We start from the raw sequence: 230,686 nt of genomic DNA, 5'->3' as shown, positions 1-230,686 counted from the left end.
TGCCGCTTGCTGCATGCGGGGTGTTCAAGGGCGACGGCGGGCCGAAGACGCCGACGATCGGCGATCGCGTGTCGATCCTGTCGAACGATAGCAGCATCAAGGTCGATTCCGCGACCGCCGCAATCGCGGTCGTCCTGCCCGAACCGGCGGTCAATGCGGCCTGGGCCCAGTCGGGCGGCAATGCGTCGAAATCGATGGGCCATCCGGCGCTCGGTGCGACGCGCGCGAAGCTGTGGGAAGCGAGCATCGCCGGCAGCACCAAGAAGCAGCGCCTCGCCTCGTCGCCGGTGATCGCCGACAACCGGCTGTTCACGGTCGATACCGATGCGGTCGTCTCGGCCTTTGCCGCCGACACCGGTGCGAAGCTGTGGAGCGCGGCGATCGGCAGCACCGGCAAGGATTTCAGGGATTCGCTGTTCGGCGGCGGCGCCGCGGTCGATGGCAATGTGGTCTATGCGACGAGCGGCGTCGGCGACGTCGCCGCGCTGAACGCTGCCGACGGCTCGGTGATCTGGAAGGTGAAGCCCGCCGGCCCGCTGCGCGGCGCGCCGACGGTCGCGTTCGGCGGCGTCTATGTGATCAGCCAGGATAACCAGATTTACGCGCTCAATGCCGCCAATGGCGCGGTGCAATGGCAGGCGACGGCATCGACCGAGGCCGGCAGCGTGTTCGGCGCGGCATCGCCGGCCGCCGGACAGGGCACGATCGTTGCCGGCTTCTCGTCGGGCGAGGTGCAGGCCTATCGCTACGAGAATGGCCGCGACCTGTGGGAAGACGCGCTCGCGCGCACGTCGATGGCGCTGTCGGTGTCGACGCTCACCGATGTCGACGCCGACCCGGTGGTCGACCGCGGCCATGTCTTCGCGCTCGGCCAGGGCGGCCGCATGGCAAGCTATGAACTCGTCACCGGCCAGCGCAGCTGGGAAATCTCGATCGCGGGCATTTCGACCCCCTATGTGGTCGGCGAATGGGTCTATGCGATGACCGACGACGGCAAGCTGCTCTGCGTCGCGCGCGCGAACGGCAAGGTGCGCTGGCTCCAGCAGCTGGCGCGGTTCCGCGTCGAAACCGAAAAGAAGAAGAAGGACCCGATCCGCTGGACGGGGCCGATCCTGGCCGGCGGCCGGCTGATCGCGGTCAACAGCGAAGGCACGCTGGCGGAATTTTCGCCGACCGACGGGTCGCTGCTGGCATCGACCGAATTCAAGTCGCCGCTGTCCCAGTCGCCGGTGGTCGCGAACAATATCTTGTACGTGCTCGCGGACGACGGGACGATCACGGCCTGGCGCTGACGGAAACATCGCGCGGTCATTTGTCCCGTGTCCCCGAGCGAAGACGAGGCAGCGACCGTTCTCGCTCCGCTCGAACGAGCCCTCGCCTTCGCTCGGGAACACGGCCGTATTTATCGCTTTATGCTTTGAAATGAGGACTCTGTAATGTCGCGACACGCGACGATCGCCATTGTCGGTCGACCCAATGTGGGCAAATCGACGCTGTTCAACCGGCTGGTCGGCAAGCGCCTTGCGCTCGTTGACGACCAGCCGGGCGTGACGCGCGACCGCCGCGAAGGCGACGGCGAACTGCTCGGCCTGAAATTCACGATCGTCGATACCGCGGGTTTCGAGGATTATGACGCGGCGACCTTGCCCGGCCGGATGCGCGTCCAGACCGAAAAGGCGGTGCGCGAGGCCGACGCCGCGCTGTTCATGATCGACGGCCGCGCCGGGGTAACCCCGCTCGACCAGGAAATCGCGCGCTGGCTGCGCAGCGAGGACACGCCGATCATCCTCCTCGTCAACAAGGCCGAAGGGAAACAGGGCGAAAACGGCCTGATGGAGAGCTATTCGCTCGGCTTCGACAATCCGGTGGCGCTCAGCGCCGAACATGGCGAAGGTGTCGTCGACCTGTTCGATGCGCTTCGCCCGATCGTCGAGGGTTTCGACGCCGCCGAGGCCGAAGCCCGGCTGCCTCCCGTCCTTCTTGGGGAAGATGGGGGCGAAGAGGATGAAGACGCGCCGCTCGGCCCGATGAAGCTCGCGATCGTCGGGCGCCCCAATGCGGGCAAGTCGACGCTGATCAACCGCATGATCGGCGAAGACCGGCTGATCACGGGACCCGAAGCCGGGATCACGCGCGATTCGATCCGCGTCGACTGGCAATGGGAAAAGGACGGCGAGGTCCACGAGATCCAGCTGTTCGACACCGCCGGCATGCGCAAGCGCGCCAAGGTGATCGACAAGCTGGAGAAATTGTCGGTTGCCGATGCGCTTCACGCGGTCGATTTCGCCGAGGTCGTCGTGCTGCTGCTCGATGCGACCAAGGGGCTGGAGGCGCAGGATCTGCGCATCGCCGACAGGGTGCTTCAGGAAGGACGCGCGCTGATCGTCGCGCTCAACAAATGGGACGTCGCCGAGGATCCGTCGGCGCTGTTCAACGGCGTGCGGGCGGCGCTCGACGACGGGCTGAGCCAGGTCAAGGGCGTGCCCGTGCTCAGCATTTCGGGCGCGACGGGCAAGGGTATCGACACGCTGGTCCGCGTCGCGTTCGAACAGCGCGAGATCTGGACCAATCGCGTGTCGACCGCGCGGCTCAACCGCTGGTTCGAGGGTGCCGTCACGGCGAACCCGCCGCCGGCGCCCGGCGGCAAGCGCATCAAGCTGCGCTATATCACGCAGGCGCGCACGCGGCCGCCGACCTTTGTCGTGTTCGGGTCGCGGACCGATGCGCTGCCGGGAAGCTATGAACGCTATCTGGTCAACGGGATGCGCAAGGAGCTGGGGTTCCAGGGCGTTCCGGTGCGGCTCAATTTCCGCAATTCGCGCAATCCGTATGACGAGTGACGGATCGGCGCTGGTCGTCGATGCGCGCGGGATGCGCTGTCCCTGGCCTGCGCTGCGCCTCGCCCGCGCGATGCGCGATGCGCGCGAAGTGCTGCTGATCGCCGACGATCCGCAGGCCGGCCGTGAGGTAGCGGCGCTTGCCGACGAACATGGCTGGCGGGTCGAGGATGCGACGCCGGCCACCGCGGGGCGCTGGCGCGTACGCCGCGACTGACCCGAAACGGGGCGGCTTTGGCCGCACGCTAGCCGTCAGCGTAACGTCTTTTTTACCCAAGTTGGGCATGGAACGGCCGGGACCACGGCCGAATATGAACACCAAGGGACGAAAGCATTGGACGAAATTCTGGTCGATTGGGATGAGTTTCGCGCGACGCGCACCGAATTGGGTGCCGCATTCGTACGGATTCTCGGCTATTTTCGCGAAGACGGGACCAAGTCGGTCGCCGCGATCGAAGAGGCGATGCGTGCGCGCGACGCGCGCGGTCTCGTGATGCCCGCCCACACGCTGAAGAGCGAAGCGCGCCAGTTCGGCGGAGAGAAACTCGGCGCGCTGGCCGAGGATATCGAGATGTTCGCGCGCCACTGCGTCGAAAGCCAGACCAGTCCCGAGGAGTATCTGCCGCGCGTGGTCACGCTGCGTCCGCTGTTCGAGGAAACGCTGGCCGCGCTCGAGCGCGAAGCCAATCCGCTCGTCCAGCGACGCCCTTCGGGTTTCGGTCGCGCGGCGAGTTACTGAGCGGCTGCGGCCTTCTTCATCGGCTGAACCCGCCAGCGCGACAGGCTGCGCCACAGCCATTCGAGCGGCCCATAATGATAGCGTTCGAGCCAGGGTTTCGACCATAGCAACATCGCGGCCCACATGCCGAAGCAGAAAAGGTAGAGCGGCAGGCGGCCGACGCTGCCAAACAGGCCGAGCCCATAGCCATAGAAAATCGTCGTCATCACGATCGAGGTCGCGAGATAGTTGGTGAAGGCCATGCGCCCCGCTGCAGCGAGGCGCGAGCGCACGGCGTCGCTCGCCCTGGTCTTGATGAGCAGCATGATCAGCGCCGCCCAACCGACGGTCATCAGCGTATCGAACGGGATCGACAGCACGATCGTCGAGCCGAAGATCGCCACGGCGTCATAGCCCGCCTCCATCTGATAGACGGCAAGCCCCGCCAGCGGCGGCGCCGCGACAAGGAAACAGATGATGGCCCATTTGCGATAGCGCGCGGCGTCCCATTCGCCGGTCAGCATGCGCGATTTGAACAGCGCCATGCCGACCAGCATCAGCCCCATCGTTTCCCACAGGAACAGGCTGAGGAAAAAGAGCGGGTCGCCGGCCATGTCTCCGGTCCGGTGCGCGACGATGCCGGAATAGCTACCGAGGTAAAGCGCCATTTCCTTTGCATAGGCCGGCGTCGAGGGGCCCATGTCGGCGTTCATCTGGGCCAGCGCCTCCTTCATGCTTGCCGCGACCTCGGGCGGCAGCGTGCCGGCCTGTGCCATCGCGAGCGACGTCCACAGGCTGCCGGGCAGACCGATGCCGATCAGGAAGAAGGGGATCGACCAGAGCAGGAGCGCCTTGACCGACAGGTTGCGGAACAGGAAGAGCAGCAGCCCGCACATCGCATAAAGGAAGAGGATGTCGCCGAACCAGATCAGGTAGAAATGGACGAGGCCGAAGATCGCGAGCCAGAACATACGCGAATAATGCGCGCCCGCGGCGCTGCGCCCCGCCGCAGCGGCGCTGTCGATGACGAGCAACGTGCTCGCCCCGAACAGCATCGAAAACATGCCGCGCATCTTGGAATCGACAAATATGAAGTTGAAGAACCAGGTCGCGATGTCGGCGGCGCCCGGCGGCCCGCCCGCAGCGGGATTCGCATAAGCGGGGAAGGGCAGGGCGAAGGCAACGATGTTCATCGCCAATATGCCCATCACCGCGACGCCGCGAATGGCATCGAGGCTTTCATAACGCGTCGCCGTCGCCGGACTGTCCATGCCGCATTCCCCTTCGGCCGAGCGCGCAGGGGTATCGTGCGCGGCGAGGAGCGTCGAGCGGATTCTTGCGCGCGTCGGGAGCGGTGTTAACGCACTATTGACATCTGTGTCAGTAATGTTATTTCGACAGCATCATCTGATTCGAGCGAGAGCCGCCATGATCCCCACCATCTTCTCCCACCCCGACCGCCAGCCGCAGAAGTTCCGCCCCTTCAAGGCGCTTCAGCACTTCCGCAAGCTGATCGCGGACAAGGAGGATACCGAGCAGGTGTTCCACATCTTCGAGAATCTGCCGCGCAAAGGCTTCATGGCCGACGCCCGCGCCTTCGTCGAAAGCGAAAAGGGCCGGCGGCTGATGGCGAGCGAGCCCTATCTGCCCGACCTGCTCGACGATCATGCGTGGATCGACCAGCTGCCCGAAGGCAGCGTCGGCCACGCCTATGTCACCTTCATGCGCCGCGAAGGCCTGTCGGCGGCGGGCCTCGTCGCCGAAGCCGACAAGATGGGCCGCCCCAAGTTCGACGACCAGGTGCAATGGTATTCGAACCGCCTGCGCGACACGCACGACCTGTTCCACATCCTGACCGGCTATGGCCGCGACGCGCTGGGCGAACAGTGCGTGCTCGGCTTTACCTATGGCCAGACGGGCAATTACGGCAATTTCTTCATCGCCTATGCCGGCGGTTATGAAGTGAAGCGCGGCGTGAAGGCCGACGCCCCGGTGTTCGGCGCGATCCGTCAGGGCCAGCGTAACGGCAAGGCGGCCAAGGCGATCATCGAGCAGGATATCCGCGCGCTGCTCGCCGAACCGCTCGAAGCCGCGCGTGCGCGGCTGGGGATCGGCAAGCCGACGCTCTATGAAGAAGCGCACCGCGCGTATCGGAGCCGCGGGATCGATCCGTATAACTTCCTCGCGGCAAAAGCGGCGATGGCGTGATCCAGATCCTCCCCATCGCGAAGCGTTGGGGAGGGGGACCGCCGCGAAGCGGTGGTGGAGGGGTTCTAGCTCTCGGTACAGAGCCTGACGATGCTGTCTGCGACAGCGGCTGGGTCGGCGAGTACGTCCTTCGCGGCGATCCGAAGCACCCGTATTCCTTGCGATTCGAGCCACTGATATCTCGCCTCATCGCGTTCGGCTCTGTCCCCCATATCATGGGCGAGGCCATCGATCTCGATCGCCAGCTTCAATTCGAACACATAGAAATCGAGCACATATCGGCCGATCGGATGCTGGCGCCGGAATTTGACATAGCCCGGCTGTTTTCTCAGGATTTGCCACAACAGCACTTCGGGTAGCGACATCTTGCGGCGGAGCCGTCGGGCATTTTTATAGGCGTTGTTGCTTGGCGGCACGCTTGACCCCTCCACCACGCCCTTCGGGCGCGGTCCCCCTCCCCATCGCTTCGCGAAGGGGAGGATCTATCTTAGCTTCGCGATCAGCGCCTGTGCCGCTGCGGGGTTGCGGACTTTCGCGCCGGATATGAAGAAGATATAGACGTCGCGATCGCCCTCTGCCCAGTCCTTGGCGCGCTTGGCCCAAGCGTCGAGCGCCTTTGCGTCATATCCCGTTGCGATGTCTTCCTGGCTGCGCTGCAATCGCGCATAGGTGAAGTCGGCGGTCTGTTCGTCGATGCACGGAAATTCGTCGCTGTCGGCGAAGACGACCGCCATGTTGCGCTCGCGCAGCATGTCGATGAACGCCGGGTCGCGGAAGCTTTCGTGCCGTACCTCGATCGCATGGCGCAACGGCAGGCCGTCCTGCGCATCGGGCAGCAGGTCGAGGAAGCCTGCGAAATCGTCAGGCACGAATTTCTTCGTAGCCATGAACTGCCAGTAGATCGGTCCGAGCCGGTCGCCGAGCCGCGTGATGCCCTGCGTCAGGAATTTCTCGATCGATGCCGCGCCTTCGGCCAGCACCTTGCGGTTCGTCGTGAAGCGTGACGCCTTGACGCTGAACTGGAAGCCGTCCGGAACCGACGCGGCCCAATTGGCGAAGGTTTCGGGCTTCTGGCTGCCATAATAGGTGCCGTTGATCTCGATCCCGCTCAGATACTGGCCGGCATATTCGAGCTCGCGCTTTTGCGCGAGGCCAGCGGGGTAGAAGGGGCCGCGCCACGGTTCGTAGGTCCAGCCGCCGACTCCGACATAGATGCTCATATGCGCGTCACCTCCGTGCCAAAACACTTCGCCATTGCGAGCGTAGCGAAGCAATCCAGGGCGTGACAAGCCGCTCTGGATTGCTTCGCTACGCTCGCAATGACGGATGGTTAGGCAAGCGCCGCGTCGGCGCCCATCAGGTTCGGGAAGAAGCCCTCATGCGCCTCGCGAAGTTCCGCCAGCGTCACCTGATGGTCGCTGCCCTCGAGTTCGAAGACGATGCGGTCCTTGATCGTGCGGCCCACCGGATCGACCGGCACGTCGGCGCGGCCCGCGGCGTCGAGGAAGTCGGCGAGGCAGGTGTCGCAGACGGTGACGAGATAGAGGCCCTGATCTTCGCCGAAGAAGCTCTCGGCAATACCGAACGGCTGTTCTTCGCTGACGAGCACGCCGATGTTCGACTTCAATGCCATTTCGGCGAGCGTCACCGCCATGCCGCCGTCGGACACATCGTGGCAGGCGGTGATCCAGCCGGCGTTGATCGCGCCGCGGATGAAGTCGCCGGTGCGCTTTTCGCAGCGGAGGTTCACTTCGGGGGGCGGGCCTTCCTCGCGTCCGTGGATTTCGCGCAGCCACACCGACTGGCCCAAATGCCCGGCGCGTTCGCCGACCGCGAGCACGATGTCGCCGGTGCGCTTGAAGCCGATGCCGACCGCCTTGTTCAGGTCCTCGATCACGCCGACGCCGCCGATGGCGGGAGTCGGCAGGATTGCGCTGCCGCCGCCGGTCGCCTTGCTCTCGTTATAGAGGCTGACGTTGCCCGAGACGATCGGATAGTCGAGCGCGATACACGCCTGCGCCATGCCGTCGAGACAGCCGGTGATCTGCCCCATGATCTCCGGGCGCTGCGGGTTGGCGAAATTGAGGCAGTTGGTGATCGCGAGCGGCGTCGCGCCGACCGCGCTGATGTTGCGCCAGGTTTCGGCGACCGCCTGCTTGCCGCCCTCGACAGGGTCGGCGTAGCAATAGCGCGGGGTGCAGTCGGTCGACATCGCGAGCGCGCGGTTGGTGCCGTGGATGCGGACGAGCGCGGCGTCGCCGCCGGTCTGCACCGTGTCGGCGCCGACCTGGCTGTCATATTGTTCCCAGATCCAGCGGCGCGATGCGATGTCGGGGGTGCCCATCAGCGTCTTGAGGTCGGCGGCGACGTCGGTCGTTTCGGGGACGTTGGCCAGCGGCGCCTGCTTCGGGGTCGCGACGTGCGGGCGGTCATAAAGCGGCGCGTCGTCGGCGAGCGGGGCGAGCGGGATGTCGCAGACGATCTCGCCATGATGCTCCAGCACCATGCGGCCGGTGTCGGTGACGGTGCCGATGACCGCAAAGTCGAGTTCCCATTTGTGGAAGATCGCGGCGGCGAAATCCTCGCGGCCGGGCTTCAGCACCATCAGCATGCGTTCCTGCGATTCGGACAGCATCATTTCATAGGCGGTCATGCCGGTTTCGCGCTGCGGCACATCGTCCATCTTGAGGTGGAGCCCGACGCCGCCCTTCGACGCCATTTCGACCGACGAGGAAGTGAGGCCCGCGGCACCCATATCCTGAATCGCGACGATCGCGTCCGACGCCATCAGTTCGAGGCACGCCTCGATCAGCAATTTTTCGGTGAAGGGGTCGCCGACCTGCACCGTCGGGCGCTTTTCCTCGGCATCCTCGCCGAAGTCCGCGCTCGCCATCGTCGCGCCATGGATGCCGTCGCGGCCGGTTTTCGAGCCGACATAGACGATCGGATTGCCGACGCCCGATGCGGCCGAATAGAAGATCTTGTCCTGTTCGGCGACGCCGACGGTCATCGCGTTGACGAGGATGTTGCCGTCATAGGCCTTGTGGAAATTGACCTCGCCGCCGACCGTGGGGACGCCGACGCAATTGCCATAGCCGCCGATGCCGTGGACGACGCCCGAGATGAGGTGCTTCATCTTCGGATGGTCGGGGCGGCCGAAGCGCAGCGCGTTGAGGTTCGCCACCGGGCGCGCACCCATGGTGAAGACGTCGCGCAGGATGCCGCCGACGCCGGTCGCCGCGCCCTGATAGGGTTCGATGTACGAGGGGTGGTTGTGGCTCTCCATCTTGAAGATGGCGGCGAGCTTCTTGCCGCCTTCGCCTTCACCGATGTCGATGACGCCGGCATTTTCGCCGGGGCCGCAGATCACCCACGGCGCTTCGGTCGGCAGTTTCTTGAGGTGGAGACGCGAGCTTTTATAGCTGCAATGCTCGGACCACATGACCGAGAAGATGCCGAGTTCGACCAGGTTCGGTTCGCGCCCGAGCGCGGCGAGGACGCGCTCATATTCTTCCGGAGACAGGCCGTGTTCGGCGACGATCTCGGGAGTGATGACGGAGGCGGGCGCGGGTGCTGTCTGAGTCATGGCGCGCCTTTAGCCGTGCGCGCGTAAAACGAACAGACCCCATGATGCGAAAACATCATGGGGTCTGCGGTCGGAGCTGGATTTTAGCGCGAGGCGAGGGTGGTCGGCTCGACATTGAGCGGTTCGACGTCGCGGAGCGTGAAGCTGACCTGCTGCGAGCCGACGGTGCCGCGGACGCGGTGGCTGCCGACGCGGAGCGTGAACGGCTTGCCGGTGCGTTCCTCGACGCCGTTGATCACGCGAGTGTCGCCCACCTTGGTGACGGTATAGCTGTAGGTCGAGCCTTCATGTTCGAAACGCTTGACCGGTTCGTCCTTGGCGAGCGCGGCGGTCGGCGCCAGCGCGAGCAAGCCAAGGGCGGGGAGAATATAGTTTTTCATGGTGCAAGTCCTTGTCGGTTGAACAAAACTTGCCTTCGAGCCCCTCTCTTCTTGTGCGGTGCAACATGGCTGGCGACGCGCGCGCCAGCAATTGCAAAAAACCGAAGCGTGATTGCGCGAAGCGAACGGGTCAGCCGCCGCGCGGCACCCAGGCGAGCACAAGCCGCGCCGCCGCGCCTGCTGCAAAGCCGGTGGCGAGCGTGCCCCAGGCGATGTCGAGCAAGGTGACCTTGATCGACCAGATCTTCATCGTCGCATGATTGGTGAGGTCATAGGTCATATAGCAAAAGAAGCCGAACAGGGCGCCCCACAGCGCCGCGACCTGCCACTTGCCCGCCGTGAGCGCGGGCGCCACCGCGAATATCTGGATGCCGAGAATATAGAGGGCGTAGAAGATGAGCGCGGGGGCCGGGCGCCATCCGTCCATCAACAGCGCGCCGATTTCCGGGCGGTAGATTTTCACGACCATCATCCGGAGCCAGAACGCATCGAGGATGCCGAAAATGATCGCGGTGGCGGCGTAGCTTGCGGCGAATTGCAGCGTCATGGGATTGCTCCGGCTATTCGAGGACGCCTGTTCGCGCCCGCCCATGCCGCGGTTCCCGCGAGCAGCGCATAGGCGAAAAGCATCGTTGCGGGGACCGCGAGCGAATAGGCGGGCTCTTTCGGGCCGAACCAGTCGATCGCCTGTACGAGGACGAGCAGCCCGGCGAGGAGCCAGAGCCGGCGGTTGCCGCCCGGCGCCTCGGTAAGGCGGGCATAATAGAGGAGGGCGCCGCCGATCAGCAGCCCTTCCAGCGGCATCGCGATCATCGGGTGATTCCAGAGGCCGAACCCCAGCTTCGGCGGCGTACCATAGAGCGTCAGGTCGGGAATATGGACGGGAAGGTCGATGAACCAGTGCGACACCACGACAAGCGCGGCGCCGATCGCCGCCGCTTTGCGTTTCGTTGCCAACCAGACGATGATGCCGAACAGTATCGCCCAGACCAGCGTGCCGAGCAGGCTGTGCGTATAGGGCATATGATGAAGGTCCATCGGGTTCATCGCGGTGATGCCGGGGACGATGCGCATCGCCTCGATCCCCGGGACGAGCAGCACGGCGAAGCCGATGTCGACGAGCTGGGCGGCGACGAACAGCGTCCCGAGCCCCGCCGCCTTGGGGCGGGCCGCGACGACCAGCGCCGGGGCGAAATGGCCGATGAACATGGCGCGACGCTATAGGGCAAAATCACCACGTCAAGCTTGACCACGAGGGGGCGAAGGGGCCAAAGCAGGGCACATGACGGATACCCCCGAACCCGCTGCCGCTCCCGACATCGCCTCGCTGTCGTTCGAAGCCGCGATGGGCGAGCTTGAAACGATCGTGCGGCGGCTCGAAAGCGGCGACGTCAGTCTCGAGGAATCGGTGATGCTTTACGAGCGCGGCCATGCGCTACGCGGCCATTGCGAAGCGCGGCTCGCCGCGGCGCAGGCGCGGATCGAACAGGTCAGTCTGGGGGCAGACGGTCGTCCCGCGGGAACCACTCCCTTCGGCGAAGGCTGATCGGCGATGGCGCTTGCCGACGACCAGCTTTCGCGGGAGACGCAATTGCTGCTTTCGACCCAGGCCGAGGTCGTGGCGGGGATCGACCGGCTGTTCGACCAGTTGCTGGCGGTGCCCGCCGATCCGCGCGGGCCGCTCTATGAAGCGATGCGCCACGCCGCGATCGCCGGCGGGAAACGGCTGCGTCCGATGCTCGTCCGTGCCGCGGGCGACCTGTTCCACGTCGATCGCGCGCTGACCCTGCGCGTCGGCGCGGCGGTCGAGGCGATGCACGTCTATTCGCTGATCCACGACGATTTGCCGTGCATGGACGATGACGATATGCGCCGCGGCAAGCCGACGGTGCACAAGGCGTTCGACGAGGCGACCGCGGTGCTCGCGGGCGATTCGCTCCATGCCCTCGCCTTCGAATGGCTGTGCGACCCGGCGACCAGCGCCGACCCCTTCGTGCGCGGCGAGCTGTGCTGCGAACTTGCGCGCGCCGCGGGGCCGGCGGGCATGGCGGGCGGGCAGATGATGGATCTCGCCGCCGAAACATCGGATTTCGACCTGCCGACGGTGACCCGGCTCCAGCAACTCAAGACCGGCGCGCTGATCGCCTTTTCGGTCGAGGCGGGTGCGATACTGGCGCGCATCCCGCCCGAGGGGCGGCGCCCCTTGCGCGGCTATGCGCGCGACATAGGGCTGGCCTTCCAGATCGCCGACGACATCATGGATGTCGAAGGCGACGAGGCGCTGGCGGGCAAGGCACTGCACAAGGACGCCGCCGCGGGCAAGGCGACGTTCGTGACGCTGATGGGGCTGGAGCGCGCGCGCGAACAGGCGACGCTGCTCGTCGAACAGGCGATCCAGCATCTTGCCGGCTTTGGCGAAGAGGCGGCGCTTTTGCGCGCGATCGCGCGCTATGTCGTGGAAAGGGACCGTTGATGCGGGTGGGGGTTTATCCGGGCACGTTCGATCCGATCACGCTCGGCCATATGGACATCATCCGTCGCGGCGCGAAGCTGGTCGACCGGCTGGTCATCGGGGTGACGACGAACATCACCAAATCGCCGATGTTCGACGACGACGAACGGATCGCGATGGTGAAGGCCGAAGTCGCGTCGATCGAGGGCGATATCCGCGTCGTCGGGTTCAACTCGCTGTTGATGGACTTTGCGGAGCGCGAGGGCGCGACCGTCATCGTTCGCGGGCTGCGCGCGGTCGCCGACTTCGAATATGAATATCAGATGGCGGGGATGAACCAGCAATTGAACGACCGCATCGAGACGGTGTTCCTGATGGCCGACGTCGGGTTGCAGCCGATCGCGTCGCGGCTGGTCAAGGAAATCGCGATCTTTGGCGGCGACATCCGGAAATTCGTGACGCCCGCGGTGCGCGAGGCGGTGGTCGGCCGCATCGCCGAGCGGGGGCTGCTTCAGGGCGAGCGTTGACACCGATCATTGAGCGTTCAGCTTTTTCCCGCTAGGGCGCGCCAGTCGGGGCGCAAATCCTGTTTAGTTATCAGAGGCCGATCCAGCATGAAATCTTCCTTCCGCCCCTTGGTTTTGACGGCGATGGCGTTCGGTCTCGCGACGGTCGCCGTCGCGCAGGAGGTGCCGTCCGCACCCTCGCCGAACCCCGAAAGCAGCCAGCCGGTGCCGCCGGCGGACACGCCGGCACCGGTGGAAACGCCCGCTCCAGCGGCGGAGGCGACCGACGCGACGCCCGCGGCAGAGACGCCCGCGGTGCCGGCGATGCCGGCCGACCAATATATGGGCGTCCCCGAATATATGCTCAACCTTGACCTCTCGACAGGCGGGCGGGTGGTGATCCAGCTCTATCCCAATGTCGCGCCGAACCATGTCGAGCGCGTCAAGCAACTGGCGCGCGCGGGATTTTACGACGGGATCAAGTTCCATCGCGTCATCGACGGCTTCATGGCGCAGACGGGCGATCCGACCGCGACGGGGCAGGGCGGGTCGCAGCTTCCCGACCTCAAGGCCGAATTCAACCCCACCCCGCACCTGCGCGGCACCCTGTCGATGGCGCGCGCGCAGAGCGAGGACAGCGCGAACAGCCAGTTCTTCATCATGCTCCAGCCGCGCTTCTCGCTCGACCGACGCTACACTGCCTTCGGCCGCGTCGTGTCGGGGATGCAATATATCGACGCGATCCATAAGGGCGAGCCGCCCGAAGTGATGTCGCGCATGGTCCAGGTGTCGGTCGCCGCCGACAACAAGCCGGTGCCGCCCGCATCGATGCTGACCGAGACCGTGCCCGCGCCGACCGTGGTGCCCACCGTGACGGCCGACGAGCTCAACGCGCCCATCGGCCAGTAACCCCCGGGAGGCGCGCGAACCCTCATGCGCGTCGACGCCTTCGATTTCGATCTTCCCAATGAGCGCATCGCGCTGCGTCCCGCGCGGCCGCGCGATGCGGCGCGGATGCTGGTGGTCGATGGCGGTGAAATCGTCGATGCCGGCGTGCGCGACCTGCCGCAATGGCTTCGCCCTGGCGACTGCCTCGTCTTCAACGATACGCGCGTCATCCCGGCGCAGCTCGAGGGACGGCGCGGCGCCCGTGACGAGGACGGCGCGCAGAGCGCGCCGGGGGCAAAAATCGGCGCCACGCTCCACAAGCGTATCGACCTGCGCCGCTGGCAGGCGTTCGTGCGCAACGCCAAGCGGCTGCGCGTCGGCGAGACGGTCGATTTCGGCGCAGGCGTCGAGGCGGTCGCCGAGGAGCGGCTGGCCGACGGCAGTTTCATTCTCGCCTTCGCCGGCGACGAGCCCGTCGAACTGCTGCTCGAACGCGCGGGCACGATGCCGCTGCCCCCCTATATCGCGGGCAAGCGCGCGACCGATGCCGATGACCGCAGCGACTATCAGACGATGTTCGCGCGCGAGGACGGCGCGGTCGCGGCGCCGACCGCGGCGCTGCACTTTACGCCCGGGCTGCTGGATGCGCTGACGGCGGCGGGAGTCGCGACCGAGACGCTGACGCTCCACGTCGGCGCGGGCACCTTCCTGCCGGTGAAGGCCGACGACACCAAAGACCATGTCATGCACGCCGAATGGGGACGGATCGAACCCGACACGGCCGCGCGGCTCAACGCCGTGCGCGCGGCTGGCGGCCGGGTGATCGCGGTCGGGACAACGAGCCTGCGCCTGCTCGAAAGCGCGGCGAACGACGACGGCACGATCGCGCCTTTCGCGGGCGATACCGCCATCTTCATCACGCCGGGTTATCGCTTCAAGGCGATCGACGGCCTGATGACCAACTTCCACCTGCCGCGATCGACCTTGTTCATGCTGGTCAGCGCGCTGATGGGATTGGAGACGATGCAGGCGGCCTATGCCCACGCGATCAAGGGCGGCTATCGCTTCTACAGCTATGGCGATGCGAGCCTGTTGCTACCGGGCCCATAGACGGCCTCCATCCCTTTTCGCTGTCGCAAGTCGGCAGCTTGCGCTGCGCCGAGGCATGTTTGCGGGTTGCCGGCGGCCATCGCGACCAAATGATAAGTTAATTGCATAGTTCAACGCCGCGATGGCGAAAATTCCCTCCTGATCGCGCTCCTCGGCAATCGGCGCGGTCCTGCGTGCGATGTGTGGGAGCGAGTCGGACCGCGAATGGCGCGCACCGCTCATCCGGGCGCGCCCTCTTTCAATAAACATATGTTATAAAATATGTTTTTTCTCGACGCCGTGCGTGCTCAGGAGGGCCAATAACTGGCTTTCCGACTGTTCGATTTCGATACAGTTCGGTCAAAAGCGCGGTTCCGCGAGATCGAGGGGTGGTGGCGCGGCGTTCGTCTCCCGCGAGGCGACCTGGAGATGCCCCGGTGAAACCGTAGGGCACTAAGCTTTTATAATCGCGCTATTTTGCCCGATATTCTCACCGCTTCCGCTAAGAATGTAAACTTTAAACTTGTTTCATACGGTCGAGGTTCGGGCTGGCTGTTCCGGAAATCCGGAGCATCTTTAATGTTTTAACCAATCATAAACGGTTGCGCTGCCGCGCAGCTAGTTTAATTAGTTGTTAACCGCAGGGGACGAGTCGCAGGCTGAAGAGCCTTCTCGGCGGTTGGGGGAGCGAGCAGGGCGCCGTCGCCGGCGCCTTTCGCTTCTGATGACATGACCAGTCTGAATGAGGGGAATTACCATGAAGAAGCTTTTTGCCGTGGCCGCACTGTCGGCCATGCTTTCGACGCCTGCTTTCGCTGCGGACTCGGATTCGGAATCGTTCGACATCAATGCGAATGTTGCTGAAACCTGCACGATGGAAGGCATCAGCGATATCGAACTCGGTACGCTGTCGATCAACACCAACGCCGGCAGCAATGCGCTGTTCCTGAATGGCGCGTCGGCCGACAACGCCGGCGAATTCTGGCTGAGCTGCAACGAAAGCAACCGCATGTCGATCGTTCCGACGCTCGGCAAGCTGAAGAACCAGACCCGTACCCTGCAGCCGGGCGATGACGCCGGCTTCAAGGACACGATCAACTATTCGGTCGCTGCCCTGAACTATCGCAACGGCTTCCTGCAGCCGTCGTTCAACAGCATCCTCGGCCCGCTGCTCCAGAACCAGAGCCGCGGCGCGATCCATCGCAAGATCGACATGGGTGCTGCGGTGACGTTCCTCGGCAACCTCGATGCCCGTCCGCTGGCCGGCACCTACAAGGACACCGTGACGGTTACCGTCACGACGATCTGATCCTGATCGCAGGGGAAGGGCTCCGCCCTTCCCCTGTTTCTTTGCGGATCGCGATGTTCGGGATCCGACCGCCTGGAGAATTACCCCATGAACAAGCTTCTGATCGCTTCGCTCGGCGCCATGCTCGTCGCGACGCCCGCTTTCGCTGCCGATTCGGACAGCGAATCGTTCGACATCAACGGCAACGTCGCCGAAACCTGCACGATGGAAGGCATCAGCGACATCGACCTCGGTACGCTGTCGATCGACACGACCGCAGGCTCGGGCGCGCTGCTCATCAATGACACGTCGGCCGACGAAACCAGCCCGTTCTGGGTCAGCTGCAACGAGAGCAACCGCATGCTGATCGACGCCGACCTCGGCGTGCTGAAGAACCAGACGCGCACCGTGCAGGCGGGCGACGATGCCGGCTTCAAGGACACGATCAACTATTCGGTCCGTGCGCTGAACTATTTTAACGGCGGCGCTGGCCCGGAGCATAATTCGGCCAACGGTTCGACCGGCCAAAACACGATCCGCGGCGCGATCCATCGCCAGGTCGAACTGCGCGCGCGCGTTCGTGCCAACGAAAACACCGATGCCCGTCCGCTGGCGGGCGAATATCAGGACACCGTCACGGTCACCGTGACGACGATCTGACGGGATTCGTTAAGCAGATGCGGAAGGGGGAGCTTAAGGCTCCCCCTTTCAGTCTGTAGCGATTGTTTCTGCAAGCGACCCGGGGGGGATTGGCCTTGTTCCGCAAATCTTTGATGCTGGCGCTCGCCGCCGCAACCTTGGCCGTGAGCGTCAGCCCCGCCGAGGCCGCCCGGGTGACGCCGATGACGGTCGAAATGACCCCGGCGGGTCGCGGTTCGACCGCGCGCATCGAGGTCACGAACTCCGAAGACCGCACGCTGCCGGTCGAGCTGCGGATGTTCCGCGGCGACGTGAACGAGGCGGGCGAATTGACGCTCACCCCGGCCGACGAGAAATTCGTCGTCTTTCCGCCGCAGGTTGTGATCGGGCCGAACGCGCAGCAGGTTTTCCGTATCCAGTATCTGCCGAGCGAACCACTCGCCAAATCCGAAATCTATTATGCCGCGGTCAGCCAGATCCCGGTCGAACTCGATTCGACGGTTTCGCGGATCCAGGTCGTGATGCGCTTCAACGTGCTCGTCAACGTCGTGCCCGAAGGCACCAAGCCCGAGCCCGTCGTCACCTCGGCCAAGGCGCTCGTCCGCGAAACGGTGGTCCCGCCCGACGAGCGGCTGCCGGTCGAGGAACAGAAGCCGAAGACCGTCACCGAACGCGGGATCGAGGTGCGCATCGAAAATCGCGGCACGCGTTACTTCGCAGCCGGGCGCACCGGGTGGACGATCAACGCGACGCGCGAGGACGGCACGCCCTTTTCCGAATCGCGCACGCCGAGCCGGATGAGCGATGCGGTCGGCTTTGGCCTGGTGCCGCCCGGTGGGGCGCGCATCTTCTTCGTTCCGGTCGACGAACCGCTGCGCGAGGAGGGCGTCAGCGTCACGCTCGAGGACTAGTCGGGGGCGACGCGGGGCAGGTTCAGGGGGGCTTCAATTGATACGCTATTGTTCACGCATCACATTGGCGTTGGTGGCGCTTCAGTCGCCCTATGCCTATGCTGCGATGCAGGATCAGGGGCCGCCTCCGCCTCCCGCAGCCGCGGCGCAGCGCTGGACGCAGCTGCAGCTGCCGCTCGTTCGCAACGGGCAGCTGAGCGGCGATATCTTCGCCGAAGTGACCTCCGACGGCCGGATACGCTTCGAGCGCGCGTCGCTGCTCGAACGACTCGCGCCTTATCTCACGCCCTCCGGAGCCGAAACGCTGAGCGCATCGTTCACCGGATCGGCCTTTCTGACCCCCGAAGAGCTGGAAGCCGCGGGGATCATCCTCCGATATAACCCGTCGCTGCTCGAAGTCGCGGTCGAACGGATCGACGCCAATCTCGCTGCGGTGCAGACGCTGGGCCCGGTGATTACCGAGAGCCGTGTGCCGGTGACGCAGCAGCCCGAGGATTTCAGCGCCTATCTGAACGTCGTCGGCGATTTTCGCCTCGAAGATTTCGAGACGTTCGAGGATCCGGGCGTCCTGGTATTCGGCGCCGCGCGCTTCAAGGGCGTCGTGGTCGAATTCGACGGCGGATATGACAAGGCGATCACGGGCGGGCAGGGCGGTTTCTATCGCCGCTCGGCGCGCGCGGTCTATGACGAGATCGACAAGCTGCGCCGCTGGAGCGCGGGCGACCTGCAATTGTCGGGTATTCCCGTGATGTCGGGCGCGCTGCTCGGCGGCGTCGCCGTCGAAAAGGGCCGGCGGGTGTTTTCGGGCATCGGTCCCGTCGCGCAATTGGGCAGCCAGCAGATATTGCTCGATCGCGACGCGACGGTCGAAGTGATCATCGACGGCCAGCAGGTCCAGACCTTGCAACTGGCGGCGGGCCCCTATGACCTGTCGCAACTGACCTCCCAATATGGCGGCCGCAACGCGCAGTTGTTCGTCACCGATGTGACTGGCCGGCGGCAGCTCGCCTCGTTCGATCCCTTTTTCGATCCGGTCGACCTGGGATCGGGCGAAGAGGAATATAGCGCGGGCATCGGCTTTGTCGCGAAGGCGTTCGAAGCCTCACCCAAATATGGCGGTTTGCCAGCCTTTTCGGGCTATTATCGCCGCGGCATGAGCAACCGCCTGTTGCTCGGCGGCGCGCTGCAATTGTCGGAGGACATCCAGGTCGCGGGTGCCGAAGTCGTCGTGTCACCGCGGAATATTCCGGGCCGCATCGAATTTTCCGGTGCCATCAGCACGGGCGATGATTTCGGCTATTCGCTGCGCGGCGCGTACAGCCTTCAGGTCGGCAGGGGGACGCAGGGGCGGCAATTGTCGGTCAGCGCCGATTATCGCAGCGACCGCTTTCAGACTCTGACCGACGCGATCGCCGGCGACCGGTTCGAAACGCTGAACGTGACCGCAAATTATTCACAAAGCCTCAGCGAACGGACCACGCTGGTCACGGGTGCGAACTGGTTTCACCGGCCGGGGTTCAACAGCACCCATAGCGTCTATGCCGACGTCATCCATCGCACGCAAAGGTTCCGCATCACGGCGGGCGTCGAATATGGCAAGGGGCTGAACGAGAACCGCTTCGGCGTCCGGCTGGGCATCACGGTGCCGCTGGGCGGCCGCACGCGCGCCGAGGCCAATTACAACAGCCGCCGCGAAACCGCGCGCGCCTTTGTGACGCGCAGCTATGAGGATCGGGTCGGATCCTTCGGTTACGACCTCGGCGTCCGCCGGTCGCGGAACGACGCCTCGATCGATGCGATCGCCAATTATGTCGGCAATCGTTTCTATGCGCGCGGCTCGGTGACGACGGGTGGTTCCGGCTTTGGCGACATCGACGAGCGCCAGCAGGCGCGCCTCCAGCTCGGCTCGTCGATCGCCATCGCCGGCGGCGACGTGGCGATCGGGCGCCCGATCAACGACAGTTTCGTCATCGCCAAACCGCACGAAACCGCGGAACCGGGCCAGGTCGTGCTCGGCCGGTCGATCCAGGACAAGCGGTTCGACGCGCTCAGCGGAACGCTCGGCCCCGCGCTGGGTTCGCGCCTGCAATCCTATACGAGGCAGAATGTGACCTATGATCTGATCAACGGCCCTGCCGGCTACGACATCGGCAGCGGTATCGACACCGTCGAGCCCCCGTATCGCAGCGGCTATAATATCACCGTGGGCAGCGACGCCAATGTGACCGCCTATGGCGTGCTCAGCATCGACGGGACGCCGGCGTCGCTGGTCGCGGGGTCGATTTCGTCGACCGACGATGAGGATTTTGCGAGCCAGCCTTTCTTTACCAATTCGGTGGGCCGATTTGCTATCATGGGCTTGCGGCCGGGCAAGACCTATCAGGTGCGGTTGACCGAGCCCGCGGGCAGCTATGTGATCGAGGTACCAGCCGACTCGCAGCCGCTGTACCAGCTTGGCGACATCGCGATCACGTCGGCGGCGGCGAAATGACAGGAGTGGGATGGATGCGCGCATATATGGGAACGCCGGTCGCGCTGGCGCTGGCGAGTTTTGCCACCGCCGCGCACGCGGAGTGCGTGCCGAGCTTCGTCGCGGGTGGCAATTCGGTGGCGCTCACGCCCGCGGGCAGCTTCGAGGATGGCCAGTTGAACGAGCGCTTCCTCGTCCGATTGCGCAACGACGGCGACACGATATGCGAGCTGCGGCTTGCAGTGGGCCGCGATATCGCCGCGTCGGATCCGAGTTTCCCGAAGTTCGAACTGTTCGGGCCGAATGGCGCCGTCGCGATCGGCGATGCGGACGGGGCACGATCGAGCGCCCGGTCGGCGGTCGACATCGTCATCCCGACGGGGGGTGAGACGTCGATCCCTTATGATGTTCGCATGAAGCTGGGCTGGGGCTTTGAATCGGGAAGCTATGGCCAAGCGCTCGAATTCTTCCTGCTTCCGCGAAGCGGGCAGGCCGAGCTCGGCGTCCAGCGTACCCAGCTCAGCCTCAACATCCCGGCGGTGGCGCGTATCCGTTTCGCCGGCGCGGGCAACGCGCGCGGATCGGCGAGCGTCGAGATGGGGACCTTGTCGCCGAACGCGCCGTCGACGTCGCCGCCCTTTGCCATCCGCGTGCTCAGCACCGCTGGATATCAGATGGATCTACAGTCGGAGAATCTGGGCGCGCTGCGCCGGATCGACGGGCCCGAGGTCATTCCTTATCGCATGACGGTGTCGGGGCGCGCGATGAATCTGCGGAGCGGCGGCGATCGCATCCAGGTGGCGCGCCACACCGGCTCGACGGGCAATGTCCATCCGGTCTCGGTCGTCGTCGACCCGGACCCGACATTCCATGCGGGCAATTATCGCGACCGGATCACAGTCACCGTCACGCCGATGTAAGGGTTGCCGCCGCGGCGGCGCGTCAGATCGTGGTGATCGTCAGGTTGATCGCCAGCGGCGTCGAAAGGCCGCTATACTGGACGCTGATCGGCCGCAGACCATATTTGGCGCCGGTGCGGTTGGCGACCTGGCTCCAGCCATCCTCGCGAAGATAGGTCAATTCGCCGGCATAGTTGAACGCGACCGCCTCATTCTGTTCGAGCGGGCGGTGCGACGCGACGACCTGAAAGCCCTCCTGCGTGTTGCAGCTTTCGAAGACCGTGCCGCTGGCGAAGCCGTTGCCCTGCGACGTCAGCACCGTCGAGGCGTTGATCTCGCAATATTCGGGAACGGTGACGCGCACGTCGAACGACGCCTTGCCCGCTTCGGCGGCCATGGCGCCGCTGCTGGTGAAGGCGACCGAAACACATGCGATCGCGCTGTAAAGCCGAACCTTCTTCATCGTCTTTCACCCTCTTCTGCTGAGAGTGCCCTACGCGATGCGAGTTAAGGAATGTTTGATGGCTTGCCGGAAAATGGCTTCAATTTCCGCCAGTTTTTTCGCTCTAGATCTCGATGGTGAACCTGATCTTGTCGGGATCGACGCCCGCCGCCTTGGCGATTTGCGCCTTGGCCTTGGCGACCAGCTCGTTCAGATTTTCTGCCTCGTCGAACCCTAGAAGTTCGGAAATTTCGACCCCGAGCGCCTCCGACAGGGCCTCGATCCGGCCGGCCTTGGGGCGCGCCTTGTCGAGCTCCCACGCCGAGATCGACGGTTCGCTGACTCCCAGCCGGACCGCGAGCTGTCCCTGGGTCAATTCCTTCGCCGTGCGCAGCCGTTGCAGGCGGACGCCGAAGCTTTCCGTGGTGGCGGCGGGCAGGTCTTCAGGGGGATGGGCATCCGGCCCCACCACGCTCCGCAGCTGCGCGGCGCTGAGCGTCGCGGACGAGATCGGCATTTCGAACTGGCACCCGGCAAGGCGGCCGCTCGTCCAGATGACCTTGGTCGCCGTCTTGCCGCTGTGCGGCAGGTTGACCTCGATCACCTCGCCGATTTCCAGCGCCGCGGCGCTTTCGACAAGCATGCCGGTCGCCGAAATATTGTGGACCAGCGCCTCGATCTCGGCGCCCGTCGCCTTCGATCCGTGCAGCGGCAGCCGCAGCTGCCGCCGCGACGCGCGGCCCTTGCCCGCCGTTCGCGGAACTTCGTTCAGATATACAGTCATTGCCATGCGCGCACCCATCGCGAGGCCCATATTAACATTTGGCTTCTTGGGAAGGTTAATGAGGCAGGATGAGTGAAAGTCACGAGGGTGGCGATGCGCCCGCGCGGAGTGATCCCGCTCCCGATGTTTCGTATTGGAGCAAGTCCTTGGATATTTACACTATCGCAATCTGTTGCCGCGCATAGCGGCCGGACAAGTGGCGGGATCAGATAAAGAGTTTGTTGGATGGATGTGCCATCGCGGATGGAATCCGGCGACCGGGGACAGGAAGATATCGACGAAGCCCATCGCGGCTTTTTCGGGATGCTCGGCTCCCGCATCGGCAAACAGCGCGGCGATGCCGCGGCGAACCTGCACACCCACGACGCGCTGCTGCTGCTCCGGAACTACGAGGAAAGCGGTCAGGGTTGGTTCTGGTCGACCGACGCGAAGGGACGCCTGACATATATTACCGATTCGGTGGCGCGGTTGATGGGCCGGACGACCGGCGAACTGCTCGGCACCGCCTTCACCGAGCTGTTCCTGCCCGTCGACAGCCAGGGCGAGCGTCAGCGCACCTTGCCCTTCCTGCTGACCAAGCAGTCGAAATTTCACGAGCTGCCGCTGCGCAGCGCGTTCGAGGGTGACGACCGCTGGTGGGCGATTTCAGGTCGGCCGCAGTTCGACGGTTCGGGCAAATTCACCGGTTACCGGGGGAATGGCACCGATATCACCGAGCAACGCCGCTCGGCCGAGGACGCGTCGCGGCTGGCGCTCTATGATTCGCTCACCGGGCTCGCCAACCGCTTCAACATTTCGAAAAAGCTCGACGCGACGCTCGCCGCGTTCGCGCAGCAGCAACGCTCGTGCGCGATCATGCTGCTCGACCTCGACCGGTTCAAGCAGGTCAACGACACGCTCGGCCATCCGGCGGGCGATGCCTTGCTGAAACAGGTTGCCGAACGGCTGCTCAAGATCGTCGGCGACCGCGAAATGGTCAGCCGCCTCGGCGGCGACGAATTTCAGATCATCCTGCCCGATATCGAGGATCGCGGCAAATTGGGCGACATGGCGACCGACATTATCGCCAGCCTGTCGCAGCCCTATTCGGTCGAGGGCAGCCGCTGCATCATCGGGGCGTCGGTCGGCGTCGCCATCGCCCCCTTCGACGGCGAGAGCAGCGACGACCTTGTCCGCAACGCCGATCTGGCGCTCTATGCGGCAAAGGGCAACGGTCGCGGCCGCTTCAGCTTTTATTCGAGCGATTTGCACCAGGCGGCCGAACACCGCCGGATGCTTGAAGAGGATCTGCGCGACGCGTTGTCGCGCGGTGAAATCACGCTTTGCTATCAACCGGTCGTCAATTCCAAATCGAACATGGTGACGGGCGTGGAGGCGCTGATCCGCTGGACCCACCGCGAGCGCGGTGTGATTTCGCCGGCAGTGTTCATCCCGATCGCCGAAGAAGCCAATCTGATCTGGAAGCTCGGCCAATGGGTGCTTCGCAAGGCGTGCGAGGACGCCGCGGGCTGGCCGGGCGACATGCGTGTCGCGGTCAACGTCTCGCCGATCCAGTTCGCCAACCCTGACCTGCCGAAGGTCGTCGCGCAGGCGCTCGACGTGACGGGCCTCGCCCCCGACCGGCTGGAACTGGAAATCACCGAAAGCGTGTTCCTGGGCGACACGGCCGAAACGAACCAGATGTTCAAGGCGCTGAAGGACCTCGGGGTTCGCCTGGCGCTCGACGATTTCGGCACCGGCTATTCGTCGCTCGGCTATCTGCAATCGGCGCCGTTCGACAAGATCAAGATCGACCAGAGCTTCGTTCGCGACGCGACGATACCGGGGTCGCGCAACGCCGCGATCATCGCCGCGATCGTCGCGCTCGCCGAGGCGCTCGAGATGGAAACGACCGCCGAGGGCATCGAATCGCTCGACCAGCTCGAGCTGATCCGCAAGCTCAACGTCAGCCACGTCCAGGGCTATATCTACAGCAAGCCGGTGCCGCAGGCCGACCTGATCGAACATGCCGAGAGGGGATCGTGGACGATCAAGCCCACGGGGCCGGCGCGCCAGCGCAACGACCGTTTTTCGATGTTCCGCAAGGTCGGCGCGATCCACGACAATCATCGCTATAACGTCGTCATCCGCAACCTGTCGACGACGGGCGCCTTTATCGAGGGGATCCTGGACGTGCCCGTGGGCACGCGCTTTGTGATCGATTTCGGGGAAGGGCAGCTCGTCACCGCGACGGTCCGCCGCTCGGCGAAGCACCAGCAGGGCGTCGAATTCGAACAGACGATGGTCAGCGACGGCAATGGCGGGCTGTGCACGCGCCACCGCGTCTCCCCCTATCTGATCGCGGCGGCGGCGCAGCAGACGAGCGCGCTCGCGCTGCCGACCTTCACGACGACGAACGACTGGAAAGAGGCGTGACGCCGGAACCCGCCTCGCGCTGACCCGTTCTGTCTCCGAACCGCCAACCGACGGAGACCGACATGACCGAAACCAAAATCTTCGCGCGCCTGAAGGCCGACCACGACCGCCACCGCGAGCTTCTCGACCGGATCGACGCGACGCACGGCGACAGCGACGACCGCCGCACGCTGTTCGAAAGCTTTCGCGTCGAGGTGACCGCGCATGCGGCGTCCGAGGAAATGTCGCTCTATGCGACGATGCTCGCCGACCCCGACCTGCGCGATGAAGCGCAGCACAGCGTCGCCGAGCATAAGGAAATCGAGGATTTCCTGACCGAATTATACGAGATGGACTTTTCCTCGACCGGCTGGCTGACGCGCTTCCGCACGATGAAGGACCGCTATCTCCACCATATCGACGAGGAGGAGGAAGAGATGTTCCCCGCCGCCGAAAAGGAACTTTCGGATGCGCGCAAGAAGGAACTGATCAAGATCTTCGAAAAGGAAAAGCCGAAGGAAAAGGCCAAGGCGGCCGAAGAAGAGCCGTCGAGCGAAGAGGCACGCGACTAGCCGCGGCGCTCGACTTTTGGCGCGGCGCTCGCCATAGGCGCGCGCCATGACCGACAGATTCGCTTTCCGGGTCGCCGCGACCGATGGCGCCGCGCGCACCGGCGTCATCGCCATGCGGCGCGGCGAGATTCGCACGCCGGCCTTCATGCCCGTCGGCACCGCTGCGACGGTGAAGGCGATGCGCCCCGCAGAGGTTCGCGCGACCGGCGCCGACATCATCCTTGGCAACACCTATCACCTGATGCTGCGCCCCACCGCCGAACGCATGGCGCGGCTGGGCGGGCTTCACAAATTCATGGGCTGGGACCGGCCGATCCTGACCGACAGTGGCGGCTATCAGGTGATGAGCCTGTCCGCGCTGACCAAACAGAGCGAGGAGGGGGTCGCGTTCAAGAGCCACCTCGACGGCTCGCGCCACATGCTCACCCCCGAACGCTCGATGGAGATCCAGCGCCTGCTCGGCAGCGATATCGTGATGGCGTTCGACGAATGCCCTCCGAACGGCGTCGATGCCAAGCGCGCCGAGGCGAGCATGGAACGCTCGATGCGCTGGGCCGCGCGCAGCCGCGCCGGCTTCGATGCGGGCGAGGAACATGCGGCGCGCTCGGCCTTGTTCGGCATCCAGCAGGGGTCGCTCGACGAGAAATTGCGTGCGTGCTCGGCGGCGGCGCTGACCGATATCGGCTTCGACGGCTATGCGATCGGCGGGCTCGCGGTCGGCGAGGGGCAGGAGGCGATGTTCGGCGTGCTCGACTATGCGCCCGCGCAGCTTCCCGCCGATCGCCCCCGCTACCTGATGGGCGTGGGCAAACCCGACGACCTGGTCGGCGCCGTCGCGCGCGGGGTCGATATGTTCGATTGCGTGCTGCCGACGCGATCGGGACGCAACGGGCAGGCGTTCACCTGGGCTGGCCCGATCAATATCCGCAATGCCAAATTCGCCGAGGATCAGGCGCCGCTCGATTCAGGCTGTGGGTGCCCCGTGTGCGCGACATGGTCGCGCGCCTACCTGCATCACCTCGTCCGCTCGGGCGAGATGCTCGGCGCGATGCTGATGACGCAGCATAATCTGCATTTCTATCAGGATCTGATGCAACGAATGCGCGACGCGATCGCCGCGGGCAGCTTCTCGTCGTTCCAGAGCGATTTCGACGCGCGCTACAAGCGCTGACTCAGTCGAGTTTGCTCAGCAGGTCCAGCAAGGATTGGGGAATCGTCTCGTCCACCGTCGATTCATAGGCGCGGCGCAGGGCGCCGTTGACGTCCTGTCCCTTGGCCGGGGGTTTTTTATCCGCGTGCTTACCGGAGGCCTCGCTGCGTGGCGAACCGGCTTTAGACGACATTATCGAGGCATCCGCTGAACATAGGGCCTTTTGCTAACCGCGCATACACCAAAGAGCAATGGCGCGTTTGTTCCTTCGCCATGAAACTATTTTAAGGCTAAATCGTTCCCAAAGGTTGAAATATATCGGATGGTGGCGGGGAGGCATGGGGGCTTGTCCCTTTTCCGGACGCGTCCACCCCGGTTTTTTAGGGCTATCAGGAGGTAAAATATGTCATTGGGTCAGTCGGTTGCGCCGCACCTTCCCTATCTGCGGCGTTATGGCCGGTCCGTTTCCGGAAGCCAGCAGAACGGCGATGCGCTGGTCGCCCGGCTGCTCGAAACGCTGGTGGCCGACCCCGGGGCGATCGATACCGGCGCCGACCTGCGCATCCAGCTGTACCGGATGGTACACGACAATTTCGGATTGATGGCCGAACAGGCGGCGGCGAACGACAGCGACACGCTGACCGATATCGCGATTGCCGACGCGCGGCTCCGCCGCATTCCCTCGCTGGCGCGGCAGGCGTTGCTGCTCACTGCGGTCGAAGGTTTCAGTGCCGAGGACACGGGGCGCATCATTGGCCGCGATGCCGAGGCGGTGCGCTCGCTGATCGCCGACGCGACCGACGAGATCGACCGCCAGACGCGCGCGCGCATCCTGATCATCGAGGACGAGCCGATCATCGCGATGGACATCGAAATGATTGTCCGCGACCTCGGCCATGACGTCGTCGCCGTCGCGACGACGCACCGCGAGGCGGTCGACGAGGCGCAGAAGCACCAGCCCGGCCTCGTGCTCGCCGACATCCAGCTCGCGGACAACAGCTCGGGGATCGAGGCGGTGCAGGAAATCCTCACCGACCTTAAAGTGCCGGTCATCTTCATCACCGCCTTTCCCGAACGGCTGCTCACCGGCGACCGCCCCGAGCCGGCCTTCCTGCTCACCAAGCCGTATCAGCCCGCGACGCTGCGCGCGGCGATCTCGCAAGTGCTGTTCTTCGACGAAAGCACGATTCCGGCCTAATCTATCCGTTCGTCATTGACGGGGTGGGGGTTGCCACCTTCATGGGCGCGGGTGATAGGCGGGGTCATGACGATCATGGACGTTTCCAGCCGCCAGTCGGCGCTCGACCGGCTTACAGCCCATGCGCCGTTCCTAGCGCGGCTCGCCGAGCTTAATCCCGACGATGTGACGTGCTATTTGAGCGAGGGCACCGACGCCGCCCTCGCGGCCGTTGCGCCGCCGCCGGTCGACGACGATATCATGCGCACACTGCGCCGGTGGCGCGGCCGGACGGCGCTGCTGCTCGCGCTCGGCGACCTGTCGGGCGAGCATGATGTCAGGACGACGACGCGGCTCTTGTCGGACTTCGCCGATGCGGCGTGCGATGCCGCGCTCGCCGCCGCCTTTGCCGAGCGCGTGCCCGGTGAGGCGCCGCGCGGCCTTGTGGTGATCGCGCTCGGGAAGCTCGGGAGCCACGAACTCAACTATTCGTCGGACATCGACCCGATCCTGATCTTCGATCCCGAAACGCTGCCGCGGCGCTCGCGCGACGACCCGGACGAGGCGGCGGTGCGGATCGCGCGGCGGATGGTCGAAATCCTGTCGGCGCGCACCGCCGACGGGCATGTGCTGCGCGTCGACCTCAGGCTTCGTCCGCATCCGGAGGTGACGCCGATCGTGCTCCCCGAAAGCGCCGCGATCTCCTATTATGAATCCGAAGCGCTCGCATGGGAGCAGGCGGCGTTCATCCGCAGCCGCGCGTCGGCGGGCGACCGCGCGCTCGGCGAGAATTTCCTTGCGGCGATCCAGCCCTTCATATGGCGCCGCAGCCTCGATTTTCGCCAGCTCAAGGAAATCGGCGCGATGAGCGACCGGATCCGTGACCATTTCGCGCAGGGGCAGGCGTTCGGACCGGGTTTCGATTTGAAGCGCGGGCGCGGCGGCATCCGCGAGATCGAATTTTTCGCGCAGGTCCACCAGCTCATCTACGGCGGCCGCGATCCGTCGCTGCGCGTGCCGGCGACCGTCGATGCGCTCGCCGCGCTAGCCGCGGCCGGACGGGTCGAACCCCAAGTCGCGGCGCGCCTGTCGGGCCATTATGCCACGCTCCGCCGCATCGAGCATCGGCTCCAGATGATCGAGGACCAGCAGACGCACAGCCTGCCGACGCAGGCCGCCGCACTCGACTGCGTCGCGCGGCTCGACGGCGAGGCTGACGGCGCGGCGCTGCTCGCGGCGCTCGATCCCGTCGTCGCCGACGTCGGCAGCTGTTACGACCGGCTCGTCGCCGAACGCGCGACGACGACGGGTCTTCCCCGCGACGAGGGCGGCCTTGCGGCGGAACTCGCGGCGGCGGGGTTCGACCCGCCCGATGCGGCGCTGCGCACGATCGCAGAATGGCGCGGTGGCAAACAGCGCGCGCTGCGTAGTCCCGCGGCGCAGGGTGCGCTCGAAACGGTGCTCCCCGAATTGGTCAAAGCGCTCGGCGCAGCGCCCGACCCCGACGCCACGCTGCTGCGCTTCGACAAGCTCGTCGGCGGTCTGCCCAGCGCGATCAATTTTTTCCACCTGCTCGCGGCGCAGCCCGAACTTGCGAAGATCGCGACGCGCACCCTGTCGCTCGCGCCGACGTTGGCCGAGGCGCTGGGTGCGCGCGTCGAACTGATCGAGGGACTGATCGACAAGCGCGCGTTCGAGGCGCCGGCGACGAAGGCCGAGCTGCTCGCCGAATGGGCGCCGGGGCTGGCCGGCCTCGACTATGAGCGGCTGCTCGACCGTGCGCGCGACCGCGTCGGCGAGCGGCGTTTCGCTTATGGGGTGCAACTGATCGCGGGGGCGAACGACCCGCTTACGATCGCGGGCGGCTATTCCGAACTCGCCGAAGCCGCGCTGCAGGTGCTCGCCGATGCGACGGTCGCCGAATTCGTCGCCGCGCATGGCCGCATCGACGGCAGCGAGCTTGTCGTGCTCGCGCTCGGCCGGCTCGGCGGCAGGGCGCTGACGCATGCGTCGGACCTCGACCTCATCTATCTGTTCACCGGCGATCATCTGGCCGAATCGGACGGGCCGCGTCCCCTGGGGGCTACAACCTATTACAACCGCCTCGCGCAGCGCGTGACCGCGGCGATGTCGGTGCCGACCGCGGCGGGCAAGCTTTACGACGTCGATACGCGTCTCCGGCCGCAGGGGGCACAGGGCCCGCTCGTCGTGACGGTCGACAGTTTCGAGCGCTACCAGCGCGAAGAGGCGTGGACGTGGGAGCATATGGCGCTGCTTCGCGCGCGGCCGGTCTATGGTTCCAACGAAGCGCGCGCGGAGGTCGAGCGCATCATCGCCGAGCTGCTGGCGATCCCCCGCGATCCGGCGAAACTGGCCGCCGATGCCGCCGAAATGCGCGACAAGATCGCCGCGCACAAGCCCGCGAAAGGCGCGCTCGATATCAAGAGCGGGCCGGGCGGGCTCGTCGATCTCGAATTCGCGATGCAGGTGACGCAGCTCGCGAGCGGGCGGTGCCACGATCCGAATATCGCGGCGGCGCTGGCGTGCCTGAAGGCGGCGGGCCTGGCGCCGGCCGAAGTCTGCGACGCGCACCGCCTGCTCGCGCGCATGCTCGTCATGCTGCGCCTCACCGCCCCCGACGGGGAACCCGCGACCGTCGCGGCACGGGGGCTCGTCGCGGCAGCGTGTGGCGAGCCGGGCTGGCCGCAGCTGCTTGCCGCGCACGACATGGCGCGGCAGGAGATCGCGAACTGGTGGGCGTTGATTCGCCCGGCGCAACAGGAGAGCAAGACATGACCCTCGCAATCGGAGATGCCATTCCCGCCGTGAAACTTCTCGACGCTGACGGCGCGGCGATCGATCTTGCGGCGATGAAGGGGGCGCCGCTTGTCGTGTATTTCTATCCCAAGGCCGATACGCCCGGCTGCACGACCGAGGCGCAGGATTTCACTCGCCTCGCGCCCGAATTCGCGCATCTGGGCGCGCAGGTTCTGGCGGTATCGCGCGACGCGCCGGCAAAGCTCTGCAAGTTCCGCGACAAATATGGCCTGACCGTCCGGCTCGCCTCCGACGAGGATGGCGCGGTGTGCGAGGCGTTCGGTACTTGGACCCAAAAGCAGAATTACGGCCGCACCTATATGGGTATCGAACGTTCGACCTTCCTGTTTGGGCCTGACGGCAAGCTCGCGAAAGAGTGGCGCAAGGTGCGCGTGAAAGGGCATGCCGACGCCGTGCTGGAGGCCGCCAAGGCGCTCTGATGCCGAGCCTGGGCGAAGCCGCGCGCGTGGTCTTGCTGACGCCGGACCCGCACGACAAACGCCGCGCGGCGCGCCGCTTGGCGCGGGCGTGGCGGCGCGGCGAGATCGAACATCGCTGCGATACGCCGATGCCCGAGCGGCCGGAGTGGCCCGCCGAACCCGAACTGCTCGCACCGAACCAGATGCCCAAGCGCGGCAAGGGCGGGTCGGAACGCGGCCGCATCGCGCTGCTCCATGCGCTCGCGCACATCGAATTCGTCGCGATCGACCTCGCGGTCGATCTGGTCGGCCGCTTTGGCGGCGAATTCCCGCGCGCGTTCGTCGACGACTGGATCGGGGTTGCCGCCGACGAGGCGATGCATTTCGCGTTGCTCGACCGCCGCCTTCGCCAGCTTGGCAGTCACTATGGCGCGCTTCCGGCGCACGCGGGGCTGTGGGAAGCCGCGCAGGTTACCGCCGACGATGCGCTTGCGCGCCTCGCGATCGTGCCGATGGTACTCGAAGCGCGCGGCCTCGACGTCACGCCCGCGACGGTCGAGCGCTTCCGCAGCGTGGGCGATGCGGTTTCCGCAAAGATTTTATCGCGTATTTACAACGATGAAATCCGGCATGTGAGCGCCGGCACACTCTGGTTCCGGCAAAAGTGCGATGAAATGGGATTCAACGCCGTCGAAACGTGGCACGCCCTAGTAAAATCGCGCTTTCGCGGCGGTTTGAAACCGCCGTTCAACGACTCGGCGCGCCGACGTGCCGGTTTAACGCAAGAATTCTACGCCGTTATTGCTTCGTAAGGATTGGAACAGCACACAGGCTTCCGCGGGGGATGAGCAATCATCCAAACCAAGAAACACCGGCGCCAAGGCCTTTTTCCGGGCTTTGGCGACATGGCAAACGCGGGGTCGTTGTTTTGATTAACACTCTTCTGGCGCAGAAGTTGCACCAAGTCGCAATATTTTGCGCCGCAGCATGTTTTGTAGCGGCCACCCCGGCCGTCCACGCCGCCGAAACCAGCGCCGACGCTGGCATTGTCGCTCCCGACGAACCCGATGACGACAGCTTCGACGCTGGCGTGCCGTCGGCCAGCGAGGACAGCGAAGCCCGCGCGATCTTTCAGGCGTGGAAACGCCTCGACACCGGCCTGACCGCCTCGATCGGTGTCGCGATCCCGTCGCGCCGCCCGATCGAGCAGATGTCGCTCTCGTCGTCCTACGGCATGCGCGTCCATCCGGTCACCGGCAAGGTCGCGCGCCACAACGGCATCGATATTCCGGCGCCGCGCGGCACCCCGATCTATGCGACCGCCGACGGCATCGTCGGTCGCGCGCAGCGCCTTGGCGGTTATGGCAATTATGTCGAAGTCGAACATGGCAATGCGATCCAGACGCGCTACGGCCATATGTCGTCTTACATCGTGCGCCCCGGGCAGCAGGTGAAGAAGGGCGACATCCTCGGCTATGTCGGTTCGACCGGCCGTTCGACCGGCAACCACCTCCATTATGAAGTCCGTATCGAAGGCGCGCCGGTCAATCCGATGCCGTTCGTTCGCTCGGACCAGATGGCGATCGCCGCGATCACGGGCAAGAATGTCGCCATGGGCGGTCCCGAATAAGAGCTTTTACAGGGTCGGAGAGGAGGGGCGCCAGGCGGGGTAACCGTCGCGGCGCCCTTTTCATTTGCGCACGACCCCTTATCTAGCGGTCATGGCCACACAGCTTTCCGATATCACCCTCTCGTCCGCCGCCGCGGCCCGCGTCCGCTGGATCGCCGACCGCAAGGGCGAAAGCGAGGCCGCGCTACGCCTTGCGGTCGATGGCGGCGGCTGCTCGGGCTTCACCTATCGCTTCGGTCTTGCCGAAAGCATCGACGCCGATGACATCGTCACCGAAACCGATGGCGTGAAACTCGTCGTCGATCCGGTCAGCATCGACCTGGTGCGCGGCTGCATCGTCGATTTCGTCGATTCGCTCGGCGGTTCGTCGTTCAAGGTCGAAAATCCCAACGCGGCCTCGGGCTGCGGCTGCGGCTCTAGCTTCTCGATCTGACGCCTTTCTAAGCTGCCAGCTTGCTGGCATAGGTGCGGCCATGAAAATCGCGACCTTCAATATCAACGGGATCAAGGCCCGCTTGCCGCGTCTTGTCGAATGGCTCGAGGAAACGCAGCCCGATATCGCCTGCCTGCAGGAATTGAAATCGAGCGACGAGACGATGCCGACCAAGGAGATCGAGGCGGCGGGCTATGGCTTCCTCTATCACGGGCAAAAGGGGTTCAACGGCGTCGCGATCCTGGCGAAGGGGACGCAGCCCGTCGAAACGCAGCGCGGGCTCGCGGGCGAGGATGAGGACGAGCAGTCGCGCTATCTGGAGGCCGACGTTCACGGCCTGCGCGTCGCGTCGATCTACCTCCCCAACGGCAATCCGCAGCCGGGACCGAAATTCGATTACAAGCTGCGCTGGATGGCGCGGCTGCGCGAGCGCGCGAAATTCCTCCTCGCGAGCGAAATCCCGACGATCCTGACCGGCGATTACAACGTCATCCCGCACGACGACGATGTGTGGGACCCGCGCGCGATGTCGACCGACGCGCTGATGCAGCCCGATTCGCGCGACGCATGGTTCCGCCTGCTCGGCGACGGCTGGACCGACGCGATCCGCAGCCGCCATCCGGCGGGCGGCATCTGGACCTTCTGGGACTATCAGGCGGGCGGCTGGCAGCGCGACCATGGTTTCCGCATCGACCATCTGCTGCTCAGCCCCGCGCTCGCCGACCGGCTGGTCGATGCGGGCGTCGACAAGGATCATCGCGGGCGCGAGAAGGCGAGCGACCACGCGCCGACGTGGGCGGTGCTGGCGTAAAGCGCATCGCAATGGCGTTGGGCGTTGGGCCTTGGGGTTAGGCGTCAGGATACAGCGTCGTCATCACGCGTTTCGGGTCGAGCGCATAATGATGCGCGACCGCACTCGCGATCACGCTTTCGAGGTTGCGCGTGGGCTTGAGGTCGCGCCCCTCATAGCGCGCCGCGGCGCCAAGCCCCGGCCAGTCGGCCGACACCTTGCCGCCCATCGCCAGACCGCCGCCGAGCAGCATCGCGGTTGATGCGGTGCCATGGTCGGTGCCGCCGGTGCCATTGACCTCGACCGTGCGGCCAAATTCGGTGGCGACGATGACCAGCGTGTCGTTCCACGCCGGGCCGAGCCCCGTCTGCAGCGCGCCGATCAACTGGTCGAGCCCGCGCAATTGCGCCGCGAGGCGGTTCCGCTGGCCGCTGTGCGTGTCCCAGCCGCCGGTTTCGACCATCATCACGCGCGCGCCATCGGCGGGCAGCATCAGCGACGACGCGAGCTTGCCGAGTTCGGCGCCGTTGCGGCCGTTGTTGCCGCCAATGTCGCTCGCCAGTTCCTGCGTCTTGACCGCGCTGTCCCACAGCGGGTGGAGGAGGGGATCGTCGGCATACATCGCGGTCAACCGCGCGATCAGGTCGGCGTCGGCTTGCGGCAGGCGGCTCGGCGCATAGGTGCCCACCTGCACCGATCCGCGCAGTGCGAGCGGCACCGCGGGGGCGATTGCGATCGCGTCGCGCTCGGGCGCGGGGAGCAGCGTCAGCAGCCGCCCGACCCAGCCGTCGTCGCGGCCATAGGGGCGCGATCCGCCGCCTTCGAGCATATTCTGTCCGTCGAAATGCGACCGGTCGCGATAGGCCGTGGCGACGGCATGCGCGAAATGGGCCTGCTTGCCGGTATAGAGGCCCGCCGTCTGGGCGAGGGCCGGGTGGAGCGTGAACATCGCGTCGAGCTTCGCGCCGCCCGCGGTTTCGTCCGCCATCGCGCGGCGCGCGGCGGCGAAGGCGGGATCGCCCGTCGGCGCGACGGTGGCGAGCCCGTCGGCGGCGCCGCGCTGGATGACGAAGACGAGGCGTTTGGGCGTGCCCGCCGCAGCATAGGCGAAACCGGGCAGCGCGCCCGCGGCGGCAACCGTGATCCCCGACAGGATGATCGAGCGGCGTGAAAGGATCATCGTCTATCTCCGCAAGAAGGCGGGGCTGGCGAACAGCATCGCGAGCCCCTGGCCGGGGCTGTCGGCGCGCGCGATGGCCTGGCTCGTTTCAGGGGTGAGCGCGTCGGCAAGGACGAGTGGGGCGAGCTGGCGCGCGTCGGCGCGGTCGCCGATCCGGCCCGCGATGCGGCTGGCGAGTTCGACGCGCTGCATGAGCGCCGCCGATCCCGCCCAGGTGGCGACCATATCGTCATAGCCCTTGGGCGAACCGGGGCGCCACACCGGCTGGCCGAGCTGGGCGAACATCGCGGCGATATTCTGTCGCTCACCGAGCCCGGGCGTTTTCAGCGCGCGCAGCATCGACACCGTCCAGTCCCATGGCGATTTGAACATCGTCGGCGCCGCCGTCCATGGTTCGGGCGAGGCGATAAGCGTGCGATAGAGTGAAGGCAGGTCGCCGCCGGTGCGTTCGAAATCCTGAGCCAGCCGGTCGACGAGCGGCGCGGGCGGTTCGTCGGACGTGAAATGCCGCGCGAGCTTGGTCGCGACGTGGCGCGCGGTCGCGGGGTGGACGGCAAGGTCGCGCAGCACGGCCTCGGCCTGGCGCCCGCCCGGCTGGTCGTAACGCTTGCCGAGGATGGTCAGCGCCCCGGGTTGGTGGAGCCGATCGACGAAGACGGTCTCGCCCGGCCGTGTGTCGGCGGGCATCAGCCTTTGTCCCGCACCGCGTCCGATCCCGGCGACGGTCAGGCCGGTGAGCGCCTTGGCGAAATTCGTCACATCGGCCTGCGTATAGCCGGCGCGCACGCCGAGCGTGTGCAACTCCATGATCTCGCGCGCCAGATTTTCGTTGAGCCCCGGCGCCTGCCGCTTGCCACGATTGCGTACGCGGGCCGCAAACGGACTGTCGGGGCCGAAGCTTTGCGCCTGATCGAGAAAGAGCAGCATCGCGGGGTGGTGGACCGCAGCGCTCAAGAGGTCAGAAAATTTGCCCATGACATGCGGGCGGATCGCGTCATTCTCGTAATTGCCGGCGAAGCCGACGACGGTCTGCTTGTCCGCCGAGATCGCGAAATGATTGGACCAGAAATGAACGAGGCGTTCGGCGAAGGGCGTCGGCGTCGCGACGGCGGCAGCGAGGCGCGCGCTCGCAGCCTCGCCATAGTGGCGGCGAAAACCGGCGCGCGACATGCGGCGCATCGCCTCGACCGCATTGCCGTCGTCGTCGCGCATTTCCGCATTCTTCGCTTCGCGGCGCATCGCCTGCCGCTCGTCGCGATATTCGGCATAGGCGGTCGCGATCGCCTCGCGCCCCGCGAGGTCGGCGATGGCCGCGGGGGCGGGGTCGTAATCGCCGATCTGGCGGATCAGCCAGTCTTTCGGATCGCCCATCGCCGGATCGTCGAAGCGGCGGCCAAGCCCGAAGCGATTTGCGGCAAGATACTGGACTGCCATGACAAAGCCTTTCCGTGCTCCCAATGCACGATGGCTGTCATTTGTCGCAAAGCTGTCCCAGCGATCAGAGCATTTTGTCGTAAATCTGATACACCCGGTTGACCTTGGCCTCGATTGCTTCGGCGACCGCGTTCATGCCCTGATTGTCGTCGAGCACCCAGCCGATATCGCCGCGTTTGGTGCCATAATCGCGCACCGCGTCGCGGCGGATATATTCGATCATCATGAAGGCGAGCGTGCTCGCCATACGGCTGTTCTGCAGCTTCTTCGCGACGCCCATCAACGGCACGCGCAGGATATGGCTCTGCGGCCTCCGCAGCCACCACAGCAGCCGCGCCCAATTGAAGGGAAGCAGCGAGCCGTCCATGTCGATCAGCAGCTGATTGATGTTGGGCAGCACGATCATGAACGCGACCGGCTCGCCGTCGACTTCGGCGACGCGGATCAGATCCTCGAAGACGATATCCTTCAGCTTCTTGCCGACATAGGCGATTTCGCTGTCGGTCAGCGGGACAAAGCCCCAATTGTCCGACCATGCATCGTTGAGCAGCCCCATGATCAGTGTCGCCTCGGCATCGAAGCGGCGCTTGTTGACCTTGCGGATGCGGATACGGCCGTTCTTCTCGCCCGCCGCGACGATGCGGTTGACGATCGGGGGAAATCCGTCGTCGATCGCGACGTCGTAATTCAGCAACTGCTTGACCGGCCGATAGCCTGCGCCCTCGACCCAGCCGCGATAGAGCGGGCTATTGTGCCCCATCATCACCGTCGGCCGGTTGTCGAAACCCTCGATCAGCAGGCCGGGTTCGTCCCAGATCGAAATCGACAGCGGGCCGAGCGAGCGGTGCATGCCCTGCGTGCGGAGCCAATCCTCGGCCGCGGCGAGCAATGCCTGTGCGCTCGCCTCATCCTCAGCCTCGAGCAGCCCCCAATTGCCCGTGCCCGGCCCCATGCCCTGTTCGGCGGGCTGGGCGAGCGCGAGTTCGTCGATATGCGCCGAGATGCGCCCGATCGTGCGCCCGTCCCGCCGCGCGAGGAAAAACTGCGCCTTGCCATGTTCGAACCACGGATTCTTGCCGGGGGTGAGCAGGCCGTAGACCTCGCCCTTCAGCGGCGGAACCCATGCCGGATCGCCGCGGTTGAGCCGGAAAGCGAGCTCGACAAACTCGCGCAGGTCGTCCTTGTCCTTGACCGGATGAATGGTGATCGGGCCTTGGTTGTGCGCACTCATACTGGTTTCCTGAAAAGCCAACCCTATATTTGTGGCGACGCATTAGGGCATAGAAATGGCGCTGGCGACCCGCATTCGGCCATTTTGCTGCCACGAAATCATGGTGAAGATCCGCCTATGTTAGCGATGAACACTCTTGTCGACCGGCTGTCGACGCCCGCGGCGGCGCCGGTTCCCCCGTCGGCGGATGCCGATAAGTTGCCGAAGTCCGCGATCGCGGACGATATGGCGATGATCCGCGCGGCTTCGGAGCTGACGCGCGATCTCGTGCAGCCGAGCGCGCGCATTTATTGGACCGATTTCCTCGCCTCGACTTTCGTCGGCTATGCCGGCATCGCGGCGGCGATCCTTGCGCCCTCGACCGCGTGGATGCTGGTCGCCGCGGTAATTGCGGTCGTCGCGCTCTACCGCGCGGGGAGCTTCATTCACGAGCTGACGCATATCCGGAAGAACGCGCTGCCGGGTTTCCGCCTCGCCTGGAACATCCTCGTCGGCGTGCCGCTGCTGATCCCGTCGTTCATGTATGAGGGCATTCACAGCCTGCACCACAACCGCACCAAATATGGCACGGTCGAGGACCCGGAATATCTGCCGCTCGCGCTGATGAAGCCGTGGACGGTGCCGTTGTTCGTTGTCGCAGCGGCATTTGCGCCGCTCGCGCTCGTCTTCCGCTATGCGGTGCTGACCCCGCTGTCGTTCCTGATCCCGCCGCTGCGCCGGATCGTCGTCGAACGCTATTCGGGGATGATCATCAACCCGCTGTTCCGCCGCAAGCCGCCGGAGGGCGAGTTCCGCCGCCAGTGGGCGTGGCAGGAAGGCGGCGCCTGGGCGTGGTCGAGCCTGCTGATCGCAGCCGGCGTGTTCGGCTGGGTGCCGCTGCGCGCGCTGGTCATCTTCGGCGCGATCGCCGCCGCGACGCTGGTGCTCAACCAGATCCGCACCCTCGTCGCGCACCTCTGGGAAAATGACGGTGCGGTGCTGACCGTCACGGGCCAGTTCCTCGACAGCGTCAACGTCCCGCCGCCGGGCCTGCTGCCCGAATTGTGGGCGCCGGTGGGGCTGCGCTATCATGCGCTGCATCACCTGCTGCCGGGCGTTCCCTATCATGCGCTCGCCGAAGCGCACCGCCGCCTGAAGGACGCGCTGCCGTCGGACTCGCAATATCATGGTGCGAATTACGACGGGCTTCCGGGCCTCGTGGTACGGCTGGTGGCGGGTTCGGCGCGCGGCGCCGCTGGAGCGTAAAAGCTATCGCCCGCTCTCTATGCGCGCTGCAGTCTGGCTATTATCACGAGGGCGTATAGTATCATTGCGGCTTGAGCAATTTTGAGCGCCTGTTGTTCGTAACCGCCAAATAGTTCCAAGCCGGCGTGGTATATGACTGTCGTAACCAGCAGCAAGACGAGTAGCAACAGGCAGATGATTTTCTGAAGCCTGGTAGCCGCAGCATATTCAGGTTGAGCATGTCCCCGTCTGCGCCGAGCATAGGTAATCGCCAAGATCGCCAAGGTCACGACCGCCGCCCACAGCGTCGGGGTGGAGATGATTTCAGCCATATCTGCTGCCATAGTTCGTCGGGTCGCTGCGCCTGCCGTCGATGATTTTCCGCCCCTATTCCTCGGTCCGTATCAAGATCATCTCGCCGATCAGCGCAAACAATATGAACGGCCCCCACGCCGCAAGAAAGGGCGAATAGGCGCCGAGATCGCCCATCGCGAGCGCGAAATTGTCGGCGACGAAATAAGCGAAACCAAGCCCCATGCCGATGATCGCGCGCACGAACAGCTTGCCCGATCGCGCGAGGCCGAACGCCGCGACGGCGCCCAGCAGCGGCATCAATATCGCAGACAGCGGCCCCGAAATCTTGTGCCAGAGCACGCCCTTGAGCGCGCCGACGGGACGCCCCGCGGCCTCGAGGTCGGCGATCGCCGAGCGGAGCTGGAGGAAGGGCAACTCGTCGCCGTCGACCTGCGCGAGCGTGAACTGGTCGGGGCGCACATTTTTCGCCGCGATGATCGTGCCCAGGGGTTCGAGCGTGCCCGACCGGCGCATGAAGCGCCGCGCGTTCGTCAGTTCCCAGCCGCCGCCCGCAACCGCGCGCGCGCTGTCGGCCGAGAGCATCGACGACAGCACGCCGCCGGTGCGCTCGTAAATCGTGACATAGCCGAGGACGATCGTCGGGCCGCTGGTATCGACCGTCGTCGCGTTGATCAGGTCGTCGCCGTCGCGAACCCAGATATTGGTGCGTATGCCGCTGTCCTTGGGGACCTTTTTATATTCGACCTTCTGCCACGCGCTGAGCGCCGCGGTCGAGCGCGTCACGATGCGTTCGTTGAAAGCGAAGCTGATCCCCGCGACGAGCAATGCGGCGAGGAACAGCGGCGCGAGCACCTGATGCGCCGACATGCCCGCCGCCTTCATCGCGATGACCTCGCTGTTCTGGTTGAGCGTCACCATCGTCAATATCGTGCCGAGCAGCACGGAAAAGGGCAGGAAGGTCTCGATGATCTGCGGCAGCCGCATCCCGACATAGCGCCACACGTCCGCATCGCTGTTGCCCGCGACGCCGAGGATCTTGCCGCTTTCGCCGAGCAGGTCGAGCGTCTGGAGAATCAGCACCAGCGCGAAAAGGATCGAGAAGGAGCGGACGAGGAAGAGGCGGCCGACATAGAGCGCCATCGTGCGCGACGGGAAAAAATGAAGCTGGTGCATCAGGCTTGCCGTATCTTGTCGCGCTGGAACATGCTGAGCAGGCCGCGGATCTTCTGCGCCGCCTTGGCGGCGACGCGTTCGAGCGCGCCGATCGGCTGCCCGCCGGGAACGTGCGCGATCGTATAATACATCCAGACCGCCAGCGCCGCGAAGAGCAGATAGGGAACCCAGAGCGCGATCAGCGGATCGATCGTCCCGCGCGCGCCCAGATCCTCGGCATATTGGTTGATCTTGTGCTGGGTGACGAGCAGCACGATCGACAGGAAGACCCCGAGCGACGATGTCGATCGTTTCGGCGGTATCGCGAGCGCGACGGCGATCAGCGGGATGAGGAACATCGACATCACCTCGACGATGCGGAAGTGGAAATTCGCCCGCGATTCGAGGCGCGTCTGTTCGGGCTGGCTGCTGTCCTTGCCCGCAACGAACAGCTCGGGAATCGTCATTTCACGGTCGGCGCCGCCGCGCAGGCGGAACGCCTCGATCTTGGGCAGCGGGATCGGCAGGTCGTGATTGTCGAAGGTCAGGACACGCGGCACCGAAAATTTGGGCGATTCATGGATCAGGACGCCTTGCGACAGGCGCAGGATGATCGTGTTCGGATCGTCGGTCGCCAGGAACTGACCGCGCGCCGCGGTCGCCGACACGCGCTGCCCGTCGCGTTGCTCGCCGCGCACGAAGATGCCGCGCAAGGCCCGCCCGTCATTATAGCTTTCCTCGATGCGCAGCGTCATGCGGTCGCCCAATTTGGTGAATTCGCCGACCTTGATCGATGCGCCGAGCGCGCCCGAGCGCAATTCGAACTGCAGCCCTTCATAGGCATAGCGCGCAACCGGCTGGATGAAGCCGACGATCGCGAGGTTCAGCGCCGCGAGCGCGATCGCATAGGCGAAGGGGATGCGCATTAACCGCCCGAAACTCATCCCCACGCCCTTGAGCACGTCGAGCTCGCTCGACGTCGCAAGCCTTCGGAAAGCAAGGAGAATCCCGAGCATCAGCCCGATCGGGATGCCGAGCGAAAGATATTCGGGGATGAGGTTGGCGAGCATACGCCACACGAGGCTGACGGGGCCGCCCTCGGTCGCGACGAAGTCGAAGAGGCGGAGCATCTTTTCGAGCACGAGCAGCATCGCCGACAGGACGAGCGTGCCGAGCATCGGGAAGAAAATGAGCCGCGCGATGTAGCGGTCGATGGCAGGCAGCTTATTCAATCTTTCGTCGCCCCATCACCATGATTTGGCCGCAGTTGTTTCCGATATGCCGATTCAAGGGCGACAGGGACCCATGTCAGCGCGCGCTCTCGCGCTCGCTGGGATGGCTATAGCCTCTGGAGGTTTTGAGGTCATGTCGAAATTTGTATCCGCACTGCTTGGCGTTTCCGTGCTGGCTTTCGCCGCATCGGCGCAGGCGGAAGGCCGGGTCATCTCGAACGATCTGTCGCAGTGCAAGAGCGGCCCGTCGACGCTGGTCCAGATCAGCGGCGTCAAGGCGTCGACCGGCAAGATTCGCGTGCAAAGCTATCGCGGCACGTCGGCTGACTGGCTGGAGAAGGGCCGCTGGCTCGCCCGTATCGAAGTGCCGGCACGCGCCGGTTCGATGACCGTCTGCGTGCCGCTGCCCGAAGCGGGCGTGTACGGCATCGCGGTGCGTCACGACGTCAACGGCAACGGCAAGACCGACATCTCCCGCGATGGCGGCGGGATGTCGAACAATCCGAGCATCAACATCTTCAACCTCGGCAAGCCGAGCTACAAGAAGACGGCCTTTTCGGTCGGGGATGCGCCCAAGAAGATCTCGATCACGATGAAATATATGTAACGGATATGGCCAGCGTCGCGCTCCTTTCGAATCCACGTTCGACGGGCAACCGTGCCCTGTTGCCGCAGGTTCGCGAATATTGCGCGTCGCATCCCGACATCTTCCATTACGAAGTCGAGGACGTCGACCAGATCGGCGAAGCGATCCGCACGATGGCGATGGTCAGTCCGCGCATCGTCGTCATCAACGGCGGCGACGGCACGGTGCAGGCGGCGCTGACCGAACTTTACTCGGGCGGCCATTTCGGCGGTTCGCCGCCGCCGGTCGCGGTGCTTCCGAACGGCAAGACCAATCTGATCGCGCTCGACCTCGGGGCGGAGGGCGATCCGATCAAGGCGTTGCAGCGCGTCGTCGACCTGGTCGAGAGCGGCCGGCTCGAAGACCATGTGATCGAACGCCAGCTGATCTCGCTCGACAGCGGCGATGAATCGCGCCCCGTGCTCGGCATGTTCCTCGGCGGCGCCTATCTCGCCGACGTGATGCTCTATTGCCGCAATCGCATCTATCCGCTCGGCCTGCCCAACGGGATCTCGCATTTCCTCGCGGCGATGCTCGCGCTGTTCGCGATCATCTTCGGTATCGGCGGCGGGCGGCTGCCGCCCAAGCCCGAGCCGATGACGGTGTCGTTGGTCCGCCAAGGCGAGTTCAAGGGCAAATTCTCGCTTCTGATCGTCACGACGCTCGAGAAACTGCTGCTCAGCATCCGCACCAGCGAAGCCTATGGCACGAACGGCAATATGAAGCTGCTCGCGACCGACAGCAATGTCGGGGCGCTGTTCCGGATGCTCGGCGCGACCTGGCGCGGGACGCTGGGGCAAAAGCAGCTCGAGGGCGTGCATTTCCAGCAGGGTGACGAAATCCGTATCGAAGGCGAACGCTCGAACGTCATCCTCGACGGCGAAATCTTCCAGGCCAAGAACGGCATGCCGATCATCCTGACCTCGACGCAGCCGGTTCCCTTCCTGCGCCTCGCCGCCTGAGCCTTTCATGTCCACCCTGTCCGAACTCGTCCGCGAAGAACTCGGGGGACCCGTCGAACCGCGCGTCGCCGCGATGGCGGCGGCGCTCGCCGCCCAATATCCGGGCAGCGCGCGCGCGGTGCTCTTTTATGGCAGTTGCCTGCGCGAAAGCGAGCTAGACGGGCTGATGCTCGATTTCTATCTGATCGTTTCCGACTATGGCGACGCCTATCCGAAACGCTGGATGGCCGCGGCGAACCGGCTGATTCCGCCCAATGTCTTTCCGTTTCAGCACGGCGGGCTGATCGCGAAATATGCGGTGCTGAGCGAAGCCGATTTCGACCGGCTGAACGGACCCGAGACGCGCAACGTGTCGGTGTGGGCGCGTTTCGCCCAGCCGTCGCGGCTCGCCTGGGCAGTCGACGATACCGCGCGCGACCGCGCCGTCGCGGCGGTATCGCGCGCCGCGCCGACCTTGCTCGCGGCGGCGGGCCGGGTCGATGGCGAAGCGCCGCTCGACTGGTGGCGCCGCGCCTTTTCCTTGACCTATTCGGTCGAGCTGCGCGCCGAGCGCTCCGGCCGCGCGCAGTCGGTCGTCGATGCCGATGCTGCCCGTTACGAACGATTCGGTGCACCCGCGATCGTGGCGATCCCGAAGAGCGCGCGCGCCGGAGGATGGGCGCGCCGGCGGCTCGAAGGCAAGCTGCTCAGCGTCGCCCGGCTCGCCAAGGCGAGCCTGACCTATGCCGGGGGGATCGATTATCTGGCGTGGAAGATCAATCGCCACGCCGGGACCAAGATCGAAATCAAGCCGTGGCAGCGCCGCTGGCCGCTCGTCGCGGCGCTGACGCTTGTGCCGCGTCTGATCCGGGGCGGCGCGATCCGCTGAGGAGTCAGCGACCCGAAAGGCTCAACTCGCCAGCCGCTGACCGTCGGGCCGATGCTCGCCGCTCCGCCGGATTGCCTGGTCGAGCGCGCTGAGCGTGAAGGGTTTGCGCAGCACGTCATGGTCGCCGAAGGCGGCGTCCTCGCTGGCATCGCCCGCATAGCCGGTCACGAACAGCACCGACAGTTCGGGCCAGCGCTGTTTCAATCGCGCGACCATTTCGGGGCCGGTGAGTTCGGGCATCAGCACGTCGGAGAGGATCAGGTCGAAACCGCCGCGGCCTTCGGCCAGCCGTCCTTCGACCAAGGCCTCGGCCTCCATTGGATTGCCACACGCGACCGCGGTATGGCCGAGCTCGCTGACCGCATCGACCGTCGCGGCCAGGACGCGCGCGTCGTCCTCGACCACCAGAATGCTGAGTGCGTCGGCGGGCGTCGCGGGCGCGGCGGCATCGCCCGGGGCCGTGTCGTCCACGGTGTCGGCCAACGGTTTTGCGATGGGCAGCAGCATGGCGACGCTCGTGCCTTCGCCCTCGGTCGACGAAATCTGCACCTCGCCGCCCGACTGGCGGCAGAAGGCGAAGACCTGGCTCATGCCGAGCCCGGTGCCCTGGCCCGCAGGCTTGGTGGTGTAAAAGGGATCGAAGACGCGCTCGAGAACTTCGGGCGACATGCCGCAGCCGGTGTCGATCACCTGCACCGCGAGCGCCGCCGCCATGCCTTCGCGGTCGCCCTGCGTGCGGATCGTGAGCGATCCATGGCCGTTCATCGCGTCGCGCGCATTGACCGCCAGATTGAGCAGGGCGTTTTCGAATTGTTGCCGGTCGATCCAGCAGGCGCGGCCTTCGGCCTGAAGATCGAGCGTCAACGCGATCCGGTCGCCGATCGTGCGCTCGATCAATTGCGCAAAGCTTGCGATGCATTCGTCGATCGGGGTCATTTCGGGCCGCGCGGGCTCCGACCGGGCGAAGGTCAGCAGGCGCCGCGTCAGGTCGGCGGCGCGATTGGCGCCGTCGAGCGCGTTGGCGAGGTGGCGCTGCGCCTTTTCGGGCGTATCGGGAAGCCAGCGCTGCGCAAGCTCCAGGCCGCCGACGACGACCGCCAACATATTGTTGAAATCATGCGCGATGCCGCCGGTCAGCTGGCCGACGGCCTCCATTTTCTGTGCCTGACGCAGCTGCGCCTCCGCGGCTTCGCGGTCGGTCATTTCGCTGCGCAGCGCCGCGTTCGCATGGGCGAGCTCGGCGGTGCGCTCCTCGACCGCCGCTTCAAGCTGCGCGGCGCGATCGCTTTCGACCAGCTGCTCGCGCCGCGCGAGGCGCCGTTCCGTCTCCGCGCGAATCAACGAGAATGTCGCGCCGATCGCGATGACCGCCGCAGCCGCGCCGAGCAGCGAAAAGAGCAGGATCGCCTGGTTGAGGCTGGCGCGATCGGCGGCCGCCAACCGGTTGCGGTCGCTGAGCAGGGCGCGCTCGTTGGCGATGATTTCGGAAAGCAGCTTGTCGATCCGGCCCAGCCCCTCGCCCTTGCCGGCCGCGTAAAATTTGGAAATGGCGGCGACGGTCTGGTTGTAATTGGCGCTCAGTGCGGCATCGCCGAGTTGCTCGCCGCGGCTGTCCATCTCGCGCGTCAGTTGTTCGACCAGCGCCATCTGTTTCGGATTGTCGCGCACGTTGCGCTGCAGCCGCGCCATGAACTGGCGCGCGCGGCCCCACTGATATTCATAGATGCGCCCGTCCTCTTTCTGCAGCCCGACCGCGAAGCGGCCGAGCGCCGCTTCGGCGCGCGCGATAGCGGCATCGACCGATCGGGTCTGCGAAATGACTTCCATGCTCTGCGTTTGCCAGCCGAGCGAGCGGTCGTAATTGTCGTTGGCGCGGGCGAGCAGAAGGACGAGCGCTCCGACCACACCGGTCAGGATCGCGCCGAGGACGATCGTCGACCAGAAGCGAATACGCTCCCGCCGGCCGTCATTTTCGCTTTCGATATCCCGCTCGAACACGCGCATCTCTTACCGGACAAGCGGTGCGTCGCAAAGCACCGAAGGCCGCGCGGGTTCAATTCGCCCCGAAAAGGAATCCGCTGGTCGCCGCGCCGGCTCGCTTCAGCCGATAATGCCGACGCGCTTGCCCGCGCGCTCGAAGCGGCCAAGGATCTCGCCGACCTGCTCGCTCGAATGTTCGGCGCACAGCGAACAGCGCAGCAATGTCATGCCGGCGGGGGTCGCCGGCGGGCGCGCGAGGTTCACATACAGCCCCTCTTCGAGCAGCGCTTCCCACATCATCGCGCCTTTTTCGAGGTCGGGCATGATGACCGCGATGATCGCCGACTGCGGTTCTTCGGTGCCGAGCGTGAAGCCCAGGTCCCTGAGGCCCTTGTGCAGCGTCTTCGAATTTTCCCACAGATGCGCGCGCTTGTTCGATCCGTGCATCAGCTTGCGGATGCTCGTCGCCGCGGTCGCAACGACGCTGGGGGGCAGCGAGGCGGTGAAGACGTAGGGGCGGCAGACGAGCCGCATGATCTCGAACTTCGGATGGTTAGACACGCAGAAGCCGCCGACGGTGCCGACGCTCTTCGAAAAGGTGCCGATGATGAAGTCGACGTCGTCGATCACGCCCTGCGCCTCGGCAACGCCGCGGCCATGTTCGCCGATGAAGCCCATCGAGTGCGCCTCGTCGACCAGCACCATCGCCCCATTTTCCTTGGCCACGCGGACCATTTCCTTCAGCGGCGCGATATCGCCGAGCATCGAATAGACGCCCTCGAGCACGACGAGCTTGCCGGCTTCTGCAGGCAGGCGCTTCAGCCGCTTTTCGAGGGCCTCGATATCATTGTGGCGGAAGGCGACGATTTCGGCGTCGCCCATCTTGCACCCGTCATAGATCGAGGCATGGCTGTCGATGTCGAGGATGACATAGTCGCCTTTGCCCGCGATCGTCGAAATGATGCCGAGGTTCGCCTGATAGCCGGTCGAAAACACCATGGCATGATCCATGGCGTAAAACTCTTTCAGCGCCTCTTCGCACTCCTTGTGGCCCTGATAGGTGCCGTTGAGGACGCGGCTGCCGGTAGTGCCGCTGCCGAACTTGTCGAGCGCGTCCTTGCCCGCGGCGATGACATCCTCGTCGAAGGTCATGCCCATATAATTATAGGTGCCGAGCAGGATCGTCTCGCGCCCGTTGCAGATCGCGACGGTCGGCGAGACCACCTTTTCCATCACGAGGCTGAAGGGGTCGGTGACGCCCGTCGCGAGCAATGCCTCGCGCTGCTGGATCAGCGGGTCGAATTTGGAGAAGAGGTCGGTCATTTGGGTTCTTCCGTGCGCCCCGGCGAAAGCCGGGGTCCAGATAGGTTGCGCTACGCCGCGATGGACCCCGGCTTTCGCCGGGGAACACGCCCGGTCAGGCCTTCAGCTTCTCGACCGCGGCGACCAGTTGGCCGACATTTTCGATCTCGGCCTGCATGTTCATGCTGATGATGATGTCAAACGTGTCCTCGACTTCGGCAACGAAATCCATCACGGTCAGGCTGTCCCATTCGAGGTCGCCGGCAAAGGTGGTCGCGTCGGTCAGTTCGACGCCCTTCTTGTTGAACGGTTCGATCAGGCCGAAAATCTGGTCGGTGAGGGCGGTGCTCATTTTATGCGTCCCATACAGGAATAAGAATGCGCGCGGGCATGCCGCGATGATGTGCGATTGGCAAGCGAATGCGGCGGGAACAGGGCAGCATCTTGCCGAGAAACGCGCGGCGTGCCATCGCTGTGGCGGGTCGAAGACGAGGGACAGGCCGATGCCAGACGATCCGAAGCCAGCACCGGGCGCGGCCTTTCCGCCCAACGCCGTGCATCTGGTGCGCACGACGCAGCAGATCACGATGCAATTGTCGCAGATGGCCGACCAGAAGGCATCGATCCTGATGGGCGCGACATTTGTCGTTTTCACGCTCGCCATCGGGCAGGCGCGCGCCGGGGCGGGCGCGCTCGCGATGCCGCTGACCATCCTCGCGACCTTTTCCTTCCTGTCGGCGCTGCTCGCCGTTTCGGCGGTGCTGCCGCGCGTGGGAAAAGCGCCGCCGGTCGTCTACAAGGACGGCAAGGACCATAGCAACATCCTCTTCTTCGGCCGCTTTTCGCAGATGGATGAGGATGACTATATCGCTGCGGTCAAGTCGCGGCTGCGCAGCGAGGAAGACATTTACGAGACGATGCTGCGCGATACCTATCAGAACGGCATTGTCCTCGCGCGGCGCAAATATCGCTATCTCGCCTATGCCTACCGGCTGTTCGTCGCGGGGTTGACGTTGACCTTTGTCGCCTTCGGGGTCGAGATGGCGACGATGTGGGGTGGGTGAACATAGAGATCATCGCTGTTGCCTTTCTGCCACCCCGACCGAATAAATGATCCGCTAAAAATCATCCGGTATTGAACGCCTATATCCCTGCGCCTATCCGGGCCGGCTATGCTTCAGCAAGCCACCCCTTTGGCCGCGGATCGTTCGCGGGGCTTTCGCGCCGAATTTCGCGCGACGCTGGCGCTCGCCTGGCCGCTCGTCCTCACCAATCTGACCATGTCGCTCATCGGTGCCACCGACGTACTGATGGTCGGCTGGCTGGGGCCGACCGAGCTGGCGGCTGCCTCGCTCGGGTTCAACCTGTCGATGCTGCTCGCCATTTTCGGCATGGGGCTGGTGGCCGGCGCGTCGCCGCTGATGGCGAGCGAGATCGGGCGCCGGGCGCATTCGGTGCGCGATATCCGCCGGACCTTTCGCCAGACGCTTTGGCTCGTGGCGCTGCTGTCGGTGCCGATGCTGCTGATCCTCTGGAACACCGGCGCCATATTGCTGCTGCTGGGGCAGAATGCCACACTCTCCGCGCTCGCGCAGGAATATGTCCGCATCTACATGTGGTCGATCCCGCTGTTCCTCGCAACGCTGGCGTTCCGCAACTTTCTCGCTGCGCTCGAACGGCCGATGTGGTCGCTCGTCGTCGGGGTTGTCGGCGTGCTCGGCAATATCGTCTTCAACTATGCCCTGATCTTCGGCAAGTTCGGCATGCCGGCGCTCGGCATCGTCGGCGCCGGGGTCGGCAGCGTGCTCACGAATATGGTCATGCTCGCGCTGATGATCGCGGTCGTGTATCGAGAGCGGCGTTTTCGCCGCTATCACCTGCTCGGCCGTTGGTGGCGCAGCGACTGGCCGCGCTTTGCCGAAATGACACGTATCGGCACGCCGATCGCGATCAGCCACGCCTTCGAGGCCGGGGTCTTCTCTGCGGCTGTCATGCTGATGGGCTGGATTTCGACGGCGGCGGTCGCGGCGCATGCAGTCGCGCTGCAACTGGCATCGCTGACCTTCATGGTCCCTATGGGATTGGCGCAGGCGGCAACGGTCCGCGTCGGCATCGGCTATGGCCGCGGCGACGCAGCGCATGTCCGCCGCGCCGGCTGGACCAGCTTTATCATGGGCACCGGGTTCATGGCGGCGATGGCGCTGATCATGCTCGCGATCCCCGGCACGCTTGCCGGCCTGTTCATCGATCGAGCCAATCCCGCCAATGCCGAGGTCGCCGAACTGGCCGTCAGCTTCCTGATCATCGCGGCGCTGTTCCAGGTCGCCGACGGGGCGCAGGTCGTCGCGCAGGGCATGTTGCGCGGTTTGCACGACACTTTCGTCCCGATGCTGTTCGCGCTGTTCGGTTACTGGGTGATCGGCATCGGTGTGGGCGCCTGGCTGGCGTTCGAGCGTGACTGGGGCGGGGTCGGAATCTGGACCGGGCTCGCCACCGGGCTCAGCATCGTCGCGGTGCTGATGCTGTCGCGCTGGATGCAGCGCGAACGGTTGCGGCTGTTGCCGGCAACGGCGGTCCGCTGAACAATATGGGCCGCTGCATCGCGGACCGGACGCGCTTGCCCTTGAAGCCCGGATTTCGCGTCCCATCTGAAAGCGACAACGCGGCATCGATTTTTTTCCCGCCGCTGCCTTGACCCTGCCATATGCCCCGCCCATATGCCGGCTGTTAGCACTCGCGCCCTGTGAGTGCTAAGCGACATCCATTGCAATTCTGGAGGGATATCCATGCAATTTCGTCCGCTGCACGACCGCGTGCTCGTCCGCCGTATCGAAGCCGAAGAAAAGACGGCCGGCGGCATCATCATTCCCGACACCGCCAAGGAAAAGCCGCAGGAAGGCGAAGTCGTCTCGGTCGGCACCGGTACCCGCGCCGATGACGGCAAGGTCACCCCGCTCGACGTCAAGGCCGGCGACCGCATTCTGTTCGGCAAATGGTCGGGCACCGAGGTCAAGGTCGACGGCGAAGAGCTGCTGATCATGAAGGAATCGGACATCCTCGGCGTTCTCGCCTGAGCGATTTCATCGAATCGAAAGTGAAGTTGCGCAGTTTTCTGCGCCTTTGAAAGGAACAAGCACATGGCTGCTAAAGACGTCAAATTCTCGCGCGACGCGCGCGAACGCATCCTGAAGGGTGTCGACACCCTCGCCGACGCGGTGAAGGTGACCCTCGGTCCCAAGGGCCGCAATGTCGTGATCGACAAGAGCTTCGGCGCGCCCCGCATCACCAAGGACGGCGTCACCGTCGCCAAGGAAATCGAACTCAAGGACAAGTTCGAAAACATGGGCGCCCAGATGCTGCGCGAAGTCGCATCGAAGGCGAACGACAAGGCCGGCGACGGCACCACCACCGCGACCGTGCTCGCTCAGGCGATCGTCCGCGAAGGCATGAAGTCGGTTGCCGCCGGCATGAACCCGATGGACCTGAAGCGCGGCATCGACCTCGCGGTCACCAAGGTCGTCGAAACGATCAAGGCGCAGTCGAAGCCCGTTTCGGGCACCGCTGAAATCGCCCAGGTCGGCATCATTTCGGCCAATGGCGACAAGGAAGTCGGCGAAAAGATCGCCGAAGCGATGGACAAGGTCGGCAAGGAAGGCGTGATCACCGTCGAGGAAGCCAAGGGCCTCGATTTCGAGCTCGACGTCGTCGAAGGCATGCAGTTCGACCGTGGCTACCTGAGCCCCTATTTCATCACCAACCCCGAAAAGATGCTCGTCGAGCTTTCGGACCCCTACATCCTGATCTTCGAAAAGAAGCTGTCGAACCTCCAGTCGATGCTTCCGATCCTCGAAGCCGTGGTGCAGTCGGGCCGTCCGCTCCTCATCATCGCCGAGGACATCGAAGGCGAAGCACTCGCCACCCTCGTCGTCAACCGCCTGCGCGGCGGCCTGAAGGTCGCAGCCGTCAAGGCACCGGGCTTCGGCGATCGCCGCAAAGCGATGCTGCAGGACATCGCGATCCTGACCGCCGGTGAAATGATCAGCGAAGACCTGGGCATCAAGCTCGAGTCGGTCACGCTGAACATGCTTGGCCAGGCCAAGCGCGTCACGATCGACAAGGACAACACCACCATCGTCGATGGTGCTGGCGACCATGATGCGATCAAGGGCCGTGTCGAACAGATCCGTGCGCAGATCGAAACGACGACCAGCGATTACGACAAGGAAAAGCTGCAGGAACGCCTGGCGAAGCTCGCCGGCGGCGTTGCGGTTATCAAGGTCGGCGGCGCTTCGGAAGTCGAAGTGAAGGAACGCAAGGATCGCGTCGACGACGCCCTCCACGCGACCCGCGCTGCGGTTGAAGAAGGCATCGTCCCCGGCGGCGGTACCGCGCTTCTGTACGCGACGAAGGCTCTCGACGGCATGTCGGGCGTCAACGAAGACCAGACCCGCGGCATCGACATCATCCGTCGCGCGCTGCAGGCTCCGGTTCGCCAGATCGCCGAGAACGCCGGCTTCGACGGCGGCGTCGTCGCGGGCAAGCTGTTCGACCAGAACGACAGCAACTTCGGCTTCAACGCCTCGACCGACGTCTATGAAGACCTGGTCAAGGCCGGTGTCATCGACCCGACCAAGGTCGTCCGCACCGCGCTTCAGGACGCTGCCTCGGTTGCGGGTCTGCTGATCACCACCGAAGCCGGCATCGCCGAAACGCCCGACGACAAGCCCGCCATGCCCATGGGCGGCGGCGGCATGGGCGGCATGGGCGGCATGGACTTCTAAGGTCCAAACCGTTCGGTACTCAGCCAATGAAAAAGAGGGCCGGGGGAGAAATCCTCCGGCCCTTTTTTATGGTCCACGTGCCCCTGCGAAGGCAGGGGCCTATCTCCTGCCGCCGCATTCCCGAGCTATCGATTGCTGAGGGCGACTGGGTCGGCGATGGGCCCCTGCCTTCGCAGGGGCACGGCCGTTCCCTCATTGCCTGTTCAGGCTATGCGGCATAGCTAGGGCGGCGATGATGTTCGTCCTCGCCTTCGCGCTGCTCGCCGAGCCCGCACCGCCTCCGATCGAGCGCTGCGGATACCGCATCGTCGAAACCTTCCCGCACGATGCGACCAGCTTCACCCAGGGCCTCTTCTGGGACGAGGGGCATCTTTATGAAGCCACCGGCCACTATGGCCGGTCGCGCGTCGCCCGGCTCGACCTCGAGACAGGCAAGGCGTTGGCGCAGTCAAAGCTGCCCGCCGACCAGTTCGGAGAGGGGATCACCCGCTGGGGCGACCAGATAATTGGCGTCACCTGGCAGGGCGGCGTCGGCAACCGCTGGTCGATCAAGGATTTGAAGCTCCTCGAAACCTTCCAATATGAGGGCGAGGGCTGGGGCGTGACGATGGTCGAAGGCAGCCTGGTGCTGAGCGACGGGACGCCCGAACTGCGTTTCTTCGATCCGGCAACGATGGCGGAACAGCGGCGCGTGACCGTCCGTTTCGCCGGTCGGCCGATCGCGATGCTCAACGAGCTCGAAACGATCGACGGTCAGGTGTGGGCGAACGTCTGGATGACCGATTTCATCGTCCGCATCGATCCTGCGACCGGCAATGTCGTGTCGCTGATCGACCTGTCGACGCTCAAGGCCGACGCGGGGGTCAGCGGCACCGACAGCGTGCTCAACGGCATCGCGTGGGACGCGGAGGGGAAGCGGCTGTTCGTTACCGGAAAATATTGGCCGACGCTCTACGAAATCGCGCTCGCCGACTGCCGCTAGGCGCCGAGCGCCGCCTCCATTCGCGCCGCGGCGGCGTCATAGACATGCTCTTTCAATCCCGCGGTGATAGCCTTCGCCGCTCGGTCGGGGTGGCCGCCGGGGAAGGGCGGGGCGGGGTCATATTCGATGGCAAGCTGGATCGCCTGTGCGACCGTGTCGCCCTTGAGCCGGGCGATCAGCGTCAGCGCGAAGTCGAGCCCCGAGGTCACGCCGCCGCTGGTCACAATATTTCCGTCCTCGACGACGCGGGCGTTTTCATGGCTTGCCCCGACGAGCGGCAGCAAATGCGCATAGGCCCAATGCGTCGTCGCGCGCTTGCCCGCGAGCAACCCGGCGCGGCCGAGCAGGAAGGCGCCGGTACACACGCTCGTCACCCACGCGGCGCCCGCCGCCTGCTGCGCGATGAAATCGATCGTCGCCCGGTCGTTCAACGCATCGGCAACGCCGTGCCCGCCGGGAATGCAGAGGATGTCGGCTTGCGGCGCGCTCGCGAAGTCATGCGTCGGCAGGATAGCGAAGCCGCTGTCGGTCGCTATCGGGTCTAGGCGCGCCGCCGCGCCCGCGAGCACCGCGCCGGGCATTCGGCACAGCGCCTGCGCGGGCGCGGTGAAGTCGAGTTGTGTGATGCCCGGAAAGAGCAGGAAGACGATGGCGGTCGTCGTGCCGGACGCTGTATTGGTCATGGGATGGTCCTTCGCTGGCGTGGATCACCCAGGCGCGCGGCTCGCATCGGCCCCGTTTCCCGATGGAATTCCATCTTCAGCGCCAGTCGCGGGACGGCATCATCCTAATCCCCGCGGGGCGGCGAGGGAAGGCTATTCGGCGGTTTCTTTTGTTGCGGCCGATGGGTCGGCCGCGGGTGCGGCGCTGTCGCGGCTTTCGAGCATCGCGGCAGCATCGTCGAGGGCCTTGGCTTCGCTGACGGTCACGCCGCCGGGGCCGGGTTCATTGTCGGTGCGGCTGCACCCCGTGACCAACAGGGTCAGCAGGGCGGCGGCAGGCAAGGCGTTTCCTATCATATGCTTCCCATGAAAAAGGGCCCCATCGCTTCGGATGGAGCCCTTCTTTAACAGCCCAAGGGCGTGCCGGCGACTTATTGCTTGTCGTTGGCTTCGGCCTTCTTGGTTTCTTCGGCGATCTTGTCGCCAGCCTTGTCGGCAGCGTCGCCGGCGGCGTTCACCGTGCCTTCGACGGCGTTGCCGGCGTCATCGGCGGCGGCGGCGGTCGCATCGGCGGCGTCGTCGGCGGCAGCGGCGGTCGCATCCGCAGCATCGGCTGCGCCTTCGGCCATTGCGTCGCCGGTGGCGGCGGCGTCGTCAGCCATGGAATCGGCGGTTTCGCCGGCGGCGTCCTGCGTCTTTTCCGAGCAGGCGGCGAGGCTGAAGGCCGCGGCGGCCATCGAGGCGATGATGATCTTGCGCATGGGTATTCCTTTCGAATGCAATGACCGGGCGGCCGGCCATTGGCAGAGAGTTAACGGCGGATCAGGAGCTTGGCAACCGCGCTGCGAGATGCTGTCCCAAAAGGAAAGGGGCCGCCGGCAAACCGTCGACCCCTTCCTGTTCCTTCGGCCCGAAGGCCGGAAAGAAGCTTACTTCTTGGCTTCTTCCATCGCGCCCTTGGCGGCGTCGGCGGCTTCCTGGGCAGCGCCGGCAGCTTCGGCCGCCTTGTCGGTGGCGGTGGCTGCGTCGCCGGCAGCGGCGGCATCGCCAGCGGCGTCGGCGGCGGCACCGGCTTCGCCAGCGGCGGCGGCGGTCGCGTCGGCAGCGCCTTCGGCGGCTTCCATCGCGCCGTCAGCAGCGCCTTCGACGGTCGCAGCTGCGTCTTCGGTCGCGGCCGCCGTGTCGTCGGCAGCCTTTTCGGCGCAAGCAGCGAGGCCCATCGAAGCGGCGAGGACGAGCGACAGAGTGATCGATTTCTTCATGTGGGAATACCCCTCTCAAATTTGGACTGATCGACCGGCACAGGAACTGATCGATCCCGAACATTGCCAATCGCGCGCAGAATTACCCACTCGCCAAATCGCGTGCAACCGTCCTTTTGAAGATAGCCGCCGTGTTTCGCCGCAATCCGCCGACGACAGCAACGCGCGCCGCGGAAATTGCGGCGTGACGCTTGGTTGACCGGATATAAAGAAAGCTTTATATGTATGTCCGTGAGCGAGCTTATCGAAATTTTCCGCGCTCTCGCGGATCCGACGCGATTGCGAGTCGTCGCGCTGCTGCGCGAGATGGAGCTTGCGATCGGCGAACTTGCGATTGTGCTCGACCAGAGCCAGCCGCGTGTGTCGCGCCATGTCCGTATCCTCGTCGAGGCCGGGATCGTCGAGCGGCGGCGCGAGGGAAGCTGGGTTTTCCTGCGCATTGCCGCCGAAGGACCGGTCGCCGAAATTATCGGTCAGGCCGAGAAATGGCCCTTCTCGGCGCGCGAAACGCGCGTCATCGCGCATGATGCGCGGCGGCTGGCGGCGGTGCGCGACGAGCGCGCTGCGGCGGCAGCGCGATATTTTGCCGAACATGCCGCCGAATGGGATGCGATCCGGTCGCGCCATATCGCCGAGAGCGAGGTCGAAGCGGCGATGCTGGCGATGATGCATAATCGCCGGCTGGGGCATTTGCTCGACATCGGCACCGGCACCGGCCGGATGGCGGAGATTTTCGCACCGACCGCGCGCCGGATCACCGCGCTTGATCGCAGCCCCGAAATGTTGCGGATCGCGCGCACGAAGCTGGAACGGCAGCCGGTGCCCGTCGATCTGATGCAGGGCGACTTTCTGGACCTGCCGGTCGCCGATGCCAGCATCGACAGCATCGTCATCCATCAGGCGCTCCATTTCGCGCACGAGCCCGACCGCGTGATCGCCGAGGCGAGCCGCGTGCTGCGCGGCGGCGGCCATCTGCTCGTCGTCGATTTCGCGCCGCATGAGGATGAGGAATTGCGCGCGCTTGCGGCGCACGCGCGTCTCGGATTTTCGGATGCGCAGATCCGCGGATGGTTCGCATCGGCGGGCCTGCTGCTCGAAACCACCCAGACGCTCGAAGGCGGGGAGCTGACCGTAAAACTGTGGCTCGGCCGCCGTCGCAGCGATGAAGATCAACCCCCCGTCGCCGAGGGCGGGCAAGGCAAAAGGCTTGCGGCATGACGTCGAACCTCAACTCGCTGGCGGAGGCGCGCCGCGCCGCGGCCTCCCCGCTGTTCGCCAATCTCGACGGCGATATCGGCGTCAGCTTCGAATTTTTCCCGCCGAAGACCGAAAAGATGGAAGCGCAGCTGTGGGACACGTTCCGCGCGCTCGAGCCGCTGGAGCCCAGCTTCGTATCGGTGACCTATGGCGCGGGCGGGTCGACTCGCGAGCGCACCCACGCGACCGTCGCGCGCATCGCCGCCGAAAGCGCCGTGCCGCCCGCCGCGCACCTGACCTGCGTCGAGGCGTCGCGCGCCGAGATCGATGAGGTCGCGCGCGCTTATTGGGAGGCGGGCGTGCGGCATATCGTCGCGCTGCGCGGTGACGTCCCCGGCGGTGAGCCCTATCGGCCGCACCCCGACGGCTACGCCAATGCGATCGAACTGGTCGCGGGCCTGAAGGCGATCGCGCCGTTCGACATTTCGGTCGCCGCCTATCCCGAAACGCATCCCGACGCGGATTGTCCGCAGGCCGATCTCGACAATCTGAAGCGAAAGCTCGACGCGGGCGCGACGCGGGCGATCACGCAATTCTTCTTTTCGCCCGACAGCTTTCTGCGTTTTCGCGATGCCGCCGCCGCTGCCGGCATCGACGCGCCGATCATTCCCGGCATCCTTCCCGTGTCGAACGTGTCGCAGACGCGGCGTATGGCCGATATGTGCGGCACCGCGATCCCGGCGTGGATGGTGTCGCTGTTCGAAGGGCTCGACGATCACCCCGCCGCGCGCCAGCTGGTGGCGGCGACGATCGCCGCCGAAATGTGCCGCCGCCTCTACGCGGGCGGCGTGCGCGATTTCCATTTCTATACCCTCAACCGCGCTGAACTCAGCTATGCTATCTGCCATTTGCTTGGATTGCGGCCGGTATCGACCGCAAAGGACCAGGCAGCATGAGCAGCGCACGCGAAGCATTGCAGGCGGCGGCGAAGGAACGCATCCTGCTGACCGATGGCGGCTGGGGCACGCAGATCCAGCTCCGCAAGCTGGCCGAGGCCGACTATGCCGGCTCGCTGGGCCTCGGCCACGACCAGAAGGGCAACAACGACATCCTTGCGCTGACGCGGCCCGACGTCGTGACGGCGATCGGCGAGGCCTATCTGGCGGCGGGGTCGGACATCGTCTCGACCAATACCTTCAGCGCGAACCGGATCAGCCAGGCGGATTATGGCGCCGAGGCGCTCGTCGCCGAAATCAATCGGGAAAGCGCGCGGCTGGGCCGCGAGACGGCGGAAAAATATGAGGCGCTCGATGGCCGCCGGCGCTTCGTCGCGGGCGCGGTCGGGCCGACGAACAAGACGCTGTCGCTCTCGCCCGACGTCAACAACCCCGGCTATCGCGAGATCGATTTCGACGAACTGAAGGACGTCTATCTGGAACAGGTCGTCGCGCTCGCCGAGGGCGGCGCCGACTTCATCCTGATCGAGACGATCTTCGATACGCTCAATGCCAAGGCGGGCATCGCGGCGACGCTCGAAGCCGAGGCGAAGGTCGGGCGTGAACTGCCGCTGATGATCTCGATGACGCTGACCGACCTGTCGGGTCGCAACCTGTCGGGGCATACGGTCGAGGCCTTCTGGTACGCCGTGCGCCATGCGAAGCCGCTGACGATCGGGCTGAACTGCTCGTTCGGCGCGTCGCAGCTACGTCCGCACGTAAAGGTTTTGTCCGAAATCGCCGATGCGCTGGTGATGGTTTACCCCAACGCGGGCCTGCCGAACGAACTCGGCGAGTATGACGAGATGCCTGACACGACGGCGGAACTTGTCCGCGAATGGGCCGAGCATGGCCAGGTCAACATCCTCGGCGGCTGCTGTGGCTCGACGCCCGCGCATATCGCGGCGATGGCGAAGGCGGTTCAGGGGCTGCCGGCGCGGCAGATTCCCGAGGTGCCGGTGCGCACGCGGCTGGCAGGGCTCGAGCCTTTCACGATGGCGGCCTGATCTCGCTCTGGAGATAGAACCCCGCTCGCCCTGAGCTTGTCGAAGGGCCGTCCTTTCTTCGGGCGAGCGTTGGATAAGAAGGACAGGGCTTCGACAAGCTCAGCCCTAACGGAAAAAGAAAAAAGCATGACCACCGCCGCTTCCTCCAGCTTCGTCAATATCGGCGAGCGCACCAACGTTACCGGCTCCGCTGCGTTCAAGAAACTGATCATGGCCGACGACTATGCCGCGGCGGTCGAGGTCGCGCGCCAGCAGGTCGAGAATGGCGCGCAGGTCATCGACGTCAACATGGACGAAGGCCTGCTCGACGCCGAATATGCGATGACGACCTTCCTGAAGCTCATCGCCGCCGAACCCGACATCGCGCGGATTCCGGTGATGATCGACAGCTCGAAATGGAGCGTGATCGAGGCGGGCCTGAAATGCGTGCCGGGCAAGCCGATCGTCAATTCGATCAGCATGAAGGAAGGCGAGGAGCAATTCCTCGATCATGCGAAGAAGTGCATTGCCTATGGCGCCGCGGTCGTCGTGATGGCGTTCGACGAGGTCGGGCAGGCCGACACCAAAGAGCGCAAGATCGAGATTTGCGAGCGCGCCTACAAGCTGCTCATGACCATCGGCTTCCCGCCCGAGGACATCATCTTCGACCCCAATATCTTCGCGGTCGCGACGGGGCTGGAAGAGCATGACAATTATGCCGTCGATTTCATCGAGGCGGTGAAGGACATCCGCGTCCGCTGCCCGCACGCGCATTTTTCGGGTGGGCTCTCGAACCTGTCGTTCGGATTTCGCGGCAACGAGACGGTGCGCCGCGCGATGCACAGCGTCTTCCTCTATCATGCGATCCCTGCCGGGCTCGACATGGCGATCGTCAACGCCGGGCAGCTCGACGTTTATGATACGATCGACCCCGAACTCAGGACCGCATGCGAGGATGTCATCCTCAACCGCAAGGTGGACGGTGAAGAGCTGAGCCCGACCGAGCGGCTGATCGCGCTCGCCGAACGTTACAAGGGAACGAACGCCGCGCAGGAAAAGGCGGCCGAGGAATGGCGCGGCTGGGCGGTCGAAAAGCGGCTCGAACATGCGCTGGTCAAGGGCATCGACGCCTATGTCGTCGACGACACCGAAGAAATGCGCCTGTTGATGCCGCGCCCGATCGAGGTGATCGAAGGGCCGCTGATGGACGGGATGAACGTTGTTGGCGACCTGTTCGGATCGGGCAAGATGTTCCTGCCGCAAGTCGTCAAATCGGCACGCGTGATGAAGAAGGCGGTGGCGCACTTGCTGCCCTTTATCGAGGCATCGAAGGAACCGGGCGCGAAGGGCAAGGGCAAGGTCGTGATGGCGACGGTCAAGGGCGACGTCCACGACATCGGCAAGAATATCGTCGGCGTCGTGCTCCAGTGCAACGGCTTCGAAATCGTCGACCTGGGCGTGATGGTGCCGTGGTCGAAGATCCTCGAGGCGGCGAACGAGAATGACGCCGACATGATCGGCCTCAGCGGCCTCATCACCCCCTCGCTCGACGAGATGGTGACCGTCGCCGAGGAAATGCAGCGGGCGGGGATGACGATGCCGCTCCTCATCGGCGGCGCGACGACGTCGAAGGTGCATACCGCGCTCCGCATCGACCCCGCTTATCAGGGGCCGGTGCTCCACGTCCTCGACGCGAGCCGTGCGGTCGGCGTCGCGACCGCGCTGGTCAGCGACACCGGGCGCGATGCCTATGTGCAGGGCTATAAGGATGATTACGCCCATGTCCGCGATGTGCGCGCGGGCAAGGGGCAAAGCGTGCTGCTCGGCATCGAAGAGGCGCGCGCCAATTATTACGACGCCTATCTCAGCGACAAGCCCGCACCGCCGCTCCAGCCCGGTCTCCATCGCTTTGACGACTGGTCGCTGGAAGATTTGCGCGAATGTATCGACTGGACGCCCTTTTTCCGCGCGTGGGAACTGCATGGCACCTGGCCGTCGATCATGGACGACGATGTCGTCGGCGAGACGGCACAGGCATTGAAGGCCGACGCCGATGCGATGCTCGACCGGCTGATCGCCGAAAAATGGCTGACCGCGCGCGGCGTTTGCGCTTTCTGGCCCTGCGCGCGCGATGGCGACAGCGTCACCATCCACCTCGCCGAGGAGGAACGGCATGTGACGCTTCCCTTCCTGCGCCAGCAGATCAAGAAGAGCCGCGACCGCGCCAATATGTGTCTCGCCGATTTCATCGATCCCGCGGGCGACTGGATCGGCGGCTTCGCGGTCGGCATCCACGGCATCGAACCGCATTCGGAGCGCTTCCGCGCCGACAAGGACGATTATTCGGACATCCTGCTGAAGGCGCTGGCCGACCGTTTCGCCGAGGCTTTTGCCGAGCGTCTGCACCAGCATGTCCGCACGACCCTGTGGGGCTATGCGCCCGGCGAGCAGCTGACCAACGAGGCGCTGATCAAGGAAGAATATCGCGGTATCCGTCCGGCCCCGGGCTATCCCGCCTGTCCCGATCACAGCCTGAAGCCGATCCTGTTCGAACTGCTCGCGGCGGGCGACAATGCCGGGCTGGTGCTGACCGAAAGCTTTGCGATGCTGCCGACGGCGGCGGTCAGTGGCTTCTATTTCGGGCATCCCGAAAGCCAGTATTTCGGGGTCGCGCGGATCGGCAGCGACCAGCTCGAAGATTATGCGGCGCGGCGCGGCGTCGATATCGAAACCGCGACGCGCTGGCTGCGGCCCAACCTCGATTAACGGCCGTGGTGGCGGCTGTCCGATAAGGGGACAGGCGCGCGGTTAACCAGCTTCGCGGGCGACTGGGCCCGCAAAACCCGCTATGCGGCTGCGCATGTTCACGTCCATCCTGCGCCGGCCCCTGTTGCCGCTGCTCGCCCTTCCGTTGCTGCTGGCGCCGGTTCCGCTTCCGGCCCAGACGGGCGGCGCCCCCTACAGCGTCGACGGCCGGGTCTTTTCGCGCTTGCAGGACGCCGTCGATGCGATCGGCGAGGGCGAGGGGACGATCCGCATCGCCCCCGGCTATCACCGCGACTGCGCGGTGCAGACCGCGGGACGCATCGCTTTCGTGGCCGCCGAGCCGGGCCGTGCCATCTTCGACGGCGTGACGTGCGAAGGCAAGGCGGCGCTCGTTCTGCGCGGCGATGGTGCGCGCGTGGACGGCATCGTCTTTCAGAATATGCGCGTTCCCGATGGCAATGGCGCGGGCATCCGGCTCGAGACGAGCGATCTCGACGTCGTGAACGCGATGTTTCGGGGCAGCGAGGAAGGCATTCTCACCGCCGACGATCCAGAGGCGACGCTGACGATCGACCGTTCGACCTTTTCGCGCCTCGGCCGCTGCGACCGGGGTTTGAGCTGCGCGCACAGCGTCTACACCGGCATCTACGGCCGCGTCACCGTCACCCGCTCGCGTTTCGAAAAGGGCAGCGGCGGCCATTATCTGAAAACGCGCGCGATCGCGGTCGATATCAACGACAACAGCTTCGACGATACGCAGGGGAAGGCGACCAATTATATGATCGACCTGCCTTCGGGTTCGGTCGGACGGATTTCGAACAATCTGCTGGTGCAGGGCCGCGACAAGGAAAATTATTCGGCCTTCATCGCCATCGCGGCCGAAGAGCGCAAGAATCCGTCGCGCGGCCTGATTATCGAGGGCAATCGGGCTAACCTGCCGCCGGGCATGGATCGCCGGTCGGTGTTCGTCGCCGACTGGAGCGGCGAGGCGCTGACGATCGGGGCGAACGAGCTGGGCACGGGACTGACGAAGTTCGAGAAGCGGTAAGGCCTAGGCCTCGCCGCGCGTTTCGATGAGCGAGGCGGCGAGCGCCTCTGCGGGCGTCTTGCCGCCCCACAGCACGAACTGGAACACGGGGTAAAAGCGCTCGCATTCGTCGATCGCGCTTTCGATCAGCGTTTCGGTCAGGTCGAGCGACAGCCCCGCATCCGCACCGACGAGCATCCCGTGGCGGAAGAGGATCGTGCCGCTGTTCGACCACAGCTCGAAATGGCCGAGCCAAAGCTGTTCGTTGATCAGCGCGAGCGCCTCGTGCGCGACCGCGCGCTTGTCCTCGACGACGCGGATGTCGGGAAAGGCGAGGAGCTGGATCACGCCGTCTTCGGGGCGCCACACCGCGCGCAGTTCATAGGTCGTCCAGCTGCCCTGCGCAGTCGCGACGATCTCATCCTCGCCGACCATCTCGTGCGACCAGTCGTGCGCGGCGAAATAGGACGCCAGCATTTCCATCGGCGCCGCATCCTGGCCGTCATCGTCGTCGTAAAGATCGTCACTCATGCGCGCTCCCCTAGCCGTTCTTGGGCGAGGTTGCGAGTCTGCAGGTCGCGTGGCCGATCGTCATCCCGGCGACGGGGGTTCAGAGGCGCGTGTCTGAACAGGATCGCGCCGGCATAATCGAAACGCGAGGCCGGAACCCCGGCTTTCGCCGGGGTGACGGTCATTTTTTGGGCGCGGCCTTGGCGCTGCGTGCCGCAGGTTTCGCCGCGGCTTTGGCGGCGGGCTTCGCTGCCGGGGCTTTTGCAGCCGCAGCGGCCTTGCCGGCGCCTTCGAGCTTGTCGAGCCGTGCCTTCAACGCTTCGGCCTCGGCGCGCGCGGTAGCGGCCATTTTCTTCACCGCCTCGAATTCCTCGCGGCTGACGAAATCCATACGGCCGACGAATTCCTTCGCGCGGTCGCGCATCGCGGCTTCGGCTTCGCGTCCGGCGCCGGCGACGGTTCCGGCGACGCCGTTGATCATCTTGGCGAGATCGTCGAAAAAGCGGTTTTCGCTCTGCATGTCATATTCCTTCGTCGGGGCTATCCCCAGTTGTCCCTTGCGCCTTCACCTTATCTGGGTGCTGGCGGCGGCGGGGACAAGGGTTTCGGCGTCGGGATTGCGCTGATCGATCTGGAAATTGAGGATCGCGGCAAAGCTTAGCCACATCATATAGGGGACGAGCAGCCACGCCGCGGCCTTGCGGATCGGCGCGAAGGCGAAGGCGGTCGCGATGGTGACCATCAGGATGAAGATGATCAGGTAAAGCGCGGTCGTCACCTGATGCTGGCCGAAGAAAAGCGGCGACCAGGCGAAATTGGCGACCAGCTGGACGAAGAAGAGCAGCAACGCGAAGCCGCGCCCTTTTGCGCCGCGCGCATGCAGGATCATCGCGAGTGAAAGGCCCAGCATGATATAGAGGACCGGCCAGACGGTGGCGAACACCCAGCCCGGCGGCGTGATCGGCGGAAGGTCGAGCGACGCGAACCAGCGATTGTCATAGCCGCTGTTCGACAAAAGTCCCATCAGGCTGCCGATCAGCACGATTGCCGGAACGGTGACGAGCGCCCAGCGCAGATAGGACATGCGAAGCTGGCCCTGTGTCGCGATTTCGGTCATGTCCGCAATATCCCCCAAATGCGAATCCGTTGCATTTGTGTCGCGATTGTGCGGCACAGCGTCAAGCCGCTCGCTTGCGTCCGGCGATAAGAAATTCGACATTGCCTTCCGGCCCCGTGATCGGGCTTTCGACGAGGTCGAGCACGTCCCATCCCTCCCCGGTCAGCCAAGCGCGCACTTCGGCACAGACGCGGGCATGGACCGCGGCGTCGCGCACGACGCCTTTCTTGCCGATCTCCTGGCGCTCGGCCTCGAACTGCGGCTTAATCAACGCGACGATCCGGGCCCCCTCTTTCGCGAAGCTCATCGGCACCGGCAGCACCTTCGACAGCGCGATGAAGCTCGCATCGCAAACGATCAGGTCGATGGGTTCGGGGATATGGTCGGCGGTCAGGATGCGCGCGCTCGTCTGTTCGTGGACGATGACACGGTCGTCCTGCCGCAGTTTCCACGCGAGCTGGTTGGTGCCCGAATCGACCGCGTAAACCCGCACGGCGCCGCGGCTGAGCAGCACGTCCGTGAACCCGCCGGTCGACGATCCGACGTCGATCGCGACCGCGCCCGCCACGTCCCATCCGAGATGGGTGAGCGCATGGTCGAGCTTGATCCCGCCGCGCGACACCCAGGGATGGTCGCGGCCCTTGACGCTGATTTCAGCATCATCGGCGATCTGCTGCCCCGGCTTGTCGATCTTGCTTGTCCCGACGAAGGCGAGCCCGGCGAGGATCAGCGCCTGTGCGCGCGTCCGGCTTTCGGCAAGGCCGCGATCGACGAGCAGCTGGTCGGCACGCTGTTTCGCCATCAGCGCTTCGCCTTGTCGGTGAGCAGGCCGGGCGTCAGGATCTGCGGCAGGATTTCGGGCTTCGCGGCGCCGGGTTCATACCAAAGGTAGAGCGGCACGCTGTTGCGACCATGATCGGCGAGCGTTCGGGTGATGACGGGGTCGCCGTTGGTCCAGTCGCCGACGAGCGTGATGACGCCCGCCTCGTCGAACGCCCGCTGCACCGCTTCGCGCTCGATTGCGCCGGCTTCGTTCGCCTTGCACGACAGGCACCAGTCGGCGGTGAAATAGACGAAAACGGGCTTGCCGGTCGCGCGGGCCCTGGTGAGCGCATCGGAGGAAAAGGTCGATCCCGCGCCGGCCGCCGTGCGTTCGGCTTCGGCCACTTCGGTTACCGTGCCCGCAAGGCTGACGAGCAAGAGCAGGCCGGAGGCGAACAGCAGCCACGACCGCCGGTCGCCGCGCTGGATCGAGCCATAGTGCGTCAGCAGGACGAGCGCCATCGCCACGGCGAGGCTGGGCCAGAGAAGCTGCTCGCCGCTGCCGAGCTGGCGCCACAGCAACCATGCCAAGGCCAGCGTGGTGAGGCCCATCGGCAGCGCCATCCATTTGCGGAAACGGTCCATCCACGGGCCCGGCTTCGGCAGGCGATTGCGCAGGGCGGGCACAAAGCCGATCGCGAGGAAGGGCAGGGCGAGCCCCAACCCCAACCCGCCGAAGATCGGGAGCGCCGCCCACGCGGGCAGCACCAATGTCGCTCCGAGCGCCGCGCCGAGCAGCGGCCCGCTGCACGGCGTCGCGACGAAGGCCGCGAGCGCGCCGGTCCAGAAGCCGCCCGCCGCACCGCCCTTTCCGGCGAGCGCCTGTCCGGCGCCGAAGGACGGCAGCTCATAAAAGCCAAGTAGGTTGAGCGTGATCGCGAGCGCGAGGATCAGCAGCGCGAGCACGCTGACCGGATGCTGGAGCTGGAACGCCCAGCCGACCTGCTCGCCGGCGGCGCGCAGCGCGAGCAGCACGCCGCCGAGGAGCAGCGCGGTGACGATGGCGCCGGCGGTGTAAGCGAGCGCCTCGACTTTTGCCGAACGCGTATCGCCGCCCGATCGCGCGAGGCTCAGCGCCTTGAGGCTCAATATCGGGAAGACGCAGGGCATCAGATTGAGGATCAGACCGCCGAGGATCGCGCCGCCGAGTGCGGTCCAGAACAGGCCCATATCGATGCCGCCCGCCTTCCCGGCGATCACCTCTCCGGAGGCGGGAACCGCGCCGGGTTCGAGCCGCAGCGACAGGCCGCGGCCTCCGCCCAGCTTGAGCAGCGCCGCGATCGGTCCCGCGCGATCGCCCTTCGCACGGGCTTCGACGATGATCTGGTCGCCGTTGCGGCTGAAATTCTGGGGAGCGGCATAATCGACCACGTCCTGCGTCTCGACGAACAGGTGCGGCGCGTCGATCGCGGTGCTGGCGGGGAGGGGGATGGCAAAGCGCACCATGTCGCCGCGCTTTTCCCACGTGCCGTGCCGGTCGAGCGGCTGCGGGAGCAGCGCGCGCCAGCCGTCGAAGCGTTCGCGTTCGGCGCCCGTGACATGTCCGTTTCCCGCCTTCAGTGCGACCGAAATTACGGCCTTTTCGGGAACGCAGACCTTGTCGGTGCAGGCAAGCCAGTTGGCGATCCCCGACAAAGTCAGGTCGGTGCCGGGCGCGATGTCCTTGTCGACCTGCACGTCGGCGAGCAGCGCATAGGGGTGCTCATAGACATGGTTCATCATGCCGAAGAGGGTCAGCGCATCGGGGACGGGATAGCGGAAGGGCGCGATCGTCACGCCCTCGGGCGCATTCCATTCGACCGACAGGCCGAAACCCGCGTCGCCGCCATTGGCCCAATAGCCGTGCCACGTCTTTTCGGGCGTCATGGTAAGCGCGAGCGTCGTCGTGCCTCCGGGAGCGGGTACGACCGACTCGGCGACGAGTTTCGGCCGGATATGCGTCGATTGCGCGTGCGCGGGGGTGAGGGCGACGAGGCTGAGCGCCAGCACCGCAAGAACCGCGCGCGCAACCCGTGTCACAAAAGCCTCACTCTGCAAATTCATGGCCATGCCCGCGCCCGTTCATCGTTCGAAGGCTTGCCATATAGGCGGCTTTCGTCGAGAGGACAGCCCGCGCTGACACCCCCAGGTTGGAGAAGCCGTCCGTGAAGCTGAAATATCTGTCCACCGCCCTTGCCACCGCGCTTTGCCTCGTCGCTGCCGGAACCGGCCTCGCGCAGGATTCGGCCGCGCCGGTGCAAAAGGTTACTGCCGCGACCCCGGCGCCGAAGCTGGTCATCATGATCGCGGTCGATCAGTTTTCAGCCGATCTTTTCGCCGAATATCGCGGGCGGTTCACCGGCGGCCTTGCGCGGCTCGCGTCGGGCGTCGTCTTTCCGTCGGGCTATCAGGCGCATGGCGCGACCGAAACCTGCCCCGGCCATTCGACGATCCTGACCGGCAACCACCCCGCGCACACCGGCATCGTCGCCAATAATTATTTCGATCTCTCGGTCGCGCGCGCGGACAAGCGCGTTTATTGCGCCGAGGACGAGGCCGTGGCGGGAACGACGTCGAAAGGCGGCGAATATGCTGCTTCGGTAAAGCATCTGCTCGTCCCGACGCTCGGCGACCTGATGAAGGCGCGCGACCCGAAGGCGCAGGTCGTCTCGGTATCGGGCAAGGACCGCGCGGCGATCATGATGGGCGGGCGCCAGGCCGACGAGCTGATGTGGCTCGTGCCCACCGGCCTCACCGGCTATCGCGGCACCACCTTGTCACCGACCGCGCAGCAGGCGAGCGCGGCGATCGCCGCCGCAATCGGCCAGCCGCGTCCCGCGCTGACGCTCCCTGCCGAGTGCGCGCCGCACGACATTGCGATCCCGCTCGAAAAGGGCGGTTCGGTCGGCACCGGCCGCATGGCGCGCGACGCTGGCGACTTCCGCCGCTTCATGGCGTCGCCCGAGGCTGACGGCGCCGTACTCGCGACCGCGGCTGCGCTCCGCCAGGTCCGCAAGATGGGCGAGGGGGATAGCACCGACCTGTTGATCGTGGGCCTTTCGGCGACCGATTATGTCGGCCACAGCACCGGCACCGACGGCAGCGAAATGTGCCTCCAGATGGCGGGACTCGACCGTGAACTCGGCGATTTCTTCGCGCGCCTCGATCAGGCGGGGATCGACTATATGGTGGCGCTGACCGCAGATCATGGCGGCCACGACCTGCCCGAACGCAACCGTCAGAACGCCTGGCCCGACGCCCAGCGCGTCGACAAGGCGCTCGATCCCGAGGCGATGAGCAAGGCGGTGGCCGAAAAGCTCGGCCTGCCGCAGCCTATTCTGTATGGCGACGGCGGCGACTATTATTTGGCGAAGACGCTGACCGCGGCGCAGCGCACGGCGGTGCTCGCCGAACTGCTGCCGCGCCTTCGCGCGCACCCGCAGGTCGAGGCGGTGGCAACGCGCGAGGAACTCGACGCGCATCCGATCTCGAAGCGCGCGCCCGATAGCTGGACGCTGATGGACAAGCTGCGCGCCTCCTATTATCCGCAGCGGTCGGGCGACTTCATCATCGCGCTGAAGCCACGCGTGACGCCGATCCCCGAATCGGGCGTCGGCTATGTCGCGACGCACGGCTCGGTGTGGGATTACGATCGCCGCGTACCGATCCTCTTCTGGCGCAAGGGGCTGGCCGCATTCGAACAGCCCAACGCCGTGATGACGGTGGACATCATGCCGACGCTGGCGTCGTTGATCGGCCTTCCGGTTGATGCAAGCAAGATCGATGGCCGCTGCCTCGACCTGATTTCGGGTCCTGAAAGCAGTTGCCGGTAACAAAGAAGAATCAGGGACCATGACGAAGAATTTGAAGGGTTTTACCGGCCGGATGCTGCTGGTCGGGTGCGGCAACATGGCGGGCGCGATGCTCGATCGCTGGCTGAAGGCGGGGCTGGATCCCGCTGCGGTCACGATCGTCGATCCGTTCGCGGCATCGCGCGAGGGGATCGTGCAATTCGCGTCGCTCGCCGAATGGCTCGCCGCGGGCGGAGCCGCCGAATGGGTCATGCTCGGCATGAAGCCGCAGCAACTCGGCGACGTCGCGAACGAGCTCGCCGAGGTCGTGTCGGGCGACGTCCATCTGCTGTCGATACTCGCAGGCGTTTCGCTCGCCGACCTGGCGGCGCGTTTTCCGGCGGCGCGGGCACAGGTCCGCATCCTTCCCAACCTCGCCGCGCGCATCGGCGCCGGCGTGTCGGCGGTCGCGAGCCTCGGGGACGCCGACGAGGGTGCCATCTCCGGCCTGCTCGATCCGCTTGGCACCGTCGTCGCGCTTCCTGACGATGCGGCGATGGACCTCGTCACCGCCTTCACCGGCAGCGGGCCGGCCTTCGTCTTTCGCCTGATCGAATCCTACGCGGCGGCGGGCGAACGGCTCGGCCTGTCGGCCGAGGATGCGTTGAAGCTCGCCACGGCGACCTTCGGCGGCGCAACCGCGCTGCTTGCCGACAGCGGAGAAAAGCCCGGGGTGCTGATCGCGCAAGTCGCGAGCAAGGGCGGGACGACGCAAGCGGGGCTCGACGTGCTCGACAGCGACGGCCAGCTCGCGGCGCTGCTCACCAACGTGCTGCGCGCGGCGCGTGACCGCGGCCGCGAGCTGGCGGATATTGCGCGGGGCGAGGGCTGATCTAGCCCGCGTCTTTCCCCAATGCCGCGATCCGGCGGCGCTCGCGCGCGGGCACGAGCGCTTCGCTGACTTGCCAGAACCCGGTTACCGCCTGCTGCCCCGCATGGGTATAGGCGCGGCTCATCGTATCGCGGAGCGCCGTGAATATCTCGCGCTCGGTCGCGCGGCCGGCGTCGGTCAGCCGCAGCTCCTTCGCGCGCCGGTCGCGATTGCCCGGCCGCGTCGTCAGATATTCGCGCGCTTCGAGATCCTTAACCACCCGCCCCAATGATTGCTTGGTGATGCCGAGCAGCGCGAGCAGATCCGAAATCGTCAGACCCGGCTGGCGCGCGATGAAATAGAGCGCGCGATAATGCGCGCGTCCCAACCCCTTTTCGGCAAGCCGCGTATCGATCGCGCGCCACAGCGAGGCGTGGGCGAAAAAGAGGAATTCGATGCCGCGGCGCACCTCGTCCTCGCGCAAGAAAAGGGCAGAAGCGGCGGGAACTTGTGAAAGAAAATTTTCATCCGGCATAGTCGCTACCGTTGCGCGCGGTCCCGCTCTTTGGCAAGAGGCGCGCTCCCGAAACCAGCAAAGCAAAGGTGTTTTCGCATGACCGCTCCCGCCTTCACCCACCTGTCGCACCCCAATCCGGTGGCGGACGACGTACGGGCGGCGGCGATTGCGGACCCGGTTTTCGGACGTGTCTTCACCGATCATATGGTGTCGATCCGCTATACCGAGGGGCAGGGCTGGCACGATGCGCAGGTGATGCCGCGCGGGCCGCTGACGCTCGATCCCGCGACCGCCGTGCTTCATTATGCGCAGGAAATCTTCGAAGGGCTGAAGGCCTACCGCCTCGACGACGGCTCGATGGCGCTGTTCCGCGTCGAGGCCAATGCCGCGCGCTTCAACGCCAGCGCGCGCCGCATGGCGATGGCCGAACTGCCCGAGGACATGTTCATTGCGGCGGTGAAGGAAGCTGTCGCGGCCGACGCCAAATGGTTCCCGCCCGTCGATGGCGGCGCGCTGTACCTGCGCCCCTTCATGTTTGCGAGCGAAGTGTTCCTCGGCGTCAAGCCGGCTTCCGAATATCAGTTCCTCGTCATCACCTCGCCGGTCGGCAATTATTTCAAATCGGGTGCGCCCGCGATCTCGCTCTGGGTGTCGGAGGATTATACCCGCGCCGCGCCGGGCGGCACGGGCGCGGCCAAATGTGGCGGCAATTATGCCTCCAGCCTCGTCGCGCAGCGCGAGGCGACCGCCAAGGGACATGATCAGGTCGTTTTCCTCGACGCGGCGGAGCATCGCTGGATCGAGGAGCTCGGCGGCATGAACATGTTCTTCGTGTTCGACGACGGCAGCATCGTCACGCCGCCGCTGACCGGCACGATCCTGCCCGGCATCACCCGCGACGCGATCATCACCCTGGCGCAGGACGCCGGGCTGACGGTCCGCGAGGAACCCTATGCGATCGATCAGTGGCAGGCCGATGCGGAAAGCGGCAAGCTGACCGAAAGCTTCGCCTGCGGCACCGCCGCGGTGGTCACGCCCGTCGGCAAGGTGACGCGCGGCGAGAAAAGCTTCACGATCGGCGCGGGCGGCCCCGGGCAGGTCACCGAAATGCTCAAGGTCAAGCTTGTCGACATCCAGCGCGGGCGCGCGGCGGATCCGCACGGCTGGGTCACGCGGCTCTGATCCGACCCGCCTTGCATTCAGCGGCGCCGCGCTATAGAGCGCGCGTCGCACCGGCTGTTGGGGCGTCGCCAAGCGGTAAGGCAGCGGCTTTTGATGCCGCCATGCGCAGGTTCGAATCCTGCCGCCCCAGCCAGCCGGTTCTGTCCGATATTCCTGTCTGCCCGCTTGACGGATGCGCCGCCCCTTATTGGAGCTGACAGATGTCGAGGACGTTCATGTCGTCATAGTCCTGATTCTCGCCAGCCATGACCCAGATGAAGGCATAGGCGCTGGTGCCCACGCCCATGTGGATCGACCAGGGGGGAGAGATCACGGCCTCGCCGTTCGCCATGACGATATGACGGGTGGCGTCGCCCCGGCCCATGAAGTGCATCACCCGCCCTTGCTCGGGATCGTCGAGATCGAAGTAGAAATAGATCTCGCTCCGGCGTTCGTGCACGTGCGGCGGCATCGTGTTCCACACGCTTCCCGGCTTGAGGATGGTGAGACCCATCGCCAGCTGCGCGCTGTCGCACACGCCCGGGATGACGAGCTGGTGAATCGTCCGGTCGTTGGCCGTCGCCAGGCTACCGCGCTCGAGCATCCTGGCGTCCGCGAGCGGCAGTTTGCGCGTGTCGCAGGCGCGATGTGCGGGGGACGAAGCGAGATAGAATCGCGCGCCGTTGCCGGAGAAGCGGACGTCTTTCGCGCCCATTGCGACGTACAGGCTGTCCTTCGCGCCGAGCGCGAATATTTCGCCATCGACGGTGACGGCGCCTTCGGCGCGCCCGACATTGACGATGCCGAGCTCACGCCGCTCGAGGAACGGGTGGCCGGCAGCCGACGCGGGCTCCGATTGATCCGGTAGCCGGACGCTCCCGCTCTCGACCAGCACCCCGCCGATCACCAGCCGATCGGCATGCGTATAGTTGAGCACGCACTGGTTCGGACGGAACAGGTTCTGGATGAGATAGCGATCGCGCAGTTCGTCATTGGACACGCACGCCATCATGTCCGGATGGGTGGCGTAATAGGTTCGATCGAACATGACTGCTCCGAAGAAGGACCGGGCCGGACCGGCGCGCCGATGTCGCCATTCCAGCCAAAAGGGCCGCGTGCAGTCGCCAGGGTGCGAAGCGCTGACGACTGCACGGGCAGGGGGGAGGGCTATTTCGCTTTCGGAAAGACCGGCGGCGTGTATGCGCCGTTCGTCGCGACGTCCCACACCTCGATGCGCGCCCATTTGCGGCCGCTGAGGTTGACGCGTTTTTCGATCGCGCGCGTACTGAATGGCGCGCTGCCGGTCAGGTCGATGCGATCGCGATAGACCTTGGTGCCGTCGCCGCTGACGATCTCGGCGAAGGCGAGCGGGAAGGTCCAGTCGATCTTCGCCCGCACCACGCTATTCCGCCCGAACGCCGCTTCCTCGCCGCTTTTCGCGCCGTTGATCGTGAATTCGGGTATCAGCACTTCGCCGGTGGTGGTGAAGAAACGGCCGCCGCGCAGCGCATCAAGCACGCTCTGCCAGCCGTCGGCATAGCGCGGCAACGGCCCGTCGAGCCGCAGGTAATTGATGTTCATATGCGCGTAGAGCTCGCTCTCGTCGGAGAGCTGGAACACGTCGACCTCGCCGGGGGCGAATTTGCGCTCGGACGGTTTCGCCGCCCAATTGTTCATGTCGTCGAGCGTGTCGAGCACGCGCGTGCCGAGGCGCGGCAGCGAATAATCGACCGGCATGTTCTTCCACGCGCCGCCGAGGAAGCGGTCGCTTTTGAAAAAGGCCGTATCCTTGTGCTTGTCGGGAAAGCCCAGCGAGCCCTTGATCCGCGGGTGCGCGGTCCACATCAGGCCATTTTCGTCCTGCATCAGCTTCAGGACATCCGCCTGCGAGCCGACATGATAGACCTTGCCCAGCTCGGGATCATTCTCGACGAAGGGCTGCCCCTCCTTGCGGTCCAGTGTCCAATAGACCGGCTTGGGGAAGAAGCTGATCCAGTGCCCGCCTAGATGGACGTTGGGTTCCTCGCCCGGGAGCAGCAGCAGCTTGTCGTCCGACAGCCGCGCGGTCTCCGCGTGCATCGTCTTGAGCAGCGTCAGCCGGTCGCCCGCGCGATCGAGCGCCTCGCGCCCCAGGTGAAGCTCGGCGAGGTGGACGATCTCGACGTTCATGTCCTTGAAGCGCTTGACGAAATCGGGGGACTCGAGCCCGTCGGGCACGCTCGTCGATTGCTGGAATCGCTTTGTGTTGAGAAAGGCTTCGGTATGCTCGACATGATAATGGCTGGTGAAGGTGCGGTGCCCGTCGAGCGCCTTGAAGCGGTCGCCGCGCGTATAGGCCAGCGCGGCCTTGGTGACGCTCGCCGCATCGCCACCGTCGGGCAGAAGGAAGACGCCCATGTCCTGCGTCGTGCCCGGCGGCGCGTTGACCCACGGCACATAGCGCCGATCGCCTTCGAGCGTCTGGCGCACGCCGAAGCTCGTCCGGCCGGCGAGGTTGCGATAGTCGTTGCCGTACCATGCCGAATTGTCGTTATTGGCATAATCGAGCGGGTAATAGAACTGGTGCGGCGGCGGGACGATGCCAAGCGAACCGCCCGCGGCGCCTTCCGCGACGATCATTCGGGCGCGGACCTTGGGGGAAACCGCTGGCCCCCGCGACGCATCGCCTTCCTTGCGCACCATCGCGTCGCTGGTGTCGGTGAAAGCGATCGATCGCCACGGCAGCGCCGCCGAGGATGCAACCCCGAGACCGGCGTCGAAGGTATAGGCGGTGGCCTCGCGCGCGGTCGACATCACCATGGCGGCGCGGACCAGCCGCGAGCCCGGATAGATGGTGAACTCATAGGTGCCGGAGAAGGGCCCGGCGGCCGCACCGCCGACGATCACCTTGGTATATCCGCCCTCCGCGCGCACGCTGATGTCGTTGCGCGCGAGCGTGAGGGGGAAGCTTTCGAACGGGCGCTTGCGCGGGTTGTCGAAGAAGATCGTCCAGCCCTGCTTGAGATCGCGCGTGCCGACGGTGACGACGCCGGCGGGATCGACGCCGCCGAGCACCGTCTTGCCGGCGACTGCGATCGACTGGATCAGCGGTTTTTCGCGGTCGAGCGACAGGACAAGCTGCGCGCGCTCATTCTGCGCGGAGGGCCAGTCGATCGTCACCGAATCCTGCGTCTGCGCCACGCGCACGTCGCCGGGCAATGCCTTGCCCGGCTCGCTCAGAACCGTCGCCGCTGCCTGCGCGTGCGCTGTGCCGGTCATTGCGGCGCTGCCTGCCGCCAGAGCCGTCGCCAGCCCGAGCGCCGCGAACATCCGTTTTCTGTTCAAATCATCCTCCTTTTAGTCGTTCCCGGCACCCGTTTGTCCGGCCCGCGCCCGACGGGGCGGGCCGGACATATGATCGGGCTCAGAAGTTGAAGCGGACCCCGAGCGAATAGGTCGTATCGTCGTTCCGCACCTCACGGACGAAATCCTCGCGCGATTCGAAGTTGCGCGTTTTCTGGCCCGTGATGTTCGTGCCTGCGAGGCTGACCGTGATATTCGGCGTCACATCGTAATTCAGGCCGAAGTCGAGCCGTCCCGCGGCGCGGATGCCGTTGAGCCCCACGGGGATCGAAACCGGCCGGAGCGAGAGGCCATTGGTGATATCGCCGTCGAAATATCGGGAGCGATAGGTGTAGATCATCCGCGCCGAAATGCCGTATTTTTCGTAGATCAGGCCGATGTTGTAATTATATTTGGAAACGCCGAGCAGCGGCAGACCCTGAAGCCGGTCGCCGGGGGTCGTCACCTCGCTGTCGATGACCGTGAAGTTGCCGATCACGCCCGCGCCGTCGAGACCTTCGGGAAGGAAATCGAGGAACAGCTGGCCGCCCACCTCGACGCCCTTGATCTTGGCCGAACCCAGATTGCGGGGGGTCGAGATCACATATTGCAGGCCGTCGATCGTCCGGACCTCGGTCCCGTTGATGATCCGGTCCGTGATGTCGCGATAGAAGCCGACCACCGAAACATAGTTGCTGCGGCCGAAATAATATTCGAGCGACGCATCGAAGCTGTCGGCCTTTTGCGGCCTCAGGTCGGGATTGCCGCCCGACCCCGAATTCTGGATCGTGTTGACGTAGGAGACGACGTAGCTGAGCCCCGGATTGAGCTCGCCGAAGCTGGGCCGCGACAGCGTCTTCGAATAGTTGAAGCGCGCCTGGAGGCCGCCGCCGAACCGGATGCGCGCGCTGGCGTTGGGCAGGAGGTCGGTGTCGCTGGTCGAGCGCCGGACGAGTTCGATACGCGACGTGCCCGTCGCTGGATCGGTCACGCGGCCAGAACCCGCAATATTCCGGTCGGTACGGGTCAGGCGGGCGCCGACCATGCCGTCGATCGAGATCGTATCGCTGAGCGAGAAATCGTAACCCGCCTGCAGGAAGCCGGCATAGCTTTTTTCCTGCGCGTCATAGTCGCGCGTCGGATCGAAAGCGGGCGTGCCGGGCGAGATGCCATACAGCGTCCTGAGCTGCCGCTTGATCGATTCCTGTACCAGATAGTCGGGGTCGAGCTGCAGGAAGGACGCGCCGCCGTTCATCTGGGGAACGCCGGGAGCCTGCGAAAGGATATCGCTGGGAAGTCCGGCACCATCGAGCGGCGTCACGAACGATCCGCCCGGTGCCGGCGGGCCGCCGAGATACTGCTCGAACGCGGCCTTGCGCTTCGCAACGCGAACGCCCGCCTGGACATAGTCGAGAACCCCGTCGAAATCATATTTGGCGTCGCTCATGACGGCCCACAACGTGCCTCGGCTGCGGTTGATATTTTCGCTCATGCCGTTGACGAACGCCAGGTCCGCCGGGTCGTTCATGGGGTTGCCGGGCATCGTCGCCTCAACCTCGTGATTGACGTCGCGAACCAGGACCAGTTCGTCGATGCGCTTGCCGATATCGACGCGGAAGCTGTCGTTCCGGTTGGTCGAGGATTCATAGGAGATGTCGGTATTCCAGGTGAGCGCGCCGATCTCCTTGTTGAAGCCGGTGGCAACCACATAGATGTCGGTGCGCGACTTGTTCGCGACGGTCGCGGTGTAATATTCCAGATTGCGCGCCGTGTAGCCGGTGGCGTTGCACAATTCGCGGATCGTGCCGGTACCCGTCGGATTGTCCGGGCTGAGCACATTCCCCGAATAATAGCCGTCGGGCCCGACCGCGAAGTCCTCGCAGGTGTCACCGGCGGTCGCCTCCAACGACGTGCCGGTGAAACCGCGGAAGGTCGGGCGCGCTTGGTAGACGTCGCCGCGATAACCCGCAAACAGGCCCTCGACATAGATTTTGGTGTCGGTATCGGGCGCCCATTCGAGCGAGAAATTGGCCTGCGGGCGCTCATATTTGCCGAATTCGATGGCGGCGGCGAAGCCGGTGGGCGCGTGCAGGTTCTGCGGCGAGCCCGCGGGGCCCGCGCTCGTGGCGCGCGTCCAGTCGTTCCACGCGATCGGCCGGGCATATTTGTTGCGCTGATAGGAGATGCCGACCATCGCCGCGATCTCGCCCTCGCCCGCGTCCCAGCGGTTGGCGACGAGCATGCTCAGCGCCGGATTGATCGTGTTCTTCGACCCCGCTTCCTGCAGATAGGTCGCCCGCGCGCTGCCCGCGATCGTCAGTTCCTTGAAGTCGAGCGCGCGGCGCAGGCGCATGTTGACGCCGCCCGCCACGCCGCCTTCGAGCCGCTCGGCCGAACTGGATTTATAGACATCGACTCCGGCAAGCGCTTCGGCGGGCAGGTCCTGAAACGAGAAGCCGCGTCCGACCCCGGTGAAAATCTCGCGCCCGTTGAGCGTGGTAACGATGTCGTCGAGGCCGCGGATACGGGCGCCGACGATCTCGTTGTTGCCGCCGACGACCACTTGCACACCCGGTACGCGCTGGAGCGCCGACGCCGTGGTCAGGTCGGGAAGCTTGCCGATATCCTCGGCGACGATCGAATCGACCACCCCGGTCGACTCGCGTTTGATCTCGGCAGCGCGGGAAAGACTTTGGCGGATGCCGGTGACGACGATGTCGCCGTCCTGCGCCTCGCTTGCGGCCGGATCGGTGGGCGGCGCGGTTTGCGCCATTGCCATGGGCGCACCGGTTACGAATGCGATCAGCGCCACGGAGGCGCGAAGACTGACCTTCAATGGACCTCTCCCTATAAGATATCATACAAGTTTGGCAGATTGATCTTATTATTCTGCCGGACGTCATTCGGTGCCTGAGTTCTCCTTCAGGTCTGTGCTTTGGTGTGGTTCAGCCCGTCGGGCTGTTCGACGACATGAAGTCGTGCAATTCGCGGTGCCGCTTGAGGCTGCCGCTCATGTGCGTTCGCGCTGCCACCCGCGCGGCGTCAGGGTCGCGGCGGATGATGGCGTCGAGAATCGCCTCGTGCTCCGCGCTGATCACCGCTTTGTAGCTGTCGCCGATATAGGCCTGGCCTTGCCGCAGATAGAGCGAGCGAGGCGGGACGAGGCGGACGCCCAGGAAATCGATCAGCTTGGCGTAATAGCTGTTCTTGCTCGCCCGTGCGATGACGTTGTGGAATTCGACATCGGCCTTCACCGAATCCTCGAGTCCGACCGCCGCCTCGCCAAGGATCTTGATCTGCTGACGCATGTTCATCACGTCAACCTCGCTGCGCCTTTCGGCGGCCAGCGCTGCCATTTCGGTTTCGACGCAGAGCCTGAGTTCCAGCAACTGGATCACGTCGCTCAGATTCTCGACCTCGTCGCGTGTGATCTGGAAAGCCTGATAACGCGCCGTCTCGCTGACGAAGAGCCCCTTTCCTTGCCGGGCCTCGACCAGTCCCGCCGCGGCGAGACGGGCGATCGCTTCGCGAATCACCGTCCGGCTGACGCCCAGCACATCGACGAATTCCGCCTCGGTGGGGAGCTGGGCGCCGGGCCCGTGCACGCCCGATAAAATGCTGGTGCGGATATGTTCGCAAGCGGCATCGACCAGTGACGGCCGCCGCTTGCGCAGCGCCAGTCGATCATCGTGCACAGCTTCGCTGCCGCCCTGCTTCACGCGCCCATCCTCCCGTTGCTGACGCGTTCAGCGCCATGCCCGCCCACTGTACTCATTATCAGTCATATGACAACTTAAATAATTTCATTTTATTTTAAAATGTGATGATCGGTTCAGGAGGCCGAGCTGCGAGGGGCGGCGGCAAGCCCCTCGGGCTCGCTTTTGTAAGGATCGTCGCCGTGTGGATTGCCGCTGCGGCCGGTTGACGGTTGCACGCCGGGGGTTCGAATCCCGCTGTCCGGGGGCCCATCAATCCGCTTCGGCCAATTCCTTCGGCGTCGGCGCGGCATAGTCGGCGCGCCGATATTCGCGCCCGCGCTTCACCGTCATCTCGATTCGTTCGATATTGTCGATATCGGTCAGCGGGTCGGCGGCCAGCACGACGAAGTTCGCGAGCTTGCCGGGTTCGATCGACCCCATATCCTTGTCCTGCCCCGCCGCGCGTGCGCCCACCAGCGTCGCCGAATGGATGACGGCGAGCGGCGGCATGCCGACATCATGCGCCAGATAGCGCAGCTCGGCATGGACTTCGGGCCAGGGGTTGCTTGCGGGATCGACGAAGTCGGTGCCGGTCGCGATCGGAATGCCGGCGCGCCACGCTTGCCGGGTCAGCCGTATCGTTCGCGCGCCGCTGCAACGCAGCGGCTTCGCTTTCGGGTCCGCCTTGCGCGCGGCTTCGAACTTGACGAACAGGCTGCCGGTCGCGTCGAGGATCGTGCCCTGCCGCGCCATCGCCCGGTAGAGGTCGGCGACGACAGGATCGTCGCCTGTCGGCGCGAGGCGCGTTTCGTCGACCGGCGTGCGATCCTCATAGGCCGCGAGCATCTGCGGCTGCGCCTCATAGCCCAGATAGCAGACATGGCTGACGACATCGGCGCCCGCGGCGATCACCTCGGCGGGGCGGGCAGGGAAGACGGCGCTATGTGCCCAGACCGTCATTTTCTGGCGGTGCGCCTCGGCGATGATCGCCGCGACGCGCTCGGCGGGAAGGTCGGCATAGATTTTGATCGCGGTGGCGGACGTGCCGCGCGCGAGGGTCACCGCGGTGCGCAAGTCGGTATCGGCATCGACCGCCTGCATCCACGGCGCCGTTCCCGGCGCAAAGCCGCGGCTGACCGACAGGACGCGCGGGTCGGCGAAAAAGGGCGGCCCCGCCATCAGCGCGGCGTAATAAATGTCGGGGGCGGCGATCTCGCCGACCAGCGAAGCGCGCGCCAGATCGCCCACCGCGCGCAAGTCGTCGGCCATGTCGCGCACGGCGGTGACTCCGCCATAAAGCTGGCGGCGCAGGATCGCTTCGGCGCGGGTCCGGTTCGGCGGCGTCGCGAGGTGGACGTGACTGTCGATCAGCCCCGGAATGACGAAGCGCCCGGCGAGGTCGACCCGCCGGGCCGTCCCGGCCTGCACCGCCAGCGACCCATGCGCCGCGACTGCCACGATGCGCTCGCCGTCGACCAATATGTCCTGATCGGGGCGGGCCGCGCCGCCGGTGCCGTCGATGACGGTCGCACCCGCATAGAGCGTCGCTTCGGATGCCGCCGCCATCGGCGATGTCGCGAAGCCTAGGGAGGCAAGAGTGGCGAGCGCGGCCAGAAGGCGGCGGGAACGGAGCTTGATCATCCGCGAGTGGCTAGCCGCGCCGTCTCACACCTGCAATCGTCGATGGGAAATCCGCTGCCGTCGGTCCGGTGCCGGCCGGTATTGATTGCGCCGAAGCAAGCGGTGGGTACAAGCGACGCATTCGACAGGAGGATTTTATGCGTTTCGCCCTTGCCCTGATGTTGGCCCCCATATGGCCGCTTGCGGTCATGCCCGCCCCGGCGATGGCCGAGGCGGCGCCGGCGACGACGCAGGACGAGGCGCTGCTCCGCTTTCTCGACGACGCTTTCGACGCGCGGATCGCGCTTCAGCCCGAAAGCCAGACGCAGCTCGGGCTCAAGAGCGATTACGACCGGCTCGACGATTATACCGACGCCGCCGCGGTGCGCGAACAGGAACTGCTCGAACGACAGCTGAAGGAAATGCGCGCGCGCTTCCGCCCCGAACAATTGGGGCCGAGCGCGCGCGTCAGCTACCGACTGTTCGAATATGACGTCGAGCGGCGCCGCGAATCCTTCCGCTTCCGCAAGCTGCGCTTCCCGGTCACGACCAGCGGCAGCCCGGCGGGCGATATTCCGGTGTTGCTGATCAACAATCACAAGGTCGACAGCGTCGCCGATGCCGAGGCTTATATCGGGCGTCTGCGCGACACCGACCGCGTGATGCGCGAGGTCGCCGCCACGATGCGCGAACAGGCGGCGGCGGGCGCCGTGCCCAACAAGGTCAACTTCGCGCCCGCGCGTGCCGATGCGAAGAAGATCCTCGTCGGCGCGCCGTTCGACGCTGGAGCGGATTCGACATTGCTCGCAGACTTCGGGAAAAAGGTCGGCGCGCTCGACGCGTCCGACGCGGTCAAGGCAAAGCTGATCACCGATGCAGCTGCGGCGCTGACGGGTCCGTTCAAGCACGGCTATGACGTCCTCATCGCCGCGATCGACGAGATCGAACCCCGGTCAAAGGGCAATTTCGGCGTGTGGAGCCTGCCCGGCGGCGAGGCCTATTATGCCGACCGGCTGAAGACTTCGACGACGACCGACCTCACCGCCGACCAGATCCACGAGCTCGGGCTGAAGCAGGTCGCGGCGATCCGGGAGGAAATGGAGGCGATCAAGCGCGAGGTCGGTTTTGCAGGCACGCTCGAGCAATTCTTCGATCATATCCGGACCGACCCCAAGCTCAAATATCCGAACACGCAAGGCGGGCGCGAAGCCTATCTTGCCGATGCGCGCGCGGTGATCGCCGCGGCGATGGCGGCGGCGCCGCGCTATTTCAGCGTGCTGCCCAAGGCGGCGCTCGAGGTGCGCGCGGTCGAAAAGTGGCGCGAGGCGACCGCTTCGACCGCCTTCTATAACCCGCCGTCGGCGGACGGATCGCGGCCCGGCATCTACTACGTCAATCTCGTCGACATGAACCAGACGCAAAAGGTCCAGGTCGCGGCGATCGCCGCGCACGAGGGGGCGCCGGGGCATCATTTTCAGATCGCGCGGCAACAGGAGCTGGCCGGCATCCCGAAGTTCCGCAAATTCGGCGGATACGGCGCCTATATCGAAGGATGGGGGCTCTATTCGGAACGGCTCGCGAACGAGATGGGCGTGTACAAGACTCCATATGACCGGTTCGGCATGTTGTCGCTGCAGGTCTGGCGGGCGATCCGGCTGGTGCTCGACACCGGCATCCACTCGAAGCGGTGGACGCGCGAGCAGGCGATCGCCTATTTCCGCACGAACAGCTCGGTCGCCGACACCGACATCGCGCGCGAGGTCGACCGCTATTTCAACTGGCCCGGACAGGCGACGAGCTACATGGTCGGGCAATTGAAGATCGCCGAGCTGCGCGAGCGCGCCGAACGCGAACTCGGACCGCGCTTCGATATTCGCGAATTCCACGAAGCGGTGCTGAGCGAGGGCGCGCTGCCGCTGAACATCCTCGAGGAACAGGTCGCCGCTTATATCGCGTCGAAGCGATAAGGCCGGCGGCGTTCGATTGACAGAAGGCCGGCGCTCCGCTTTATCTAAAATCGAATTATTAAAGCGGCTACGCTTTATGGCACGAGTCTGTTTGGCGGGGGGCGCCGGGCATTCGAACAAGCTTGGAGGACAGACCTGCAATGAGCCTCAACTTTCCGGGTCGCGACCGCCGCCAATCGGCCACGAGCGGCCCCGAGGCACGCGACGCGCGGCTGACGCTCAGCCTGTCGGGAACGAATCTCGAGCGCGCGGGCGACTATAATCAGCGGATCGTCCTTCAGGCGATCCGTCTCACCGAAGAGACGACGCGGAGCGACCTCGCGCGAGTCACCGGCCTGACACCGCCGACGATCGTCAACATCACGAAGCGGCTGATCGATCTCGGCCTCGTCAAGCCGGCCGGTCGTCTGCAGGGAAAGCGCGGCCAACCCGCGATGCGGATCGTCATCGACCCCGACGGCGCCTTTGCGATCGGCCTCAACATCGACCGCGACCACATCACGCTGGTGACGCTCGACCTCGCGGGGAAAATCCGCAGCCGTCACACGCGCGAGATCGCTTTCGCGCTTCCCGAAACGGTCGTTGACCATGTACGCGACATCCTGCCCGGACTGCTCGATGAGGGCGGGGTCGACCGGGCGCGCATCCTCGGCGTCGGGATCGCGCTTCCCGACGATCTTGGCCGCATCGCGCTGCCGCATCGGCCGACGGAATATGATGCGTGGGACGGGATCGACCTCGGCGCCCTGCTCGGCGAGGTGCTTCCCTGGCCGCTGCATGCCGACAATGACGCGGCGTCGGCGGCGCTCGGCGAAGTGCATCTCGGCAACGGTATCGCGCTGCCCAGCTTCTTCTACCTGCTGATCAGTGCGGGGCTGGGCGGAGGACTCGTCATCGATCGCAGCTATGTCCGCGGCGCCGATTCGCGTTCGGGTGAGATCTGGGCGATGCCCGACCCCGAACGCGGGAAGGGGGCGAATGTGCAGGACACGGTTTCGCTGTCGGCGCTTTACGCACGGCTCGAGGCTGCGGGGCATCACGTCGATGCCCCCGATACCCTGCTCGGCAGTTCGCCCGATCGCGAAGCGGTGATCCTGCAATGGCTCGACGATGCCGCCGATGCGCTCGTCCAGCCGTTGATCGCGGTCAACTGCCTGATCAATCCCGCCGCAATCCTGATCGGCGGGCGGCTGCCGGGTAAGTTGGTCGACGGCCTGGTCGAACGGCTCAACGCCCGGATGACGGGGCTCCAGCTTCCGGTGGTGGCACCTGTGCGACGCGCCGGGGCGTCCGACGATGCTTCGGCGATCGGCGCCGCGATCATCCCCTTCCTCGACCATATCCTGCCGTCGGAATCGATCCTGATGCAGGCGGGCCGCTGACCCGCCGAGCTTACTCGATCCGCTGCGCCATTTCGTCGAGATCGACGCCCTTCGTTTCGGGAAAGACCGCCGCGACGACGACGAACTGCACAACCATCGCGGCGGCGAAGATCGCGAAGGGCGCGCCGGGTGACCAGGCGACGAGCACCGGAAATATCCCGGCGATCAGCGCGTTCATCAACCAGTGCGTGCTGGCGCCCAGCGCGCTGCCGCGGGCACGGACCGGCGTCGGGAAGATTTCCGAAATATAGACCCATATGACCGCGCCCTGGCTGGTCGCGAAAAAGGCGATGAACCCGATCAGCGCGGGCAGCATCAGGCCGGTGCCGAGCGCGCCGAACAGCACCCCGGCCGCGGCGGCGAGGCACAGCGTCATGCCCGCCGCGCCGGCGAGCAGCAGCGTCTTGCGCCCGAGGCGGTCGATCAGCGCCATGCCGGCGAGCGTGAAGACCAGGTTGGCGACGCCGATCATCACGGCTTGCCGGTCGGGCGACAGCGACCCCGCGCGCGCGAAAATGTCGTTCAGATAATAGAGAACGGCGTTGATGCCCGCCAGCTGGTTGAACATCGCGATCAGGATGGCGAGCATCATCGGCCGCCGGTGCCGGTGCCACGACAGCTTCTCGCCCGGCGGATCGCGTTCGAGCGCCTCTTCGATCCGGTCGAGTTCGGCGGTCGGCGCGCCGATGCGGGCCATCGCCATGCCTGCTTCGTCGCGGCGTCCCTTGGCGAGCAGCCAGCGCGGGCTGTTGGGGATCGCGAAGAGCAGGATGAAGAAAAGCAGGGCGGGGGCGGCGGTCACCCCGAGCTTCCAGCGCCACGCCGTCTCTCCACCGACCAGACCCGCGATCGTCGCGTTGCTGAGATAGGCGACGAGGATGCCGGTGACGATCATCAGCTGGAACAGGCCGACGAGGAAGCCGCGGTGCCGCGGCGGGGCGATCTCGGCGATATAGACGGGGGCGAGGACCGACGAGCCCCCGATCGCGAGCCCGCATATGAAGCGAAAGGCGAGGAACGAGGTCCAGCCCGGCGCGAGCGCGCAGCCGAGTCCCGCGACGAAATAGAGGATGGCGAGCACGCGCAGGCTGTCGCGGCTGCCGAAAGCGTCGCCGGGCTTGCCGGCGAACAAGGCGCCGACCAGCGTCCCCCACAGCGCGGCGGAAACGGTGATGCCCAGCGTTTCGGGGGTGAGGGCGAACAGAGCGGTCAGGTCGCCGGTCACGCCCGCGATGACCGCGGTATCGAACCCGAACAACAGGCCGGCGAGCGCCGCCGTTCCGATGGCGGCGGCAAGGACGCCGCGACGCGGGCTGACTGAAGGATTTTCTCTGGAAAATGCTGGGCCGTCGGGCTTGCCGGTCATCGTCTCTCTCCCGCGGGATCGAGCTTGGCGCTCGTCCTCGTCGATCGCCGGACATGCCATAAATGCCGAATTGATCAAATAAATTAATTTTCATTATTATCTTGACGCCGACGGCGTGGACGGGGCAGGCTGTAAAAAATCGGCCGCCGGGATGCGTTCCCGGATGTCCGGCAAACCGACCCGGAAGGACGGGCGGGAGCTACGAAGGAGGGGTTTGGTGCCAGCGATCTTGCTTGCGACTCACCGGGTGGAAAAGCCCTGGGGGCGGCGTGAATTGCGGGCCCCGTTTGGCGATGCCCCGGCGGGCGGCGAACCGGTTGGCGAAATATGGTTCCAGACGCCCGGCGACGCGGCGCCCGATCTGCTGGTCAAATATCTGTTCACCAGCGAAAAGCTGTCCGTACAGGTCCACCCCGACGACGCGCAGGCGCATGACCGCGGATTGCCGCGCGGCAAGGACGAATGCTGGCTGATCCTCGGTGCCGAGCCCGGTTCGACGATCGCGCTCGGGACGAAGGCGCCGGTCGAAAAGGCGAAGCTGCGCGACTCCGCGCTCGACGGCAGCATCGAGCAATTGCTCGATTGGAAGCCCGTCAAGGCCGGCGATTTCTTCTACGTCCCTTCGGGCACCGTTCATGCGATCGGCGCCGGACTGACGCTGATCGAGGTGCAGCAGAACAGCGAGACGACATACCGCCTCTACGATTATGGCCGCCCGCGCGAATTGCATCTGGACGACGGCATCGCGGTCGCCGACCCACGGCCCTACACCGCCTATCCGTCGCCGGGCCGGGTCGCCGACGACCGCGAGATACTCGTCGACGGTCCGAAGTTCGTGCTCGAACGGCTCGCGGGCGGCGCGCGGACAATCGCGCTTCCTGACGGCGTTACGGCGTGGCTGATCCCGGTGGCGGGCAACGGGCTCGCCGACGGCGTCGCCTTCGAAGCGGGCGAATGTCTTGCGCTCACGGGTTCGGTGACGATCGCCGCCGATGCCGGTGCCGACCTGCTGCTGGCCTATCCGGGGGAGGGGCGCCTGCAATGACCGCGGCGGCGCGCAGCCAGCCGCGCCGCACAGACGCGTAACCAACGACAAGACTACAGGGAAGAGGGTCGCAATGGAAAAGGGAATGGGTTCGAACCGGGTGCAATCGCGCGCGCGAAGGGCGGCCGCCGCGATGGCGTGCTCGGCGGCGATGCTGGCCCTTTCGGCGGCTGCCGCCCAATCGCCGGTCGATCTCGCCAACCCGCTCGTCGGCACCGCGCCGCTCGACGATCCCGCGGTGATCGGCAACGCGCCGCCGCCGGGCGAACCCGTCTATTCGGGACAGACCTCGCCGGGCGCTCGGCTGCCGCACGGGTCGGTCGAGGCGGCGCCGGTCAACAACAATATCGAGCTGCTCTATCCGAACGGCGTTCCCGTTCCCTATTATTACACCAACCCGACGATGATCGGTTTCACCGGCGGTGGCGGCTCGACCTATGGCGGCGGCGCCGAGCCTTTCATCATGCCCGTGGTCGGCGACTGGTCGCCGCCGCCCGCCTACAGCCAGTCATACTATGACAAGTCGCGCGAAAAGGCGTCTCCTGGCTATTATTCGGTCTATCTCGACAGCTTCCGCACGCAGGCCGAACTGACCGCGACGCGCTGGGCGAGCGTGATGCGCTTCACCTTCCCCGAAAGCCAGCGATCGAACATCATCGTCAACCTGCCGCGCCACGGCGGCTCGGTCGAGGTCGTCGGCGACCGCATCATACGCGGCATATCGAACGACAAGGACAGTGCCGACGGCGGCTATTTCGTCGCCGAATTTTCGAAGCCCTTTGCCGCGCTCGGCACCTTCCGCAAGGCGCCCGGCGACAATGAAGGCTGGGGCATCGGCACCAGCGACGTGAAACCCGGCGGGCGCGAGATGACGGGCAGCTACGCCGGCAGCTATGTGACCTTCAAAACGAAAGCCGGCGAACAGGTGCTGGTGAAGATGGCGCACGGCACCAGCTTTGAGCAGGCCACGCAGCGGCTCGCCGCCGAAGTGCCCGGCTGGGACTTCGACGGCGTTCACAAGGCGGCGCGCGATACATGGGCGCAGCTGTTGAACCGCGTGCGCGTGACGGGCGGCACCGACAAGCAGCGCAAGCTCTTCTACTCGACGCTGTTCCAATCCTTCGCCTCGCCGCGGCTGATCGCGCAGAAGGGCGAGAGGTTCGCCGACACCAATGGCAAGGTCCAGACCGCGACGCACGACCGTTACGGCCCGGTTCCCTTCTGGGACACGGGGCGCAACCAGATCGTCCTGCTCGAACTGATGGAGCCCGCGGCGGTCCAGAACATCATGGCGTCCGAACTCGCGATGGCGCGCGAGAAGGGCTATATGAACACGTCGTTCCACGGCGACAATGCGGTGTTCCTCTTCCTCGGCGCGTGGGAACGCGGCATCGAATTCGACTACGAAGCCGCCTATGAATATCTGCGCAAGAATGCGACCGATCCGAAGGGGCCGCGCGGCTATCTCGCCGAATATATGGAGCAGGGGTGGATTTCGGACATCGTGCCCGACCATAATCCCAGCCCGCCCTATGCCGGCGGCAAGGCGGGCGCCGACAAGACGCTCGAATATGCGTGGGACGATTATGCGCTCGCGCTCTACGCGAAGAAGCTCGGCAAGGACGCCGACTACCGGATGTTCCTGAAGCGCGCGGGCAATTACGCCAACGTCTTCGACAAATCGATCGGCTTCATGCGCGGGCGCACCGCCGACGGCAAATGGATCGCGCCGTTCGACCCGCAGGAACCCTATTATAATTTCATGATGAAGGAAGCGTCGGGCTGGTCGACGCTGTGGCTCGTCCCGCACGACGTAGAGGGACTGATCGGCCTCCTTGGCGGGCGCGATGCCTTCAATGCCAAGCTCGACGAGTTTTTCACCAAGCCCTATAATCCCACGGGCATCTGCCGCGACTGCACCGGCGTGATCGGCCAATATGTCCACGGCAACCAGCCCGACCAGCAGGCGCCCTATTATTACAACTGGAGCGGCCAGCCGTGGAAGACGCAGGCGCTGGTACGCCAGATCCTCGAGAAAACCTATGCCAGCGACGCCGCGGGCTATGGCTATCCCGGCATGGACGATCAGGGCGCGACCTCGTCCTGGTACGCGCTTTCGGCGCTCGGCTTTTATCCTGTCGATCCGTCGAGCCAGGATTATATCATCGGCAGCCCGCTGTTCGACGACGCCAGCCTCGACATGGGTAACGGCAAGACGCTGCGCATCGTCGCGAAGGGCAATTCGGATACGAACGTCTATATCCAGTCGGCGACGCTCGACGGCAAACCGTGGAACAAGCCGTGGTTCAGCCATGACGACGTCAAGGATGGCGCGACCTTCGTCTTCACCATGGGCCCCAAACCGAACAAGGCGTGGGGCGCCGCGCCCGGCGCCGCACCGCCTTCGATGTCGCGAAAACGCTGACCTGACGAGCCCCTCGCCCCCGTGTCCTCCGCGGGGGCGCGAGCCCGGGATCCGCCTTCCCCCTTGGGTCCCGGGCTCCCCTCTTCAACAGGAGATACCATGCGCAGCCTTCTGATCACCGCATCCCTTCTTGCCCTCGCGCCGCTTGCGGCGCAGGCGCAGACCGCCGCACCGCCCGCCGACGATGCCGTCTACACCGGCGAGCTGACGACGCGCTGGGGCAGGGAGGTCACCCCTGAAAACGCGTGGCGGCTCTATCCGCGTCCGCAGATGGTGCGCGAACGCTGGGTCAATCTCAACGGTCTGTGGGACTATGCGATCGCGCCCAAGGCCGCCGAGCGTCCGGCGACGATGGACGGTCAGATCCTCGTGCCCTTTCCGGTCGAGTCCAAGCTGTCGCGCGTCGCGCGCAAGGTGACGCCCGACGACCGAATCTGGTATCGCCGCAGCTTCACCGTCCCCGCCGACTGGCGCGGCGAGAATGTCATGCTCAACTTCGGCGCGGTCGATTATGAGGCGACGGTGCGCGTCAACGGATCGGTCGTCGGATCGCACAAGGGCGGCTTCGACGCCTTCGGTTTCGACATCACCCCCTATCTCAAGGCCGGCGAGAACGAGCTGGTCGTCGAGGTCACCGACCCGACGAGCGCGGGGACGCAGCCGCGCGGCAAGCAGATTCTCGATCCCGCGGGCATCTGGTACACCGCGGTCAGCGGCATCTGGCAGACGGTGTGGATCGAGCCGGTGCCGAAGCTCCATATCGCCGAGGTGCGCGCGACCCCCGATATCGATCGCGGCACCGTCGATGTCGCGGTGGCGCTCTCGGGCTGGGCCAACGACACCGACGCGGTGCGCTTGACCGCGAGCGCGGGCGGCAAGCCGATCGCCTCGACGATCATTCGCGCCAACCGGCAGGCGACGCTCGCGATCCCGGACGCGCATCTCTGGTCGCCCGACGATCCCCATCTCTATGACCTCAAGGCCGAACTGGTGACGATCGCCGATCCCTATGCGGGCGAGGCCGAGCGCGACCGCAAGGCTTATGACTCGCGCTTCACCGACCACGAAAGCCGCGTCTATGCGAAGGCGCAGGTTCAGGGGGCGCCGCGCGACAGCGTCGCCGCCTATTTCGCGATGCGCAAAGTGTCGATCGGCCCCGGCCGCGTTGCGGGGCAACCCGCGATCCTGCTCAACAACAAGCCGCTCTTCCAGCACGGCACGCTCGATCAGGGCTGGTGGCCCGACGGGCTCTACACACCGCCGTCCGAAGAGGCGATGAAGAGCGACATCGTCTTCCTGAAGAAGGCGGGGTTCAACATGCTCAGGAAGCATATCAAGGTCGAACCCGCGCGCTATTATCACGACGCCGACCGGCTCGGGATGCTGATCTGGCAGGACATGCCCTCGGGCGGCGGCGAGGATCAATATCTCGCCGGCACCAGCCAGTATCAGGCGATTTTCCCTTCGGAAACGCTCGCCGAGCAGCAGAAGCAATTGTCCGAAATGGTCGGCGAACTGCGGGCCTTTCCTTCGATCGTCACCTGGGTCGTCAACAACGAAGGGTGGGGTCAATATGATTCGGCGACGCTCGCGCGCTTCGTGAAGGGGCTTGATCCCTCGCGACTGGTGAACGCCAATTCGGGCTGGCTCGACGTCGCGCCGGGGGCGTCGGAGATGCTCGACATCCACACCTATGAAGACGTGCCGAGGACGCCGCCGCTTCAGACGAATCGCGCGATCGTGCTCGGCGAATATGGCGGCGTCGGCTTTCCCGTGCCGGGCCATATCTGGAAACCGGGCAAGGGCAATTGGAGCTATCAGGTCGCGCAGGACGAGAAGGAATATCTCGTCCGTTTCCGCCGCAAGATGGAAGGCGTGATCCGCCAGGCAAAGGAGAATGGGCTCAGCGCCTCGGTCTATACCCAGACCACCGATGTCGAGGACGAGATCAACGGGCTTTTGACCTATGACCGCGCGGTGCCGAAAGCGCCGGCGGAGGCGCTGGCAAAGATCGCCGCGCCGCTGTGGACGACTCCGGCGCCCGACTGACGGGCATCGGGTGAAAGCGTGACGGCACCCGCCATCCCGGCTTGGGGTGGCGGGCGCTGAGTCGCGCGACGGCTCACCGGGGCGCAATAAACAACGTAAAACTGAGGATTTCTGCCGGGTTGGCAACGATTCATCGCGTCGCGCCCCCGGTTCGAAAAATTTATTTTGACAAATTGTTTTTTATATTCTGAGAGAGGCTCAACGGATCGAAGGGTCCGCCGCTCGGTGACCCGAAGGCACCGAATAACGAGCGGGGGCGAACAGCCCCTCGAACAGGGAGGTCGATGTGATGAAGGCAGGACAAATCCATATATCGAAGGCGGCGCGGCGCGAGCGGCTGGTGCGCGAACTGATGCTGAGCGCAGGCGCGATGGTCGCCTTGTGCGGTGCGGGGCAGGCGCACGCGCAGGCGGCGCCCGAAGCGCCGCCGCCGGCTGACGACGCGGCCGAGGCGCCGGGCGACGCGATCGTCGTCACCGGCTATCGCCAGTCGATCGAACAGAGCCTCGAGCAGAAGCGCGAGGCGAACTCGCTGATCGAGGTCATCACCGCCGAGGACATCGGCAAATTTCCCGACAAGAATGTCGCCGACGCGCTGCAGCGCGTTCCCGGTGTGATCATCACCCGCGACGGCGGCGAGGGCAGCCGCGTCAGCATCCGCGGGCTCCAGTCGGACCTGACGCTGACCCTGCTCAACGGCAATTTCATCGCCGGCGCCGACAGCGGCGATCCGTCGCGCTCGTTCAACTATGTGCTGCTGCCGTCGAATTTCATCGCCAGCACCGAAGTCTATAAATCGGCCGAAGCGCGGCTTGAGGAAGGCGGCGTCGGCGGCACGGTGATTCTCAACACCCGCCGTCCCTTCGACCTGCCGGCCTGGTCGGGCTTCGTCTCGGCCGAAGGCACCTATTCGGACACGACGAAGAAATTCGACCCGCAGATTGCCGGCCAGATTTCGTGGAAAGACCCCGAAGAGCGGCTCGGCTTCCTGATCGGCGCGACCTATCAGGAACGCTCGAACCGCGAATTGCGCGGCTCGACCGAAACCTGGCGCTGGTGGAGCGACCGCGACGCGAACGGCGACATCATTACCCCCGCGACCGACGTCAACGGCAATCCTTTCGAAAACGACGACGCGATTTCCTATTGGCCGGGCGAGGGCGTGACCGCACAGGATGGCACGCATTATTCGGGCCATTGGGCGCCGCAGTCGGTCAATGCCGAAGTCTTCTCGCAGCAGCGCAAGCGGCTCGGCATCCAGGCGACCGCACAGATGCGGCCGTTCGAAAATCTGACCGTCACCGCCAATTATTTTCGCTTCGACTACAAGAGCAACTTTCAGAGCAACGTGCTGAAGATCCCCGAATGGGGCTATGGCAATTTCTTCACTGGCCCGACCTTCGACGAAAGCGGCACGATCTTTCAGTCGGCCAATTTCCAGGTTCCGGCCGCGGGGACCGGCTGTTCGGCGAATGCGACGCCCTGCACGATGGAAACGCCGCAGATCGCGGGGACGTACAGCCGCGAAAAGCAGGTGTCGAACACGTTTGAGACCGAGGTCGCCTACAACACCGATAATTTCGACGCGGTGGTGAAGTTCGGCAAGACGAAAGCGACCGGCGGCCCGTCGATGCGCTTCGGCGTCGCAGCGAAACCGCGCCTGACGATCACCGGACAGGAGCAGAACGGCAATTTCCTGAGCGCGTGGGATTTCACCGGCGGCAACCTCAACATGGAATTCTCGCCCGAGCTGCAGGAAAATATCAAGAACGGCGTCGCGCAGATCGACGTCGGCTCGACCGGATCGGGCTTCACCAACAGCGCGATCTCGCAGCGTTATGCCCAGCTTGATCTCGTCCGCCGCTTCGACAGCTTTTTGAGCGCCTTCCGCGTCGGCGGCAAGTGGCGCGAGATGAGCATCCACCGCGAAACCGGCCGCAACGAATGGTATGCCGATCCGGCCACCAAGCTGCGTTATCAGGACACGCCCGCGGGTGCGGTCGCGCGGCCCGAATATTTCTACGACAATCCGATCGGCAACATCGCCGGCGGGTTCGACGCGAACCTGTTCCCGGGCATCAATTTCGAAAATTATCTCGACTATATCAACTCGACCTATGGCCCGTCGGTGCGCGTGCCCGAGCCGAACAACACCTACGACCTCAAGGAGAAGGTGTTCGCCGGCTATGTGCAGGCCGATTTCGAAAGCGGCCCGCTGCGCGGCAATATCGGCCTGCGCGTCGCGCACACCAAACAGTCGGGCGTGACGTCGGACCGGCTGCAATATCTCAGCGACTATTGCGTCGACGGCCCCGGCGGCCCGTTTGATCCCGACGTGCCGCTCGGCCCCGACGGCAATTGCCAGGTGCGGCCGCTCGACGAGCGCGAGGAGATCGTCAACACGCGCATCGATCAGTCGAAGAGCTACACCGACTGGCTCCCCAGCCTGAACGTCGTCTACGAAGTCGTGCCCGACGTCGTCGTCCGCGGCGCGGTCGCCAAGGTGATCGCGCGCCCGTCGTTCAACGATCTGGGGTCGCAGCGTTCGCTGACCTATCGTTCGGCGGCCTATGCCTTCGATCGCGGCCAGTTCGGCGAATTCGAAGGCTGGTCGGGCAGCGGCGGCAACGCCGATCTCCAGCCCTTCTCGGCTTGGCAGTACGACCTTGGCGTCGAATGGTATTTCGATCGCGGCTCGGTGCTCGGCGTCGGCCTGTTCCGCAAGGACGTGTCCGACTTCGTCGTTCCGCTCGTGCTCGACGTGACGCGCGAAGTGAATGGCGAGCAGGTGCTGATCCAGCCCTATTCGACCGTCGCCAACGGGTCGAACGCCAGGTCGCAGGGCGTCGAAGTCTATGCCCAGCATACGCTCGACTTCGGCCTCGGCGCGCAGGTGAACTTCACCTATAACGACACCTCGGTCGCCGACATCACGCTCGATGGCGAGACGGTCGGCAAATCGGCGCTCGTCGGCAGCGCGAAGACGCAGGTCAATGCGTCGGTCTTCTATGAAACCGACAAGTTCCTCGTCCGCGCGTCGTACAACCGCCGCGGCGAAGTCGTCGGCGGGCTGGCCTCGGGCCTCAACGTTTACACCGACCCCTATGAACAGGTCGACATCAACGCCTCGTACGAGCTGATGGACGGGCTGCTCCTCACCGCCTCGGTCATCAACCTGACCAAGTCGGAAGAGCGCCAGCACCTCGGCAACGACACCGACGCGCGCTTCGTCCGGAGCAATTATTTCGGTCGCCGCGCCTATGTTGGCGTATCGTACACCTTCTGATGGGGCTTCGCCTTGGCTCTCCCCCTCGGGTGGCTCCGCAAGGAGCCACCCGCCTCTTTCGGAGAGCGGGCCGGTAAAATGGGGGACGCGAAAATGCGGGTCGGGTTGAAATCGCTGATCGCCGGCGCGGCGCTGGTGACGGGCGGTGCGGCATCGGCCGAAAATCCGATCGTTCCCGGCTGGTATGCCGACCCCGAAATCCGCGTCTTCGGCGACCGCTACTGGATTTATCCGACCTATTCGGATCATGGCGAGACGCCCGACCTGTCCGGGCATTTCAACGAGCAGCAGAAAAAGCTGCGCGAACAGAAGACGGTCCGGCCGTCCTATCATTTCCAGACCTTCTTCAACGTCTTTTCATCGCCCGACCTCGTCCATTGGACGAAACATGACCACGCGCTCGACGTCGAGAATGTGGCCTGGGCCGCCTATGCCGTGTGGGCGCCGTCGGCGATCGAGAAGGACGGCAAATATTATCTCTTCTTCGGCGCCAACGACATCCAGTCCGACGACCAGCTCGGCGGTATCGGCGTCGCGGTCAGCGACCGGCCCGAGGGACCGTTCAAGGATGCGATCGGCAAGCCGCTGATCGATGCCTTCCACAATGGTGCGCAGCCGATCGACCAGTTCGTCTTTCGCGACGATGATGGGCAGCATTATCTCTATTATGGCGGCTGGAAGCATTGCAATGTCGTCCGCCTGGGCGACGACCTGACCTCGATCATCCCCTTTCCCGACGGCACGACCTACAAGGAAATCACGCCCCCCGGCTATGTCGAGGGCTCGTTCATGGTGAAGCGAAAGGGCGTCTATTATCTGATGTGGTCGGAGGGCGGCTGGACTGGTCCCGACTATTCGGTCGCCTATGCGATGGGCCCGTCGCCGACCGGCCCGTTCAAGCCGATGGGCAAGATTCTTCAGCAGGACTTCAAGATCGCGCGCGGCGCGGGGCATCATTCGGTGGTCAATGTGCCGGGCACCGACGACTGGTATATCGCCTATCATCGCCGGCCGCTCGACGAGGACGCCGGCGAGCGGCGCCAGCTCGCGATCGACCGCATGATCTTCAACGCCGACGGGACGATCGCGCCGGTCAAAATGACGAACGAGGGCGTCGCAGCGCGCCCGCTGCCGGCACGAACGGCAAACAGGGGAGAGACGAAGTGAAGACGATCCGCAAGACGATGCTGGGCGCCGCCGCGAGCGCGCTCGTGCTGACCAGCGTCGCCGCACCCGCTGCGCTCGCGCAATCGAGCGCGAACCAGATCGCGCTCGTCGATTACGTCAATCCGCTGATGGGCACCGATTCGAGCTATCGCCTGTCGTACGGCAACACCTATCCCGCGGTCGCGGTCCCCTTCGGCATGAACAGCTGGACCCCGGTGACGGGCGAGCCCGGCAGCGGCTGGGGCTATACCTATGACGGCGAGAAGATCAGCGGCATCAAGCAGACGCACCAGCCGAGCCCGTGGATGAACGATTATGCCGCCTTCGCGTTGATGGCGGAAACCGGGCCGGTGAAGGTCAAGCAGCAGGAGCGCGGCAGCTGGTTCAGCCACAAGGCCGAGGTCGCGCGGCCCTATTCGTACAAAGTCTATCTCGCCGACTATGACGTGACCGCCGAAGTCGCGCCGACGACACGCGCCGCGCAGTTCCGCTTCACCTTCCCCGAAAGCGACGACGCGCACATCCTGCTCGACGGGCTCGCGGGCGGATCGATGGTCAAGGTCGACGTCAAGAACCGCCGCATCACCGGCTATGTTCGCAACAATCACGGCGGCGTGCCCGACAATTTCCACAATTATTTCGTCGCCGAATTCGACCGCGACTTCACGCTCGCGCGCACTTGGGCCGGCGACAACGCGCCGACGAACGAGCTGGCGCGCGAGGGCGATCATGTCGGCGCGGTGCTGAGTTTCAAGACGAAAAAAGGCGACAAGGTCCATGTCCGCGTCGCCTCGTCGTTCATCAGCCCCGAACAGGCGCTGCTGAACCTGCGCAGCGAAATCGGCAGCGACAGCTTCGACACGACGCAGGCAAAGGCGAAGGCGGCGTGGGAGAAGGAACTCTCGCGCATCCGCGTCACCGATCCGGACCCCGAAAAAATCCGCACCTTCTATTCGTCGCTCTACCGCATGCTGCAATTCCCGCGCGTCTTTTACGAAAAGGACGCGAACGGAAAGATCGTCCACTACAGCCCGTATGACGGCAAGGTGCACGATGGTTACATGTTCACCGACAATGGCTTCTGGGACACGTGGCGCGCGGTCTTCCCCTTCTTCGCGCTGATGTATCCCGAACTCGACAGCCAGATCATGCAGGGGCTGGTCAACACCTATAAGCAGGGCGGCTGGCTCCCCGAATGGGCGAGCCCCGGCTATCGCAATGTGATGATCGGGTCGAATTCGGCGAATTTGATCGCCGATGCCTATTTCAACGGCGTGCGCGGCTTCGACGTCGAGACGCTCTATGAGGCGATGATCAAGAATGCGACGACGAGCGAGGGCCGGCCGAAGGACAAGGCGGGCAAGGTCATCGCCGCCGTCGGGCGCGAAGGCGCCGAATATTACAACCGCCTCGGTTATGTCCCCTATGACGTCGGCATCAATGAAAATGCCGCGCGCACGCTCGAATATGCGACCGCCGACTTCTCGATCGCACAGCTCGCAAAGCTGCTTGGCAAGGACGGTGATGCGAAGAAATATCGCGAGCGGGCGCTGAACTACCAGAAGCTCTACGACAATCAGAGCGGCTGGATCCGCGGCCGCAACCAGGACGGGTCATGGTCGACGCCGTTCAACCCCTATAAATGGGGCGACGCCTTCACCGAGGGTAACGCGCTCCATTACAGCTGGGCGGTGATGCAGGACGTTCAGGGGCTGATGAACCTGATGGGCGGGCGCGAGAAATTCGTCGAGCGGCTCGACGCGATCTTCACCACCCCGCCGATCTTCGACGAAAGCTATTACGGTCAGGTGATTCACGAGATCCGCGAGATGCAGATCGTCGACATGGGCCAATATGCCCATGGCAACCAGCCGATCCAGCACATGCCCTATCTCTATAATTGGGCGGGTGCGCCGTGGAAGACGCAGCATCATGTGCGCGACATCATGGCAAAGCTCTATTCGTCGGCGCCCGATGGTTATCCGGGCGACGAGGATAATGGCCAGACCTCGGCCTGGTATGTCTTCTCGGCGCTTGGCTTCTATCCGGTCGCCTCGGCGACGGGCGAATATGCGATCGGCAGCCCGCTGTTCCAGAAGGCCGAACTGACCATGCCGAACGGCAAGACGCTGACGATCAACGCGAAGAACAACAGCAATGCGAACGTCTATCTTCAGTCGGTCGCGCTCGGCGGCAAGCCGCTAACCAAGACCTATTTCACCCACCGCGCGCTGTCGCAGGGCGGCACGGTCGATTTCGTGATGGGCGCCAAGCCCAACAAGCAATGGGGCACCGCCCCCGCCGACGCGCCCTTCTCGATCAGCGCGCCGTCCAAATGAATTCGGAGATGAACATGACCCTGGGCCGCCGCGAAATCATGGCCGGAGCCGGTGCGCTCGCGCTCGCCGCCGCCGTGCCGACCGCCGCACGCGCCGCCACTGGCTTCGCCAGCAAGCGCCCCGTCCCCGCCGAGCGCGCCTTCACCAGCCCCGCGATCGAGGCCGAGATCGCGCGCGTGAAGGCGCGGATCGCCGACCCCGAACTCGCCTGGCTGTTTGAGAATTGCTACCCGAACACGCTCGACACGACGGTCCAGACGGGCACGCTCGATGGCCGCCCCGACACCTTCGTCATCACCGGCGATATCGAGGCGATGTGGCTGCGCGACAGCTCGGCGCAGGTGCAGCCCTATATCCACCTCGTCGCCAAGGATCCGAAGCTGAAGCGGCTGTTTCAGGGGCTGATCCAGCGGCAGGCGCGCTGCATCCTGATCGACCCCTATGCCAATGCGTTCGACAAGGACCCGACCGCGCCGTCGAAGCTCGAATGGTCGCAGACCGACAAGACCGAGATGAAGCCCGGCGTCGCCGAGCGCAAATGGGAGATCGACTCGCTCTGTTACGCGATGCGCCTGTCCCACGAATATTGGACGCGCACGAAGGACAAGGCACCGTTCGACGAGACATGGTCGCGCGCGATGAAGCTCGCGGTCCAGACCTTCCGCGAACAGCAGCGCAAGGACGGGCCGGGGCCGTACAGCTTTCAGCGTCCCGCGCTCCAGCCGTCGGACAGCCTGATGCTCGGCGGCTATGGCCGGCCGACGAAAAAGATCGGGCTGATCCACTCGATGTTCCGCCCGTCGGACGACGCGTGCCTTTATCCCTTCCTGATCCCGTCGAACCTGTTCGCGGTGTCGGTGCTGCGCAAGATCGCGACCGTCCACCGCGAAGCGCGCGCCGACAATGCGGCGGCGGCCGCCGCCGAGACGCTCGCCGCCGAGGTCGAGACCGCGCTGAAAGCGCATGCGCTGATCGACGACGGCAAGGGTGGGCAGGTCTGGGCCTATGAAATCGACGGTTTCGGCAATTATGTCTTTATGGACGATGCCAATGTGCCCAGCCTGTCGGGCCTGCCGCTGATCGACGTTGTCGACAGGAACGACCCGCTGTTCCGCCGCACCGCCGAACTCGCCTGGTCCGACCGCAACCCCTATTTCTTCAAGGGCACAGCGGCCGAGGGGATCGGCGGGCCGCACATCGGCCTCGATATGATCTGGCCGATGTCGATCATCACCCGCGCGATGAACGCCGACGACGATGCGACAATCCTGCAATGCCTGCGCTGGCTGAAGACGACGCACGGCGGCACCGGCTTCATGCACGAAAGCTTCCACAAGGACGATCCGAAGAATTTCACGCGCAGCTGGTTCGCGTGGGCCAACGCGCTGTTCGGCCAGCTGATCGTCGAGGTCGCCGACAAGCGTCCCGCGCTGCTGTCGCGGCCGCTGTGAGCGGGAGGGGGCGATGATCACGACCAGCCGCCGCCAGCTTCTTGCCACCACCGGCCTGCTCGCGCTCGGCGGCGCGATCCCGGCCGGCTGCTCGCGCGTCGCGGGCGGGGGCGGCGAACTCGCCGTCGGCAAGCCCAACCTTTTCATCGGCACCGGCGGGCACGGCCACACCTTCCCCGGCGCGTCGCTGCCGTTCGGGATGGCGCAATTGAGCCCCGATACGAACACCCACGGCTGGGACGCCTGTTCGGGCTATCACCAGAAAGATGGCTCGATCATGGGGTTCAGCCATACTCATCTGTCGGGAACCGGAATCGGCGACATGCTCGATGTGCTCGTCGTGCCGACGCGGCGCGAGCTGAAGCTCGAACCCGGCACGATCGAAAAGCCCGGCGAGGGCTTTCGTCAGCGCTACTCGGACGAACATGCCGAACCTGGCTATTACCGCGTGAAGCTCGAGACCGGCGTGCTCGCCGAACTCACCGTGACCGAACGCTGCGGGCTGCACCGCTATCATTTCGGGCAAGGGGCAGGGCATATCCTGATCGATTTCGCCCACGCGATCGAGGATGACTGGGACAAGGGGATCGTCGTCGAAAAGGCGTCGCTCGACCTCGGCGACGACGGCACGCTTACCGGCAGTCGGCAGGTCAACCGCTGGGCCAAGGGCCGTCACATCCATTTCGCGCTGCAGATGTCGCGCCGCCCCGACCGCGTCCAATTCTTCGGCGACGACGGTAATCCCGCGCCCGACGGCGCGACGTCGATCAAGGGTAACAAGCTCAAGGTCGCCTTCTTCTTCGACGAGGCGGGCGGCGACCCGATCCTGATCAAGACCGGCCTCTCGGCGGTCGACGTGCAGGGCGCGCGCGATGCGCTCGCCGGTGAAGCGAAGGGCTGGGATTTCGACGGCGCGGTCACGGCCGCGCGCGCCACTTGGACCAAGGCGCTCGGCGGCGTCCGCGTGTCGGGCGGCACCGAGGCGCAGCGCGTCATCATGGCGAGCGCGCTCTATCACGCGCAGCTCGCGCCGACGCTTTTCACCGACCGCGACGGCCGCTATGTCGGGCTCGACCGGCAGGTCCACCGCGCGGAAAAGGGTGAGGAAGCCTTCAGCACCTATTCGCTGTGGGACACCTATCGCGCGCTCCATCCACTCTTGACGCTGATCGATCCCGACCGTGCCGCGCTGCTGACGCGCGACATCTGCCGCCAGACCGCGCAGAGCCCCGCGGGCCCGCTCGTCTGGCCGCTGCAGGGGGTCGAGACCGCGTGCATGATCGGCTGGCACGGCGTGTCGGTGCTCGCCGAGGCGCATGCGAAGGGAATCGCGGCCGACTATGCCGCCGCCTGGCCCAATATCCGCCGCCGCGCCTTCGACCGCGACTACAAGGATATCGACAGCACCTTGGGCCGCGGCTTCTATTACGACCTCGGCTATATCCCGTGCGACGAGGTGTGGGAGTCGGTCAGCCGGACGCAGGAATATGCCTATGACGACTGGGCGATGGCGCACCTTGCCGACGCAGTCGGCGCGAAGGAGGACGCCGCGGCGCTGCGCAAGCGCGCGCAAAATTATCGCGGCGTCATCGACCCCGAAACGCGCTTCGCGCGCCCCCGCTTCAAGGATGGCAGCTGGTGGCAGGATTATGATCCCGTCCAGATCGGCCACAACGTCAAAAAGTGGCGCGACTATACCGAGGCGAATGGCTGGCAGGCGACCTTCCTCAACCAGCATGACGTCTACGGGCTGATCGAGCATTTCGGCGGCGACGCGGCGTTCGAGAAACAGCTCGACGCGCTGTTCAACGCGCCCTCGACCTTGCCCGACAATGCGCCGCCCGACATTTCGGGGCTGGTCGGTCAATATGCGCACGGCAATGAGCCGAACCACCATGTCGCCTATATGTACGCCTATTGCGGCGCGCCCGCGAAGGCGCAGGCGATGGTGCGGCGCCTGCTCACCGAAATGTACAAGAACGACCCTGACGGGGTGATCGGCAATGACGATTGCGGCCAGATGAGCGCGTGGTTCATCCTCTCGGCGCTCGGCTTTTATCCGGTCGATCCGGTGAGCGCGATCTACGTCTTCGGATCGCCGCTGTTCGACGTCGCCGAGGTGACGGTGGGCGCGGGCAAGGCGCTCACCGTCCGCGCCGAGGGCAATGGCCCCGATCGTCCTTACGTGCAGTCGGTGCGCTGGAACGGCAAGCCGTGGAGCAAGAACTGGATCGCGCACGCCGACCTGATCGGCGGCGGCGAGCTGGTCTTCGAAATGGGCGCCACGCCGTCAGCGTTCGGCACCGCAAAGGCCGATCGCCCGCCCTCTTTCGACACTGCTCTCGCATGAGCCCGAAAAAGAATAATTGGTAGCGAAAAGACAATGATAAGAACGGAATCCGTCGTGAAATCTCCCCAAATCCCGCCACACCGGCGCGCCGGATCGATGGCTTCGGCCTTGCATGGCGGTCCGGCCCCCTCCACAAGCCTGACCGACCGAGCGAAGGGGTGGCGCTGATGGATGGTCCCGTAACAGACCGCGGCGAAACGCGCCTGTTCGCCGGCGTCGAGTTGGGGGGCACCAAGTGCATCTGCACGCTCGCGTCGGGACCGGACGACATTCGCGACCAGCGAACGATCGCGACCACCGTGCCCTGGGAAACGCTGCCCGCGATCAAGGCGGTGCTCGATAGCTGGGCGTCGTCATACGGCTTCTGCGCTCTCGGTATCGCTTCCTTCGGGCCGATCCGGCTCGATCCCGCAATGGCTGATTACGGCCAGATCGGCGCGACGAACAAAGCCGATTGGGAAGGCGCCGACCTGCTCGGGCCGCTGCAATCGGCCTTCGATGTCCCGATCGGGTTCGACACCGACGTCAACGGCGCCGCGCTCGCGGAAATCCGCTGGGGCAGCGGGCGCGGTCTCGACGACTTTGCCTATGTCACCGTCGGCACCGGGGTCGGGGTGGGGCTGATCGTCCACGGCCGTCCGACGCGCGGTTTCAGCCACAGCGAAATTGGCCATGTCCTCGTGCCGCGCCTTGATGGCGACGATATGACGAGCGTCTGCCGTTTCCACGACAATTGTGTCGAGGGGCTCGCCTCGGGAACGGCGCTGAACGCCCGGCTCGCCGGCCGGTCCTTGTCGGACGTCGCGGCCGATGATCCGGTGTGGGAGCCGATCGTCCACACGCTGGCAACGATGGTGCACGCGCTCGCCTGCACGACCGGGCCGATGCGCGTCGCGATGGGTGGCGGCGTGCTTGCGGGCCAGCCGCAACTGCTGCCGCGGATCAACGCGCGGCTTGGGGAGAGCCTCGCGGGCTATATGCAGATTCCCGGCGGCGGCGCCTATGTCCGGTCGCCCGAACTCGGAACCATGGCGGGTCCGCTCGGCGCCATCGCGCTCGCGATGGACGCGGCCGGCGTCCGCGCATGAGGAGGTTGGACAGCGCCCGGGCTTCGCGGCACAAGGGCGCGATGAAACGCCTGACCGCGGCCGCCGCGCTGCTCGCCCTCCTGCCGATCCAGTCCTTCGCCGAGCAGCCGGCGCCCGACCCGCTCGCCTTCGTCGACCCGATGATCGGCACCGGCCCCGAAGGCCACACCTTCCCCGGCGCGACCGCGCCCTTCGGCATGGTCCAGCTGTCGCCTGACACCGACGCGACGTGCCAGATCCGCGACTGCTACGATCATGCCGCGGGCTACAGCTACAACGACCCGACGATTCAGGGGTTCAGCCACACGCATTTTTCGGGCGCCGGCCATTCGGACCTCGGCGACATCCTCGTCATGCCGCAGGTGGGTAAGGTCAAGCTCGATCCGGGCGATCCCCAAAAGCCCGGCTCGGGCTATCGCCAGCGCTTCGACCACGACACCGAAAAGGCGAGCCCCGGCTACTACGCCGTCACGCTGGCCGACAGCGGCATCCGCGCCGAACTCACCGCGGGAACGCGCGTCGGCGTCCACCGCTACAGCTTCCCGGCGGGCAAGGACGCGCACCTGCTGCTCGACCTCCGCTCGTCGCTCTATGATTATCCGGGCAAGATCCTCTGGTCCGGCCTTCACCTTCGCCCCGACGGTACGCTCACCGGCTTTCGCGAGACGCGCGGCTGGGCGCCGGGGCGCAAGCTCTATTTTGCGATGCGCTTCTCGGCGCCGCTCAAGTCCCACGCCTTCCTCGATCGCGACGAAAAAATTCCCTACAAGGGCTTTCAGGCACCCGGTCGCGGTAGCGATGCGCTCGCCGAAAAGCTCGGCAAGGCGCTCGAGGCGCGGCTCGATTTCGGCGCGCTGACCGGTCCGCTCGAAGTCCGCGTCGCGCTCTCCGGCGTCGATGAAGCCGGCGCGGTCGCCAACCTCGACGCGGAAGGCGCAAGCTTCGACGCCGTTCGCGCCCGCACCGAAGCCGAATGGCGCAAGGCGCTCGGCGCGCTCGAAATCGAGGCGCCCGCGCCGATGCGCACCAACCTCTACACCGCGCTCTACCACAGCCTGCTCGCGCCGAGCGTGTGGAGCGACGTCGACGGGCGCTATCGCGGCCCCGACGATCAGGTCCATGCCGCAAAGGATTTCACCTTCCGCTCGACCTTTTCGCTGTGGGACACCTTCCGCGCCCAGCATCCTTTGCTGACGCTCGTCCAGCCCGACAGAACGAACAGCGACATCGTCAAATCGCTCGTCGCGAGCCGCAAGGTGAGCCCGCACGGCATCCTGCCCGTCTGGCAATTCCACGGCCGCGAAACCTGGACGATGATCGGCTACCACGCGGTCCCCATCATCGCCGACGCCTATATGAAGGGCGTGGGCGATTTCGACGCGAACGAGGCATTGGACGCGATGGTCGCGAGCGCCGAATACGCCCCCTATGGCGGGCTCGGCGATTATATGAAGCTCGGCTATGTTGCGATCGACCGCGAACCCGAAGCGGCGTCGAAGACGGTCGAATATGCCTATGACGACTGGACGATCGCGCGGATGGCGGAAAAGATGGGCCGCAAGGACATCGCCGACCGCTTCTACAAGCGCGCCGGTTACTGGCGGAACAGCTTCGATGCGAAGACCGGCTGGCTGCGCGCGCGCAAGGCCGACGGCAGCTTCCGCACGCCGTTCGACCCGACCGCGATCAACTATGGTTCGGACTATACCGAGGGTAACGCGTGGCAATATAGCTGGTTCGTGCCCCAGGATCAGGCCGCGCTCTTCCGCGTCCTCGGCGGCGATGCAAAGACGGTGGCAAAGCTCGACGCGATGTTCGACTATGACATCTCGAAGCTCGATTACAGCCATGCCGAGGATATTGCGGGCCTCATCGGCCAATATATCCACGGCAACGAGCCGAGCCACCATGTCGCCTATCTCTACGCCTATGCGGGAGCGCCTTGGCGGACGCAGGAGCGGCTGAAGCAGATCGTCGACAGCCAGTATAAACCGACTCCCGACGGCCTGTCGGGCAATGACGATCTGGGCCAGATGTCGGCATGGCTTGTCTTCACCGGGCTCGGTTTCTATCCCGTAGCGCCGGGGTCGAACCAATATGTGATCGGGCGCCCCTTCGTCGACCGTGCGGTGTTGAACCTGCCGGGCGGCAAGCGTTTCACCGTCGAGACGGCGGGCCTCTCCGACGCCAATCCCTATGTCGGCAAGGTCGAATTCAACGGCAAGCCGCTCACCCGCAGCTGGATTTCTGACGCCGAAATCCGCAGCGGCGGCACGCTGCGCTTCACGATGCAGGCGAAGCCAAATGCCGCGTGGGGCAAGGCCTCCGGCGCACGCCCCTATTCGCAATCGACCGAGCGCCGCGCACCCTGAATCGGTACGGACCACCCAGCGCGCACTTCCTGACGAAGGAGAGAAGGCGCTTCAGTCCGGGTTGATCATGCTCTAAGTCTCGATTCGAGCCCGCCTCAGCCTGCGGGCTCGGGCGTTAGGATCGGGTAGGGGACCGGCCATGGCCGCCGAAACAGCACATGCCGCCGAAGCCGCCGCGCACGGGTTCGACCTGTTGCCGATCGTCATCCTGCTCGCCGCCGCCGTCGTCGCGGTGCCCTTGTTCAAACGGCTCGGGCTCGGCTCGGTGCTCGGCTATCTCGCCGCAGGGCTCACGATCGGCCCCTTCGGCTTGGCGCTTTTCTCGGACGCGCAGACGATCCTCCACGTCGCCGAACTCGGCGTCGTCATGTTCCTCTTCATCATCGGGCTGGAGATGCAGCCGTCGCGCCTGTGGGCGATGCGCGGCGAGATTTTCGGGCTCGGCGCAGCGCAGGTCGGCGGCGCGATCGCGCTGCTGATCTGCGTCGGCCTCGCGCTCGGCTATCCGGTCGCGGCAAGCTTCGTCGCGGGCACCGGGTTCGTGCTGACCTCGACCGCGATCGTCATGCAGATGCTCGACGAACGGCGCGCGATGGGCCAACCCAAGGGGCGGCGGATCATCGCGATCCTGCTGCTCGAGGATCTGGCGATCGTGCCCTTGCTCGCGCTCACCGCTTTCCTCGCGCCGGGCGGCGAAGCCGTCTCGATGACCGACCGGCTGATCGCCGTCGCGATCGGTCTCGGCGCGATCGGCGGGCTGATCCTCGCGGGCCGCTACCTGCTCGACCCGATGTTCCGCCTGCTCGGGCGCGCAAAGGCGCGCGAGGTGATGACCGCGGCGGCGCTGCTCGTGGTCCTCGGCGCCGCGCTCGCGATGCAGACGGCGGGGCTGTCGATGGCGATGGGCGCCTTCCTCGCCGGGGTGCTCCTCTCCGAATCCTCGTTCCGCCACCAGCTCGAGGCCGACATCGAACCGTTCCGCGGCGTGCTGCTCGGCCTCTTCTTCCTCGGCGTCGGCATGGCGCTCGACCTCGATATCGTCGCCGCCAATCTGGGCCTGATCGCAATCTCGGTCACCGCTTACATGACGCTCAAGATGATTATGATCTATGCGGTCGCTCGGCTGTTCAGGAGCAGCAATGCCGAGGCGGTCGAGCGCGCGGTGCTGATGGCGCAGGGGGGCGAATTCGCTTTCGTCCTTTATGCCGCGGCGGCAGCCGTCGGGATCATCGATGCGACAAGCAACGCGATCCTCACCGCGATCATTATCGTGTCGATGGTGCTGACACCGATCATGGTGATCCTGCACGACCGCTTCATGCCGCGCGCCGAGGATAAAGCCGACGATCTCGACGTCGCCGACAATCTCGACGCCAGCGTGTTGATGATCGGCTTCGGCCGCTTCGGCCAGATCGTCAGCCAGCCCCTCTTCGCCAACGGCTGCACCATTTCGCTGATCGATACCGACACGATCGCGATCCGCGAATCGATGGCCTTCGGCTTCAAGATTTATTATGGCGACGGGACGCGGCTCGACATCCTCCATGCGGCGGGAGCGCGGGACGCCAGGATGATCATCGTCGCCACCGACGACCGCGAAACGACGCTCAAGATCGTCGAACTGGTGAAGGCGGAATTCCCGCACACCCCGCTGCTCGCCCGCGCCTTCGACCGCGAACATGCGATCGAGCTGGTGAATGCCCACGCCGACTATCAGGTGCGCGAGACGTTCGAATCGGCGCTGGTGATGGCGGAGGAAGCGTTGCGGCGGCTCGAGGTCGATGAGCAGGCGATCGGCGACATCATGGACGAAACGCGGCGGCGCGATCAGGAACGGTTCGACATCGATATCTGCAACGGCGTCTACGCCAGTCGCCACCTGATCCAGGGCAATGTGCCGGTCGAAGACCGCGACCGATATATCGTCAAACCCAGCGACGGACGCTGAGCGAACCTTTATCCCCCGCCCGCCGCGCTCGGCAGCCGCGACGGGGGATGAGGTTGATTGTGCACAAGAAGAACATTAGGGGAACAAAATCTGTTCGTCAACAGATTTCTCGCGCTTTTCCGTCTCCACCGTCCGCCCGGTTGACGTGAACGTCAATCGCGACCAAATGCATAGCAAGCGAAGGAAAGGGAGTGTGATGGCGGAGCAACCCAAATTCGATCTGACGGGGCGCGTCGCGCTCGTCACCGGGGCATCGTCGGGCCTCGGTGCGGGCTTCGCCAAGGCGCTCGCCGCTGCGGGGGCGAAGGTGGTGCTCGCAGCGCGCCGCGCCGACAAGCTTGCCGAACAGGTCGCGGCGATCGAGGCGGCGGGCGGGCAGGCGATCGCGGTCAGCATGGACGTCACCGACGAGACATCGACCATCGCCGCCTATGACGCTGCCGAGGCGGCCTTCGGCACCGTCGACACGATCGTCGCCAACGCCGGCGTCGCGACCGAGAAGATGGCGATGGGCCTGTCGGTCGAAGAGATCGACTTCCTCTTCGCCGCCAATGTCCGCGGCGTCTTCCTGACCGCGACCGAGGGGGCCAAGCGCCTCGACAAGGCGGGCAGCCGCGAGAAGCAACATGGCCGCATTGTCCTGATCGGATCGATCACCGCCGAGAAGGTTTTTCCCGCGACCTCGGTCTATGGCGCGACGAAGGCGGCGGTGCGCCACCTCGGCAAGGCGCTGGCGCGCGAATGGGCGCGGCGCGGGATCAGCGTCAATGTGATCCAGCCCGGCTATTTCGAATCCGAAATGACCGCCGAATTGTTCGAGAGCGACGTCGGCGCGGCGATGGTCAAGAGCTTCCCGCGCCAGCGGATGCGCCCGCCGACCGACCTCCACGCGCCGCTTCTGCTGCTCTGTTCCGACGCGGCGCTCGGTATCACGGGCAGCGTGATCACCATCGACGACGGTCAGACATTGTGACTGCGTTGCTGATCGAACGCCGCGGCGCGGTCGAGATCGCGACGCTCAACCGGCCCGAACGCCTCAATGCGCTGAGCGAGGGGCTGGTCGACGAACTCAATGCCTATTTCGGCGCGCTCGCCGACCGCTCCGAGGTCCGCGTCGTGATCCTGCGCGGCGCGGGGCGCGGCTTCTGCGCCGGGCTCGACATCCAGGAAGACCGCTCGAGCGACGAAACGCCCGTGCTTCGCACGCTGCGCACCCAGACACGCATCGGCAATATCTATCGCAAGATGCGCGCCTGCCCGCAGCCGATCATCGCGCTCGGTCACGGCGCGGCGTGTGGCGGCGGGCTGTCGCTGCTGCTCGCCTCCGACGTGCGTTATGCCGCGCCTTCGTTCAGGGCGAACGCCGCCTATATCCGCATCGGCCTTGGCGGCTGCGATATGGCGTCGAGCTATTTCCTGCCGCGCCTCGTCGGCGCCAGCCTCGCGTCCGAAATGATCCTGACCGGCCGTTTCATCGACGCCCAGCGGGCGCTGCGCGCGGGCCTTGTCAGCGAGATCGTCGAGGAAGCGGCGCTGCTGGACCGCGGTCTCGCGCTTGCCGACGAGATGCTCGCGACCTCGCCTTATGGTCTCCGTCTTTCGAAACAGGCGCTGGATCTCAATATCGACGCGCCCAGTCTCGAGGCGGCGATGGCGATCGAGGACCGCCAGCAGGTCATCCTCTCGGCGACCGAGGACCATCGCGAAGCGCTCGCCGCCTTCCTCGAAAAGCGCGCGCCCGACTATCGCGAGCGTTAAGGTTGAAGCTCCCGCACCGCCCCATTGACTTGGCGATATATTGACATAGTAAGTGCCATATCCCGAGGGGGTGGGAGTGATGGCAGTACGCAGGAGGACCACTAAATGCCGGGTCGCTTAGGCGGGTCCCGGCGTGCTGCCATCATCGCAATCGGCGCCCTGCTAGGCGCTTGTCCCGTTCAGGCGCAGCCTGCCAAGCCCGCGCCGAGCCGCCCCAACATCGTCATCCTGCTCGCCGACGACTGGGGTTTTTCCGACGTCGGCTCCTTTGGCGCCGAATTCGCGACCCCCCATATCGACGCGCTCGCCCGTGCCGGGATGCGCTTTTCGAACTTCCATGTCGCAGGGTCCTGCTCGCCGTCGCGCGCGATGCTGCAGACAGGGGTGATGAACCACCGCAACGGCCTCGGCAACATGCCCGAGACGATCCCCGACGAGCATCGCGGAAAGCCCGGTTACGACACGGTGATGAACCACCGCGTCGTGACGATCGGTGAGCTTTTGCAGGCGGCGGGCTATCGCACCTATCTGACCGGCAAGTGGCACCTCGGCAGCGACGCCGCGCGGTTGCCGCACGCCCGCGGCTACGACCGCGCCTTCAGCCTCGCCGATGCGGGCGCCGACAATTTCGAACAGCGCCCGATCGAGGGCCTGTACGACAAGGCGAACTGGACCGAGAATGGCAAGCCGGCGACCTTGCCCAAAGATTATTATTCGTCGCGCTTCGTCGTGCAGCGGATGATCGACTATATCGGGGAGGGGCGCGCCAGCGGCAAACCCTTCCTCGCTTCGATCAACTTCCTCGCCAACCATATCCCGGTGCAGGCTCCCGACAGCGACATCGCGCGCTATTCGGCGATGTATCGCGATGGCTGGACGGCGCTCCGCGAAGCGCGGGCGAAGCGCGCCGCGGCACTCGGCATCGTGCCCGCGGGCGCGGCGATGGTGACGATGCCGACGACCCCGGACTGGCGCAAACTCGACGCCGACGAACGCGCCGCGGCGGTGCGCGTGATGCAGGCTTATGCCGGCATGGCGACCGCGATGGATCGCGAGGTCGGCCGCCTCGTCGCGCATCTGAAGGCGGCCGGCGATTACGACAACACGATCTTCGTCTTCCTGTCGGACAATGGCGCCGAACCGACCAACCCGTTCGCCAGCCTGCGCAACCGGCTGTTCCTCGACCTGCAATATGACCTCGCGACCGCTAATATCGGCCGGCGCGGCAGCTTTTCCGCCATCGGGCCGGGCTGGGCGAGCGCGGCGGCGTCGCCGCTTTCGGGCTACAAGTTCAGCGCGGCCGAGGGCGGCCTGCGCGTCCCGCTGATCATCGCATGGCCCGGCCACGCCGATATCCGCGCGGGCGGGATCACCGACGGCCTCGCGCATGTCACCGACATCTTGCCGACGCTGACCGAGCTTGCCGGGGTGGCGGGCCATGGCGGAAGCTGGCGCGGCAGGGCGGTCGAGCCTGTTACGGGGCGCAGCCTTGTCCCGATGCTGAAGGGCGGCGCGGGAAGCGTCCATGGCGACGCGCCGCTCGGCTATGAACTGTCGGGCAATGCGGCACTGTTCCGCGGCGATTACAAGCTGGTGCGCAACCTCGCGCCGACCGGCGACGGCCAGTGGCGGCTGTTCAACCTGAAGGTCGATCCCGGCGAGACGCGCGACCTCGCCGCCGCCGAACCCGACCGCTACAAGCGGATGCTGGCCGATTACCGCACCTATGCAAAGGCGAACGGCGTGCTCGACATGCCCGCCGGCTACACCGCCGACGAACAGATCAACCGCTATGCCTTCGAACAACAGGGCAAGCCGCGGCTGATCCGCTTCGGCCTGTGGGTCGGCGCGTTCGTCTTGCTGGTATCGGGTCTGATCTGGGGACTTCGCCGCCGGCGCCGCGCGAAAAGCGGCTGGGCGCTCAGTCGGCGGTGATCGCCGCCATCTGCGCTTCGACCATCCGCCCCATCACCGTGCCCGCTTCCTCGGCCGAAAGGCTCTGGTCGTGGCGCAGCGTGCGCCAGCTGTGGAAGGACAGCGCGGCGACGAGCGCCTCGACGCCGATCCGGTCGGCGCGCACGGCCGCAGGCAACAGGCGCAGGATCAATTCGCGTTCCAGCATCACGACGCGGCTGTACTGCCCCATCAGGAATGGCGACTGATAGCGTTTGATATTGGCGGCAAGGCGGAACGGCAACGTCGTCTCGAACAGGCCGACGCGCCGGCGGACCAGCTCGCGGACATTGTCGCGCCACGGCTGGTCGGGATAGGGCGCCATCACGACCGGCATCACCTCTTCGGTGATCGTCGCGGTGATCTCGGCATAAAGCGCATCCATGTCGTCGAAATGACGGAACACGGTGCGCAACCCGATGCCCGCCTCTTCGGCGACGCGCGCCGCGCTTGGCGACAGGTCGCCCTGGACGATCAGCTCCATCATCGCCTCGACGATGCGCCGGTGGCTCGACCGCCCGCGTTCGCGGCGGCCGTCCACCCGTGGCGGTGCGACCTCTTGTGCGCTCGATTTTTCCAACCCTGTCGCCATTGCGCCCCTGCTGGCCCGACTTCGCGCCGGGGTCAAACAATCTTGCGTATCGGCGCATATAATGACACATATAGTGTCAATAGTTTTCGGGCAAGCCGACGGCGCGATATGGGGGATGATGATGAAGAGAAAATGGGTCGCCCTCGGCGCATTGTTACTGGCCGGCGCGGGCGGATATTGGGCCTTTGAGGCGAATAAATACCGGCTGCCCGGCGTTCTTCAGGACTGGAACGACCCGGTGCAGCCCCATCGCGCGATCAGCTGGCAGCAAGGCCCCGCCAACCCGCCGGAGGGCAAGCGCCCGCCGAATATCATCCTGATCGTCGCCGATGATTTGGGTTACAACGACATCAGCCTCAATGGCGGCGGGGTGGCGGGGGTCGTCAAGACGCCGAACATCGACGCGCTCGCGCGCGAGGGCGTCAATTTTACCACCGCCTATGCCGCGAACGCGACCTGTTCGCCGTCGCGCGCGGCGATGATGACCGGGCGCTATCCGACACGCTTCGGCTTCGAATATACGGCGGTTCCCGTCGAGTTCGCCGAAAATCTCGCGCATGGGGAGGGCGTCGGCCCGCACCGGGCGATCTTCCACGACGAGCTGATCACCCCCGACATTCCCGCCTATCCCGACATGGGCGTCCCCGCGAGCGAGGTGACGATCGCCGAGGCGGTGAAGGCGGCGGGTTATCACACGCTTCACATCGGTAAATGGCATCTGGGCGAGTCGCCCAAACTCCAGCCGCAGGCCCAGGGCTTCGACGAAAGCCTCGCGATCCTCGCGGGCGCGGCGATGTTCCTTCCCGAGGACGACCCGGACACGGTCAACGCCAAGCTGCCGTGGGACCCGATCGACCGCTTCATCTGGGCGAACCTTCGCCACGCGGTCACGTTCAACGGCAGCAAGCGTTTCCATCCCAAGGGGCATATGACCGACTATTTCGCTGACGAGGCGATCAAGGCGATCGAGGCGAACCGGAACCGGCCTTTCTTCATGTACCTAGCCTTCAACGCCCCGCATACGCCCTTGCAGGCGACGAAGGCCGATTACGACCGGCTGCCGCAGATCAAGGATCACAAGGCACGCGTCTATGGCGCGATGATCGCGCAGCTCGACCGCCGCATCGGCGACGTGATGGCAAAGCTGAAAGATGCGGGGATCGACGACAATACGCTCGTCATGTTCACCAGCGACAACGGCGGCGCCTGGTATAACGGGATCCAGGGCCTGAACGCGCCGTTCCGCGGCTGGAAGGCGACCTTCTTCGAAGGCGGCATCCGCACGCCGCTCTTCATGCGCTGGCCGGGCGGGATCGCGGCGGGGACGCAGCGCGCCGATGTCACCGGCCATCTCGATATCTTCGCGACGATTGCCGCGGCGGGCGGCGCGAAACTGCCGGAGGACCGGACGATCGACAGCGAAAATATCCTCGCCACCCCCGCGAAGCGGCCCGCGATGTTCTGGCGCTCGGGCGACTATCGCGCGGTGCGCGCGGGTGACTGGAAATTGCAGGTGACGAAGCGCCCCGAAAAGGCGCGCCTCTACAACCTCGCCGCCGACCCGACCGAGCGCCACGATCTCGCCGCGAGCGACCCGCAGCGCGTCGCCGCGCTCCGCGCGCTGATCGAGGCGCAGAACAAGGGCATGGCGAAACCGATCTGGCCGGGCCTCGTCGAAGGGCCGATACGCATCGACGTGCCGCTCGACGCGCCGTGGAAGGACGGACAGGATTATATCTACTGGACCAATTGAGGCGCGCTGCGCCAGCCAACGCCCGCCTTGGGCTGAAAGCGGCGGGTGCGGCCCGCGAGGTAATTGGCCCGGTGATCGCTTTGTGGCAGGGCGGGCATATTGTTTCGCGCACCCGGAGATATCATGCGAGCCCTGCTGCTTTCGATCGCCTTGCTTTCGGCGCCTGCCTTCGCGCAGGACGCTGTCGTCGACACCCACGTCCACCTGCACAAGGGCGAAGCGTCGCTCGCCGAATATCGGGCGCAGCTAAAGGCGGCGAACCAGCCCGTCGCGGCTTTCGGCGCGATGTGGTTCGGCGGCCCGAATCAGGCGCTCGCGGGCAATCCGGCGGACATAGCCAGTCGCAATGACGCCCTGATCGCGCTCGCTGCGAAGAACCCCGACATGATCGCGATCGCGACGGTCCACCCCTATGACGGCGAGGCTGCGCTGGCCGAGGTCGACCGCGTCGCCGCGCGCGGTGTCCGCCTGCTCAAGATCCATCCGCATACGCAGAAATTCGACGCCGCCGATCCGCGCGTGCTGACGCTCGTCAAGCGCGCGGGCGACAAGGGAATGACGGTCGTGATGGACAATGCGAGCATCGTCCCCGCCGATAACGAGAAGCTCTTCAACCTCGCGCTCGCGGCGCCGAAGACGAAGTTCATCTTCGGCCATATGGGCGGGCTCGCCTTCCGCTTCTGGAACATCCTTGCGCTCGCGCGCACCGCTGAAAATCTCTTCGCCGACAATATCTATTTCGACCTTTCGGCGAGCGTGATCCTCGCCGCCGATTCGCCGATCGAAGAAGAATATGTCTGGACGATCCGCAACGTCGGGGTCGATCATGTGCTGCTCGCATCGGACTTCCCGCAAATTTCGCTGCCCAAGACGCTGGAGGCCTTCGCCAAGCTCGATCTCACCGATGCGGAGCGCGCGAAGATCCGCTCGGGCAACGCCCGCAAGCTGCTTGGACTCTGACCGATGCCGGTTCATCTTCCCGCTCCCGCCAAGCTGAGCGTCGCCGGGCACGAGCTTGTGCCCATCGCCTGGGGCATGTGGCGCTTTGCCGGCGTCGACCTTGCCACCGCCCGCGCACGCATCGACGCGGCGTTCGACGCGGGCGTGACGCTGTTCGACACGGCCGACATCTACGGCTTCGACACGCCCGGCGGTTTCGGCTCGGCCGAAGCCTTACTCGGCGAAGTCTTCGCCGAAGCCCCGGGGCTTCGCGACCGGATGGTCCTCGCGACGAAGGGCGGGATCATTCCCGGCGTACCCTATGACAGCAGCGCGCCCTATCTGGCGTCGGCGCTCGACGCCTCGCTCCGCCGCCTGCGCACCGACCGGGTCGAATTGTGGCAGATCCACCGTCCCGACCTGCTCACCCACCCGCAGGAGGTCGCGCGCGCGCTCGAGGAGGCGCACCGGGCGGGCAAGGTCGGCGCGTTCGGCGTCTCCAATTTCACCCCGTCGCAGACGTTGGCGCTGGCCCGCTTCCTTCCCGTGCCGGTGGCAAGCCATCAGAGCGAATTTTCGCCGCTCCATCTCGCCCCGCTATTCGACGGCCTCCTCGACCAGTCGATGGGGCAGGGGATGGCCTTTCTGGCCTGGTCGCCGCTCGGCGGCGGCCGCCTCGGCGATCCGGCGGACGAGCGCGGCCAGGCGATCGCCGGGCTGCTCGACGCCAAGGCCGCCGAATATGGGGTCTCGCGCGCCGCGGCCACCTACAGCTGGGTGATGGCGCATCCCGCGCGCCCGATCCCGATCGTCGGCACGCAGACGATCGAACGAATCCGGGAAATCCCGCAGGCGTTCATGCCGCGCTGGACGCGCGCCGAATGGTATGCCGTGCTGCAAGTCTCGATGGGAGAGCGGCTGCCCTGACGTTTTCGCGGCTCGCAATGACGCGATTTCTGAAGGAGATGCCCCACCTCCACATCGAGACGTAGGAGAGCGGGAGGCGGGGCGAGCGCGCTTAAGCAGGGTGCGGCTTGCGGGTCAATGAACGAAGCGCGAATTGCAGGCGGGACGCCGGTCTTGTTTGCCCGGCCCGCGGTGATATGCCTTCCCGCCATGGAACGCACCGCCTCCTGTCATTGCGGCAAGCTGGTCCTCACCTGCACCGGCGAGCCCGCGAAGGTTTCGCTCTGCCATTGCTTCGATTGCCAAAGGCGGACCGGATCGCTCTTCAGTGTCGCGGCCTTTTTCCCGCGCGACCGCGTGGAACTGCCCGCCGTCGGCGCCAGGGCCTTCCGGCGTCCGTCCGCCAGCGGCCGCGACGTGTCCTTCCATTTCTGCCCCGACTGCGGGTCGTCGCTCTGGTGGGAACCCGACCGGCTTCCGCACCTGATCGGGGTTGCGGCGGGCGCCTTTGCCGATCGCGACTTTCCGATGCCCGAACAGGCGGTATGGGCCGATCATCGCCACGCGTGGCTCGACCTTCCGCTGCCGGAACATCCGCAAAACCCTCACCCTAAAGTCGCCGGCCAAGGCTGATGCGATCCTCGACCGCATATCCCAGCGCCCGATAGAATTGGACGACATCTTCGTTCGCCGCGCGGACCTGCAGGTTGATCTTTTCGCATCCGAGCGCGCGTAGCGCCCGTTCGGCTTCGCGGACGAGCGCCGTTCCGACCCCGCCGCGCTCGCACGTCCGCCGGACCGCGACCGAATAAAGCCAGCCGCGATGCCCGTCGTACCCCGCCATCACCGATCCGATCACCGCGTCCCCCTCCAGCGCCACGAAAAACAGGCCGGGCTGAAATGCGAGCTTGGCGGGGATCGCCACTTCGGCGCGGTTCCAGGGCGGATCGTTCGGAAACGCCTCTTCCCAAAGCCGTTTCACCCCGCCGAAGTCGGATGCCGCATAACGCCGGATTTCCATGACTAGCCCGCCCAGACCTGCGCATAGAGCATCGCCATCTCTTCGGCGTCGGGCACGCGCGGATTGTTCGCGGGCGAGCCCGATGCGGCCGCCTGCGCGCACATCGTCGGCACCAGCGCCTCCCAGCGCGCCGCGTCGATGCCCCACGCCGCCGGCCCCGGTACCTCCAGCTCGCGATTCAAGGCTGCCAGCTCGTCGAGCAGGCGCGCGACCGCCGACTGGTCGCCCTCGGCCTCGTCGGCGATCCCCATCGCCCGCGCGCAATCGGCATAGCGAGGGAGCGCGGCAGGCGCCGACCAGGCGGTCACCGCGGGCAGCAGCATCGCGTTCGACAGCCCGTGCGGCACATGGAAATGCGCCCCGATCGGCCGGCTCATCCCGTGCACCAGCGCGACCGAGCTGTTCGAAAAGGCGATCCCCGCCTGCGTCGCGCCCAGCATCATCGCCTCGCGCGCCGCCGCGTCCATCGGGTCGCCGCACACGCGGCGCAGATTGGGTGCGATCGCGCGCATTGCGAGCAGCGCCATGCCGTCGCTGAACGGGTTCGCGCGCTTCGACACATAGGCCTCGATCGCGTGTGTCAGCGAATCGATGCCCGTATCGGCGGTCAGCCGCACCGGCTTGGTAAAGGTCAGCTCATAATCGACGAGCGCCGCGACGGGCAGATAGGCGAGCCCCGGGCACAGCATCTTCTCGTCGGTCGCCTCGTCGGTGATGATCGTGAAGCGCGTCGCTTCCGATCCCGTGCCCGCGGTCGTCGGGATCGCTATGACGGGCAGTCCCGGCGCGTCCTGGACATGCGGCGCCTTGTAATCGGCCATCGCGCCGCCGTGGCTCGCGAGCAGCGCGATCGCCTTCGCGCTGTCGAGCGGGCTGCCGCCGCCAAATCCGACGACGCAGTCATGGTCGCCCGCTTTCAAAAAAGCCACGCCCGCATCGACCGACGCCACCGTCGGGTCGGGCACCGTATCGGCGAACGCGCGCGCCGCGATCCCCGTCGCCGCCAACCCGTTCTCCAGCTCGGCGACGCGCCCGCTGCTCATCAGATAGGCATCGGTCACGATCAACGGCCGCGACAGACCCAGGCTTGCGAGCACTTCGGGCAATTGCTTCGACGCGCCGCCGCCGATGCGGAAGATGCGGGGCAGGGCGATGCTGGCGATATTCAACGGTCCATCTCCTCGAGGACGATATGCGTCCCTCTCGTTCGCCCACTACCTAGCCATATTGGAGCCGGCAGGAAATCGCCGCATTGCGCGCGGCTTCGCGCGAGGCGGCCGGGCGGGCGTCATCAAACAGCTATCGGGGATGGGGGTGAAGCGTGCCGGCACCTGTCAGCCCCGGCATCGGCTTCGGTTTCCGGTAATGATGGTGCGGTCGAGAAGACTCGAACTTCCACGGCCTTTCGGCCACAACGACCTCAACGTTGCGCGTCTACCAGTTCCGCCACGACCGCACATCATGATGGTCCGGATCGGGTCCGGCACCAGGTAGGAGCGGGCGCCTAGCAAAGCTTTCGGGGCGATGCAAGCGAGCTTCGCCGCTTTTATTTTTGCAGGTGCGAACGGGCACGCCCTACGGCCGCCGCGCTTGTCATCAAAGCGACTCGAAAGAGTCATGCAAGTGTCACGGCTCTGGCGTCAGACCGTCATCGAATCACCCTAGTGGCGGCCTCACCGGGGGCGAGACGACAATCCTTATTCTTGCTCGCGGCGTGTTTTTCATCAGGGGCGCGCAGGCGCACACCGGGAACGGAGATTTTCATGGCGGCTTTCGCACGCATTCGTTTGGTCATGCTTAGCGGCGTGGCCTGTTCCATTCTTGCCGCGTGCGGCGCCGATGGCGTCGCGTCGCCCGGTGAAGGCGTGATCGTCATTCCCGCGCCGACCCCGACCCCGGCGCCCACTCCGACCCCGACGCCGACCCCCACGCCGACCGGCGTGACCCCGGCCGACGCCTGCCCGGCCATCAACGGCGCCGACCAGCTCGCCGACCTTGGCACCATTTCGGGCCCGCAGGGCACCTGGCGCAACTGCGGCTTCCCCGCGAAGTTCAACTCGACGACCGCGATTCCGAAGGTCGACGGCGTGATCTATTCGCTTCCCGGCCGCGTCGATGTCGGTAGCGACCAGGGTCCGACCGAAGAAGCCGGCGATACCGCCGACGTCACGCTGACGATCGATCCGGGCGTCACCATCTTCGCCTCGACCGGCACCGCCTTCCTCGCCGTCAACCGCGGCAACAAGATCGACGCCGTCGGCACCCCGACGCAGCCGATCGTCTTCACCGGCCGCGGCAACGTCGTCGGCTCGGCGACCGATAACACGTCGCAGCTGTGGGGCGGCGTCGTCCTGCTCGGCCGCGCGCCGATCACCGATTGCGACGCGGCGGGTGCGGTTCCCGGCACCAACGACTGCGAACGCGACACCGAAGGCACGTCGAACGCGCTCTACGGCGGCGAGATCACCAACGATAACTCGGGCCGTATGAGCTACGTCCAGATCCGCTATTCGGGCTTCAACCTGTCGCCCGACAGCGAATTGCAGGGCCTGACCCCGTCGGGCGTCGGTTCGGCGACCCAGTTCGACCATATCCAGATGCACAACAGCTCGGACGACGGCATGGAAGTGTTCGGCGGCCGTCCGAACTTCAAGCATCTCGTCGTCACCGGCGCCGAGGACGACAGCTTCGACACCGACGTCGGCTACAAGGGCAATATCCAATATGCGATCGCCGTCCAGCGTGCCGGCGGCACGGTCGGCGACTCGATCATGGAAATCGACTCCGACGGCGATGAAGATGCGGTTCCGCGTCAGGAAGTGAATATCGCAAACTTCACCTTCATCCACCGCAACGCAGCGGCCGGCAACGGCGCCGCGATCCGCATCCGCGGAGGCGCCGACTACACCTTCGCCAACGGCCTGATCACCACCGGCGCGTCGTGCATCCGCATCGACAGCGCCACCACGGTGCAGCCCGCCGACCCGGCGCTCGACGAAAACGGCCCGCCGGTGTTCCAGTCGGTGTCGATGCAGTGCAACGACCGTCCGTTCCGCGGCTCGAATGGTCCCGACGACGCCGCGGTCCGCGCGATCTTCGAACTCGGCACGAACAACAGCTCGACCTACACGCCGAGCCTGACCGACCTGTTCGTCAACGGTGCGACCGAAACCGCGCTGACGCCGTTCGATGCCAAGACGCTCGCGAGCTTCTTCGACACGACGGCCTATGTCGGCGCGGTCGCCGACGCCAACGACACCTGGTACGCGGGCTGGACCTGCAATTCCGCCACGGCGTCGTTCGGCGACACCAGCGGCAACTGCACCGACATCCCCGTAACCTGACGCGCCGACGTCCGATACCGGGGCGGGGCGCACCACGGGCGCGCCCCGCCCCCATTTCAATCTGCCAATAGGGGTTATCCAACATGACCAAGCGGTCGCTATTCGCCAGCTTCCTGCTCCTTTCGTCGGCGCTGGTGTCGCCCGCGGTGCTCGCCCAGACGGCCGAGCCCGATCCCGCGCCCGCCGAAACGCCGCCCGCCGACCCGGCGACCGATGCGGCCGAGGAAGAGGTCGATGTGTCGATCCCCGGCGGCGCCGACGCCGAAATCGTCGTGACCGGCCGCTATACCCCCAATGTCGTCCGCGCGACCCCCGAGGTCGTGTCGGTCCTCTCCTCCGCCGACATCGCGCGCACCGGCGAAGGCGATATTTCGGGTTCGCTGCAGCGCGTGACCGGCCTGTCGGTGGTCGGCGGCGGCTTCGTCTATGTCCGCGGCCTCGGCGACCGTTATTCGCTCGCGCTCCTGAACGGCTCGCCGCTGCCCAGCCCCGAACCGCTGAAGCGCGTCGTCCCGCTCGACATCTTTCCCACCAACGTCATCGATTCGACGCTGGTGCAGAAAAGCTATTCGGTCAATTTCCCCGGCGAGTTCGGCGGCGGCGTGATCAACCTCACGACCAAGTCGACCCCGCGCGAGACCTTCCTGACCTTTTCGGGCGGCATCGGCTGGGACAGCGAGACGACGAACGAGCTTGGCTATACCTATTATGGCAGCGACACCGACTGGACCGGTTTCGACGACGGCACGCGCGACGTCCCGCCGCTGCTGAAGGCGGCCTTTGCCAGCGGCAAGCCGATCCTCGAAGGCGCCGACTTCAGCCTCGACGACCTCAAGGCGATCCAGATGGAACTGGTCAACGCCGAGACGAGCCTGCTCCAGCAGAACAACCACATCCCGGTCAACTGGTCGGCGGGCGTGACCGGCGGCACGACGATCCAGCTCCCCGACGGCGAGCTCGGCATCATCGCGACGGCGGGCATCAGCAACAAATGGCGCACGCGCGACACGCTCCAGCAGACGTCGCTCGAAACCGACCTGTCGGGTGAACCGCAGACCAATTTCAACCGCGTCGTCACCGACAACCGCATCGTCGTCAACGGCCTGCTCGGTTTCGGGCTCGAGCTTGGCGATCACAAGTTCCGCTGGACCAATCTTTATATCCGCGACACGCTGAAGCAGTCGCGCCTCGGTCTCGGCACCAACCGCAACCAGTCCGACCGCGATATCCTGCAGCAGGACACCGCCTGGTACGAACGCCAGCTGATCAACACCCAGCTCGTCGCCGAATTCGACTTCGACCAGATCCAGCTCGACCTGCGCGGCGGCTATGCCAATTCGCAGCGCGAGGCGCCCTATGAGCGCAGCTTCACCTATGTCCGCACCAACCTGCCCACCGACGTCGATCCCGTGGGCGACAAGTTCGTCAACGACCTTGGCGGCAATCGCGGTTCGGCCGGCATCTCCTTTTCGGACCTCAATGAGGATCTCTGGTCGGGCGGCGTCGATCTGTCCTACGAACTGGCGCCGCGGATCACCGCGACGGTCGGCTATGCCTATAGCGACACGCACCGCACCTCGGTGCGCCGCGACTTCCTGTTCCGCGCGCAGAATCTGCCGATCGAGGTGCAGCAATTGCGACCCGATTACCTGCTCTCCGACGCCTCGATCCAGCTCTATGATATACGGCTGGTCGAAACCTCGGCCCAGGACGGCGCGGCGGCATTCGACGCCAATCTGACGACGCACGCCGGCTATGCACAGCTGCAGGCCGAAATCGTGCCCAGCGTCAATATCAACGCCGGCGTCCGCTACGAGACGGCAAAGCAGACCGTCGTGCCGGTCGACCTGTTCAACACCGGTTCGTCGGTGTTCGTGCCGACCGATCTCGACAACGACTATTGGCTGCCGGCGGTGACGCTCACCTGGGAAATGGCGCCTGACATGCAGCTGCGCCTCAACGGGTCAAAGACGATCGCCCGGCCGCAGTTCCGCGAACTGGTCGCGCAGGTCTATCTCGACCCCGAATCGAACCGCCTCTATCGCGGCAACCCCTCGCTGTCCGACAGCGAGCTGTGGAATGCCGAACTGCGCTACGAATGGTATTTCGACCGCGACCAGCGGTTGACCGTCGCGGGCTTCTACAAATCGATCGATAACCCGATCGAGGCCTATACCTCGGCGTCGGACAACCAGGTCAGCACCAGCTATGCCAATGCGCCGAAGGCGACGCTCTATGGCGCCGAATTCGAGGTGCAGAAATATTTCCCGCTCGACACATTGTCGGACGCGCCCTTCTGGCAGAGCCGCCGGCTCGTCCTGATCGGCAACTACACCTATACCCAGTCGGACATCCAGGTCGGCGAGGACGATGTCACCTTCGTCAACGGCGTCGAGCGTCCGGCCGACATCTTCTTCTTCGACGGCTCGCCGCTGACCGGCCAGTCGGACCATCTGGTCAATTTCCAGATCGGGCTCGAAGATCAGGACAGGCTCTCGCAGCAGACCTTGCTCCTGACCTATGCCAGCCCGCGCGTGACCAGCCGCGGTCCGTCGGGTCAGCCCGACCTCAAGGAAAAGCCGGGCATCCAGCTCGACTTCGTCGCGCGCCAGGGCATCAACCTGCTCAACAAGGAAATCGAGCTGAAGTTCGAGGCGCGCAACCTGACGGGGCGCAAATATCAGGAAGTCCAGACCTCGGGCGACAACAAGATCTATTTCAACCGCTACAAGCTGGGCCGGACCTTCTCGCTCAGCGCCTCGATCAAATTTTGACCCAACTGACGCCCTCCCCTTCAGGGGAGGGCAGCGAGCCCCGGACCTGATCCGGGGCGCAGGGGGTGGGGGGCATCGGCCGTGCGCAAGGCCGATGGCTCCACCCGCCCGTCATCCCCGCCTTCGCCGGGATAACGAAATGAGGAGAGTTCGGTGCTTCGCCCCCGCCCGCCGCACCGGACTCGCCCGACTGACAAAAAACTGTAATCTTCCCGTCAACTGATTGTCACCAATCGCCCCTAGGCGATTCGCGAGATGCTTTTTCGGTTGGGGGACAGATAACCACATGGCAACGCTGATGTCCGGATCGGCCATTCGGCTGCCGCGCGCGCTGCCTTCGTGGCTGCGTGCGCGAAAGCGGACCCCGCGCGAAATCTGGCCGATGCTGGTCGTGGGCCTGCTCGGCGCGCTCTTGATCTGGCAATGCGTCCGCCTGCTCTGGACCCTCCTCACCCCATTGTCGCCGCTCGGCGCGTGGCAGCCGCAGACCGCCGTCATCGCATCGCCCGCCGAACGGCGCGCGCTTTTCTCCAGCCTCGATCCCTTTTTTCGCGGCAATGTTCAGGGGCCCGCCACCGCGACCGTCACCTCGGCCGGGCTCACGCTTTTCGGGATCAACCTCAACGAAGCGACCGGCGGCGGTTCGGCGATCATCGCGGGCGAGGACGGGGTGCAGACCAGCTACGCCGTCGGCGAAGAGATCGCGCCGGGGCTGAAACTCGCCGGCGTCGCTTTCGACCATGTGCTGCTCGACCGCGGCGGTGCGCGCGAAAGCCTGTTTCTCGACCAAAGCGGCGAGGCGCCCGTTGCCAGCCCCGGGGGTGCGCTTCCCGCGCCGACGCCCGAGATCGGCGCGGCGCCCAGCGGCACCAGCGGCGAAATGACTCCCGCGGCGATCAAGGCCGGGATCGGTTTCGCCCCGCGTACCGAAGAGGGCCGCGTCACCGGGGTCGTCGTCCAGCCGCAGGGCGACGGGGCGGCGTTCCGCGCCGCGGGGCTGCGCCCCGGCGATGTCGTCCGTTCGGTGAACGGCCGCCCGATCAGCTCGGCGAGCGACATCGCGGGGCTTGCCAACCAACTTGCCCCGGGCGCGCGCATCGCGCTCGAGGTCGAACGCGGCGCCAGCGTCGTTCCCGTCGCCATCTTCCTGTCGAAGCAATAGGGTTTATGCGTCTTAAACTATCTCTCATGCTCGCCGCCGCGCTCGTTTCCGCCACGCCGGCACCCGCGGTCGCCCAATATACGCTCAACGTCCGCGACGCCGACATCCGCGCCTTCATCCAGGACGCGGCGCGGATCACCGGGCGCACCTTCGTCATCGACGGGCGCGTCAACGGCAAGGTGTCGGTCGTCACCGACCGGCCGCTGTCGCGCAGCGAATATTTCGAGATATTCCTTGCCACCTTGCGCTCGAACGGCCTCGTCGCGGTGCCGGGGCCGAACGGCAGCTACCGCGTCCAGCCGATCGACGGCGCCGCGGCACAGCCCGGCCGCATCGGCAGCGGCGGCGCGGCGCAGAACCAGTTCGTCACCGAAATCATCCGCCTCCGCCATATCGACGCCGTCGCTGCGGTCGAAACGCTGCGCCCGCTCGTCAGCGCGCAAGGTTCGCTGACCGCGAACCGCAACGCCAACAGCCTCGTCGTCGCCGACTTCGCCGACAATATCCGCCGCATCCGGGCGCTTGCGTCGAGCATCGACCGCGACAGCTCGACCAGCCAGATCGTGACGCTGAAAAACGCGGGCGCGCGCGAAATCGCCGCCGCGTTGCAGGCGCTCGTCCCGGCAGCGGGCGAGGGCGCGCGCGCGCCGGTCGCGATCGTCCCGATCGACAGCAGCAACGCGATCGCGCTCCGGGGCGACCAGGCGCTTGTCGCGCGCTTCGTTTCGATGGCGAACGATCTCGATGCCAAGGCGGCGGGGGGCACCGAACTGCGCGTCTACTGGCTCGAACATGCCAATGCCGAAACCCTGCTTCCGACGCTCCAGCAACTGATCGGCGGCGGCAGCGACCCGGCGCAAAAGGCCGGCCTGCCGCCAGCGACGTCGTCGTCCTCTTCCTCGTCGTCGGGCGGCAACAGCACACCCGCGCCGGCACCCGCGGCGACCACGTCGGCATCGACCGGCGCGGGCGGCACCGGCAGCATCTCGACCCGTGGTCCCGCCATCGTCACGCGTTACGAAGGCGCCAATGCGATCATTGTCGCCGCCAACAGCGAAGTGCAGCGAATGCTCGGCGAACTGATCCGCCAGCTCGACAGTCGCCGCCAACAGGTGCTCGTCGAGGCGATCGTCGTCGAGATCGGCGACGATGCCGCAAAACGCCTCGGCGTCCAGTTCCTGCTCGGCGGCAAGAATATCCCGTTCGTCGCGACGAGCTACAGCAATGCGTCGCCGAACATATTGACGCTCGGCGGCGCCTATGCGTCGACACAGCTTCAGCAGGAAACGACAACCGTCGACGGCACCACGGTCGTTACCCAGACGTCGAGCGCGCTCGGCAACAGTTTGCAGGAAGCCGCCGCAGCGTCGCTGCTTTCGGCGACCGGCGGCTTTGCCGGCTTCGCGGGTGACATCGGCAAGAACACCATCTTCGGCGCGATCATCAATGCCGTGAAATCGGACACGACGTCGAACCTGCTCGCGACGCCGCACATCGTCACGCTCGACAATCAGGCGGCGAAATTCCTCGTCGGGCAGGAAGTGCCGATCACGACGGGCGAAGCGCTTTCCGACAATTTCGACGAAGCCTTCCGCACCGTGCAGCGCGAAGAGGTCGGCATCAAGCTCGACGTCACGCCGCAGGTCAACGGCGCGGGCGAGGTCAAGCTCTTCCTTCGCCAGGAAGTGTCGAGCGTCGCGGGGCCGGTATCCTCGCGCAACAGCGACCTCATCCTCAACAAGCGCTCGTTCGAAACCGTGCTGACCGTCGATGACGGCGAAATCCTCGCGATCGGCGGCCTGCTCAACGACGACGAGCGCCGGACGATCGAACGCATTCCGCTGCTCAGCGACATCCCGCTCATCGGCGAGCTGTTCAAATCGCGTAGCCGGACGCGCGCGAAGACCAACCTTATGGTCTTCATCCGCCCGACCATCCTGAAAAGCCGCGAGGACAATGCCGCGCTCACCGCGCGCCGCTATGGCTATATCCGCAATTTCCAGCTGCAGCGGAATCCCGACGTCGAACCCGCGATCGACACGCTGGTGCGCGACTATATGGGCACGACCCCGCCGTCGCCGCCGACGTCGGCCGACGTCACGGTCGGCCCCGTGGATCTGCCCGAACTGCGCGGTCCCGACGGCAGCGTCACGCCGACCGACGTTCCCCCCTCGACGTCGCAGGCGCCGACGCCGCCTGCCGGAGACTATCCGTGACCGACATCGAACCGGCGGCGCCTCCTCCGGCGCCGGTCGATATTCCCTACGGCTTTGCCCGCGCACATGGCGTCGTGATCGCGCCGGGCGAAAACGGCGTCTGGCTCGCGACGCTGCGCGAGGACGGCGACCCTGCGGTGCTGATCGAGGTCAAACGCTACCTCGCACAGCCGCTGCGCGTCGTGACCGCCAGCGCCGCCGATTTCGACCGGCTGCTGTCGGATCATTATGCGGTCGATAGCTCGGCCGCGGCGATGGCGGGTTCGCTCGACGGCAGCGACCTCGATCTCGGCATCCCCAGCGCCGAGGACCTTCTCGACAGCGCCGACGACGCCCCGGCGATCCGCCTGATCAACGCGATCATCGCGGAGGCGGTGCGGCAGGGGGTCAGCGACATCCATATCGAGCCCTATGAAAGCGGGCTCGTCGTGCGCATGCGCGCCGACGGCGTGCTGCGCGAACATCTGCGCATGCCGCCCCACGTCGCCCCCGTCGTTGTCAGCCGCATCAAGGTGATGGCGCGCCTCGACATCGCCGAGCGCCGCGTGCCGCAGGACGGCCGCATCGGGCTCACGCTCGCGGGCAAGGCGGTCGACGTCCGCGTCTCGACGCTGCCCAGCCGCGCGGGCGAGCGGGTCGTGATGCGTATCCTCGACAAGGATGCGGCGGGGATCGACTTCGACGTGCTCGGCCTCTCGGGCGAGGCCGACCGGATTTTGCGCGAGGCGCTCGCCGAACCCAACGGCATCATCCTCGTCACCGGGCCGACCGGATCGGGCAAGACGACGACGCTTTACGCCGCGCTCAAGCAGCTCAACGACGGCCAGCGCAATATCCTGACCGTCGAGGATCCGGTCGAATATGCCGTCGACGGCGTCGGGCAGACGCAGGTGAACAGCAAGGTCGGGCTCGACTTCGCCGCCGGCCTCCGCGCCATCCTGCGCCAGGATCCCGACGTCGTGATGGTCGGCGAAATCCGCGACCGCGAGACCGCCGACATCGCGGTGCAGGCCTCGCTCACCGGGCACCTCGTCCTCTCGACCGTGCACACCAACGATGCGGTGGGCGCGATAACGCGTCTTAAGGATTTGAAAGTAGAGCCTTTTCTTCTAGCCTCCACCCTCCGCGCCGTCCTCGCGCAACGACTTGTGCGCAAACTTTGCGACAATTGCCGCGAACCGGTGCAGGCCGACAACAGCGTCGCCGCCATCCTCGGGCTCGACATCGGCACCGTGATCTGGCGCCCCAAGGGCTGCGATCACTGCGGCGGCACAGGGTTCAAGGGCCGCATCGGCGTGTTCGAGGCGATCAAGGTCGATGAAACCGTCCGGCGCTATATCTACGCCGGCGGCGACGAATCGATGATCACGCGCCACGCCTTCCTCAAATCGCCGACGCTCGCCTCGGCGGCGCGGGCAATGGTCGCGAAGGGGCTGACGACCGCCGAAGAGGCGATCCGCATCGCGCGGCGCGAGGAAATCGATGCCTGATTATCGCTATGTGGCGATCGATCCGCAGGGCCGCGAGCGCAAGGGACGGCTGACCGCCACGAACGACGACGCGGCGCGCGCGGACCTGGTCCGCCGCAAATTCCATATCGTTGCGGTCGAGGCGGCGGGCGCGAAGCCCACGGGCCGCTCGCTGCTCGCCTTTCGCAAGAACAAGCTCGGCAGCAAGGAACTCGCGCTGTTCACGCGCCAGCTCGCGACGCTCGCCGAAGTCGCGCCGCTCGAAGAGGCGCTGCGCACATTGACGCGGCAGAGCGAGGCCGAAAGCGCGCGCGCCGTCGTCGGCGACGTCCACGCCGGCCTGCTCGAAGGCCGCCGCCTCGCCGATGCGATGGCGCGCCAGCCGGCCAGCTTCCCGCCGCTCTATCGCGCGATGGTCGCCGCGGGCGAGACGACGGGCAGCCTGACGACGATCCTTGCGCGCCTCGCCGACCTGCTCGAACGCCAGGCCGAAGTCCGCGGCAAACTGATTGCCGCGCTCGCCTATCCGATCGTGCTCGCGGTGGTGGCGATCGGCGTGGTTGCGGCGTTGATGATCTTCGTCGTTCCGCGGGTCGTCGAACAATTCACCGATACGGGCCAACAGCTCCCGTTCCTGACCCGCGCGGTGATCGCCATTTCAAGCTTCGCCGCCAATTGGTGGTGGCTGATCGCGCTGCTGATCGCCGCTGCCACGTTCGGCTGGGTCGTCGCGCTGCGACGCCCGGCGTTCAAGGCCGCGGTCGATGCGCGGCTGCTTCGTCTGCCGCTCCTGGGGCGTCTGCTCCGTGATCTCTATGCGGCGCGCTTCGCCCGAACGCTCTCGACGATGGTGTCGAGCCGCCTGCCGCTTGTCGAAGGGCTGAAGCTGACGGTGCCGACGATCCGCAATGCCGCGCTCGCCAGCGCGACGGCGCATATCGTCGATCAGGTGCGTGCCGGCGGCGGCCTGTCCACAGCGCTGCGCGACGCCGGGGTGTTTCCGCCGCTGCTCGTCTATATGACGGCGAGTGGTGAAAGCGCCGGGCGGCTCGAAGTCATGCTCGAACGCGCCGCCGACTATCTCGAACGCGAATTCGACCGCTTTACGGCTGCGTCGATGGCGCTTCTCGAACCTGTCATAATTGTCGTTATGGGGTCATGCGTTGCCCTTATCATCCTCGCCATCCTGCTTCCGATCCTTCAGTTGCAGAACCTAGCCGGACTATGAAAATGTCGCTGATGCAGCTATTCCTTCACCTGATGCTCGATACCGCCCGCCCGCCCGTGCACCGCCGCCGCAAGAAGGATGAGCGCGGCTTTACCCTGACCGAATTGATGGTCGTCATCTTCATCATCGGGCTGCTCGCCACGGTGGTGATGATCAACGTCCTGCCGAGCCAGGATCGCGCGATGGTGACGAAGGCGAAAGCCGACATTTCGACGCTCGAAAACGCCCTCGAGCAATATCGGCTCGACAATCTGACCTACCCGGCCTCGACCGACGGGCTGAACGCGCTCGTCACTGCGCCGCCTGCGCTGGCGCAGCCCGAACGTTATCGCCGCGGTGGCTATATCAAGAAACTGCCCGCCGATCCTTGGGGGCGCCCTTATAATTATCAGGCGCCGGGGCCGAACGGGAAGGCGTTCGACGTCTGGTCGCTCGGTGCCGACGGCGCCCCCGGCGGGACCGACGACAATGCGGATATTCGCAGCGACAATTAAGGCGCGCGCGCGTCCCCCCGCCAACGGCTTCACCCTTGTCGAACTGATGGTCGTGCTCGCGATCATGGCACTTGCGGCAACGGCCGTGGTGCTGACCATCCCCGGGGAAGAGCGCACTGTGCGCAGCGAGGCCGACAGGCTCGCCGCGCGCCTTGCCGCCGCGCGCGATGTGGCGGTGATCGAGGGGCGCAGCGTCGCGGTCAATTTCGCGCCGTCAGGTTACGGGTTCGAACGGCGGATTGCGGGCGAATGGCAGCCGCTTCCCGGTCGCGCCTTCGAACGGCGGAACTGGTCCGGCAACGTCCGCTTCGAGGCGGGCGACGGTCGCGGCGCGGCGCGCCTGCTTTTCGACCGGGTCGGTACCAGCCCGACGCCGCAGGCCATCGTGCTGGCCGGCGGCGACGCGCGCGAAGTGGTGCGCGTCTCCGCCACCGGGGAGGTCAGTCGTGGCCAGTGAGCGTGAAAGCGGGTTTACGCTGCTGGAAATGCTGGTTGCGCTCAGCGTCATCAGCATCGCCGCGCTCGCGCTGATCCGCCTCGACGCCTATGCGATCCGCACCGCGGGCGACCTCGACGAAAGCACGATGGCGGGCATCGTCGCCCAAAACCGCGCGGTCGAACTGTGGACCGACCCGGCCCCGCCGACGATCGGCAACAGTGCGATCGGCGTCGCCAACGCGGGGCGCAACTGGCGCGTCGAACAACGTGTCGCCAGGACCGCCGATAACGCGCTGCTGCGCATCGACCTACTCGTCCGGCCCGAAAGCGGACGTGGGCAAGCGGCGCTGACGATCATCCGGCCATCGCAATGAGGGACGAACGCGGCTTCACGCTTGTAGAAATGCTCGTCGCGCTGTCGATCTTCGCGGCGATCGCGGCGATGGGCGTCGGCCTTTTGCGCGCCAGCGTCGATACGCAGGATGCGGTGCAGGAACGGCTGAAGGCGATGGGCGGCATCAACCGGCTGCGTGCCGTGATGGCGAACGATCTGGCGCAGGCGGTCCAACGATCGACGCGCGGCCCCGCGGGTGAGGCCATTCCGGCTTTCATCGGGTCGTCGAACGGCTTTGCCTTTGTGCATGGCGGCGCCGGCTCGCTCGATGGCAGCCCGCGCCCGAATGTCGAGCGAGTAGGCTATGCGCTTGTGGGGGAAGAGTGGCGCCGCGCGGCGCAGCCGATGCTCGACGGAACCGCGCTTGGCGACGGGGACCGGCTGGTGGGCGAGGTCGCGGCGGTGGCGGTGCGGTATCGCGACGAGCGGGGCAATTGGAGTGAAAGCTGGATTTCGGAACCGGGCGACCGATTGCCGCGCGCGGTGGAGGTACGGCTGACGCGCACGGGGCGCGAGGCGCTGACGATGTCGTTCCTGACCGCTCCGACGCTGCCGCCGCCGGTCGCTGGAGTGCCTGCGCCATGACGCGCGACGCGACAGGTGAACGCGGCGCGGCGCTGCTCAGTGTGCTGCTGCTCGTCGCGGTGATGGCGGTCATCGCCGCGACCGCGCTCGACCGCCTGACGCTTGCGACGCGTATCGCGGGCAGCGCGGCGACGGTCGATCAGGGACGTGCTTACGCCTTCGCTGCCGAACATATCGCGCTGCGACAGGTCGCCGATCTCGTCGGGCGCGATCCGGCCAAGCTGACGCTCGCGGGCAATTGGCTGGGGCGCGATTTTACCCTGCCGCTGCCCGGCGGCGTAGGGCGGGCGAGGCTCACCGATGCGAACAATTGTTTCAACCTCAACAGCCTTGTCGCCGAGACGGTGCCGGGGCGGTTCGGCCAGCGATCGGGAGCGATGCGCCAGTTCGGCGAATTGATGACGCTGCTGGGGATCGAGCCGGGCGAGGCGCAGGCGATCGCGGGGGCGGCGGCCGACTGGATCGACAGCGACGGCAATGAAGGGCGGCTCGGCGCGGAGGATAATGTCTATCGATCGATGCAAAGTGCCTATCTGCCCGCCAACCGAAAGATGGCCGATGTCAGCGAGCTTCGCGCGGTGCGCGGGGTCAGCCCCAAAATCTACGCGCGGCTCAAGCCTTGGGTCTGCGTGCTGCCGTTGACCGATCCGGTGAAGTTGAACGTGAATACACTTCTTCCCGAACAGGCGCCGCTGATTGCGATGTTGCTGCCCGGAGAAATCAGTATCGCCGACGCGCGGGCGGCGCTGGCGGCGCGCCCCGCGGGCGGCTATGGCAGCAGCGTACGATTCTGGGAGGCGAGGCCGTTCGAAGGGCGCAAGCCGCCGACCGACGTGGCCCAACAGGCGGGTGTGACCAGCCGCTGGCTCACGCTGACGACGAATGTGACGATGGGGGACGGTTTCTTGACCGCAATTTCGCTGATCGATGCCAATGGCGGGGCGCCGTCCGCAGGAATGACGCCGCCAGTCATCGTCCGCCGCGATTGGGGCGAGACCGATTGATATGTCACGCACGCTGGTTATCTGGCTGCCGCCCGTTGCGGCGCTTCGCGAGGAAAATGCGCCCTATCCCGCATGGCTGCGTATCGACGATGGGGTGATCGTCGATTCGGGGCAGGACGACGGCTGGGTTGGCGCTTGGGAAACGCCGCAGGACGAGGACGCCGACGGCCGGCTGGTCGCACTGGCGCCTGCGGCCGACGTGCCGCTGCGCTGGCTTCATTATCCGGACGCCGCTCCCGCGCAAGCCGCCGCCGCCGCGCGAATCGATGCGCTGAAGGATAGCCTTGGCGACGCGGCGTCGCTGCATGTGGTCACGGGGCAGCCGGCAGGCGAGGGGCAGGCCGTCCCGGTCGCGGTCACCACTCACGCGGCGATGGCCGCATGGGCCGACTGGCTGAAGGCGCGCGAGCTGGCACCCGTCGCGATCATTCCCGCCACCGCCGCCGTGCCGCGGCCCGAGCCCGATACGCTCTGGACTGCCGAGATTGGCGGCGAGCAGGTCATCCGAAGCGCCGACCGTGCCTATCTTTCGGACCCTGAGCTCGATCCGCTGATCGCCGGCAATCATGCTGTCGTGCCGCTCGATTCCGACCGCATGCGCGAAGCGCTGTTGCTGACTCTGGCGGCGCCGCCGCTCGACCTGCTCAGCGGTGGCTGGAAGCCGAAGCGCAGTTGGTCTGTCGACGCCGCGATGCTGCGGACGGCAAAGCTTTTGTTGGTAGCGCTCATCGCCATCAGCGTGCTCGTTCCGGTCATTTACGCGATACGCCTCGCCGCCGACACCGGGCGCGCCGATGAAGCGGTGGTGGCGATGGCGAAAAAGGCAGGCGTCGCCGCGCCCAATCCCGCGGCGGCGGAAGCCGAACTCGACCACCGTCTCGCGGCCGCCGGCGGCGGACCGCTTGCCTTCTCTGTCCCCGCTTCGGCGCTTTACGACGCGATGGGGGATGCGCCCGGCGTATCGCTCAAGACGCTGTCGCATCGCACCGACGGGACGTTGTCGACGACGCTCGCCGCGCCGCGCGTCGAGGACATTAACCAGGTGCTGCTCGCCCTTCAGGCGCGCGGCTATCGCATCACCGCGCAGCCGATGGCTGGCAGCGACGGCCAGCAAATGGCCAATATCACCATCCGGGCGGTACCATGACCGAGCGCTTGAAAAACTGGTGGATCGGCCTTTCGACGCGCGAACGCTGGCTTGTCGGCGTCGCCGGCGCGCTTGCACTTGGCGTGCTGATATGGGGCCTCGCCCGCCCTGCGGTCGCGGCGTTCATCGATCTCGAAAGCGGGCATGGCGCGGCGATCGAGCGCGAGGGCCGCGTCAAGGCAAAGGTGCAGTTACTTGGCCGGAGTCCTGCGAAATCTGTGGCAAAGACGGTCGATGCGATGGCGATCGACCAATTTCTTGCGCAATCGGCGGGCGAGATCGGGCTGACGCTCGACCGCAACGAGGCAAGGGGCAGCGGGCAAGCGACAATCGCCATCGCCACCGCCAAGGCGCCGGTGCTGGTCGACTGGCTCGCTTCGCTCGAGGGGCAAGGTTTCGTCGTCGATCAACTGACTATCACTCCGGCCGCCGACGGCACCGTCGGACTGACGGCGGAACTCCGGAAGGGCGGACAATGATCGCGCGTAGAGGATGGATCATCGCCGGGGTAGCGCTTGCACTGCTGCTTCTCATTGCGACCTTTCCGATGCGGCTCGCGCTCGCTTGGTCGGGCGCGAGCGATGCGGGTGTCTCCGCGCGTGAGGTGCGCGGCTCGGTGTGGTCGGGCGAACTCGTCGAGGCGCGGCTCGGGGCCTTACCGCTCGGCACGGTGCGGGCGAGCCTTTCGCCGCTTGCGCTTCTGGGCGGGGGTGTCGAACTGTCTTTCTCCCGCACCGATGAAAGGCTCGGTGCGCTGGCCGGACGCCTTTATGGCAGCGATCCTCGCGGCATGTCCGACGTCAGCGGCACGACGTCGATGTCGGGCGGGCTGGGCGCGATCCCGGTAGACAGGATAAGCTTCGAAGGCGCGACGGTGCGTTTCGACGATGCGGGGCGATGCGCCGCCGCCGGCGGCCGTATCCAGCTTGCCGTCAACGCCCCAATCGCGGGCCTCGATTTGTCGCGCGGCCTGTCCGGTCCGCTCAGTTGTGCCAAAGGGCGCGCGCAGGCCGCGCTCGCCAGCCAGTCGGGAATGGAGCGGCTGACCTTGTCGTTCGACGGAAGCGGCGCGTATCGCGCCCAATTCGCGATCAATGTCGACCGCGACCCCGCGATGGTCGCGGCGCTGGCCGCGCTGGGGTTCCGGGCGGGCCAAGGCGGCTTCGTGCTGGCGACCACAGGCCGCTTCTGACGTGACCCTTCTCGATGCCTTGCCCTTCGGCATGGGCATCGCCTTTGCCGGCCTGATCGGGCTCATTCTTGGTAGCTTCATCGCGACGCTGGTGCTGCGGTGGCCTGCGGGCCGGTCGGTGCTCGGGCGATCGCAGTGCGACGGATGCGGCCGCCCGCTGGGCGCACTCGATCTCATCCCGTTGCTGTCGCCTCTCGCCTCGCGGGGGCGATGCCGGACGTGCGGCGCACCGATCGACCCCTTTCATTCGCGCGTCGAACTGGGAGCGGCGTTGGTCGGGGTCGTCGCTTTGGCACTCATGCCGGGAACGGCGGGTTGGCTATGGGCGCTGTTTGGCTGGCTGTTGTTGCCGCTTGCGCTGCTCGACGCGCGACATTTCTGGCTGCCTGATCGCCTCAATCTGTTGCTCGGGGTGGTCGGCCTTCTGCTCGCTGGACCGATGCTCGACACGGCATTGATCGATCGATGGGTCGGCGCCTTCGTTAGCGGTCTGACGCTCGCCGCCATCGCCGAATTCTATCGCCGTGTGCGACGGAAGGACGCCATGGGCGGGGGCGACCCGAAACTGGTCGCGGCGATCGGAGCGTGGCTCGGCTGGCAGGCGCTGCCGCTGATGCTGTTGCTCGCGAGCCTCGGAGGGATCGTCTGGGCGATCGCCGCGCAACAAAAAGAGGACCAGCCGCTTGGCGAGCGGCGGGTCCCCTTCGGTGTCTTTGCCTGCGCGGCAGCCTTTGCAACGGTGCCGCTCTGGCCGCTTATTGCCCGATAACGACGGTCACTGCGCGGCGGTTCTTGGCATAAGCCTCTTCGGTCGAACCGAGTTCGGCCGGACGTTCCTTGCCATAGCTGATGACGTTGATGCGGCTGGGATCGATGCCGAGCGACGCGAGATAGTTTTTCGCTGCGTTGGCGCGGCGTTCGCCGAGCGCGATGTTATAGTCGCGGGTGCCGCGTTCGTCGGCATGGCCTTCGAGCGTGACGCGAACCGCAGGGTTGCGCTGCAACCACTGCGCCTGGCTCTGCAGCGTCGACTGGTCCTGCGCGTCGACATTATACTGGTCGTAATCAAAGAAAATGCGGTCGCCGGCGACGCCGACGTTTGTGAGGAAATCTTCCTGCGACCCCGGGATCACGCCGGTGCCGGTCCCGGCGCCGGGATCGGTCCCGGTGCCTTCGGGGGCGGGGGGAAGCGTGTCAGGAGCCTTTTTCGAGCAGGCGCCAACAGCAAGCATGGTGATCGCCGCGATCATCGCGGTGCTTTTCCGTATCGTCATGTCTTCTGTCCTCTTGTTGTTGTGGGAAATTCTGTTCGTGCGGGCAAAACAACCTGGCCGGGACGCGATATTTGAACCCAAGCCGGGCGCTTTGGTTCCGCCCTTGTCAAGGCAGGACCGGGCCCCAGCTCGGATCCGATCCGTCCTGCGGTGTGGGGAGACGGCGCAGGTTCACGCCGGTCAGGTCGACCTGCCACAGGCTCGACTTGCCTTCGCGCCCGCGCGTCGTGCGGAAAAACTGGATAACACGGCCGTTCGGCGACCAGGTCGGCGCCTCGTCCTGCCAGCTGTTGGTCAGCATCCGTACCCCGCCGCCCGACGGGGTCATCACGCCGATGCGGAACTCGCCGCCGCCCATGCGGGTAAAGGCGATCAGGTCGCCGCGCGGCGACCATTCGGGGGTCGCGGCGCGGCCGCCGCCAAAGCTGATCCGCTGCTGGTTCGATCCGTCGATGTTCATCGTATAGATTTGCTGGCCGCCCGACCGGTCGCTCTCGAACACGATCTTCCGCCCGTCGGGCGAGAAGCTGCCGCCGACATCGATGCCCGGGGTGTTCGTCAGCCGCACCGGCGTGCCGCCATTGGCCGAGATGCGATAGATGTCGGTGTTGCCGTTCACGGCCATCGAATAAAGGATCTGGGTGCCGTCAGGCGACCAGCGCGGCGCGAAGGTCGCGTTCGAGCTTTCGGTCACCAGCTTTTGCGTGCCTGCCGCGACATCGTAGATGAAAACGCGGACGCGGTTGTTGAGGTAGGATACGTAGACGATCTTCTTGTAATCGGGCGAGAAGCGCGGGCTGATCGCGAGCGCCTGCCCGTTGGTGATGAAGCGGTGGTTCCCGCCGTCCGAATCCATGATCGCCAGCCGCTTGATGCGGTTCCCCTTCGGACCGCTCTCGGCGATATAGGCGACGCGGCTGTCGAAGAAGGGCGCTTCGCCCGACAGGCGCGAATAGATGGCGTCGGCGCATTTGTGCGCGGCGCGGCGCCAGTCGCCGGGCTGGATTTCGAACCCCTTGCGCACCAGTTCGCTGCCGAGCGCGGTGTCGTAGAGATAGCAGCCGACGATCAGGCTGCCGTTCGATCCCGCATCGACAAAGCCGTGGACGACATTCTCCGCGTTGCGAGCCTGCCATTCGGCGAAGCGCGGGGCTTGCACCTCGGCGCGGGTAATCGCGCGGACGCCATTGGGGCCGATCGGTTCATAGAGGCCGCTGCGTTCGAGGTCGGCTGCGATAACGTCCGCGATCTGGCGCCCCAGGCTGTCGGTGCGCAGCCCCGCGACGGTCTGCACCGACGCGGTTGCGAGCGGCGGGACGCCGATGACGGTGCGTTCCTGCGACAGCGTACCCTCGATGGTCTCACGCGGTGTGGTCGTCGCCGTGACTGCGGGCGGCGTGGGCGCGATCTGTGCGAACACCGGGGCGGTGGTCAGCAGCAGGGCGAGCGAAAGGCTGATCGGACGGAGAAGCATTTCTCTTACCTCTTGATGAAATCGAGCGTGTAATTCTGCCAGAAGCTGTAATTTTCCTCTGGCAGGTCGAAAGGTGCGGCGAGTTCCACCGCGCGTTTTGCGCACTCCTGATGGCGCTGGATCTGGAATTTATTGCTATCGTTCTCGCCCGACGTGGTGACGCTGGTGAATCCGGCCAACGCGCCCGACTGCGTCAGGCGAAACTTCACGACGGTTTTGAGCTGGTCGACATCGACCCCCGAAACGCGGCAGCCGTTCCAGCGCGGGGCGACCGCAGACTTGATGCTGACGTCGATAGAACGGCGAACCTCAGCCGCCGTGGCCGCAGCCGGAGCACCCTTGCTCGACGGCGATTTGGGCTGCGCCTTTGAAAGGCCTTCGGCGATCCCGTCGAGCCGGCCGGTCGGGCGTGCGGGGCGATCCTTTGCCGGTGGAGCCTTTGGAGCGGCCTTGGGCTGCGCCTTTTTGGCGGCCGGGGGCTGCTTCGGCGGCGCCTGCTTCGGTCGGGCGACCTGTTTTGGCGTCGGGGCAGGCGTGGGCCGCACCACCGGTTCGGGAAGCGGCGGCGCGGGTACCGGTTCGGGCGCGGCGATGTCGACGTCATCCTCTTCGCCCAACCGCGCGGCGGGCGGCGTCTCGCTGATCACCGGCGCGGTCGATTGCACTGCGCTTTCGGCAATCAGGTCGACTTCCATAGGCGGATTGTCGAATCGGCGGTCGCCCGCGGTCCACTGGACCGAGAGCAGGCCGATGATCAGGACATGCGCGCCCACCGCGATGGCAAAGCCGCGTCCTTCCTTCCCCCCAACTGCCCGGTGTTCGGCCATCGTCTTAACCTAGGTTCCGGTTTCTGAACCGTTAGTGACCGCGGCCGGCGCGCTTTCGGCGGCGCCTTCCGATCCCGTCGTCACCAGCGAAATCCGGGTCAAGCCGGCGCGGTTGAGCTCGCCCATCACGCGCATCACGCGGCCATAATCGAGCCCCTTGTCGGCGCGCAGCATGATCTGGCGCGGCCGGTCCTCACCCTCATTCGCGCGTGCGATCGCGTCGAGGCGGGCAGGAAGCTCGGCCTCCGGCACGACCTCTTCGCCGATATAGAGCGTGTCGTCGCCGTTGATCGATAGCTGCACCGGCTCCTGCTCCTCGGTCTCGACCGGCTTGGCCCGGCTTTCGGGCAGGTCGATCGGCACCGCCGAAGCGAGAAGCGGTGCGGTGATCATGAAGATGATCAACAGCACGAGCATCACGTCGACGAGCGGGGTGACGTTGATCTCCGCCATCGGCGCGCGGCGGTGGCCGCGGCCGCGCCGGCCGCCGATGCCGCCGGAGGGCCCGGTCATCGCCATCAGGCTTCGACCTCGAGTTCGCGGCTGAAGGTCGCGTGCAGCCCGTCCGCAAAGCGGCCGAGGCGCGATTCGAGCCGGTTTAAGCGCTGGGAAAAGGCGTTATAGGCGATGACTGCGGGAATGGCGGCGAACAGGCCGATCGCGGTCGCGAACAGCGCTTCCGCAATGCCCGGCGCGACGACGGCAAGGCTGCTGTTATTTTCCGCCGCGATCGCGGTGAAGCTGCGCATAATACCCCAGACGGTGCCGAACAGCCCCACGAAGGGCGCGACCGCGCCGATTGTCGCGAGCGTCCCGATCTTTTCGGCGAGCCGGTCAACTTCGCCCGCGACCGCCGAGTTCATTGCGATGCCCAGGCGCTCACGCGTGCCTTCGCGATCGACATTCTTGCCCTTGGTCGAGCGGCGCCATTCGCTGATCCCGGCGCTCAGCACCTTCGCGCTCGGCAAATCTTCGCCGCTATTCTTGTCGAAGAATTTGTCGATATTGTCGGCGCGCCAGAAATCGCGCTCGAACCGCTCCGACGCGCTCATCAGCTTGCTGACGCCCCGGCCGTGCGTGAAAATAACCATCCAGACATAAATGGACGCGAGCAGGAGGCCGATCATCACGCCCTTCACGATCCAGTCGGCTTGCAGGAACAGCGCGATGGGGGACAGGGTCGCCGCATCGGCGGCCAGCGAGATATTGTCTAGCAAGGGAAAGTCTCTCCATTCATGATGGCGGTAAATCGGTCGGCCCAACCCGCGGGCTGGCGGCGCGGCCGGCCTTCGGGCGACAGGAAGGCAGCGGTGACTTGCCCGTCGGTCAATGTCTCGCCGCTTAACGTGTCAGTTCCGCGAAGGATGCGCTGTGCGATGATCACGCTCGCGCCGCGCACCGCTTCGACCGTACTGACGACGAGCAGGTCATCGTCAAGTCGGGCGGGGCTGCGGTATTTGATGGCAAGGTCGGTGACCGCCCAGCTACCTTCGCCCGCCTCCATCGCCGCGCGCTGGTCGATACCGGCGATCCGCAGCATGTCAGAGCGCGCGCGCTCCATATAGCGCAGATAATTGGCGTGATAGACGATGCCAGACAGGTCGGTGTCCTCGAAATAGACGCGCGCCCGGTAATGATGCTCGGCCCCGGCAAAGGCGCCGGGGAGGAAGGGGGGCGGGGCGTTTATCATCTTTCCGACCGATAGCCGGTGGGCGACTCGTCGCAAAGCCCCCTTGAACGGTTCGTCGCAGATCGGGGCCGGTTGGCAGAATGAAAGCCGCGGAAATCCGCCTATTTCGCCTGATCGAAAAGTCCATCCTGCGAACCGGCGGGCGGGTTGAGCCCGAGATGCTTCCACGCGCTGGCGTTGAGCATCCGCCCGCGTGCGGTGCGCGCGATCAACCCGGCCTGGAGCAGATAGGGTTCGATGACATCCTCAATCGTGTCGCGCGGTTCGCTGAGCCCGGCGGCGAGCGTTTCCACGCCGACGGGGCCCCCGCGGTAGATATCGGCGATCATGGTGAGGTAACGCCGGTCCATCGCATCGAGCCCGAGCGCATCGACTTCGAGCCGGTTGAGCGCCTCATCCGCGGCGCTCGCGTCGACGACCGCATGGCCCGCAACGGTCGCAAAATCGCGCACGCGCCGCAGCAGCCGCCCCGCGATGCGCGGCGTCCCGCGCGAGCGTTTTGCGATTTCGAGCGCGCCATCCGACGCGATCGGCAGCGCCAGCAGGCGCGCAGCGCGCGAAATCACCTGTTCGAGTTCGCCGTGGGTATAGAAATTGAGCCGCACCGGGATGCCGAAACGGTCGCGCAGCGGCGTCGTCAGCAGCCCCTGCCGCGTGGTCGCCCCGACGAGGGTGAATTTGGGAAGGTCGATGCGCACCGAGCGCGCCGAGGGCCCTTCGCCGATCATGATGTCGAGCGCGCGGTCCTCCATCGCGGGATACAGGATTTCCTCGACCGCGGGCGACAGGCGGTGGATCTCGTCGATGAACAGCACATCGCCGTCCTCGAGATTGGTGAGCAAGGCGGCAAGGTCGCCCGCCTTCGCGATCACCGGGCCGCTGGTCGAACGGAAGCCGACCCCGAGTTCGCGCGCGACGATCTGCGCCAGCGTCGTCTTGCCGAGCCCCGGCGGGCCAAAGAAGAGCACATGATCGAGCGCATCGCCGCGCGCCTTCGCCGCCTCGACGAAGATGCGCAGATTCTCGCGCGCCGCCGCTTGGCCGACGAATTCGGCTAGCGTCTTCGGCCGCAGCGCGGCGTCGGCATCCTCGGGGGTGCGGATGGGGGTGGTGAGGGCCGGCTCAGTCATAATGCTCTATTGCATCGCCGGCGATCGAAACCCAAGGCTCCTTGCGTTCCTCATAGACCGAATAGTCGGGCACGAAGCCGTGACCGGGCTCGAAATTGCCGAGCGGGATCGCATAGGCGTCATGATAGGGACGCGCGCGGTACCAGACGCCCGAACCGCAGGTGCCGCAAAAGAAGAAGTCGGCCGTGTTGCCGCTGTCGCCGGTGTATTGCCACATCTTCGGCTCGCCTTCGGTGCGGACCTGCTCGGCGGGGAAGCGGACCTGTGCGGCAAAGGCGCTGCCGCTCCGCGCCTTGCACTCGCGGCAGTGGCAGACCGACACGCGAATCGGTTCGCCGGTGCAGGCGATGCGGATCTGGCCGCAGCGGCAGGCGGCGTGGCGGGTGGCGTCGGTCATTTGGCCGCTTTCTTGAGCGCCACGCGAACCAGCGCATCGAGGCTGGCGCCAGCGCCCAGTTCCTCGTTGGCCGCCGCGACCGCAGCACTCGCTTCGCCGGGCTTGAAGCCGAGGCCGGTGAGGGCGGTGACGGCATCGGCGACGGGGCCCGCTGTCATCGCGAGTGCGGGCAGGCTTCCCGCGATCCCGCCGAGCGCGCCGGCCCTGTCCTTCAACTCGTGCGTGATCCGCTGCGCGAGTTTCGGGCCGACCCCATTCGCGCGTGCGACCATCGCGCTGTCGCCGCTTGCCAACGCGCGTTGCAGGTCGGTGATTTCGAGCGCGGAGAGAATCGCGAGCGCGACTTTCGCGCCGACGCCCTGCACACTGGTGAGCAGGCGGAACCAGTCGCGTTCCTCGGCCTTGGCAAAGCCGAGCAGGCGCAGGAAATCCTCGCCGACGAGCATTTCGGTGTGGATGGTAACGTCGCCCCCGACGGGCCCCAGTGCGTCCAATGTCCGCGCCGATGCCTCGACCAGATAACCGATGCCACCGACGTCGATCACCGCATGGCCTGCGCCGCTCGAATCTAGCCGCCCTGTCAGTTTTGCGATCATGCCCCGTGCCTAACGCGGGGAGAACGAAAAGGGAATCAATTTCCCTTCGCCGTCGAGGCCTCCCACGTTTCGTCATGCCGGACTTGATCCGGCATCCATCGCCGCACGGACCCCGGATCAAGTCCGGGGTGATGAAGGTTTAGTATCGAGGGCGGTGGTTCGCGTGGCAGATCGCGACCGCCAGCGCGTCCGCGGCATCGGCTCCGGCGACTTTCGCGCCAGGAAGCAGGATGCGTAGCATAGCCTGCACCTGTTCCTTCGCCGCGCCGCCAGTGCCGACGATCGCCTTCTTGACGAGGCGCGGCGCATATTCGGCGACCGTCAGCCCACCGCGCGCGCAGCCGAGCAGCACGACGCCGCGCGCATGGGCAAGCTTCAGCGTCGATTGCGGATTGTCGTTGACGAACACTTCCTCGACCGCAGCGCAAGCGGGGGCATGGTCGGCGATCACAGCGGCGAGCATGGTGTCGAGATGCGCGAGCCGGTCGGGCAGGGGCGCCTTGGTGTCGGTCTTGACCTGCCCGTTGGCGATGTGGCTGATCCGGCTACCCTCGACGCGGATGACGCCCCAGCCGGTGCAGCTGAGCGAGGGGTCGAGGCCGAGGATGATCATGGAATTCCGTTCGTGTCGAGTGAAGCCGAGACACCGCGTGCGCAACCGACGGGCATCTCGACTCCGCTCGATGCGAACGGGTTTTGACTATTAGCCAAGCTTTTCCATCACCGCGTCGGGGATCTCGTAATTGCCCCATACGGTCTGGACGTCGTCGTCGTCGTCGAGCGTGTCGATCAGCTTGAAGAGGGTCTGAGCGGTCGCTTCGTCGGCGACTTCGCTCTTCAGCGTCGGGCGCCAGGCGAGCTTGACGCCCTCGGCCTCGCCGAGCTTGGCTTCGAGCGCCTTGGCGACTTCGTGCAGGCTGTCGACGCTGGTCCAGATGTCGTGGCCGTCCTCCGACGATTCGACGTCGTCGGCGCCGGCATCGAGCGCAGCCTCGAACACCGTGTCGGCATCGCCGGCACCCGCGCCATAGCTGATCATGCCGAGCCGGTCGAAACCGTGGCTGACGCTGCCCGACGTGCCGAGGTTGCCACCATTCTTGCTGAACGCCGTGCGGACGTTGGTCGCGGTGCGGTTGCGGTTGTCGGTCAATGCTTCGACGATCAGCGATACGCCACCGGGGCCATAACCCTCGTAACGGATTTCCTCGTAATTATCGCCGTCGTTGCCCGCCGCCTTGTCGATCGCGCGCTGGATATTGTCCTTCGGCATCGACTGCGCCTTGGCGGCGTTGACCGCAGCGCGCAGACGCGCGTTGGCGTCGGGATCGGGCAGGCCCATCTTCGCCGCGACGGTGATTTCGCGGCTCAGCTTCGAAAAGAGGCTGCTGCGCTTTTTATCCTGCGCACCCTTGCGGTGCATGATGTTCTTGAATTTGCTATGGCCGGCCACGGCCTACCTCCATCGAAACGGGAAATGTGGCGCCGCCCTAGCGCGGCGCGGCTTTTCACACAACCACGGCCGTCCCGCTCGCCGACACCATCAGCATCGAGCCGTTCTGGCCGAGCACTTCATAGTCGAGGTCGACGCCGATCACCGCATTGCCGCCGAGGCGCGCCGCCTCGGCTTCCATCTCGGCGATCGCTTCCTTGCGCGCGCGGGCGAGGACATCCTCATATTTGCCCGACCGGCCGCCGACGATGTCGGTGATCGATGCGAACAGGTCGCGGAACAGGTTGGCGCCGACGATCACCTCGCCGGTGACGATGCCCAGATATTCCCTAACCGGGCGGCCTTCGACATTGTTGGTCGTGGTGCTGAACATCGTCACTCTCCTTGCGTTTAGTCGATCCCGAGCGCCGACTTATAGACGTCGAGGATCGCTTCCATTTCCTTGCGGTCGTGGACCGGAAGTTTGCGCAGGCGGACGATCTGGCGCATGATCTTCGGGTCGTAGCCCTGCGATTTTGCTTCGTTATAGGTGTCGCGAATATCGTCGGCGATGCCTTTTTTCTCTTCTTCCAGACGCTCGATGCGCTCGATGAAAAGGCGCAGTTGTTCGTCGGACACGGTGGCTTCGCTCATTTTATACTCCGCTGAGATTGGATGATTGCTGGCGAGAATCGCCCTCGGCGCGTCCCTAGCGAGGTCAGGGATTCTTCGCCATGCTTTCTTCCATCCGCCGGAGCTGTTCGGGCGTTGCCGCGACCTGAAAGCGCGCTTTCCATTCCGCCGTCGGCATGCCGTGAACGATCGCGCGCGCCGCTTCCTTGTCCATGTCGCCGGCTTCCGCGATCCAGTCGCCCAGGCAGTTGCGGCAAAAGCCGGCCAAGCCCATCAGGTCGATATTCGCGGCGTCGCTGCGATGCTGGAGCAGGCGGACGAGGCGGCGGAAGGCGGCCGCGGCAACCGCATCGTCGAGGCTGTCGAGCGCGTCGCCGGGTTCCATCTGATCTTCACTACAGGACATGGTTCCTCCTTTTATATGATGAATAGCTATACGGTTGTTGCCTTGGCGGCATCAAGGCGGCATTGCCCTAGCGTCCCAGACCCCACCTTACCCAAGTCATCGGAGCATTTGTGGTTCAGAGCTTTACCCCCCGCCAGCGCAAGGTCCGCATCCTGGCGACCCTTGGTCCGGCGAGCGCCAATGCCGAGATGATCGCCGAACTGCACCGCGCGGGCGCCGACGCCTTTCGCGTCAATATGAGCCACGGCGATCATGAAGGCCATGCCAAGGTGATCGCCGCGATCCGCGCGCTGGAAAAGGAAACCGGGCGGCCGACGACGATCCTCGTCGACCTGCAGGGACCGAAGCTGCGCGTCGGGACGTTCAAGGATGGCCCCGCCGAGTTGGTGAAGGGCAAGTCCTTCGTCCTCGATGCCGACAAGGCGGCGGGCGACGCGACCCGCGTCCACCTTCCTCACCCCGAACTGTTCGCGGCGCTCGAACCCGACACGCGGCTGCTGATCGATGACGGCAAGCTGGTGCTGCGCGTCAAGAGCGTGGCGCCCGACCGGATCGAAACGGTGGTCGAGGTGGGGGGCAAGATTTCGGATCGCAAGGGCGTCAACGTCCCCGATGTCGTCGTCCCGCTCGCCGCGCTGACCGAAAAGGACCGCAAGGATCTCGCCTTTGCGCTCGAACAGCATGTCGACTGGATCGCGCTGTCATTCGTTCAGCGCCCCGAGGACGTCGCCGAGGCGCGACGCCTGATCGGTGGCAAGGCGGCGCTGCTCGTCAAGTTCGAAAAGCCGTCGGGCGTGCAGCGGATCGAGGAGATCCTCGAGCTCGCCGACGCGGCGATGGTCGCGCGCGGTGACCTTGGCGTCGAACTGCCGCCCGAAGCCGTCCCGCCGCTCCAGAAGAAGATCGTCGCGACCGCCCGCCGCATGGGCAAGCCCGTCGTTGTGGCAACGCAGATGCTGGAATCGATGATCGTCTCTCCCTCCCCGACGCGCGCCGAAGTGAGCGACGTCGCGACCGCCGTCTATGATGGCGCCGACGCGATCATGCTGTCGGCGGAGACTGCGGCGGGCGCCTGGCCGGTGGAGGCTGTCACCATGATGGATTCGATCGCGCGTTCGGTCGAAAGCGATCCCGACTATTATCGCCGCCTGCATTTCACCGAGACGGTGCCCGACGCGACGACCGCCGATGCGCTCGCCGAGGCGGCGGGCGGCATCATCTCGACGATCGCCGCCGATGCGATCATCTGCTTCACCGCGTCGGGATCGACCGCGCGCCGCGTCGCGCGAGAGCGGCCGGGCGCGCCGCTGCTGGTGTTGACGCCGAAGAAGGAAGCCGCGCGGCGCATGGGGTTGCTGTGGGGAGCGCATGCGGTGCCGACGAAGGATATCGGCAGTTTCGAGGAGATGATCGCGAAGGGCAAGCGCATGGCGCTGCGCCACGGGATCGGCCGGCCGGGCGCAAAGCTGGTGATGATGGCGGGCGTTCCGTTCGGCACGCCGGGATCGACCAACGTGCTCCACGTCGCCACGCTCACCGGCGACGAGCTGCGTGGATACAGCTGATCCGATTCAAATCGGCACAAAAGTTACCGGCTGATTCACAAAATTGGGGGGTTGATTCAGAACGGGACGGACTAAAATGGTAAACGCACTTTGCACCATTGACGCCGCGCGGCATAGTTGGTGCAAGGTGTGCGTCGGACCCGCGTTGGGGGGCTCCGCATCGCCAGTCCGGAGGTCTTTTTCGCGTGTCCGCACCGTTTCGTTTTCCGCGCTTTTTCGTCACCAGTCCGGCACCTTGCCCCTATCTGGCGGGCAAGACCGAGCGCAAGGTGTTTACGGAGCTGAGCGGCAACACGGCGAACGAGCTGAACGACGCGCTCGGCCGTATCGGGTTTCGCCGCAGCCAGTCGGTCGCCTATCGCCCCAGCTGCGCCGATTGTTCGGCCTGCGTGTCGGTGCGCGTCTGCGCGGCCGAATTCGCGCCGAGCAGTTCGCAGAAGCGTAACATGCGCCGCAACGGCGATCTGGTCGCCACCGCGTGCAAGCCGTGGGCGACCGAAGAACAATATGCGCTGCTGCGCTCCTATCTCGCCTCGCGCCACCCCGATGGCGGCATGGCGGACATGGACGAGCAGGATTTCGCCGACATGGTCGAGCAGACGCCGGTCGACAGCTATATGATCGAATATCGCGAGCCGGCGGCCGATGGCGGCAAGGGACGCCTCGTCGGCTGTTGCCTGACCGACCGTCAGGGCGACGGGCTATCGATGATCTACAGTTTCTTCGACGCGCACCATCCGCTGCGCGAGGGGCTGGGAACCTATATCATCGCCGACCATGTGCTGCGCGCCGGCAACGCCGGGTTGCCCTATGTTTATCTGGGCTACTGGATCGAAGGGTCGGCGCGCATGGCGTACAAGGCGCGTTTTCGCCCGCTTGAAAAGCTTGGGCCTGACGGCTGGTCGCGCTTCGATGCGACGCAGCCCGATCGCATCGCGGCGATGTTCGAACTCGCCTGAGTCAACCGGCTCATCGGCTAGTTGAGAACGGCTCGCAACTGCCGATTCTGGCGGTCGAGCGGTTGACCTTTTCCCGCTTTCAGGGGCATAGCCTGTCGCTCAGGACATTAGTCCGGGTCGCATCCAAGATTATGTCGCTTAGGGGTAAGCGATCGGGGGGAATGGGATGCCCGTGCAAGCGTTCGCCAGCATCTTGATCGCAAACGGTCGCTTCGGCGGCAGGGCGCGGGCATGAGTGAGGCGGTCAAGGTTGCGATCATCGGTTCGGGCCCGGCCGGGCTCAGCGCCGCGTCGCGCGCCGGACAACTCGGGCTGAGCCATATGTTGCTCGAAAAGACCGATCACCTCTCCGACACCATCTTCAAATATCAGAAGGGCAAGCGCGTGCTCGCGACGCCCGAACGGCTTGATCTGCGGTCCGACTGTCGATTCGCCGAGGGTGCGCGCGAATATATCCTTGCGAACTGGGACGAAGACGCCGCGAAGAACCAGGTGAACGTCGCCTATCACGCCGATGTCGTCGAGGTGATAGGCGCGCAGGGCGCCTTCGCGATCAAGACCGCGAAGGGTGATGTCTTTCACGCCGAGAACATCATTCTTGCGATCGGCACGCAGGGCAATCCGAACCGGATGCGCTGCGAGGGCGCCGACCTGCCGCACATCATCTATCAGGTCGACGATCCCGAGGATTTCAAGGACAAGCATATCACCGTTGTCGGATCGGGCGACGCGGGGATCGAAAATGCGCTCGGCGTCGCCGAGGAAGCGCTGGAAAACACCGTGACCATCCTCAACCGCTCGAAGGATTTCGCGCGCGCGAAGGCGAAGAACGTCTCCGACATGATGGAGGCGGGCGAAAACGGGCTGATGTCGATCCGCACCGAAACGCAGCCGAAGAAGGTCGAACCCGGCTGGCTGACGCTCGACACGCCCGACGGCGACGAGAAGATCCCGTGCGACGTGATCGTCGCGCGGCTGGGGTCGGTCGCACCGCGCGGCTTCGTCGAATCGATGGGGATCGAGTTTACGGGGCCGGACCGCGAGGCCTTTCCAAAGCTGTCGCCGACCTTTGAATCGACGGTGCCGGGAATCTTCGTGATCGGCGCACTCGCGGGTTATCCGCTGATCAAGCATTGCATGAACCAGGGCTATGACGTCGTCGAGTTCATCAATGGCAACGCGTCGCTGACCCCCGCCGATGAAAAGGATCTGGCGGCCATTTTCGCAGGCCTGCCGCAGCAGAAGGCCGTGAGCGAATGGCTCGATTATCTGCGCGAACGGGTGAGCATCTTTGCCGATGTGTCGCCGTTGCAGATGCGTGAGTTCATGCTCGATTCGAAAGTCGCCTTCTACACCAAGGGCGACATCGTCTTTGAAAAGGGCGAGCCGGGGTCGTCGCTCTTCGCGATAGCCGACGGCTTTGCCGAGGTCGAGGTGGGGCCGGGCGTTACCGTGTCGATCGAGCAGGGATCGATCTTTGGCGAGGTCGGTTTGATTTCGGGGCGGAAGCGCGGCGCGACGATCCGCGCCGGCGACGACAGTATTTTCGTCGAAGTGTCGCGCACCGCGGCGCTGAAGCTGATGGCGGCGGTGCCGGGCGCGAAACGTGCGATCAACCGCATCTCGCTCGAACGCCAATTGCTCCAGATATTCAAGGGCGGGCTGACGGTGGAGGATCTGGGCCCGGTGGTCGATGCCGCCGAGGTCGAGCGCGTGCCCGCGGGCAAGGTCGTGCTGACCGAGGGTGAACAGGGCGACGATGTCTATGTCATCCGCTCGGGTTCGATGGTGGTCGAGAAGGATATCGGCGGGAAGCCGATCTTCCTCCGCTACCTTCCCGCCGGCAGCTTCTTTGGCGAAATGGGCGTGCTGAGCGGGCAGCCGCGCAACGCTACCGTCAAGGCGGCGGTCGGCAGCGAGGTGATCAAGCTCACCGGCGAAAGTTTCCGCAAGATGCTCGCCGCACGACCGCAGGTGCGCGAAGCGACCGAAGTAGCGGTCGCCGAACGCGCGGCGATGAACAGCTTCATCGAATCGCGCAAAGCCACCTATTCGAGCGCGGTCGACCTGTATTCGGACACCGCGAGCTTCATCATGAAGGAAGGGCTCGGCGAGGCGACCGACGCGCTCCTGATCGACGAGAATCTGTGCGTCGGCTGCGATAATTGCGAGAAAGCGTGCGCCGACAGCCATGAGGGCCTGTCGCGGCTCGACCGCGAGGCGGGCAAGACCTTCGCGCACCTGCATGTGCCGACAAGCTGCCGCCACTGCGAGCATCCGCATTGCATGGCCGACTGTCCGCCGAACGTGATCCACCGCGGCCCCGACGGCGAGGTGTTCATGGAGCCGGGCTGCATCGGCTGCGGCAACTGCATGCGCAACTGTCCCTATGGCGTGATCCGCATGGAGGCGGCGCCGCCGGAGAAGCCAAGCCTGCTCCGCTGGCTGCTGACCGGCTTCGGTCCCGGTCCGGGCGAGCCGTCGCCCAAATGGACCAAGAAACAGCTGGGCGACGAGAAGCCGAAGAAGATCGCGGTCAAGTGCGACATGTGCAAAGGCATATCGGGCGGCCCGGCGTGCGTGCGGGCGTGCCCGACGGGCGCCGCGATCCGCGTGTCGCCGGAAGAATTCCTGTCGATCGCGCGGCTCGACGAGGACACCGACTGATGGCGAGCCTGTTCCAGCGGCGTCGGTCGAAGGCCACACAGGTAGAGCGTGTTCGCGAGCGGCGGCATGAGGGCTTCCTGCGCTATGCGGGCTTTCGCTGGGCCAAGATTTCGGGCGGGCTCTGCCTTTTCATCATCGTCTCCTATGCTCTGGTCGACGTGACGCCGCGGCACAATGGCGGCAGCTGGTACGGCTATGCGCTGGGGACGATCGGCGCGCTGCTGATCCTCTGGCTCACCGCGCTCGGTTATCGCAAGCGCAAGATGACGAGCGATCACTGGTCGCTGAAGGCGTGGACGTCGGCGCATGTCTATCTGGGTTTAAGCCTGATCGTCATCGGCACCTGGCACACCGGATTCCAGCTTGGCTGGAACGTCCACACGCTCGCCTGGGTGCTGATGATGCTCGTCATCCTGTCGGGGCTTTACGGCGTCATCGTCTATGCGACCTTGCCGGCTGCGTTGTCGAACAATCGCGAGCAGATGACGCAGATGCAGATGCTGGAGGCGATCCGCGCGTTCGACCGCCAGCTGCACAGCGCCGCGCAGCCGCTGACGGCCGCGGACAGCGCGGCGGTGCTCGCCTCGCTCGACCAGGATCCGTTCGCGGGCGGCGCATGGGCGCGGCTGCGTGGGCGCTATCCGGGTTGCGCGACGACTGCCTCCCGCGGCGCGCTATCGGTGTCACAGGGCGGCGATGCCGCGCGCACAAAGGTCATCCAGCTTTTGTCTCAGAAGGAGGCGGCGCTGGCGCGGTTGCGCGAGCATCTGCGGCTGCGCGCGCTGCTCGAAGTCTGGCTCTATGTGCATGTGCCGCTGACCTTTGCGCTGATGGCGGCGCTGTCGGCGCATATCGTCAGCGTCTTCTTCTATTGGTGAGGCGCGAACGATGAGCTTCATCCTGCGCCGCATCGCGACGACGAAGACGGGCAAGCAGATCGTCCGCGACGAGCCGCTGCCGGGCGATATGATCACGCTCGGCCGTGAGAGCGGCAATATCATTCATGTCGCCGATCTGGCGGTGAACCCGCACCACGCGACGATCAGCAGCGCCGACGGGCGCCATGTGCGCGTCGCGGCGCTGGAGGGGCTGGGGTTCGATTTCAACGGCCGGACGGTCGACGCCGCCAATATCGACAGCGCCGCGGGCGCCGAGCTGCGCTTCGGCGGCCATCGACTGACGATCGCGCGCGAGGATGAAAAGGTCATTCTGCTCGTCGAGCGCATCGACGAATTGTCGCAATCGTCGAAAGATGTCGACGAGGCGAAGGCCTTTTCGCTCGCGGGGGTGATGCCCGGCAAGCGCACCGCCGCGTGGGCGTTCGGCCTCTTGATGCTGCTGGCCTTCCTGATCGGGCCGATCTGGGCCTGGTACAGCTACCGGCAGATGAACGAGCGCCCCGACGGCTATCATGCCGACAGCGCCTGGCTTTCGGGACCGCTGTCGAGCGCGCATGCGAGCCTGAAAAACGACTGCCAGTCGTGCCATGTCGAGCCGTTCGTCGCCGTGACCGACAAGGCGTGCGTGGGGTGTCACACCGGCGAGCACAAGACGATGAGCATGGCGCACGCGAATGCGCCGACCGCGATGCTGCTCGCGGCGCGTCACCCGCCGGGCGTGGGCGAGCGGATTCTCGCGGGCTTTGCCAAGACCTTCAACAAGCCGCAGGGACGCTGCGTCGATTGTCATACCGAGCATGAAGGTGCGGGGCCGATGGCGGCGACGCCGCAGAAATTCTGCGCCGACTGCCACGGCGGCATGTCGGCGCGGCTGAAGACGGCGGGGCATCCGACGACGCTCGCCGACGCCGCCGATTTCGGAACCAGCCACCCCGAGTTCCGCCCGCTCGTCCGCCCGGCGCCGGACGGAAAGCCGGTGCGCACGACGCTGACCCAAGGGATCGTCGACTATAACGGCTTGAAATTCCCGCACGACATGCACCTGCAGGCGACGGGCGGGGTGGCGCGCATGGCGGCGAGCTTCCGTGGGCGCTATGATTTCGGGAAGAAGCTCGAATGCCAGAATTGCCACCGCGTCGAGGCCGATGGCGTGCGCGTCAAGCCGGTCGAAATGGAGCGCGACTGCGCGATGTGCCACAGCCTCGCGTTCGAGACGGTTGGCGGGGTAACCCGCACCCTGCGCCACGGCGAGCCCGATCAGGTGGTTGCCGATCTCACGGCCTATTTCCGTTCGACCCCGCCCTCGCGCCCGCTCCAGCTCGGCGGGATGCAGCGACGGCGGCCGGGCGCCTATGCCGAGGGGCAGGTCTATAATATCTATTTCCGCGAGGTCGCGGTCCGGCCGAACCGGGCAGAGGACGCTGTGCGCGCGGTCTTTTCAAAGGGCGGCGCCTGTTACGACTGTCACACCGTCTTCGCGCCGCAGGCCGGGCGGGGGTGGCGTGTCGCCGCGGTCGACCAGACGCCGCGCTATCTGCAAAAAGGATGGTTCGACCACGATGCGCATCGTGAGACCGAGTGCGCGGATTGCCACACCGCGGCGCCCGCCTCGAAGATATCGACCGACCTGCTCGTGCCCGGTCTCCGCCAGTGCCGCGACTGTCATGTCGGCGAAAGTGGCGCGCGAATCGTCAAGGTCGAGACCGCCACCGAATCGCCGTGCGCGATGTGCCACGAATATCATTCGGACGGCGGAAAGCCCTGGATGCCGCCGCGCGAGCGCAAGAAAAAGGTGGCTGCAATCACAAATCAACCTATTCCGGGTACTTATCATGTGAGCCTGATCACAGGTCCGGGGGGCCGGGGTCTTTATGATGTGACGTGGCGCACACCCGCCCTGCACAGGGCTCGGCGGGGAGGGTGAGGTTTTGGACGGCCGGACGAGTCCGGTCGGAGCAGGGGACGGATATGCTGATCGCGCAGATCACAGATGTCCATATCGGGTTCGATCCGGACAATCCGGCCGAATATAACCGCAAGCGTCTCGACGACGTGCTCGACGTGCTGATCGACGGTCCGAACCGTCCCGATCTGTTGCTTGCGACGGGCGACATCACCGACCGAGGCGACCCCGACAGCTATCGCCGGCTGCAGACCGCCTTTTCGCGCTGCCCCTTCCCGGTGTGGCCTAGCGTCGGAAATCATGATCTGCGCGACAATTTTCACGAACGTTTTCCGGGCTTCGACGACGGCAGCGGCTTCGTCCAGTACACCGTCGAGCTTCCCGAACTGCGGCTGGTAACGATCGACACCCTTGAGGAAGGGCGCCATGGCGGTGCCTTCTGCGAAGCGCGCGGGGCGTGGCTCGATGCCGAACTGGCGAAGGAACCCGCGAAGCCGACCTATATCGTCATGCACCATCCGCCGGTCGAAAGCGGGATCGAGTGGATGAACACCCATCCCGACGAGCCGTGGGTCACGACCTTTACCGACGTCGTGCGCAAACACTCGCAGGTTCGCGGGCTGATCTGCGGCCACCTCCACCGCAGCGTCACCGTCGCGTGGGAAGGCCGCACCGTCGCGATCTGTTCGTCGACCGCGCCGCAGGTATCGCTCGACCTCCGCCCCATCGACGAAAACAAGCCCGACGACCGCCCGATGATCGTCGCCGAAGACCCCGCCTATGCCCTCCACCGCTGGAACGGCCGCGAACTGGTCAGCTTCTACGATCATGCGGGCGCCCACACGATGCTCGCCAAATATGACGAGCGGCTTCAGCCGCTGGTGCGCGAATTGAAGGCCGAACGGCCGGGCTGAACTTTATTCGTCGCCCCCGCGAAGGCGGGGGCCGTCGTCGTCCTGACTCTGCGCCGCTGTTTAGAACGACCGCAGCCACCGCCTTCGCGGGGGCGACGTGTTTTCAATAACCCAGCGTCAAATCGACGCGCGGTTCGACGGCTTCGCCCCTCTTCCAGCGACCCAGATTTTCCAGAAACCGCTGCGCCGACCGCACGAACATCTTGTCCTGCGCGCGGCCCGACAGGTGCATGGTGACATGCGCGTTGTCGAGGCTCCACAGCGGATCGTCGGCGGGCAGCGGTTCGGGGGTTGTGACGTCGAGAAACGCCGCCGCGATCTGCTTTTCGTTCAGCGCCGTGATCAGCGCATCCTGATCGACAACGCTGCCGCGCGCGATGTTGATGAGCGTCGCGGTCGGCTTCATCGCGGCAAGCTCCGCCGCACCGATCATGCCGTCGGTTTCGGGGGTCGCGGGGACCGCGAGGATCACCCAGTCGAAATCTCGGAGCTGCGCGCGCCACTGGTCGGGGTTCAGCGTGTTCGGGCCGGGCGAGCGGCGCACGACGGTCACATCGACCGCAAAGGCTTTCAGCCGCTCCTCGATCAGCTTGCCGATCGCGCCATAGCCGAGCAGCAGCGCTTTCGATCCGAACAGTTCGACCTTGCCCGGCGAATCGATCAGCCATTCGCGGCGCTCCTGCGCGCGCACGACTTCGCGGTAGCCCTTGGCGACGGTCAGCATGCCCATCACGACATATTCGGCAATGGTGATCGCGTTGATCCCCGCGCCGTTGGTGACGACGGTGCCGCGCTCGCGCAGCAGGTCCAGCGGCATGCCGTCGACCCCGGCATAGATCGAGTTCAGCCATTTGAGGCCTGTCGCGGCGGTGATGACCACGGCCATGTCCTTCTTGTCGTACATGTCGAACCAGCCGATCTCGGCGGCGGGCGCGAGTTCGAGCGCCTCTTCCTTCGACGCGAAGAATCGCGGTTCGACCCAGTCGGGCAGGCGGTTTTCGACGAGCGGACGGATCAGGCCCGACAGGACGGTGACGGTCATATTTCTTCCCTCCCGCTTGCGGGAGGGGCCGGGGGAGGGCCTGTCCGCTTTACGGCGATGATGTGTGGAGGAACATGCCCTCCCCTAACCCCTCCCGCAAGCGGGAGGGGGATTTAATCGCCGAGCCGCCAGTCCCAGCCGAGCGGGTCGCCGTCCATTACCTCGACGCCGGCGGCGAGGAGTTCGTCTCGGAGCGCGTCGGATGCGGCGAAATCCTTGGACGCGCGGGCTTCCTTGCGGCGCGTGAGGATGGCTTCGATTTCATCGTTGGCGATCGCTGCCGCCTTGGGGCGGATGCGCAGGTCGGTGCGCGCGATGATGGCCAGGTTGAGGCCGAGCACCGCATCCATCGCGGCGAGCGCCGCACGCTTCTGGCCCGCGTCGATCTTCTTCATCGCCGCCACTTCTTCGATCAGCGTCAGCGCGACCGCCGTGCCGAGGTCATCCGATATTGCCGCATCAAATTTCGCCAGCAGGTCGGTCAGCCGGCGGTCGGTGATCTCGGCCGGCTCGGCGTCGCGGACCGGAGCTGCCGCCATCACCAGCCGCTTGAGCCGCGTCAGCGCCGCGCCCAAACCCTCCCACGAAAACTCCAGCTCGCTGCGATAATGCGCCTGCAGGCACATCAGGCGGTAGGCGAGGGGGTGGTAGCCCCGGTCGACGAGCAGTTGGAGCCGCAGGAATTCGCCCGACGATTTCGACATTTTCCCGCCGCGGTCGATCAGGAAATTATTGTGCATCCACAACCGTGCGCCCGAATGTTCGGCATGGTCGAGCCCGCCGCAACCGCGATACGCCTGGTTCTGCGCGATCTCGTTCGGGTGATGGATCTCGCGATGGTCGATGCCGCCGGTGTGGATGTCGAACGGCATGCCCAGTTCGGCCTCGCCCATCACCGAACATTCGAGGTGCCAGCCGGGCGCGCCGCGGCCCCAGGGGGAATCCCATTCCATCTGGCGCGTCTCGCCTGCCGGCGTCTTGCGCCAGATGGCGAAGTCGGCGGCGTGGCGCTTGCCTTCGACTTCGTCGATCCGGCCTTCGCCATCATCGGTGACGGCGCGGGCGAGCCGCCCATAGTCGGCCACGGTCGATATGTCGAAATACAGCCCGCTATCGAGTTCGTAGCAATGCGTGTGGGCGATGTGTTTCGCGAACTCGATCATCCGGGCGACATAGTCGGTCGCGACGGTCCATTTTGCGGGGTCGCGGACGTTCAGCCAATTGAGGTCGCGCTTGAACTCGGCGGTGTAAAAGGCCGCAATGTCCCACGCCGACTTGCCTTGCAGCGCCGCCGCCTTTTCCATCTTGTCGTCGCCTGCATCGGCGTCCGACGTCAGATGGCCGACGTCGGTGATGTTGATGATGTGGCGCAGCTTATAGCCCTTGAACGCCAGCGTGCGGCCCAATGTGTCGGCAAAGACATAGGCGCGCATATTGCCGATGTGCTGGAAATTATAGACCGTCGGGCCGCAGCTGTAGACGCGCGCCTCACCGGGGTGGACGGGCTCGAAAGTTTCGAGGCTGCGCGTCAGGCTGTTGAACAGCTTGAGCGGCGAGGCCGAAATAGGAGGGGCAGAGGCGTCGGTCATGCCGCCGCCCATGCCTCGCCCCGATGCGATCCGTCAACCGAAACGCGGCTATTGCGCGGGCGGCGTCCACAGATCGTCGTTGCCCGCACCGGTCACCGGATCGTCGAGCAGCGGCGCGCCGGTCAGTGGATCCACTTCGCGCATCGTGATTAGCGGCTGTGGCAGGCTGTTGCCTTCGCCCGCGCTGTCCTCGTCGCCGTCGATTTCCTCGATCACATCCTGCACCGGGAAATTATTGTCGATGTCGATCGCGACGGTGGCGCAGACGGTCGGGCTGGAGATGAGGCAGCCGTTGACGGTCGATCGCGGATCGTAGCTGCCGGCGACGGGCGCCGTGCCGCCGATGGTGAGCAACTGGAGCGTGTCGAGACCGGTTACCTGCCCGTTCGTGCCAAGCTGTACGCCGTTGACGACGATGCGCGACGGCCCTTGGGTCACGACGTCGAGCCCGCCAGCGCCGAAGGTCAGCCCGCGGCGCTGGGCAAAATCGGTGCCCGCCCCGCTGTTCTGGACATAGAAGCCGCCGACGACTTCGGCCCGGATGCCGCGTGCGAAAAGCGCGCCTTCGTCGAGCAGGATGCCGTCATTCTGTTCGAGACGCGTGTTGATCGCGGCGGTCGAGGTCGCGGCGCCGACATCCGCGATCGCTTCGGCCGTTGCGACGATGATGTCGTCGGACACCATGTTGAGTTGCCCCGCCGGGTCCGCGCCGTTCACGAGGCGCACGCTGCCCTGGCCCAGGATCACCTCGAGCGCGTCGCCTGCGACGAGATTGAGCGCGTTGGCGTCAGTGAGGCCGGTCAGTTCGACGTTGCCGATGACGCGCATCTTGCCCGGTGTGCGGATCGTCAGCGCGCCATTCGCGCCGAGATTGGAGCCCGCAGCACCGCCGGTCATGGTGAAGCCGTCGACGACGACGTCGGGCGGTGCCGCCGACCCGACCGAGGCGCCGCCAGCGGCCTGCACCGCGGGTGCGAAGATCTCGATCTGGTTGCCATAGAGGCGGGTCAGCTCGTCGGCGTCGATATGATAACCCGCAACGCTCGTGCCGGACGCGCCGCCGACGAAGGTCTGGTTGTCGCTGTTGTTGTTCGCGACCGACAATTGCTGCGTAACGCCGGCGGTGCCGACGCGGCCCGCCGGATCGATTGTGATATTCGCCGACGCGAGCGCGATCGACTGGCCGGTGACGATGCCGGTGACGCCCAGCGACGCGAGCGCGCTGGCGTCGATGCTGCCGGTGACGGTCACTGTGTCGAGATTGAGGAAACCGCCCGAATTGGCGAGTATGGCGTTGGCGGCGGCGAGCGTGCCGATGCTCATGCCTTCGCCCTGCGTGCCGAGATCGGCCGTGCCCGCGATGTTGCCGTCCGCGACCGACAGGTCGCCGTTCGCGCGGACGTAAGCGTCGCCGACGTCGGTGGCGAGGGACGCAAAGGCCAGGTTGCCGCCGCCTTCGATGCGGATCGCATCGGCGCTGGCATTGATCGGGCCGGAGGCAAGGAGACTGCCGATCCGGATGTCGCCGTCGCTGCTGTCCAAATCGGCCGTGCCGAGCACATTGGCCTGTTGCACGTCGATGCCGTTCGTGCCGGTCAGGGCAACATTCTGGCCCTCGACCGAGGTGAGGCCGATGGCGGTGTCCGCCGTCAGCGCTACGTCGCCGAGTGCGCGAACGCCACCGCCCGCAATGCCGGCCGCCGAATTCACCACCACATCGCCGTCCGCGTCCAGCGTTGGAACGGTATTGCCGCCGGGATCGGTCAGCGCCGCGAGGGTGACGTCCTGCGCGTCGATTATCGTGTCGCGGCCCGCGGTGACGACACCGGTAAGGTTGGCCAGGCCGGCCGCATCGACGACGACGTCGCTGAAGGAATCGATACCCGCGAGCGTCGTTGCGCCGCCCTGCGTGCGGATGCTGCTGTCGCCGCCGGTCGTGCCGAGGCCTAGGGTGGTCGCGCCGTTGACCGCGATGCCGTTCGCGGCGTTGAGCAATATGTCGTCACCCGCCGACAGCGCCGCCGCGTCGATCGCGCCGTTCGCCGACGCCATGACGATGTCGGCGCCGTTGATGCCTTCGGTTCCTTCCCCGACGCCGATCGTGAAGATCGGGCTGCCCGAACCCGACGACAGGCCGAGGATATGCGTGTCGGCGCCCGCACCGGTGGCACTGACATTGACCGCGTCGATGTTGCCCGGTGCGTTGACGGTGACGTCGTCGCCCACGCTGACGTCGGTCAGGCTGGCGGTCGTCCCGGCGACGACGAGCATGTCCTCGCCCGCGATGCCGCCGTCGATCGATGCGGTGCCCCCCGCGCTCACACCGAACATGCGCGCCGCAGAACTGTCGGTCAGCGCCGCGTCGCCCGCGGCGATGACGAATAAATTGCCTTCGGTGGCGAGGCCGTTGCCGTCGACATAACCGCCATTCGCCTGTGCCGAGACGTCTATGTCTCCGTCCGAATTGAGGAAGATATCGCCGCCTGCGGTAAAATTGCCCGAAAGATCGTCGGCCGAGAAGATCGAGATGGTGCCGTCGACGTCGGCGCCATTCACCGAAACCGCGCCGCCGGTGCCAAAGGCGAAGAAGGAGGCGTCGCCGGTCACCGTGCCGGTCAGCGCGATGCTGTTCGCGAACAGGTTGATGTCGCCGCCGGCCGCGATCGAGCCGCCGCTGATGCCCTCCGCACCCGGTGCTGCCCCGTTGGCCGACAAGCTCACTGACAGGCCGGCGTCGATATTGTTGAAGGCGATCGATTGCCCGGAAACCTGGACGAAGCCGCCCGCGCTCGAATTGCCGAGATCGACCGCGCCCGGCGCGACGATGTCGATATCGCCGCCGGTAATGATCGAGTTGAGGCCGGTTGCGAAACTGGTCGCGTTCGCGTTGAAATCATTGACGGCTTCGGCATGTCCGACAGTCGTTTCGCCTGTGCTAGTCAGCGTGATGTCGCCGCCCGCGAGGCCGTCGACGCCGATCGTTCCGCTCGTGGTCAGCGACAGCGTGCCGCCCGCGGCGATCAGACTGCCCGGCGCGCCGCTGATGCTGGTCGGCGCGGTGGCGATCAGGCTTTCGCTCGCGCGAAGCGTTGGCGCCTGGCCCTCGCGCGCATCGTGGCGGAAGTCGATCTGGTCGCCCGCGTCGATCGTCAGGGTGCCATCGACGTCGAATATGCCGTTCGACTGAGCATGGACGCCGATCGAACCGTCGGTGGTCAGCGTAACGTCGCCCTGGCTGGCGATCGTGCCGCCGGTCGGCGCGACAAAGATGCCTGCGAGCGCGGTATCGGTGTCGTTGTTGGTTGGCGCGGCGATCCCGAGTGCCTCGGCAGTGAGGCCCGCGAAGTGGATATTGCCGCCCGAGCGCAATTCGATGCGCCCCGCAAAATCGCCGTTCGCGGCGATGCTTGTCGGGCCGAGATCGACTTGTCCGGCCCCCGAGGCGCCGGCCGCCGTTTCAATCACCACGTGGCCGCCGGTGGTTTGATCCATGTTGCCAAGGCCGCCGTCGACGCCGCCACCTTGGCCGATGCCGCCGCTGCCGCCTCCGCCGGCAAGACCGCTCGCCGCGATGTCGACCGCTTCACCGTTCGAGGTGATCGTCCCGCCGGTGGCGACAAGCCGAACGGTCCCGCCGGTCCCCGCGCCGCCGTCGCCGCCGCTTCCTGACTGATTTCCTTCGCCGAAACTGCTGTTGCTGCCGGCGCCGCCCGCGCCGCCGCTTCCGCTGCTGGAAAGGGAGACGAAGTCGCCGCCGTCGAGGCCGAGCGAGACCGTTCCGCCTTCGTTCGCCGCAATCTCGATCGTGCCGCCTTGTCCGTCGCCGCCATCGCCGCCATCGGGGGCGATCGCGGGGAAAGAGCTGAAGCCCAGCCCGCCCGCGCCGCCGTTGCCGCCGATCCCGCCCGAAACGAGATTGCTCTGCACGGCCGTCAGGCTCGCTCCCGCGCCATCGGCCGCGATTCGCGAGGTACCGCCGGTTCCGTTGCCGCCGAGGCCGCCGGCGCCGTCGTTGCCGTCTGCGCCGTTGCCGCCGGTCCCGGTCGAATCGATGGTGACCGCGAGGCTGCCGGCCTCGAAGCCGGTGACGATCGCTTGGGCGGTGCCGCCGAAGCCATCGCCGCCGTCGCCGCCGACATTGTGGATGCCGCCCGCGCCGCCGGTGCCGAGCGCGACGCTGCTTGTCGCGCCGACCCCGTCGATCGGTGTTTCGAGCGCGATCGTCGCGGTGCCGCCGCGACCCGTGCCGCCTGTGCCGCCGACCCCGATGCCGGTGGCGGGGCCGCCGCTGCTCGAGAAAAAGCTGCCGCCGCCGCCGCCGCCGACGCCCGATGCGTCGGCGAGCACGCTGCTCGCGGTCGTCGTGCCGCCGCCCATGTTCACCGTTGCCTCGCCGCCGATGCCGTCGCCCGCATTGCCCGGGGTGCCGGGCGTGCCGGTGAAGAAGCTGTCGAACGGCCCGCCGTCGCCGCCCGTGCCGAGCGCGCTGGCCTGAATCACGCTGGCGTCGACGACCGCCGTGCCGCCGATGCTGATCGTAGCGGTGCCGCCGCGCCCGATGCCGCCGTCGCCGCCAGCGACGATGTTGAGCGGGTCGAAATCGTCGCCGGGCAAGCCGAAACCGCCCTGGCCGCTGGCCGAGGCCGTGATGTCGGCCGCGGTGATCGTGCCGCCCGACAGATCGATCGTCGCGACGCCGCCGACGCCCGTTCCCGACAGGTCTTGCATAGTGCCGCCAAAGCCGTCGGCGGCGATGCTGATGTCGCTGACCGACACGGTTCCGCCTGTCTGGGTGAAGGTCGCGGTGCCGCCAGTCCCGGTACCGCTGCCGCCATCGCCGGTGCCGCCGTTGGCGGAAAGTTCGATGACGTTGCCGGTGAATGTGCCGCCCGCGACGACCATGGTCATCGTGCCGCCCTGCGCGTTGCCGGCGGGAGGCTCGGCGCCGGGCGGCAATTCGCTTTCGGCCTGGGCTTGGCCGTCGGCCGTTGCGAACAGGTCGCCGGCGTCGATGCGGCTGCTGTCCGATGCGTCGGCTTCGACGCGGATCAGGATCGAACCGCCGGTGCCGGTCGGGTTGTTCGCGCCCGACGTTGCCGCGCCGCCCGACCTGCCGTCGGCGGACAGATCGGCACCGACGCCCAGATCGATCGTTCCGGCATCGGCGATCAGCTGGATCGAGCCACCGGTGGCTGCCGTTCCCGCCGCGCTGACGCCGGATCGCGCGCTGGCGGTGAGGGTGTTTAGTGCGTCGAGCGTCGCGACGATCTGGCCGCCGCCCGAGGCCAACAGGTCGATCGTCCCGCCCTGCGCCGTGCCGCCCGTGCCGGTGACATTGGCCGTGTCGCTGCTCGCATCAACGTCGTAGACCTCAGCCTGAATTGTCCCGCCGTCGGCGATAAAGCCGATGTCGCCGCCGATGCCGTTGCCGGCGCTGGTCGCGGTCGCGCTCGACATGCTGCCGCCCATCGCCTGGGCCGTCAGCGCGTTCGCTGTGGTGATCGCGCCGCCCGCCGTCGCGCTGACCGCGATATTGCCGCCGCTACCCGTCCCGAAATTCTCGCCTGCGACGCCCATGCCGACCGCGAAGAGGTTGATGAAGCCGCCGCTGGCGATCGTCGAACCGCCCGTGGCCGAGATTGTCACATCATTCGCGCTCGCGTTACCCGTCTGCCCCGTCGTTCCGCTCGGACTGAACGCGCTTCCCGCCAGCGCCGAGGCGTTGAGCGTGATCGCGGTGAATTGCGCATCGACGCCGCCATCGACGGTCAGGGTCGCCGTACCTCCCACGGCGTCACCGCCAATGACATCCTCCGCGCCGCTCGCATCACCGCCGCGCCCGAGCGCGGAAGCGAGGAGCTGGCCCGCGGAGACGGTCGATGCTGCGTCGGCATTGATGAGCATCTCTGCGGTTCCGCCGATACCATCGCCGCCATTCTGCGTCTCAAAGGGACCGATGCTGCCGCCGCCATCGCCGCCGGCCTCGACGAAGCTTTGCGTCGCCGAGAGAAAGGATCCGGGTCCTGACACCGCGATGCGCGCGGTGCCACCGACGCCGTCGCCCGACTGGACGAGGCCGATGCCCCCGGTGCCAGTCGCGTCGAGCGACAGCAATGTTACCGGGCCGACGGTGCCGCCATTCGCCACGGCCAGGGTGGCGGTGCCGCCGATGCCGTCGCCGCTGACCGCCGGTGGGTCGCCGGCGAAGCTGTTGTCCCCGCTCGCCAGCGCATTGATGAAGATGTTGCCGACCGTCAGCGTGCTGCCCGCATTGCTGACCGAGATGCTTGCCGCGCCGCCGCGTCCGGTCCCGGCCGCGCCGTTGGAGCCGAGGTCGGCGACGCCATTGGCTTCGACCGTGACGCCCGAAGAGGTCACGCTGCCGCCGGTGATCGTCAGGGCGGCGGTACCGCCCTGGCTGTCGCCAGTGAGGGCGTCGGGCGTGCCCGATGCCGATATGGTCAGCGCGCCGGGCGCCGCGAGCGATCCGCCGGAAACGTTCACCGCTGCGTTGCCGGGCGTACCGCCGCGGCCCCCCGACTGGACGGTGAAGCTTCCTGTCGCGCCGCCCGACTGGTTCGGCCCGATGCCGACGGTCGCGCTGACGTCACCGATGAAAGTCCCGTTGCCTTCGACGAAGAACTGACCCTCCGACGACAGCGGGGTGGGCGAGGGCGGAAGCGTTTGCGTCGGCGCGGCGGTGAACGCGCCGCTGGCGCGCGCGATCGTGTCGCTCCGGAACAATGTATCGCCCGCGGTGATGTTCGCGGCGGTCGCATTGGCCGGCGTCGCATCGAGTTCGCCCGCGGTGATATTATAGCCCGCCGACAGCCGCACCGCGCCATCGGGGTCGACCTGCGCCGAGAGCGCGTCGTCATAGCCGATCGCCCCGCTGACCAGCATCGTGACCGCGTCGTTCTTGGGAATCGCGACCATGTAGACGCGGCTTTGATTGCCGTTGGTGTCCAGATGCGCCGGGCCGGTTGTCGTGCCCGAATGGTCGATGACGTTGCCGCCTTCGGCGCCGACAAGGACGTTGATGTCGAACAATCCGCCGTTGATCCGGATATCGGCCTGTTCCCCGGTCACATAGGCGGCCGATCCGTCGACACGGACGTCTCCCGCCTGCACGACGCGCGGCGCGACAAGCGCGACATAGCTGTTGCCCGGACTGCCCACGATATTGGCGTTGATCGCGCCGTTCACGGTGACGGCGGAGGTGCTGCCCGAAGCGCCGCGGAAGCGTATCTCGCCGCCCGGACCGAACAGCCCGCCGGTCGTGACGATATCATTGGTGGTGAGAACAAGGCTGCCGACGTTGACCACGCCGCTCGCGCCGATCAATATGCCACCGGCGTTGTAGAACCAGATATTGCCGCCGCGCGGGCCGCTCGCCGAGCCAATATAGGAGTTGACCGTGCCGTTGAGCGCGATCTCGCGGCTGAGCGATCCTCCGCCGCCGTTCACGAAGCGGTTGAGTACGGTATAGTCGCCGGTGCCGACGAAATCCCAGTTTTCGCCGGCCGGAAGCAGGTCGATCGCGCCCCCGGTCGGGGCGGCGTCGGTCGGCACCCAATTGATGATGCTTTCCGCCCCGCCGACATTCACCGTCGTCGTGTTGGTCCCGCCATCGTTGCCGATCGAGCCGGCGCCCGAAACGAAGCTGCCCGAACCGGCGACTTGTGCCGACGCGGGTCCGCCATAGGCAAGCGCAGCGATCCCGGCCGCGATCGCGCAACTGGTCAACAGGCGCTGCTTGTCTTTGCGGACGGGCGAGAGGGTGGCGGTGGCACGCATGTCGATTGTCCTCGATGCAAAGCTCATGGGTCAGCGCGCCTGCACGCCGAACTGGGTGGTCAACGATAGAAGCAGCCGCGGATCGGGTTTTTCGGTCAGGAAGCCGCCGCGGTCGAGCGGCACGGCCAGCGTCACGTCGAGCCGGCCGAGGTCGCCATAGGCGACGCGCACGCCGCCGCCCGCCGAATAGAGTTTCTGTGGGTCGAGCCCGTCGAACGCGGCATCCTCGTTCCAAACCCAGGCGGCGTCGAAAAAGGCAAAGGGTTGGAAGGCGAAGGCTTTCGTGTTGGCGGGGACGAACGAGCCGTAGCGCGCCTCGAGTGCCACCGCGACGCCGCTGTCTCCGATCACCGTGCCGGGATCGAAGCCGCGCCCGACAGTGAAATTGCCGCCCGAAAATTCTTCATAGGCAAGCAGCGGATCGTTGGTCCATTGCGCGCGGGGCGCGGCCGACAGGGTGAATAATTTTGCCGGCCGCCATTCGGCGAGCGCATTGGCGCGGACAAGGAAGGCGTCGGGCTTGCCCTCGATGCGCGTCAGTGGCACCGCGCCCGGCAGGAAGCATGCCGTGCCGCCGGGACCGCAATCGTCGCTGGCACCGAGGAAGGAGACGCCCTGTCGTGCCTCGAGCGAAGTGGCGAGCGACCAGCGCGGTTCGCTGGGATTATAGCCGCCGCGGCCGGCGATCGAGTCGGGATCGATCCAGTTCGCGTCAGCGCGCAGGCTGAAGACGCGCAGCCGGTCCTTGTTGAGCGGCACGCCGGTCAGGCTGATATCCTGATCGATGATATCGAGCCCGCCACCGACGGAAACGCGCTGGGCTTGCGTCAGTACGAGCGGATAGGAACCGAACAGACTGACGACCTGCGTGTTCGATTTGATCGGCAGGCCGGTGAGGTCCGGCCGGGTCCAGGCGTAGGTATAGCTGGCGCCAAGGCGCAGCCCCTCGCCGCCGACGCGGAATTCGTGTGACGCCTGCACGACTTTCTGCTCATCGAAATCGGGGGTCGCATAGAAGCCGACTGTGGTGAGGTCGCCCATCCCGGTCAGGCCGGTGAAACGCGCGCGCGCGTTGCCGCCCCATCGGCCGACGTCGCGCGATCCGAAATTCTGCGCATTGAAGTCGAAGATGACGGGGGTGCGCGTAACGGTGACTTCGCCCACGACTTCGCCGGGAACCGCGCCGGGACGCAAGGTCAGCCGCGCGTCCATGCCCGGAATGTCGCGCGCCAGCAGCAGATAGCGTTCGGCATCGGCGATATTGAAAACCGGCGCATCGTCGAGCCGCGAGAGATAGCGTTGCAACAGCTTTTCGTTGGCGCCCGCGTCGCCGCGCACCTCGATCCGCGTCATCCGCGCCGAAAGGATGTCGAGCCGGACGATTCCGTCGCCGATCGTCTGCGGCGGCACGCGGACGGCGGCGAGATAGCCTTGCGACCGCAGGATGGTCGCGGCGCGGTCGCGAATCTCGCATATCGCGGAAATCGGGAGATCCTGCCCGACGCGACCGGCCCAGCTCGGCGCGAGCAGCCCATTGTCGATGCCTTCGACGGTCGAAAATTCCACTGCGCGCAGCGTGAAGCGGACATTGGCGAATTCGGGATTGGCGAGCGGGCAGGGCGCGCGTTCGATGCCGTCGTCGATCGCGACGATCTGCTCACCGGGCTGCGCGGCGGGAGGAAGCGTCGGGCGCTGGATTTCCTCGCGCGTGGGGATTTGCGGGGTCGCCTGCGCCCACAGGGCGGCGGGCAGGACCGCCGCGATCAGTCCCGCCGAACCGGCCAATATCCTGCGGATATCCGCGTGCCTGGACCTCGCGGCCGCATGAACTCCCATATCCCCCGCCACGGCCATCACCACCCCTTGCGTTCCGGCGCACCGCCATTGCGGTGCGCCCATGTCATTGGCTCCACCAGTGTCCGGCGCAGCTATTTTCGACCCAAGGAAGGTTCCGCCACGCGACAGGCGGTATTTCCCGGGAAGATATCAGACGGATAGAGCGCGTTCAATTGCGCCCCAGCCGTCCCGCCTCAACCCGCCTCCGCTTCCGACATCGTATCGACGAGGCGGTCAAGCTGCGGCGTGCAACCCTTTGTCATCAGCATGTCGATCGATCCTTCGACCGTATCGGGCGCGTTTTCCACGGCGGCGAAACGCACGGTCACCGGTTGCGCCAGCCCGCCGCCCGAGAGGCGATAGTCGGCGCCATATTGCACCGGCAGGATGTCGGTCGGCCATTTGCGGAAATTGGCGCCATCGACGATCGCGACGGTCGTCTTCTTGCCGCCGCTTTCGATCTCGAGCGCGGTATCGCCCTGCATATTGGGGCGCCACAGCATCAGCACCGCGGGATCGAGGACGCAGAAGGTCCCGCCCTCGCGATAGTCGAGCAGCCAGAGATTGGGCGCGCGGAGTTCGGCAGGCATTTGCGTCACACCTTCGCGCGAAAATCCGCCGCGTGACCGCATCGTCGGCCCCTTCGCGAGCATGCGCGTTACGTTGCCGCCGAGCGACTGGCTCGCCTGCACGGTTCCCGTGGCACCAAAGGTGCCGGGCCCCGAAAGCGTGCGCGTTTTACCCGACTGCATCAACACGATCCGGTCGCCCGCCACGAGGGTCAGCTTGTCGGCCGGCTTGAGCCGCGCCCCGGTCGGGTATTTGGCCGCCGACGGGCCGGTCGATCGGACGACCATCGATTGCGCGGCGGCGGCGGAAACCATCGTCATGGCGGCGACGGCAGCGGTGGCGGCCAAGCCAAAGCGGCGCATCCGGAAGTCAGGAAAGGACATAGCTTTCTCCCTCTTTGGTCTGGTTCAGGCGTTCGATCAGGAACAGGATGGATGCGTCCTGGGCGAATTCCGCGGCCAATGCTGTGGCGGCGGTCACAAGGGTATTTTTATCGCCCGCCGCGTGCGCCGCGACAAGCGCCGCGATCTGCGCGCGCCGTTCCGGGACAAGATCGGGGCGCGGGGTGAAAAGGTCGACCGGCTGCGCGCGCCCGCGCAGCGTGACGCGGCCCATGGGCACGAGGTCGTCGCGGCCCGAGCGCGCGGCGGCTTCGGCCGAGATCAGCACGCCGGTCTTCAGGCTCTTGTTCGCCGCCTCGAGCCGCGAGGCGGTGTTCATGCTGTCGCCGAGCGCGGTATATTGGATGCGCCCCTCGCCGCCGAAATTGCCGACGATCGCGTCGCCGACATGCAGGCCGACGCGCGTCATGCCGATCGGGGGCACGTCCTCGGCGGCGAGGTCGGTGCGGAATTTCTCGCCCGCTTCGTACATCGCGAGCGCGGCGGCGGCCGCCCGCTCGCCATCGTCAGGCCGGCTGAGCGGCGCGCCCCAGAAGGCGACGACGGCGTCGCCGACGAACTTGTCGATCGTCCCGCCATGGTCGAGCACGATGTCGGAGAGGCGGTCGAGATATTCGTTGAGCAGCCGCGCGACGGTTTCGGGGGTCACCGCGTGGCTCAATTTGGTGAAGCCTTCGAGGTCGGTGAAGACGCAGAAGATGTTGCGCCGCTCGCCGTGCAGCGAGAGCTGGTCGGGGTCGCGCAAAATCTGCGCCGCGACGTCGGCGGGCAGATATTTGCCGAGCGCCGATTGCGCGAAGGCGCGCTGGCGCGACCCGATCGTGCGCGCCGCGGTGCCGACCGCAGCATAGCCGAACAGCCAACCGACTGCCCAGCCGAAGGTCGGCAGCGTCGTCGTGTCGATGCCGTGCCCCTGCAGCCAGAAGGGGAAGGCGATGAAGAAGGCCATCTGACCGAGGAAAGCGAGCGCGACCCAGCGCGCGCGCAGGTCGATCAGGCTGGTGAGCCCGCCCGCGACGACGATCAGAACCGCGAGCGCCCAGAGCGCGGGTCCCGGGATCGGGCGCGGCCAGGCATTGTCGAGTTGCTGCGCGAGCATATGCGCGTGAACCTCGAGCCCGATCATCGTTTCATGCTGGCCGGTGATCGCGTCGGGAAAGCGGCTGAGCGGCGTGTTGAACTGATCATTGTCGATGATGTCGCCGCCGATCAGCACATAGCGGCCCTTGACCAGCTCCGCGAAAGCGCCGCGCATCTGGTCATCCATCGGCATCGCAAAGGTGTCGATCGGGATGTTGGCGAATACCGGTTCCTCCTGCCCCGCCGCGGCGCGTGCGGGGACGAGGAAGCGAATGCCCCCCTGAAAATCGGCATAGGCCGGATCGACCGGGGCCAGCGCATTCGCCATCAACGGCGGCAGATGCTTTGGCCGGTCGGGCCAGTTGCGGATCACGCCGTCGCCGTCGGTGCGGAACAGCACGCTCGTCGGCTTCGTCTTCGCGGTCGTCACATCGGCGAGATAGGATTCGAGATATTTCTGTTGTTCGTAGAAGATGGTTCTCGGATTGCTTGCCTGTTCGGCATAGGCCAGCCAAGTGGGCGTCTTCATCGCACGGAGCTGCGCTTTCAGTAAATCATCATCGGGGCGTGGCGAATCGAAGACGATATCGATGCCGATCGCTTTCGCGCCCATCTGGTCGAGATTGGCGAGTGCGTTCGCGAGCAAGGTCCGGTCGAGCGGCGAACGGATGCTGGTGCTGAACAGCGTCTCGTCATTATAAGTCACGAGGGTGATGCGCTTGTCCTGCCCGGCCTTAGGCGCCACCAGCGTTGCGCGCGCGTCGTAAAGCGCGCGCTCGGCGGCATCAGTCAGCGGCAGCTGCCAGCTGAACCGGGCGATCAGGATCGCGGCGAGCAGAAAGACGATCGTCGCCGCCATCCGCGACGGGCCGAGCTGCATGACCAGCCGGCGGACGCGCTTGCCAAGCGGCACCGCAGCGCGCTTGTCCTCCTGCGCGGGCGGGGCCTCGGCCGGGATGATGGTTTCGGGCGCGTTCATCGGATCAGCGGGCGGCGCGGCCGGCGGCCTTTCCCTTTTGCGCGGTCGCCGCGCCGTTGTGGAGCAGCGGCTGGCCGCCGTCGCCGATGATCGCGAAGCCCGACCAATAATAGGGATGCGACGTCTGCTGGTCGTTCATCAGCCGCATTTGGGTTGCCCACAGCGCATCGGCGATGCTCGTCCCTTCGTCGGCCGCGAACAGGCCGCCGATCAGCCGCTGCGTCGCGTCGAAATCGTCGGGCGCGGGCCAGTGGCTGGCGATCACCGTGCGGCCGCCTGCGCCGATGAAGCTGCGCACGAGCCCGTCGAGCGCGCTGCCGCCGCCCGAAAGTCCCGCCTCGCGCGTCGCCGCGACGCTCGCCGCGCCGGCGGTGTCGCAGGCCGACAGGATGACGAGGTCGGCGTCGATCCGGAGGTCGAAGATTTCCTGGAAGGTAAGGAGGCCGTCCGAATCCCCGCCGCCGAACGAGGTGACGAGCGCCGGGCGCGCAGGGCAGGCCGGGCGCGGCGCGGTGACGAGGCCGTGCGTCGCGAAATGGATGATGCGATAGTCGGCAAGGTCGGCGCGGTTCTTGACCGCCGTGTCGGTGAAGGCGCCCCCGGTGAGCAGGGTTCCGGCCGCGCGGCCCACGGCGTCGCGCGCCGTGACCAGTTCGTCGGCCGAGATCGGGCGGCCCCATTGCGCGACGTCCCACAGGCAGTCGGCGTCGGCGCTGCCGCTAGCCGCGCCGCGGGTGCCGGTGGATGGCAGGAGGCCCGCCACCGGCAGATTCTCGCCGAGTCCGAAATATTGGTTGCTTGCCTTCGACGGCGGAGCCTGGCGCGCGTTGCGAAAGCCGAGCGTGGATACCGCGGTGCTCGGGCGGGTCGTGCGGCCGAGCCATGCGATCTGGCGCATGTCGAACGGGTCCGCGCCGGGGTCGAGCAGCCGTCGTTCATAATCGGTGAGCCCCGTGTCGGCGGTGATGAGCAGATTGATCGGCAGGCGCAGCATTGCGCCGTCGGGTTCGAAGATCAGATGCGGCACCGCCGCGAGCTTCGCAGCAACCGGGCCGAAGAGCTGGCCGTAAAGCTTGTAGGCGGTCGCGGCGTCGAAGGGATAGGTGACGCGTCGGCCATTTTCGACGATCGAGATCGTCGAGCGGATCGTATCGACCGCCCGTTCGAGATCCGACGCGCCGATGTCCGATTTCCAGAGCTGCGCCCCGTCCCGTTCGATCAGCGTCGCATAGACGCCTTCGCCAACGACGAGCATTTTCAGATAGGCTTCGCCGGGCCGCAGCACCTGCTGCAATTCGGGCAGCTCGAGTTTGCCGGACGCGACGACGCGATATTGCGGAAAGGCCGCCAGCTGGACAAGCGTTTCGGACTGCTGGAACGCCAGATTGTCGAGCTGGGTCCTGACGTCGGCGCGCAAGGCGTTGACTTCGGGCGAAGCGGGAAGCTGGGCGAGGCGGGCGTCCTCGATCCGCGCGCGCTCGATGTCGCGGTTCAGCGTCGTCGCCTGGCGGAACAGCCGCGCCCCGTCGTCGCTGCCGCTGGACAATTCGCGCGCCAGCACCGCCTGCGTATCGGCCACACCGGGACGAATCTGAAGCTGGCTGGCGACGAAGAATTCGCCGGTCGCGGCCGGATCCGTCGCCGCGCGGTTCGCCAGCAACCGGTAATAGGGCGCCATGACGTTCGCCATTCCCGCGGTCGAACGCTCCGAGTTGGCGAGCGCGGCGACGACCTCGCGATAGATGCCGATCGCCTTGTCTTCCTGCGCATGGCGGGTGAGAAAGGCGGCATAGCGTGCGCGTGCCGAAGCGAGCGCGGTGGTTTCGGGATATTCGGCCGCGAGCAGGTCGACCGATTCGACGAAGCGCGCGTCGGCGCTGCCGATGTCACCGACCGCTTCCTCGGCCAGGGCGAGTTCGCCCAGCATCTGTGAACGCAGCCGGATGATGGACGTTACGCGGCCCTGACGCACGGCAAGCGCGTCACCGAGCCCTTTCAACTGCGCGGCTTTCGCCGCCTCGGCATCGCCGCGGAGCCGTTGGACGGTGCCGAGCAGGTGGACCGCCTGCGCGTCGATAATCTGCGCGCGCTCGATCGGAGTCAGCCGCTCACGGTCGTTCGCCTGGCGCAGGACGCGGGCATTGTCGCCGCTGTTGACCCCGGCGACGATTTCGGGGGTCAGCGTCACTGCGTCGCCCGTAATCGTAACGCCGGTGGCCAGCGGGGCGAGCGGCGCCTGGAGCAGCGCTGCCGCGCGATCATAATCGCGCTGGTTGAGCGCGTTGATCGCGCGGAAATTGCGGCGCAGGCGCAGCTGGACCGGATCGCTCGTCGGGATGGCTTCGACCTCGGCGAACAAGCGTTCGGCTTCGGCGAATTCGCCGAGGTTCGAGCGTTGCAGCGCGCGATTCAACGTAAATTCGCTCGGGTCGATGCCGGCCGCCGCCTGTTCGTCGAGCGCGCGGCGCGACAGCGCCTCGAAAAATTCGGCGGCCTCGGCATAGTCGCCGCTATGGTTGCGGCGATATCCCTCGGCCAACGCCTTGTCGACGTCGATCGCCCCGGCGAGCGTGCGCGCGAAGCCGTCATTGTCGCCGACCGATATCGTCGCGACCTTGATCACGCCGGGGATTACCCGGTGCTCGCGCACCGATTCGAGCGCGATCCGCAGCGCGTCGCCGTAGGCGGCGAAACCTTCGACGCTGTAGCTCGTTGCGCCGTCGGCTTCGATCCGGGTCGTCCAGGCGACATCGCTGCCCCGGACCGTGCAGGCGCCGTCGGTCGCGCAGGCGATCGTGCCGGCGCGCGCGCGTTCGATCCGCGCGCGCGCTTCGTCGGCGCCCGCGCGCAGCACTCGCACGGTGCCGACGGGCTGGCTGGCATCGCGGCAGATGATCGTCCAGGCGCGGTCGAACATGCCCTCGATCACGCGGTCATGCACGGTGGCTTGCACCGCGCACAGCGAACCGCCCTGCTCGCCGATGGCAAAACTGTCGCGGAGTGTCGGGTCGCCTTCCTGCGCCCGCGCGATTCCGGGCGCGGTCAAGGCCAAGGCAGCCAGAACCGGCACGAATTGCGAACGTCGAGTCATCACCAATCCCCCAAGCACAAGCATGAAGGCGCCGTGCCGATGCGATGCCGGCAAGGCGCAGTCTTCGTTGCTGCGGTACGACCCATTCCCTTGGGGCCAAACCCTAAACCCTTCGCAAGCGAAAGGGAAGTGATCTGCCGCACAGGCGGCTTGCGTCGCCGGGGCGGGCCACCTATCTGCAAGGCTAGGTTTAACCGGCGAGGACATGATGAGCGCATTCGACGATCGTGAACGGGCATTCGAGACGCAATTCGCACGCGACCAGGAGGTGCAGTTCAGAATTACGGCGCGGCGTAACCGGCTTGTCGGCGAATGGGCCGCCGAACGCATGGGGCTGACCCCCGAGGAAACCGACGCCTATGCCAAGGCGGTCGTCCAGGCCGATTTCGAGGAAGCGGGCGATGAGGATGTCATCCGCAAGTTGGCGGGCGACCTGACCGCGGCAAGCGTCGAGATCAGCGACGCCGAAATTCGCGCGGTCCTGAATGACAAGACCGCCGAAGCGCGCCGCCAGTTCATCGACAGCCAGAACTGAGGCTATCCCGATGGGCATGCGCGAGGATGATTTGCGGGCGATGATCGTCGCGGCCTTCCCCGACGCCGAGGTAACGATTACCGACCTCGCCGGCGACAACGACCATTATGCGGCGCATGTGATCAGCGCATACTTTCAGGGAATGACCCGCGTCGCGCAGCACAAGGCGGTCTATGCCGCCTTGGGCGGACGCATGGGCGGCGAACTTCATGCCTTGCAATTGACGACTGCCATCCCTTCATAGGGAGCAGATATTTTGCCTGCGCGATGGCGCGCCGGCCCGGAGACTTAGAATGACCGACCCTGCCACCCACGACCGCATCGCCAAGCTGGTCGCCGACAACCCCGTGCTGCTGTTCATGAAGGGCACGCCGCTGTTTCCGCAATGCGGTTTTTCCTCGCGTGCGATCGCGATGCTCGACCGGCTTGGCGTCGAATATGAGACCGTCGACGTGCTTCAGGACATGGAGGTCCGTCAGGGCGTCAAGGAGTTTTCGGACTGGCCGACGATCCCCCAACTCTATGTGAAGGGCGAATTCGTCGGCGGGAGCGACATCATGATGGAAATGTGGGAAGCGGGCGAGCTTCACACGCTGATGACCGGGGTTCCGACGCGCGCCGAGTAAGGCCGCACTGAGGGGTGGCAAAAGCCCGCCGCGCTCAGGCTCCGGCGGGCTTTTTTCGCTTTGGGGTGGTTATCGGCCGGTCGTGCACCCCGGCGAAAGCCGGGGCCCAGTGCGGAAATATCCCAGGTTAGTGCGAGCTTTCGGGACCCCGGCTTTCGCCGGGGCACACATCTCTATCGGCAACCTCACGTCGAAACCTCCCGTTCAGGCCGCCTCGGCATCCTCATACGCCTGCGCCTCGGTGGCGATCAGGATGTCGGCGAGCATCCAATAGGCCGCGCCCCATGCCGCGAGCACTTCATCAGTCGCCACCTCTTCGCCCAGCACGTCGCGGATCGCGGGCAACAGGGCATTTGCGACGTGGGGGTAATGCTCCGCCTTTACACCGGTTTCGATATGGCGGCTCACCATGCGCGACACGGCTGGACCAAGGTTCTGGAGCTTGTCGATATTCTTCGCATAGGCGAGGATCGCGGCGGCGAGGCGCTTCGGCTGCTCGCCACTCGCCTGCGCGGCGCGGTCGAACATCGCTTCGATATCCTTGTTCTCGAACAGCCGGGCGTACATCGCCGTCGTGATCGCAAGGCCGTGCTTTTCGAGCGCGGGGGCGGACGCTTTTACGATTTCCATGGCTTGGGCCGAGACGGTGCGCATAGCTTATCCTTTTATCGATGAGTGGAGGGAGGCCTCAGGCCGCCCGCGGCCGGGGTCGTCGAGGCGGAAGAAGAGCGCGAGCCGAAGGCTTTCGGCGATGCGCGCGGCCTTGGCTTGCAGGGCGACCGCGGCGTCGGGCGGCATCAGCTCGTCGGTCGTCGCGGACCAGATCACCAGCCAGCGATCGAACATCGCGGGAGTGATTCGGGCCTTGTGTTTCAGATGCGCGGTGACCGGGCTGCCCTTGTAGCGGCCGGTCGTCAGCATCACCGACGACCAGAAGGCAATGAGTTTTTCGAGGTGCGCGGGCCAGTGGTCGACCGCGTCATCGAACAGCGGGCCGATATGGGGGTCCGCACGAACGCGGTCGTAGAAGGCGGGAATCAGGCGCGCGAGCGCGGCCTCTTCGATCTGATCCATGTCGCTCGTGACTCACTATAATCATGTATTTGATGCGCATGTATTCACAAGATTTGAAACATGCAACAAAAATACATATTATACGGCCCGAGCCGATTGGAAGGATTGCGATGCGCCTCACGCGCTACACCGACTACGCGATGCGCGTGCTTCTTTATGTGGGGGCGCAGGACAAGGAGCGGCTGAGCCAGATCTCCGAGATTTCGCGTACCTACGGCATTTCGCAGAACCATCTGATGAAGGTCGTCAACGACTTGGTGAATGCGGGCTATCTCGAAAGCGTCCGCGGACGTTTCGGCGGTATCCGGCTGGCACGGCCCGCGGCCGAGATCAATGTCGGCGCGGTGGTGCGCCATACCGAGGAGGGCTTCGACCTCGTCGATTGCGGTAGTTGCATCATCGCGCCCGCATGCGGGCTGACGGGCGCGCTCGCCGAGGCATTGACGGCGTTCTTGAAGGTGCTCGACGGTTACAGCCTCGCCGACCTTTCCGCGCAGCGCGCGAATCTCGCTGCGCTTTTCGGCACGCCGGAAATTTCGGAAGGTTGAAAGCTTCCGGGGGGCGGGGCCTTTCGGCCACTCCGCCCCCCGTCTGCATCGGGGGCAAGTGGGGTTTTCCCGGGTGGGGGCAGGGGACATCAGGGACCAGACTGATGCCCCCCACCGCTCCATTGAGCGGAACACTCGGGAACATCTGATACTATACAATTGCCGTGCCAATTTACGGCCTTCGCGGATTCTGGCGGGAGGCGCTGGTTAGCGATTCCTTACCGGCGTCTCGGCGTGTAAAAAATCCCGACATATGCCCGGGCCCATGTTCGTTCAGCAAGCGTTCAGCCCATTGACTACATTTGTAGTCGCATCAGATCGATGGTGCCAATGGGAGGGGTCCGCATGGCAGAACGAGCAAGCGAGTCGGAAATGCAGGTGCTGGCGGCGCTGTGGGACAAAGCCCCGCAGACCGCCGCCGACCTGACCCGGCGCATCGGCGCCATCAACGGCTGGACGCAGGCGACGGTGAAAACCTTGCTCGCGCGGTTGGTCCAGAAGGGCGCCGTCACCGCCGAGGCCGATGGGCGCCGTTATCTTTACAGTCCCGCGATCGAACGCGCCGATGCCGTCGGCGAGGAATCGCAGCGTTTCGTCGATCGCCTGTTCGGCGGCCGCGTCGGCCCGCTGATCGCGCATCTCGCCGACCGCGAGGCGCTGACTGACACCGATATCGCCGAAATCGAGGCGCTCCTGAAGAAGCTCAAGTCATGAGCGCCGCTATGCTGATCGAGGCGTGGGGCGACACGCTGATCACCACGGCGGCTCTCGTCCTCCTGATCCTGATCGTCCGCAAACCCTTCGCGCGGCTGTTCGGTCCACGGCTGACCTATGCGTTGTGGGCGGTGCCCGCGCTGCGGCTGGTGCTGCCTCCCCTTCCTTTCGCCGATCCGGTGATCGTGACGCCCGCGCCTGCGGCTGGGGAAGCGGTGACGGTGCAGGTCGGGCTACCGGTCGCGGCGTCCGGCCCGGTTGCCGAACCGCTTTGGTCGCTTGCCGACCTGACGCCGGTCATCTTCTTCGCCTGGGCGGCGGGGATGGCCGCCGTGCTGGCGGCGGCGATGGTGTCGCACCGCCGCTTTCGGCGCGACGTGCTGCGCGGCGCGGTTCAACTCGAACCGATCGGGACCATCCGGCTGGTGATGTCCGATGCCGTCGATGGCCCGGTCGCCTTCGGCTTGTGGCATCGCCATGTCGCGGTACCGCACGATTTCTTTGCTCGCTATGTCGCCGACGAGCGGGCGCTGGCGATCGATCACGAACTGTCGCACCATCGCCACGGCGACCTGTGGGCGAATAGCGCGGCGCTCGTGCTGCTCGCCGCCCAATGGTTCAATCCGTTCGCCTGGCGTGCGATCCGCGCCTTTCGTTTCGACCAGGAGGCCGCTTGCGACGCGCGCGTCCTGAGGATGGTCGATCAGGCGGGGACTGATCGGGAGGGGCAGCGCGACCGGGCGGCGAGCTATGCGACCGCGATCGTCAAGGCGGCGGTCGGCCCGCGCCTGTCCCTTGCCGCGCCGATGGCGGTGCATGACAATCTGCAGGAGAGGTTGACGATGTTGACGAGGCAGGATGTTTCCAAAAAGCGCGGACTTGTCGGACGCCTGCTGGTCGGCGGCGCGACGCTGGCCGTGCTCGCAACCACCGCGACGCTCGTTCCCGCCGGGATCGTTGTGGCGAAGGCGCAGACCGCCGACGTGCCGGCACCGCCCGCTCCGCCCGAAGCGCCGCTGCCGCCCGTCGCGCCCGATGCGCCGGGCGTGATGGTCTTCACCGAGCATAGCGACGATGTCACGGCCGATGAGGGCGGCAAGAAGCGCGAAGTGCATCGCATCGTGATCCGCGAAGATGGCAAAAAGGCGCCTGCGACGGTGTCCGCGCGCATCGACGGCAAAGACGAGGCGCGCCGCATCGAAATCCGCACGCCCGGCAGCCTCTCGCGCGATGATGTCCTCGCGACGCTCAAGGAACAGGGCATTTCCGGCAAGCGCGCCGAGGCGATCGCCGACAGGCTGGAGGCGAAGCGCACCGAGCGCATCCGCACCGTCATGGCACCGATACCGCCGCTGCCCCCCTTGCCCCCGATGCCTCATGCCACGTGGACAACGGACGGCAAGGCCCGGTTCATCGGCAAGTGCGGTGACGGCAAGCAGGCGGCGCCGATCGTCAAACGCGAAGAGGCCGACGGCAACCGACGCAGCAGCGTCTATATGTTCTCGTGCAGCGATACGGCGGACAGTCGGGCGGCACGCCTCTCGGCGCTCAAGAAGGCGCGGGCGTCCTTCGCCGAAAGCAAATGGTCGCACAGCATGTCCGAAGACATACGCGCCAAGGTCGCTTCCGATATCGAAAAGGCGATCGCCGACATCGAGAAATCGGGCCACTGACCCCATCGACTTCGCCGCCGGTCTTTGCTCCCCGGTGGGGCCGGCGGCAGGGGCGGGAAAGGGAGGGACCCATGTCGCTCCCTTTTCACGTCCTCTTTTTGACGTGCATCCCTTTTCCTTCGCGGCGTGCGATGCCACATGAAGGGCATGAGCGAAGAAAAGCCCTGGCCCGACAGCATCCGCGCCGGCGAGTGCGAACAGCATGAGCCGCTGGTGCGCCGCGTGCTCGCGCCGAACCCGTCACCCTATACTTTCACCGGCACCCAGACATGGATCGTCGGCGCGGGCAGCGATGTCGCGGTGATCGATCCCGGCCCGACCGGATCGGGGCTCAGCATCGGCGATCCCGCCGACATCCATGGCGCGGGGCACGTCGATGCGATCCTGCGCGCCGTCGAGGGACAGCGCGTCGCTGCGATCCTTTGCACGCACACCCACCGCGATCACAGTCCCGCCGCGGCGCCGCTGAAGGAGGCGACCGGGGCGCCGATCATCGGTTGCGCGCCGCTGGCGCTCTCGGACGATGGTCCGCGCGCGGATTCGGCATTCGACGCTGATTATGCGCCCGATCGCATTCTAGCCGACGGTGAGCGCCTTTCGGGGGGCGGCTGGACGATCGAGGCGGTGGCGACGCCGGGGCATACGTCGAACCATCTCTGCTTTGCGCTCCTCGAGACAGGGGCGCTGTTCACCGGCGACCATGTCATGGCGTGGTCGACCAGCGTCGTCAGCCCCCCCGACGGCGACATGGCGGCCTATATGGCGAGCCTGTCGAAGCTCTATGACCGGGGCGACCGTGTCTATTACCCCGCGCATGGTCCCGCAGTGACCAGGCCGCGGCAGCTGGTGCGCGGGATGCTCGGCCACCGCAAGCAGCGCGAGCGGCAGATTTTGCGGGAACTCGAAAAGGGCACACGCGTCATCCCCGAGATGGTGAAACATATGTACAAGGGGCTCGACCCGCGGCTGACCGGTGCCGCCGGACGATCGGTCCTCGCGCATCTGATCGATCTCGAAAATCGCGGCCGCGTTGCGCGCGATGCCGAAAGCTGGAGGCTCGTGGCATGAGCAAGGGGCCATTTCGTGCCGCGCTCGTCGCAATACTGGCGCTCGCGCTGTTCTTCGGCTGGCGCGCGTGGCAGGACTGGCAGCGCGGCTATGATCCCGAAACCGTCGTCGCCGCGAGCCTGCAAGGACTCCAGGAGCAGAATATACTGGTGCCCTTCACCGCGCGCTATGTCGCGGTGGTGACATCGACACAGAGCCGGCTCGGGCTGAGCGCGAAGAAGACGCTGATCATGCCCGGCACGGTCCGCTACGAACTCGACCTCGGCAAGCTCAAGCAGTCGGACCTCGACTGGGACGCAGCGGCGAACGCGCTCACCGTCACCCTGCCGCCGTTGCGGCTCGCGGGGCCGGAGATCGATATCGATGCGATCAGCGAATATCGCGACGGCGAGATATTGCTGACGCTGACCGATGCCGAGCAGACGCTCGACGCCGCCAATCGCAAGCGCGCGCAGGAGGAGCTGATCAAGCAGGCCAAGGGCACGACACCGATGCGCCTTGCCCAGGGCGCCGCGCGCACGGCGATCGAGCAAAGCTTTGCCATGCCATTGAAAGCCGCAGGGATCGACGCAAAGGTGACCGCACGCTTTGCGGGCGCGCCGGCTGGGTAAAAACCGGGCTTTTCGCGCTTTTGCCGCTACGCTATCTTTCCGCCGGGTCGGGAAGGGGGAATGGGCATGGCTACAAGTGCAGGCGGCGGCGCTCGCGTTGAGCTTTTCTGGCACCGCATGGCGATCGGCCTCGCGGTCTTCATCGTTTTCGGGTTCCTCCAGTTTGCGCTGAGAGGCTTCGTCGATCCGGTCGCGGCGCCCTTTTGGGTGCATGCCCATGGTGTCGCGATGCTGGCATGGCTGGCGCTGCTGATCGCCCAGTCGGCCTTCGTCTCGCGCGATAATCTGGCGCGGCACCGCCAGCTCGGGCGTGTCGGCGGGCTGCTCGCTATCTTTATCACCGCCCTTGGCATCTTCACCGGTGTCGCTTCGCTGATCCTGGACCGTTTCCCGCCCTTTTTCACACCGGCTCATTTCCTCGCGCTGACGGTGACCGAATCGCTGGTGTTCGGCGCGATGGTTGCGTGGGCGATCCGGCGGCGGCGCGCGACCGACTGGCACCGGCGGCTGATGATCGGCGCGACGATCGTGATCCTTGAACCCGCGCTGGGCCGCATATTGCCAATGCCGCTGATGATCGGCTGGTTCGACATCCCGATCGGCCTGATCCAGCTTGCCGTCGTCGGCATTGTCGCGCTCTATGATCGGCGGACGCTCGGCCGCGTCCATTCGGCGACAAAGGCGGTCGCGGTGATTGTCATCGCGGTCCGTCTCACCATCTATATGCTGTCGATGACGCCGCCCGTCATCGCGCTCGCGGCGCGCCTCGCCGGCTGATGCGACGAATTGCCCTGCCGCGGGGCAGCGTGTAGGGGGGCGCCACGGCCAAGCCATATAAGGATAACGCCATGACTGCTCCCATCCGCGAGAATCTCTCGGGCCTCGACCTGCGCGCCGAAATCGACCGCCTCCGCAAGGAGCGCAACGCCGTCATCCTCGCGCATTATTACCAGAAGCCCGAGATTCAGGACTTGGCCGATTTCGTCGGCGATTCGCTCGAGTTGTCACGCAAGGCGGCGGAGACCGATGCCGAGGTGATCGCATTCTGCGGCGTGAAGTTCATGGCCGAGACGGCAAAGATTTTGTCGCCGGAAAAGACCGTGATCCTTCCCGACATGGACGCGGGGTGCAGCCTCGAGGACAGTTGTCCACCCGAACAGTTCAAGCGTTTCCGCGAGGCGCATCCGGACCATATCGCGCTGACCTACATCAACTGCTCGGCGGCGGTGAAGGCGCTGAGCGACATCATCGTCACCTCGTCGAGCGCCGAGACGATCATCAGCCAGATCCCCGAGAGCCAGAAGATCATCTTCGGTCCCGACCGCCACCTCGGCGGCTATCTCAATCGCAAGTTCGGGCGCGACATGCTGCTGTGGCCCGGCGTTTGCATCGTCCACGAGGCGTTCAGCGAAACCGAGCTGATCAAATTGAAGACCCAGCATCCGGGCGCCCCGGTCGCGGCGCACCCCGAATGCCCCCCGCACATCGTCGACCATGCCGACTATGTCGGCTCGACCAGCGGAATATTGCAGTTCGCGAAGAGCTTCCCCGGCGATACGCTGATCGTCGCGACCGAGCCGCACATCATCCACCAGATGGAGCTGGCGCTGCCCGAGAAGAACTTCATCGGTGCGCCCGGCGCCGACGGCAACTGCAACTGCAACATCTGCCCCTATATGGCGCTCAACACGATGGAGAAACTCTACATCGCGCTGCGCGACCTCCAGCCGCGGATCGAGATGGACGAGGAACTTCGCCTCGCCGCGCGCAAGAGTCTCGACCGGATGCTCGAAATGGCGTCGGGAACGGTGGGCAAGGGCGATCTGGGGCGCGCCTGAACTTCGCGAAAGCCGAATCGATTCGACTTTCGGTCGGGCGATTCGCGCGGCGGGATGGGTCGTGATCGAATCCGAAAATGCTGCAACGCTGTTACAAAAATGCTGCAACGAATCCGGTTGTTGCTAATGCCGGACTTATCCACAACCGGGGGCGGTTTCGAGCGGCTTTTCGCGCATTTTTTGTTGGCGCCCCGAACACTTCATGTCAGCTTCAAATCATCGGACGACAGAGACGTCGGACCACCGGGACATCAAGGGTAGTTGCAAGACTAGCCGGAAGAGAACGGACGGATTGACGAGGAAATCGACCGGTAGCCTGATCACGGAACGTAGCGATTCCCACGAGTTGATACGGACCCGATCGGGTACAGGAAATGCAGTCCATCGCTTGGACAGCGACCGCTTCGGCGGACGCAAGAAGAGATGATGAAGGGCTTTCCAGGTGCGGCCGGCCCCCGAAAGGGGGCCGACCAAACCGTCGCCGGATTGTTCCGGCGGGCGCCGCGACGCGTCGTTTTGCGGGCCGCTGATCGCGAGAGAAGCGGACCGGGATGAAGCGGGACGGAGTCAGCAGGACAAAACCGGATAGTGGGGGTTGGCAGCGATGTCGGCCCCCATTTCGCATGCCCGGCCGGCCCGGCGCCACGGGGCCCGGCATCGCCGTATTTGGAGTGCGCCCCGCGCCCTCCACGGCCCCGTCGACCCGTTGCCCCCGCATCAATTATTTTCGCGGCCGTGACTTTCGTCACACCAGCGTCAAATGCGGCTGCTTAGTGCCATAGCGCGACCCGGAGACGTTCCCGATCAGGAACCGATCCCCCTTTTCCCGGCCCGGTCCAGACGGGCCGGCCGGGAACCTTTCCATCCCCGACCGCATTGTCCCGATATCGCTGAAGCGATGTCCGGGCACGACCGGACGTTTCGATAATTGCCGGCCCTGGGCGCATGCCCGGCCGGTTCAGGGAAGGAAAAAACATGGGTTTGATCATCACATTGATCGTCGGCGGCATCATCGGCTGGCTGGCGAGCATCGTCATGCGCACCGACGCCCAGCAGGGCATCATCCTGAACGTCGTCGTCGGCATCGTCGGCGCGTTCCTCGGCAATTTTCTCGGCAGCTTTTTCGGTATGGGCGCCAGCCTCGACACCTTCAGCCCAATCGGACTGCTCTGGGCCTTCATCGGCGCGGTGGTGCTGCTCGGCATCATCAATCTGATACGGCGTGGCAGCGTCCGCTGACTGGCGTGGCGGCGCACCGCCGCCGCCATTCCGCTAGGCGATTTCAAATATTTGGGTTACCAATGACAGGCCTGCAGGGTCAGGCGCCAACACGATCGTAGGGGTGATCTTATGACTTGGATTATTGCAATCATCATGGGCGGCATCATCGGCTGGCTTGCCAGCATCGTGATGCGCACCGACGCCCAGCAGGGCATTTTCCTCAACATCATCGTCGGCTGCATCGGGTCGATCCTTGGCCGTTTCCTGTTCGGCAGCTTCCTCGGCGGCGGCCATCTGCGCGGCGACGCCTTCGATCCGATGACCTTGCTCACCGCCTTCCTCGGCGCCGTGATCCTGCTCGGGATCGTCAATCTCGTGCGCCGCGGCCGCGTGCGCTGACCGCCGAACGGCGATAGCCGGTCCCGACGGGACGGCCAAAGAAAAGGGCGGCCACCGCAAGGTGGGCCGCCCTTTTTCATGTCCGCAACCACTGGAAATCGCAGGATAAGGCGTCTATGGCGCGCGCTCCGGGGCGCAGGGGGAATGGCGAAGTTTCGCCTCTTGCCAGTGGTGATTTAATTAGGTAATACACCTCGCAGAGGATTGATCCTGTTGTGCGGGGTCGAAGGGGGCGGGCGCGTTTGCGCCTTCCGCATGATGCTGCCGCGCAAGGCAGGGAGGGTTTTCGGCGTGAACTACGAGCGGAAAGTGGATTCGATGGACAGCCTGGCGGGCACGCAAAGCTTTTATGAGGATGGCGATGACAGCCGGCGCAAGCGCACGCGACTGATCGTCGCGGTCGTGCTGATCGTCCTGGCGCTGGCGGCTGCCTATTATGCCTTCTCGAGCAACAAGGGCGGCGCCGACGCCGGCGGCGGGGAAGCCGCGGCGGTTCCGAACATCACCGTTGTCGTTCCCGGCCGCGTGTCGGTCGAGGCGGCGATCGCTGCCAACGGCACGATCGCGGCACGCCGCGAAATGCCGGTCGGGGTCGCCGGCGAAGGCGGACAGGTCGTCCGCGTGCTCGTCGAACCCGGGCAGTGGGTCGGCGCGGGGCAGACGCTCGCGGTCATCGATCGCTCGGTGCAGGCGCAGCAGGCGGCGAGCCTCGCGGCCTCGATCCGCGTCGCGCAGGCCGACGCCGATCTGGCGCAAGCCGAACTCGAACGCGCGCAGGCCCTTGTCGGCCGCGGCTTCATTTCAAAGGCCGACATGGATCGCAAGCGCGCGACGCGCGACGCCGCCAACGCTCGGGTTCGCGTCGCGCAGGCGCAATATGGCGAAGCGACCGCGCGCAACAACCGGCTCAACATCGTCGCGCCCGCAGCGGGGCTGGTGCTGACGCGGCAGGTCGAGCCCGGCCAGATCGTCGGCGCGGGCACGGGGGTGCTGTTCCGCATGGCGAAAGGCGGCGAGATGGAAATGCTGGCGCAGATGGCCGAGGCCGATCTCGCGCGGGTCAAGGTGGGCACGCGCGCGACCGTCACCCCGGTCGGCACCGACGCCGAGATCGCCGGGCAGGTGTGGCAGGTATCGCCGATCGTCGACATGGATACGCGCCAGGGCCTGGTTCGCATCGCGGTCCCTTATTCGTCGGTGCTGCGTCCGGGCGGCTTCGCCGACGCGCGGCTCGTGGCGGGCACGGCGGAAGTGCCGCTGCTCCCCGAAAGCGCGGTGCAGAGCGGTCCCGAAGGCAATTTCGTGCTGGTCGTCGGCAAGGGCAACAAAATCGAGCGCAAGCCGGTCAAGGTCGGCACGGTCAGCGATGCCGGCGTGTCGATCGCGTCGGGGCTCACCGGCAACGAACGGGTCGTGACCCTCGCCGGCGCGTTCCTCAACGTCGGCGACACGGTGAAGCCGGTGCTGCAGAAATCGTCGCAATAATCCGGTCAACGGCATCGCATTCGCACAAGGGCGCCTGAGTCATGAGTTTCCGCAACATTTCCGCTTGGTGCATTCGCAATCCGGTGCCGCCGATCGTCCTGTTCGTGCTGCTGTTGCTCGCGGGCCTCGTCAGCTTCAACCGGATGGACGTCAACGACAATCCGGACGTCGAATTCCCGCTGGTGCAGGTCGTCGTATCGCAACCCGGCGCGGCGCCGACCGAATTGGAAACGCAGGTCACGCAGCGCGTCGAGGCGGCGGTGCGCGGGGTCAGCGGCGTCGACGAACTATCCTCCTATGTCAGCGAGGGCAGCAGCCGGACGATGGTGCAGTTCGCGATCGGCACCCCGATCGACCGCGCATATAACGACGTGAATCAGGCGATTCAGCAGATCCGCGGCGACCTTCCCGACGGCATCCTCGAGCCGCAGGTCGTTCGCATCGATGCAGCAGGCGGCCCGATCACCTATTTTGCCGTCGAAGCGACCGACATGACGCTCGAACAGTTGTCCTGGTTCGTCGACAACACGGTCGCCAAGGACCTGCTTTCGATTCCCGGCATGGCGACGGTCGGCCGCTCCGGCGGCGTCGACCGCGAGATCCGCGTGATCCTCGATCCCGCGCGCATGCAAAGCTATGGCCTGACCGCGAGCCAGGTGAACCAGCAGCTGCGGCAGGTCAACGTCAACGCCGCTGGCGGACGCACCGAAATCGCCGGCTCTGAACAGGCGGTGCGCGTGCTCGGCAACGCCGGCAGCGCGTTCCAGCTGGGCGAGACGCGCATTTCGATCGGCGATGGCCGCACGATCCGCCTCGCCGATGTCGCCAAGGTCACCGACGGCTATGCCGAACAGCGCAACCTCGCGAAGATTGCGGGGCGTCAGGTGCTCAGCTTTTCGATCGAAAAGGCGAAGGGTGCTTCGGACGTCACGATCCACGACGAGACGATGAAGAAGCTGGAAGAGATCAAGAAGAACAACCCCAAGGTCGACTTCAAGATTCTCTTCACCCGCACCGAATATACCAAGGAACAATATCGCAGCTCGATGCTCGCGATGATCGAGGGCGCGGTGCTCGCCGTCGTCGTCGTCTTCCTGTTCCTGCGCGACTGGCGTGCGACGCTGATCAGCGCGCTCGCGATCCCGCTGTCGGCGATCCCGACCTTCTGGTTCATGGAGATGATGGGCTTTTCGCTGAACGGCCTGTCGCTGCTCGCATTGAGCCTTGTTGCCGGCGTGCTCGTCGACGATGCGATCGTCGAGATCGAGAATATCGTCCGGCACATGCGCATGGGCAAGACGGCCTATCAGGCATCGATCGACGCCGCTGACGAGATCGGGCTGGCGGTCGTCGCGACGACGATGTCGATCGTCGCGGTGTTCCTGCCCGTCGCGCTGATGCCCGGCGTGTCGGGGCAATTCTTCATCCAGTTCGGCATGACCGTCGTCTTCGCGGTGCTGATGAGCCTCGCCGTCGCGCGCATGATCACGCCGATGATCGCGGCCTATTTCCTGTCGGCGCAGGGCGAACAAGACCATGCCAACGGGCCGTGGATCGACCGTTATGAAAGGCTGCTCGCCTTCACGCTCGACAGTTCGAAGCAGCGGCTGGTGAAGGCGCGGTACGACGCGTTTGCCACGCGGCCGATCTTTTTCCTCGCGCCCCTTATTATTGCGGGCGTTGCCGTGATCGCCCTGACCTTCCAATATTTCCAGCCGGTGCCCGCGGGACAGGATGCGCCCAACCCGGCGCTGCACTTCCTGTTGATGACGCCGCTGTCGGCGATCATGGCGTTTCTCTTGACGAGCTTGGCTTTGATCCTGTTCGGCGCTCTTACGGCATGGATTTACCCAGCGGCCGTAGCAACGATCACTAAAATCCTGGCTTGGGTCGGCGGTGCTTTTGCGGCGCTCTGCGCCCTCCTTTGGCTCGTTGGGATGCTGACGCCCTTTTCTGCTGCTGTGACGACTTGGGTTGCAATCATGGCAGCTTTAATCGGCTTCGGTTTGCTCGCTTGGCTGTGTGGCAAGCTGTTCGGGATGCATGAATGGCCTTACGCGCTATGGAGCCAATATATCGTTCAGCGCGCCTATGCGCGCCTGTTCGACCATCGCGTATGGATCGTCGGGATCGGCATCTTCGCCTTTGCGTCGAGCATCGGGCTGTTCATGATCCTGCCGCAGCAATTTCAGCCTACGACCAACAGCGATTACAGCCAGATCCGCTATGAATTGCCGCCGGGATCGACGCTGGCGCAGAGCGAGACGATCGCCGATCAGATCAACGCGATCCTGCGCGACGATCCGGTGATCGAAAACGCCTTCTACGACGTCAATGTCGGCGGCGGGAATGCGTTCCTGACGCTGAAGAAGGACCGGCCCGTCACCAGCGTCGAATGGGAACGCGGCCTGCAGCCCAAGATGGCGGCGATCCCCGACGCGCGCGTGTCGTTCCAGAGCCAGTCGGGCGGCTTTTCGGGTCGTGACATCACCTTCATCATCGGCGGCGACGATCCGGTGGCGCTCGAACGCCATGCGCGCAAGATCGTCGACGAGATGAGCCGGCTCAAGGAACTGCGTGCGCCGCGGGTCGAAGGCGACATTCCGCGCCCCGAAATCATCGTCAATCCGCGCATGGACCTTGCCGCCGAACTCGGCGTGACGACCGCCGCGCTCAGCCAGACGATCCGCATCGCGACGATCGGCGACATCGACCAGAATGCCGCTAAATTCTCGCTCTCCGACCGCCAGATCCCGATCCGCGTGCTGCTGTCCGAAGATTCGCGCCGTGCGCTTGCGACGATCGAGAATCTGCCGGTGCCGACCTCGCGCGGGACGACGGTGCCGCTGAAATCGGTCGCGACGATCGGCTTTGGCGCGGGCCCGACCGAGCTTCGCCGCTATAACCAGACGCGGCGGATCGTGATCGGGGCGGATCTTGCGCCGGGGCTGGTGACGGGCGACGCGCAAAAGAAGATCGATGCGCTGCCCTCGATCAAGAATATGCCTCAGGGCATCCGCAAGGTCATTCAGGGTGATGCCAAATGGCAGGCGGAGATGATGACCAACTTCATGGTCGCGGTCGTGTCGGGGCTTCTGCTGGTCTTTGCGACGCTGGTGCTGCTCTATCGCCGTTTCCTGTCGCCGCTCGTCAATATGTCGTCCTTGCTGCTCGCGCCGCTCGGCGGGCTGCTCGGCCTGCTCATCACGGGCATGGAAGTGTCCATGCCCGTGTTCATCGGTTTGCTGATGCTGCTCGGTATCGTTGCGAAAAACTCGATCCTGCTTGTCGATTTCGCGATCGAGGAGATGGACAAGGGCATCGGCAAGACCGCTGCGCTGATGGATGCGGGCCGCAAGCGCGCGCAGCCCATCGTCATGACCACGGTCGCGATGGTCGCCGGCATGATCCCGACTGCCATCTCGCTGTCGGGTGACGGGGCATGGCGCGCGCCGATGGGCGTGGTCGTGATCGGCGGGCTGATCCTGTCGACGCTGCTGACGCTGCTGATCGTCCCGGCCGGTTTCAGCCTTGCCGACAGCATCGAAAAGCGTCTTGGCCGCTTCTTCTCGGCGAACCTGCTGACCTACCGCAAGGGCGACGACGGAAAGCCGCACGGCGAAGCCGTGCCCGATCCCGCCGAGTGAAAATTACCAGCGACCGGTGCGGCATCGCGTCGCGCCGGTTGCAACCTTTGGCGGCTTTCGCCATTTGGTTCGCATGACCGACAGCGTTTCCGCCCGGCCGATTGGCGTTTCCATACCGGCAAGAGGCTCGAACATTCGCGTCGTGGCGACCGGAATGCTCGTCGTCATGGCGATCGTCTTTGTCGGCGCCAAAACTTATCAGGATGTCCATCCCGCGATCGGTTTCGTCCGCGCCTTCGCCGAGGCGGCGATGGTCGGCGGGCTCGCCGACTGGTTCGCGGTCACGGCGCTGTTTCGCCATCCGATGGGGCTGCCCATCCCGCACACCGCAATCGTTCCGCGCAACAAGAACCGCATCGGCGACACGCTCGCGCGTTTCCTGCTCACGAATTTCCTGCTGCCGCGGCTGATCGCGCGCAAGATGCAAACGGTCGACGTCGCGGGCGCGGTCGGCAAGTTCCTGTCGGAACCGGGCGAGGGCGGCGGGCGGCTGCGGCTCGGCGCATCGCGGATCATCGCCGACGGTTTGGGCGCGCTCGACCAGCAGCGGCTGGGCGGCATGGTGAAGTCGGCGATCGCCGATCGCCTGCGCGAACTCGACGTCGCCCCCTTGCTCGGACAGGCCTTGCAGGCGGCGCTTGCCGAGGGGCGGCACCAGCCGCTGCTCGACGCGATGGTCAAATGGGGATCGAAGACGCTCGAACTCAACGAGCATCTGATCCACCAGATGGTGCACGACAATTCGAACGCGATCGTGCGTTTCACCGGGCTCGACGAAAGCATTTCCAACCGCATCGTCGCCGGACTGTCGAAGCTTTTGAGCGAAATGGCGGTCGACGAGACGCACCCGCTGCGTATCCGCGTCGAGGAAGGGCTCGCCAAGATGGCGCTCGACCTGCAGCATGACCCCGAAGTGAAGGCGAAGGTCGCGCGGGTTCGCGACGAACTGCTCGAAAACAAGGCGGTCAAGCGCTGGCTCGACGGCCTGTGGGAACAGGGCCGCACCGCGCTGCTCAAGGCCGCGCGCAACCCCGACACGATGCTCGCCGGCCGGATCGGCGAGCTGGTCACGCAGTTCGGCGCGATGCTGGGTGAGGATGCCGCGATCAAACGCACGCTGAATCGTTATGCGCGCCGCGCCGTCGTGGGGATCGTCGACAGCTATGGCGAGACTGCGCTCAAGCTGGTGTCCGACACGATCCGCGGCTGGGATGCGAATACGATCACCGACCGGCTGGAGAATGCCGTTGGCGATGACCTTCAATATATCCGTATCAACGGCACGCTGGTCGGCGGCTTGGTCGGCGTGCTGATTCACACGGTCGATGTGCTGATCTAGGCGCCTGCCGCCAGCCCCTCGCGAAAGCTGGGATAGCGCGGTGTCCAGCCGAGCAGGCGCTTTGCCTTGCCGTTCGCGACGCGGCGGTTCTCGGCGTAGAAGGCGCGCGCGGCAGGTGACAGGCCGGCTTCGTCCAGTGATCGCAGCGGTGGGAGCGGGGCACCAAGCATTGCGCAGCCCCATTCGACGAGGCGGTTCTGGTGGCAGGGCTCGTCGTCGGCGAGATTGTATACCCCTGCAGGCCCACGGAAGGACGCGATGACGCCGCCGGCGATATCGTCGATGTGGATGCGGCTGAAGACCTGGTCGGGCGATGCGATGCGATGCGCGCGACCTTCGGCGATGCGATCGAGAATCGAGCGGCCGGGGCCATAGATGCCGGGAAGACGAAAAACGCGAACGTCGCCGCGTAGTGCCCGCCATTCCGCATCGGCGGCATTGCGGTCGGGCCGACGGCCCTTGACCGGCGCGCTTTCGTCGACCCATGCACCTCCGGCATCGCCATAGACGCCGGTCGACGAAAGATAGCCGGTCCATGCGGCAGGCGCGATGGCGATGGCATCTCCATAGCGCGAGAGGACCGGATCGTCGCCTTCGGCGGGAGGCACGGACGACAGGATATGCGTCGATGTCCGCAGCGCGGCGAGCACCGCCGCCGCGTCGCCAAATGCGGTCGTGCCGCCGCGTCCGTCCCGCGTTGTCCCGATCACCTCCCAGCCGCGCGCGCGGAGGCGCCCAGCGAGGTGGCTCGCGGCATAGCCCATTCCGAAAATCAGCATCTGTGCCATCGCGCGCCTTATTGCGCGTCGGCGGCGCCATGCCTAGATCGAACAGATGACCGATGCTTCCTCCACGCCCGCCATTCCTGCCACGATCCACCGCGGCGACTATCGCCCGCCCGAATGGCAGGTTCCCGACATCATGCTCGATTTTGCGCTGGGGCTCGATGAAACGAGGGTGGCGTCGACGCTGTCCGTCGTGCGCCATGTCGATGCGCCGGCGCCGCTGGTGCTGCGCGGTGACGGGCTGACCGCTGCGGCGGTGCGCGTCGATGGCGAGGGATGGAATGATTGGCGGATGGATGGGCCCGATCTCGTGATCGATCTGGGCGACCGGCCCGAAGCGATGGTCGAAATCGAGACCGTCATCAACCCGGCCGCCAATACGCAGCTGATGGGGCTCTATGCCTCCAACGGCATGCTTTGCACCCAGTGCGAGGCGGAGGGCTTTCGCCGCATCACCTTCCACCCCGACCGGCCCGATGTGCTCAGCCGCTACAAGGTTCGCATGGAGGGCGACAAGGCGGCCTTCCCGATTCTGCTTTCGAACGGCAATTGCGTCGATCGGGGTGACGGGGAAGGCGGCACGCACTGGGCTTTGTGGGAAGATCCATGGCCGAAACCCTCCTACCTCTTCGCGCTCGTCGCGGGCGATCTTGTCGTCAACCGCGACAGCTTCAGGACCATGTCGGGGCGAAAAGTCGAACTCGGCATCTGGGTGCGCGCGGGCGACGAGGGGCGCACCGGGCACGCGATGGACGCACTCAGGAACAGCATGAAATGGGACGAGGAGGTCTATGGCCGCGAATATGACCTCGACCTGTTCAACATCGTCGCGGTCGGCGATTTCAACATGGGGGCGATGGAGAACAAGGGGCTGAACATCTTCAACACCCGTTACATCCTCGCCGATCCCGATACCGCGACCGACCTCGATTATGACGGCGTCGAAGGCGTTGTCGCGCACGAATATTTTCACAACTGGTCGGGCAACCGCGTTACCTGCCGCGACTGGTTCCAATTGAGCCTGAAAGAGGGCTTCACCGTCTTTCGCGACCAGAATTTCTCGGCCGACATGGGCTCGCTCGCGGTCAAGCGGATCGAGGATGTCCGCTTGCTTCGCGCCGCGCAATTTCCCGAGGATGCGGGGCCGCTCGCGCACCCGATCCGCCCCGATAGCTATCAGGAAATCTCGAACTTCTATACCGCCACTGTCTATAACAAGGGCGCCGAGATCATCCGGATGATGGCGACGATGGTGGGGCCGGAGCGGTTCCGAAAGGGCACCGACCTTTATTTCGAACGCCACGACGGCGAAGCGGCGACGTGCGAGGATTTTGTGCGCGCGATCGAGGATGGCGCGCAAGTCGATCTCGGTCAGTTTCGCCTGTGGTATGGGCAGGCGGGCACGCCGCGGATTGCCGCGCGGATCGACACCGATGCGGCGACCGGCGATTATATGCTCCATCTGGCGCAGGCTGTGCCGCCGACGCCGGGACAGCCCGATAAGGCACCGGTGCTGATCCCGCTGCGCATCAAGGCCTATGATCCGGACGGCGGCCAAGGCGAAGAGGGCGAGCAGCTCTTGCTGCTCGACCGCGCCGAAATGGCGGTGCCGCTCGGTCGGTATACCAGCCGGCCGATGCTTTCGATCAACCGCGGTTTTTCGGCGCCAGTGATCGTCGATTTCGCGCGCGAAGAAGGCGAACTTGCCTGGCTCGCCGCGAATGACGACGATCCGTTCGCCCGCTATGAGGCGTTGCAGCAGTTGATGCTTGACGCACTCGTCGCCGCGGTGTCGGGGAAGGGCGGCGGCCGCAACGCGGTGATCGACGCCGTGGCGCAGACACTGGCGGGCCGCACCGGCGATCCTGCTTTCGTTGCGGAGGCGGTGCTGCTTCCCAGCGAAGCCTTTATCGGCGATCAGATGGTGACGGTCGACCCCGATGCGATCCGCCGTGATCGACTGGCATTGCAAGCCGCGATCGGCGCCGCGCTGGAAGGGGAGTGGCGTGCGATCCTCTCCGGCGGTGCTCCGCCGGCGACGGACCTGTCGCCCGGGGCGAAGGGCGCGCGACGTCTGCGCGGCGTCGCGCTCGCTTATCTTGCGGCGGCAGGTTTTGATGATGCCGCCGCGCTGGCGTTTCGCGTCTTCTCCGATGCCGACGGGATGACCGAACGGCAGGCCGCGCTCGCGACGCTGGCGCATGGCGACAGCGAAGAGCGCGTGGCGGCGCTCGACATTTTCTATCAGCGCTATCGCGACAACCCGCTGGTGCTCGACAAATGGTTCCAGGTGCAGGCATGGTCGCTGCGTCCCGACACGGTCGACGCGGTGAAGGAGCTTGCGCTGCATCCCGACTTTACGTTGACCAATCCCAATCGCGTGCGTTCGCTCTATGGTGCGCTCACGGGCAATCAGGCGGCGTTCCACCGGGCCGACGGCGCGGGCTACCGGCTGATCGCCGACCTCGTCATCGCGCTCGATCCAAAGAATCCGCAAACCGCGGCGAAGATGATCCCGCCGCTCGGCCGCTGGAAGCGGTTCGACGAGGGCCGGCAGGCGCTGATGAAGGCCGAACTGGAGCGCGTCCTTGCGCAGTCCGGGCTATCGCGCGACGTAATGGAGCAGGCGTCGAAGAGCCTGCTCGGTTGAGCGTGTCCGTCAGGCGGGGGCGAAGAGCTTCGTCCCGGCGACGCCCACGACGATCAGCGCCATGAAGCCAAGTTGCACGGCGCTCACCTTCTCGCCGAACAGGATGATGCCGCCGATGATCACGCCGATGGCGCCGAGCCCGGTCCAGATCGCATAGGCCGTTCCCGCGGATATTTCGCGCATCGCGAAGGCGAGCAGCGCCATGTTCAGGAAACTGAGCGAAACCGGAACGAGCGACGCCTGCCACGACCCGGCCGTTGCGGCCCATTTCAGGCTGAGTGCCCAGACGATTTCGGTGAAGACGGCGATTGCGAGGATGAGCCACCCCATTTTTGATTTCCTTCGAATTTCCGGGCTCGAAGGAATGGGCGCAGCCGGAAACCCGAAAGAGGCTGCGCGCATCGACTTGGGAGTGTCGTGGCGGCGCTCCTAGGTCGATGTCGGCGCGATGGCAAGCGCCTCAGGCGCTCGCGAGAAAGGCGAGCAGATCGGCGTTCAGCCGCTCGACATGCGTCAGCGGCAGCCCGTGAGGCGCTTGGTCATAGAGGCTGAGCGTCGCCTGCGGAATCAGGGCCGCGGTCGCCCTGGCCGTCAGCGCCAAGGGCGCCGAGGCATCGCGGTCGCCGTGAATGATCAGCGCCGGAACGTCGATCCGCCGCACATCGGCTCGGAAATCGGTAGCGAAATTCGCCTGCGCCAGCTGCGCCGCCGCCAGCAGCGAGGTCGACATCATCATCGCCTGACCCCATGTCACCATCGCTGCCGAGGTCTCGGGCGTGAAGAAGGGCTTGGTGTTGGCGGCGATCCATGCCGGGAAATCGCGCGCGAGCAGGTCGGCCCCCGCGGCGAGCGTCACCGGATCGACGCCGCCGGGATTGTCGGCGCGCTTCATCAGGCAGGGCGTGATCGTGCCGACAAGCACCACGCGCGCGATACCTCGCCCGCCGTGCCGCGCGAAATAACGCGCGACCTCGGTGCCGCCCATCGAATGCGCGACGACGGTCACGCCGTCGAGCTCCAGTCCGTCGATGACCGCCGCCAGATCGTCGGCGAGCGTGTCATGGTCGTAGCCGCGGCCCGGATCGGCCGAGCGGCCGTGCCCGCGCCGGTCATAGGCGATCGCGCGATAGCCCTTCCGCGTGACGCCAAGCATCTGATAACCCCAGAAATCGGATGGCAGCGCCCAGCCCGACAGGAACAGGACGGGCCGACCTGCGCCCCAGTCGCGGACGAACAGCGACGTCCCGTCCCTGGCGGCGACGAAACTCTCGGCCGGTCGCCTCGCCTGCGGGGCTGCGGCGAGAGCGCGGGCGGGCGGCAAAAATGCTCCTGCCGCGAAAAGGCCTGCCAATGACATGATTTCGCGCCTGTGCATTCATCCTCCTGTCGATGCGATGGGGGGACGATAGGGCGACGAATAGGGCTAAGCGATTACCTCAGGGGTAATCGAAATGGATATGGCTCGCGGAACGATTCCTATTCGGCGAGCCATCCCGCGACGTCCACGGCGACCTTGTTCGCGGCGCGGGTCAGCGCCTCGCCGACGGGTCTGGCTTCCACCTTGCCGCCGATCGGCTCGCGCACCTCGAAGCGGCGCTGCGTGACCGTCTTGCCACCCGCCGCCACGAGCATCGCTTGGTAGGCGACGACGGCTTCGTTCGATCGTGCATCGACGCCGAATTCCATGAGTTGCCCGGCGAGCTGCTCGCCCGGCGCGGTCAGATATTGCCCCTCGTCGAGCACGACGCGCGACGTGCGCGCGGCGACGGTCTCGGACACCAGCCGCTGGAACAGGCGCGATGGCGCCTCGACCCATTGCGCGTCCTTCACGTAGGCCACGCTCGTGTCGTCCTGCTGCACGGGGATGCGCGTCGTGCGCAACTTTTGCGGGGCGGTCGGAATCAGGATCGTCAGCGTCGATGCTTCGGCGGCCGTGCGCGCCGTTCCCACAGCGGGCGCCGCGTCGGGGTCGAGCGTCAGCAGGAAGGGTGGCGGCTTACCGCCGAGGCTGAAGCAGGCCGAAAGCGTTGCCGCGCCGAGCATGGCGAGCAGCGGAGTGCGGAGGCGACGAATCATGGCGGTCTTCATTCCTTGTAATCGGGGAGCTTGCTGCCGCTGATCACCGCGCCGGCGCCCTGCTGGTCGAGCTTGTCGGTCAGGCTCGACAGCGAGGTGGACGTGCGGCGGAGGTCGCGGATCAACGCATTGGCTTCGGGGATCGTCGTTTCGCTGAAGGTCTTGAGACCAGGCCGCGCATCGCCGATCGCGCCCTCAAGGGTCTTCATGGACTCGTTCGCGGAGGCGAGCGTGTCACGCAAATTGCGCATCGCGGGATCGACATTTCGGTCGATCGTTCCTTGCGTCGCCGCTGCGAGACTGCCGATCTGCTCGGCGGCCTGCCCGGCCTGCTGGATCGCGATCCGCGTGTCGGCAAGCGCGCGTTCGAGCGCCGGGCCGTTGCGCGCCAGCGTCGCGGTCGTCGCTTCGACATTATTCAGGATATTTGCGAAGCTTTCCTGATTCTTGTCGTCCGCCAGCTCGGCGAGACGCTCGCTGAGCGTCGAGAGGCGCTGAAGCAACTGCGGTGCCGTGTTGAGCAGTTCGCCGAGCCCACCGACGCGCGTCGGGATCACCGGCTTGCCCGCGGGGCCCTTGTCGGTGATGGGCGGCGCGCCCTTGACCGCGCCGTCGAGAGATATCTGCGACACGCCGGTGAAGCCGACGCCCTCGAGCGCGGCAGTCGTGCCTTGCAGCACCGGGACGCCTTCGTTCACCTCGATCCGCACGCGCACGAACTGCGGATCGTCGGGCCACAAGGCGATCTCGCGCACCTGTCCCGACGGCACGCCGGAAAATTGTACCTGTGCGCCCTTGTTCAGCCCGTCGACCGACTGTTTGAAAAATATGTCATATTCGCGCTTAGCGCCGCCGCTGTCGTTGGCAAGCCACACGACAAAGACCGCTAGCGCCGCCGTGAAAAAGAGGACAAAGGCGCCGACGAGGACATTGTTCGAGCGTGTTTCCATAGCTGTTCCTATTGCGCTCGCGCGGTTTGGTTCCCGCCCGCGGCCGCGCGGCCGCGGGGCCCATTGAAATAATCCTGTATCCACGGATGCTCGGTGGCAAGCAGTTCGGGGATGGTGCCGACCGCGATCACCTTCTTTTCCGCGAGCACCGCGACGCGGTCGCAGGTCGCATAAAGCGTGTCGAGATCGTGGGTGATAAGGAAGACGGTGAGACCCATCGTGTCGGCCAGTTCGCGAATGAGCTCGTCGAACTTCGCGGCGCCGATCGGATCAAGGCCCGCTGTGGGCTCGTCGAGAAAGAGCAGCGCCGGATCGAGCGCGAGCGCGCGGGCGAGGCCGGCGCGCTTCACCATCCCGCCCGAAAGCTCGGCGGGATATTTGGGCCCTGCATCGGGTGGCAACCCTACCATCTCGACCTTGTAGGCGGCAATCTCGTCGAGCAGCCGCTTGTCGAGCCGCGGATAATATTCGCGCAGCGGCACCTGGATATTCTCGGCGACGCTCAGCGTCGAAAAAAGCGCGCCGCCCTGGAACATCACGCCCCAACGCCGGCGCAGGTCGCGCGATTCCTCTTCATCGGCGATCGTGTCGAGCGTCTTGCCATAGACTTCGATTTCGCCGGCCGCCGGCGTTTGCAGCCCAATGATCGAACGCATCAACACCGACTTGCCCGTTCCTGAACCGCCGACGACGCCGAGGATCTCTCCCGACCGCACGTCGAGGTCGAGCCCGTCGTGGATCACCGCATCGCCGAACTGGTTCTTGAGGCCGCGGATACAGATGGCGCGCTCGAATTTTTCGGGCCGCACCGCGTCGGCGGCGGCGAGTTCCTCACGGATTTCGATGTCGGTCTCTTCGGCCATCAATTCCACCCGAGCGTCGAAAAGAAGACCGCGAAAAGGGCGTCGAGAACGATGACGAGAAAAATCGCGGCGACCACCGCCGAGGTCGTGCGCTGGCCGACTTCCTCGGCGTTCTGGCGCACCTGCATGCCCTCATAGCAGCCAGTCACACCGATCAGGATGCCGAACACCGGCGCCTTGATCAGCATGATCCAGAAATCGGTCATCGGAATGATTTCGCGCAGACGCTGGATATAGGTGAGCGGCGGGATGTCGAGCCCGATCCAGACAAAGGCGCCGCCCCCGGCGATCGCGCACAGGCTGGCATAAAAGCCAAGCAACGGCATGGTGATTGTCGAGGCGGCAACGCGCGGCAGCACGATCGCCTCCATCGGCGACACGCCGATCGTGCGCATCGCATCGACCTCTTCGGTCAGCTTCATCGTGCCGATCTGCGCCGCGAAGGCCGATCCCGAGCGGCCCGCGACCATGATGGCGGTCATCAGCAGCCCGAGTTCGCGGATCGAGGCGCGGCCGACGAGATTGATCGTGAAAACCTCGAGCCCGAATTGTTCGAGCTGCACCGCGCCCTGCTGTGCGATGACGATTCCGATCAGGAAGCTCATCAGCCCGATGATGGGGAGGGCGTCAACGCCGACGGTCTGAAAACGGGTCACGATGGCGTTCCAGCGCAGGCGCCGGCGCGCGCGAATTTGATTGCCGATCGCGACGATCATCGCGCCGAAAAAACCGACGATGCCGAGCAGTTCGTTCCAGATCGCGACGCTCGCGGTACCGACCTGTTCGAGCATCCGCATCCAGGCGGGGCGGCGGTCGCGGTGGATGCGATATTCGCTCTTGTCGCTGGCGAGCGCTTCGAGCAGGCGCTCGGCCTCGGCGCTCGCGCCGACGACTTTCGAGCCATGTTCCTTGGCGGCGCGGGTCACGATCCATGCGCCGACCGTGTCGATCCGGTCGATCGCCGACAGGTCGATCGTCGCGATCGGGCCGAGTGCGTCGAGCCGCGCGGGCACGTCGCCCAGACGGGCGAGCGTCAGCCGGCCTGTGAAGCGGACTTCGGCGCCATTCGCTCCGTCGCTATGTTCGAAATCCGCCCTGGCCACCATCGTGCGGGCGACATTGTCTTATTTGCCCGACCACGGCAAGCGAATCCATGGTGCAGCTTGCGATGTCTTGGCGGTGCCACGTCCCTCTACTAAAGAAGAGGGATGGATGATCCGCTTGCCACTCAGGTCCCAGACTATGCACATCGCATTGCCATGTATGACATGGACCGGACGATAACGCGTTCAGGGACTTACAGCGGTTTCCTCATTCATGTTGCACGGCGGCGCCAGCAATGGCGATTGCTCTTTCTGCCGCTCGTCGGGCTGGCGGGTGCCGCCTGGTCGCTGCGGCTGATCGACCGGTCGCGGCTGAAGGCCATCAACCTCCGGCTGCTCGTCGGGCGGCGTTTCACGCGCGCGGAAATCGCGCCGCTCGCTGAAAGTTACGCCGACCGGGTGGTCGAGCGCGGGCTGCATCCGGCCGCGCTCGAGCAGATCGCAGCAGACCGCGCGGCGGGGTATCGGTTGCTGCTCGCGACGGCTTCGTTCCATCTCTACGTCGATGCGATCGCGCGACGGCTCGCGATCGACGATGTGCTCGCGACCCAGCTCGACGAACCCGACGGCGCCGATCATATCCACGCGCGGCTGGCGGGCGACAATTGCTATGGCGAAGCGAAGTTCGCGCGCATCTCGGACTGGCTTGCCGCCAACGAGATCACGCGCGAGGCGGCGCATGTCCGCGCTTATTCGGACCATGTTTCCGACCATCCGATGCTGCACTTCGCCGACGAAGCGGTCGCGACGACGCCGTCGCGGGGGTTGAAACTTCTCGCGCCGAAAATGGGCTGGCAGGTCGTCGACTGGCGCGCGCGCCGCGGTCGTTAGACCGCGTCGAGCGCCTGCGCAAAGTCGGCGATCAGGTCGTCGGGATCCTCGATCCCGACCGATATGCGCACCAGATTGTCGGTGATGCCGAGCGCCTTCTTGCGTTCGTCGGGGACCGACAGATGCGTCATCGCGGCGGGATGGCTCGCGAGCGTTTCGGTGCCGCCGAGGCTGACCGCGAGCTTCGCGATCTTGAGCTCATCGAGGAAACGGAAGCTTTCTTCTTCACCGCCCTTGATGAAGAGCGAGAAGGTCGATCCGGCGCCGGTGCAATGGCGGTCGAAGATATCCTTCTGGCGCGGGTCGGTGATGAAACCCAGATAGCCCAGTCCTTCAACCTTTGGGTGATCGCGGAGGAAAGTGCAGACCTTCAGCGCATTTTCGCCCGCGCGGGTCATTCTGAGTTCGAGCGTTTCGAGGCTGCGCAGCAACATCCACGCCGTATTGGGGTCGCAGATCGTCCCGATCGTGTTGCGCATCGGACGGATCATGTCGAGCAGGCGCTGGTCGCCCGACACCCCGCCCGCGACGAGGTCCGAATGGCCGCCGGCATATTTGGTGAGGCTGTAGATGACGAGTTCGGCGCCCTGTTTCAGCGGCTGCTGCCACAGCGGGCCGAGGAATGTGTTGTCGATCGCGATCGCGGGTTTCTGTTCGTCTGTGAAGGCGGCGTCACGCGCGGCGCGGACGGCCTCGACATCGACGAGTGCGTTGGTCGGGTTCGCCGGGCTTTCGAGATAGACGAGCGCGACCTTGCCGCCCTTTTCGTCGGCGAGCGTTTGCGCGCGCGCGAGGATCGTGTCGATTTCCTCGCGCGTCGCGCCGGCGGGGAAGTCGACGAAGCTCACGCCGAAGCGCGACAGGATGCGCGCGATCAGCGACTCCGTGGCAGCATAGAGCGGGCCCGAGTGGACGATCACGTCGTTCTGATTCACCAGCGCGAGGAGCAATGTGGCGATGGCCGACATGCCGCTCGAAAAGACAAGGCTGTCGTCGGCGCCGTCCCAGACCGCAAGCCGGTCCTCAAGGATTTCCTGGTTCGGGCCGTTGAAGCGCGAATAGACGAGGCCGTCGGCCGGCCCTTCGCGCTTGCCCGTGATATGCTCGAAGAAACGCTTGCCCGCCGCCGCGCTTTCGAACGCGAAGGTCGAGGTCAGGAAAATCGGCGGCTTCAGCGAGCCTTCGGAGAGCACCGGGTCATAGCCGAGCCCCATCATCAGCGTGGCGGGGCTGAGTTCGCGATCGCCGATTTTCTTGCTTTTCGTCTTGGGTTTGCCGCGCATGGCCATGAGATGCTCCTTGAATGTTGCAGCCCTTATAACGCGCCAAGTTTCGTTTGAAACTATATTGCGCGGGTTATCCGAGCAGCGCGATGGACCAGATGACGCCGATGAGCAGCGGCACGCCGACGATGTCGAGCGCGAGCCCGGCCTTCAATATGCGCGGCAGCGCGATATGGCCCGTCGCCCAGGCGAGCGCATTGGGCCCGGTGCCCGACGGCAGCATGAAGCCCCAGCTTGCCGCCATCGCGACGGGCAAAGCGAGCAGGATTGGGTCCGCACCGGTCGCGGCGATGAGCGCCGCGAGTACCGGCATGATCCCGCTCGCGGTCGCAACATTGCTCGCAAATTCGGTGATCAGGATGGTGAGCGCAACGATGATCGCGGCGAGCAGGATTGTCGGGATGTCGCCGAGCGGGGCGAGCACCGCGCCCAGCCATGCCGCGAGACCGCTGGCGGTGATCGCGGCGGCAAGCGCCAGCCCGCCGCCGAACATCATGATGACGCCCCAAGGCGCGCGGTCGGCTTCTTTCCACAGCAGCAGCGGGCGGCCGGTGCCGTCGGGCAGGACGAACAGCAACAGGCTTCCCGCAACGGCGATCGTGCCGTCGGTCAGCGCGCCGTCGGGTAGCATCGGTTCGAGCCAGGGCTGCGCGATCCACGCGCCGAGGACGAGGAGGAAGATCGGGATGACGCGGCGCTCGGCGGTCGACCAGATCGCCTGGTTGCCGAGCGCCGATGCGGCGGCGCGGCCGTCGAACGGATGGTCGGCGAGCCGCTGGACGCGTGCGACGGCGAACATCGCGACGGGCACCGATAGCAGCACGACCGGAACGCCATAGATCGCCCAGTCCAGAAAGGAGATCCGCAGATCGAGCGCCTTTTCGATCAGTCCGGCGGCGATCGCATTGGTCGGACTGCCGACGAGCGTACCGAGCCCGCCGAGCGAGGCGGCGAAGGCGATGCCCATCATCACAGCGCCCGCGAAGCCGTCAGTCTCCCCGTCCCGCACGCCGCCCGCGCGAACGACCGCCAGCGCGATCGGGATCATGATCAGCGTGGTCGAGGTGTTCGAGATGAACATGCTGAGCAGCGCGGTGGCCGCCATGAAGGCGAAGAGCAGGCCGGTCGCGGTGGGCGCGGCGCGCTTGAGCAGAGCGAGCGCGAGACGCCGGTGCAGCCCGACGCGCTCGATCGCGAGCGCGAGGAAGGCGCCGCCGAGGATCAGGAAGAGGATCGGCGAATAATATTCCTTTGCGATCGCATTGGCATCCATCACCCCGAACGCGGGGACCGTTAGGAAAGGAAGGAGCGCTGTGACGGTGAGCGGCAGCGCCTCGGTCATCCACCACACCGCCATCAGCACCGTCAGCGCCGCGACATGCCAGGCGGTCGGCTCCATGCCCGCGGGTGCGGGGAGCAGGAGCATGATGCCAAAGACGACGAGGCCGCCGATCAATCCCAGCCAGCGCGTCCTCGTCATCGCCCCCTCATCCTCCCGCCAACCCGATCACCGATAGCTGGCGGCCATAGGTGTTTTCCCCTTTGTGGCACGCGCGGCGATAGCTGAAATAATCTTGCGGCAAGGCATAGGTGTCCTGCCCGCCGATGGCAATTCGCGTGACGCCCGCCGCGGCAAGCCGCGCGGCGACATAAGCGGCGATGTCGAACATCGCATGGCCGGGTTTGCCCGCCGCGAAGAAGCGTTCGTTCGCGGGATCGCCGGTGAGGAAGCGCTGCATAAAGCCTTCGTCGACTTCATAGGACGCGCGGCCGATGCACGGACCGATCGCGGCGGCGATGGTGGCGCGGCGCGCGCCGAGGCTCTCCATCGCATCGAGCGTCGCGTCGGTGACGCCCGCGAGCGCGCCCTTCCAGCCGGCGTGCGCTGCACCGACGACCCCGGCCTCGCGGTCGGCGAAGAGGACGGGAACGCAGTCGGCGGTCAAGATGCCGAGCAGGATGCCGGGCGTGCGCGTGGCATGGGCATCGGCCTCGGGCCGGGCGGTGAGGTCGGAGCTGTCATCGACGACGATGCAGCGGTTGCCATGGACCTGATAGAGGCCGGTGAGTGTCGCATGGGGCAGGACCGCTTCGGCAACGCGCTGGCGGTTCTCCGCTATAAGTGCGGGGTCGTCGCCCGATCCGAGGCCGCAGTTGAGCGAGGCGAGATCGCCGGCCGAGACGCCGCCGCGGCGCCCGAAAAAGCCGTGCGCGATGCCGTCGAGCGTCGGCGCGGCGACGAAGGGCGCGCTCACAGGTCGAGCCTGAAAAAGCGGTCTTCGTCGATATGGTTGCCGACGCGAAATTCGTTTCGGCCGACGTCGTAGAAGCCGTAGCGGCGGTAGAAAGCCTGCGCGCGGTCATTCTCGGTAAAGACTGTGAGATAGAGGGTCGACGCGCGCCCGCGCGCCCACGCGATGCCCCAGTCCATGAGCGCGACGGCGACACCCGTGCCCTTGGCCGCTTCGGCGACGTAGAGCTGGTGCAGTTCGACCGCGCTGCCGGTCGGCTGGCCCTCGGGCAGCGCGAAATCGACCGGCCCCATCTTGATATAGCCGAGGATCGCGCCTGCATCGTCGCGGACGAGCGCGACGTCATGGTCATCGCTGGCGATCTGCGCGCGCACGCGCTCCGGCGAGTTCCAGTCCGCGAGGAAAGTCGCGAGGTCGGCCGGGTCATAGATATGGCCGAAAGTGTGGGTGAAGGAGCCGTTGGCAAAGGCAGCGATCGCCTCGGCATCGGCCGGTTTTGCCAATTGAATGACGGTCATGCAGTATCTCCTGTAAATCCTGCGGGCGTCGGCCAGCCCGGTGCGGCGAAGGCCATCGCCTTGAATAAACTGCCCATCGCTTTCGGTCCGACGAGCCGGTCGCGCTGGCCCTGCAATTCATCGGCGCGGTCGGGCGCGGCCGCGATCAGCGACTGCAACCGGGCTTCGATGCCCATCCGTCGCAGCCAGTCGCCCTGCGTCGCGAGCGCACTCGCTGCCGCGCCCGCGCCTTGCGCGATATCGGCCAGCGATGCAAAATCGACGTGCGCGGTCAGGTCGACCTCGCCCGGATCGGCGAAGGGGTCGACGAACCGGTGCGCCTTGACCGCCTGCAGCGTGTCGCCCGCCGCAGGGCCGCTATAGCCATAGTCGATCGCCAGCATCGCGCCGCCCTGCCGCACAAGCCGGAAGGCGCAGCGTTGCATGATCGCGGCCGATACGGGGGCGGTTTCGACGATCGTCCCTTCGGGCTGGTCGCGCAGCGACGCGGGGACGGCCTCCTCCGCCGGAACCTCGCCTGCGACGGGTACCAGAGCGCTGTCGCGGCGTTCGACCAAGCGTTCGCGCCAGCCGCGGGATGTGCGGATATATTGATGGACCGGCAGCGCGTCGAAAAACTCGTTGGCGACGATGATCATCGGTGCATCGTCGGGCAGCGCATCGACTTCGTCATGATGCTCGGCGCCCGGCAGGCGCACGCGCTGGGCTTCGCGTAGCGTCGGGCTCGTCTCGACGAGATGGATGCCCTGCGGGGCGCAGCCGAAACGTGCCATCACGCGCAGCGCATCGGCGGCAAGCGTCCCGCGGCCGGGGCCGAGTTCGACATAATGAAAGGCGGGGTTGCCCGCACGGTTCCAAAGATCGGCGATCCAGATGCCGATCATCTCGCCGAACATCTGGCTGATTTCGGGCGCGGTGGTGAAATCGCCGGCGGCGCCGAGCGGATCGCGGGTCGCATAATAATGCGCGTTGGCGGCCGCCATATAATCGGCGACCGTCGCCGGACGCGCCGACGCGATTTGGCTTATCAGTTCGTCGGGGGTCGGCGGGCCGTCACGCGGCGACCCCTCACGCGACGGCATCGGGTCCGGCGATGGGCTCGACCCGGTGGCGGCGTCCCTTCGCGGTTACAACGAGCCAGGCGCCTGCGAGCAGCATGGGAATGGTCAGCGTTTGTCCCATCGTCAGCCCCCAGGACAAGGTGCCGAGCTGGACGTCGGGCTCGCGCACGAACTCGACCGCGAAGCGGCTGAGGCCATAGATGATCGCTGCCGTGCCGAACAGGAAGCCGGGCTTGTAGCGCGCGTCGGTCCGCCAGAATAAGAAGGCGAGGACCGCCATCATTACGATCCCTTCGAGGCCCGCTTCGTAAAGCTGACTCGGGTGGCGCGGGTCCATCGTGCCGCTGTCCGGAAAGATGATCGCCCAGGGAACGGTGGTCGCGCGGCCCCACAGCTCGCCGTTCACGAAATTGGCGAGGCGGCCGAAAAAGAGGCCGAAGGGGACGACGCACGCGACATAGTCGCAAAAGCGCAGGAAACTGAGCTTGTCCTTGCGCGTCACATACCAGATCGCGACGAGCACGCCGACGACGCCGCCGTGCAGCGACATGCCGCCGTCCCATAATTTGAAGATCGAGACCGGGTCCTGAACATAGTTGCCGAGGTTATAGAAGATCACATAGCCGAGCCGTCCGCCAAGAATGATCCCGAGCATGGCATAGAAGATCATGTCGTCGGCGTGACGCCGCGCCATCGGGGCGCCGGGCTGCGCAATCAGCTTTAGAAGATACCAGTAACCAACGAAAATCCCGGCCAGATAGGCGAGCGCATACCAGCGGATGGGCAAGCCGAAGACGCTGAACGCGATCTCGCTGTTCGGTCCCATCAGATCCTGAAAGTTAAGATATTGCGTTGCTTCGGCTAAGGTTGCAAAAAGAAACATATTGTCGCGCTGTCCTTCCCCAGGAGAGGCCTCCCCATAAGGGGTTAGGCGAGCGAGACCAAGAGGAGAGATGAAACATGCCATCAGCGCTCGATTTGCGCCTGGAAGCCGCCTATAATCTGATCACCGGTCCGGGCGGACCGATCCAGGTCGGGTCGGTCGAACGCTTCGGTCGCCAGCTGCCCTTCATCACCAACGCGCCGACCAACCTCGCCGATTATGTTGCGTTTTTTGCCATGCAGCATGGCGACGCGACCTTCCTTGTCGAAGGCGACGAGCGACTGTCGTTCAAACAGGTCTATATGGCGGCGCGGCAGGTCGCGGCTGGTCTGGTCGATGGTTTCGGGGTCCAGCGCGGCGACCGCGTCGGCCTCGCGATGCGCAATGCCAATGCGTGGTGCGTCACCTATATCGGGATATTGATGGCGGGCGGCTGCGCGACCTTGCTTAACGGCTGGTGGCAGGGCGGCGAACTCGCCGCGGGCATCCTCGACAGCGAAGCCAAGCTCGTCATCGCCGACGTCCAGCGCGCGGCGCGGCTCGAAGAGGTCGAGCATGGCGCCAAGGTGATCACGCTCGATCTCACCCAGCCGATCGATCAGGCCATCGCGCCGATCACCGGGGCAGGCGGCAGCGCGGAGACGATGCTGCCGGCGCTGACTGGGCAGGATCTGGCGACGATCCTCTTCACCTCGGGCTCGACCGGCCAGTCGAAGGGCGCCTATTCGCGCCATGAGGCCGTGTGCCAGGCGATCTTCAACTATGTCACGCAGACCGCGAGCATCGTCCACCTGCTGACCGAGGACGGGCAGATGTCGGATATCCAGCCGGCCACCTTGATCTGCACGCCGCTGTTCCACGTCACCGCGGAAATTCCGGTGTTCCTGCAAAGCTTCGCGTTGGGGCGGAAACTGGTGCTGATGCCGAAATGGAACGCCGAAGAGGCGATGCGGCTGATTCAGGACGAAAAGTGCAACTATTTCGTCGGCGTGCCGCTGATGAGCTATGAAATCCTGATCCACCCGAACCGCAAGAATTACGACCTGTCGACGTGCAAGAGCTACGCTGGCGGTGGCGCGCCGCGGCCGCCCGAGCATGTGAAGCGTCTCGCGACCGAAATGGGCGAAGGCAAGCCGCTGCTTGGCTATGGCCTCACCGAAACCAATGCGGTCGGATGCGGCATCATCAACGAAAATTATCTCGCGAAACCGATGTCGACGGGGCCGGCGTCCAAACCGCTCGTCGATCTGGCGATCCTCGACGATAATGGCGAGCCGGTGCCGCAGGGCGGCGTCGGCGAAGTCTGCGTCCGGTCGGTCTGCAATTTCGAAGGCTATTGGAACAATGAAGCGGCGACGAAGGCGGCCTTCTTCGACAATGGCTATTTCCGCTCGGGCGACCTCGGCTATCTCGACGAGGATGGCTACCTCTTCATCGTCGACCGCAAGAAGGACATCATCATCCGCGGCGGCGAGAATATCAGCTGCCAGGAAGTCGAGGCCGCGATCTATGAGCATCCCGAGGCGAACGAATGTGCCGTCTTCGGCCTGCCCGACGAGCGGCTCGGCGAAGTCGTCGGCGCGGTGATCTGGATGAAGTCCGGCAGCAGCGTCGGGTCGGAGGATATGTGTTCCTTCCTCAGCGCACGCCTCGCCCCTTACAAGGTGCCGTGCAAGATCTGGATGTCGAACGACGCGTTGCCCAAGCTCGGCAGCGAAAAAATCGACAAGGTCAGCTTGCGCAATCGCTATCGCGAGGAATATGCCGCGGAGGTCGCCGCGTAACCGATCGAAGGAAAGGAGCGAACCGGGACCATGGCCGAGCCTGAAACTCCCGTCGCTCCCCCAAAGCCTGCCGGACCGGTGCGCGTTTATCGCCACCGGTTGCCGGCGCGTATTTGGCATTGGGTCAATGCCGCCGCGCTATTGGTTCTGCTGATGAGCGGGCTGATGATCTTCAATGCGCACCCGCGCCTTTATTGGGGCGAATATGGCGCGAACTTCGACCGCGCGTGGCTGGTGATCGGATCGACGCCGGATAGCGGCTATCTGCGTATTGGCGATTATCAGATCGAAACGACGGGCGTGCTCGGCCGCTGGACCGACGCGCAAGGGGTTGCGAAGACCTGGGCCTTTCCGGGCTGGGCGACGATCCCGACGAGCTACAGCCTCGCCGACGGGCGGCGCTGGCATTTGCTGTTCGCGTGGGCGCTGTCGATCGGACTGGCGCTCTACATGCTCTGGACGCTCTTTGGCGGGCATTTGCGCAAGGATCTGCACGTACGCCGCGCTGAATGGTCGTCGCGCCATATCTGGCACGACGTCAAGGATCACGCGCGGCTGCGCTTCCCGAAGGGTGAAGCGGCGGCCCGCTACGGCATCCTGCAAAAGCTCAGCTATATCGGCGTCATCTTTGTCGCTTTGCCGCTGATGATCGCGACGGGGCTCACCATGTCGCCGGGAATGAACGCGGCCTGGCCGTGGCTGCTCGACATCTTCGGCGGGCGCCAGTCGGCGCGTTCGATCCATTTCATTACCGCATGGGCCCTTGTCGCCTTCTTCCTCGTCCACATCGCGATGGTGCTGCTCGCAGGGCCGGTCAACGAGCTTCGCTCGATGGTCACGGGCTGGTTCCGCCTGCCACCCGAACGGGAGGAAGCCGCATGAGCGACATCCTCCTCCCCCGCCGCCAGCTCATTGCGCGCGCCGGTGGGCTTATCGCCGCGGCCGGCACGCTGCCGCTGCTGTCGGGCTGCGACGCGATCAACGACGCGCCCGCGGTTCGCAAGATATTGGCGATGGGTGAGGAAATGAACCGTGCGAGCCAGCGCGCGCTGATCGAACGCGGTGCGCTCGCGCGCGAATTCACCCGCGCCGACCTGTCGCCCTATTTCCGTCCCAACGGCACGCGCCTGCCCGCCGGCGCCGACTATTCCGCGCACGCGGCGAGCGGCTTTGCCGACTGGCGCGTCCGCGTCTCCGGCCTCGTCGCGCGGCCGCTGTCGCTGTCGATGGCCGACATCCGGTCGATGCCGCAGCGCACGCAAATCACACGCCACGATTGCGTCGAGGGGTGGAGCGCGATCGGGCAATGGACGGGCGTGCAGCTGAGCCGCATCCTCGCTGCGGCCAGGGTGAGGGACAGCGCGGGCTATATCGTCTTCCGCTGCGCCGACCGGCTCGGCGACGCGCTCTACTATGAAAGTTGCGACATGGTCGACGCGCGCCATCCGCAGACGATGCTGGCCTGGGCGCTGAATGATGCCGTGCTGCCGATCGCCAACGGCGCGCCGCTGCGTCTGCGGATCGAGCGCCAGCTGGGGTATAAGCACGCCAAATATGTCACCGCGATCGAGGCTGTCGCGAGCCTCGACGGCATTGGCGCGGGCAGGGGCGGCTATTGGGAGGATCGCATCGATTACGAATGGTATGCCGGGATTTGACCTCGGCCTTTTCGCGGTGCAATTGTTCGGTGCATAAAATATGTCGATTCTGCGTCCGTTTCTCTCCCGGATCATTCGCCAGGGACGGCTGACCGTCGTCGCGCCCGATGGCTCGCGCGAGGAATATGGCCAGCCGGCCGACGGCTTCCCCAATGTCACCATCCGTTTCACCAGCCGCAGGGGAATGCGCCGTATTATCCTCGATCCGCGCATCGGCGCCGCCGAGGCGTTCATGGATGGCGAGATGGAGCTGGTCGAAGGCGACATCATGGAGCTGGTCGCGCTCATCCGCTCGAACACGCCGTGGGACCGCGGCGCAAAGCTGCACGACAAGACGTGGCTGGGCCAGCGCGCCGAGTGGGTGAAGACGCGGATCGGCTCGATCAACCGCCAGCGCCGTTCGCGCGCCAACGTCAAGCATCACTACGACATCGGTAACGAGCTTTACCGCCTCTTCCTTGACGAGGACATGCAATATAGCTGCGCTTATTGGCCGCGCCCCGGCATGACGCTGGAGGAAGCGCAGGCCGCGAAAAAGGCGCATATCGCGGCGAAGCTCGCGCTCGCGCCGGGGCAGCGGGTGCTCGACATCGGCTGCGGCTGGGGCGGGATGGCGATCACGCTCGCGAAGCTCGAGCAGGTCGAGGTGCTGGGGATCACATTGTCCGAGGAGCAGCTTGCGCTCGCGCGCCAGCGCGCCGCGGCGGCCGGGGTCGCCGATCGCGTCCAATTCGAACTGATCGACTATCGCGCCCTTGCCGCGCGCGAGGCGGGACGGTTTGACCGTATCGTTTCGGTCGGCATGTTCGAGCATGTCGGCGCGCCCAATTTCGAGACCTTTTTCCGCGCCGCCGCCAATTTGATGACCGCCGACGGGGTGATGCTGCTCCACACGATCGGCCGGTTCGGCAAGCCCGGATCGACCGACGCCTTCACCCGCAAATATATCTTCCCCGGCGGCTATATCCCTGCGCTCAGCGAAACATTGGCGGCGAGCGAGAAGAGCCGGCTGATCGCCACCGATATCGAAACACTGCGGCTGCATTACGCGCTGACGCTGCGCCAATGGTATGCGCGGACCCTGGCGCACGAGGCCGAGATAACCCGCATGATGGGCGTCCGCTTCTTCCGCATGTGGTGCTTCTACCTTGCGGGGGCGACGGCGGCGTTCGAAAGCGGCGGTATGGGCAATTACCAGATCCAGTTCGCGCGCAGCCGCCACGCGCTGCCGCTGACGCGCAATTACATGGCGGCGGCGGAAGATCGCTATTCGGGATAATATTTGTTCATGCTGTCCCAACTCAGCGCGACGATCTGTTCGAGGACATCGAGGTCCGCGTCGGCGAGCTTGTTGATGTAGAGGCAGGATTTGCCCGTCTTGTGTTTGCCGAGTTTGGCAAACAGCGCGTCGGCCTCGTTCTGCCGGTCGCAGTAATTGCCCATCAGATAGAGCGTTATCGCGGCCTTTCGGGGTGAGAAGCCGGCACGGCACATCGTCCCCGAATGACCGCTGTCATAGACGTAGTCGTAGCTGCCATAACCGATGATCGACGGTCCCCACATCGTCGGTTCAAGGCGGGTCACGCGGCGGTGCATCGCATCGATCGTGGCTGCCTCTTCGCGGCGGCGCGCATCGGGAAGAGCCGCGATGAAATCGGCAACCGGGATCTCGGTTGCCCTGGTCTTGATTTCGGCTTTGGCCATGGCATTTCTCCCGGACGCGACGATAGCCTCCACAGGGCGGGGCGCCAAGCCGGTTGCGCCCACGGCGGCGGACTGCTAGCCGCGCCCGCGTCTTTCCCTCGCCAAAGGTGCATCATGTCCGAGTCCTTCAAGCGCGTCGTCCTCGCCTATTCGGGCGGCCTCGATACCAGCGTCATCCTGAAGTGGCTGCAGGTCACCTATGGCTGCGAGGTCGTGACCTTCACCGCCGACCTTGGGCAGGGCGAGGAAATCGAGCCCGCGCGCGCCAAGGCCGAGCTGATGGGCGTGAAGCCCGAGCATATCTATATCGACGATGTGCGCGAGGAATTCGTCCGCGATTTCGTCTTCCCGATGATGCGCGCCAATGCGCGCTACGAGGGCGATTATCTGCTCGGCACGTCGATCGCGCGCCCGCTGATCTCGAAGCGGCTTATCGAGATCGCCAAGGAAACCGGCGCCGACGCGGTCGCGCATGGCGCGACGGGAAAGGGCAACGACCAGGTGCGCTTCGAACTGTCGGCCTATGCGCTCAATCCCGACATCAAGGTGATCGCGCCGTGGCGTGAGTGGGACCTGACCAGCCGCACGGCGCTGATCGACTTCGCCGAAAAGAACCAGATTCCGGTGCCGAAGGACAAACGCGGCGAAAGCCCGTTCAGCACCGACGCGAACCTCCTGCACACCTCGTCGGAGGGCAAGGTGCTCGAGGATCCGTGGGAAGAGACCCCCGACTATGTCTATTCGCGCACGGTGAACCCTGAGGATGCACCCGACACCCCCGAATATATCACGATCGATTTCGAGCGCGGCGACGGCGTCGCGCTGAACGGGCAGGCGATGTCGCCCGCCACTTTGTTGGCGGCACTCAATGACCTGGGCCGCAAACATGGCATCGGCCGCCTTGATCTCGTTGAAAACCGCTTCGTCGGCATGAAGTCGCGCGGCATGTACGAGACGCCGGGCGGCGAAATCTATGCGCGCGCGCATCGGGGGATCGAAAGCATCACGCTCGACCGCGGTGCGGCGCACCTGAAAGACGAGCTGATGCCGAAATACGCCGAGCTCATCTATAACGGCTTCTGGTTCGCGCCCGAACGCGAGATGCTGCAGGCGGCGATCGACCACAGCCAGGCGAATGTCACCGGCACCGTCCGCCTCAAGCTCTACAAGGGCAATGCGAGCGTCGTCGGGCGCAAGTCGCCATTCAGCCTCTATAGCGAGCGCCACGTGACCTTTGAGGACGATGCCGGTGCCTACGACCAGAAGGACGCGGCGGGCTTTATCAAGCTCAATGCCTTGCGCTTGAAATTACTCGCGAAACAGGGTCAATAAAGCGGCCGGGCACGGACCCGGTCTCGACAGGAGCCTTGGTCCATGTTCTCCCTTTTGCTGGCGGCCGCCAGCCTGACCCCCGCCTTCAATGACGCCTCCTATGCCGATCTGGGCTATGTGACCCGCACGGCGGGCGAATGCACCGCGCGCTTTGACGGCGGGTCGATCGAGATCCGGCAGGCCTTTAACGACGCCGACCGCACGATGATCAACGTCGCCGTCGTGACCGGCAAGCCGACGCGCGCCGTTCCTTTGGGCACGAAATTGTGGGCGAAGTCGAGTTATGGACCTGCATGGCGCGCGGTGGTGATCGAATCCTCGCCCGCGCGTCTTCGTTTCGTGGTGCACAGCCGTTTCGTCGGCGATCTGTTCACCGAAGATTCGCTGACGATCGCGCTCCACGACCGGATCGATGCGGGTTCGATCGGCGATGCGGTGCTGGTCGATGTGGGATCCGATGTTTCCGGCTTCCGCGAAAAGCTCGCGTCCGCGCTCGACTGTTCCGACGCCCTCGGCATCTGAGCTGATCGGCGCACCGGATTTTCCGGTGGCGCCGCGCGGTGATCGGCGGCACTATTCCCCCATGCGCTTCTTCGATTTTTCATCGTGGCAAAGCATCGGGATGACGCTGCTCGGTCTGGCGCTCTTTACCCTGATCGGCGTCGGCATCCGGCTGATGGTGATGATGACGATCCAGCAGCGCCGCGAACGAATGAACCGCCAGATCAACGAGCGGCTGCGCACGTTGATGGCGGCGTACAAGACGCTCGGCGGATCGTTCACCGGCGATCTGGTCGTCGATCCGCGACATTTGCGCGACATCAGGCGCCAGGGCGGCGCAGCGGCGGCAGAGCCGGCGGTCGACCTGTCCGACGAGAGCGCGGCGGATGGCGGGCCGGAAGGCGAATCGGACCGGCCGCGCCGCATTCGGGACGCCGTCGAGGCCGCGCTGTCCGATATCATATTGCTCGGCACCGAAACGCAGGTGCGGCTTGCCAGCCGCGCGGCGAGCGAACTGGCCGAAGGGCGCCCGGTGCATGTCCATGACCTGGTGATCGAGCTGCGCGATTTCATCCGCAAGGCGCTCGACCTCGATCCTGTGCCCGCCGACGTAACGATCCCGCTGCAGGGACCAACACGCCCATCAGGCGGCGGTGGCAAGGGCGGTGGCCGCAGCGGCGAGACGCGCGGCGGCGCTGGCGGCGGCGGGCGTGGGGGAGGCGGGGGTATGGGCATGGGTATGGCCGGCGGTCTTGGGGTCGCGGGCGGAGCTAGCCTTTCGCGCGGATCGACGGTGGACGATCCGACAGACCTGCCCACCGAACCGCAGCAGAAATGAAGGCTTAGCAGCGGCTCGCTCCTGCGCTAAGGCGCTGGGCATGACTGCGACCCGATTTTTTTCCGACAATGCCGCGACTGTTCATCCCGCCGTGATGGAGGCGATGGCCGCCGCCAATCAGGTCGATACGGCCTATGACGGCGACGCGCTCAGCCAGTCGCTCGACGCCACCTTTTCGGAGCTCTTCGAGACGGATTGCGAGGTCGTGTGGATCCCGACAGGGACCGCGGCGAACAGCATCATCCTCGCGCATTTCGTGCGGCCGTGGCAGGGGATTCTCTGTTACGAAGAAGCGCATATCGAGGTAGACGAATGCGGGGCACCGACCTTCTATTCGGGCGGCGCGAAGCTGATGCCGCTCCCGGGACGTGGGGCCAAGATCGATGTCGCCGCCCTGAAGGCGCGGATCGCCGGCATCCGGCAGGATGTGCACCAGGTCCAGCCAGCGGCTGTCAGCATCACCAACGCCACCGAATATGGCCTCGCGTGGCGTGCCGACGAGATTGGTGAGATCAGCGAGATCGCGAAAGGCAAGGGGCTGAAGCTGCACATGGACGGCGCGCGTTTCGCCAACGCCGTTGCCTTTCTCGGCTGCGCGCCCGCCGACGTTACCTGGCGCGCGGGGGTCGACGCGCTGTCTTTCGGCTTCACCAAAAATGGCGCGATGATGGCCGAAGCGATCGTCTTCTTCGGCGGCAGCGGGGGCGCGGGGGTGCGCGAACTCAAGAAACGCGGCGGTCATTTGCTCAGCAAGGGACGCTTCGTCGCTGCCCAGATCCGTGCGATGCTGAAGAACGATCTGTGGCTCGCCAACGCGCGCGCCGCCAATGCCGGCGCTGCGAAGCTCGCGGCGGCGTGCGGCGGCCGGCTGATGTATCCGGTCGAGGCGAACGAGTTGTTCGTGCGCCTGACCGCCGGGGAAGCCGCGAAGCTGCGCGCCGCCGGGTTCGACTTCTACGACTGGGGAGAGGGTGCCGCGCGCCTCGTGGTCAGCTGGGACCAGGATGCCGAAGCGGTCGCGCCGCTGGCGGCGGCGATCGGCCAGCTATGAGCAGCGAGCAGCCGACGCTGCTCAGCCCGCGCGTCTTGCTGCCTTTCGTGCTGGTCACGCTGATCTGGGGTTCGACCTGGATCGTCATCAAGGGGCAGCTCGGCGTCGTTCCGCCGAGCTGGTCCGTGACCTATCGCTTCGCCGTCGCAGCGATCGCGATGTTCGCCTTTGCCGCAATGCGACGTGAACGGTTGTGGATCGGGCCGCGCGCGATGGCCTTTGCGGCGGTGCTCGGAATTGCCCAGTTCGCGTTCAACTTCAACTTCGTCTATCGCGCCGAGCAGCATATCACTTCGGGCCTTGTCGCGGTGCTCTTCGCGCTCTTGATTGTGCCCAACACATTGTTCGGGCGGGCCTTTCTGAAGACGCCTCTCCAGGGACGCTTCCTTGCGGGTGCGGGGATCGCGATCGTCGGCGTCGGGCTGATGATCCTCCACGAATATCGCGTCGCTGCGGTGGGAGCGGGCGAAGTGCTGCTCGGCACCGCGCTGACGCTCGCGGGCGTGATGAGCGCCTCGACCGCGAATGTGATGCAGGGGACGGCCTTCGCGCGCGCGCAGTCGATGGTGGCAATGATCGCTTGGGCGATGCTGTTCGGCGCGCTCGCCGACGGCGCCTATGCGTGGATCACCACCGGGCCGCCGGTGATCGAGCCGACCGCCGTCTATCTGGGCGGCGTGCTCTATCTCGGCATCATCGCAAGCGCGGTGACCTTTCCACTCTATTTCAACGTCATTCGCGCGGTCGGGCCGGGGCAGGCGGCGTGGTCGAGCGTGCTGATTCCGATCATCGCGATGGGCTTTTCGACCGCGTTTGAAGGCTATCGCTGGGCCGCACTGTCGATCGCCGGTGGTATGGTCGCGCTGATCGGGCTGGTGATTGCGGTCGCGAAACGGCCCGAGCGGCCATCGGTGAGCGGGAATACGGTTTCGTTGCCCGTGCAGCCGCAGGACTAGTTGCCATGGCTGTGTTGTCGTAATAATACGGCGGTATGAAGATATTCGCCAGCACGCTTTTGCTCCTCGCCGCGCTTCCGGCCTCGCCGGTTCTTGCGCAAACCCTTTGCACGCCGGGCACCTATGCCGCCCCCGACGGCGATTTCGTTGTTCTTGCCAAGCTCCCGACGATTCCCGCGCCGGGGCTACGCTACCTGTTCCGTGACGGCCGGCGCGGCCTCACCTCTGACGCGAATGCGCCGCTGGCTTGCGGTGCCGGTCAGGTGACGGTGAAAGGCACGGCTTGGCAGCCCATTGCTTTCCGCGAGACGCCAGCGACCTTCGACAGCGTGGGTACGAAGATGACGGGCATGTTGATCGAACCGCCCGGCGCCGAGGCAAAGCGGCCGCTCGTCGTGATGGTCCACGGGTCCGAACGCAGTTCGCCGATCGGCGGCCTTTATGGCTATACGATGGCGGCGCAGGGGATTTCGGTTTTCGTCTACGACAAGCGCGGCACGGGCGGATCCGAAGGCGAATATACGCAGAATTTCGAACTGCTCGCCGCCGATGCGGCGCATGCGCTTGAACAGGCGCGGAAGATGACGGCTGGCCGGTTCGGCCGCGCGGGCTTTTTTGGCGGCAGCCAGGGCGGCTGGGTCGCTCCGCTGGCCGCGACGCTGACCAAAGCCGACTTCGTGACCGTCGGCTTCGGTCTCGTCGCCTCGCCCATCGAGGAGGACCGCGAGCAGATGGTGTCCGAAGTGCGCGCGGCGGGGCTGGGCAAGGACGCCGAGGCGCTGGTCAACCGGCTATCGCAGGTGACGTCGGGATTGCTCCTCTCCGATTTCCGCACCGGCTATGACGCGCTCGACGCGGTGCGGCGTGAAATGGCGGACAAGCCGTGGGCGGCAACGATCGAAGGCGAATATAGCGGCGCGATTGCGCGAATGTCGAACGACGAACTGAAGCGGATCGGCCGCGCGCGCTTCGACAATCTCGAGTTGATCTGGGACTATGACGCGGTCGGGGCCTTGCGGAAACTCGATACCCCGCTGCTGTGGGTGCTCGCGGGCGAGGATCGCGAGGCGCCGATCGAAACGACGCGCGCCGCGCTGCTCGGGCTGGCGAAAGAAGGCAAGCCCTTCGACGTCTACCTTTTCCCCGGCACCGACCATGGCATGTTCGAATTCACGACCGCCGCCGACGGGTCGCGCAGCGTGACGCGCATCACCGACGGTTATCTCAAATTGCTCGGCGACTGGATCAAGGGGGATGTGCGCGGCACCTATGGCCGCGCCGAGCGGCTTACCCCGCGCTGATCCGTTCGATATCGGCGCCGACCGCCTGCAGCTTTTCCTCGAGCCGCTCATATCCGCGATCGAGGTGATAGACGCGGTTGACTTCGGTCTGTCCCTGGGCGGCGAGACCGGCGATGATCAGGCTCATCGAGGCGCGCAGGTCGGTCGCCATCACCGGCGCGCCGACGAGGTGATCGACCCCGCGCACGATCGCGGTGCGGCCCTTGACCTGGATGTCGCAGCCCATGCGCGTCAGCTCGGGGACGTGCATATAGCGGTTCTCGAAGATCGTCTCGGTGAACAAAGATGCCCCTGTGCCGAGCGTCGCCATCGCCATGAATTGCGCCTGCATGTCGGTCGCGAAACCGGGATAGGGCGCGGTCGAAAGCGTGACGGGCCCGGCGCGACCGTCCATCGCGACGCGGATGCCGGCCTTGGTCGGTTCGACCGTCGCGCCGGCTTCGCGGAGCGCGGCGAGCGTCGCGTCCATTTCGTCGGCCTTGGCGCCGACCAGTTCGACGTCGCCTTGGGTGATGACGGCGGCGCAGGCGTAGCTGCCCGCCTCAATGCGGTCGGCCATGACACGGTAGGTCGCGCCGTGCAGGCGGTCGACGCCCTCGATCGTCAGCGTTTCGGTGCCGATACCCTCGATATGCGCGCCCATCGCGACGAGGCAGTTGCACAGGTCGACGATCTCGGGCTCGCGCGCCGCGTTTTCGAGCACGCACGTCCCCTTGGCGAGCACCGCCGCCATGACGGCATTTTCGGTCGCGCCAACCGACACGACGGGGAAGGTGAACTTGCCGCCGGCAAGGCGCCCGCCGGGGGCGACGGCCTTAACATAGCCCGAAGCCAACTCGATCTCGGCGCCAAAGGCTTCGAGCGCTTTCAGGTGCAGGTCGATCGGGCGGTTGCCGATCGCGCAGCCGCCGGGCAGCGATACGGTCGCTTCGCCCGCGCGCGCGAGCAGCGGGCCGAGCACGAGGATCGACGCGCGCATCTTGCGCACGATGTCATAGGGCGCGACGGTCGAGGTCAGCGTCGTCGCGCGGGCGGTCATCACGCGGCCGAAATCTTCGGGTCGCGATCCCTCGATCGTCGTCGAGCAGCCGAGCTGGTTGAGCAGATGGCCGAAACCGTCAACATCGGCGAGGCGCGGCAGGTTGCGCAAGGTCAGCGGCTCGTCGGTAAGCAACGCGCACGGCAACAAGGTGAGCGCCGCATTCTTGGCGCCAGAGATGGGGATACGGCCCTTGAGTCGCTGGCCGCCGCGAATGACGATTTGATCCATCCCGCGTCTTTAGCGCATGCGCGAAGCGGCGCAAGCGGACTAGCTATGTCGAGCGATAGCCCGCATCGCCGTCGAACTGTTCCTGCGCCTCGCGCTGCCCTTTGCCTATGAAGATATAGCCGACGATCGCAAGGATCAGCAGCGCGACGCCAAGCAGCGGAACGCCGCCCCGCGTCGCGACGATCAGTGCGATCCACACGATGTTGACGAGACCCAGGATCAGGAACAGCTTTTGGTTGTTGCCCGGAAAGCCATAGATATCGCGCCCATCGGGGGTGCGGATGCCATGGACGCCTTTGAGGTCGAAGGCGTTGTAGAGATAGAAGCGACCACGCGCCCCGGCGACAAGTTCGGCGGCAACATTGTCCTTCACCACCGCATTGCGGATCGTTCGCGGGCCAATGCCGTCCTGTTGAAAGGTGATGCTGCGGAAAACGCTGAGCCCGCCGCGGGCGCGTTTGAGGTCGGCGGCTTCGATATGGCCGTCGATGATCGAAGTGGTCATGGTCGGATCCCCTGCAATGGTGCGACCCGGGGAAGAGACGCCAAAATAATCGATCCGGCGAAATAAGGAAAGCATGGTTAAGTCGTCGTGCTTGTGCCGCGCTTTGATCATGGCGCGCGAAGGGAAATTGTGAAATTATCAGCGACGAAATCAAGGAAGCGAGGGTTGCAGAAGTCGCAGTTCATCAGGGGAGAAAAGGGCATGCGGAATCCTGTCGTTACGGCCGTCACGGCGGCGTCGCTCATCGCATCGCAAATGGCCGTCCCGGCGCTTGGGCAGGCGACGACCCTGCCTTACCCGCCGCCACCGACGCAGCCGGGCTATGGATCGGGATATGAAGGCACGATCCGCTGCGAATCCTATGCCAATCGCCAGCAAAGCTGCCGCGTGCGGACCGGCAATCGCGTCGACCTGATCCGCGTGATCGGCGGGCGTTGTTCGAAGGGGCGCGACTGGGGCTTCGACGCCGACCGGATCTGGGTTTCGGGCGGATGCCGCGCCGAATTCGGTTATGGCTATGGCGGGGGAGGTGGCTACCCGGGCTATGATTTCGCGGGCACGATAAAATGCGAATCGCGGGACAGGCGGTATCAGCAGTGCAACGCCCGCACCGGCAATCGCGTCGAGTTGACGCGCAAGATCGCGGGCAAGTGCAACGCCGGACGGCAATGGGGCTATACGGGCGATTATATCTGGGTCGACAAGGGCTGCCGCGCCGAGTTCGGTTATGGATATCGCAACACGCGACCGCCCGAAAAGGACAAGGACAAGGGGCCGAGCACCGGCCTGATCATCGGCGGCATCGTCGTCGCGGGCGGGCTGCTCGCGCTGCTCGCGAGCCAGAAGAAGAAAAAGGCCGACGGCACGGCCGAGGAAAGCGCGACGACGCATCCGCCCCGGGGCCCCGCGACGCTCAGCGCCAATCTCGGCGGCCTGCCGAGCGCGTCGCGGCCGTCGGTGCAGAATTGCATGAACGATGCGGCGCGGCAGATCGGGATCACCGGCGGGACGCGGCTGTCCTATGACAAGCTGATCTCGCTCGAGCAGGGCAATGGCGGCTGGCGCATCCGCGCGACGATGACCGCGACCTATCCCGACGGGGCGAAGCAGGTTGAAATGTACTGCCGCGCGACACCGAAAGACATCATCCAGCTCGACTTCACCTAGACAGGAAGCGGGGTTCCGCTATCCGGTGACGGATTTCGGGTGAAGGCGGAGCATGGCTGAATGATGAAGGATGGCGGGCCCGCCGCGGCGATCTGGTCGCGGGCCTATCCGCTGCTCACCGTCACCGCGCTGTTCTGGGCCGGCAATTCGATCGTCGGCCGCGCGGCGCGCGACCTGGTGCCGCCGGCCGCCTTGTCCTTCTGGCGCTGGACGTTCGCGCTCTTGCTTCTGCTGCCGCTCGCATGGCCGCACCTGAAGCGCGACTGGCCCGTGCTGCGCGCGAACTGGCCGATCGTCGCGCTGCTCGGCGCGCTGGCGATCGGTTCGTTCAACATCCTGCTCTACACGGGCCTGCAGAGCACGACCGCGCTCAATTCGATGTTGATCCAGTCGGCGCTGCCGGCGCTTGTGCTTGTTGTCGGCGCGGTGGTTCTGGGCGACCGGACGAACCTGCGCCAAATTGCGGGCGTGGTCATTTCGCTCGCCGGCGTGCTCGCGATCATCGCGCGCGGCGATCCCGCGATGCTGTGGGGGCTCCGGCTCAATATCGGCGACGCGATCATCGGCGGCGCGGTGCTTATCTGGGCGCTCTATTCGGTGCTGCTCCGTCGCCGTCCCGCGGTGCACCCGCTCAGCTTTCTTGCGGCATCGATTGGGGTGGGGATCATGGTGATCGCGCCCTTTTACGCGCACGAACTCTGGTCGGGGCGGCTGATCGTTCCGGCGGCGGGCAGCGCGCTCGCGATCGCCTATGTTTCGATCTTTCCGTCCTTCCTCGCCTATCTTTTCTTCAATCGGGGGGTCGAGCTGATCGGGTCGGCGGCGACGGGGCAATATATGAATGTGATGCCGCTGATGGGCGCGGGGCTCGCCATGCTGTTCCTCGGCGAGGCGCTGCACCTGTTCCACATCGCCGGGCTGGCGCTGATCGTCGCCGGAATCCTGGTTGCGGGGCGACCGCCGCCGGCGGCACAGGCCTAGGCCAGCGCTTCTTCGACCTGTGCAAGGCGGTCCTTGCCGAAATACATCTCGCCGCCGACGAAAAAGGTCGGGATGCCGAACACGCCGCGCGCGACCGCAGCTTCGGTGTTTTGCACAAGCTTCGCCTTGATCTCGGGCTCCTGCGTGCGCGCGAGGAGGGCATGGCCATCGAAGCCGTTCTCCGACAGAAAGGCCGCGATCACCTCCGGGTCGTCCATCTTGAGGCCGTCCTCCCACATCGCGTGGTTCACCGCGTCGACATAGTCGTCGAGATTGCCTTCGTCGTCGGCAACGATCGCACCGCGCATGATCGTCAGCGTATTGACCGGGAAGTGCGGGTTGATACGGAATTTGACGAGGCCGTGCTTCGCGATGAAGCGTCGTATCTCGAGGTTTTCATAAGCGAGCTTCGCTGGCGCATCTGCATATTGGACCATCGGCGCCTTGTTGCCCGTCGCCTTGAAGATGCCGCCCAAAAGGCATGGCGTGATGATCAGGTCGGCGCCGGTGCGGTCGAGCAGGTCGGGAAGCGCCTTCATCGACAGATAGGCATTGGGGCTGCCGAAATCGAAAATGAGTTCGAGCGTTTTGGTCACCATTTTTCTCCCCAAGGGCGAAGGTCGAGTTCGTGCGTCCACGCGCTTTTGGGCTGCTTGTGCAGCATGACATAATTGGCGGCGATGGCATCGGGGTTCAGGATGAGATCCTCCGCCTTGGCATGTTCGAAATCGGGATGGCGGCCCTTGATGAATTCGGTGTTGATCGCGCCGTCGATGACCGTGTGCGCGACGTGAATGCCCTCTGGCCCCAGTTCGCGCGCCATCGATTGCGCGAGCATGCGGAGCGCCCCCTTGGCGCCCGAGAAGGCGGCGAAACCCGACCCGCCGCGCAGGCTTGCCGTCGCGCCGGTGAAGATGATCGTGCCGCGGCCGCGTGGGGTCATGCGCTTCGCGGCCTCGCGGCCCATCAGGAAACCGCCGAGGCACGCCATCTCCCAGACCTTGGTGTAAACGCGCAGCGTTGTTTCGGCGATCGGGAAGTTCACATTGGCCCCGATATTGAACACCGCGACCTCGACCGGACCGACCTCCGCCTCGACCTGGTCAAAGAGCTGGATCATCGCCTGTTCGTCGCGGGCGTCGCCGGGGAAGGCGCGCGCCTTCCGCCCGTCATCGCGGATCGATTGCGCCAGCGCTTCCAGTTGCTCGGCGTTGCGTTCGCGGCGGTTGACGCAGGCGGTGAGGCCTTCCGCCGCAAAGGCGCGCGCGATCGCCCCGCCGGTGGCGTCGCCGGCTCCGATGATGACGGCTGCGGGATGGGGCATGGGCGACTCTCCTCTTGCGCCGCATAGTAACTATGATAATCATAGTGACAAGAGGATTTTGAGGATTCGAAAGGAGCTTTTGAGGTTGCGTGCAAGAACGTCGTCATTGCGAGCGAAGCGAAGCAATCCAGAGTGGCGTAAACCGCTCTGGATTGCTTCGCTTCGCTCGCAATGACGGGAATGAAGGACGGTCTATGCCTAAACGCGCAGACCTGTCGGATACTTTCTGCCCCGTCGGGCGTTCGGCGGAATTGCTCGGCGACCGTGCGGTGCTGTTGATCCTGCGCGACCTGTTTTTCGGGCGACGGCGGTTCGAGGCGATCGCCGCGAACACGGGGCTCGGTCCCCAGCTCGTCTCGGCGCGACTGAAGCTGATGGAAAAGGAAGGGGTGGTCGAGCGCCATGCCTATCAGGAGCGGCCGCCACGCCACGAATATCGGCTGACCGCGAAGGGCAAGGACCTGTTCGACGTCCTCTATGCGATGCGCAACTGGGCCGAACGCTGGGCCTATGAAGAGGATGAAACGGGGTCGGGTCCGGCCATGCGCTATACCCATCGCGCTTGCGGCGCCGACGTCGGGACGGCGACCGTCTGCCCCGGATGCGGCGAGCTATTGCGCTACGGCGATCTGAAGGGGGAGCCCTCTGCGGCGCTCAGCGCCGAGCAGGCGGCCAAGGGGGGCTGATCAGGCCTTTTCCAGCGTGCATTGCAGCGGATGCTGGTTCTGCCGCGCCGCGTCCATCACCTGGTTCACCTTGGTTTCGGCGACTTCATAGCTGAACACGCCGCACACGCCGACGCCCTGCTGGTGGACATGCAGCATCACCTGCGTCGCCTGTTCGATGTCCATGTTGAAGAAACGCTGCAGCACCATCACGACGAATTCCATCGGCGTATAATCGTCGTTGAGCAGCAGCACCTTGTACATCGAGGGCTTCTTGGCCTTCGCGCGGGTACGCGTCGCAATGCCGACGCCGGGGCTGCCGGGTGCGCCGTCGTCCTTGTCCGCCATGGCGCGGACCGGATGGATGGTCGAAACTGGAAACATCATGGGCAGGAATATCGCAAGCGGCGGGCGAAGCGCAAGAGGCGCGGTCGCCGATTTTAACCTCTTGTTCGCCAGCGGTAGCGCCAAAAACAAGAACCGCCCGCTTCCTGAGGAAGCGAGCGGCCTTTGGGGTGTCGGCGCAGGCGGGGAGAGGAGGGGGAAGTGCCCGCGCCAACGGTGGAAGGTGAAAGCGCCTCAGGCGGCCTTCATCTTCGAAGTGATGACCGAAACGCGGTTCGAGATCGGCGCGAAGCTTTCGTTCGTCAGCTTGACGACGAGTTCGCTGGTCTTCGAGGTCTGCGCAACAGCGGCGTCGAACGCCTTCTTGCTGTTTTCGGCATAAAGCTTGAAGAAGTCGGCCGGTGTCTTGACGGCGGTGTAGCCCTTCAGCGCGGCGGTCGTGTCTTCGAAGCTCTTGCGAGCATAGGTGACGCCTTCCTGGCCGAGCGTTTCGATGCCCTTGGCAGCGATCTTGCCCGATTCGACGAGGGCTTCGATGTTCGCCTTGTTGAACTCGACGGCCTCTTCGGCCATCTTGCTGGTCTTCGCCATGGCTTCCTTGGCCTTCTCGTTGAAGTCGGCGGTCAGGGCTTCGGCGCGGGTCTTCGCTTCGTCGGCGAATTTCTTGACGGTGTCGTTCATGGTCTTGAATCCTTTGGTGGTGACGGCGGCCGGCTTCGGCGCAGTCGCCGAGGTTTTCAGGGCGGCCTTGGGGGCAATGGTCTTCGCGGCCGCCTTCTTCGGGGCGACCTTCTTGGCTGCCGGCTTTGCGGCTTTCTTTTGGACCGGCTTGGCTTTCGCCGCGACAGTCTTGGTTTTCACGGGCGCCGGGGCCTTCGCCGCGGGCGCAGCTTCAGCCGGAGCGACAGGAGCGGCCACCGGCTTGGCGGCGGTTTCCAGCGTCGCGGCTTCGAAAGCCTTTTCGGCACTATCCATCTTGGTAGCCATCGGGACAACTCCTTTATGTTGCACTGCACAATATAGGAGTGGATCGGCGATTTCAAGAGAAAATTTGTGCGGTGCACAAAAATGCTGCAGCGCCGGTCCGAAAGCAATATATTCGCCGGATATTACCGCTGTTTGACGTAGCGGCCGGGCGCATCCTCGATCGCCTTTTTCTTGCCTTTTCCAGGAATGCGGCCGCCTTTGACGGCGGTTTTCGCGTCGTCCTGCTCGGCGATCCAGCCGATCCAGTGCGGCCACCAGCTGCCCTTGGTCTCGCTCGCTCCCGCAATAAAATCGTCGAGCGTCGCGGCGCCATTGTCGCCGGTCCAATATTGATATTTGCCCGCCGCGGGCGGGTTCACCACGCCCGCGATATGGCCCGATCCTGCGAGGAGGAAGGTCCTGGGGCCCGCGAGATGGTCCATCAACCGCCACACGCTGGCGAGCGGCGCGATATGGTCCTCGCGCCCGGCCTGGATATAGGCGGGGGTCACGATTTTCTTGAGGTCGATTGGCGTCCCCATCGCCGACAGGCTGTTCGGGATGACCATGCGATTGTCGCGATAGAGGTCGACCAGATATTGGCGGTGCCACTTGGCAGGCAGGTTGGTTACATCGCCGTTCCAATAGAGCAGGTCGAACGGCGGATAGTCGTTGCCGAGCAGATAATTGCCGACGACATAATTCCAGATGAGGTCGCGCCCGCGCAAGCTGTTGAAGGTCGCGGCCATGTAGCGCCCGTCGAGGAAACCGCCGGACGAAAGCTGCTGGAGCAGCGTCAGATAGCTTTCGTCGACGAACATCTTGAGGTCGCCCGCCAGCTCGAAATCGACCTGCGCGGTAAAGAAGGTCACCGACTTGACCTTGTCCGCCTCGCCGCGCGCCGACAGCATCGCAAGCGTGGCGGCGAGGGTCGTGCCTGCGACGCAATAGCCGATGCTGTGGACGTGCGGAACGTCGAGCAACTCGCGCACGGTGTCGATCGCATCGACCTGCGCCGCGATATAATCGTCCCACACGATTTCGCTCATCGACGCGTCGGCCGATTTCCACGACACCATGAAAACGCTGAGCCCCTGTTCGACCGCCCAGGCGACGAAGCTTTTCGCGGGGTTGAGGTCGAGGATGTAAAAGCGGTTGATCCACGGCGGGAAGATGACGAGCGGTACGGTGAAAACCTCCTTCGTCGTCGGCGCATAGTGGATCAACTGATAGAGGTCGGTCTCGTGGATGACCTTGCCCGGCGTCGTGGCGATATTGACCCCGACCTCGAACGCGTCGGGGTCGACATGGGAGAGTTGCCCGCGCGACAGGTCGGTCAGCATATGCTTCAAACCCTTGAGCAGGCTTTCGCCGCGCGTCTCGACCGCGCGCTTGATCACTTGGGGATTGGTGATCGCAAGGTTCGAGGGCGCCAGTGCCTCGGTCATATTCTTCGCGGCAAACTCCATCTTCGCGCGCGCATGTTCGTCGAGTCCCTGCATCGTGCGGGTGGTCGCCAGCAATTGCTCGGCGAGCAGGCCATAGGTCTGGCGGATCAGTGCGAAGACCGGGTTGGCGGTCCAGTCGGGATCGGTGAAGCGCTTGTCTTTCGGCGCGTCGGCATCGGGTGCGAAAGACGGCTGGATCGTCGCCAGCGAAGTCCAGAAGGTCACGCCCTGTTCCCACATCTTCGAAGATTGTTCGGCCCATAGCTGCGTCGTCGGATTTTGCAGCCAGCTTGTGGGGTCGAACAGGCTCGCCGCGGCGCTGTTGCCCTGGTTCGCCTGGCCCAGGGCGTATTCGAGCATCATCTGCTGTGCGCGGCCCAAGACGCTCGCCCAATGCTGTAGGTCATCGGGTGACGGCATGAAGGGATTCGGCGCTTCGGTTGTATCGTCCTTACCCGTATCGCTCATGCTCGTTCCTGCTGGCCAGTGCCGATATAATGCCTATAACAAGCCAGGATGCGGCTGGCGAGGCGCCGTTCGCATCCTTCCAGAATCTAACGCAAAGGAGTTGTTCTAGTTTCCCATGTCTGAAGATGAATTCTATCGCATCAAGCGCCTGCCGCCCTACGTCATCGCCGAAGTGAATGCGATGCGTGCGGCCGCCCGCGCCGCGGGAGAGGACATCATCGACCTGGGGATGGGCAATCCTGACCTGCCGCCGCCCGCGCATGTGATCGAAAAATTGTGCGAAGTGGCGATGAAACCCGACGCGCACGGTTATTCGCAGTCGAAGGGCATCCCGGGACTGCGCCGCGCGCAGGCGAATTATTACGGCCGCCGCTTCAACGTCGAACTCGATCCCGAGAGCGAGGTCGTGGTGACGATGGGATCGAAGGAAGGGCTTGCGAGCCTTGCAACCGCGATCACCGGCCCCGGCGACGTCGTGCTCGCGCCGAACCCCAGCTATCCGATCCATACGTTCGGTTTCATCATCGCGGGTGCGACGATCCGCAGCGTCCCGACGACCCCCGACGAGAATTACTGGCGCGCGCTCGATCGTGCGATGGCCTTCACTGTGCCGCGTCCGTCGATCCTCGTGGTCAACTATCCGTCGAACCCGACCGCCGAAGCCGTCGATCTTGCCTTCTACGAGCGGCTCGTCGCCTGGGCGAAGGAGAACAAGGTCTGGGTGCTTTCGGACCTTGCCTATTCGGAACTCTACTACGACGGCAATCCGACCCCCTCGATCCTGCAGGTGCCGGGCGCGAAGGATGTCGCGATCGAATTCACCTCGATGTCGAAAACATACTCGATGGCGGGCTGGCGCATGGGCTTTGCGGTCGGCAACAAGCGGCTGATCGCGGCGATGACGCGCGTGAAGTCCTACCTCGACTATGGCGCCTTCACGCCGATCCAGGCCGCGGCCTGCGCGGCGCTCAACGGGCCGCAGGATATCGTCGCCAAGAACCGCGAACTCTACCAGAAGCGCCGCGACGTGATGGTCGAAAGCTTCGCACGCGCCGGCTGGGACATCCCGAGCCCGCCCGCGTCGATGTTCGCCTGGGCGCCGCTGCCGCCGGCGCTGAAAGAGATGGGCAGCCTCGAATTTTCGAAGCAGCTGCTGACCCATGCCAAGGTCGCGGTCGCCCCCGGCGTCGGATATGGCGAGGACGGCGAAGGCTATGTCCGCATCGCGATGGTCGAGAATGAACAACGCATCCGGCAGGCGGCGCGCAATGTCCGCAAATTCCTTGCAATGCACGGCGTGAACACACCGTCGGTCGCGGCGGGCGGTGGCGCCTAGGTGACTCCCGACGCGAGCGCCATCGCGCAGACGATCCAGCTGTCGGTCACGCCGGTGTTCCTGCTGGTGGCGACCGGCAGTCTGCTCAACGTCATCGCGGGCCGGCTGGCGCGCGTCGTCGACCGCTCGCGCAATTTGATGGAGCGGTGGGCCGAGACCGAAGGCCTGGAGCATGACCGCATCGTTGCGGAACTGCGCATAGCCGACCGGAGAATGGGGATCATCAACAATTCGATCCTCTCCGCCGTCGCCTGCGGTATCGTCGTCTGCCTGCTCGTCGCGCTGTTGTTCACGCAGGCCTTCACCGGCGCCAACCTCGGCGTCGCCGCTTCCTGGGCCTTTGCGGCCGCGATGCTGTTGCTGCTCGTCTCGCTGATCCTGTTCCTCGTCGAGGTCCGGCTGGCGGTGCGCGCGATCCATGTCCCGATGGAATTGCTCGAGTTGGAGAATATGGACCGGAAGCGGCCGCGCGACCATCACTGATCGCGCTGCGGCGATAGCCGGCCGGCGCTGATCGGCGAAAATTTTTCCAGGCGTCGCACGGCGGCCGCCGTAACGGCAATAGCGCACCGGCATTTTTCGCGCGCCGCAAGGACGTTGACACCGGTCCCTCCGGTCTGCTCCGATGGCGGCGGGAGAGATAAATGACTGACAAGGCCGTTCCGACCCCGGGCATCGCTTCGATCGCCGACACCGGTGTTTCCGCGCAGACGCGGACGATGCTCTGGATCCTGCTGATCGTCTATATCTTCAATTTCCTCGACCGGCAGATCGTCAATATCCTTGCCGAACCGATAAAGGGCGATCTGGGGCTTTCGGACACCGAACTCGGCCTGCTGGCCGGTCCCGCATTCGCCGTCTTCTATGCGCTGCTCGGTATCCCGATCGCGCGCTATGCCGACAAGGAGGGAACGAACCGCGTCCGGCTGATCGCGCTCGCGCTCGCCATCTGGTCGGCGATGACTGCGGTGTGCGGCCTCGCGCAGAATTTCGTGCAATTGCTCCTCGCGCGTATCGGCGTGGGCGTGGGCGAGGCAGGGTGCACGCCCGCCGCGCATTCGCTGATTTCGGACAGCGTCGCGCCCGAAAAACGATCGTCGGCGATCGCGTTTTACGGACTCGGCGTGCCGATCGGTTCGCTGCTCGGGCTGATACTCGGCGGGATCGTGAACGATCTTTACGGCTGGCGTATCGCATTGATGCTTGTCGGGGCGCCCGGTCTGTTGCTTGCGCTTGCGGTGCTGTTCCTGATGCGCGAACCACGCCACCACCGGCCGGCCGAGGCGGCGGCAACCGCTTCGCCAGCGCAGCTTCCCGCGCGCGAGGCAATGCGCGAAATCCTCTCCTCGCGCGCTTTCGTCTACATATTGATCGCGGCCTCGGTCACCGCCTTCCTCGGCTATGGCAAGGCGCTGTGGACGATCAGCTTCTTCATTCGCAGCCACGGTCTGTCGACGACTGAAGCGGGATTGTCGATGGCGGTCGTGCTGGGGCTGGCAGGGGTGTTCGGCACCTGGCTCGGCGGGAAATGCGCCGACGTCTACGGCAAGCGCGACAAGCGGCATATCCTGACCTTGCCAGCCTATGGCATGGCCATCGGCGCCCCGATCCTCTTTCTCGGTTATCAGATGGCCGATTGGCGCGTCGCGGTCGCGCTCCTGATCGTGCCGACCATCCTCAACTCGGCCTATTATGGTCCCGCCTATGCCTGCGTACAGGGGCTGGTGCGGCCGCAGGCGCGCGCGGTCGCCGCGTCGATAATGCTGTTCGGACAGAATCTGATAGGGCTCGGCTTCGGACCGTTCCTGTTCGGCGTGCTGTCGGACGCGCTTGCGCCGACCTATGGCGAGGAAAGCGTGCGCTACGTCCTCTACGGTGCCGCGTGGCTCGGCCTGATCCCCGCCTTCTTCTTCTGGCGCGCCAGCCTGCGCCTCGCCGCCGAACTCAAGTCGGGTTAATAGGGCGGATCGACCTTGGCGCGCTGCGTCTTGGCGGCGTCGATCCACCAGTTGAGGTCGTCGGCGAAGCGCGGGAACAACCGTTCGAGCTGCCTGCCCTCGTCGCCTGCGGGTAGGCCGTCGCCATCAAAGGCCTTGCCGATGCGCGCGACGGGCAGGATCGACGAGATGACCGCCATCCCCATCTCGCCCAAAATGTCGCGCCACCCCATCATCGACCGTACTCCGGCGAAAGAGCCCGCTGAGTAGCAGGCGATCGCCGCGGGGCGCCAGAACCATTCCTCCAGATAATGGTCGGTCAAATTCTTGAGGCCGGGCTGTGGCCCCCAATTATATTCGCCGGTGACGAACAGGAAGCCATCGGCGGCGCGGATCTTGCCCGCGAGTTCCTCCATCTCCGCCGGCGCCTCGCCCTTCGGATATTCCTTGTACATGCGGTCGAGCATCGGCAGATCGACCGCCTTGGCGTCGATGAGCTCGGCGCTGTCGCCGCGTGCGCCGATTGCATCGACGAGCCAGCGCGCGAGTTTGACGCCCTGCCGGTCGCGGCGATAACTGCCATAGAAGACGAGGATTTGGCGCGACATGGGCTCACCTTGATCGATTGGCGTCGCCGGCACCCTAGGCTCTTCGTTGCGCGATGTCAGCCGCGTGGCATACGGCCGATGAGCGTGCCCTTTGTGCCCGACCGGTCGAACGCGAAATCGATCTGCGGCCAGCGTTTCTGCCAGCGTCGCGCGACGAGGCGTTCGCCTGGCCGCGCCGCGTCGTCGAGCAGGATTCGCGCGCCGTCCGCAAGCCGCGGGAAAAGCGATTCGGCCGCGCCGCGCACCAGCGGATGCAAGGCCCAGGGCGGGCCGTCGATCACGAGCATACCGATGTCGCTGGGCACGTCGTAAAGTTGGTACCAAAGACCGGGCCACTCGCCGGGCGGCAGCCCGAGCGGCGCGTGGCGGAGGTCCGCGGATATGCCCTGACTGGCGAGCCAGCGCGCCGTGGAGGTGACGAATTCCTGATGCTGATCGAAGCTTATGAACCGTCCGCCGCCGAATTTCGCGAGCGCCTTGGCGATGACGAGGCTGCTCGCCCCACAGCCCAGTTCGACGACGACCGCTGGGCGCAGTTCTTCGATCGCATCGACGATATGCGACAGGAAACGCGTGTCGGCCTTCCAGCTACCGAGATGCGGCAGGGCATCGTCGGCAAGGTCGAGGCGGCGGAGCAACGCGGCTTTTTCCGCCTTTCGTCCGCCCCATAGCGACCGCAACAGCCATGGCCACTGGAGGGCGCCAAAGGCGACGACTTCCAGTCGCTCGCGCGCCGGACGCGGCAGGGCGTCATAGATATCGGGACGCGCGAGAAAGTGCGTCGGGTCGCGGCTTGTCATCCATAGCCAACTAAGCGCTGCGGATGGCAGTTCAGTGACGGCGGGCCTGATTGCGCCCGGCTGCCGCGTCCACGGGACGACCGGCGCTTTCCTCAGTCGCTGAAGGGATCGCGGATCAGGATCGTGTCTTCGCGCTCGGGGCTGGTCGACACCAGCGCGATCGGGGTTTCGATCAGTTCTTGCACGCGTTGGATATATTTGATCGCCTGCGCCGGCAGGTCGGCATAGCTGCGCGCGCCTGCGGTCGATTCGTGCCAACCGTCCATTTCCTCGTAGATTGGCTCGACCTCGGCCTGATCGGCGGCGTGGCTCGGGAAATAATCGAGGATCTTGCCGCGCAGGCGATAGCCGGTGCAGATGCGGATCGTGTCGAAGCCGTCGAGCACGTCGAGCTTGGTGAGCGCGACGCCGGTGACGCCCGACACCGCGCAGCTCTGGCGCACGAGCACGGCGTCGAACCAGCCGCAGCGGCGCTTGCGGCCGGTGACGGTGCCAAATTCATGACCGCGTTCGCCGAGTTTCTGGCCGATTTCGTCCTCGAGTTCGGTCGGGAAAGGGCCGCTGCCGACGCGCGTCGTATAGGCCTTGGCGATGCCGAGCACGAAGCCGACGGCGCCGGGGCCGAGGCCCGAGCCCGATGCGGCGGTGCCGCTGACGGTATTCGAGCTGGTGACGAAGGGGTAGGTGCCGTGATCGACGTCGAGCAGCACGCCTTGCGCGCCCTCGAACAGGATGCGCGCGCCGGCCTTGCGGACCTTCTTCAGGCGCTTCCAGACGGGCTGGGCATATTCGAGGACATAGTCGGCGATTTCGGTGAGGTCGGCGATCAGCCGTTCGCGGTCGATCGGCGGCTCGCCGAAACCTGCGCGCAATGCGTCGTGATGCGCGGTCAGGCGGTCGAGCTGCGGATCGAGCTTGTCGAGATGCGCAAGGTCGCAGACGCGGATCGCGCGGCGGCCGACCTTGTCTTCATAGGCCGGGCCGATGCCGCGCCCGGTGGTACCGATCTTGCCTGCACCCGCCGCGGTTTCGCGCAAGGCGTCGAGATCGCGGTGGAAGGGCAGGATCAGCGCGCAATTGTCGGCAATCGCGAAATTCTCGGGGTTGATGGCAACGCCCTGACCGCGCAGCTTGGTGATCTCGTCGCGCAGCGCCCACGGGTCGAGCACGACGCCATTGCCGATGATCGACAGCGTGCCGGTGACGATGCCCGAGGGGAGCAGCGACAGCTTGTACACCTGCTCGCCGACGACGAGCGTATGGCCGGCATTGTGACCGCCCTGAAAGCGCACCACGGCATCGGCGCGGCTGGCGAGCCAGTCGACGATCTTGCCCTTGCCCTCGTCGCCCCATTGCGACCCGATGACGGTAACATTTGCCATGATGCTGTCCTGCTGAGCGGGCCCAAAAACCGATCGTGCAAAGCCCGGCGCGGCCTTAGCGGATTTGGCCGGAGAGGCAAGGCATGGTGGCAAGTTTTTGCGACAAATCCGGCTCAGAAGGGCGCCCGCCGGGACAAGGGAGACAATCGATGACGCAGCGAAACTGGATCGGATATGCGGGCGTTGCCGCCTTTGCGGTGGCGAGCATCATGGTGCCCGGACCCTTCGCCGATGCACGCGAGACGATGCGCGAACGGGTGCGCGAGCGGCTTGCCCAAGGGATCGGCGCCGACGTCGGGCCGAAAGTGCCGGGCGGCGAGACCATTTCCTATGGCCGCGACCCGCTTCAGACGCTCGACGTCTGGCATGCCACGGGGGACAGCGGCGCCGCGCCGCTGGTCGTCTTCGTCCACGGGGGTGGATGGAAGCGCGGCGACAAGGACAATGCGACCGGGCGGTTCAAGGCGCAGCATTATCCCGCGCAGGGATATGCCTTCGCCTCGATCAACTATCGCCTCGTCCCCGCCGCGACGGTCGAGCAGCAGGCGGCCGATGTCACCGCGGCGGTCAAGGCACTGGTCGATCGCGCGAACATGCTCGGCATCGACCGGCGGCGCATCGTGCTGATGGGGCATAGCGCGGGCGCGCATCTCGTCGCGCTGGTCGGTACCGACGAACGCTATCTGAAGGGCGCGGGCCTGTCCTTTGCCGACATATCCGGCGTGATCCCGATCGACGGGGCGGCCTATGATGTGGCGGCGCAGATGAAAGATGGTCCGCCGATCATGCAGAAAACCTATGTGCAGGCGTTCGGGGCCGATCCGGCGCGGCAAAAAGGGGTGTCGCCGACGCAGCAAGCCGCAGCGCCCAATGCGCGGGACTTCCTGCTGCTCTATGTGCAGCGTCCCGATGGCGTGCGGCAGGCCAAAGCCTTGGGCGCAGCTCTTGAAACCGGAGGCAGCCGCGTCGAGCACGGCAGCTTTCCCGGCGAAGGGCTAAAGGGCCATGCCGAAATCAACCGCAGTCTCGGCGATCCGGCTTATGCGCCGACGGCAACGGTCGATGCGTGGTTGAAGCGGGTGTTTGGAAAATAGCCATCGTCATTGCGAGCGTAGCGAAGCAATCCAGAGCAGAGTAAGGACGTTCTGGATTGCTTCGCTACGCTCGCAATGACGAGCGAATTAGAGCGGAGCCAAGAGGAAAAGCCATGACCAACCCCGACGCTCCCTATCACGCTCATATCTATTATGATCCAGCCGAGCGGCCCGCCGCCGTCGCGCTGCGCGACGATTTCGGTGAAGATCCCGCCATTCTGTTCGTTGGCGATCTGACCGACGGCGCCGCAGGGCCGCATCCGATCGCACAATATGAGGTGCATTTTCTGGCTAAGACCGCGCCGGCAGTGATTGCGGCGATCGAGACGACGGGGCTCCGCGCGCTCGTTCATCCGCTCACCGCTGACGATCTTGCCGACCATACGACGCTGGCGCACTGGATCGGCAAAGCGGTCGAACTCGACTTGACCGTGCTCGATCCGCCCGGCGTCAACCAGGGCATCCCGCGCTTCGGACGTTCCGACTTTTAGACTTCGACCGGCCCGTCGGGGCCGAGGCGCCACCCGCAGCCGAGCGCGCGGGCGTCGTCGGTTTCGGACAGCGCCGCCACCGTCTGCCAGTCGTCGGCGCGCAGGCTGGCAGCGAGCGCGAGATCGTGGCCGAGCGGAAGGAAGATGCGGCGGTCGGCGTCGTTTTCGGCGCCAAGCCCCGCGTCGATCAGCGGATCGGGATAGAGCGAGAAGCCGATCGCCGATTCTTCCTGTTCGCCCACCGGGATCGCATAGGCGCCGCCGCGTCCGACTGCGTCGCCCTGGCCGGGAACGAAGATCTGGAAGCCGAACCAGCTCTGATACGCGAAGCCGTGGCGTTCGGTGGGGTCGAGAGTCAGCGTGACGCGGTCGCGGATGGGCGCGGCGATCGCTTCGAGCGCGGCGATACGATCGGTCAACGCACCCGATATGTCGAAGGCACGCAGGTCGGCGATAGCCTGATCGAAGGGGCCGGTCGCGCGGAGCAAAGGCAGATAGGCCTCGGCGCCGAGCCGGGTCAGCGCGCCAGCGTCCTTGGCGTCGAGCTCATCGCGGAGCTGCTGGATATCGGCATCCACCGGAAGGGGGCCGTTCGCGAGCAGGTCGACGACGTCGGGCAGGGTGAAGTCGATCGTGACGGGGCCGATGCCTGCGGCTTCGAGCGCGTCGATCGCGACGCTGACGATCTCGCGCGCCGCGGCGACGCTGTCGCTGCCGATCAGTTCGGCGCCGACCTGCAGCATCTCGCGTGCGGGACGGAGCTGGCTGGCGCGCAGCTTCACGACCTGTCCGGCGTAGCAGAGGCGCAGCGGGCGGGGCGCCTTGGCGAGCAGCGAGGTCGCGATGCGGCCAACCTGCCGCGTGATGTCGGGGCGCAGCGCGAGGGTGCGCTGCGACACCGGATCGGTGAAGCGCAGCAGGTCGCGCGTCGAGCGCTCGTCATCGCCGCCGAGCGTCTCGCGGAATTCGGCGAGCGGCGGTGCAACGCGGCCATAGCCATGCGCGCGCATGGCATCGACAAGCGCGCGGGTGACGCGCGAGGCCGCCTCCGCCTGTTGGGGGAGGCGGTCACGCAAGCCTTCGGGCAGCAGGGCAGGGGCCTTGGTCATGCGTGCGGCCTTAGGATGGTCGAAGAGAGTCAACAATCCTGAATTCCGTTCGCATCGAGCGAAGTCGAGATGCCGCGAAAGCATACACCGACGATGAGTGTCTCGACTTCGCTCGACACGAACGGGGATTGAAAGGCGGATTTAGAACTTCAAACCCTTCACCGTCTTCACGCCGGGGAGCTGGCAGAGCTGCCACAGAAGCGGTTCGGGCATCGGCGAGTCAAGGCTGAGCAATAGCACCGCTTCGCCGCCCGCGCCACGGCGGCCGAGGTGGAAGGTGCCGATGTTGAGCCCCGCTTCGCCGAGCGCGGTGCCGATGCGGCCGATGAAGCCGGGCGCGTCCTCGTTGACGATATAGAGCATGTGGCCGTCGAGGTCGGCCTCGACCTTGATCCCGAACATCTCGACAAGGCGCGGGTCGCCGTTGCTGAACAGGGTGCCCGCGACCGATCGGTCGCCCGCTTCGGTGGCGACGGTGACGCGGACGAGCGTGTGATAATCGCCGTCGCGATCATGGCGAACTTCGCGCACGTCGAGCCCGCGTTCGCGCGCGAGGTGCGGGGCGTTGACCATGTTCACGCTGTCCGAATAGCGGCGCATCAAGCCGGTGAGCACCGCAGCGGTGATCGGCTTGAGGTTGAGTTCGGCGGCGGCGCCCTCGACCTCGACCGAGATCGTCGTCAGATTGTCGTGGGCGAGCTGGCCGACAAGGCTGCCGAGCTTTTCGGCGAGGCTCATATAGGGGCGCAGCTTCGGCGCTTCCTCGGCCGACAGGCTGGGGACGTTGAGCGCGTTGGTGATGCCGCCGGTCAGCAGGTAATCCGAAATCTG

The 230,686-nt window shown here is 65.5% G+C and carries 205 protein-coding genes, 2 tRNA genes and 1 riboswitch (2 of these 208 cut by a window edge); of the genes, 119 read left to right on the top strand and 88 right to left on the bottom strand.

The genetic code is table 11. The annotated features are described in order from the left end of the window. The 4 genes from VSX79_RS13420 to VSX79_RS13405 form a co-directional block, all read left to right on the top strand. Positions 1–1,292: the 3' portion of an outer membrane protein assembly factor BamB family protein gene (locus tag VSX79_RS13420; protein ID WP_326913596.1), read on the top strand. Its footprint begins 43 nt before the window's first position; 1,292 of the gene's 1,335 nt are visible here — the last part of the coding sequence; the start codon falls outside the window, past its left edge; it ends in the stop codon at positions 1,290–1,292. A 144-nt stretch (positions 1,293–1,436) separates the two neighbouring features. Continuing rightward, positions 1,437–2,840: a ribosome biogenesis GTPase Der gene (gene der, locus VSX79_RS13415; RefSeq protein ID WP_326913595.1), complete on the top strand. Its 1,404-nt coding sequence runs from the start codon at positions 1,437–1,439 to the stop codon at positions 2,838–2,840. Then, positions 2,830–3,054, top strand: a complete 225-nt coding sequence (locus VSX79_RS13410) for a sulfurtransferase TusA family protein (RefSeq protein ID WP_179494632.1) — start codon at positions 2,830–2,832, stop codon at positions 3,052–3,054. Before der ends, VSX79_RS13410 begins: the two co-directional genes overlap by 11 nt. A gap of 117 nt (positions 3,055–3,171) precedes the next feature. Further along, a complete protein-coding gene (locus tag VSX79_RS13405) occupies positions 3,172–3,576 on the top strand; it encodes an Hpt domain-containing protein (RefSeq protein WP_179494634.1) in 405 nt (134 codons plus the stop codon). Here the strand turns inward: VSX79_RS13405 and VSX79_RS13400 are convergent. Then, entirely contained in the window at positions 3,570–4,826 is a 1,257-nt protein-coding gene (locus VSX79_RS13400) for a DUF418 domain-containing protein (RefSeq protein ID WP_179494636.1), read from the bottom strand. The genes VSX79_RS13405 and VSX79_RS13400 overlap by 7 nt on opposite strands. A 157-nt stretch (positions 4,827–4,983) precedes the next feature. On the opposite strand from VSX79_RS13400, the gene VSX79_RS13395 reads away from it, so the two are divergent. Beyond that, positions 4,984–5,763 (top strand): Coq4 family protein, encoded by a 780-nt coding sequence (locus VSX79_RS13395; protein ID WP_179494638.1) that lies wholly within the window; start codon positions 4,984–4,986, stop codon positions 5,761–5,763. A 65-nt stretch (positions 5,764–5,828) separates the two neighbouring features. Here the strand turns inward: VSX79_RS13395 and VSX79_RS13390 are convergent, their stop codons facing one another. From VSX79_RS13390 to VSX79_RS13365, 6 genes are all read right to left on the bottom strand, one after another. Then, positions 5,829–6,179: an endonuclease domain-containing protein gene (locus VSX79_RS13390; protein ID WP_326913594.1), complete on the bottom strand. Its 351-nt coding sequence runs from the start codon at positions 6,177–6,179 to the stop codon at positions 5,829–5,831. A 66-nt stretch (positions 6,180–6,245) separates the two neighbouring features. Next, positions 6,246–6,983, bottom strand: a complete 738-nt coding sequence (locus tag VSX79_RS13385) for a DUF72 domain-containing protein (RefSeq protein ID WP_326913593.1) — start codon at positions 6,981–6,983, stop codon at positions 6,246–6,248. 110 nt (positions 6,984–7,093) lie between these two features. After that, complete coding sequence (gene purL, locus VSX79_RS13380; protein WP_326913592.1) at positions 7,094–9,349, bottom strand: phosphoribosylformylglycinamidine synthase subunit PurL; 2,256 nt, start codon at positions 9,347–9,349, stop codon at positions 7,094–7,096. An 83-nt stretch (positions 9,350–9,432) separates the two neighbouring features. Continuing rightward, positions 9,433–9,729, bottom strand: a complete 297-nt coding sequence (locus VSX79_RS13375) for a hypothetical protein (protein ID WP_179494646.1) — start codon at positions 9,727–9,729, stop codon at positions 9,433–9,435. 130 nt (positions 9,730–9,859) lie between these two features. Beyond that, complete coding sequence (locus VSX79_RS13370; RefSeq protein WP_326913591.1) at positions 9,860–10,276, bottom strand: DUF2177 family protein; 417 nt, start codon at positions 10,274–10,276, stop codon at positions 9,860–9,862. Then, on the bottom strand, positions 10,273–10,938 hold the full coding sequence (locus tag VSX79_RS13365) for a metal-dependent hydrolase (RefSeq protein ID WP_326913590.1): 666 nt from the start codon (positions 10,936–10,938) through the stop codon (positions 10,273–10,275). Before VSX79_RS13365 ends, VSX79_RS13370 begins: the two co-directional genes overlap by 4 nt. Before the next feature lie 73 nt (positions 10,939–11,011). Between VSX79_RS13365 and VSX79_RS13360 the strand changes: the two genes are divergently transcribed. The 10 genes from VSX79_RS13360 to VSX79_RS13315 all read left to right on the top strand — a co-directional run bounded on the left by VSX79_RS13360 (position 11,012) and on the right by VSX79_RS13315 (position 20,892). Further along, a complete protein-coding gene (locus tag VSX79_RS13360; RefSeq protein ID WP_179494652.1) occupies positions 11,012–11,275 on the top strand; it encodes an exodeoxyribonuclease VII small subunit in 264 nt (87 codons plus the stop codon). Between the two features lie 6 nt (positions 11,276–11,281). After that, positions 11,282–12,202, top strand: a complete 921-nt coding sequence (locus VSX79_RS13355; RefSeq protein ID WP_326913589.1) for a polyprenyl synthetase family protein — start codon at positions 11,282–11,284, stop codon at positions 12,200–12,202. Next, complete coding sequence (gene coaD / locus VSX79_RS13350; protein ID WP_179494656.1) at positions 12,202–12,708, top strand: pantetheine-phosphate adenylyltransferase; 507 nt, start codon at positions 12,202–12,204, stop codon at positions 12,706–12,708. Before VSX79_RS13355 ends, coaD begins: the two co-directional genes overlap by 1 nt. Before the next feature lie 87 nt (positions 12,709–12,795). Then, positions 12,796–13,596, top strand: a complete 801-nt coding sequence (locus tag VSX79_RS13345) for a peptidylprolyl isomerase (RefSeq protein WP_326913588.1) — start codon at positions 12,796–12,798, stop codon at positions 13,594–13,596. A 24-nt stretch (positions 13,597–13,620) separates the two neighbouring features. Then, a complete protein-coding gene (gene queA / locus VSX79_RS13340; protein WP_326913587.1) occupies positions 13,621–14,685 on the top strand; it encodes a tRNA preQ1(34) S-adenosylmethionine ribosyltransferase-isomerase QueA in 1,065 nt (354 codons plus the stop codon). Positions 14,686–15,421: 736 nt separating this feature from the next. Continuing rightward, entirely contained in the window at positions 15,422–15,973 is a 552-nt protein-coding gene (locus VSX79_RS13335) for a spore coat protein U domain-containing protein (protein ID WP_179494660.1), read from the top strand. Between the two features lie 87 nt (positions 15,974–16,060). Continuing rightward, a complete protein-coding gene (locus VSX79_RS13330; RefSeq protein ID WP_179494662.1) occupies positions 16,061–16,612 on the top strand; it encodes a spore coat protein U domain-containing protein in 552 nt (183 codons plus the stop codon). A 95-nt stretch (positions 16,613–16,707) separates the two neighbouring features. Then, a complete protein-coding gene (locus VSX79_RS13325) occupies positions 16,708–17,502 on the top strand; it encodes a fimbria/pilus periplasmic chaperone (protein ID WP_179494664.1) in 795 nt (264 codons plus the stop codon). A gap of 37 nt (positions 17,503–17,539) precedes the next feature. Further along, the gene (locus VSX79_RS13320; protein WP_179494666.1) at positions 17,540–19,993 is read left to right on the top strand and encodes a fimbria/pilus outer membrane usher protein; all 2,454 of its coding nucleotides are present in this window, start codon (positions 17,540–17,542) and stop codon (positions 19,991–19,993) included. 14 nt (positions 19,994–20,007) lie between these two features. Further along, a complete protein-coding gene (locus VSX79_RS13315; RefSeq protein WP_179494669.1) occupies positions 20,008–20,892 on the top strand; it encodes a hypothetical protein in 885 nt (294 codons plus the stop codon). Positions 20,893–20,914: 22 nt separating this feature from the next. Here VSX79_RS13315 and VSX79_RS13310 read toward each other — a convergent pair whose 3' ends face one another. Together VSX79_RS13310 and VSX79_RS13305 are read right to left on the bottom strand one after the other, a co-directional pair. After that, positions 20,915–21,334 (bottom strand): hypothetical protein, encoded by a 420-nt coding sequence (locus VSX79_RS13310; RefSeq protein WP_179494671.1) that lies wholly within the window; start codon positions 21,332–21,334, stop codon positions 20,915–20,917. A 103-nt stretch (positions 21,335–21,437) separates the two neighbouring features. After that, positions 21,438–22,103, bottom strand: coding sequence for a helix-turn-helix domain-containing protein (locus tag VSX79_RS13305; RefSeq protein WP_179494673.1), 666 nt, complete (start codon positions 22,101–22,103; stop codon positions 21,438–21,440). Positions 22,104–22,322: 219 nt separating this feature from the next. On the opposite strand from VSX79_RS13305, the gene VSX79_RS13300 reads away from it, so the two are divergent. The 3 genes from VSX79_RS13300 (at position 22,323) to tgt (ending at position 26,234) form a co-directional block, all read left to right on the top strand. Continuing rightward, complete coding sequence (locus VSX79_RS13300; protein ID WP_179494675.1) at positions 22,323–24,512, top strand: EAL domain-containing protein; 2,190 nt, start codon at positions 22,323–22,325, stop codon at positions 24,510–24,512. Between the two features lie 62 nt (positions 24,513–24,574). After that, complete coding sequence (locus VSX79_RS13295; RefSeq protein ID WP_179494677.1) at positions 24,575–25,063, top strand: hemerythrin domain-containing protein; 489 nt, start codon at positions 24,575–24,577, stop codon at positions 25,061–25,063. A gap of 46 nt (positions 25,064–25,109) precedes the next feature. Further along, entirely contained in the window at positions 25,110–26,234 is a 1,125-nt protein-coding gene (gene tgt, locus VSX79_RS13290) for a tRNA guanosine(34) transglycosylase Tgt (RefSeq protein WP_326913586.1), read from the top strand. Between the two features lies 1 nt (position 26,235). Here the strand turns inward: tgt and VSX79_RS13285 are convergent, their stop codons facing one another. Then, positions 26,236–26,406 (bottom strand): NepR family anti-sigma factor, encoded by a 171-nt coding sequence (locus VSX79_RS13285; RefSeq protein ID WP_179494681.1) that lies wholly within the window; start codon positions 26,404–26,406, stop codon positions 26,236–26,238. 210 nt (positions 26,407–26,616) lie between these two features. On the opposite strand from VSX79_RS13285, the gene VSX79_RS13280 reads away from it, so the two are divergent. The 7 genes from VSX79_RS13280 to xth all read left to right on the top strand — a co-directional run bounded on the left by VSX79_RS13280 (position 26,617) and on the right by xth (position 33,500). Further along, the gene (locus VSX79_RS13280) at positions 26,617–27,411 is read left to right on the top strand and encodes a response regulator (RefSeq protein ID WP_179494683.1); all 795 of its coding nucleotides are present in this window, start codon (positions 26,617–26,619) and stop codon (positions 27,409–27,411) included. Between the two features lie 66 nt (positions 27,412–27,477). After that, entirely contained in the window at positions 27,478–30,186 is a 2,709-nt protein-coding gene (locus VSX79_RS13275; RefSeq protein WP_326913585.1) for a bifunctional [glutamine synthetase] adenylyltransferase/[glutamine synthetase]-adenylyl-L-tyrosine phosphorylase, read from the top strand. Beyond that, positions 30,183–30,647, top strand: a complete 465-nt coding sequence (locus tag VSX79_RS13270) for a peroxiredoxin (RefSeq protein ID WP_179494687.1) — start codon at positions 30,183–30,185, stop codon at positions 30,645–30,647. Before VSX79_RS13275 ends, VSX79_RS13270 begins: the two co-directional genes overlap by 4 nt. Beyond that, positions 30,647–31,438, top strand: coding sequence for a ferritin-like domain-containing protein (locus tag VSX79_RS13265; RefSeq protein ID WP_326913584.1), 792 nt, complete (start codon positions 30,647–30,649; stop codon positions 31,436–31,438). The genes VSX79_RS13270 and VSX79_RS13265 overlap by 1 nt, the downstream gene beginning before the upstream one ends. Before the next feature lie 143 nt (positions 31,439–31,581). After that, positions 31,582–32,256 carry a M23 family metallopeptidase gene (locus tag VSX79_RS13260; RefSeq protein WP_257018024.1) on the top strand — a complete coding sequence of 225 codons (675 nt, stop codon included), beginning with the start codon at positions 31,582–31,584 and terminating at the stop codon, positions 32,254–32,256. 91 nt (positions 32,257–32,347) lie between these two features. Next, entirely contained in the window at positions 32,348–32,689 is a 342-nt protein-coding gene (gene erpA, locus VSX79_RS13255) for an iron-sulfur cluster insertion protein ErpA (RefSeq protein ID WP_179494694.1), read from the top strand. Positions 32,690–32,729: 40 nt separating this feature from the next. Next, positions 32,730–33,500, top strand: a complete 771-nt coding sequence (gene xth / locus VSX79_RS13250; RefSeq protein WP_326913583.1) for an exodeoxyribonuclease III — start codon at positions 32,730–32,732, stop codon at positions 33,498–33,500. Between the two features lie 37 nt (positions 33,501–33,537). On the opposite strand, the gene VSX79_RS13245 is transcribed toward xth, so the two are convergent. From VSX79_RS13245 to VSX79_RS13235, 3 genes are all read right to left on the bottom strand, one after another. Next, positions 33,538–34,659, bottom strand: a complete 1,122-nt coding sequence (locus VSX79_RS13245) for a DUF1501 domain-containing protein (RefSeq protein ID WP_326913582.1) — start codon at positions 34,657–34,659, stop codon at positions 33,538–33,540. Between the two features lie 3 nt (positions 34,660–34,662). Then, positions 34,663–36,093 (bottom strand): DUF1800 domain-containing protein, encoded by a 1,431-nt coding sequence (locus VSX79_RS13240; protein WP_326913581.1) that lies wholly within the window; start codon positions 36,091–36,093, stop codon positions 34,663–34,665. A 64-nt stretch (positions 36,094–36,157) separates the two neighbouring features. Next, positions 36,158–37,324: an N-acetyltransferase gene (locus VSX79_RS13235; RefSeq protein ID WP_326913580.1), complete on the bottom strand. Its 1,167-nt coding sequence runs from the start codon at positions 37,322–37,324 to the stop codon at positions 36,158–36,160. Between the two features lie 126 nt (positions 37,325–37,450). Here VSX79_RS13235 and VSX79_RS13230 point away from each other — a divergent pair, with 126 nt between their 5' ends. Beyond that, the gene (locus VSX79_RS13230; protein ID WP_407697225.1) at positions 37,451–38,569 is read left to right on the top strand and encodes a fatty acid desaturase family protein; all 1,119 of its coding nucleotides are present in this window, start codon (positions 37,451–37,453) and stop codon (positions 38,567–38,569) included. 17 nt (positions 38,570–38,586) lie between these two features. Here the strand turns inward: VSX79_RS13230 and VSX79_RS13225 are convergent, their stop codons facing one another. The 3 genes from VSX79_RS13225 to lptF are packed head-to-tail and all read right to left on the bottom strand — an operon-like array spanning position 38,587 to position 41,193. Continuing rightward, positions 38,587–38,880: a hypothetical protein gene (locus tag VSX79_RS13225; protein WP_326913578.1), complete on the bottom strand. Its 294-nt coding sequence runs from the start codon at positions 38,878–38,880 to the stop codon at positions 38,587–38,589. Between the two features lie 55 nt (positions 38,881–38,935). Next, the gene (gene lptG / locus VSX79_RS13220; protein ID WP_179494707.1) at positions 38,936–40,036 is read right to left on the bottom strand and encodes an LPS export ABC transporter permease LptG; all 1,101 of its coding nucleotides are present in this window, start codon (positions 40,034–40,036) and stop codon (positions 38,936–38,938) included. Continuing rightward, positions 40,036–41,193, bottom strand: a complete 1,158-nt coding sequence (gene lptF / locus VSX79_RS13215) for an LPS export ABC transporter permease LptF (protein ID WP_326915256.1) — start codon at positions 41,191–41,193, stop codon at positions 40,036–40,038. Before lptF ends, lptG begins: the two co-directional genes overlap by 1 nt. A 187-nt stretch (positions 41,194–41,380) precedes the next feature. On the opposite strand from lptF, the gene VSX79_RS13210 reads away from it, so the two are divergent. Genes VSX79_RS13210 through VSX79_RS13200 form a run of 3 tightly spaced genes read left to right on the top strand, consistent with a single transcriptional unit; the run spans position 41,381 to position 43,702 of the window. Then, positions 41,381–41,854, top strand: coding sequence for a DUF2141 domain-containing protein (locus VSX79_RS13210; protein ID WP_179494711.1), 474 nt, complete (start codon positions 41,381–41,383; stop codon positions 41,852–41,854). 5 nt (positions 41,855–41,859) lie between these two features. Next, a complete protein-coding gene (locus VSX79_RS13205; RefSeq protein ID WP_179494713.1) occupies positions 41,860–42,834 on the top strand; it encodes a diacylglycerol/lipid kinase family protein in 975 nt (324 codons plus the stop codon). A 7-nt stretch (positions 42,835–42,841) separates the two neighbouring features. Next, a complete protein-coding gene (locus tag VSX79_RS13200; protein WP_326913577.1) occupies positions 42,842–43,702 on the top strand; it encodes a hypothetical protein in 861 nt (286 codons plus the stop codon). Positions 43,703–43,723: 21 nt separating this feature from the next. Here VSX79_RS13200 and VSX79_RS13195 read toward each other — a convergent pair whose 3' ends face one another. The 3 genes from VSX79_RS13195 to VSX79_RS13185 all read right to left on the bottom strand — a co-directional run bounded on the left by VSX79_RS13195 (position 43,724) and on the right by VSX79_RS13185 (position 47,336). After that, a complete protein-coding gene (locus VSX79_RS13195; protein ID WP_218844294.1) occupies positions 43,724–45,706 on the bottom strand; it encodes an ATP-binding protein in 1,983 nt (660 codons plus the stop codon). 96 nt (positions 45,707–45,802) lie between these two features. Then, positions 45,803–47,005, bottom strand: a complete 1,203-nt coding sequence (spt, locus tag VSX79_RS13190; protein WP_179494719.1) for a serine palmitoyltransferase — start codon at positions 47,003–47,005, stop codon at positions 45,803–45,805. A gap of 94 nt (positions 47,006–47,099) precedes the next feature. After that, positions 47,100–47,336, bottom strand: coding sequence for an acyl carrier protein (locus VSX79_RS13185; RefSeq protein WP_179494721.1), 237 nt, complete (start codon positions 47,334–47,336; stop codon positions 47,100–47,102). A gap of 151 nt (positions 47,337–47,487) precedes the next feature. Here VSX79_RS13185 and VSX79_RS13180 point away from each other — a divergent pair, with 151 nt between their 5' ends. From VSX79_RS13180 to VSX79_RS13160, 5 genes are all read left to right on the top strand, one after another. Continuing rightward, positions 47,488–48,048 (top strand): Pycsar system effector family protein, encoded by a 561-nt coding sequence (locus VSX79_RS13180; protein WP_179494723.1) that lies wholly within the window; start codon positions 47,488–47,490, stop codon positions 48,046–48,048. Between the two features lie 129 nt (positions 48,049–48,177). After that, the gene (locus VSX79_RS13175; protein ID WP_306455560.1) at positions 48,178–49,566 is read left to right on the top strand and encodes an MATE family efflux transporter; all 1,389 of its coding nucleotides are present in this window, start codon (positions 48,178–48,180) and stop codon (positions 49,564–49,566) included. Positions 49,567–49,770: 204 nt separating this feature from the next. After that, a complete protein-coding gene (gene groES / locus VSX79_RS13170) occupies positions 49,771–50,058 on the top strand; it encodes a co-chaperone GroES (RefSeq protein WP_179494727.1) in 288 nt (95 codons plus the stop codon). A gap of 63 nt (positions 50,059–50,121) precedes the next feature. After that, positions 50,122–51,765: a chaperonin GroEL gene (gene groL, locus VSX79_RS13165; protein WP_326913576.1), complete on the top strand. Its 1,644-nt coding sequence runs from the start codon at positions 50,122–50,124 to the stop codon at positions 51,763–51,765. A gap of 235 nt (positions 51,766–52,000) precedes the next feature. After that, a complete protein-coding gene (locus VSX79_RS13160) occupies positions 52,001–52,747 on the top strand; it encodes a glutaminyl-peptide cyclotransferase (RefSeq protein WP_326913575.1) in 747 nt (248 codons plus the stop codon). Here VSX79_RS13160 and VSX79_RS13155 read toward each other — a convergent pair. The 4 genes from VSX79_RS13155 to VSX79_RS13140 all read right to left on the bottom strand — a co-directional run bounded on the left by VSX79_RS13155 (position 52,744) and on the right by VSX79_RS13140 (position 54,671). After that, positions 52,744–53,430: a DJ-1/PfpI family protein gene (locus VSX79_RS13155; RefSeq protein ID WP_179494733.1), complete on the bottom strand. Its 687-nt coding sequence runs from the start codon at positions 53,428–53,430 to the stop codon at positions 52,744–52,746. The genes VSX79_RS13160 and VSX79_RS13155 overlap by 4 nt on opposite strands. Before the next feature lie 19 nt (positions 53,431–53,449). After that, a riboswitch (ZMP/ZTP riboswitch) is annotated at positions 53,450–53,530 on the bottom strand. Between the two features lie 32 nt (positions 53,531–53,562). Continuing rightward, entirely contained in the window at positions 53,563–53,751 is a 189-nt protein-coding gene (locus VSX79_RS13150; RefSeq protein WP_257018026.1) for a hypothetical protein, read from the bottom strand. An 89-nt stretch (positions 53,752–53,840) separates the two neighbouring features. Further along, positions 53,841–54,170 carry an entericidin EcnAB gene (locus VSX79_RS13145; RefSeq protein WP_179494737.1) on the bottom strand — a complete coding sequence of 110 codons (330 nt, stop codon included), beginning with the start codon at positions 54,168–54,170 and terminating at the stop codon, positions 53,841–53,843. A 168-nt stretch (positions 54,171–54,338) separates the two neighbouring features. Beyond that, positions 54,339–54,671, bottom strand: a complete 333-nt coding sequence (locus tag VSX79_RS13140; RefSeq protein WP_179494739.1) for a hypothetical protein — start codon at positions 54,669–54,671, stop codon at positions 54,339–54,341. Positions 54,672–54,902: 231 nt separating this feature from the next. On the opposite strand from VSX79_RS13140, the gene VSX79_RS13135 reads away from it, so the two are divergent. The 5 genes from VSX79_RS13135 (at position 54,903) to VSX79_RS13115 (ending at position 61,663) form a co-directional block, all read left to right on the top strand. After that, positions 54,903–55,889: an ArsR/SmtB family transcription factor gene (locus VSX79_RS13135; RefSeq protein WP_179494741.1), complete on the top strand. Its 987-nt coding sequence runs from the start codon at positions 54,903–54,905 to the stop codon at positions 55,887–55,889. Further along, the gene (gene metF, locus VSX79_RS13130) at positions 55,886–56,824 is read left to right on the top strand and encodes a methylenetetrahydrofolate reductase (RefSeq protein WP_326913574.1); all 939 of its coding nucleotides are present in this window, start codon (positions 55,886–55,888) and stop codon (positions 56,822–56,824) included. Before VSX79_RS13135 ends, metF begins: the two co-directional genes overlap by 4 nt. Beyond that, on the top strand, positions 56,821–57,870 hold the full coding sequence (locus tag VSX79_RS13125; protein ID WP_179494757.1) for a homocysteine S-methyltransferase family protein: 1,050 nt from the start codon (positions 56,821–56,823) through the stop codon (positions 57,868–57,870). The genes metF and VSX79_RS13125 overlap by 4 nt, the downstream gene beginning before the upstream one ends. Before the next feature lie 126 nt (positions 57,871–57,996). Further along, on the top strand, positions 57,997–60,615 hold the full coding sequence (gene metH / locus VSX79_RS13120) for a methionine synthase (protein ID WP_326913573.1): 2,619 nt from the start codon (positions 57,997–57,999) through the stop codon (positions 60,613–60,615). Positions 60,616–60,709: 94 nt separating this feature from the next. Beyond that, on the top strand, positions 60,710–61,663 hold the full coding sequence (locus tag VSX79_RS13115; RefSeq protein ID WP_326913572.1) for a right-handed parallel beta-helix repeat-containing protein: 954 nt from the start codon (positions 60,710–60,712) through the stop codon (positions 61,661–61,663). Between the two features lie 3 nt (positions 61,664–61,666). Here the strand turns inward: VSX79_RS13115 and VSX79_RS13110 are convergent, their stop codons facing one another. From VSX79_RS13110 to VSX79_RS13090, 5 genes are all read right to left on the bottom strand, one after another. After that, on the bottom strand, positions 61,667–62,173 hold the full coding sequence (locus VSX79_RS13110; protein WP_179494763.1) for a type III secretion system chaperone family protein: 507 nt from the start codon (positions 62,171–62,173) through the stop codon (positions 61,667–61,669). 160 nt (positions 62,174–62,333) lie between these two features. After that, on the bottom strand, positions 62,334–62,672 hold the full coding sequence (locus VSX79_RS13105; protein ID WP_326913571.1) for an accessory factor UbiK family protein: 339 nt from the start codon (positions 62,670–62,672) through the stop codon (positions 62,334–62,336). A 45-nt stretch (positions 62,673–62,717) separates the two neighbouring features. Further along, positions 62,718–63,269, bottom strand: a complete 552-nt coding sequence (locus VSX79_RS13100; protein WP_179494767.1) for a TspO/MBR family protein — start codon at positions 63,267–63,269, stop codon at positions 62,718–62,720. A gap of 61 nt (positions 63,270–63,330) precedes the next feature. Next, the gene (locus VSX79_RS13095) at positions 63,331–64,071 is read right to left on the bottom strand and encodes a TlyA family RNA methyltransferase (RefSeq protein WP_179494770.1); all 741 of its coding nucleotides are present in this window, start codon (positions 64,069–64,071) and stop codon (positions 63,331–63,333) included. Continuing rightward, positions 64,071–66,134 (bottom strand): protein-disulfide reductase DsbD family protein, encoded by a 2,064-nt coding sequence (locus tag VSX79_RS13090; RefSeq protein WP_407697224.1) that lies wholly within the window; start codon positions 66,132–66,134, stop codon positions 64,071–64,073. Before VSX79_RS13090 ends, VSX79_RS13095 begins: the two co-directional genes overlap by 1 nt. Before the next feature lie 101 nt (positions 66,135–66,235). On the opposite strand from VSX79_RS13090, the gene VSX79_RS13085 reads away from it, so the two are divergent. Beyond that, on the top strand, positions 66,236–67,903 hold the full coding sequence (locus VSX79_RS13085) for an alkaline phosphatase family protein (protein ID WP_326913569.1): 1,668 nt from the start codon (positions 66,236–66,238) through the stop codon (positions 67,901–67,903). 19 nt (positions 67,904–67,922) lie between these two features. Continuing rightward, positions 67,923–68,753 carry a pyrroline-5-carboxylate reductase family protein gene (locus VSX79_RS13080; protein ID WP_326913568.1) on the top strand — a complete coding sequence of 277 codons (831 nt, stop codon included), beginning with the start codon at positions 67,923–67,925 and terminating at the stop codon, positions 68,751–68,753. A gap of 1 nt (position 68,754) precedes the next feature. On the opposite strand, the gene VSX79_RS13075 is transcribed toward VSX79_RS13080, so the two are convergent. Next, positions 68,755–69,267 carry a MarR family winged helix-turn-helix transcriptional regulator gene (locus VSX79_RS13075; protein WP_179494776.1) on the bottom strand — a complete coding sequence of 171 codons (513 nt, stop codon included), beginning with the start codon at positions 69,265–69,267 and terminating at the stop codon, positions 68,755–68,757. Between the two features lie 78 nt (positions 69,268–69,345). On the opposite strand from VSX79_RS13075, the gene VSX79_RS13070 reads away from it, so the two are divergent. Further along, the gene (locus VSX79_RS13070; protein WP_179494778.1) at positions 69,346–70,431 is read left to right on the top strand and encodes a branched-chain amino acid aminotransferase; all 1,086 of its coding nucleotides are present in this window, start codon (positions 69,346–69,348) and stop codon (positions 70,429–70,431) included. A 58-nt stretch (positions 70,432–70,489) separates the two neighbouring features. Further along, positions 70,490–70,564 (top strand) — tRNA-Gln (locus VSX79_RS13065). A gap of 51 nt (positions 70,565–70,615) precedes the next feature. Here VSX79_RS13065 and kduI read toward each other — a convergent pair. The 5 genes from kduI to VSX79_RS13040 all read right to left on the bottom strand — a co-directional run bounded on the left by kduI (position 70,616) and on the right by VSX79_RS13040 (position 79,070). Further along, positions 70,616–71,458, bottom strand: a complete 843-nt coding sequence (gene kduI / locus VSX79_RS13060; RefSeq protein ID WP_326913567.1) for a 5-dehydro-4-deoxy-D-glucuronate isomerase — start codon at positions 71,456–71,458, stop codon at positions 70,616–70,618. 119 nt (positions 71,459–71,577) lie between these two features. Beyond that, positions 71,578–73,734: a CehA/McbA family metallohydrolase domain-containing protein gene (locus VSX79_RS13055; protein WP_179494782.1), complete on the bottom strand. Its 2,157-nt coding sequence runs from the start codon at positions 73,732–73,734 to the stop codon at positions 71,578–71,580. A 79-nt stretch (positions 73,735–73,813) separates the two neighbouring features. Then, positions 73,814–76,567, bottom strand: a complete 2,754-nt coding sequence (locus VSX79_RS13050) for a TonB-dependent receptor (protein WP_179494784.1) — start codon at positions 76,565–76,567, stop codon at positions 73,814–73,816. Between the two features lie 109 nt (positions 76,568–76,676). Then, positions 76,677–77,450 (bottom strand): FadR/GntR family transcriptional regulator, encoded by a 774-nt coding sequence (locus VSX79_RS13045; protein ID WP_326913566.1) that lies wholly within the window; start codon positions 77,448–77,450, stop codon positions 76,677–76,679. Between the two features lie 249 nt (positions 77,451–77,699). Beyond that, positions 77,700–79,070 carry an amidohydrolase family protein gene (locus VSX79_RS13040; RefSeq protein WP_326913565.1) on the bottom strand — a complete coding sequence of 457 codons (1,371 nt, stop codon included), beginning with the start codon at positions 79,068–79,070 and terminating at the stop codon, positions 77,700–77,702. 137 nt (positions 79,071–79,207) lie between these two features. Between VSX79_RS13040 and VSX79_RS13035 the strand changes: the two genes are divergently transcribed. Both VSX79_RS13035 and VSX79_RS13030 read left to right on the top strand, forming a co-directional pair. Beyond that, the gene (locus VSX79_RS13035) at positions 79,208–81,016 is read left to right on the top strand and encodes a DUF885 domain-containing protein (RefSeq protein ID WP_326913564.1); all 1,809 of its coding nucleotides are present in this window, start codon (positions 79,208–79,210) and stop codon (positions 81,014–81,016) included. 140 nt (positions 81,017–81,156) lie between these two features. Next, positions 81,157–82,398, top strand: a complete 1,242-nt coding sequence (locus tag VSX79_RS13030; protein WP_326913563.1) for an ROK family transcriptional regulator — start codon at positions 81,157–81,159, stop codon at positions 82,396–82,398. A 10-nt stretch (positions 82,399–82,408) separates the two neighbouring features. Here the strand turns inward: VSX79_RS13030 and VSX79_RS13025 are convergent, their stop codons facing one another. Then, a complete protein-coding gene (locus VSX79_RS13025) occupies positions 82,409–83,764 on the bottom strand; it encodes a sugar porter family MFS transporter (protein ID WP_179494798.1) in 1,356 nt (451 codons plus the stop codon). Positions 83,765–83,981: 217 nt separating this feature from the next. Between VSX79_RS13025 and VSX79_RS13020 the strand changes: the two genes are divergently transcribed. The 14 genes from VSX79_RS13020 (at position 83,982) to VSX79_RS12955 (ending at position 108,977) form a co-directional block, all read left to right on the top strand. Continuing rightward, the gene (locus VSX79_RS13020; protein ID WP_326913562.1) at positions 83,982–84,809 is read left to right on the top strand and encodes a class I mannose-6-phosphate isomerase; all 828 of its coding nucleotides are present in this window, start codon (positions 83,982–83,984) and stop codon (positions 84,807–84,809) included. Positions 84,810–84,882: 73 nt separating this feature from the next. Then, entirely contained in the window at positions 84,883–87,234 is a 2,352-nt protein-coding gene (locus tag VSX79_RS13015) for a GH92 family glycosyl hydrolase (RefSeq protein ID WP_326913561.1), read from the top strand. A gap of 99 nt (positions 87,235–87,333) precedes the next feature. Further along, positions 87,334–89,283: a glycoside hydrolase family 2 protein gene (locus tag VSX79_RS13010; protein WP_179494802.1), complete on the top strand. Its 1,950-nt coding sequence runs from the start codon at positions 87,334–87,336 to the stop codon at positions 89,281–89,283. Positions 89,284–89,572: 289 nt separating this feature from the next. Continuing rightward, positions 89,573–92,569: a TonB-dependent receptor gene (locus tag VSX79_RS13005; protein ID WP_257018200.1), complete on the top strand. Its 2,997-nt coding sequence runs from the start codon at positions 89,573–89,575 to the stop codon at positions 92,567–92,569. A 93-nt stretch (positions 92,570–92,662) separates the two neighbouring features. Continuing rightward, a complete protein-coding gene (locus VSX79_RS13000; RefSeq protein WP_326913560.1) occupies positions 92,663–93,736 on the top strand; it encodes a glycoside hydrolase family 43 protein in 1,074 nt (357 codons plus the stop codon). Between the two features lie 17 nt (positions 93,737–93,753). Further along, positions 93,754–96,075, top strand: coding sequence for a GH92 family glycosyl hydrolase (locus VSX79_RS12995; RefSeq protein WP_326915255.1), 2,322 nt, complete (start codon positions 93,754–93,756; stop codon positions 96,073–96,075). Positions 96,076–96,089: 14 nt separating this feature from the next. Further along, complete coding sequence (locus VSX79_RS12990; RefSeq protein ID WP_179497231.1) at positions 96,090–97,526, top strand: glycoside hydrolase family 125 protein; 1,437 nt, start codon at positions 96,090–96,092, stop codon at positions 97,524–97,526. A 13-nt stretch (positions 97,527–97,539) separates the two neighbouring features. After that, positions 97,540–99,876 (top strand): GH92 family glycosyl hydrolase, encoded by a 2,337-nt coding sequence (locus tag VSX79_RS12985; RefSeq protein WP_179494806.1) that lies wholly within the window; start codon positions 97,540–97,542, stop codon positions 99,874–99,876. 167 nt (positions 99,877–100,043) lie between these two features. Next, positions 100,044–100,964 (top strand): ROK family protein, encoded by a 921-nt coding sequence (locus VSX79_RS12980; protein ID WP_326913559.1) that lies wholly within the window; start codon positions 100,044–100,046, stop codon positions 100,962–100,964. Positions 100,965–101,005: 41 nt separating this feature from the next. Further along, positions 101,006–103,336 carry a GH92 family glycosyl hydrolase gene (locus tag VSX79_RS12975; protein WP_326913558.1) on the top strand — a complete coding sequence of 777 codons (2,331 nt, stop codon included), beginning with the start codon at positions 101,006–101,008 and terminating at the stop codon, positions 103,334–103,336. Positions 103,337–103,475: 139 nt separating this feature from the next. Continuing rightward, the gene (locus VSX79_RS12970; protein ID WP_326913557.1) at positions 103,476–105,284 is read left to right on the top strand and encodes a monovalent cation:proton antiporter-2 (CPA2) family protein; all 1,809 of its coding nucleotides are present in this window, start codon (positions 103,476–103,478) and stop codon (positions 105,282–105,284) included. Positions 105,285–105,480: 196 nt separating this feature from the next. Further along, positions 105,481–106,257: an SDR family NAD(P)-dependent oxidoreductase gene (locus tag VSX79_RS12965; RefSeq protein WP_326913556.1), complete on the top strand. Its 777-nt coding sequence runs from the start codon at positions 105,481–105,483 to the stop codon at positions 106,255–106,257. Beyond that, on the top strand, positions 106,254–107,042 hold the full coding sequence (locus VSX79_RS12960) for an enoyl-CoA hydratase/isomerase family protein (protein ID WP_326913555.1): 789 nt from the start codon (positions 106,254–106,256) through the stop codon (positions 107,040–107,042). The genes VSX79_RS12965 and VSX79_RS12960 overlap by 4 nt, the downstream gene beginning before the upstream one ends. 105 nt (positions 107,043–107,147) lie before the next feature. Beyond that, the gene (locus tag VSX79_RS12955; RefSeq protein WP_326913554.1) at positions 107,148–108,977 is read left to right on the top strand and encodes an arylsulfatase; all 1,830 of its coding nucleotides are present in this window, start codon (positions 107,148–107,150) and stop codon (positions 108,975–108,977) included. On the opposite strand, the gene VSX79_RS12950 is transcribed toward VSX79_RS12955, so the two are convergent. Further along, positions 108,964–109,587 carry a TetR/AcrR family transcriptional regulator gene (locus VSX79_RS12950; RefSeq protein WP_257018037.1) on the bottom strand — a complete coding sequence of 208 codons (624 nt, stop codon included), beginning with the start codon at positions 109,585–109,587 and terminating at the stop codon, positions 108,964–108,966. The genes VSX79_RS12955 and VSX79_RS12950 overlap by 14 nt on opposite strands. Before the next feature lie 121 nt (positions 109,588–109,708). On the opposite strand from VSX79_RS12950, the gene VSX79_RS12945 reads away from it, so the two are divergent. The 4 genes from VSX79_RS12945 to VSX79_RS12930 all read left to right on the top strand — a co-directional run bounded on the left by VSX79_RS12945 (position 109,709) and on the right by VSX79_RS12930 (position 113,818). Next, positions 109,709–111,340: a sulfatase-like hydrolase/transferase gene (locus tag VSX79_RS12945; RefSeq protein WP_326913553.1), complete on the top strand. Its 1,632-nt coding sequence runs from the start codon at positions 109,709–109,711 to the stop codon at positions 111,338–111,340. Positions 111,341–111,463: 123 nt separating this feature from the next. After that, the gene (locus VSX79_RS12940; RefSeq protein WP_326913552.1) at positions 111,464–112,300 is read left to right on the top strand and encodes an amidohydrolase family protein; all 837 of its coding nucleotides are present in this window, start codon (positions 111,464–111,466) and stop codon (positions 112,298–112,300) included. A gap of 3 nt (positions 112,301–112,303) precedes the next feature. Further along, positions 112,304–113,206, top strand: a complete 903-nt coding sequence (locus VSX79_RS12935; RefSeq protein ID WP_326913551.1) for an aldo/keto reductase — start codon at positions 112,304–112,306, stop codon at positions 113,204–113,206. A gap of 189 nt (positions 113,207–113,395) precedes the next feature. Continuing rightward, positions 113,396–113,818: a GFA family protein gene (locus VSX79_RS12930; protein WP_326913550.1), complete on the top strand. Its 423-nt coding sequence runs from the start codon at positions 113,396–113,398 to the stop codon at positions 113,816–113,818. On the opposite strand, the gene VSX79_RS12925 is transcribed toward VSX79_RS12930, so the two are convergent. The 3 genes from VSX79_RS12925 to VSX79_RS12915 form a co-directional block, all read right to left on the bottom strand. After that, positions 113,796–114,206, bottom strand: a complete 411-nt coding sequence (locus VSX79_RS12925) for a GNAT family acetyltransferase (RefSeq protein ID WP_326913549.1) — start codon at positions 114,204–114,206, stop codon at positions 113,796–113,798. The genes VSX79_RS12930 and VSX79_RS12925 overlap by 23 nt on opposite strands. Before the next feature lie 2 nt (positions 114,207–114,208). After that, on the bottom strand, positions 114,209–115,375 hold the full coding sequence (locus tag VSX79_RS12920; protein ID WP_326913548.1) for an iron-containing alcohol dehydrogenase: 1,167 nt from the start codon (positions 115,373–115,375) through the stop codon (positions 114,209–114,211). Between the two features lie 200 nt (positions 115,376–115,575). Further along, a tRNA-Leu gene (locus tag VSX79_RS12915) sits at positions 115,576–115,662 on the bottom strand. Positions 115,663–115,969: 307 nt separating this feature from the next. On the opposite strand from VSX79_RS12915, the gene VSX79_RS12910 reads away from it, so the two are divergent. The 15 genes from VSX79_RS12910 to VSX79_RS12840 all read left to right on the top strand — a co-directional run bounded on the left by VSX79_RS12910 (position 115,970) and on the right by VSX79_RS12840 (position 132,422). Continuing rightward, on the top strand, positions 115,970–117,550 hold the full coding sequence (locus VSX79_RS12910) for a hypothetical protein (RefSeq protein ID WP_179494824.1): 1,581 nt from the start codon (positions 115,970–115,972) through the stop codon (positions 117,548–117,550). A gap of 83 nt (positions 117,551–117,633) precedes the next feature. Further along, positions 117,634–120,324 (top strand): TonB-dependent receptor domain-containing protein, encoded by a 2,691-nt coding sequence (locus VSX79_RS12905; RefSeq protein WP_179494826.1) that lies wholly within the window; start codon positions 117,634–117,636, stop codon positions 120,322–120,324. A 286-nt stretch (positions 120,325–120,610) separates the two neighbouring features. Beyond that, the gene (locus tag VSX79_RS12900; RefSeq protein WP_179494828.1) at positions 120,611–121,486 is read left to right on the top strand and encodes a type II secretion system protein N; all 876 of its coding nucleotides are present in this window, start codon (positions 120,611–120,613) and stop codon (positions 121,484–121,486) included. Between the two features lie 5 nt (positions 121,487–121,491). Further along, positions 121,492–123,702 carry a type II secretion system secretin GspD gene (gene gspD / locus VSX79_RS12895; RefSeq protein WP_326913547.1) on the top strand — a complete coding sequence of 737 codons (2,211 nt, stop codon included), beginning with the start codon at positions 121,492–121,494 and terminating at the stop codon, positions 123,700–123,702. Beyond that, a complete protein-coding gene (locus VSX79_RS12890) occupies positions 123,699–125,192 on the top strand; it encodes a GspE/PulE family protein (protein ID WP_179494832.1) in 1,494 nt (497 codons plus the stop codon). Before gspD ends, VSX79_RS12890 begins: the two co-directional genes overlap by 4 nt. Then, the gene (gene gspF / locus VSX79_RS12885) at positions 125,185–126,399 is read left to right on the top strand and encodes a type II secretion system inner membrane protein GspF (RefSeq protein WP_326913546.1); all 1,215 of its coding nucleotides are present in this window, start codon (positions 125,185–125,187) and stop codon (positions 126,397–126,399) included. Before VSX79_RS12890 ends, gspF begins: the two co-directional genes overlap by 8 nt. Positions 126,400–126,410: 11 nt before the next feature. Beyond that, complete coding sequence (gene gspG / locus VSX79_RS12880; protein ID WP_306455561.1) at positions 126,411–126,893, top strand: type II secretion system major pseudopilin GspG; 483 nt, start codon at positions 126,411–126,413, stop codon at positions 126,891–126,893. Beyond that, a complete protein-coding gene (locus VSX79_RS12875) occupies positions 126,868–127,350 on the top strand; it encodes a GspH/FimT family pseudopilin (protein ID WP_179494836.1) in 483 nt (160 codons plus the stop codon). The genes gspG and VSX79_RS12875 overlap by 26 nt, the downstream gene beginning before the upstream one ends. Further along, a complete protein-coding gene (gene gspI, locus VSX79_RS12870) occupies positions 127,340–127,705 on the top strand; it encodes a type II secretion system minor pseudopilin GspI (protein ID WP_326913545.1) in 366 nt (121 codons plus the stop codon). The genes VSX79_RS12875 and gspI overlap by 11 nt, the downstream gene beginning before the upstream one ends. Continuing rightward, positions 127,702–128,310 (top strand): type II secretion system minor pseudopilin GspJ, encoded by a 609-nt coding sequence (gene gspJ / locus VSX79_RS12865; protein WP_326913544.1) that lies wholly within the window; start codon positions 127,702–127,704, stop codon positions 128,308–128,310. The genes gspI and gspJ overlap by 4 nt, the downstream gene beginning before the upstream one ends. Then, positions 128,307–129,314 carry a type II secretion system minor pseudopilin GspK gene (gene gspK, locus VSX79_RS12860; RefSeq protein ID WP_326913543.1) on the top strand — a complete coding sequence of 336 codons (1,008 nt, stop codon included), beginning with the start codon at positions 128,307–128,309 and terminating at the stop codon, positions 129,312–129,314. The genes gspJ and gspK overlap by 4 nt, the downstream gene beginning before the upstream one ends. Position 129,315: 1 nt before the next feature. Beyond that, a complete protein-coding gene (gene gspL, locus VSX79_RS12855) occupies positions 129,316–130,461 on the top strand; it encodes a type II secretion system protein GspL (RefSeq protein ID WP_326913542.1) in 1,146 nt (381 codons plus the stop codon). Further along, entirely contained in the window at positions 130,458–130,940 is a 483-nt protein-coding gene (gspM, locus tag VSX79_RS12850; RefSeq protein ID WP_326913541.1) for a type II secretion system protein GspM, read from the top strand. The genes gspL and gspM overlap by 4 nt, the downstream gene beginning before the upstream one ends. Beyond that, positions 130,937–131,653 carry a type II secretion system protein N gene (locus VSX79_RS12845; protein ID WP_326913540.1) on the top strand — a complete coding sequence of 239 codons (717 nt, stop codon included), beginning with the start codon at positions 130,937–130,939 and terminating at the stop codon, positions 131,651–131,653. Before gspM ends, VSX79_RS12845 begins: the two co-directional genes overlap by 4 nt. 31 nt (positions 131,654–131,684) lie before the next feature. After that, the gene (locus VSX79_RS12840; RefSeq protein ID WP_407697284.1) at positions 131,685–132,422 is read left to right on the top strand and encodes a prepilin peptidase; all 738 of its coding nucleotides are present in this window, start codon (positions 131,685–131,687) and stop codon (positions 132,420–132,422) included. Here VSX79_RS12840 and pal read toward each other — a convergent pair. The 14 genes from pal to VSX79_RS12770 form a co-directional block, all read right to left on the bottom strand. Beyond that, on the bottom strand, positions 132,409–132,927 hold the full coding sequence (pal, locus tag VSX79_RS12835; RefSeq protein ID WP_407697223.1) for a peptidoglycan-associated lipoprotein Pal: 519 nt from the start codon (positions 132,925–132,927) through the stop codon (positions 132,409–132,411). The genes VSX79_RS12840 and pal overlap by 14 nt on opposite strands. A gap of 106 nt (positions 132,928–133,033) precedes the next feature. Then, positions 133,034–134,401, bottom strand: coding sequence for a Tol-Pal system beta propeller repeat protein TolB (gene tolB, locus VSX79_RS12830; protein WP_326913538.1), 1,368 nt, complete (start codon positions 134,399–134,401; stop codon positions 133,034–133,036). 5 nt (positions 134,402–134,406) lie between these two features. Continuing rightward, positions 134,407–135,228, bottom strand: coding sequence for a hypothetical protein (locus VSX79_RS12825; RefSeq protein ID WP_326913537.1), 822 nt, complete (start codon positions 135,226–135,228; stop codon positions 134,407–134,409). Positions 135,229–135,237: 9 nt separating this feature from the next. Next, complete coding sequence (gene tolR, locus VSX79_RS12820) at positions 135,238–135,747, bottom strand: protein TolR (protein ID WP_179494871.1); 510 nt, start codon at positions 135,745–135,747, stop codon at positions 135,238–135,240. After that, a complete protein-coding gene (gene tolQ, locus VSX79_RS12815) occupies positions 135,747–136,445 on the bottom strand; it encodes a protein TolQ (protein ID WP_179494873.1) in 699 nt (232 codons plus the stop codon). Before tolQ ends, tolR begins: the two co-directional genes overlap by 1 nt. Next, on the bottom strand, positions 136,439–136,918 hold the full coding sequence (locus tag VSX79_RS12810) for a YbgC/FadM family acyl-CoA thioesterase (RefSeq protein WP_179494875.1): 480 nt from the start codon (positions 136,916–136,918) through the stop codon (positions 136,439–136,441). Before VSX79_RS12810 ends, tolQ begins: the two co-directional genes overlap by 7 nt. 101 nt (positions 136,919–137,019) lie before the next feature. Then, positions 137,020–138,048: a Holliday junction branch migration DNA helicase RuvB gene (gene ruvB, locus VSX79_RS12805; RefSeq protein WP_179494877.1), complete on the bottom strand. Its 1,029-nt coding sequence runs from the start codon at positions 138,046–138,048 to the stop codon at positions 137,020–137,022. Beyond that, positions 138,041–138,445, bottom strand: a complete 405-nt coding sequence (locus tag VSX79_RS12800; protein ID WP_326913536.1) for a GFA family protein — start codon at positions 138,443–138,445, stop codon at positions 138,041–138,043. The genes ruvB and VSX79_RS12800 overlap by 8 nt, the downstream gene beginning before the upstream one ends. After that, the gene (ruvA, locus tag VSX79_RS12795; RefSeq protein WP_179494881.1) at positions 138,442–139,041 is read right to left on the bottom strand and encodes a Holliday junction branch migration protein RuvA; all 600 of its coding nucleotides are present in this window, start codon (positions 139,039–139,041) and stop codon (positions 138,442–138,444) included. Before ruvA ends, VSX79_RS12800 begins: the two co-directional genes overlap by 4 nt. Before the next feature lie 139 nt (positions 139,042–139,180). Next, on the bottom strand, positions 139,181–139,654 hold the full coding sequence (ruvC, locus tag VSX79_RS12790; RefSeq protein WP_179494883.1) for a crossover junction endodeoxyribonuclease RuvC: 474 nt from the start codon (positions 139,652–139,654) through the stop codon (positions 139,181–139,183). Positions 139,655–139,744: 90 nt separating this feature from the next. Next, complete coding sequence (locus VSX79_RS12785) at positions 139,745–140,491, bottom strand: YebC/PmpR family DNA-binding transcriptional regulator (protein WP_179494885.1); 747 nt, start codon at positions 140,489–140,491, stop codon at positions 139,745–139,747. Between the two features lie 55 nt (positions 140,492–140,546). Then, entirely contained in the window at positions 140,547–140,864 is a 318-nt protein-coding gene (locus VSX79_RS12780; protein WP_062184526.1) for a heavy metal-binding domain-containing protein, read from the bottom strand. A gap of 17 nt (positions 140,865–140,881) precedes the next feature. Continuing rightward, positions 140,882–141,124, bottom strand: coding sequence for a DUF2312 domain-containing protein (locus VSX79_RS12775; protein WP_037555168.1), 243 nt, complete (start codon positions 141,122–141,124; stop codon positions 140,882–140,884). 64 nt (positions 141,125–141,188) lie between these two features. Then, positions 141,189–141,509 (bottom strand): DUF1244 domain-containing protein, encoded by a 321-nt coding sequence (locus tag VSX79_RS12770; RefSeq protein WP_179494887.1) that lies wholly within the window; start codon positions 141,507–141,509, stop codon positions 141,189–141,191. 110 nt (positions 141,510–141,619) lie between these two features. On the opposite strand from VSX79_RS12770, the gene pyk reads away from it, so the two are divergent. The 6 genes from pyk (at position 141,620) to VSX79_RS12740 (ending at position 150,416) form a co-directional block, all read left to right on the top strand. Next, positions 141,620–143,074 carry a pyruvate kinase gene (pyk, locus tag VSX79_RS12765; protein WP_179494889.1) on the top strand — a complete coding sequence of 485 codons (1,455 nt, stop codon included), beginning with the start codon at positions 141,620–141,622 and terminating at the stop codon, positions 143,072–143,074. A gap of 185 nt (positions 143,075–143,259) precedes the next feature. After that, positions 143,260–144,033, top strand: a complete 774-nt coding sequence (locus VSX79_RS12760) for an arginyltransferase (RefSeq protein WP_179494891.1) — start codon at positions 143,260–143,262, stop codon at positions 144,031–144,033. Positions 144,034–144,264: 231 nt separating this feature from the next. Beyond that, positions 144,265–146,700 (top strand): cyclic nucleotide-binding domain-containing protein, encoded by a 2,436-nt coding sequence (locus VSX79_RS12755; protein ID WP_179494893.1) that lies wholly within the window; start codon positions 144,265–144,267, stop codon positions 146,698–146,700. Beyond that, entirely contained in the window at positions 146,700–147,578 is an 879-nt protein-coding gene (locus VSX79_RS12750; protein ID WP_326913535.1) for a hypothetical protein, read from the top strand. The genes VSX79_RS12755 and VSX79_RS12750 overlap by 1 nt, the downstream gene beginning before the upstream one ends. 10 nt (positions 147,579–147,588) lie before the next feature. Further along, positions 147,589–149,523, top strand: coding sequence for a cytochrome C (locus VSX79_RS12745; RefSeq protein WP_326913534.1), 1,935 nt, complete (start codon positions 147,589–147,591; stop codon positions 149,521–149,523). Between the two features lie 44 nt (positions 149,524–149,567). Further along, the gene (locus VSX79_RS12740) at positions 149,568–150,416 is read left to right on the top strand and encodes a metallophosphoesterase (RefSeq protein ID WP_326913533.1); all 849 of its coding nucleotides are present in this window, start codon (positions 149,568–149,570) and stop codon (positions 150,414–150,416) included. A gap of 103 nt (positions 150,417–150,519) precedes the next feature. On the opposite strand, the gene VSX79_RS12735 is transcribed toward VSX79_RS12740, so the two are convergent. From VSX79_RS12735 to VSX79_RS12705, 7 genes are all read right to left on the bottom strand, one after another. Then, positions 150,520–151,458 (bottom strand): D-2-hydroxyacid dehydrogenase, encoded by a 939-nt coding sequence (locus VSX79_RS12735; RefSeq protein ID WP_326913532.1) that lies wholly within the window; start codon positions 151,456–151,458, stop codon positions 150,520–150,522. 113 nt (positions 151,459–151,571) lie between these two features. Beyond that, positions 151,572–153,047: a cysteine--tRNA ligase gene (gene cysS / locus VSX79_RS12730; RefSeq protein ID WP_326913531.1), complete on the bottom strand. Its 1,476-nt coding sequence runs from the start codon at positions 153,045–153,047 to the stop codon at positions 151,572–151,574. A gap of 48 nt (positions 153,048–153,095) precedes the next feature. Beyond that, positions 153,096–160,844, bottom strand: coding sequence for a hypothetical protein (locus VSX79_RS12725; protein WP_326913530.1), 7,749 nt, complete (start codon positions 160,842–160,844; stop codon positions 153,096–153,098). A gap of 30 nt (positions 160,845–160,874) precedes the next feature. Further along, entirely contained in the window at positions 160,875–162,629 is a 1,755-nt protein-coding gene (locus VSX79_RS12720; protein WP_326913529.1) for a ShlB/FhaC/HecB family hemolysin secretion/activation protein, read from the bottom strand. 245 nt (positions 162,630–162,874) lie between these two features. Beyond that, positions 162,875–163,633, bottom strand: coding sequence for a hypothetical protein (locus VSX79_RS12715; RefSeq protein ID WP_179494907.1), 759 nt, complete (start codon positions 163,631–163,633; stop codon positions 162,875–162,877). Beyond that, positions 163,620–165,710: an adenylate/guanylate cyclase domain-containing protein gene (locus VSX79_RS12710; RefSeq protein WP_326913528.1), complete on the bottom strand. Its 2,091-nt coding sequence runs from the start codon at positions 165,708–165,710 to the stop codon at positions 163,620–163,622. The genes VSX79_RS12715 and VSX79_RS12710 overlap by 14 nt, the downstream gene beginning before the upstream one ends. Before the next feature lie 4 nt (positions 165,711–165,714). Further along, a complete protein-coding gene (locus VSX79_RS12705) occupies positions 165,715–168,801 on the bottom strand; it encodes a CHAT domain-containing protein (protein WP_326913527.1) in 3,087 nt (1,028 codons plus the stop codon). A gap of 208 nt (positions 168,802–169,009) precedes the next feature. Here VSX79_RS12705 and VSX79_RS12700 point away from each other — a divergent pair, with 208 nt between their 5' ends. From VSX79_RS12700 to grxD, 3 genes are read left to right on the top strand one after another with little or no spacing between them, the layout of a single operon-like run. Beyond that, positions 169,010–169,336, top strand: a complete 327-nt coding sequence (locus tag VSX79_RS12700; RefSeq protein WP_179497249.1) for a DUF1476 domain-containing protein — start codon at positions 169,010–169,012, stop codon at positions 169,334–169,336. Positions 169,337–169,346: 10 nt separating this feature from the next. Then, positions 169,347–169,580: a BolA family protein gene (locus VSX79_RS12695; protein WP_179494913.1), complete on the top strand. Its 234-nt coding sequence runs from the start codon at positions 169,347–169,349 to the stop codon at positions 169,578–169,580. Between the two features lie 49 nt (positions 169,581–169,629). Further along, a complete protein-coding gene (gene grxD / locus VSX79_RS12690; RefSeq protein WP_179494915.1) occupies positions 169,630–169,962 on the top strand; it encodes a Grx4 family monothiol glutaredoxin in 333 nt (110 codons plus the stop codon). Between the two features lie 204 nt (positions 169,963–170,166). On the opposite strand, the gene VSX79_RS12685 is transcribed toward grxD, so the two are convergent. Together VSX79_RS12685 and VSX79_RS12680 are read right to left on the bottom strand one after the other, a co-directional pair. Continuing rightward, positions 170,167–170,616: a globin domain-containing protein gene (locus VSX79_RS12685; protein ID WP_179494917.1), complete on the bottom strand. Its 450-nt coding sequence runs from the start codon at positions 170,614–170,616 to the stop codon at positions 170,167–170,169. Positions 170,617–170,619: 3 nt separating this feature from the next. Continuing rightward, entirely contained in the window at positions 170,620–171,036 is a 417-nt protein-coding gene (locus VSX79_RS12680; protein ID WP_326913526.1) for a group III truncated hemoglobin, read from the bottom strand. A 110-nt stretch (positions 171,037–171,146) separates the two neighbouring features. Between VSX79_RS12680 and VSX79_RS12675 the strand changes: the two genes are divergently transcribed. The 12 genes from VSX79_RS12675 (at position 171,147) to VSX79_RS12620 (ending at position 185,579) form a co-directional block, all read left to right on the top strand. Beyond that, positions 171,147–171,584, top strand: coding sequence for an Rrf2 family transcriptional regulator (locus VSX79_RS12675; protein ID WP_179494920.1), 438 nt, complete (start codon positions 171,147–171,149; stop codon positions 171,582–171,584). A gap of 345 nt (positions 171,585–171,929) precedes the next feature. Beyond that, on the top strand, positions 171,930–172,298 hold the full coding sequence (locus VSX79_RS12670; protein ID WP_179494922.1) for a BlaI/MecI/CopY family transcriptional regulator: 369 nt from the start codon (positions 171,930–171,932) through the stop codon (positions 172,296–172,298). Next, positions 172,295–173,971 carry a M56 family metallopeptidase gene (locus tag VSX79_RS12665; protein WP_326913525.1) on the top strand — a complete coding sequence of 559 codons (1,677 nt, stop codon included), beginning with the start codon at positions 172,295–172,297 and terminating at the stop codon, positions 173,969–173,971. Before VSX79_RS12670 ends, VSX79_RS12665 begins: the two co-directional genes overlap by 4 nt. A gap of 147 nt (positions 173,972–174,118) precedes the next feature. Continuing rightward, on the top strand, positions 174,119–175,039 hold the full coding sequence (locus tag VSX79_RS12660) for an MBL fold metallo-hydrolase (protein WP_179494925.1): 921 nt from the start codon (positions 174,119–174,121) through the stop codon (positions 175,037–175,039). Further along, entirely contained in the window at positions 175,036–175,650 is a 615-nt protein-coding gene (locus VSX79_RS12655) for a DUF4230 domain-containing protein (protein ID WP_326913524.1), read from the top strand. Before VSX79_RS12660 ends, VSX79_RS12655 begins: the two co-directional genes overlap by 4 nt. A 66-nt stretch (positions 175,651–175,716) precedes the next feature. After that, positions 175,717–176,427 (top strand): adenylate cyclase, encoded by a 711-nt coding sequence (locus VSX79_RS12650; protein WP_326913523.1) that lies wholly within the window; start codon positions 175,717–175,719, stop codon positions 176,425–176,427. Positions 176,428–176,498: 71 nt separating this feature from the next. Next, positions 176,499–177,488: a quinolinate synthase NadA gene (nadA, locus tag VSX79_RS12645; protein WP_179494931.1), complete on the top strand. Its 990-nt coding sequence runs from the start codon at positions 176,499–176,501 to the stop codon at positions 177,486–177,488. A 975-nt stretch (positions 177,489–178,463) separates the two neighbouring features. Then, positions 178,464–178,727, top strand: a complete 264-nt coding sequence (locus tag VSX79_RS12640; protein WP_039572182.1) for a GlsB/YeaQ/YmgE family stress response membrane protein — start codon at positions 178,464–178,466, stop codon at positions 178,725–178,727. Positions 178,728–178,838: 111 nt separating this feature from the next. Beyond that, complete coding sequence (locus tag VSX79_RS12635) at positions 178,839–179,108, top strand: GlsB/YeaQ/YmgE family stress response membrane protein (protein WP_179494935.1); 270 nt, start codon at positions 178,839–178,841, stop codon at positions 179,106–179,108. A gap of 318 nt (positions 179,109–179,426) precedes the next feature. Next, positions 179,427–180,593 carry an efflux RND transporter periplasmic adaptor subunit gene (locus VSX79_RS12630; RefSeq protein WP_326913522.1) on the top strand — a complete coding sequence of 389 codons (1,167 nt, stop codon included), beginning with the start codon at positions 179,427–179,429 and terminating at the stop codon, positions 180,591–180,593. Positions 180,594–180,634: 41 nt separating this feature from the next. Continuing rightward, positions 180,635–184,240 carry an efflux RND transporter permease subunit gene (locus VSX79_RS12625; RefSeq protein WP_326913521.1) on the top strand — a complete coding sequence of 1,202 codons (3,606 nt, stop codon included), beginning with the start codon at positions 180,635–180,637 and terminating at the stop codon, positions 184,238–184,240. Positions 184,241–184,313: 73 nt separating this feature from the next. After that, positions 184,314–185,579 carry a DUF445 domain-containing protein gene (locus tag VSX79_RS12620; protein WP_326913520.1) on the top strand — a complete coding sequence of 422 codons (1,266 nt, stop codon included), beginning with the start codon at positions 184,314–184,316 and terminating at the stop codon, positions 185,577–185,579. Here VSX79_RS12620 and VSX79_RS12615 read toward each other — a convergent pair. Further along, positions 185,576–186,367, bottom strand: coding sequence for a Rossmann-fold NAD(P)-binding domain-containing protein (locus VSX79_RS12615; RefSeq protein WP_326913519.1), 792 nt, complete (start codon positions 186,365–186,367; stop codon positions 185,576–185,578). The two genes, VSX79_RS12620 and VSX79_RS12615, sit on opposite strands and share 4 nt — an antisense overlap. Positions 186,368–186,413: 46 nt before the next feature. Between VSX79_RS12615 and pepN the strand changes: the two genes are divergently transcribed. Beyond that, complete coding sequence (gene pepN / locus VSX79_RS12610) at positions 186,414–189,014, top strand: aminopeptidase N (RefSeq protein WP_326913518.1); 2,601 nt, start codon at positions 186,414–186,416, stop codon at positions 189,012–189,014. Positions 189,015–189,023: 9 nt separating this feature from the next. Here pepN and VSX79_RS12605 read toward each other — a convergent pair whose 3' ends face one another. The 6 genes from VSX79_RS12605 to VSX79_RS12580 form a co-directional block, all read right to left on the bottom strand. Then, complete coding sequence (locus VSX79_RS12605) at positions 189,024–189,344, bottom strand: DMT family transporter (RefSeq protein ID WP_179494948.1); 321 nt, start codon at positions 189,342–189,344, stop codon at positions 189,024–189,026. Positions 189,345–189,474: 130 nt separating this feature from the next. After that, the gene (locus tag VSX79_RS12600; protein WP_257018047.1) at positions 189,475–190,335 is read right to left on the bottom strand and encodes an alpha/beta fold hydrolase; all 861 of its coding nucleotides are present in this window, start codon (positions 190,333–190,335) and stop codon (positions 189,475–189,477) included. A 155-nt stretch (positions 190,336–190,490) separates the two neighbouring features. Next, positions 190,491–191,090, bottom strand: a complete 600-nt coding sequence (locus VSX79_RS12595; protein WP_179494950.1) for an ABC-type transport auxiliary lipoprotein family protein — start codon at positions 191,088–191,090, stop codon at positions 190,491–190,493. Between the two features lie 8 nt (positions 191,091–191,098). Further along, complete coding sequence (locus VSX79_RS12590; RefSeq protein WP_179494952.1) at positions 191,099–192,040, bottom strand: MlaD family protein; 942 nt, start codon at positions 192,038–192,040, stop codon at positions 191,099–191,101. An 8-nt stretch (positions 192,041–192,048) separates the two neighbouring features. Continuing rightward, the gene (locus VSX79_RS12585; RefSeq protein WP_179494954.1) at positions 192,049–192,903 is read right to left on the bottom strand and encodes an ABC transporter ATP-binding protein; all 855 of its coding nucleotides are present in this window, start codon (positions 192,901–192,903) and stop codon (positions 192,049–192,051) included. Beyond that, on the bottom strand, positions 192,903–194,009 hold the full coding sequence (locus VSX79_RS12580; RefSeq protein ID WP_179494956.1) for an ABC transporter permease: 1,107 nt from the start codon (positions 194,007–194,009) through the stop codon (positions 192,903–192,905). Before VSX79_RS12580 ends, VSX79_RS12585 begins: the two co-directional genes overlap by 1 nt. 102 nt (positions 194,010–194,111) lie before the next feature. On the opposite strand from VSX79_RS12580, the gene VSX79_RS12575 reads away from it, so the two are divergent. Beyond that, positions 194,112–194,837 carry an HAD family hydrolase gene (locus VSX79_RS12575; RefSeq protein ID WP_179494958.1) on the top strand — a complete coding sequence of 242 codons (726 nt, stop codon included), beginning with the start codon at positions 194,112–194,114 and terminating at the stop codon, positions 194,835–194,837. Here the strand turns inward: VSX79_RS12575 and VSX79_RS12570 are convergent. From VSX79_RS12570 to lgt, 6 genes are all read right to left on the bottom strand, one after another. Continuing rightward, positions 194,834–196,126, bottom strand: coding sequence for a cystathionine gamma-synthase family protein (locus VSX79_RS12570; RefSeq protein WP_326913517.1), 1,293 nt, complete (start codon positions 196,124–196,126; stop codon positions 194,834–194,836). The genes VSX79_RS12575 and VSX79_RS12570 overlap by 4 nt on opposite strands. A 67-nt stretch (positions 196,127–196,193) precedes the next feature. Continuing rightward, entirely contained in the window at positions 196,194–197,600 is a 1,407-nt protein-coding gene (locus tag VSX79_RS12565; protein WP_326913516.1) for an SLC13 family permease, read from the bottom strand. A gap of 7 nt (positions 197,601–197,607) precedes the next feature. Next, positions 197,608–198,375 carry a peptidoglycan editing factor PgeF gene (gene pgeF, locus VSX79_RS12560; protein WP_326913515.1) on the bottom strand — a complete coding sequence of 256 codons (768 nt, stop codon included), beginning with the start codon at positions 198,373–198,375 and terminating at the stop codon, positions 197,608–197,610. After that, positions 198,372–198,890, bottom strand: coding sequence for a GNAT family N-acetyltransferase (locus VSX79_RS12555; protein ID WP_326913514.1), 519 nt, complete (start codon positions 198,888–198,890; stop codon positions 198,372–198,374). The genes pgeF and VSX79_RS12555 overlap by 4 nt, the downstream gene beginning before the upstream one ends. Next, positions 198,887–199,972 (bottom strand): class I SAM-dependent methyltransferase, encoded by a 1,086-nt coding sequence (locus tag VSX79_RS12550; RefSeq protein ID WP_326913513.1) that lies wholly within the window; start codon positions 199,970–199,972, stop codon positions 198,887–198,889. The genes VSX79_RS12555 and VSX79_RS12550 overlap by 4 nt, the downstream gene beginning before the upstream one ends. Next, positions 199,959–200,834 (bottom strand): prolipoprotein diacylglyceryl transferase, encoded by an 876-nt coding sequence (gene lgt / locus VSX79_RS12545; RefSeq protein WP_407697221.1) that lies wholly within the window; start codon positions 200,832–200,834, stop codon positions 199,959–199,961. Before lgt ends, VSX79_RS12550 begins: the two co-directional genes overlap by 14 nt. 77 nt (positions 200,835–200,911) lie before the next feature. Here lgt and VSX79_RS12540 point away from each other — a divergent pair, with 77 nt between their 5' ends. Genes VSX79_RS12540 through VSX79_RS12525 form a run of 4 tightly spaced genes read left to right on the top strand, consistent with a single transcriptional unit; the run spans position 200,912 to position 205,555 of the window. After that, entirely contained in the window at positions 200,912–202,618 is a 1,707-nt protein-coding gene (locus VSX79_RS12540) for a class I adenylate-forming enzyme family protein (RefSeq protein WP_326913511.1), read from the top strand. A gap of 30 nt (positions 202,619–202,648) precedes the next feature. Beyond that, positions 202,649–203,500 carry a cytochrome b/b6 domain-containing protein gene (locus tag VSX79_RS12535; RefSeq protein WP_326913510.1) on the top strand — a complete coding sequence of 284 codons (852 nt, stop codon included), beginning with the start codon at positions 202,649–202,651 and terminating at the stop codon, positions 203,498–203,500. Then, a complete protein-coding gene (locus VSX79_RS12530) occupies positions 203,497–204,276 on the top strand; it encodes a molybdopterin-binding protein (protein WP_326913509.1) in 780 nt (259 codons plus the stop codon). Before VSX79_RS12535 ends, VSX79_RS12530 begins: the two co-directional genes overlap by 4 nt. Before the next feature lie 40 nt (positions 204,277–204,316). Further along, the gene (locus VSX79_RS12525) at positions 204,317–205,555 is read left to right on the top strand and encodes a cyclopropane-fatty-acyl-phospholipid synthase family protein (RefSeq protein ID WP_326913508.1); all 1,239 of its coding nucleotides are present in this window, start codon (positions 204,317–204,319) and stop codon (positions 205,553–205,555) included. Here the strand turns inward: VSX79_RS12525 and VSX79_RS12520 are convergent. Then, entirely contained in the window at positions 205,543–205,980 is a 438-nt protein-coding gene (locus VSX79_RS12520) for a DUF1801 domain-containing protein (RefSeq protein ID WP_326913507.1), read from the bottom strand. The genes VSX79_RS12525 and VSX79_RS12520 overlap by 13 nt on opposite strands. 114 nt (positions 205,981–206,094) lie before the next feature. Here VSX79_RS12520 and VSX79_RS12515 point away from each other — a divergent pair, with 114 nt between their 5' ends. The 6 genes from VSX79_RS12515 (at position 206,095) to VSX79_RS12490 (ending at position 211,959) form a co-directional block, all read left to right on the top strand. Further along, positions 206,095–207,312 carry an argininosuccinate synthase gene (locus tag VSX79_RS12515; RefSeq protein ID WP_179494987.1) on the top strand — a complete coding sequence of 406 codons (1,218 nt, stop codon included), beginning with the start codon at positions 206,095–206,097 and terminating at the stop codon, positions 207,310–207,312. A 42-nt stretch (positions 207,313–207,354) separates the two neighbouring features. Continuing rightward, positions 207,355–207,834, top strand: a complete 480-nt coding sequence (locus VSX79_RS12510; protein WP_179494989.1) for a hypothetical protein — start codon at positions 207,355–207,357, stop codon at positions 207,832–207,834. Between the two features lie 100 nt (positions 207,835–207,934). Then, positions 207,935–208,651 carry a hypothetical protein gene (locus VSX79_RS12505; RefSeq protein WP_257018050.1) on the top strand — a complete coding sequence of 239 codons (717 nt, stop codon included), beginning with the start codon at positions 207,935–207,937 and terminating at the stop codon, positions 208,649–208,651. A 40-nt stretch (positions 208,652–208,691) separates the two neighbouring features. Then, positions 208,692–209,702, top strand: coding sequence for a threonine aldolase family protein (locus VSX79_RS12500; protein ID WP_179494993.1), 1,011 nt, complete (start codon positions 208,692–208,694; stop codon positions 209,700–209,702). Next, complete coding sequence (locus VSX79_RS12495; RefSeq protein WP_179494994.1) at positions 209,699–210,658, top strand: DMT family transporter; 960 nt, start codon at positions 209,699–209,701, stop codon at positions 210,656–210,658. The genes VSX79_RS12500 and VSX79_RS12495 overlap by 4 nt, the downstream gene beginning before the upstream one ends. 35 nt (positions 210,659–210,693) lie before the next feature. Continuing rightward, the gene (locus VSX79_RS12490; protein ID WP_326913506.1) at positions 210,694–211,959 is read left to right on the top strand and encodes an alpha/beta hydrolase family protein; all 1,266 of its coding nucleotides are present in this window, start codon (positions 210,694–210,696) and stop codon (positions 211,957–211,959) included. Here VSX79_RS12490 and murA read toward each other — a convergent pair. Together murA and VSX79_RS12480 are read right to left on the bottom strand one after the other, a co-directional pair. Continuing rightward, positions 211,946–213,229, bottom strand: a complete 1,284-nt coding sequence (gene murA / locus VSX79_RS12485) for a UDP-N-acetylglucosamine 1-carboxyvinyltransferase (protein WP_326913505.1) — start codon at positions 213,227–213,229, stop codon at positions 211,946–211,948. The two genes, VSX79_RS12490 and murA, sit on opposite strands and share 14 nt — an antisense overlap. Before the next feature lie 43 nt (positions 213,230–213,272). Next, positions 213,273–213,734, bottom strand: a complete 462-nt coding sequence (locus VSX79_RS12480) for a hypothetical protein (protein WP_326913504.1) — start codon at positions 213,732–213,734, stop codon at positions 213,273–213,275. Between the two features lie 201 nt (positions 213,735–213,935). Between VSX79_RS12480 and VSX79_RS12475 the strand changes: the two genes are divergently transcribed. Both VSX79_RS12475 and VSX79_RS12470 read left to right on the top strand, forming a co-directional pair. Beyond that, entirely contained in the window at positions 213,936–214,901 is a 966-nt protein-coding gene (locus tag VSX79_RS12475; RefSeq protein WP_179495002.1) for a DUF3011 domain-containing protein, read from the top strand. Between the two features lie 60 nt (positions 214,902–214,961). Continuing rightward, on the top strand, positions 214,962–215,882 hold the full coding sequence (locus VSX79_RS12470) for a DMT family transporter (protein ID WP_179495004.1): 921 nt from the start codon (positions 214,962–214,964) through the stop codon (positions 215,880–215,882). On the opposite strand, the gene VSX79_RS12465 is transcribed toward VSX79_RS12470, so the two are convergent. Together VSX79_RS12465 and VSX79_RS12460 are read right to left on the bottom strand one after the other, a co-directional pair. Further along, positions 215,879–216,481: a 2-hydroxychromene-2-carboxylate isomerase gene (locus tag VSX79_RS12465; protein ID WP_326913503.1), complete on the bottom strand. Its 603-nt coding sequence runs from the start codon at positions 216,479–216,481 to the stop codon at positions 215,879–215,881. The two genes, VSX79_RS12470 and VSX79_RS12465, sit on opposite strands and share 4 nt — an antisense overlap. After that, the gene (locus VSX79_RS12460; protein WP_326913502.1) at positions 216,475–217,206 is read right to left on the bottom strand and encodes an SDR family oxidoreductase; all 732 of its coding nucleotides are present in this window, start codon (positions 217,204–217,206) and stop codon (positions 216,475–216,477) included. The genes VSX79_RS12465 and VSX79_RS12460 overlap by 7 nt, the downstream gene beginning before the upstream one ends. Before the next feature lie 194 nt (positions 217,207–217,400). Here VSX79_RS12460 and VSX79_RS12455 point away from each other — a divergent pair, with 194 nt between their 5' ends. After that, the gene (locus VSX79_RS12455; RefSeq protein WP_326913501.1) at positions 217,401–217,892 is read left to right on the top strand and encodes a winged helix-turn-helix transcriptional regulator; all 492 of its coding nucleotides are present in this window, start codon (positions 217,401–217,403) and stop codon (positions 217,890–217,892) included. On the opposite strand, the gene clpS is transcribed toward VSX79_RS12455, so the two are convergent. The 3 genes from clpS to VSX79_RS12440 all read right to left on the bottom strand — a co-directional run bounded on the left by clpS (position 217,893) and on the right by VSX79_RS12440 (position 221,098). Continuing rightward, a complete protein-coding gene (gene clpS, locus VSX79_RS12450; RefSeq protein WP_179495012.1) occupies positions 217,893–218,258 on the bottom strand; it encodes an ATP-dependent Clp protease adapter ClpS in 366 nt (121 codons plus the stop codon). It lies immediately after the preceding gene. A 192-nt stretch (positions 218,259–218,450) separates the two neighbouring features. After that, positions 218,451–218,789 (bottom strand): phasin family protein, encoded by a 339-nt coding sequence (locus VSX79_RS12445; RefSeq protein WP_257018203.1) that lies wholly within the window; start codon positions 218,787–218,789, stop codon positions 218,451–218,453. A 536-nt stretch (positions 218,790–219,325) separates the two neighbouring features. Beyond that, positions 219,326–221,098, bottom strand: coding sequence for a PHA/PHB synthase family protein (locus tag VSX79_RS12440; RefSeq protein WP_326913500.1), 1,773 nt, complete (start codon positions 221,096–221,098; stop codon positions 219,326–219,328). Between the two features lie 115 nt (positions 221,099–221,213). On the opposite strand from VSX79_RS12440, the gene VSX79_RS12435 reads away from it, so the two are divergent. The 3 genes from VSX79_RS12435 (at position 221,214) to VSX79_RS12425 (ending at position 224,392) form a co-directional block, all read left to right on the top strand. Then, positions 221,214–222,434 carry an LL-diaminopimelate aminotransferase gene (locus VSX79_RS12435; RefSeq protein ID WP_179495016.1) on the top strand — a complete coding sequence of 407 codons (1,221 nt, stop codon included), beginning with the start codon at positions 221,214–221,216 and terminating at the stop codon, positions 222,432–222,434. Further along, positions 222,435–222,917 carry a DUF2721 domain-containing protein gene (locus VSX79_RS12430; RefSeq protein ID WP_326913499.1) on the top strand — a complete coding sequence of 161 codons (483 nt, stop codon included), beginning with the start codon at positions 222,435–222,437 and terminating at the stop codon, positions 222,915–222,917. A gap of 161 nt (positions 222,918–223,078) precedes the next feature. Further along, positions 223,079–224,392, top strand: coding sequence for a spinster family MFS transporter (locus VSX79_RS12425; protein ID WP_326913498.1), 1,314 nt, complete (start codon positions 223,079–223,081; stop codon positions 224,390–224,392). Here the strand turns inward: VSX79_RS12425 and VSX79_RS12420 are convergent. The 3 genes from VSX79_RS12420 to VSX79_RS12410 form a co-directional block, all read right to left on the bottom strand. Beyond that, the gene (locus tag VSX79_RS12420; RefSeq protein ID WP_326913497.1) at positions 224,389–224,979 is read right to left on the bottom strand and encodes an NADPH-dependent FMN reductase; all 591 of its coding nucleotides are present in this window, start codon (positions 224,977–224,979) and stop codon (positions 224,389–224,391) included. The two genes, VSX79_RS12425 and VSX79_RS12420, sit on opposite strands and share 4 nt — an antisense overlap. 56 nt (positions 224,980–225,035) lie before the next feature. Further along, positions 225,036–225,779 (bottom strand): class I SAM-dependent methyltransferase, encoded by a 744-nt coding sequence (locus VSX79_RS12415; protein WP_179495024.1) that lies wholly within the window; start codon positions 225,777–225,779, stop codon positions 225,036–225,038. Positions 225,780–225,871: 92 nt separating this feature from the next. After that, on the bottom strand, positions 225,872–227,161 hold the full coding sequence (locus tag VSX79_RS12410; RefSeq protein ID WP_326913496.1) for an adenylosuccinate synthase: 1,290 nt from the start codon (positions 227,159–227,161) through the stop codon (positions 225,872–225,874). Positions 227,162–227,310: 149 nt separating this feature from the next. Here VSX79_RS12410 and VSX79_RS12405 point away from each other — a divergent pair, with 149 nt between their 5' ends. Both VSX79_RS12405 and VSX79_RS12400 read left to right on the top strand, forming a co-directional pair. Next, positions 227,311–228,255 (top strand): alpha/beta hydrolase, encoded by a 945-nt coding sequence (locus VSX79_RS12405; protein WP_326913495.1) that lies wholly within the window; start codon positions 227,311–227,313, stop codon positions 228,253–228,255. Positions 228,256–228,368: 113 nt separating this feature from the next. Continuing rightward, positions 228,369–228,746 (top strand): DOPA 4,5-dioxygenase family protein, encoded by a 378-nt coding sequence (locus tag VSX79_RS12400; RefSeq protein WP_179495030.1) that lies wholly within the window; start codon positions 228,369–228,371, stop codon positions 228,744–228,746. Here VSX79_RS12400 and VSX79_RS12395 read toward each other — a convergent pair. Together VSX79_RS12395 and serA are read right to left on the bottom strand one after the other, a co-directional pair. Continuing rightward, entirely contained in the window at positions 228,743–229,855 is a 1,113-nt protein-coding gene (locus tag VSX79_RS12395) for an ATP phosphoribosyltransferase regulatory subunit (protein ID WP_179495032.1), read from the bottom strand. The genes VSX79_RS12400 and VSX79_RS12395 overlap by 4 nt on opposite strands. A 141-nt stretch (positions 229,856–229,996) precedes the next feature. Further along, positions 229,997–230,686: the 3' end of a phosphoglycerate dehydrogenase gene (gene serA, locus VSX79_RS12390; protein ID WP_179495034.1), read on the bottom strand. The gene runs 897 nt beyond the window's last position; only the last 690 of its 1,587 coding nucleotides appear in the window; the start codon falls outside the window, past its right edge — the gene reads right to left on this strand; its stop codon occupies positions 229,997–229,999.

Source organism: Sphingopyxis chilensis (genome assembly GCF_035930445.1).
Lineage (GTDB): Bacteria > Pseudomonadota > Alphaproteobacteria > Sphingomonadales > Sphingomonadaceae > Sphingopyxis > Sphingopyxis chilensis.
The sequence above is the reverse complement of the archived record's forward strand: the minus strand, read 5'-3'. Positions and strand labels throughout refer to the sequence as shown.

Bases quoted from the DNA above. Each gene is read 5' to 3' on its own strand.
- VSX79_RS12490 (WP_326913506.1), top strand. From the start codon at position 210,694: ATGAAGATATTCGCCAGCACGCTTTTGCTCCTCGCCGCGCTTCCGGCC.
- VSX79_RS12650 (WP_326913523.1), top strand. From the start codon at position 175,717: ATGGCTACAAGTGCAGGCGGCGGCGCTCGCGTTGAGCTTTTCTGGCAC.
- VSX79_RS13030 (WP_326913563.1), top strand. From the start codon at position 81,157: ATGAGCCTCAACTTTCCGGGTCGCGACCGCCGCCAATCGGCCACGAGC.
- VSX79_RS13075 (WP_179494776.1), bottom strand. From the start codon at position 69,267: ATGCCGGATGAAAATTTTCTTTCACAAGTTCCCGCCGCTTCTGCCCTT.
- VSX79_RS13040 (WP_326913565.1), bottom strand. From the start codon at position 79,070: ATGATCAAGCTCCGTTCCCGCCGCCTTCTGGCCGCGCTCGCCACTCTT.
- VSX79_RS13010 (WP_179494802.1), top strand. From the start codon at position 87,334: ATGCGCAGCCTTCTGATCACCGCATCCCTTCTTGCCCTCGCGCCGCTT.
- tgt (WP_326913586.1), top strand. From the start codon at position 25,110: ATGACCGACAGATTCGCTTTCCGGGTCGCCGCGACCGATGGCGCCGCG.
- VSX79_RS12705 (WP_326913527.1), bottom strand. From the start codon at position 168,801: ATGACTCGACGTTCGCAATTCGTGCCGGTTCTGGCTGCCTTGGCCTTG.
- VSX79_RS12840 (WP_407697284.1), top strand. From the start codon at position 131,685: ATGGGCATCGCCTTTGCCGGCCTGATCGGGCTCATTCTTGGTAGCTTC.
- VSX79_RS12875 (WP_179494836.1), top strand. From the start codon at position 126,868: ATGCGGATATTCGCAGCGACAATTAAGGCGCGCGCGCGTCCCCCCGCC.
- VSX79_RS12500 (WP_179494993.1), top strand. From the start codon at position 208,692: ATGACTGCGACCCGATTTTTTTCCGACAATGCCGCGACTGTTCATCCC.
- VSX79_RS13330 (WP_179494662.1), top strand. From the start codon at position 16,061: ATGAACAAGCTTCTGATCGCTTCGCTCGGCGCCATGCTCGTCGCGACG.
- VSX79_RS12495 (WP_179494994.1), top strand. From the start codon at position 209,699: ATGAGCAGCGAGCAGCCGACGCTGCTCAGCCCGCGCGTCTTGCTGCCT.
- gspD (WP_326913547.1), top strand. From the start codon at position 121,492: ATGCGTCTTAAACTATCTCTCATGCTCGCCGCCGCGCTCGTTTCCGCC.
- VSX79_RS13025 (WP_179494798.1), bottom strand. From the start codon at position 83,764: ATGACCGGCAAGCCCGACGGCCCAGCATTTTCCAGAGAAAATCCTTCA.
- VSX79_RS13295 (WP_179494677.1), top strand. From the start codon at position 24,575: ATGACCGAAACCAAAATCTTCGCGCGCCTGAAGGCCGACCACGACCGC.
- VSX79_RS13235 (WP_326913580.1), bottom strand. From the start codon at position 37,324: ATGAGTGCGCACAACCAAGGCCCGATCACCATTCATCCGGTCAAGGAC.
- cysS (WP_326913531.1), bottom strand. From the start codon at position 153,047: ATGACCGACGCCTCTGCCCCTCCTATTTCGGCCTCGCCGCTCAAGCTG.
- VSX79_RS12460 (WP_326913502.1), bottom strand. From the start codon at position 217,206: ATGCCCCATCCCGCAGCCGTCATCATCGGAGCCGGCGACGCCACCGGC.
- VSX79_RS13005 (WP_257018200.1), top strand. From the start codon at position 89,573: ATGAAGGCAGGACAAATCCATATATCGAAGGCGGCGCGGCGCGAGCGG.
- VSX79_RS12550 (WP_326913513.1), bottom strand. From the start codon at position 199,972: ATGCCGTCGCGTGAGGGGTCGCCGCGTGACGGCCCGCCGACCCCCGAC.
- VSX79_RS13385 (WP_326913593.1), bottom strand. From the start codon at position 6,983: ATGAGCATCTATGTCGGAGTCGGCGGCTGGACCTACGAACCGTGGCGC.
- VSX79_RS13280 (WP_179494683.1), top strand. From the start codon at position 26,617: ATGTCATTGGGTCAGTCGGTTGCGCCGCACCTTCCCTATCTGCGGCGT.
- gspK (WP_326913543.1), top strand. From the start codon at position 128,307: ATGACGCGCGACGCGACAGGTGAACGCGGCGCGGCGCTGCTCAGTGTG.
- VSX79_RS13370 (WP_326913591.1), bottom strand. From the start codon at position 10,276: ATGACGCTGCAATTCGCCGCAAGCTACGCCGCCACCGCGATCATTTTC.
- VSX79_RS12845 (WP_326913540.1), top strand. From the start codon at position 130,937: ATGATCGCGCGTAGAGGATGGATCATCGCCGGGGTAGCGCTTGCACTG.
- VSX79_RS12420 (WP_326913497.1), bottom strand. From the start codon at position 224,979: ATGTCGCGCCAAATCCTCGTCTTCTATGGCAGTTATCGCCGCGACCGG.
- erpA (WP_179494694.1), top strand. From the start codon at position 32,348: ATGGCCACACAGCTTTCCGATATCACCCTCTCGTCCGCCGCCGCGGCC.
- VSX79_RS12455 (WP_326913501.1), top strand. From the start codon at position 217,401: ATGCCTAAACGCGCAGACCTGTCGGATACTTTCTGCCCCGTCGGGCGT.
- spt (WP_179494719.1), bottom strand. From the start codon at position 47,005: ATGACCGACCTCTTCTCCAAATTCGACCCGCTGATCCAGCAGCGCGAG.
- VSX79_RS13115 (WP_326913572.1), top strand. From the start codon at position 60,710: ATGTTCACGTCCATCCTGCGCCGGCCCCTGTTGCCGCTGCTCGCCCTT.
- VSX79_RS12595 (WP_179494950.1), bottom strand. From the start codon at position 191,090: ATGATTCGTCGCCTCCGCACTCCGCTGCTCGCCATGCTCGGCGCGGCA.
- VSX79_RS12615 (WP_326913519.1), bottom strand. From the start codon at position 186,367: ATGGCACAGATGCTGATTTTCGGAATGGGCTATGCCGCGAGCCACCTC.
- VSX79_RS12575 (WP_179494958.1), top strand. From the start codon at position 194,112: ATGGATGATCCGCTTGCCACTCAGGTCCCAGACTATGCACATCGCATT.
- VSX79_RS13395 (WP_179494638.1), top strand. From the start codon at position 4,984: ATGATCCCCACCATCTTCTCCCACCCCGACCGCCAGCCGCAGAAGTTC.
- pepN (WP_326913518.1), top strand. From the start codon at position 186,414: ATGACCGATGCTTCCTCCACGCCCGCCATTCCTGCCACGATCCACCGC.
- VSX79_RS13105 (WP_326913571.1), bottom strand. From the start codon at position 62,672: ATGCAGAGCGAAAACCGCTTTTTCGACGATCTCGCCAAGATGATCAAC.
- VSX79_RS12935 (WP_326913551.1), top strand. From the start codon at position 112,304: ATGCCGGTTCATCTTCCCGCTCCCGCCAAGCTGAGCGTCGCCGGGCAC.
- VSX79_RS13335 (WP_179494660.1), top strand. From the start codon at position 15,422: ATGAAGAAGCTTTTTGCCGTGGCCGCACTGTCGGCCATGCTTTCGACG.
- VSX79_RS12400 (WP_179495030.1), top strand. From the start codon at position 228,369: ATGACCAACCCCGACGCTCCCTATCACGCTCATATCTATTATGATCCA.
- VSX79_RS12440 (WP_326913500.1), bottom strand. From the start codon at position 221,098: ATGAGCGATACGGGTAAGGACGATACAACCGAAGCGCCGAATCCCTTC.
- VSX79_RS13300 (WP_179494675.1), top strand. From the start codon at position 22,323: ATGGATGTGCCATCGCGGATGGAATCCGGCGACCGGGGACAGGAAGAT.
- VSX79_RS12970 (WP_326913557.1), top strand. From the start codon at position 103,476: ATGGCCGCCGAAACAGCACATGCCGCCGAAGCCGCCGCGCACGGGTTC.
- VSX79_RS12405 (WP_326913495.1), top strand. From the start codon at position 227,311: ATGACGCAGCGAAACTGGATCGGATATGCGGGCGTTGCCGCCTTTGCG.
- ruvC (WP_179494883.1), bottom strand. From the start codon at position 139,654: ATGATCATCCTCGGCCTCGACCCCTCGCTCAGCTGCACCGGCTGGGGC.
- VSX79_RS13035 (WP_326913564.1), top strand. From the start codon at position 79,208: ATGCGTTTCGCCCTTGCCCTGATGTTGGCCCCCATATGGCCGCTTGCG.
- VSX79_RS12910 (WP_179494824.1), top strand. From the start codon at position 115,970: ATGGCGGCTTTCGCACGCATTCGTTTGGTCATGCTTAGCGGCGTGGCC.
- VSX79_RS13270 (WP_179494687.1), top strand. From the start codon at position 30,183: ATGACCCTCGCAATCGGAGATGCCATTCCCGCCGTGAAACTTCTCGAC.
- VSX79_RS12620 (WP_326913520.1), top strand. From the start codon at position 184,314: ATGACCGACAGCGTTTCCGCCCGGCCGATTGGCGTTTCCATACCGGCA.
- VSX79_RS13355 (WP_326913589.1), top strand. From the start codon at position 11,282: ATGGCGCTTGCCGACGACCAGCTTTCGCGGGAGACGCAATTGCTGCTT.
- VSX79_RS12470 (WP_179495004.1), top strand. From the start codon at position 214,962: ATGATGAAGGATGGCGGGCCCGCCGCGGCGATCTGGTCGCGGGCCTAT.
- VSX79_RS13095 (WP_179494770.1), bottom strand. From the start codon at position 64,071: ATGGCGAAACAGCGTGCCGACCAGCTGCTCGTCGATCGCGGCCTTGCC.
- lgt (WP_407697221.1), bottom strand. From the start codon at position 200,834: ATGTTTCTTTTTGCAACCTTAGCCGAAGCAACGCAATATCTTAACTTT.
- VSX79_RS13315 (WP_179494669.1), top strand. From the start codon at position 20,008: ATGCGCGCATATATGGGAACGCCGGTCGCGCTGGCGCTGGCGAGTTTT.
- VSX79_RS12770 (WP_179494887.1), bottom strand. From the start codon at position 141,509: ATGTCCTGTAGTGAAGATCAGATGGAACCCGGCGACGCGCTCGACAGC.
- VSX79_RS12945 (WP_326913553.1), top strand. From the start codon at position 109,709: ATGAAGAGAAAATGGGTCGCCCTCGGCGCATTGTTACTGGCCGGCGCG.
- VSX79_RS12740 (WP_326913533.1), top strand. From the start codon at position 149,568: ATGCTGATCGCGCAGATCACAGATGTCCATATCGGGTTCGATCCGGAC.
- VSX79_RS12685 (WP_179494917.1), bottom strand. From the start codon at position 170,616: ATGCGCACCGTCTCGGCCCAAGCCATGGAAATCGTAAAAGCGTCCGCC.
- clpS (WP_179495012.1), bottom strand. From the start codon at position 218,258: ATGATGTTTCCAGTTTCGACCATCCATCCGGTCCGCGCCATGGCGGAC.
- VSX79_RS13285 (WP_179494681.1), bottom strand. From the start codon at position 26,406: ATGTCGTCTAAAGCCGGTTCGCCACGCAGCGAGGCCTCCGGTAAGCAC.
- nadA (WP_179494931.1), top strand. From the start codon at position 176,499: ATGACTGCTCCCATCCGCGAGAATCTCTCGGGCCTCGACCTGCGCGCC.
- gspF (WP_326913546.1), top strand. From the start codon at position 125,185: ATGCCTGATTATCGCTATGTGGCGATCGATCCGCAGGGCCGCGAGCGC.
- VSX79_RS12445 (WP_257018203.1), bottom strand. From the start codon at position 218,789: ATGGCCGAAGAGGCCGTCGAGTTCAACAAGGCGAACATCGAAGCCCTC.
- VSX79_RS12630 (WP_326913522.1), top strand. From the start codon at position 179,427: ATGGACAGCCTGGCGGGCACGCAAAGCTTTTATGAGGATGGCGATGAC.
- lptF (WP_326915256.1), bottom strand. From the start codon at position 41,193: ATGCTCGGCACGCTCGTCCTGTCGGCGATGCTGCTCGTGCTCGAAAAG.
- VSX79_RS12530 (WP_326913509.1), top strand. From the start codon at position 203,497: ATGAGCGACATCCTCCTCCCCCGCCGCCAGCTCATTGCGCGCGCCGGT.
- VSX79_RS13275 (WP_326913585.1), top strand. From the start codon at position 27,478: ATGACGATCATGGACGTTTCCAGCCGCCAGTCGGCGCTCGACCGGCTT.
- purL (WP_326913592.1), bottom strand. From the start codon at position 9,349: ATGACTCAGACAGCACCCGCGCCCGCCTCCGTCATCACTCCCGAGATC.
- VSX79_RS13070 (WP_179494778.1), top strand. From the start codon at position 69,346: ATGACCGCTCCCGCCTTCACCCACCTGTCGCACCCCAATCCGGTGGCG.
- gspJ (WP_326913544.1), top strand. From the start codon at position 127,702: ATGAGGGACGAACGCGGCTTCACGCTTGTAGAAATGCTCGTCGCGCTG.
- VSX79_RS13205 (WP_179494713.1), top strand. From the start codon at position 41,860: ATGGCCAGCGTCGCGCTCCTTTCGAATCCACGTTCGACGGGCAACCGT.
- VSX79_RS12710 (WP_326913528.1), bottom strand. From the start codon at position 165,710: ATGAACGCGCCCGAAACCATCATCCCGGCCGAGGCCCCGCCCGCGCAG.
- VSX79_RS12465 (WP_326913503.1), bottom strand. From the start codon at position 216,481: ATGGTGACCAAAACGCTCGAACTCATTTTCGATTTCGGCAGCCCCAAT.
- grxD (WP_179494915.1), top strand. From the start codon at position 169,630: ATGACCGACCCTGCCACCCACGACCGCATCGCCAAGCTGGTCGCCGAC.
- VSX79_RS13210 (WP_179494711.1), top strand. From the start codon at position 41,381: ATGTCGAAATTTGTATCCGCACTGCTTGGCGTTTCCGTGCTGGCTTTC.
- VSX79_RS12655 (WP_326913524.1), top strand. From the start codon at position 175,036: ATGAGCAAGGGGCCATTTCGTGCCGCGCTCGTCGCAATACTGGCGCTC.
- VSX79_RS12955 (WP_326913554.1), top strand. From the start codon at position 107,148: ATGCCGGGTCGCTTAGGCGGGTCCCGGCGTGCTGCCATCATCGCAATC.
- VSX79_RS13100 (WP_179494767.1), bottom strand. From the start codon at position 63,269: ATGACCGAAATCGCGACACAGGGCCAGCTTCGCATGTCCTATCTGCGC.
- ruvB (WP_179494877.1), bottom strand. From the start codon at position 138,048: ATGACTGAGCCGGCCCTCACCACCCCCATCCGCACCCCCGAGGATGCC.
- VSX79_RS12990 (WP_179497231.1), top strand. From the start codon at position 96,090: ATGACCCTGGGCCGCCGCGAAATCATGGCCGGAGCCGGTGCGCTCGCG.
- VSX79_RS13160 (WP_326913575.1), top strand. From the start codon at position 52,001: ATGTTCGTCCTCGCCTTCGCGCTGCTCGCCGAGCCCGCACCGCCTCCG.
- VSX79_RS13155 (WP_179494733.1), bottom strand. From the start codon at position 53,430: ATGACCAATACAGCGTCCGGCACGACGACCGCCATCGTCTTCCTGCTC.
- gspG (WP_306455561.1), top strand. From the start codon at position 126,411: ATGCAGCTATTCCTTCACCTGATGCTCGATACCGCCCGCCCGCCCGTG.
- VSX79_RS12520 (WP_326913507.1), bottom strand. From the start codon at position 205,980: ATGGCCAAAGCCGAAATCAAGACCAGGGCAACCGAGATCCCGGTTGCC.
- queA (WP_326913587.1), top strand. From the start codon at position 13,621: ATGCGCGTCGACGCCTTCGATTTCGATCTTCCCAATGAGCGCATCGCG.
- VSX79_RS13305 (WP_179494673.1), bottom strand. From the start codon at position 22,103: ATGGCAATGACTGTATATCTGAACGAAGTTCCGCGAACGGCGGGCAAG.
- VSX79_RS12510 (WP_179494989.1), top strand. From the start codon at position 207,355: ATGTTCTCCCTTTTGCTGGCGGCCGCCAGCCTGACCCCCGCCTTCAAT.
- VSX79_RS13345 (WP_326913588.1), top strand. From the start codon at position 12,796: ATGAAATCTTCCTTCCGCCCCTTGGTTTTGACGGCGATGGCGTTCGGT.
- VSX79_RS13310 (WP_179494671.1), bottom strand. From the start codon at position 21,334: ATGAAGAAGGTTCGGCTTTACAGCGCGATCGCATGTGTTTCGGTCGCC.
- VSX79_RS13410 (WP_179494632.1), top strand. From the start codon at position 2,830: ATGACGAGTGACGGATCGGCGCTGGTCGTCGATGCGCGCGGGATGCGC.
- metH (WP_326913573.1), top strand. From the start codon at position 57,997: ATGACCACCGCCGCTTCCTCCAGCTTCGTCAATATCGGCGAGCGCACC.
- VSX79_RS12410 (WP_326913496.1), bottom strand. From the start codon at position 227,161: ATGGCAAATGTTACCGTCATCGGGTCGCAATGGGGCGACGAGGGCAAG.
- VSX79_RS12940 (WP_326913552.1), top strand. From the start codon at position 111,464: ATGCGAGCCCTGCTGCTTTCGATCGCCTTGCTTTCGGCGCCTGCCTTC.
- VSX79_RS12975 (WP_326913558.1), top strand. From the start codon at position 101,006: ATGAAACGCCTGACCGCGGCCGCCGCGCTGCTCGCCCTCCTGCCGATC.
- VSX79_RS13080 (WP_326913568.1), top strand. From the start codon at position 67,923: ATGACGAAGAATTTGAAGGGTTTTACCGGCCGGATGCTGCTGGTCGGG.
- VSX79_RS12585 (WP_179494954.1), bottom strand. From the start codon at position 192,903: ATGGCCGAAGAGACCGACATCGAAATCCGTGAGGAACTCGCCGCCGCC.
- VSX79_RS12525 (WP_326913508.1), top strand. From the start codon at position 204,317: ATGTCGATTCTGCGTCCGTTTCTCTCCCGGATCATTCGCCAGGGACGG.
- ruvA (WP_179494881.1), bottom strand. From the start codon at position 139,041: ATGATCGCAAAACTGACAGGGCGGCTAGATTCGAGCGGCGCAGGCCAT.
- VSX79_RS12905 (WP_179494826.1), top strand. From the start codon at position 117,634: ATGACCAAGCGGTCGCTATTCGCCAGCTTCCTGCTCCTTTCGTCGGCG.
- VSX79_RS12715 (WP_179494907.1), bottom strand. From the start codon at position 163,633: ATGTCCTTTCCTGACTTCCGGATGCGCCGCTTTGGCTTGGCCGCCACC.
- gspL (WP_326913542.1), top strand. From the start codon at position 129,316: ATGTCACGCACGCTGGTTATCTGGCTGCCGCCCGTTGCGGCGCTTCGC.
- VSX79_RS12640 (WP_039572182.1), top strand. From the start codon at position 178,464: ATGGGTTTGATCATCACATTGATCGTCGGCGGCATCATCGGCTGGCTG.
- VSX79_RS12480 (WP_326913504.1), bottom strand. From the start codon at position 213,734: ATGACCACTTCGATCATCGACGGCCATATCGAAGCCGCCGACCTCAAA.
- VSX79_RS12825 (WP_326913537.1), bottom strand. From the start codon at position 135,228: ATGGCCGAACACCGGGCAGTTGGGGGGAAGGAAGGACGCGGCTTTGCC.
- VSX79_RS12680 (WP_326913526.1), bottom strand. From the start codon at position 171,036: ATGGATCAGATCGAAGAGGCCGCGCTCGCGCGCCTGATTCCCGCCTTC.
- pal (WP_407697223.1), bottom strand. From the start codon at position 132,927: ATGACGATACGGAAAAGCACCGCGATGATCGCGGCGATCACCATGCTT.
- VSX79_RS13200 (WP_326913577.1), top strand. From the start codon at position 42,842: ATGTCCACCCTGTCCGAACTCGTCCGCGAAGAACTCGGGGGACCCGTC.
- VSX79_RS12925 (WP_326913549.1), bottom strand. From the start codon at position 114,206: ATGGAAATCCGGCGTTATGCGGCATCCGACTTCGGCGGGGTGAAACGG.
- VSX79_RS12745 (WP_326913534.1), top strand. From the start codon at position 147,589: ATGAGCTTCATCCTGCGCCGCATCGCGACGACGAAGACGGGCAAGCAG.
- VSX79_RS12625 (WP_326913521.1), top strand. From the start codon at position 180,635: ATGAGTTTCCGCAACATTTCCGCTTGGTGCATTCGCAATCCGGTGCCG.
- VSX79_RS13090 (WP_407697224.1), bottom strand. From the start codon at position 66,134: ATGAATTTGCAGAGTGAGGCTTTTGTGACACGGGTTGCGCGCGCGGTT.
- VSX79_RS13195 (WP_218844294.1), bottom strand. From the start codon at position 45,706: ATGCGCGTGTTCGAGCGGGATATCGAAAGCGAAAATGACGGCCGGCGG.
- VSX79_RS12425 (WP_326913498.1), top strand. From the start codon at position 223,079: ATGACTGACAAGGCCGTTCCGACCCCGGGCATCGCTTCGATCGCCGAC.
- VSX79_RS12435 (WP_179495016.1), top strand. From the start codon at position 221,214: ATGTCTGAAGATGAATTCTATCGCATCAAGCGCCTGCCGCCCTACGTC.
- VSX79_RS12635 (WP_179494935.1), top strand. From the start codon at position 178,839: ATGACTTGGATTATTGCAATCATCATGGGCGGCATCATCGGCTGGCTT.
- VSX79_RS12755 (WP_179494893.1), top strand. From the start codon at position 144,265: ATGAGTGAGGCGGTCAAGGTTGCGATCATCGGTTCGGGCCCGGCCGGG.
- VSX79_RS13225 (WP_326913578.1), bottom strand. From the start codon at position 38,880: ATGGCTGAAATCATCTCCACCCCGACGCTGTGGGCGGCGGTCGTGACC.
- VSX79_RS13375 (WP_179494646.1), bottom strand. From the start codon at position 9,729: ATGAAAAACTATATTCTCCCCGCCCTTGGCTTGCTCGCGCTGGCGCCG.
- kduI (WP_326913567.1), bottom strand. From the start codon at position 71,458: ATGTTCGATCGAACCTATTACGCCACCCATCCGGACATGATGGCGTGC.
- tolR (WP_179494871.1), bottom strand. From the start codon at position 135,747: ATGGCGATGACCGGGCCCTCCGGCGGCATCGGCGGCCGGCGCGGCCGC.
- VSX79_RS13110 (WP_179494763.1), bottom strand. From the start codon at position 62,173: ATGAGTGACGATCTTTACGACGACGATGACGGCCAGGATGCGGCGCCG.
- VSX79_RS12605 (WP_179494948.1), bottom strand. From the start codon at position 189,344: ATGGGGTGGCTCATCCTCGCAATCGCCGTCTTCACCGAAATCGTCTGG.
- VSX79_RS12505 (WP_257018050.1), top strand. From the start codon at position 207,935: ATGACGCTGCTCGGTCTGGCGCTCTTTACCCTGATCGGCGTCGGCATC.
- VSX79_RS12950 (WP_257018037.1), bottom strand. From the start codon at position 109,587: ATGGCGACAGGGTTGGAAAAATCGAGCGCACAAGAGGTCGCACCGCCA.
- VSX79_RS13000 (WP_326913560.1), top strand. From the start codon at position 92,663: ATGCGGGTCGGGTTGAAATCGCTGATCGCCGGCGCGGCGCTGGTGACG.
- VSX79_RS12695 (WP_179494913.1), top strand. From the start codon at position 169,347: ATGGGCATGCGCGAGGATGATTTGCGGGCGATGATCGTCGCGGCCTTC.
- VSX79_RS12670 (WP_179494922.1), top strand. From the start codon at position 171,930: ATGGCAGAACGAGCAAGCGAGTCGGAAATGCAGGTGCTGGCGGCGCTG.
- VSX79_RS12725 (WP_326913530.1), bottom strand. From the start codon at position 160,844: ATGCGTGCCACCGCCACCCTCTCGCCCGTCCGCAAAGACAAGCAGCGC.
- VSX79_RS12980 (WP_326913559.1), top strand. From the start codon at position 100,044: ATGGATGGTCCCGTAACAGACCGCGGCGAAACGCGCCTGTTCGCCGGC.
- VSX79_RS12565 (WP_326913516.1), bottom strand. From the start codon at position 197,600: ATGACGAGGACGCGCTGGCTGGGATTGATCGGCGGCCTCGTCGTCTTT.
- VSX79_RS12780 (WP_062184526.1), bottom strand. From the start codon at position 140,864: ATGTTCAGCACCACGACCAACAATGTCGAAGGCCGCCCGGTTAGGGAA.
- VSX79_RS13230 (WP_407697225.1), top strand. From the start codon at position 37,451: ATGAACACTCTTGTCGACCGGCTGTCGACGCCCGCGGCGGCGCCGGTT.
- VSX79_RS12775 (WP_037555168.1), bottom strand. From the start codon at position 141,124: ATGAGCGAAGCCACCGTGTCCGACGAACAACTGCGCCTTTTCATCGAG.
- lptG (WP_179494707.1), bottom strand. From the start codon at position 40,036: ATGCACCAGCTTCATTTTTTCCCGTCGCGCACGATGGCGCTCTATGTC.
- xth (WP_326913583.1), top strand. From the start codon at position 32,730: ATGAAAATCGCGACCTTCAATATCAACGGGATCAAGGCCCGCTTGCCG.
- VSX79_RS12995 (WP_326915255.1), top strand. From the start codon at position 93,754: ATGCTGGGCGCCGCCGCGAGCGCGCTCGTGCTGACCAGCGTCGCCGCA.
- VSX79_RS12540 (WP_326913511.1), top strand. From the start codon at position 200,912: ATGCCATCAGCGCTCGATTTGCGCCTGGAAGCCGCCTATAATCTGATC.
- VSX79_RS12580 (WP_179494956.1), bottom strand. From the start codon at position 194,009: ATGGTGGCCAGGGCGGATTTCGAACATAGCGACGGAGCGAATGGCGCC.
- VSX79_RS12660 (WP_179494925.1), top strand. From the start codon at position 174,119: ATGAGCGAAGAAAAGCCCTGGCCCGACAGCATCCGCGCCGGCGAGTGC.
- VSX79_RS13180 (WP_179494723.1), top strand. From the start codon at position 47,488: ATGCCAGACGATCCGAAGCCAGCACCGGGCGCGGCCTTTCCGCCCAAC.
- tolB (WP_326913538.1), bottom strand. From the start codon at position 134,401: ATGCTTCTCCGTCCGATCAGCCTTTCGCTCGCCCTGCTGCTGACCACC.
- groL (WP_326913576.1), top strand. From the start codon at position 50,122: ATGGCTGCTAAAGACGTCAAATTCTCGCGCGACGCGCGCGAACGCATC.
- VSX79_RS12800 (WP_326913536.1), bottom strand. From the start codon at position 138,445: ATGACCGACGCCACCCGCCACGCCGCCTGCCGCTGCGGCCAGATCCGC.
- murA (WP_326913505.1), bottom strand. From the start codon at position 213,229: ATGGATCAAATCGTCATTCGCGGCGGCCAGCGACTCAAGGGCCGTATC.
- VSX79_RS13125 (WP_179494757.1), top strand. From the start codon at position 56,821: ATGAGCAGCGCACGCGAAGCATTGCAGGCGGCGGCGAAGGAACGCATC.
- groES (WP_179494727.1), top strand. From the start codon at position 49,771: ATGCAATTTCGTCCGCTGCACGACCGCGTGCTCGTCCGCCGTATCGAA.
- VSX79_RS12475 (WP_179495002.1), top strand. From the start codon at position 213,936: ATGCGGAATCCTGTCGTTACGGCCGTCACGGCGGCGTCGCTCATCGCA.
- VSX79_RS12750 (WP_326913535.1), top strand. From the start codon at position 146,700: ATGGCGAGCCTGTTCCAGCGGCGTCGGTCGAAGGCCACACAGGTAGAG.
- VSX79_RS13240 (WP_326913581.1), bottom strand. From the start codon at position 36,093: ATGGCAGTCCAGTATCTTGCCGCAAATCGCTTCGGGCTTGGCCGCCGC.
- VSX79_RS13400 (WP_179494636.1), bottom strand. From the start codon at position 4,826: ATGGACAGTCCGGCGACGGCGACGCGTTATGAAAGCCTCGATGCCATT.
- VSX79_RS12555 (WP_326913514.1), bottom strand. From the start codon at position 198,890: ATGACCGTCATTCAATTGGCAAAACCGGCCGATGCCGAGGCGATCGCT.
- VSX79_RS12675 (WP_179494920.1), top strand. From the start codon at position 171,147: ATGCGCCTCACGCGCTACACCGACTACGCGATGCGCGTGCTTCTTTAT.
- VSX79_RS12515 (WP_179494987.1), top strand. From the start codon at position 206,095: ATGTCCGAGTCCTTCAAGCGCGTCGTCCTCGCCTATTCGGGCGGCCTC.
- VSX79_RS12700 (WP_179497249.1), top strand. From the start codon at position 169,010: ATGAGCGCATTCGACGATCGTGAACGGGCATTCGAGACGCAATTCGCA.
- VSX79_RS12985 (WP_179494806.1), top strand. From the start codon at position 97,540: ATGATCACGACCAGCCGCCGCCAGCTTCTTGCCACCACCGGCCTGCTC.
- VSX79_RS12810 (WP_179494875.1), bottom strand. From the start codon at position 136,918: ATGATAAACGCCCCGCCCCCCTTCCTCCCCGGCGCCTTTGCCGGGGCC.
- VSX79_RS12415 (WP_179495024.1), bottom strand. From the start codon at position 225,779: ATGACAAGCCGCGACCCGACGCACTTTCTCGCGCGTCCCGATATCTAT.
- VSX79_RS12395 (WP_179495032.1), bottom strand. From the start codon at position 229,855: ATGACCAAGGCCCCTGCCCTGCTGCCCGAAGGCTTGCGTGACCGCCTC.
- VSX79_RS13015 (WP_326913561.1), top strand. From the start codon at position 84,883: ATGGAAAAGGGAATGGGTTCGAACCGGGTGCAATCGCGCGCGCGAAGG.
- gspM (WP_326913541.1), top strand. From the start codon at position 130,458: ATGACCGAGCGCTTGAAAAACTGGTGGATCGGCCTTTCGACGCGCGAA.
- VSX79_RS13185 (WP_179494721.1), bottom strand. From the start codon at position 47,336: ATGAGCACCGCCCTCACCGACCAGATTTTCGGCCTGATCGAACCGTTC.
- VSX79_RS12900 (WP_179494828.1), top strand. From the start codon at position 120,611: ATGGCAACGCTGATGTCCGGATCGGCCATTCGGCTGCCGCGCGCGCTG.
- VSX79_RS12535 (WP_326913510.1), top strand. From the start codon at position 202,649: ATGGCCGAGCCTGAAACTCCCGTCGCTCCCCCAAAGCCTGCCGGACCG.
- VSX79_RS13145 (WP_179494737.1), bottom strand. From the start codon at position 54,170: ATGCGCAAGATCATCATCGCCTCGATGGCCGCCGCGGCCTTCAGCCTC.
- VSX79_RS12965 (WP_326913556.1), top strand. From the start codon at position 105,481: ATGGCGGAGCAACCCAAATTCGATCTGACGGGGCGCGTCGCGCTCGTC.
- VSX79_RS12590 (WP_179494952.1), bottom strand. From the start codon at position 192,040: ATGGAAACACGCTCGAACAATGTCCTCGTCGGCGCCTTTGTCCTCTTT.
- VSX79_RS13360 (WP_179494652.1), top strand. From the start codon at position 11,012: ATGACGGATACCCCCGAACCCGCTGCCGCTCCCGACATCGCCTCGCTG.
- metF (WP_326913574.1), top strand. From the start codon at position 55,886: ATGACGTCGAACCTCAACTCGCTGGCGGAGGCGCGCCGCGCCGCGGCC.
- der (WP_326913595.1), top strand. From the start codon at position 1,437: ATGTCGCGACACGCGACGATCGCCATTGTCGGTCGACCCAATGTGGGC.
- VSX79_RS13140 (WP_179494739.1), bottom strand. From the start codon at position 54,671: ATGAAGAAATCGATCACTCTGTCGCTCGTCCTCGCCGCTTCGATGGGC.
- VSX79_RS12735 (WP_326913532.1), bottom strand. From the start codon at position 151,458: ATGACCGTCACCGTCCTGTCGGGCCTGATCCGTCCGCTCGTCGAAAAC.
- VSX79_RS13265 (WP_326913584.1), top strand. From the start codon at position 30,647: ATGCCGAGCCTGGGCGAAGCCGCGCGCGTGGTCTTGCTGACGCCGGAC.
- coaD (WP_179494656.1), top strand. From the start codon at position 12,202: ATGCGGGTGGGGGTTTATCCGGGCACGTTCGATCCGATCACGCTCGGC.
- VSX79_RS13365 (WP_326913590.1), bottom strand. From the start codon at position 10,938: ATGTTCATCGGCCATTTCGCCCCGGCGCTGGTCGTCGCGGCCCGCCCC.
- VSX79_RS13245 (WP_326913582.1), bottom strand. From the start codon at position 34,659: ATGATCCTTTCACGCCGCTCGATCATCCTGTCGGGGATCACGGTTGCC.
- VSX79_RS12930 (WP_326913550.1), top strand. From the start codon at position 113,396: ATGGAACGCACCGCCTCCTGTCATTGCGGCAAGCTGGTCCTCACCTGC.
- VSX79_RS12665 (WP_326913525.1), top strand. From the start codon at position 172,295: ATGAGCGCCGCTATGCTGATCGAGGCGTGGGGCGACACGCTGATCACC.
- VSX79_RS12570 (WP_326913517.1), bottom strand. From the start codon at position 196,126: ATGGCCATGCGCGGCAAACCCAAGACGAAAAGCAAGAAAATCGGCGAT.